Here is a 230,686-nt window from a genome sequence, read left to right on the forward strand (position 1 = left end):
ACAATCATCAAGGCCTGCTGGCCAAAAGCTGGCTCTGGCTGCTCGGGATCGTGATCCTGGTCGCGGGCCTGTTCTTCACGGTCGGCGGTGCCAGGCTCGCCGCGCTCGGCGGCAGCCTCTATTTCGTGCTTGCCGGGCTCGCGTTGCTCGCATCGGGCTTCCTGATCATCCGTCGCCGGCCGGCCGGCGCCTTGCTGTTTGCCGCCACCTTCGCGGTGACGGTGCCGTGGGCGCTGTGGGAGGTCGGCCTCACCTTCTGGCCGCTGGTGTCGCGGCTGCTGGCGATGGGCGTCGGCGCGACCGTGGTGGCGCTGTCCTACCCGCTGCTGCGCACCGCGAGCGGGCGATCACCGGCGTGGCGGCCGGCCCTTGCGGTCGCGGCGGTGCTGGCGCTCGCCTCGGCCGGTGGCGCGGCGGGCATGTTCGTGCCCCACGCGCCGGTGTCCTTCGCCGGCGTCGAAGGCGCGCTCGCGCCGGTCGATGCTGCGCACGAGCAGAAGAACTGGTCGGCCTATGGCAACACCGGCGGCGGCAGCCGCTTCGTCGCGCTCGACCAGATCACCCGCGACAATGTCGACAAGCTCAAGGTCGCCTGGACCTATCGCACCGGCGACATCGCGACGAGCGACGGCAATGGCGCCGAGGACCAGGACACGCCGCTGCAGATTGGCGACACCGTGTTCATTTGCACGCCCCACAACAATGTCATCGCGCTCGATGCCGACACCGGTCGCGAGAAGTGGAAGACCGTGATCAACGCCCACACGTCGGTGTGGATGCGCTGTCGCGGACTTGCCTATTTCGACGCCCGCCAGCCGCTGCAGCAGCCCAACATGCCCGGGTCGACTCCCGTCACGCCGGCTACCATGCCAGACGGCGCGCCGTGCCAGCGCCGCATCCTGATGAACACCATCACCGCCCGATTGATCGCGCTCGATGCCGATACGGGCAAATTCTGCGCCGGCTTCGGCACCAACGGCCAGGTCGATCTCAAGGCCGGGCTCGGCAGCGCCCCCGATCCGCAATATCAGCTGACCTCGGCGCCCACCCTGGCGGGCACCACCGTGATCCTCGGCGGCCGCGTCGCCGACAATGTCCAGGTCGACATGCCGGGCGGCGTGATCCGCGGCTTCGACGTGATCACCGGCCGGCTGCGCTGGGCGTTCGATCCAGGCAACCCCGCGCTCACCAGCATGCCGCCGGCGGGCAAGACCTATACGCGCTCGACGCCCAACGTCTGGGCCGCGATGTCCTATGACGCCGCGTCGAACACCGTGTTCATGCCGGTCGGCAGCGCCTCGGTCGACATATACGGCGTGCCGCGCACCGCGCTCGATCACACCTTCGGCGCCTCGATGCTCGCGCTCGATGCCACCACCGGCAAGGAGAAATGGCACTATCAGACCGTCCACAACGATTTGTGGGACTTTGACGTGCCGATGCAGCCGAGCCTCATCGACTTCCCTGCGGGGCGCGGGCGAACGGTGCCGGCGCTGGTGTTCGGCACCAAGGCAGGGCAACTCTACGTGTTGGATCGCGCCACCGGCAGGCCGCTGACCAGGGTGGACAATGTCGCGGTGAAGCCCGCCAACATCCCCGGCGAGCCTTATTCGCTCACCCAGCCGAAATCGGTCGGCATGCCGCAGATCGGGGTCGGCCCGCTCACTGAGGCAAGCATGTGGGGAGCGACGCCGTTTGACCAGCTGCTGTGCCGCATCGCCTTCAAGGGCATGCGTTACGAAGGGCTCTACACGGCGCCCGGCACCGACAAGGCGCTGAGCTTTCCAGGATCGCTCGGCGGCATGAATTGGGGCGGCCTGTCGATCGACCCCACCACCAACACCATCTTCGCCAACGACATGCGCCTCGGCCTGTGGGAGCAGATGGTCCCGCAGCCGACCACGCAGAACAAGCCGAGCGATAAACAGGCGCTCAAGAATACCGGCGGCGAGGCGCCCAACACCGGCATGGGCAGCGTGCCGATGAAGGGCACGCCTTATTCGGTGATCAAGGATCGCTTCCTCTCCGCGCTCGGCATCCCGTGCCAGGCACCGCCCTTCGGCACGCTGACCGCGATCGACATGACCACTCGCCAGATCAAATGGCAGGTGCCGGTCGGGACGGTGCAGGATACCGGCCCGCTCGGCATCCGCATGGGGCTGCCGATCCCGATCGGCATGCCGACGCTCGGCGGCACCCTCGCTACCCAGGGCGGGCTGGTGTTCATCGCCGGCACCCAGGATTTCTACCTGCGCGCCTTCAACTCGGCGACGGGCAAGGAAGTGTGGAAGGCGCGCCTGCCTGTCGGCAGCCAGGGCGGACCGATGAGTTACAAGTCGCCGAGGAGCGGCAAGCAATATGTCGTGATCACCGCCGGCGGCGCGCGCCAGTCGCCCGACCGCGGCGACTATGTGATCGCCTACAGCCTGTCGTGACCGCCGGGTGGGGCCACGCCCCACCCGGCCATTCCTGTCCAATGATCCCGGTGGCGAGGCTCGCGTGCGGGAAGGAGCCCGCTTGACCAAGCACGAACAGATCCTGGCGCGAGCCGCCGCCTGCGGGCTGTTGATCGCGTCATCGGCAATGCCGGCGATGGCGCAGACCGCTCCCGTCGCTGTCGCCCCGGCCGGCGGCAGCGTGGTGGGATCCGCACAGGCTGCCGACGCCGCCGTGCCCAAGGCGGCAGGCGTCGCCAAGCCGCTCGCCCCCGCTCCCGCGCGCGACACGCTGACCGGCAACTGGGGCGGCGTGCGTACCGACCTTGCCGACGCCGGGATCAGCGTGCGCGCCGATTACGTCTCGGAGAGCTTCGCCGCGGTGAGCGGCGGGCTGCGCCGCGGCACCGCTTACACCCAGCAGGTGCGCGCTGGCGTCGACCTCGACCTTGGCAAGCTGGTGGGCTGGTCCGGTACGCTGATCCACCTCACGCTCAACGACCGGCGCGGGGACGGAATCTCGTCCGACTTCGTCGGCAACCGCCTGCCGATCCAGGAAGCCTATGGCGGCCAGTACACCAGGCTGAGCGAGGTCAGCGTCGAGCAGAATGTCGCGAGCGGCAAGCTCAACCTGCGGCTGGGCTATTTCGCGATGGGCAATGATCTCGGCGGGATGCCGCTGGGCTGCAACTTCGTCAACGCGGCCTTCTGCGCGCATCCGCTGTCGATGTCGGGCAACAGCGGATGGTACAATTATCCCAATGCTCGCTGGGGACTCGCGCTCCGCTACCGACCTCGCGCCGATCTCGCCATCCGCACCGGAGTCTACCAGGTCAATACCCGCCTCGGCCTTCAGGACAATGCGTTCGATCCGTTCGCCGGCGGCACCACCGGCATACTGCTGCCGATCGAGGTCGAATATGATCCCGGAGTCCGGCCCGGCAGTCGGGTGATGCCGGGCCATTACAAGCTCGGCTTCTACTACGACACCTCGCGCGCCGCGCGCCAGGGCGAGGCCGGCACGCTCACCGGCCGCCATGGCGTCTATCTGCTCGCCGACCAGATGATCGTGCGCGGTAGCGGCAGCCGGGGCTTGTCGGTCTTCGCCCAGTTCACCGCCAACCCCCAGGCCTCTGCGCAGATCACCCGCTGGTATGCCGGCGGCCTGGTCAAGACCGGCACCTTCGCCGGGCGCGATGCCGACACGCTCGCCCTCGGGCTGATCAGCGCCACGGTCGATCCGCGGCTACGCCGCTTCCATGCCGAAGCGGTGGCGCTCAGCGGCGGCTATGCGTTGCTGCCGATGGGCGAAACCGCGCTCGAGCTGAGCTACGGCATCCAGCTGCGGCGCTGGCTCAACATCCGCCCCGACGTCCAATATATCATCGACCCCGGGGCGTTCAGCTTCCGCTCGACACCCAATGCGCTGGCGATCGGCAGCCAGATCAAGGCGCAATTCTGATGATCGCGCGCCGGTCAGCGCGCGGGATCGGCGCGGCAGTAGCGCGTCACCGTGTCGATCACCTGCGCCCGCCGCCGGGTTGCCGCCTCCTCCTGCTGCAGATCGACCCCGAACAGCGTCCCGAAGGTGTAGCGATTGGCGACGAAGTAGAAGGACAGCGCGCTGATCGTCATGTGCAGGTCGACCGGGTCGATGCCCGGGCGGAAGCTGCCGTCGGCAACGCCGCGCTCGATCAGCGCCCGGGTGTTCGGCAGCACCAGCTCATTGCGGGCCTCGGCGACCGAGCCGACGTGCGGGCCGTGACGCATGTTCTCGTCCATCACCATCCGCACCAGTTCCGGGTGGCGGAAATGATAGTCGAAGGTGAGCCCGACCAGCCGCCCCAGCGCCTCGATCGGCGCCAGCTCGTCGAGCGCGGCATCGATCTCGGCAGACCGGATGCCGCGATAGGATTCGGTCAGCGCGGCGCGGTAAAGCCCGTCCTTGCTGCCGAAATGGTAATAGATCATCCGCTTGGACGTCGCGGTGGCCGCCGCGATCTCGTCGACGCGCGCGCCGGCAAAGCCCTTGTCGGCGAAATGCGCGGTCGCGACCGCGATGATCTCCCGGCGGTTGCGCTCGGTAAACGTGTCCTGCTCCACGCCGCCGCCTTGGCGACACCCGCCGGCCATGGCAACTATCATCAGACCGCGCGGTGGCCCGAGCCCTTCACAGGAGTAGCTGCACCATGGCCGTGACCAAGATCCAGATCGTCATCGTCGGTGGCGGCGCTGCAGGGCTCGAGCTCGCCACCCGGCTCGGCGCCCGCTACGGCCGCAAGCGCCACGACATCATCGTCGTCGACCGCAACCGCACCCACATCTGGAAGCCGCTGCTCCACGAGGTCGCGACCGGCTCGCTCGACGCGAACATGGACGAGGTCGGCTATCGCAGCCACTGCCACCGCTGGGGCTATCGCTTCTTCTATGGCGCGCTCGCCTCGATCGACCGCACCGCGCGCCAGGTGCATCTCGCCCCGGTGCTCGACGACCAGGGCCGCGAGGTGATCGCCGCGCACGCGATCCGTTACGATTATCTGGTGCTCGCCTATGGCTCGGTGACCAATGATTTCTGCACGCCGGGGGTGGCGGAGAATTGCACCTTTCTCGACAGCCGCGCCCAGGCCGATCGGTTCCGCGACCGGTTGCTCGACCAGTGCCTGCGCGTCTCGCGGGCGATGTCCACCGATCCGACGGTGGATGCGCGGGTGCGCGTCGCCATCGTCGGCGGCGGCGCCACCGGGGTGGAGCTCGCCGCCGAGCTGTTCAACGCCGCGGCGGCGCTCGGTTACTATGGCCTCGAGGTATTCGACGGCAGCCGGCTCGACGTGACGCTGATCGAGGCGGGGCCGCGCATCCTGCCGGCGCTGCCCGAACGGCTCGCCGCCGCGGCCCAACGCGAGCTCGAGATCCTCGGTGTCCGCGTCCTCACCGACACCCCCGTCGTCGCCGCCGATCGCGACGGCATGACCACGGGAAGCGGCCAGCGGATCGATGCCGATCTCCAGGTGTGGGCGGCGGGCGTCAAGGCAGCGCCGATCCCGGGCGGGCTCGACGGGTTGGCGCTCGCGCGTGGCGGTCAGGTAATGGTGACGCCGACCTTGCAGAGCGTCACCGACGAGCGGGTGTTCGCGATCGGCGACTGCGCCTGGTGCGTGCTGCCGGGCAGCGACCGCCCGGTGCCGCCGCGCGCGCAGGCCGCCCACCAGATGGCGGCGGCGGTGTTCACCAATCTCACCCGGCTGATGACGGACAGGCCTCTGCGCGCGTTCGTCTACAAGGACCATGGCTCGCTGGTATCGCTCAGCCGCTTCTCGACGGTCGGCACGCTGATGGGCAATCTGGTCGGCGGCAAGCTCGCGATCGAGGGGCGGCTGGCGCGGATCGTCTATTTGTCGCTGTACCGCATGCACCTGATCGCGATCCACGGCTGGCTCAAGGGCATCGCGCTGGTGCTGATCGGGCACGTCAATCGGATCGTGCGGCCGCGGCTGAAGCTGCACTGACGGCGCAGGACGGCGCCGTCAGCCGTCGGCGCGCAGCCGGTAGCCGACGCCGAGCTCGTTGGCGATGATGCTGCCCACCGGTCCCGGCGCTTCGAGTTTCTGGCGCAGGTTGCGAATGACGATGCGGAGGTATTCGACGCGGGGGTCTTCCTCGCCCTGCCAGGCCGCGGCGATGATCCGCTCATGGGTTACCACGCGGCCGACATGGCGGGCGAGCACGGCCAGCACGTCATGCTCCTTGCGCGTGAGGTGGACCTCCTCGCCGCCGCGCGAGACGAGCCGGCGATCGAGATCGATCGTCACCTCGCCAGCGCGCAGAATTTTGGGGACGGTTCCGGGCGAGCCGTGATGACGCAGCGCCACCCGCAGCCGCGCGAGCAACTCGTCCGTATCGAACGGCTTGGACACGAAATCGTGCGCGCCAAGGTCGAGCGCCGCCACCTTCTCGTCGGTCGCATCCCGCGCCGATACCACGAGGATCGCCGTCTGGCTGTTCTTGAGCAGCACCGGGATGAGGCCGAGGCCGTCTCGATCCGGCAGGCCGAGATCTAGCAGAATGGCGTCGGGATATTCGGCCGCCGCGCGGCGGATCGCCTCCTTGGCATCGACCGCCTCGATCACCGCATAGCCGGCGCGTTCGAGCGTGTTGCGGAGCAGGCGGCGGATCGACAGCTCATCATCGACGACGAGGATCTTGGCGGGCATCAGAGGGCGCTTTCTGGTGCGTGGCGCACGATCAGGCTGGCGGGGAAGACGAGGGTGAAGACGGCGCCGGTGGCATCGGTGTTGTTGCCGGCCTCGACACCCATCCCCATCGCCTCGGCGAAGGCCTTGACGATGGCGAGGCCGAGCCCGGTGCCGCCGATCGCGCGATCGGAGCCCTCGAGCCGGCGGAAGGTCTCGAACACCTCGGCCTCGCGGCCGGGCGGCAGGCCGGGACCCTGATCACGCACCGCGAGGCGGATCTCGCCATAACGATGCACCCCCTCGACGATGATCGCGGTGCCGGGATCACCATAGCGGCCCGCATTGTCGAGGAGGTTGAGCAGGCAATGATGGAGAAGCTGCGAATCCACCTCGACCAGCGGCAGATCGGGCGGGACCTCGAGGCGGACGTCATGGCCGTGGAGCGCGCGGCGGGCATCATGCGCGGCGCCGGCGACGGCATCGCTGAGGTCGGTCGCCTCGAGCTTGAGCTTGAGCGCGCCCGCCTCCACCCGGGCCATGTCGAGCAGGTTGGAGACGAAGCGGTTGAGCCGCGCCGACTCGCTCTTGATGGTGCCGATCAGCTCGGCCGTCGCACCGTGATCCAGCTCGTCGGCGGCGGCGATGACGGCGGTGAGCGGGGTGCGAAGATCATGGCTCACCGACGACAGCAGTGCCGCGCGCAGGCGATCGCGGGTGCGCACCGTATCGACATCGCGCATCTCGCTCTCGAGGCGCAGCCGCTCGAGTACCAGCGCCGCCTGATCGATCAGGCTGGCGAGCAGCGGCAGCTGATCGGCGCGGACCGGATCGCCGCTGCGTTCGCGGGCGACGCCGAGGATCGCGAGCGTGTTGCCGCCCGCCTTGAGCGGCTGGAACAGCCATTCGGACGAGGCCAGCGTGCTCGATCCCCGCCCTGCCACCGCGCCATTGTCGAACGCCCAATGGGCGGCGGCCATGTCCATCGTCTCAAGCCGATAGCTGGGGTTGCTCGCCGCCTGAACGGTGAGGCCGGCGCCCGGCGGCGAGAGCAGCAGCACGGTCTGCACGTCGAACAATCTGGCGATGTCGTCGCAGATCATCCGCGCCGCCACCGCGGGATCGTTGATCGCGCTCAATTGGCGCAGGAAGCCCGCGAGCGTCGCATTGGCGCGCGCGCTCGCCGCGGCGAGATCTGCCTGCGCCCGCACCCGCGAGGTGAGCTGGCTGGTCGCGATCGCGACGCCGAGCAGCACGAAGATCGAGATCAGATTCTCGGGATTGCTGACGCTGAACGTGCCGACCGGCGGCAAGAAGAAGAAGTTGTAGGCGAGGCTGGAGGCGATGCCGGCGACGAGGCCGGTGCGCAGCCCGTAGAGGCTCGCCGCGACCATTACCGGCAATAAATAGAGCAACGCGACATTGCCGAGGTTGAGGATGTGGAACAACGCGCTGGCCGCGGCGGTGACCGCGGCGACGAGCAGCACCGAGACGCCATAACCGACCGGCGACCCCCAATGACCGGCGAGCCGGGGCCTGAGCCGCGGCTGCGGGGTCGGCGCTTCCTCCATCGGCAGCACATGGACGGTGACGCCCGGCGTGCCGCGGATCAGCCGATCGACCACCGAGCCGTGGAGGAACTCGAACCAGCGCGACCGCCGCGACTTGCCGACGACGAGCTGGGTCGCACGGGCATCGGCGAGATAGCCGCGGATACCGTCGACCACCGAGGCGGCGGGCACCGTCGCCACCGTCGCGCCGAGCTGCGAGGCGAGCGTCATCGCCGCGGCCACCCGCTCATGCTGGGTATCGGTGAAATGCGCCGAGCGCGGCGTCTCAATGAACAAGGCGGTCCAGGGGCCGTGCAGCACGTCGGCGACGCGTTTGGCGGCGCGGACCAGCCCGTCGGCGCCGGGCAGTTCGTTGATCGCGACGACGATGCGGTCGGTGCCGGCCCAGGTGCCGCCGACGCCGAGCGCGCGGACATGCTCGAGCATCTGCGCATCGACCGCCTGCGCGGCGCGGCGCAGCGCCAGCTCGCGCAACGCCGACAGATTGGACTTGGAGAAGAAATGGCTGAGCGCGCGGGTCGCCTCCTGCGGCAGATAGACCTTGCCGGCCTTGAGCCGCTCGATCAGCTCGTCGGGCGGGATGTCGACGACCTCGATCTCGGCCATCTCGAGGATCCGGTCGGGCACGGTCTCGCGCACCCGGACGCGGGTGAAGCTCGCGACGATATCGTTGAGGCTTTCGACATGCTGGATGTTGATCGTCGAATAGACGTCGATCCCGGCGTCGAGCAGCTCCTCGACGTCCTGGTAACGCTTGGGGTGGCGGCTGCCGGGAGCGTTGGTGTGGGCGAGCTCGTCGACCAGCACCAGGCGCGGCGTGCGGGCGAGGATCGCGTCGAGGTCCATCTCGCCGAGCAGGCGGCCTTCGTACGCGACCTCGCGGCGCGGGATGATCTCCTGCCCCCGGGTCAGCGCTTCGGTTTCGATCCGGCCATGGGTTTCTACCACGCCGACCGCGACGTCGATGCCGTCGCGCCGGCGCGCGGCGCCTTCGGACAGCATCTCGTAGGTCTTGCCGACGCCGGGGGCGGCGCCGAGGAAGATCTTGAGCCGGCCCCTGCCCTCCTGCGCGGCCTGGCGCAGGAGAGCGTCGGGATCAGGACGGTCGTCGCCGCTGACCGGCATCAGCGCGGCGTGGCGTCCAGCGCGCGGTTGATCGCCAGCACGTTGACGTGCGGGTCACCGAACAGCGAGTTCTCGGTCAGCCTGGCGACGATCGCCGTCACCCTGGCGAGCGGCAAACCGCGCACTCGCGCGATCCGCGGCGCCTGAGCAAGGGCAGAAGCGGGCGACAGATCGGGATCGAGGCCCGAGCCGCTGGCGGTGACCAGATCGGCCGGGATCGCACCGGTCACGCCCTCGGCACGGCGCTTGGCGACGTCCGGCTTGACCCGGTCGACCAGCGCCTGCGCCGCCGGCCCGAGGTTGGAGCCCGACGAGGCCAAGCCGTCGTATCCCTTGCCCGCCGCCGACGGGCGGGTCTGGAAGTAGCGGTCCGACACGAAGGCCTGGCCGACCACGGCCGAGCCGATGACCTTGCCGCCCGCCGTCACGAGGCTGCCATTGGCTTGGGCAGGAAAGATGGCTTGTCCGATGCCGGTCATGGCCAGGGGATAACCGATCCCGAGCAGGAGCGCGAACAGGATCGTCAAGACGATCGCGGGCCGCAGCGCGGAGGTGAAATCATTGCCCATTGTCATATCCTCAGGCGAGACCGAGGCCGCCTACGGCCAGGTCGATCAGTTTGATGCCGATGAACGGCGCGACGAGACCGCCGAGGCCGTAGACGGCGAGGTTGCGCGCGAGCAGCGGGCCCGCCGCCATCGGCTTGTACGCCACGCCTTTCAGCGCCAGCGGCACCAGCAACGGGATGATGATCGCGTTGAAGATGATCGCCGACAGGATCGCGCTCTGCGGCGACCCCAGCTGCATGACGTTGAGCACGCCGAGCCCCGGGTAGAGCGCGACGAACATCGCCGGGATGATCGCGAAATATTTGGCGACGTCGTTGGCGACCGAGAAGGTGGTGAGCGCGCCGCGGGTCATCAGCAGCTGCTTGCCGAGGCCGACGACCTCGATCAGCTTGGTCGGGTCGCTGTCGAGATCGACCATGTTGCCCGCCTCGCGCGCGGCCTGGGTGCCGGTGTTCATCGCCACGCCGACATCGGCCTGGGCGAGCGCCGGCGCGTCGTTGGTGCCATCGCCGCACATCGCGACCAGCTTGCCGCCCTGCTGCTCCTTGCGGATCAGCGCCAGCTTGTCCTCGGGCGTCGCCTGGGCGAGGAAATCGTCCACCCCCGCCTCGGCGGCGATCGCGGCGGCGGTGAGCGGGTTGTCGCCGGTGATCATCACCGTGCGGATGCCCATCGTCCTCAGCTCGCCGAACCGCTCACGGATCCCGGCCTTGACCACGTCCTTGAGGAAGATCGCGCCGAGCAGCCGACCGTCCTGCGCCACCGCGAGCGGCGTGCCGCCGGCGCGGGCGATCTCGTCGGTAACGCGGCGAAGCTCGGTCGCCGCCGCCGTCTGCCCCGAACCGGCATTGGCCTTGAGGATCGAATCGACCGCGCCCTTCTGGATCAGTGACCCGCCGGTCCTGACCCCGGAGATGCGGGTCTGCGCGGTGAACGGGATCACCTCGGCATCGGACGGCAGCTGCGCCGTCGAGACGCGGAACCGCTCGCGGGCAAGGACGACGATCGAGCGGCCCTCGGGCGTCTCGTCGGCGAGGCTCGCCAGCAGCGCTGCCTCGGCCAGCTCGTTCTGGGTGGCGCCGCCGACGCTGCGGAACTCGCTCGCCTGGCGATCACCGATGGTGATGGTGCCGGTCTTGTCGAGCAGCAGCACGTCGATGTCGCCCGCCGCCTCCACCGCGCGGCCCGATTTGGCGAGCACGTTGAAGCGGACGAGCCGGTCCATCCCGGCGATGCCGATCGCCGAGAGCAGCGCCGCGATCGTGGTCGGGATCAGCGTGATCAGCAGCGCGGCGAGGATCGCCACCGGGATCGATCCGCCGGCGTAGCTCGCGAACCCCGGGATGGTGCCGACCGCGATCAGGAAGATGATGGTGAGGCCGACCAGCAGGATCGTCAGCGCGATCTCGTTCGGCGTCTTCTGCCGCTCGGCGCCCTCGACCAGCGCGATCATCCGATCGAGGAACCCCTGCCCCGGGTTGACGGTGACGCGGACGCGGATCTCGTCGGAGATGACGCGGGTGCCCGCAGTCACCGCCGAGCGATCGCCGCCCGCCTCGCGGATCACCGGTGCGCTTTCGCCGGTGATCGCCGCCTCGTTGACCGAGGCGACGCCGGCGACGACGTCGCCGTCCGACGGGATGAGGTCGCCGGTCTCGACCAGGACGATGTCGCCGACCCGCAGCGCGCTGGCGGGCACATCCTCATGGGCGCGGCCATCGCCCTTCAGGCGCTTGGCGGTAAGTTCCGCCTTGGTGGCGCGCAGGCTTGCCGCCTGGGCCTTGCCGCGGCCCTCGGCGAGGGCCTCGGCGAAGGTGCCGAACAGCACCGTCAGCCACAGCCAGACGACGAGCTGGAGCTTGAAGCCGGTCGACAAGCCATCGTGGCCGACGACGAGCAGCACCGTCATCAGTGCCGCGACGACGGCGGTGGTGAACATCACCGGGTTGCGGATCAGCTCGGCGGGGTTGAGCTTGCGGAAGGATTCGCCGATCGCGGGCACGACGAGGTCGGCCGTGAACAGGCTTTTCGCTTGCGCGCGGGTTTGGGATTTCTGGGCCATGTCAGGCGCCCCTTCAGGACAGTTTGCCGCTGATCATCGCGAGATGATCGGCGATGGGGCCGAGCGCGAGGCTCGGCAGGAAGGTGAGACCGCCGAGGATCAGCACGATGCCGACGAGCAGGCCGACCCACAGGCCGCCGGTGGTCGGAAACGAGCCCGCGCTCTCCGGCGTGTACTTCTTCGCCGCGAGGCTGCCGGCGATCGCCAGCATCGGCACGATGATGAAGAAGCGGCCAACCCACATCGCGACGCCGAGCAGCCCGTTGTAATAAGGCGTGTTGGCGGTGAGCCCGGCGAAGGCGGAGCCGTTGTTCCCCACCGCGCTGGTGAAGGCGTAGAGGATCTCGCTGAAGCCGTGCGGCCCCTTGTTGAGCGGCCCCGCCAGGCCCTGGGCGAGCACCGAGGAGAGCGCGGTCAGGCCCAGGATCATCAGCGGCAGCACCGCAATAGCCAATACCGCGAGCTTGACCTCGCGCGCCTCGATCTTCTTGCCGACATATTCGGGCGTGCGGCCGACCATCAGCCCGGCGACGAACACCGCGAGGATGGCGAACAGCAGGAAGCCGTAGATGCCCGCGCCGACGCCGCCGATCACGACCTCGCCGAGCTGGATGTTGAACAGCGGGATCATGCCGCCGAGCGCGGTGAAGCTGTCATGCATGGCGTTGACCGCGCCGCACGAGGCCGCCGTCGTCACCACCGCGAACAGGCTCGACGCGGCGATGCCGAAGCGCACCTCCTTGCCCTCCATGTTGCCGCCGGCGACGCCGAGATGGTGGAGCACCGGATTGCCCGCCGCCTCCTGCCAATAGGTCACGGTGGTGCCGGCGAGGAACAGGATCACCATCGCCGACAGGATCGCCCAGCCCTGGCGGGTGTTGCCGACCGCCTTGCCGAACGTCCAGGTCAGCCCGAAGCCGATCACGAAGATCGACAGCATCTGGATGAGGTTGGTCAGCGCGGTCGGGTTCTCGAAGGGATGCGCCGAATTGGCGTTGAAGAAGCCACCACCGTTGGTGCCGAGCATCTTGATCGCTTCCTGGCTCGCGACCGGGCCGATCGCCAGCGTCTGCTTGGCGCCCTCAAGCGTGGTCACGTCGACCGTCGCGGCGAGGGTCTGCGGCACGCCGCTGGCGATGTAGACGATCGTCAGCACCACGCAGAGCGGCAGCAGCAGATAGAGCGTGATGCGGGTGCAATCCGCCCAGAAGTTGCCGATCACCCCCATTCCGTTCTTCAGGGCCTCGCGCCGGGCAAAGCCGCGGAACAGCGCGAAGGCGAGCGCGATGCCGGTGGCGGCCGACAGGAAGTTGTGGATGGTGAGGCCGAGCATCTGGCTGAGGTTCGACACCGTCGTCTCGCCGGCATAGCTCTGCCAGTTGGTGTTGGTGGTGAAGCTCACCGCGGTGTTGAACGCGAGATGCGGCGACAGCCCGGCGAGCCCCTGCGGGTTGCCCGGCAGCACGCCCTGCAGCCGCAGGACCGCATAGGTGAACGCCATCAGCACGACGTTGAACAGCAGCATGTGGACCGCGTAGCGGCGCCAGCCCTGCTCTTGATCGGGATCGATGCCGGCGAGCTTGTAGAAGCCGGTTTCGATCGGCCCGAGCACGACGTGCAGCGGGGTGCGGCGGCCCTCGTAGAGCGCGAACAGCCAGGCGCCGACCGGTTTGGTCAGCGCCAGCAGGATGGCGATAAAGCCGAGGATCAGGATCCAGCCCTGGAATGTCATGGTGCCGCCTCCTTCAGAAGCGTTCGGGGCGGATGAGCACCGCCACCAGGTAGATGAGCAGGCCGCAGGCGGTGAGCGCCGCCAGCCAGAGATCGAGTGTCATTGCAGCCGCCTCACGCGTTGTCGCACAGGCGGGCGTAGGCGAGCGTTGCCGCCACCAGCCCGACCATGACGAGGATCCAGAGCAGATCGTCCATCGACAGTTTCCTTTGCTAGAAGGCGGCCGTCAGCGAGGCGACGACGGTGCTGCCGGCGATGGTGCCGGTGCCGTCCTGGCCCTTGCTGAAGCTCGGACGCAGGTAGGCAGCGTCCCGGTTAGAGATGTCGGTGTCGACATAGCTGACGTTGAGGGTGAGGTTCTTCCAGCTGGTGTCCGCGCCGAACGACCAATCCCAATAGGCGCCGGTCGGCGTCACCGCGGTGGCGTTGGGCCCGAGGCCGTCCTGGCCCCAGCTGTGGCCGATATGCGCCTTGGCGGTGAACGGCGTGCCGGTGATCGCCGCGGCGCCGTCTCCCCATAAGTAGAGATTGTCGTCCTTGGCGCCGGGATGGTCATAGACGCCGGCGGCGGCCGACGCGCCATTGGTGTACCATTTGCCGATCGCCTGCTGCTTGGGCGCATACGCGACGCCGGCGGTGAGGGTTGCGGGGCCCGCGGTGCCGGTCAGCTTGGCATAAGGCTCGGCAAAATCCGTCTTGTCGGCGCCGCCCGGGTAGACATACCAGGTAAGGCCGACATCGAGCGTGGCGTTGCTCGCGAGCTTCGCCTTGTAGCCGCCGATCAGGTCGAGCTCCATGTTGGCGCCGCCGAAGGTGCCCCAGCCGGCGAGGTTGGAGGCCCAGGTGCCGACATACAGGCCGCTCTGGTGCGCGAGGGTGAGCCCCGCCTGCACCGCCATCTGCCGATCGGATTGCGACACGCCGCGGAACCGATAGTCGGACGCGATCGAGGCCGAGCCGCTGACGGTGATCGCCGGCGGCGGCGCGGTGTCCGCTGCGGTCTTGTCATCAGGCGTCGACTGCGCCTGGGTAACCGCCGGCATCGCCAGCAGCACCGCACCAACCGCCGAAAAACTACGCTTCATTCCTGCCCCCCAAGTGGACCGGCGCCACCAACAGAGCGACGCGTCAGGGACAGGCGATTAGGCGTGGCCAGCGTAGCAATTCGAGAGCGATTCCCGGCTTTCGCATAGTGCTGGCGTATAGCTGGCGTTTTTGCCGGCCGTGGCGCCGCGGCCTGGCCGATGAGGGCGGCGGTGCGCGATCGGCCATGGCCAGCGCCCGGCTGCCGCTCTAGGTGAGCGCGATGAACGATCAAGAGAGCCGCACGGCGATGCGGGCCGGCGAATTCGTGGCGTTCGTCGCCGCGCTGATGGCGGTCAACGCCCTGGGGGTCGATCTGATGCTCCCCGCGCTGGCGGACATCGGCCGCCAGCTCGCCATCACCACCGCCAACCACCGGCAGTGGATCATCACCGCCTATATGCTCGGCTTCGGCGCGGGCCAGCTGGTCTATGGCCCGCTTGCCGACCGCTTCGGCCGCCGGCCGATCCTGCTCGCGACGCTGGCGGGCTTCGTCGCCGCGAGCATCTTCGCCGCGAGCTCGCAGACGTTTGCCGCGTTGCTCGGCGCGCGGCTGCTGCAAGGGCTGATGTCCGCATCGACGCGGGTGCTGGCCGTAGCGATCGTGCGCGATCGCTTTTCCGGCCGGCAGATGGCGCGCACCCTGTCGGTGGCGCAGATGATCTTCTTCCTGGTGCCGATCATGGCGCCGAGCCTCGGGCAGGTGCTGCTGGCGTTCGGGCCGTGGCGCTTCATCTTCTACGCGCTGGCAACGTTCGCGGCGTTCGTGCTCGCCTGGTCGTCGCTGCGGCTGCGCGAGTCGCTGCCGGTCGAGCGCCGCTCGCCACTGTCGCTCGCTTCCTTGGCCGCGGCCTATCGGCTGACGCTGACCAACCGCTATTCCGCCGGCTATGCGGTGGCGGCGTCGATGACCTTCGGCGGCATCATCGCCTTCGTCTCGTCGGCGCAGCAGATCTTCGTGGACGAGTTCCACGCCGGCCAGCGCTTCACCATCCTGTTCGCGGTCTGCGCCTTCTCGATGGGTTGCGCGTCGTTCGCCAACAGCCGGCTGGTCGAGCGGCTCGGCACCCGGCTGATCTCGCAATCGGCGGTGCTGGCGCTGATCGCGCTGTCGCTGCTCCATCTCGCCGTGATCGCGACCGGCACCGAGTCGCTTGGCACCTACATGCTGTTTCAGGCGCTGAGCATGACCTGCATCGGCCTGTGCGGGTCGAACTTCGGCGCGATGGCGATGGAGCCGGTTGGCCATATCGCCGGCACCGCCTCGTCGATCCAAGGCTTCATCACCAGCGTCGGTGCCGTCATCGTCGGCTCGCTGATCGGCCAGGCCTATGACGGCACCACATACCCGCTCGCGATCGGCTATCTTGCGATCGGCGTCGGCGTGCTGATCGTGGTCTACTTCACCGAAGGGCGCAGGCTGTTCCAGCCGCACCATTCCGGCGCAACGCCGGCGCGAGAGGAGCCGGGCAGATAAGCGTGACGCGCCGCAACCCTGGCGGGCCTCGATCATTCAACGTGCATAGATTGCATCGGAGACGTTGAGTGAGGACGCGCAAGCTCGGCCGCCAAGGCCTGGAAGTATCCGCCCTGGGCCTCGGCTGCATGGGCATGTCCGACTTCTACGGCAGCCGCGACGAGGCGGAATCGGTGGCGACGATCAACCGCGCGCTCGACCGCGGCGTGACCCTGCTCGACACCGCAGACATGTATGGCCTCGGCGCCAATGAGGAGCTGGTGGGCCGGGTCGTGCGCACGCGCCGCGAATGGGTGGTGGTGGCGAGCAAGTTCGGCATCGTCCGCGGCCCCGACGGCAAGGGACGCAGCGTCAACGGCCGGCCGGACTATGTGCGCGCGGCGTGCGATGCCAGCCTGCAGCGGACCGGGCTCGACATCATCGATCTTTATTACCAGCACCGCGTCGATCCCGACGTGCCGATCGAGGAGACCGTCGGCGCGATGGCCGAGTTGGTGACCGCGGGCAAGGTGAAGTATCTCGGCCTGTCCGAAGCCGCGCCCGAGACGATCCGCCGCGCGCATGCGGTGCATCCGATTACCGCGCTACAAACCGAATATTCGCTGTGGAGCCGCGATCCCGAGGAGGCGCTGCTGCCGACGGTGCGCGAGCTCGGCATCGGCTTCGTCCCCTACAGCCCGCTCGGCCGCGGCTTCCTCACCGGCCAGATCAAGACGCCCCAGGATCTCGCCGCCGACGACACGCGCCGCAGCCATCCGCGCTTCCAGGGCGAGGCGTTCCAGCGCAACCTCGATCTGGTCGGCGCGATCGCGGCGATGGCGGCGGACAAGGGCTGCACGCCGGCACAGCTCGCGCTCGCCTGGGTGCTAGCGCAGGGCGACGACGTGGTGCCGATTCCCGGTACCAAACGGCGCAGCTATCTCGACGACAATCTCGCCGCCCTCGACGTGACGCTGAGCGCCGCCGAGCTGGCGCGGATCGACGAGGTGCTGCCACCGGGAGCGGCGAGCGGCACGCGCTATCCCGCGGCGACAATGGCCAGCGTCAACCAGTGAGCGCGCGCGGCCGGCGGCGCGCGGCCGACCGCGGGAGGGTGAGCGGCCTGCTCGCCCCGTCGCGCCGGTGACCGTGTTCTTTACCGCCGACACGCATTTCGGCGATCATCGCACCATCAACATTTCTCGCCGGCCCTTCGCCAGCACCGCCGAGATGGACGAGGCGCTGGTCGCGCGCTGGAATGCGGTGGTCGGGGTCGACGACATCGTCTGGCACCTCGGCGATGTCGCGCGCCGGCCTGGGGATGTCGCCACGCTGCTGGCGCGGCTCAACGGCACCAAGCATCTGGTACGCGGCAACAACGATCCGGATGGCACGCTCGACGCCGACGGTTGGGCGAGCGTCGGCGACTATGTGGAACTCGACCTCGACGGTCGGCGCCTCGTGCTATGCCATTATCCGTTCCGCAGCTGGAACGGGCAGCATCGCGGCGCGCTCAACCTCCACGGCCACAGCCACGGTCGGCTGAAGCCGATGCCACGCCAGTTCGACGTCGGCGTGGATGCTCGCGGATTCATCCCGGTGACGCTCGCCACGCTGGTCTCCACCCCCGGCTGAACGGCTGCCGCCCCGCCTGATTGCAAGGCATGGCCCGGGCTCAGCAGGGCGAGCGCCGCAGCGATCGGTGCCATCTGCCTGACCATGAGCCGTGCCGCCCCAAGTCGAAGCGAAACCGCTATGGGTGCGACCCAGCAAGCGTGGCACCCAATTTGAACACATCAAAACTACATTTTGCGGCATAACGCCCGCACCGTCTGGTATAGTTTTCACGTTCTTTGATATTGTTCAATCGCATTTGCGCCAACAACTTCACCTCTTCCGGCTCGAACGTGCAGGGCACGATCACCACCACCGTGCCGATGACGGTGATGCAATTCTTCAAGTTCGGCCCCAGGGCACTCACCGTCACCTGCGCGACGGCGATGCAACTGCTCAACACCGATGTGATGTTCGTGCTCGATGTCACCGGGTCGATGGCCTGCCTGCCGAGTGAATCGTCGTGTTCGGCGACCAACATTCGCACCGGATCGAAGATCACCGTGCTCAAGAATGCGGTGAAATGCTTCTACGAGGCGCTGGCGCAGACCAAGACCGACGGCACCGGCTGCGCGACCAACAGATACCAGGGAATCAATTCAGGATCGCAGTTGCGCTTCGGGTTCGTGCCCTACTCGGCGAACGTCGACATCAGCCAGCTCAACCTGCCTGCCAGCTATCTCGCGACCAACTGGAGCTACCAGTCGCGCGCCAAGACGCCGGCGTGGGGCGCGTGGTCTGACACGGGGACCGTCGGCACCTGGGCCGTCCAGGGCGTATCGTGCAAGAACCAGCCTGCCGATACAGCGACCCAGCAATATGAGGGCGTGCAGTTCCTGGGCCTGTTCTGCAAGGTGCAGACCAGAACGCTTTCGGGTTCGACCTGGCTGTATGGGCCAACCCCTCTTGCCATCAACGTTGCATCCGCATTGTCGTCGTTCGCCGGCTACAAGGTGCCCAACGCGCCAGCCTCCGCCACCATCACGCTGGCCGGGATCGGCGCCAATTACACCGATCGTCCGGTTCTGTGGGACGGCTGCGTCGAGGAGCAGGGCGCGACCGCCGACATCAACCAGGTGCCCGACCCGTCCAAGCCGTTGACGCTCTATAGCCCGGTGCTGCCCGAAGCCATCTACATGCGCGCCGCGACGACAACGCCGGATAACGCGTCACTGTCACGCGATCCCTCGACGTACAGCAACGACTGTTACAACAACATGCGCGGCTATCGCTACTTCTGTCCCACGCTGGCGGAGAAGTTAAAGGACACGAGCTTGTGGACGCCCAGCGTCTTCGACGCCTACGTCAACACCCTCAACCCCTCGGGCAACACCTATCACGACATCGGCATGCTGTGGGGCGGCCGATTGCTGTCACCGGAGGGGATGTTCGCGTCGGAAAACGCCGCCACCCCGAACGGCGGCGTCATCCAGCGCCATCTCATCTTCATGACCGACGGCGACGCCCAGGCAAGTCCCTGCGACTATACGACCTATGGCGTGGCATGTTGGGACATGCGGACCAACCCAAAGCTGCTGGCCTCCTGCACCACCAACGAGGACACCGATCTGACCAACGATGTGAATAGCCGGCTGGCAGCGCTGTGCACTTCGGTAAAGAACGAGCCGAATACGCTGCTGTGGGTGATCCTTCGGCGGCCAGGGCATCGTGCAGACGACCAAGGATCGCCTCAAGACCTGCGCCAGCGACGCTGATCATTATTTCAATGCCACCGACGCCACCGCGCTGGGCACCGCCTTCCAGACCATCGCGTCGCGGATCGCGCAGCTGCGGCTCGAGCAATAGCCGGGACGGCACGGCGCGCCGGCCCTCAGTCGACCGGGACGCCGGCCTGCCGGCGGAAACGGCGGGCCGCCGCACTGCAGCGACCCGCCATTCCTGAGGAGACGATCAGGCGAGCGTCAGCCCGACCTCGACGTTGCCGCGGGTCGCGTTGGAGTAAGGGCAGATCTGATGCGCGGCATCGACCAGCTGCTGCGCCTGATCGCGCTCGACGCCGGGCAGCGATACCGACAGATCGGTGGTGATGCCGAACCCGCCGGCCGCGCGCGGGCCGATCCCGACATTGGCGCTGACCGCGACATCGTCAGGCACCTTGATCTTGAGCTGCTGGCCGGCGACCTTCAGCGCGCCGATGAAGCAGGCCGAATAGCCCGCCGCGAACAGCTGCTCGGGGTTGGTACCATCGCCGCCGGCGCCGCCGAGCTCCTTGGGGGTCGAGAGCTCGACGTCGAACCGTCCGTCCTCGGACCGGGCATGACCGTCTCGGCCGCCGGTCGCGGTGGCCACGGTGCTGTATTTGACGTCGATCGACATGATGTATCTCCGGTTTGTTATCGCGATAAATGTCTAGGATCGGTGGCGACGCCTGTCCAGAACTATTTGCCGCGATAATCATAATCGTGGTATCTGCCGTGCCGAGGAGAGCTCATGCCTGATCCCCTGCCGCTCGACGAACAGCTCTGCTTCTCGCTGTACGCCGCCACCATCGCGATCAATCGCGCCTACAAGCCGGTGCTCGACCGGCTCGGCATCACCTATCCCCAGTTTCTGGTGCTGCAGGTGCTGAACGGTGCCGAGGATGGCTGCCCGATCGGCGAAATCGCCGAACGACTGGCGCTTGAGCCGAGCACCATCACCCCGCTCGCCAAGCGGCTGGAGACGGCGGGGCTGGTGACGCGACTGCGCAATCCCGCCGACGAGCGCCAGGTGCGCGTTCGCCTGACCGAGACGGGCAAGGCCTGCTGGGCAGAGACCGGCTGTCTCGCTCCGCTGATCGTCGAGCGCACCGGCATGTCGCCGGCCCGCCTCGCCGCCCTCAACACCGAGGTTGCCGCGCTGCGGCGCGCGCTGGCGGCGGATCAGGCGACGTAGGCCCGACGGGTTGGCGGCGTTGCCCGGGCAGCAGTCTGATCAGCGACCTGGGCCGGCCGCGCTGGTCAGAAAGTGATGAGCTGTCGCACCGCCTCGCCCGCATGGAGGCGGTCGAAGCCCAGGTTGATGTCCACGAGCGCGAGTTGACCGGTCAACAGCCGATCCACCGGCAAGCGACCCGCCCGGTAGAGCGCGACATAGCGCGGCACGTCGCGCACGGGCACGCAGGTGCCGATATAGCTGCCCTTGAGCGTGCGCTCCTCCGCGACGAGGCCGACCACGTTGACGGTCAGCGTTGCCCCGGGCGGCGGCAAACCGGCGGTCACCGTGGTCCCGCCGCGCCGCGTCATCCGCACCGCACTGTCCAGCGCGCGAACGGAGCCCGCCATCTCCAGCACGACATCCGCCCCGCCGCCGGTCAGCGCCCTGACCTGGTCGACCACGTCGGGCGCGTTGGCGTCCAAGACGGCCGTGGCGCCCATCCGCCGCGCATGATCGAGCTTCTGCGGCGCCAGATCCACCGCGATGACCTGGGCAGCGCCGGCGGCGACCGCGCCGAGAACGGACGACAGGCCGACCCCGCCAAGGCCGACCACGACGACGCTCTGCCCGGCCTGGACCTGCGCGGTGTTGACGACCGCGCCCACCCCGGTCAGCACCGCGCACCCGAACAAGGCCGCTTCCGCCAGCGGCAGATCAGGATCGACCTTCACCAGCGAACGGCGGGACACGACCGCATGATCGGCAAAGGCCGAACATCCGAGGTGATGATGGACGGGCATGCCCTTGGCATCGGTGAGCCGCAGGCCGCCGGACAACAGCTCGCCCCTCGCGTTCGCGGCGCCACCCGGCTCGCACAGCGCCGGCCGCCCGCCGGAACATGGCGCGCAATGCCCACAACTAGGCATGAACACCATGACGACATGATCGCCGATGCCGAGATCGTCGACGCCCTCGCCCAGCGCCTCGACGATCCCCGCCGCCTCATGGCCCAGCGCCATCGGCAGCGGGCGGGGCCGGTCGCCGTTCACCACCGACAGGTCGGAATGGCACAGCCCGGCCGCCATGATCCTGACCAGCACCTCGCCGCGCCCCGGCGGCGCCAGCTCCAGTTCCTCGATGACCAGCGGCCGGCTGGCCGCGTAGGGCAGCGCCGCCTTCACGGTCCGCAACACCGCGGCCTTAATCTTCATGTGTCATCCTCCCAGCAATCAGGGTGTCGCCTTGCATGACGATCGCTGTTGCGAGGTGCTACGATAGCGGATGTTGGCGCTGCCGCGAGGGGGTGTGATCGTCCGTGGCCGTGACGGGAGACGGCCGTTCAGCCGGTTCCGCCGATCGTATCGCGCAGGTGGCTCAGGACATTCCCGGCCCGCGCCGATAGCGGCCACTCCGATCAGTGGATCAGCCACAAGGTGTCGACCACCGCGACGCCGGCGACCAGCTGGAGCTCCGATGCCCGGCCGAACGCCTGCCGTGCATAGCGCGGCACATGGTGGAGCCCAACCCACGCGCGACCGGCTCGAGGATCAGGCTCACCTGATTGCTGAAGCCGTGGATCGGCAGGCGGCGCACGCCCGGGTTGCCGTCGAACCGCCGCGACAGCAGCCGTGTCGCCATCGCCTGGCCATCGGGGTGATCGATAAAGCCGATGCGTTCCAGGCCGCGCCAGTCGCTCACCGTCTCGCCTGCCGGCGCGATCAGTTCGAGCGGCTCCTCCAGGAACGGCGTCGCCGCCAGCCGCGGGTCCTCGGCCCGCGGTGACGATGCCGAGCTCGGATCGATGATCGTCGCCGGGCTTACCGCCGCCCGGATTTGGCCGTTCCTCACCATCCCGACGCGTTGGCCGACCTATTATCCCAATGCGGCCGACGTCCGCTTCCATGACGGCAAGGGTCCCGAACTCGAGCCGGACGTACGCTTCTTCTTCTCGACCTTCGGTTTCCCGGTCGAGGCGCAGGTCGTCGAGCATGTCGCGCCGGTCACCGGCCAGGCGGCGCGCGTTGCCTGGCTGGCTGGTCCGGCGCGGGCGCGGATCGGGCTTGACGTTCACCATGCCTGGCTGATCGAGGATCTGTCGGGTGGTCGCGTCCAGATTCTGACCCAGGAGACGCAGAACGGTCGGCCCGCCAAGGAGCTCGCCCAGGCGAACCCCAACCCGATGATCAACGGCCACCAGGATTGGCTGGTCGGCCTGATCGCCGCCGCGCGGGTGGCACACGGCTGAGCATGACGCACCGTTCGCTGGTGCCGCGCCGCGCCGCGCCTGAACGGTGGCATGAGACGGTTTGTTGTGTGAGTATCCCGGCTGATCGGTGATGGGTTGGTCGGGAGCACGGCGATGGATCAGCAAGGCAGCAGCACAGGTGGCGAGCAGAACCGCAGCGCGGTTGAGCGCAGCGGGGATCGCGAACTGGTGATCACGCGCCTGTTCGAGGCACCACGGAGCACCGTCTACGCAGCATGGAGCCAGCCCGAGCTGTTTCGGCGCTGGTGGATGCCGGAATCGGCGTCGGGCGTGGCGCTCGTGTCGTGTGAAATGGACGTTCGTACCGGCGGCACCTACCGGCTGGGGTTCGGCACCGGCGGTTCAGCCCTCATGACCTTCCACGGCAAGTATCTCGCGGTCACGCCGGATCAGCGTATCGTCTGGACCAACGACGAGGCCGACGACGGTGCAGTCACCACAGTGACCTTCGAGGACCAGGATGACGGGACTGCGGTGACGTTCCACGAGATCTACCCTTCGAACGAGGCGCTCGAGCAAGCCTTGCAGGGATCGGCACTCGCGCTGCCGGAACAGCTCGAGCAGCTCGACAAACTTCTGTCAGGCATGGCGGGATAGCGGGTTTAGGCCGCCGTTGCGCATAACGCTGTCGGTGGCCGTATCGGCGGCAACAGCGTTCAAGGGCGACGAGCGCGTGGTGGGCCGACGGGATCGTTCCATCGGTCACTAGTCGGTGCCGACCATGATGCGTGACGCATGGGCGCTGCGCGCATCGACGGTGAAGGCGACGGTCAGCGCCGCAGGATCGATCTCGGCGGCCAACGCCTTGCGGTTGACGGTGACGGTCTTGCCGCCCGTCCAGCCGTGCACCGTGATGGCGATGGTCTGCCACCAGGGCCGGAAGTCGCCTTCGCGCTTGTCGAACTCGATCATCAGCCCCTGCGGCGTTGCCGAGCAGCGTACGGTCTGACGCAGATAGCCGCGGCGGGTATAAGCGAGGCTCTTGCCGTCGTCCTCGTAGAGCGTGCCCTGGCAATCCGCGCCCGGGTAGATGTCGAGCCGCAGCGGGCCGGTGGGCGTCTCTGCGGTGCTCTGGACCAGCGGCTGGCGCGGCAGGATGGTGCCGGCGCGAACGAAGATCGGCAGGCGATCGAGCCGCGGCGTCTCGGTGACGCGGTCGCCGCGGCTGTGCGCGGTCGGCACCGCCTGCGTCGCCGACTGGATCGGCCCCTCGGCCGCCGGCTCGGGCGTGCCCGCGGGCATGCCGGTCCAGTAATCGTACCAGCCGCCGGCGGGTAGGCACACGTCGTAGACGCGCGGCGATTCCGGACTCGGCGGCGGCGCGATCAGCAGGCTCTTGCCGAGGGTGAAGGCCATCGACTGGTCACACGAGGCATTGAGCGCCGATGGATAATCGTAGAACACCGGCCGCATGATCGGATCGCCGGTGCGGCTGTTCTGGTCTGCGAGCGCGTAGAAATAGGGCATCAGCCGGTAGCGCTCCTCGACGAAGCGGCGGCGGATCGCGAGATGCTCGGGACCGTCCACCCATGGCTCGACGCGGGGCGTGCCATTGGCGGAATGATCGCGGAACACCGGCGTGAAGGCGCCGATCTCGAACCAGCGGGTGAGCAGGTCGGCACTTGGCCCGCCGGCGAAGCCGCTGACGTCGGCGGCGCTATAGGCAAAGCCCGACAGGCCGAGGTTGATGATCTGGTGGACCGAGAGCTTGAGGTGATCCCAGGTCGCGCTGTTGTCGCCGGTCCAGGTGACGGCATAGCGCTGGCCGCCGGCGTAGCTCGCCCGGGTCATGACGAACGGCCGCTCGTTCGGGCGCAGCGTGCGCAGCCCGTCGAACGTCGCGCGGGTATTCTGCATGCCGTAGACGTTGTGGATCTCGCGATGATCCGCGACGCGGGCCGCGAAATCGTCGCTGCCGATGCGGTGGCGAGTGTCGAGCGGCATCGTCTTGGTCGGCGTGTTGAAGATCGCGGGCTCGTTCATGTCGTTCCAGAAGCCGGCAACCCCGGCGTCGACGAAGCCCTTGAACAACGTGCCCCACCAGTCACGGCCGTTGGTCTGGGTGAATTCGGGGAACACCGACGGCCCTGGCCAGACCGGCGCGACATAGGTGGTGCCGTCCGGGTTCTTGACAAAAGCGTCGCGCTTGAGGCCGCTCTGATAGGGCGCATAGTCCTTGTCCACCGCCGCGATATGCAGATCGGTGATCGCGACCAGCTTGATGCCGTCCTTCCCCATGTCATCGACCAGCTTGGGAAGATCCGGAAAGGTCTTGGGGTTGGTGGTGAACGGCCGGTTGCGATCCTGATAATCGATGTCGAGCCAGATCACGTCGGTCGGGATGCGGTCGCTGCGCAGCCGGGCGGCGATGCCGCGGACCTCGTCGGCCGACATGTAGCTGTAGCGCGACTGCTGGTACCCCAGCGCCCATTTCGGCGCGAGCGGCGGACGCCCGGTGAGCGTCGCATAGCGGCGCGTGACCTCGGCGACCGACGGCCCGGCGATGAAATAATAGTCGATCGGCCCATCGGGGCCGCCGAACGACAGGGTCTCGGCGTCGCGGTGGCCGAAGTCGAACCAGGTGCGATAGGTGTTGTCGAGCAGGATGCCGTAGCTGCCCCCTGCCCCGCCGGTGCCGATAAAGAAGGGGATCGACTTGTAGATCGGATCGTCGGCGCTGGTGAAGCCGAACGCGTCGGTGTTCCAGTCGACGAAATCATGCCCGCGGCGATCGAGCCCTTGCGTCTTGTCGCCGAGGCCGAAGAAGTGTTCGGAGATCGGCAGCGTCTTGGCGATGGTGAAGGCCTTGCCGTCGAGCTTCGCCGGCGCGGCATCGGCGGAGATCACCGTGCCGTCGAGCGTCTCGAAGGTGACGCCGCCGGTCGCGCCGATACGGACACGGATGCTGGCGGTGGTGAAGCCGTCGGCAGTGGCGGTGACCTTGACCGCCTGTTTGCGCTGCGCGGGCGACACCGCCCAGCTCGCGTCCTCGGGATAGATGCCGTCCTTGGCGACGCGGACGCGGATCAGCCCGTCGGCGAGCGCGGTGACGCGCATCGCCGTCGCCCCGGCGTGGAACTCGACGCCATTGCTGCGCGGCGCGAGCGCGGTGCTTTGCTGGGCATAAGCGGCGGGGATGCTGCACAGGCACGTCGAGGCGGCGAGAAGCAGGGCGAGACGTTTCATGAGCGGTCCTTGTGCGGCAAGTGGCGATCGTGCGCGACGAAGTTGAGCGCGCAGCGCGTGAGGAAGTCGTCGATCCCGGCCATGTCGACCCGATCGATGTCGGGACCGGGCGGCACCAGGCGGCCGCTGTCGGGAAAGGTGCCATAGCCGGCCATCAGACAATGCCAGCTGATTGCGGAATAATAGCGGCCGATGCCGGCGGCCTCCACCGCCGCCGCCATGTCGGCACCGGTAAACCAGGCCGAGATCAGCGCCCTGAGCGTGTCGGACAGGCTCGATACGGCGCGCGCCTCGGCCCAATAACCGGTGGGATCGTCGTGGCGCTGGTTGAGACGGTAATGGGCGACGATATAGTCGCGCACGCCGTCGTAGCGCTCGGCGATCCGGGCGTTGAAGCCGTTGCGTGCCTCTGCCGTCATCCCGCGCGCCTCGACCGCGTCGAGAAACGCCTCGACGGTGGCGATGACGAGATGCAGCGCGGTCGCTTCGAGCGGCTCGAGGAAACCCTGGGCAAGCCCGACCGCCAGCGCATTGTGCGACCAGCTGTCCCGCATCCGCCCGACCCGCATCGCGAGGTGGCGGGCCTCGCCCGAGTCGCCGACACCGAGGTGCGCGCGGAGTTCGGCCTCGGCCTGCGCTGCCGATAGATGACGGCTCGAATAGACATAGCCGTTGCCAGTCCGGCTGGTGAGCGGGATGTCCCACGCCCACCCCGCCGACAGCGCCGTCGCCCGCGTCTGGCTGGGAACTGGCGCCCCGGCCGCGCGATGGGTGGGCATCACCACCGCGGCATCGTTGAACAGCGTCTCGCCGTAGCTGACGAACGGCACCTCGAGCGCGGTGAAGATCAGGCTGCGGAAGCCGCTGCAGTCGACGAACACGTCGCCGTCGATCCGGTCGCCGTCATCGCCGACCAGCGATGCGACGCTGCCATCGGCGCCGCGCGCGACCGCGGTGATGCCGGCCTGGCGGTGAACGACCCCGAGCGTGCCGGTCGCATGGCGCGCGAGAAACGCGCCCATCTTGTGCGCGTCGAAATGATAGCCGTAGCTGACCTCGAACGGAAAGCTGTGCGCCGGCTGCGGCGCGCGATGATCGGCGGCGAGCCGCGCGGGCAGCAGGAAATGGTCGGGGTGTGCATCGACATCGCGACCGGTGCGGCGCGCGCGCGTGGCGTAGAAGAAGCGCGCGGCGGTGTGGATGTCGAGCGCGGTCGGGAACGGGTGGAAATAGTTTTGATAGCCTGCGCGGTCCGACCAGCCGGCAAAGCCGATGCCGAGCTTGTAGGTCGCGTCGCACGCCGGCATCCACGCGCTCTCGGCGACGCCGAGCGTGTCGAAGAAGCCTTTCAGCTGCGGGGTGGATCCCTCGCCGACCCCGATGATGCCGATTGCCGGACTTTCCACGAGCGTCACGGTCGCGCTCGGCCAGCGGTGCGCGATCAGGCACGCCGTCATCCACCCGGCCGTGCCGCCGCCGAGGATGACGATATCGGTCAACGCCGCAGCACCAGCCCGGCGAACGCGGGCAGCATGGTGGTGTTTGCGCCATTGGTGTCGAGGATCGGCAGGCCGTCCGTCGCCAGCCCCGCCGGCCAGTCGCGCGGGGCGGCGCCGAGATTGACCACGCAGAGCAGGCGCTCGCCCTCACCGGCCCGCTCGAATGCGATCAACGCGTCGTCGCTGTGCACCACCTGCAGGCTGCCATGGCGCAACGCCGGATGCGCCGTGCGGGCGGCGATCACGGTGCGCGTCCAGTGCAGCAGCGAATCCGCGTCCGCCTCCTGCACGTCGACGGCGAGCGCGCGATGATCGGGGCCGAAGGGGAGCCAGGGCTTGGCGGCGCCGCTGCCAAACCCCAGGTCGGGCGCGTCGCCGATCCAGGGCATCGGCGTCCGCGCGCCGTCACGCGACAGCGTCATCGGCCAGTTGGCGATCGCCTCGGGATCGAGCAGATCGGCATAGGGAATGTCGACCTGGGTGAGGCCCAGTTCCTCGCCCTGGTAAAGGAAGATGTTGCCGCGCAGGCTGAGCAGCAGCAGCATCTTCATCCGCGCGAACGCATCCGCCTGGTCGGGCGACGCCCAGCGGGACAGCGCCCGGGGCGCATCGTGGTTCTCGAACGCCCAGCTCGGCCAGCCCAGCCCCGGCGTATCCGGCCACGCCGCGACCGCATCGACGATCATCTCGGGGGTCAGCCGCTCGGCGTACAGGAAGGCAAAGCTGTAGGCGCTGTTGAGCCGCGTCTCTCCGGCGGTGAACAGCTTCATCTCGCGATCGCTCTCGTCGCCCCCCACCTCGGCGACGGTGAAGCAGCCGCCATGGTCGTCGAGCAGCGCCCGCAGGCGTTCGAGGAACAGCGGGATGTCCGCATGCCCCTGGTTGTGAAGCTTGAGCTGGAAATCGAACGGCCGGGTGCGGGCACGGTTGGTCGCGGGCGCCGGGGGGTTATCGGTCAGGCCGGGATTGTGCATCGCGAAGTTGATCGCATCCAGGCGAAAGCCGTCGACGCCGCGATCGAGCCAGAAGCGTGCCGTCGCCAGCAGGGCGTCCTGAACCGCGGGATTGTGGCCGTTGAGCTGCGGCTGGTCCTTGAGGAAATTGTGCAGATAATATTGCTGGCGGCGCGCATCCCAGGTCCAGGCCGGGCCGCCGAACACCGACTGCCAGTTGGACGGCGGGCTGCCATCGGCCTTGGCATCCGCCCAGACGTACCAGTCCGCCTTGTCGTTAGTGCGGCTGGCGCGGCTGGCGCGAAACCACTCATGCTGGTCGGAGGTGTGCGAATAGACCTGGTCGATGATGACGCGCAGCCCGAGCGCATGCGCGCGTGCGATCAGCGCATCGAAATCGGCGAGCGAGCCGAAGATCGGATCGACATCGCGATAATCGGCGACGTCATAGCCGAAATCGGTCATCGGCGAGGTGAAGAAGGGCGACAGCCAGATCGCATCGGCAGCCAGTGAGGCGACGTGATCGAGATGCGCCGTGATGCCGTTGAGATCGCCGATGCCATCGCCGTTCGAGTCGGCAAAGCTACGCGGGTAGATCTGGTAGATGACCGCGCCCTTCCACCAGGGGGTCGCGGCAACGGCATGGGAAGCGGTCATGGGTTTCATTCGCTCGGCAGGGCAGCGCAGACGGCATAGTCGAGCGGCCGGAGGGTGATGCGGGCGGTGCCCGGCGCAGTAACCGTGGCGGGGCAGGCCCCGGCCAGCGCAGCAAACCGCGCCGATCGGGCACCGACTTCGACATTCTGGGTGATGGTGGTGGAGCCGGTGTTGATCGCGACCAGTATCTCATGGCCATCGTCGTCGCCGCGGGTAAAGGCGAGCAGCCCCGGCGTGTCGCCGGCAAAGCGCACCAGCGTGCGGCCGTGGCGGAGCTGCTCATGGTCGCGGCGCAGCCGGGCGAGCATCGCGATCGAGCGGAAGATCGGATTGTCCTGGCCGAAATGCGCGGTCGCGGTGGTGGTCGTGGTGCCGATCAGCCGGTTGTCGTTGTAGCTTGCCACCTGGCTCGCGAACAGGTCTTCGCGCGAATCCTGGTCGCCGCCATGGCCGGTGAAGCCCTGTTCGTCGCCCGAATAGATCGTCGGCACGCCGCGGGCGGCGAGCAGCAGGACGTGGGCGAGCGTCAGCCGCTGGAGCCGCTCGGCCTCGGTCGCGTGCGGCCAGGCCTGGTCGAGCATATAGCCGATCCGCCCCATGTCGTGATTGCCCAGGAAGGTCGGCAACTGCCGCGCGCCGGCCTCGCCGCCCTCGTACAAAACGTCGCCATCGACCCATTTGGCGAAGACGTCGGTTCCCGCCTTGCCGGACAGCAGCGCGCGCGCGGCCGCCTGGAACGAGAAATCGAGCACCGCCGGCAGCTTGTCGCGACGGGTATATTGCGCGGTGTAGCCGGGGTCGATCGCTTCCGAATAAACCTCGCCGAAGATGTGGAAATGCGGAATGCCGCGCGCAGCGGCGCGCGCCTGCATCGCGGGGACGAAGCGTTGCCAGAATTCAGGGTTCACGTGGCGCGCGGTGTCGATCCGGTAGCCGTCAATGCCGAAGCGGTCGATCCAGCTGCCGTAGATCGCGATGAAGCCGTCGACGACGCGCGGGTCCTCGGTCATCAAATCGTCGAGCCCGGCAAAGTCGCCGTAGCGCGCCGATTCACCGGCGAAGGTCGAGTTGCCGCGGTTGTGATAGTAACGCGGATCGTTGAGCCAGGCCGGCACCTTCACCTGCGCTTCGGCCGCCGGCACGAACGGCGTATAGGCATAGCGTGGATCAACCAGCTGCGCGAAATTCTCCGGGGTCGCCACCGCATCGCCCGCGAATCCCGGGTTGATCGCGGCGCCGGCAGCCCCGCCGCGGCGCGTGTAGGGATAATCCGCCTTGCTGCGGTAGCCACACGGCGCGCCGATGCATTCGCGATATTGGATCACGTCGGCGGTGTGGTTGGCGATGATGTCCATATAGACCTTCATGCCGCGCGCATGCGCCGCATCGACCAGCGCCTTGAACTCGGCCTCGGTGCCGAAATGGGGATCGACGGTGGTGAAGTCGGTGATCCAATAGCCGTGATAGCCGGCGCTCTCATGCCCCTTGCCGCCCTGCACGGGCTTGTTCTTGAGGATCGGCCCGACCCAGAGCGCGGTGGCCCCGAGCGCCTGGATATAATCCAGCCGGCCGATCAGCCCCTTGAGGTCGCCGCCATGATAGAAGCCCTTGGCGGTGGGATCGAAGCCGGTGGTCAGCCGATCGCCGGCAAGGCCGCCGCGGTCGTTGGAGGGATCGCCGTTGTCGAACCGGTCCGGCAGGACGAAATAGATGATCTCGTCCTCGGGCGCACGGGCGCGGACGTCGGCAAGCGGCACCGTGGCGGGCGCAGCCAGCGCGAGCAGCAGCGCGGCGGCGATGCTCATGCCATCACCGGCTGCGGCGCGGCGCAGTGGCGCGCGATGAACTCGGCGTGGCTGGGCATTTGCGCGACCTCGCGGGCGTTCAACTGGTCGATCATGCCGAGGAACTCGCCGAGATCGGGCGCGGGAATGGCATCGGCGAGCGGATGATAGCCCGCCGGCATCATGCCCTGGCCGGCGAACACCTGCAGCCAGCCGACCTCGGTGAACAATTCCTCGTGCTCGCGGGTGATATGGCCGTTGCCGCGCCACAGCGCGATCTTGGCGCCGAGCGTCTCGGGCACGTCCATCGTGCGGCACGCCTGCCAGAATGGCTCGGGCCGCTCGTTGGCGTGGTAATGGAGGATGATGAAGTCGCGGATGCGCTCATATTCGTAATCGCTCTGCCGGTTGAACTCGACGCGGTCGGCCTCGGCGATGGTGCGACCCGGCAGCAGCTTCAGCAGCCGCGAAATGGCGGACTGGATGAGGTGAATGCTGGTCGATTCGAGCGGCTCGAGGAAGCCTCCGGCAAGGCCGATCGCGACGACGTTGCGGTTCCACATCTTCCGGCGCTTGCCGGTGCGGAACGGGATCGCGCGCGGCGCGGCCAGCGCCTCGCCATCGAGCCCGTCGAGCAGGATCGCGGTCGCTTCGTCGTCGCTCAGATGCGCGGAGGAATAGACCAGGCCGTTGCCGGTGCGATGCTGGAGCGGGATGCGCCACTGCCAGCCCGCTGCCTTGGCGGTGGAGCGGGTATAGGGCGTGAACGCCGCGCTGCGGGCCGACGGCACCGCGAGCGCGCGATCGCAGGGCAGCCAGTGCGTCCAATCCTCATAGCCGGTGTTGAGCGCCTGCTCGATCAGCAGGCCGCGAAACCCCGTGCAGTCGATGTAGAGATCGGCGCTGAGCGACGTGCCATCCTCCAGCACCAGCGCCGACACATCGCCCGTTTCGTCCTGCTCGACGCGGGTGATCCGGCCCTCGATACGGTTGATGCCCCGCGTCTCGCTGTAACGGCGCAGGTGCCGCGCATAGAGGCCCGCGTCGAAGTGGAAGGCAGACGGCATGTCGGGCAGCACCCGCGCGGTCCGCGCCGGCCCGCGCTGCATCCGCTCCGCCAGCGCCGCCTGGTTGTTGAGCGAATAAGCGGCAAGGTCTCCAGCCAGCCCCAGCGTCTTGGCGCGCAGCCAGTAATGGTGGAACGGCAGCAGGCCGACATCGCGGCCGACCGCGCCGAACGCGTGCATGTAGCGCGTGTCCGGGCGCAGCCAGTCGACGAATTCGATGCCGAGCTTGTAGGTGCCCTGGGTGGCGCGGAGGAACGCATCCTCGTCGAGCCCCAGCGCGTCGTTGAACAGCCGGATCTGCGGGATCGTCGCCTCGCCGACACCGACCGTGCCGATCTCCTCGGATTCGATCAGGTCGATCTCGAACCCGACCTCGAGGAAGCGGGCAAAGGTCGCCGCGGTCATCCAGCCGGCGGTGCCGCCGCCGGCGATGACGATGCGGATCGGATTGTCACTGGTCATCGTCCGCGTCCCCGCTCCGCGATCAAACAGGCACCGGACTGGCGGGGCGACACCGTCGCCCCGCATCCGCCGTCAGAACTTGTAGGTAATGCCGAGGTAATAATCACGGCCATAGCGCTGGTAATCGATCACCTGCCGCGGGTCGCCATTCTGATACGTTACGAACGGACGATCGGTGAGGTTCTTGGCCTGGGCAAGGATACCCAGCCCCTTCAGGAACCCGCCCTGGAAGTCGTAACCGATCTGCGCATCGAGGATCGCCTCCGCCTTGGCGGTGCGATAGGTCGGCGTCGACGAGATGCCGGCGACTTCGGCAAGGAAGGATGAACGGTAGCGATAGTTCACCCGTGCCTGGAAGCCGTGCTTCTCGAAGTAGAGCGTGCCGCTGCCGGTGACCTTGGACAAACCGGGCAAGGTGATCGCATCGAGCGCATTGTTGGCGTATTTGATCTCTGAGTCGGTGTAATTGCCCGACACGAACACGCCAAAACCGTCGAGCTTGGTGGTCAGCGTCCGGAACGGCAGCGAGAAGGTACCCTCGACGCCGATCACCGAGCCGCGCCCGGTGTTGGCCGGTGCGCTGACCACGCCGGTCTGCAACCCGTTGGCGATCACGATCGCCTGCTGGGCTGGCGTCAGCGCGCCGAGCAGCGAGCTGAAGTCATAGGCATAGCTGTTGTTCGGATCGACGAAGTCGGTGAGATGCTTGAAATAGCCCGACAGCGCGACATAGCCGCCGCCTTCGAAATACTTCTCGAACGACAGATCGATGTTGGTCGACTGATAGGGCTTCAGCGCGACATTGCCGCCGGTGGAGGTGAAGACCGGGTTGAGCCCGGCATTCTGGTTGCCGGCCTGGATGTTGGCGACGTTGATGCCGACCGCCTGGGTGACCCGCTCCTGGTCGAGCCGCGGCCGGACCATGGTCTGCGACGCGCCCATCTTGACGAAGCCCAGCGGGATCAGCTCGACCGACATCGTCGCCGAGGGCAGGAAGTTGGTGTAGTTCACCTTCTGCGTCGCCGGCGCGATCGTCACCACGCCGCCGACGACGCTGGCAATCTGGCCGTCCGAGCTCTGCTCGCTATGCACCACCTGCGCGCCGAGCGATCCCTTTAGCGCCTTGCCGCCGAGCTCGCCATCCAGCGTGATCTTGGCATAGCCGGTGAACACGTTCTCGGTGACGGTGTTGTCGCGGACCAGCGAGTCCGGGCGGTTGTCGTAATAGCTGTCGAGGCTGTTGTTGTAGAGGTACAGCGGGTTGAGCGCGAGCACCGCGGGCACGCCGAGATAATCGAGCGGGATCGTGCCGATCATCGCTTCGGCCGGCACGGCGGCCGAGGTGTTGGTGCCGCTCGCCACGGTGCAATCCACGCCGGCTCCGGTGGGGCACAGGAAGTAGGATTTGTAGGCGCTGGTCTTCTCGCGGCGGCTGTAGTTGCCGCCCACTTCCCAGCTCTTGACGATGCTGTTGTCGAACTCGCCGTTGAGGCTGGCACGGAGCGACTTCATGTCGTCCTTGAAGTTCGGGTTGCCGAGGAAGCCGGCCTGCACCACGGCCTGGGTGCCGTTATAGCCCCAGCCCTGCGGATCGGTGAGCTTGAAGATGTCGGTATTGGTGTAATCGAGCGTCGGCACGATCTTGTAGGTGCCGTTCGAATTCTGGGTCAGATGCACGGTGTCGCCCGGGCCGGTCGCCTGATAGCCGGTGCCGGTATAGGTCTCGAGCGTGAAGTCGGTGCGGGTCGCGTGGCTCCAGCTCGCATCGACGTTGAGGTGGATCTTGTCGGTCAGCTTGAGATCGTTGTTCCAGCCGAGCGAGTAATTCTCCGCCTTGCGGCGGTTATAGTCGTTGCGCTGGATGGCATGGACGTTGGAAAAGGTGATGTCGTCGGCATAGCCATCGTTGACGCTGCCGATCGCCGTGTTCGCCGTGCCGACATTGCCGGCGAGCGGGAACTCAATGCCGCGCAGCCGCTGGATTTCCTCGAAGTGCGAATAGAGCGCATCAAAGGTCGAGTGGAAGTTTTCCGACGGCTGCCATTCGATCGTCGCCACTCCGCCGTAGCGCTTGAGCGAGTTGGACTGGACATAGGGCTTGGCGCCGGTGACGACATAGGGGTCGGCGGCGGTGCCGGTGCCGTTATAGCCCCAGGCGTTGTAGCGCTCGTCCTGCGACGGTGCGTCGGTCGCCGAGGCGCCGATCGCGATACCGAGGGTATCGTTGGCGAACTTGTCGACATAGGTCGCCGAGGCGCGATAACCGTAGCGCGAGCCGTCCGGGTTGAGCTTGTCGATGCCGTTCATCTCGCCGCGGGCGCTGACCGCGAGGATGCGCCCAGCCTGGTCGAGCGGGCGCAGCATGCGCAGGTCGACGGTGCCGGCGATGCCGGCGGCGATCAGCGAGGCATCGGCCGACTTGTAGACGTTGACCGTCTTGAAGAATTCGGACGGATACTGGTCATACTCGACGCCGCGATTGTCACCGACGGTGACCTGCTCGCGGCCGTTGAGCAACGTGGTCGAGAAATCGGGGCCGAGGCCGCGGATCGACAGGCGCTGGTCGCGACCCTCGAGGCGCTGCGCGGTGACGCCCGGCAGGCGGGCCAGCGAGTCGGCGATCGACACGTCGGGGAGCTTGCCGACGTCCTCGGCGGAGACCGAGTCGACGATCAGCACCGACTGGCGCTTGATCTTGGCCGAGGATTCGAGGCCGGCGCGAATGCCGGTGACGACGATGTCGGGACCGCCGGCAACGTCCTGCGCGGTCGCGGGGGCCGCATCGTCGGGCTGCGGCGTCGGCTGGACGGCCTGGGTGGGCGCATCGACCTGTGCGGCGGCAGTAGGGTCGGCGTTGGGCGTGGTCGGCGCCGCCACCTGCGCGAACGCCGCCTGGCCCGGGATCATCATCGCCGCGGACAATGCGATCGCGCTGGCTCGCAAGGCCAATCGGCCACGAGTCGATGCGCCGACGGTTGCGCCGGACGTCGCGTCCGCGCGGTTCGTTGCCACCATGATCATTTTTCCCCTTCGGCGGACCCGTGGCCCGCACATCCTCAACCCAGCGTGTTCGGTTCATTCGACATCGTTGACGCGTGTCGATTGGCCTGGATCGGCTATATTTGGGCATGGTCCGTTGCAAAAGGTGCGGGCATACGTATTCACGGCAGAATGCAGATCGGGCGCCTTCTCCCCCTCGCCCGCCTTGTCCGTTATCGACCTTGGCGATGAGCAAGAGACCCACCTCGTTCGACATCGCGCAACTCGCCGGCGTGTCGCAGCCGACGGTATCGCGCGCGCTGCGCGGGGTGAAATCAGTCAATGCGCAGACCCGCCAGCGAATCGAGCAGATCGCGCGCAGCCTGCATTATGCGGTCGACAAGCATGCCTCCTCGTTGCGCAGCCAGGCCGCCAACACCCTCGCGCTGCTGTTCTTCGAGGAGCCGGCCGAGGACGATTCGACGATCAACCCCTTCTTCCTGTCGATGCTGGGCTCGATCACCCACGCCTGCGCGCGCGCCGGCTATGACCTGCTGATCTCGTTCCAGCAGCTCTCGGGCGATTGGCACGTCGATTATCAGGACAGCCGCAAGGCCGACGGCATCATCCTGCTCGGCTATGGCGATTACGAGGCCTATCGGGCGCGGCTCGATCATCTCACCGAACAGGGCACCCATGTGGTGCGCTGGGGGGCGGTCGGCACCGGCCCTGTCGGGATCACGGTCGGCTCCGATAACCGCGGCGGCGGCGCGCAGGCCACCGCGCATCTGATCGCGCAAGGGCGCAGCGCGATCGCCTTCCTCGGCGCTGCCGACAGCCGCTACCCCGAACTCGAGGACCGGTACCGCGGCTATCTGGACGCGCTCGCCGCGGCGGGCATCGCCGCCGATCCACGGTTGCAGGCCGACGCGATCACCACGGAGGAGGCGGGACAGGACGCGATCGCCGAGCTTGCGGGCCGCGGGGTCGCCTATGATGCGATCTTCGCCGCCAGCGACAGCATCGCGATCGGCGCGATGCGCGGGCTCGCCGCGCTCGGCCGCAGCGTGCCCGGCGAGGTCGCGATCGTCGGCTTCGACGATATTCCCTCGGCGCAATTGACCGCGCCGCCGCTGTCGACCGTGACTCAGGACGCACGGAAAGCCGGCGAGGCGCTGGTTCGGACCCTGCTCGCGCAGCTGCGCGGCGAGACAGCCGAAGTCGCGCCGTTGCCCACCTGTCTGGTCATCCGCGCCAGCAGCGGCGGTTAAGCCGCGCCAGACAGCGGCCTAGTCGTCGAACAAAAAGAGATTGAGCGTCAGCCGCCCGCCGAGCGGATCCGTGCTCAAGGTCACCGCCGGCGGCAGATAGGCGCAATGCAGCGTATTGCCGGCATAGACCAACGCTCGATTGAACCGTGCCGGCTGGATCGCGACCTGCTCGTACAGCGGCGTGTCACCCGCAATGTAGGAGGGCGCGGGCATGCCATGGAGCCGCACGCCGGCGTCGAGAGTCTCCTTGAACGACGCAAGTCGCGCCGCATCGACGCTTTCATAGCCGGTGCCGCGCTGGCGATAGAAAGCGGTTCCGCCCTGCTCGCCATGGCCCAAGAACAGCAGCAACGCGATACGGCGCGGCTCGACGCCGTCGAAATGCGGCAGTCGCTGGATCGGCGCGAGCTGCGCCGGGGGTGTCGTCACCAGTGAATAATAGGCCTCAGACACCGCGGGCGCGGGATCGAGCCCGAAGTGGGTAGCGAGCAGCGGCGCGACGCGGCGGCGCATGGTCTCGGCGAGCCGCGCCGGCACTTCTGCCCGTACGCCGGGATAATGCGGCCCGATCTCGCCCATCTTCAGGCTCGCCGCATCCTCGCGCAACGCCTCGGGATCGGGCCAGAAGTCGTCGAGCACGATCAGCGGGCGCTGCTCATTGCCTTGGCGGTGGAGGATGGGTGCGGCCATGGGCGCGCTTGTGCCTCAAGCCCGCGCGCGCGCGCAAGCCGCCGCGGCCGGTCGCCAGCCGCCCGCTTTCGTCGCGCCATCGGGTTAGGTATTCGTATGCAGCCTTGTCGGCGCGCGCCCTTGCCGGCAGGCTGCTTTGCTCAGATCGTCGCGTCGCAAGCGGCGACGGTGACGGAGAGCCGATTGTTGACCGAGAAACCAGTCCAGGGCTTTGCCGGCCTGTGGAACATCAGCTTCGGCTTCCTCGGTATCCAGATCGGCTTTGCGCTGCAGAATGCCAACATGAGCCGGATCTTCCAGACGCTCGGCGGCTCGCTCGACGACCTGTCCTACCTCTGGGTCGCGGCACCGCTCACCGGCCTGCTCGTCCAGCCGATCATCGGTCATTACAGCGATCGCACCTGGAACCGCTTCGGCCGCCGCCGGCCGTACTTCTTCGCCGGTGCCGTGCTGGCGGCGATTGCCCTGCTGGTGATGCCGGAGACTCCGGTGTTGTGGATGGCCGCGCTCACCTTGTGGGTGCTGGACGCCTCGATCAACGTTTCGATGGAGCCGTTCCGCGCCTTTGTCGGCGACATGCTGCCGCGCCGCCAGCACACCGCGGGCTATGCGCTGCAGACCGTCTTCATCGGCACCGGCGCCGTGGTCGGATCGATCTTTCCCTTCGTGCTCGCCCGTCTCGGTGTGTCGGAAAGCGCGCTCGCCGGCGTCCCGGATACAGTGCGCTACAGCTTCTGGTTTGGCGGCGCAGCGCTGCTGCTTGCGGTGCTGTGGACGATCGGCAACACCCGCGAATATAGCCCGGCCGAGATGGCGCGGTTCGGCGAAGGCGGCCCCGCCGCCGTCACCGCCCAGGCGGCCCCTGCCCTTGCGGCTCGAGGCTTTGGCCGGAGCATCGGCTGGATCATGGCGGGCATTGCCGTGATGGTCGCCGTGCCGGAGCTCGCGCTGCAGAAGGAGGTCTACCTGCTCGGCGCGTTGCTCGTCTTCTACGGCGGCGCCGGCATCGCCGCGATCGCGCTCGCGCGCGGCGGCAAGCCAGACATTGCGCTGAGCCTGATCGTGGCCGATTTTGTCGGCATGCCGCAGATCATGAAGCGGCTGGCGCTGGTCCAGTTCTTCAGCTGGTCGGCACTGTTCATCATGTGGATCTTCACCACTCCGGTGGTGGCGCAGTACATGTACGGGTCGAGCGATCCGCACAGCGCCGCCTATAATGCCGGCGGGGATTGGGTCGGCGTGCTGTTCGCGGTCTACAATGCGGTTGCCGCGGCCGCCGCGCTGCTGGTGCTGCCGCGGCTCGCCGCGCTGATCGGCAAGGTGAAGACCCACATCGCCTGCCTGCTGTGCGGGTCCGCCGGCTTCGCGAGCTTCCTGGTGGTGCGCGATCCGCATTGGCTGATCGTCAGCGAACTCGGCATCGGCATCGCCTGGGCCTCCATCCTCGCCCTCCCCTATGCGATTCTCGCCTCCAGCCTGCCCCAGGCCAAGCTTGGTATCTACATGGGCCTGTTCAACATCTTCATCGTGCTGCCGCAGTTGCTGGTCGCAACGGTCATGGGATCGGTGCTCAAGGCCTTTTTCCCGACCGAGCCGATCTGGACGATGGGCTTCGCCGCGATCGTCATGGCGCTGGCGGCCGCGGCGGCGCTGCGGGTGCCGGAAACCCTGCCGCCCTCTCTTGCCGAGGATCTTTCCTGATGCTGCGTACCCTCGCGACAGCGCTTGCCCTGCTCGCCGCGGCGCCGGCGCTTGCCCAGCACCCGCCGATCGAGCAGCGGACGGAGGCCGATTACACGCCCCGCCCCTATGTCAGCCTGACCAACGCGCCGTGGACCAAGAAGGCGGTGATCTATCAGATCAACACGCGCCAGTTCACCAAGGAGGGCACCTTCCGCGCGGCGCAACAGCAGCTGCCGCGCCTGAGGAAACTCGGTGTCGATATCCTGTGGCTGATGCCGATCCACCCGATCGGCGCCAAGCACCGCAAGGGCTCGCTTGGCAGCCCCTATTCGGTACGCGACTATACCGCGGTCAATCCCGAGTTCGGCACCAAGGCCGATCTCAAGGCCTTTGTCGACGCTGCTCATGCACAGGGCTTCCACGTCATCCTCGATTGGGTCGCCAATCACACCGCCTGGGACAATGCCTGGGTCACCCAGCATCCCGACTGGTACAAGCGCGACTGGAAGGGCGATTTCCACCCGACACCGTGGTGGGACTGGGACGACATCATCGACCTCGATTATTCCAAGCCGGCGCTGCGCAAGGCGATGACCGAGGCGATGGCCTATTGGGTGCGCGACTTTGGCATCGACGGCTATCGCGCCGATGCCGCGGGTTATGTCCCGCTCGATTTCTGGGAAGGTGCCCGCGCCGACCTCGAGAAGATCCGCCCGGTGTTCATGCTTGCCGAATGGAAGACGCCGGACCTGCTCGCGCGCGCGTTCGACGCGACCTACAGCTGGCAATGGTATGAGACGATGGAGCGCATCGCCGCCGGCCCGACCGATGCCACCGGGCTCTACGAATATTATGCCGAGAATGAAAAAGCGTGGCCCAAGGCGGGCATGCGCATGTTGTGGATCGAGAACCACGACATCAATGCCTGGCACAAGACCCAGTTCGAAGCCTTTGGGCCGATGCTGAACGCCGCCATCACGCTCGAGATGGTCAGCGAGGGCATTCCGATGATCTATGACGGGCAGGAAGCCTGCAACCCGCGTCGGCTGAAGTTCTTCGAGCGCGATCCGATCGACTGGACGACGCCATGTCCGCTGAACGATCTCTACCATGACCTCATCGGCTTCCGCAAAGCGCATCCGGCGCTTGCCAACGGACGCTGGGGCGCGACCATGGTCAAGGTCGAGAATGACAAGCCCACGCAGGTGTTCAGCTTCGTTCGTGCCCAGGGCGCCGACAAGATTTTCGCCGCGTTCAACTTCTCCGCCAAGCCGGTGACCGTCACCTTCCCGACGGCGCTCCAGGCCGGGCGCTACCGGGCGTTTCGCACCGGCGAGACGGTGACGATCAAAGCGGGAGAGAGCCTGACGATGCCCGCCTGGGGCGCGACGTTGCTCGCCGCTACTCGATAGCAGCCGGTTGCATCAGGTCCTTGAGCGCGATCGCGCTATCGGCAAGCACGGCCGGTGGTAGCCTCACCGCTGCTTCGACAAGCTTGCGGCCCTGCACATAGTCCTTGATGGCATTGACGCAGTCCAGCGCCACGACCCTGCCCTGCTTGAGATAGATGACAGAGAAGGAGCGCGCGCTCGTGTCGCCGCGGACCACTGCGTCGTCATGGCCGAGGGAGAGACCCACGGTCTGCAGGCGGAGATCATATTGGTTGGACCAGAACCAGGGGATTGAACGATAGGGTTGTGCGTCGCCGATCACCGCGCGCGCCACGGTCGCTGCCATGTCGTTGGCATTCTGCACGGATTCGAGCCTGATCATCGCGCCGCCGGCGAAATCGCTGGCATGTGCTGCACAATCGCCGATCGCATAGACGTGGGGAAGGCTCGTGCGACACCAGGCGTCGACCTGCACGCCGTTGCCGGCCCGCGCGCCGGCGGCGATCAGCGCTTCCACCGCCGGAGTGATGCCGATCCCGACGATCACCATGTCGGCCGGGAGCACTTCGCCCGTGGCCAGCCGAACGCCGCATGCGGCGCCATCGGCTTCCTCGACAGAGTCGACGGTCGCACCGAGGCGCAAGTCGACGCCCCGGGCGCGGTGCTCTGCTTCGACGAAGCGCGCTAGCGGCTCGCTCGCCACCCGCGCGAGCACATGCTGCTGCGCCTCCACTATCGTCACCTGCTTGCCGGCTGCGACGAGCACGGCCGCCGCTTCCAACCCGATGTAGCCGCCACCGATCACCACCACGCGCGACACCGACGGTAGTTCGGCGGCCAGCAGGTCGACATCGGCGCGCGAGCGGACCGCGTGGACGTGGCCGAGATCATGTCCTTGGCACGAGAGACGCCGCGGCGTCCCGCCCGCCGCCCACACCAACGTGCCATAGCCGATGGTCTCGCCGCCCGCGCTGGTGATGCGGTGGGCGGCGGCGTCGACGGCAACGATCCGGCATCCGAGCTTCAACTCGATGGCCTTGTCGCCCCAGAAGGCGGCAGGGCGGATCAGCAGGCGTTCGAAGGGCTTGTCGCCGGCGAGATATTCCTTGGACAGCGGCGGCCGTTCGTAAGGCAGGCTGGTCTCGTCGCCGACAAGCGCAATGGTGCCGGCGAACTTGAGCTGCCGCAGCATGATCGCGGTTTGAGCGCCGGCATGGCTGGCGCCGACGATCACCACGTCAAAATGTTTCATCATCACATCCGACCAAGCCGCCTCACCCGCTTATGCGTCAGCCGCGATCGTTACGCGCAGACCATCCAGATCGTCATCGAACGGAATTTGGCACGACAGCCGCGATGTAGGCGCGCGGTGATCGAGGCCATCGAGCAGATCTTCCTCTTCGCTGCTCGCCGGCAACAATCGCGCAGCATCCGCCGGATCGACGATGACGTGGCAGGTGGCGCAGGACAGGCAGCCGCCGCACAGCGCCAGCAGCTCGTCGATCCCGCCGTCGCGGATCACTTCCATCACCGACAGGCCGGCGCCGGCGGTCAATTCGCGCGTGTCACCTTCGCGCGTTGTCACGATCAACTGGGTCATAAGGTCCTTGTACGTTGGGAACGGTGGCTACGAAGGAAAAGCGGGGGCGTCCACGCGTGGTGGCCCCCGCTTTCTTCATCAAGAGTCAAACGTCGGTCAGCGGCGGCAGCGGAGCCGCCCGGCCATGGCTCAATAGTGAATCCGGAACTCCACCCCTGCCCGCCGCGGGGTCAGCACACCGCGCGCATAGTAACGCTCGACCACGTCGGTGCGGACCTGATTGTAGGAGGAGATGTCGTTGCTGATCGCCGTCACCGCATATTTGTCGAAGATGTTGTCGGCAAACAGGCCGATCTCGAACTGCTTGGTGATGTAGTTGAGCGACGCGCTATGGGTGACATAGCTGGGAATGATCTCGCCATTGCCGCGCAAGCCGACGCGCGAATAGATGTCGCCACGATAGATGGTCGCCCAGCTGGCCTCGATCGACCGGTCGTCATCGAGCGGGTAGGTGTAGATCAGCTGCGCGCTACCCGAGTTCTTGGCCGAGCCTGGCAAGCGATCGCCGGCAAATGCGCCGTACCGCTCGCCCTGGCTCACCACCAGGCCGGCGACATCCTGCGTCAGATGCGCGTCGACATAGGAATAGGTGCCGATCAGCGTGAGGTTGCGAACGGGCTTCAAGGTCGCCTGGACGTCGAAGCCGCGCGACACCGCATCGGCGCCGTTGACGGTGATGCCGATCGCGCCGTTGAGGGTCTGGCTCGGCACCTGGACGCCGGTCCAGTTGATCTCGAAGCCGTCGACGGTGAACTGGAGCTTCTTGTCGAACAGGCTGCCGCGAACGCCGATCTCCTTGTTGCGGGTCTTGTCGGGTCCATAGAACCGCTCGTTCGGCAGCGCGCAGAGCACCTGGCCTCCAGCGGCGGCCCGCGCCAGATCCTCATCGGTGCACGCCACCACCTGATTGGCGCCGCCGATCCGGTAACCAGTCGAATAGGTGAAATAGGCGAGCAGATTGTCGCTGAACTTGTAGGAGGTGTTCGCCTTCCACACCACGCCATCCTTGCCCGTCGTCCCCGGCTGGAACCGGTTGGCATTAATGGTGGTGGACGGGTAATCGCCGATGCCCGCGCCGATCAGCGGCAAGGCCGATCCGCCCACCACGTCGGCGTCATATTTGAAGTAACGCAGGCCGCCCGTGATCTGCCATGCGTGGGTCGGGTGGAAGGTCAGCTCGCCATAAGCGGCCTTCTCCACCGTCTTGGTGTTGAGCTGCGAAATATACTCGAGATTGTCCGGCCGCGGGATGTCGAAATATTCGGCGAAGCCCGGTGTGTATTCGTGCCGATTGCTGTCAAACTTCAGGCGGTTGTAGAAGCCGCCGAGCACCCAGCTGAACGGCCCGCCATGGGTGGAGACCAGGCGAACCTCCTGGTTGAACTGCTTATAATGCTGCTCGTTGTTGGCGTAGGATGAGAAGGCGGGAAACGCCTCATAGCCATAGTCGAGATCGAGCAGCAGATCGGTATTGTCTTCGGTGCTGGTGACGTGCTGCTTGGTATAGGCGGTGGTGCTGACCAGCTGGGCGATGTTGCCGAGGTTGATGTTGAACTCGGCGGCGAACAGATCAGCCTTGCGGTTGACCGGCTCGAGGTACCGCCCCGGCGATTCGTAGTTGCCGGTGCCGAGCACGCCGGCGCCGTTGGACTGGCTGCCGCCGGTCTTGGTGCTCTGGTGCGCGTAGGTCAAATACGCTTTGATGTCGGGGTTGACCTCAAGCAGCAGCTGGTTGCGCGTGGTGAAGGTGTGCTCGTAGTTCACATCCTCCTTGCGCTTGAAATTGGCGAGGTAATCGGCGTTGGTGCCGAGCGACCCGGTCGAGGTCGCCGTGGCGCGGCCGGGCTGCGGGTCGGAGACGCCCGGCTGCTGCAGCAGATAGTTGTAATCGATGAAGCCGGCATTGTCGTAATAGCCGGTGGCTGTGCGGAACGCGATGTGATCCTTCACGATCGGCACGTTGATCGCGACATCGCCGACCCCGCCGAAATCGTCGGAATGCGACTCGGCATAGCCGCGGCCGTGAACGTCGACGGTGAACTTGTCCGTGTCGGGGCGGTTGGGGATATAGCGCACCGCGCCAGCGAGCGTGCCGAGCCCGTAAAGCGTGCCCTGCGGCCCCTGCAGCACCTCGACCCGGTTGACGTCGATCAGCTTGAAATCGAGGTAGAGCGGCACTTCGCCGAGGTACACGCCGACGGCATTGGCGCTGTTGGCACCCCCGGTGTTGGTGTCGCTGGAGGAAATGCCGCGCAGGATGATCCGCCCGGTGCTCGCCGGCCCCGTGTCCGCCACGGTAACGCCCGGGGTGAAGTTGGCGAGCGAGCGGATATCGTCCAGCCGCTGCGACTTGATGGTGTCGGCGGACACCGCGCTGATGTTGATCGGCGCATCCTGGAGCGTCGTCCGGCGCCGGCTGCCGGTGACCACGATGTCATTCGCATCGGCGGTGATGGCTGTCGTCGTGGTGGTGGTAGCGGGGTCGGTGGGGGCTTCTTGTGCCAGCGCCGGTGTGCCGGCAACGCCCATCAACGCGGTCGCGCACAATAAGCCTGCGCGAGAGAAACCTACTGCCATCAATGCCCCCTTGAAACCGAAAACTCGTCGCCCCTCCGCGAAGCGCTGGTCGGCGTCGGCGCCTCGGACGGGGCCATTCGCTCGAGCGACAGACTGTGGACATTGGCGGCGAAGCCATATGGGGCGTTTGACGTAAGCGGCCGATGTGGACGCGACCTACGTCAAACGGCGAATGCCGGTCTCAGTGCAGGCGGGCTACGCAGCGACCATGGCAGCCCGCGCTCTTCTTCTCGCCTCGATGATGGTGGTGACGGCAGCACCGGCGATGGCAGAGCGTTCGCCCCGGGCGACGCTGGTCCATTGCGGCGCCGACACCTGCCTGCGTCTCTCGGGGCATCGCGAGCGCGTCGCCACCGCGGTCCGCGTCGACGGGCGCGACCTTGCCGTCGAAGGCGGCCGTGCCTGGCGGATGACCGTACCGCTGTCAGTCGCGCGGACCTGGCCCATCGCGCGTGGCGATAGGCTGGACGTCACGCTGGCGGACGCGGGCAAGGAGCAACGTATGACGGTGCTGCTGCCCCCTGGCGCGCTCGGCGCCCGGATGGAACTCGCCTCGCTGGTGATCAGCGCCCACTGAGCCGCCGACCGCCATCGTCTGCCTGCGCTTGTGATCGCATCGTGCAGACCCTACATGGCTGCCACCTCATCGCCGCAAGAGCGAGGGGCCAGCGAATGCAGGAGATGATGATGAAGATCGGTCTGGCGGCTTGCGCCGCAATCCTGGCGGCAGCCCCCGCCGTCGCCGCGCCCGGCGCCAACCCCTTCTCGGCCGATAGCGCCGTGCTCAACCTTCGCGGCATCGACCTTGCCAGCGTCGAGGGTCAGCAGCGCCTGGCGATCCGCATGGATCAGGTTGCCAGCAAGGTGTGTGGCGAGGGCATGAGCAGCATTCATCTCGCGCTCGGCGAGCAGGCCCGTGGCTGCCGCGCCGACGTCATTGCCAATATCCGCAGCCAAATCGCGACAGCCACCGCGACCCGCGACACCGGCCGCGGGACGCAGCTGGCGATGCGCTGACGATCTGATCGGAGCCGCTGCCTCGGGTAACGGCTCCGTCAAACGCCTCATGGTCGGGCGGCCCGCCGTATCTAGGCTGGCGGGATGAAACGACAGATCACGAACGCCGGCCGTCATGGTGCCACCCTGTGTCGGGCGAGCACGCTGGCGGCCGCCGCGCTGATCCTGATCGGCGCGGCGCCGGGTGGTATCGGGCCCCGCTTTGCCCCCTGGATCAACGGCACCACGCCGCATGAACCCGAGACCCAGGTTCAGCGTATCGACGCCGATACGTTCGTCATCCGCCAGTCGGTGGAGACCAATTTCGAGGCACCGTTCCTTTATCTACTGTTTGGCCACGACCGTGCCCTGCTGATCGACAGCGGCGCAGGCGGGCTCCTCGTCCGGCCGACGGTGGACCGGCTGATCGTCGCGTGGCAGGCACGGCACGGCGGGCGCCCGATCCGCCTGATCGTCGCCCATTCGCATGGCCACGGCGATCATCACGCCGGCGACGACGAGTTCCGCGATCGTCCCGATACCGAGGTGGTCGGCCTCAAGCCCGAGCAGGTCGCCGCCTTCTTCGCCATCCGTGAATGCCCACAGGCGATCGGCGGCTATGATCTCGGCGGCCGCCGACTCACCATCGTGCCGACGCCCGGTCATGAGCCTGCGCACATCATGATCTACGATGCCCGCACCCGCCTGCTGTTCTCGGGCGACATGCTCTATCCTGGGCGGCTCTACGTGCCGCGCGACCGCTTCGACGTCTTCCGCGCGAGCGCCGACCGGCTTGCCTCCTTTGCCAAGACCCACCCGATCCGCGCACTGCTCGGCGCTCATATTGAGATGACGACGACGCCGGGGCAGGATTATCCGATGCAGGCCTCGGCGCACCCGTCCGAGCATGGCCTGGCGCTACCGCCGACCGCGATCGAGGAACTGGACAAAGCCGTGACGGCGGCCCCCTCCCCGCCGGCGATCGATCGCCATGCCGACTTCATCGTCTACCCGGTCGCGCCGAAACCTGCCTGACCGCCGCCGACGGGCAGCGGTCAGGTACCGATCGAGGCTAGCCGCCGATCTTGCCCGGCTTGGCCCACCATGACAGCGTGTGTGCGTCATGGGCGGTCGTCCACACGCCGCCGCGGGTGTAGCGCAACGCGCCGCTGCCCGCTGCCGCGCCGACACGCGCCTTGATCGCGAGCGTCACCGGATCAATCACGACGAAAGTCTGGCCCGCGGTGGTGCGCAGCCACACCTTGCCGCCACCGGCATCGATGTCGCCATATTTGAGCGTCTCGTCCACCTTGACCCGCCCCGATACCGCACCGCTCGCAGGATCGATCCGCGCCAAGGTGCCGTCGCCCTGCTCCTGGACCCACACCGCGCCCTCGCCCGCGACCAGGAAGCCAGGCTCGCGCCCGAGCGCCGTGGTCGCCACCACGCTGTTGGTGGCGGGATCGATCTTCTGCAGGCTCTGCTGGGTGCCGCTGACCGCCCAGAGCGCGCCAAGGCCGAACGCGAGATAATAGCTGCCGGGATTGGCGTGGATCGAGGCGATCACGCCATTGCTCGCGGGATCGACACGGGCGATCGCGCCGCCCTCCTCGCTAGCCACCCAGATCGATCCGGCGCCGGCGACGACGTTGAGTTCGCCCTTGGGGTTGGCGATCCCCGTCGCGATGGTCGCTGTTATCTTGGCCGTCTTGAGATCGATGCGGTTGAGGGTGCGCTGCTTGCAGTCCGCGACCCAGAGCGACTTGAAGGCGATCGCCATCGCGCCGCAGGGATGCGCCAGGGCGACCTCTGCGCGCTTGCCGTGGCGCGACCAGCGTTCGACGCGGCCGACATTGGTCGCCCACACCGTCTTGCCATCGACCGCCAGGAAATCGGCAAAGCCCGGCACCGTCTGCACCTGCTCGCGCGGCGCTTCCGCCCGCGCCGGCGTTATCGCTACGCAGCAACTCGCGATCGCGGTGGTAGCCCAGGTCGTCGTCAGCAATTTCATGCTCAATCCATGCCTTCCCTGCCAGACAGTCCCGATGGTCCGCCCGCGTGTCGTTGATCGTCTCTGCTTCGATTAGGCCGCGACTTCGGTGCCTTCCGCGTCGCGATCGCCGCGGCGCGCCTTGACCCGGTCGATCAGGGGCTGCGCCGGGAACAGGAACTGTTCGCGGATCGACAGCCGCCGGCGCTCGTCCTGGCCGACGAGTTCGGCCTCGCCGTCGCTGTAGGTGCCGAACAGGCGATCGAGCAGGATCAGCGAATTGCCGTAGTTGCAGCGCGTGTCCTCATAGCTCACCGAATGATGGAGGCTGTGGTGCTGGATGGTGGTGAAGAAGAAAGCGTACCAGCGGGGCGGATCGAAGCGCGTGTTGGCGTGGGCGAAGGTGGAGATCACCGCGAGGATGTTGAGCGCGCAGAATTCGGCCGGCAACGACAGATCGAACAGTGCGAGCACGCTGAGGCTGATCAGGAATAGTTCGATCGGGTTGCCGACCGCGCCCTTCATCGCGTTGAGCTGGGTAATGTGATGGTGCGGAGCGTGCGTCGACCAGAAGAACGACTGATTGTGCATCAACCGGTGCATCCAATATTGGCCGAATTCGATCAGCACGATCACCATCGCGACCTGCACCACGAACGGCAGGTGCATCGCCCAGGGGGTGGCGATACCGAGCGATTGCTTGGCCGCGGTCAGCGGATCATCGGCCAGCGTGCGCGACAGCCAGGAGATCACCGTATAGTTCAGCGTCACGTAGAAGACGTCGGTGGCAAACTCGCGCTTGGTGAGGCGCCAGCTCGAATGGCGCTCGTTGACCCGTTCGAGCCCCTGGATCAGCGACGTTGTCAGCAAGGTCGCCACCACGATCGACCAGGGATTGCTGGTCCAGGCGGCGGGGGCGAACGCCCAGGCCAGCAGGATGGCCGCGACCATCACCGGCTGCACATAGCTCAACATGGTCTTCTTCATCACACCTGCCCCGAGCGCCGGCGAGCACCCTGGCCCGGCATCAGCGCCCGACGATAAGGCGAGGGGTAATCGGCACAGGTGGGCAAATGACGTAGCCCGCGCCCGCCGGCCGTTAGTCGACGACGATGCCATGATCCGCGAGCAAGGCGCGCGCGGGCGCCAGCGCGTCGGCGTGACGCCGCCAGCGATCCACCGCATCCTTGTACAGCGGGCGGCGGACCTGTGCGGCGCTGGGCGTCGACACCGGCGCCGCATTAGTCTGGAAGTTAAGGCAGGCATCCGACCAGCTCAGCCCGCAATGGTCGAGCAGGCGCCGGGTTTCGGGCTCCTGGTGGGCGACAAGCGATTCATAGTGAAGTTCGAGAACACGCCCCGGCAGCGCCTCGTGCCACATTGCCATCAGCCGGTCGAAACGATGATAATAAGCCGCGATGTCGAGCAGGTCGTAGCTGTAATCATAATAACGCGAGCCGATCGCGAACAGGTTGCGGAAATTGGCGAGGATCGTGTCCATCGGGTTGCGGCGCAGGCACACGATCGTCGCCTCGGGGAGCGCGCGCGCGATCAGGCCGACGTAGAGGAAGTTGCCGGGAAATTTGTCGATGAAGCGGGGCTTGCCGCCCGCGACATGCGCGGCGGCGCGGGCGAGGTAATCGCGGCCGATCGCGCCAAACTCGGCGTTGGCCGCTGCGGCAATTGTCTCGGGATCGAGCACCGTGCGACTGCGCGTGCCCGCGGCGGCCTTGACCGCCAGCGGCATCGCCTGGAGCTCGCCCGCGCTTTCCACATCGGGATGGGACGAGAGGATACGGTCAACGAGGGTGGTGCCGGTCCGCGGCATGCCGACCACGAAGATCGGCGCGGCCTGCGGCGCGCTCACCACCACCGCGGCGGCGACCTGCGGCCAGCAGGATTCGACTGCGTCGAACGTCGTCGCGTCATCGCCGAAGCGGTAGGGCAAGGTAGCGCGATGCTCGGCGTTGGTTTCTGCCAAGATCGCAAAGGCGCCGGTTGGATCGCCAAGATCGTCGAGTTCCTTGGCGAGCGCATAGCCGAGCAGCAGCCGGTCGCGCGGCGCACGTGCCGCCCTGCGCGCGGCGACGAGCCGGTCGACATGGTTGCGGTCCGGGGTCTGCTTGCGCAGCCCGGCGAGCAGATGATGCGCGCGCGCATCGGCCGGCGCCAGCGCGATCAGCGCCTCCAGCGCCGCCTCCGCCGCTTGCGGCCGCCCAACAAAGCTCAAGGCCGCCGCCTCGTTGTAGCGGAAGGCGGTATTGGCCGGCTGGAGCCGGACCGCTTCGGTGAAATGCGGCAGCGAGGCGGCATGATCGCCGAGCCGCGCATAGACGCAGCCCATCGTGTCCCGCCCGAGCGCATCCGCCGGGGGCGACGCCTCGGCGGCCTGGAGCATGCGGGCTGCGTCCTCGTCGCGGCGCACCAAGGTATAGAGGCGGGCGAGCTGGGCGTGATATTCGCCCTGCCCGTCACGCGCGATCGCCGCCTCGATCAATGCGATGCCGGTGGTTACCTTGCCGAGCATCGCGGCGCTGATGCCGGCGAGGAAATGAGCTTCGGCGGCATGCGGCGCCTCGATGCGCCAGCGGGTGGCGGCCGCGAACGCCTCATCGATGCCGCCGCGGGCGAGCGAGGCGCGGATGGCCGCGGCGCGCGCGGTGGTGGGCCGGGATTGATCCATGGGCTGTCCCTAGCGCGTCAGGGTGGTGACCGCGATCGCCGTGGCTGATGCGCGATTTTCCACCCCCATCTTCTCGAAGATCTGCTCGAGATGCTTGTTCACGGTACGCGGGCTGATCTGGAGGATCTCGCTGACCTCGCGGTTCTGCTTGCCGCGGCTGATCCACAGCAGCACCTCGGCTTCGCGCGAGGTCAGCCCGTGCTGTGCGGCGAGGATCGTCTTCTCCTCGCCCTCGTGACGCTCGGACAGGCGGAACACCCATTGCCCCGCGGCAGTGCAGCGCAGCAGGCCGGCTTCCAGCGTGCGCTCGCCCGCGGCTACCATGACGCGGGCGCCCGGCGCAGGTGCGCGCGCCTGCAGCTCCCGCAGCGCCGACAGGAAGGGGGCCGGCAGCGAGCCCGACGCGGACGACCAGCCGGGAAACAGCCGCTCGAGCATGTCGGTCGCCGCCGGCGTCAGCCAGTGCGGCTCCCCTGCCCCATCGACCGCCAGCGCGGGGCGACCGCTCGTGTCGAGCGCAAGCTGGCTGCCATGGGCGACCCGCGCGGTGGCGAGGTGAACGCGGATCCGCGCCAGCAGTTCGTCGATCACGATCGGCTTGCCGACGAAATCGATGCCGCCGGCGTTGAGCCCGCGCACCACATGCTCGGTTTCGGTCAGCCCCGTCATGAAGATGATCGGCAGGTGATGGAAGGCAGGCTGGGCCTTGATCCGTCGCGTCGTCTCGAAACCGTCTAGCTGCGGCATCACCGCGTCCATCAGGACGAGATCGGGGGTGACGCTCTTCAGCAGGTCGAGTGCGGCAAGGCCGTCGATCGCGATCAGCACGCTCATCCCTGCGTCCTCCAGCGTCGCGGTGAGGAAGCGCAGCGCCTCGGGCGTGTCGTCGACCACCAGGATCGTCGGCCGGGTCGGCTCGCGGGATCTAACCTGCTGCATCGTCGATCGTCTTCAACAGCGAGCGGAGGTCGAATTCACTCAGCTGGCGCCGGAGCACCGCGACCAGATCGGCGGCGGCCGGTACGGCCTCATCGAGACTGTCGAGCGCACGCTCGATCCCACGGACATGCCCGACCTTGGCGACGCTGCGCAGCTGGTCGAGCAAGGGCCGGGCCTCGGACGGAAGGGCGGTAGACGATATGGTCGAAGGCCGCGGCGCCTCGCGCGGCGCCGTCGCCTCCGCCCATTCCCAGCGTAGATCGAGCTGGCTGCCGATCAGCGCCACCAACGCGTCGAGCTCGACCGGCTTGGTCATAAAGGCATCGTGGCTGCTGCAGCCGTCGCCGCCGGCCTGGAATTCGTGAGCGTCGGCCGAGACCATGACGATGCGCAGCGCGCCGTGATGCTCGGCGCGGAGCCGCGCCGCGACCTCCCACCCGCTGATCCCGGGCATCTGGATATCGAGCAGGACGATGTCGGGGCGCGATGCCGCGGCGAGCGCCAGGCCGTCCACGCCATTCGCGGCCGTCGCAACCTTGAAGCCAAGCGCCCTCAGCAGCGAGCACAGGATGGTGCGCTGCGCGGGATCGTCGTCGATCACCAATACGCTGCGCCGCGGCCCTTCATAGCCAATGATGCGCGTTCCCTGCCCCGCCGCCTTGGCGGCGAAGACGGGCGCAGGCAGCATCACCCTGAACCGAAACACGCTGCCGACGCCCGGGGTGCTGGTCACTGCAATGTCGCCGCCCAGCACGCTGGCGAGCACGCGGGTGATGGCTAGGCCGAGCCCGATCCCCGGCTGAAGCTGCGCCTCCGCCGAGCTGCCGCGATCGAAGGGAGCGAACACACGCTCCATGTCGTCGGCGGCGATGCCGATGCCGGTGTCGCTCACCGCGACGTCGGCGACCTGGCTGCGATAGCCGACGGTCACCGCGACGCTGCCCGCCTGGGTATATTTGATCGCGTTGGACACCAGGTTGATCAGGATCTGGCGCAGCCGCTTTCCATCCGCCTTGACCTCATCGGGCAGCCTGGGATCGATCTCCAGCGTCAGGGACAGTCCCTTGGCCGCCGCCTGCATGCGGAACATGTCGATCACATGGTGCAGCATTCCGCGAAAATCGACCAGATCGGCGCGGATCGTCAGCACGCCGCTTTCGATCCGTGAGATCTCGAGCAGCCCCTCGACGAGGTTGGTGACATGCTCGGCCGAGCGGCGGATGATCGTTCCCGCCTCGGCGCCCGAGATGCCCTGATCGCGCTCGAGCAGCTGGGCATAGCCGTAGATCACGTTCAGCGGCGAGCGGATCTCGTGGCTGACCGCGACCAGATAGCGGGTCTTGGCCTCGTTCGCGGCCTCGGCGCTCGCCTTGGCACGCTGAAGAGCCTCCAGTGCCGGTGCAGTGGGTACGTCCTGCGGGATCATGATCCCCCCGGGCGTTGCAGCGTGTCGATATAAGCGCGCCAGCCGCCGAGATCGGTGATGTCCGCAGCGCCGGCGATCGCACGGGGTTCGGCAACGAAGCCCTTGACGGTCGATCCGTCGGCAAGCGTGACCGAGCCGATCGCGAGGGGTGCCGGCACCTCGACGACGAAGCTGCCGAATGCGGCGACGTCGAGCTCATAAACCTCGACCTTGATCGCGGCGCCGTCGGCGTCATGGATCAGCGCGGGCTTGGGCGGCGTCGAATTGGCCATCGCGTAGAGCTTGTAGGTCGGCGCGGTAGTGGTCGCGGTAACGAGACGCGCATTCCTTGAGGTGAGCTGCCAGTGGAGCGGCATGCCTTCGAGATGGGCGCCGACAACGGCGAGCTTTACGGTTTCCATAGGATCCTCGATGTTCAGGGGCGGAGATGGGGGAAGGTTGGCCGCCGCCAGATAGGCATCGCCCGCGTCGAGCAGCGCCTGGTCGGTCCAGGCTGGCGCGATCAGCGTAATGCCGAAGCCGGTGCCATTGTCGCGCCAGCCCGCGGGCAGCGCCAGCGCGGCCATGTCGAGCAGATTCACAAAATTGGTGTACATGCCGAGGTTGCTGTTGAGCGCGATCGGCGCCGCGCGCATCTCGGCGATGCGGTAGATGGTCGGCGTGGTGGGCAGCGCAAGCAGGTCGATGTCCCGCCACATCGCTTCGGCAATGCGTTGCAGCGCGGCGAGGCGGTACTGGCCTTCGAACACGTCGACACCGCTGACGTTGCGCCCGTCTTCCATGATCGCGCGGACCGTGGGGTCGATTGCTTCGGGGCGGTTGTCGAGCAGGGGCAGCGCGGCGGCGGTGCGCTCGGCGACCCAGGGGCCGCCGTAGAGCAGCATCGCGGCTTCGCGCAGTGGGGTGATGTCGATGTCAACCAGTTCGGCGCCGCCCGCGGCCAGCGTCGCCAGTGCCTGTTCGTACAGCCGCTCGGCGGCGGCGTCGCCGAGGAAGAGGCGCTGGTCCGGGCGCGGCACACCGATCCGGCGCGGGACGAGGGGGCGATCTTCCTGGAGCCGCGAATAAGCATCGGTAGCATCGAAGCCGGCGACCGCGGCATCGATCGCCCGCGCATCGGCGATGCTGTGCGCGAGCACGGTGATGCAGTCGATCGTCCGGCAGGCGGGAACGAGGCCGGTCGTGCTCCAGCGACCCTTGGTGGGTTTCATGCCGACCAGACCGTTGAACGCGGCGGGCACGCGGCCCGACCCGGCGGTATCGGTGCCGAGCGCGAAGGCGACGAGCCCCGCCGCGACCGCGACGGCCGAGCCCGAGCTCGAGCCGCCGCTGACATAGGCGCGATTGAACACGCAGGCGGGCGCGCCATAGGGGCTGCGCGTGCCGTTGAGCCCGGTGGCGAACTGGTCGAGATTGGTCTTGCCGATCGCAATCGCGCCGGCCGCAATAAGGCGTTCGACCACTGTCGCCGATACGGCAGGGGTATAGGCAAAGTCCGGACAGGCGGCCGTTGTTGGCACCTCGGCCAGATCGATGTTGTCCTTGATCGCGAACGGCACGCCAGCGAGCGGCAGGATCTCGCCCGCGGCGATGCGCGCGTCGACGCGGCGTGCGGCCGCGAGCACATCGGCGTCGGCGATGCGGGTGATCCACACCGCTGGCTGGACGGCGGCATAGGCGTCGATGCGCGCGAGCGCGTCTCGGGCGACCGTCTCCGCGTCGGTCTGCCCGGATGAGACAGCGGCGGCGATCGCGCCAACCTCAAGAACGTCCGTCATGCCACCTCCACCGCCAGCATCGCGCCGCCGGGTGCGAGCGGCTGCTTTTCCTGTACATACAGGCGGCGCACCGTGCCGCTGACCGGGCTGGTCACGGCCGATTCCATCTTCATGGCCTCGATCACGGCGATTGTCTCGCCCGCCGTGACATGCGCGCCCTCGGCGACGAGCAATTTCCACAGGCTGCCGCCGAACGGGGCTTCTACCAGTTCGCAGCCGTCGGGCAGGTCGATCTCGGCGACCGCGGCTCCAGCGCCGGCTTCCTCCGTCAGTGCCGCGACGCGGTCGAACTCGCCGCTGCGTTCCCAGTCGGCGCGCTCCTCGTCGAACGCGGCCTGGCGCTGCGTCTGGAAGGCGTCGATCGATTCCGCGTTGGCGGCGAGGAAGGCGCGGTATTCGGAGAGGCGGAACACCTCCTCCTCGATGCGGATCGCGCGGCGTCCCAGCGGGAAGTCGCGGCGCCATTCGGTCAGTTCGTCGTGGCTGACGGGGAAGAAACGGATGCGGTCGAAGAAGCGCAGCAGCCACGGCTTGCCGTCGCGGAACGCGTCGGTCTGGCGCCAGGCGTTCCAGACCTGGATGGTGCGGCCGAACAGCTGGTAGCCGCCCGGGCCCTCCATCCCGTAGATGCACATATAGGCGCCGCCGATGCCGACGACGTTGGGCGGGGTCCAGGTGCGCGCGGGATTGTACTTGGTGGTCACGAGGCGGTGGCGCGGGTCGATCGGCGTCGCCACCGGCGCGCCGAGATAGACGTCGCCGAGGCCCATCACGAGATATTCGGCGTCAAACACGATCCGCTGCACGTCGTCGATGCTCGCGAGCCCGTTCACGCGGCGGATGAACTCGATATTGTCGGGGCACCAGGGCGCGTCGTCGCGCACCGACTCCATATATTTGTCGATCGTCTGGTAGATCGCCGGGTCTTTCCATGACAGCGGCAGATGGATCACGCGCGAGGGGATTTCAAAATCGTCGAGTCCGCCGAGCCGCTCCTCGGCCGCGGCGAGCGCGTCGAGCAAGGCGGCCTGGCTCAGCTGGCGACTGTCATAGTGGATCTGCAGCGAGCGGATCCCGGGCGTCACGTCGATGATGCCGGGCAGGCCCATCGTGTCGATCTCGAGCATCAGCGCGTGGACGCGCAGCCGCAGCTCGAGGTCGAGCATGATCGGGCCGTACTCGACGAGCAGGTTGCGGTCGCCCTGCTGGCGATAGGTGACCGCCGGACGCACGCCCTGCGCCTCGATCGCCCGCAGGATCGGCGAGCCGAGATGGTCCGTCGCGTCCGGTGCCGGCCCGCCAGCGAGCGTGGCGACGAGCTGGTCCTGCGCCACCTCGGCGGCGACCGCGGTCGCATTGTCGACAGGCAGGAAGCGGACGCTGTCGCCGGGGGCGAGCTGGCCGACCTTCCACAGATCCGCCTGCGCCACGACGAACGGGCAGACGAAGCCGCCGAGCGACGGGCCGTCGGGGCCGAGGATGATCGGCATGTCGCCGGTGAAATCCACCGCACCGATCGCATAGGCATTGTCGTGGATGTTGGAGGGATGCAGGCCCGCCTCGCCGCCGTCTTGGCGCGCCCAATGCGGCTTGGGGCCGAGCAGGCGGACGCCAGTACGGTTGGAGTTGTAGTGCACCTTCCATGCGGTTTCGCGCAGCATCGCGATGTCGTCGGGCGTGAAGAAATCGGGCGCGCCGTGTGGGCCGTAAAGCACGGCGAGCGTCCATTCGCGCGTGATCTCGGGCTGGTCCGTGGGGGCCAGCGCGGCCGTCGGTGCCTGCGCCGGATCGGTGCGGGCAAGGTGCAGCGTGTCGCCGGTCATCACCGCGCGACCGGCATGGCCGCCGAATTCGCCGAGCGTGAACGCGCTGCGGCTGCCGAGGAACAGCGGCACGTCGAGCCCGCCCGCGACCGCGATATAGCCGCGCATGCCGCGGCCGGTGACGCGGCCGATCTTCAGCGTCTGGCCGGCGGCGATGTTAACCGGTTCATAGCAGCGCACCGGCTCGCCATCGAGCGTCGCGCCGAAATCGGCGCCGGTCAGGCACAGGCGCGTGGGCGTGTTGAAGAACAGCGTCGGCCCGGCGGCGGTGATCTCGAGCCCCGCGGTGCCCTCGTCGTTGCCGAGCAGGCGGTTGCCGAGGCGGAAGGCGAGCGCATCCATCGGTCCAGATGGCGGCACGCCGACATCCCAGAGGCCGAGGCGGCCGGGATAATCCTGCACCGTGGTCGAAGCGCCGCCGGCGAGCACGCGGATCGTCCGAGGCGTATAGGCGATGTCCGCCAGCGCGCGCGTCGACACTTCGCCGCTGGTGAACACGTCCGAGCGCACGACGGTGCGCAGCCAGTCGAGATTGGTCTCGATCCCGGCGATCGTCGTGTGGTCGAGCGCGTCCTGGATCGCCGCCACCGCGGCGTCGCGGGTGGGCGCGGTGACGATCAGCTTGGCGAGCATCGGATCGTACCAGGCGGATACCTCGGTGCCGGCGGCGATCCAGCTGTCGACGCGCGGGCCTTGCGGGAAGGACACGCCGACTAGCCGGCCCGAGCTCGGGCGGTAATCCTGCGCGGGATCCTCGGCATAGAGGCGGACCTGGATCGAGGCGCCCTCGGGTTTGGCCTCGAAGCCGTCGAGAAAGGCGAAGTCGCCGGTCGCGCCGCGGACCATCCAGGCGACGAGGTCGACGCCGGTCACCTGCTCGGTAATGCCGTGTTCGACCTGCAGCCGCGTGTTGACCTCAAGGAAGAAGAAGTCGTCGCGTTCGGAATCGTAGAGGAACTCGACCGTGCCCGCCGAGAGATAGTGCGCGGCGCTCGTCAGGCGAACGGCGGCGTCGATCAGCGCCTGGCGCGTGGCAGCGGGGAGCAGCGGCGCGGGGGTTTCTTCCACGACCTTCTGGTTGCGGCGCTGGAGCGAGCAATCGCGTTCGCCGAGCGCGACGACGTTCCCGGCGCCATCGCCGAACACCTGCACCTCGATATGGCGCGCGCGTGCGACATAGCGTTCGAGGAACACGCCACCATCACCGAAATTGCCCGCGCCGAGGCGGGCGACGGTGGCGAAGCCCTCGCGGATGTCGGCTTCGTCGGCGCAGACCTTCATGCCGATGCCGCCGCCGCCGGCGGTCGCCTTGAGGATGACGGGATAGCCGATCGCGGCGGCTGCCTCGACCGCCGCGTCCTGATCGCGCAGCAGGTCGGTGCCGGGCGCGAGCGGCACGCCCTGCGCGGCGGCGAGATCGCGCGCGGTATGCTTCAGCCCGAACGCGCGGATATTGTCGGGGGTCGGTCCGATGAACGCGATGCCGCGCGCGGCGCAGGCTTCGGCGAAGGCGGTGTTTTCGGAGAGGAAGCCGTAGCCCGGATGGATCGCTTGCGCGCCCGTTGCCTCGGCCGCGGCAAGGATTGCCTCGACGTTTAGATAGCTTTCGGCCGCGGGCGCAGGGCCGATGCGCACCGCCTCGTCAGCCTGCGCGACATGCGCGGAGCCGGCGTCGGCGTCGCTGAACACCGCGACCGAGCCCACGCCCATGTCCTTGAGCGTACGGATGATACGGCAGGCGATCGCGCCGCGATTGGCGATCAGGACTTTGCTGAACATCACGCCGACACCAGCATGCGCACGGGCGTCGGGTTGAAGCCGTTGCACGGATTGTTGATTTGCGGGCAGTTGGAAACGACGACGATCACGTCCATCTCGGCGCGGACGTCGACCGTCAGGCCGGGCGCGGAAATGCCGTCGACGATGCCGAGCGTGCCGTCGGCCTCGACCGGCACGTTCATGAAGAAGTTGATGTTCGACACCATGTCGCGCTTGCCGCGCCCAGCGCGGACGTTCGCGTCGAGGAAATTGTCGACGCAGCTATGCTGGGACTTGGTGTGGTGGCCGTAGCGCAATGTGTTGGACTCGCAGGAGCAGGCGCCGCCGATCGTGTCGTGATAGGCGACGTTGGTGCCGGTAATCGTCATCATCGGGCGCCCTTCGTTGGACAACAGCACCGTGCCCGTCCGCAAGAACAGGTTGCGCTGCGCCGCGATCGTGTCCTGCGCGCTGTAGCGCTCGGCATCGTCGGCGGCGGCGTACATCAGGAAGTCGACCGCCTGATTGCCCTCGAGATCGATGATGCGCAGCGTCTCGCCGGCGTTGATGCGGTGCATCCACGGCGCGCGCGCAGGCACGGTCTCGTCGTGGCGGATGGTGCCGGGAAGGGTCATGGTGGTCATCTCTTCAGCGCGCATACAGATCGTCGGTGTTGAGGAAGGCGCGCAGCCCCTCCGGCGTCGCGGTGCGGATCGCGTCATCGGCCGCCGCCGGGTCGCCGCGCCAGGCGGTCGCGCGCAACGGGGTGACGGCATAGCCGGGCCGTGTGTCGAGCACATGGGGGCAATTGGCGATCACCACGATCAGCTCCATTTCGGCGCGCAGCAGCAGCGTGCGCCCGGCCGCGAACGGACCGATCTGCGGCTCGGTGGTGCCGTCCTCGGCGACGCGCACGCCCTTGAACCAGTTGATGCAGGGGTGGACATCCTTGCGGCCGAGCCCGTGCTTGGCGACGCCAAGCATGAAGCGGTCGCGGGCGTTGGGCTGCGGTCCATAGTTCTTGCCACTGCCGTAGCTCCGCGCGTTCGAGGCCTCGTTGGAGGCGCCGCAGAAGGCATCGTGAGTGCCGGCATCGTCTTCAAGGATGCTCATCATCGCGCGGCCGAGATCCGACAGCAGCAGGCGGCCGGCACCGAGATAACCGTTCCACTGCACCTTCAGCGTGTCGGCGACGTTGAGCCGCTCGGTGGGCATCTCGGCGTTGAACAGCAGCATCGAGGCGCAGGCATCGCCGGCGAGATCGATCAGCCGCAGCCGGGTGCCCCGCGCCACGCGGCGTGATGCATAGCCGCCCGCGGCGATCGTCTCTTCCCAGGTGACGGTTCCGGGCGCGTCGGCCGCGGCGGCGGGGAGCGTCGGCATCGCCTCGACCCTTGTGCCCGCCATGGCGCGGGCGTGTTCACGGGCGCCGGACGGATCGGCGGTGCTGGTCGTCATGCGAGGTCTCTCTGTGCAAGCTCGCCGCCGAGCGCGTCGACCAGCGCCGGCGGCGGCAGGGTCTTGCGATCGAGCGACAGATCATAGGTCACGGTGGCGCCGAAGCGGTGCGGCGCATGCGGATCGTGCCGGCGCTTGTCGAAGGCGAGCACGCGGGTGCCGAGCTTGAACGCCTCGCCGATGTCGTGGGTCACCATGACGATGGTCAGCCCATGCTCGGCCCACAACCGGGTGATCAGCGCGTGCATGTCGAGGCGAATGCCGGGATCGAGCGCGCCGAACGGTTCATCGAGCAGCAGGACGCGCGGGTGCTTGACGAGCGCCTGCGCGATCGCGAGCCGCTGCTGCATCCCGCCCGACATCTGCGCCGGGTAGACATCGAGGCTGTGCTCGAGGCCGACGGCGGCGAGCATCGCGATCGCGGTGTCGCGCGCCGCGCGCCGCTGCGCGCCGAACAGCCGCGCCGTCACCGGCGCCTGCGCGCATTCGATCCCGAACAGCACGTTGCCGAGCGCGGTGAGGTGCGGGAACACCGAGTAACGCTGGAACACGACCCCGCGGTCCGGGCCGCATTCGGCGCGCATCGGCGTGCCCGCCAGCAGCACCTGGCCCCGGGTGGGCGCCTCCTGGCCGAGGATCAGCCGCAGGAAGGTGCTCTTGCCTGCGCCCGACGGGCCGACCACGGCGACGAAGCTGCCCTCGTTGAGCTGGAGCGAGACCCGCTCGAGCACGATCTTGTCGCCATATTCGACCCAGATGTCGCGTAGTTCGAGCAGCGGGATCACCGGCCGCCTCCATGCGCCCAGGGAAATGCCCGCCGGCTGACGAACAGCAGCAGCGCGTCCGCCAGGATCGCGAGCAGCGAGATCCAGGCGACATAGGGCAGGATGATATCCATCGCGAAATAGCGGCGGACGAGGAAGATGCGATAGCCGAGCCCGACATCGGAGGCGACCGCCTCGGCCGCAATCAGGAACACCCAGGCGGGGCCCATCGACAGCCGCAGCGCCTCGATCAGCCGCGGCATCAGCTGCGGGAGCGCGACGCGGATCGCCATCTGCCAGCTGTTCGCGCCCAAGGTCTGTGCCTTGGCGAACTGCTCGGCCGGCAGCCCGGCGACGTAACCGGTAAGGTCACGGGTCATGAATGGCGCGATGCCGATCGCGATCAGCGCGATCTTGGACGCTTCGTCGAGCCCGAGCACGATGAACAGGATCGGCAGCACCGCGACGGGCGGGATCACCGCGACGATGGCGACAACCGGCCCCAAGATGGCACGGGCGAGCGGCACGGTGCCGAGCAGCAATCCAAGGATCAACGCGCTCGCGGTGGCGATGGCGAGCCCGCTGCCGAGGCGATACAGGCTCGCCAGCGTGTCGGCGACGAGCACGATGCGGTCGCTCGCCGGGTCGCGATCGGTGGTGAAGCCGTGGACGGCCTCGGCCATCGCCGCGAAGGTCGGCAGCACCTTGTCGGCGGGATTGCCAGCGTGGCGCGCTTCCGAGGCGACGAGGTACAGCAGCAGCAGCGCGAGGATCGGCAGCGCGCCGAGCAGCAGCCGCACCGTCCGCCGCGGGCGCAGGTCGACCAGCCGTGTCACGGCCGGCAACCCGCCGGCGAACGATCAGAATGGTCAGGCAGCAGCTTCATCGCATTCCCACATTCCGTGCGGCGCCCCGCGGGCACATCGCGTCCTCCGCCAAGGCCCCTGCCCCGGCGTCGTCGTTCCGTCGCTTGGCGCTGGGCTACAGCTTGCCGTCCGCCGCCAGCTTCATGTAGCTCGGGTCGAACCGCAGCTTGACGTTCTTGGGGTCGCCGAGCGCCTTGCCGCCCGGGAAGCTGATCCCGATCGCGTCGACCGACTTGGCGCTCGGCCCGAACAGGCCATGCGCGAAGCTGAACTGGCGAACCCGGTCGGTGACGGTGACGAGATCCGGGTTTTCGGCATAGGCCACCGCATCCTGCGCGCGGGCATAAAGATGCGTGGTCTTGAGCTGATCGTCGAAGCTCGCCTCGGTGGTGCCGGCGGCCTTGGCCATCGCGGCGCGGGCGGCGCGGCCGGTGGCGTCGTTGCGGGCCATGATCGCCATCGTCTCATACCAGATGCCGGCGAGCGCCTTGCCGAGGTTCGGATTGGCTTTCAGCGTCTCGGTGCTCACGTTGAGCGTATCGAGGATCTCGTTGGGGATCTTCGAGCTGTCGAACACCTCGGTCGCACCCGGCGTCGCCCGGATCGTCGACAGCTGCGGGTTCCAGGTGGCGACCGCGGTGACGCTGGGCGAGGCGAAGGCGCCGACGATATCGGCGTCGCCGGTGTTCACCGTCTTGACGTCGGCCAGCTTGAGGCCGTTGAGCTCGAGGCCCCGGGCAAGCAGGAAGTGCGACACCGACAGTTCGACCAGCTTGACCGAGCGACCCTTGATGTCGGCCATGCTGCGGCCGTTCTTGAGCACCACGCCGTCATTGCCGTTGGAATAATCGCCGATCAGCAGGACGGTGGTGTCCTTGCCGCCCGCCGCCGGGATGGTGAGCGCATCCATGGTGGTCGCGACCACGCCATCAAGCTTGCCGGCGGCATATTGGTTCACCGACTCGACATAGTCGTTCACCTGCAGCACGCGGATGTTGATGCCGTATTTGTCGGCCCATTTCTTCACGATCCCCGCCTGCTGAGCGTAAGGCCATGGCATCCAGCCGGTGTAGATCGACCAGCCGATCGTGAAATCCTTCTTGGCGACGCCCGCGCCTGCGGCTGCCGAGCCGCCCGGCTTGCTGTTGCAGCCGCCGAGCGCCAGCAAGGCGGCGATTGCCGCCACGCCGCCGAGCCACGATCGACCTACCATAAGCGCGTTCCTTCACCAGCCCGACGCGTCCCGACCCGGCAGCCCGGTCACGCGGGGCAGCCTAATCGGACAGCAGTTCAAGGCATTGCCCCTGACGACGAGGTTGCCGTGGTCTGCATCATCAATGAAGTGACAAAATCGCAATGAAAGGCATAGGCTGCATCTATGCCTTTCGTCAGGCCCTGCGCTGAGCCCGATGGCGGCGGATGACCTCGTCGAGAAATAATTGGGTCGCTGTGTCGCGCGAGGGCTCGGCGCGGGCGAGCAGGAAGATGTCGTAGGACGGCTCGGCATCGGCGTGGAGCAGCGGCCACAGCCGCCCTTTGGCGACCGCATCCTGCGCGGCGAGAACGGGCACGAAGCCGATGCCGACGCCGAGCGTAATCAGCCGGATCGCCTCGTTGATATCCTCGGCACGGCCGGTGGCGCGGCCGCCGAGCCGATAGCGTCGCCGCAGCCGGGTGATGGTGTCGAGTTCGTCCTCTCCGGTGAGGACGAACCCCTCGTCCTTGAGTTCGCCGAGCCGCTCGACCCGGTGCCCGAACAAGGGGTGGCTGCGCGCGCAATAGAGCTGCTGGCGTTCGACGAAGAGCGGTTCGTAGACCAGCCCGCCGCGCACCGCGCTGTCATAGCCGACGCCGATCTCGGCCTCGCCATGTTCCAGCGCGTCGAGCACCGCGCGCCAGGGCGACACGCGGATCTCGATGTGGATGTTGGGATTGCGGCGGTGGAAGCTGCCGATCGCCTCGTCGAACTCGGGCGAGGAGACGGCCGAGATGAGCTGGATGCGCACCACCCCCTCGATCCGCTTGGTCGCTTGGGCCACCTGGTGCGGCACCATCCGTGCCGCCTCCAGCATTTCCTCGCACAAGGCGAGCAGCGCCGTGCCCGCCGCCGTCGTCTCCACCCCTGCCGATGAGCGGTTGAGCAGTTGCACGCCGACCTGCTCTTCGAGGCGCTTGAGCGCGGCGCTGATGCTCGGCTGCTGCTTGTTGAGCCGGCGCGCCGCGGCCCCGATCCCGCCCGCGCGCACGATCTCGACGAAGGTGCGCAGCAGGTTCCAGTCGACGCGGCTGGCGAACGTCTTGTCAGGCAGCATCACGTCGACCAAGTGCCAAGCTCCACGATCCCGGGCCGGGCACCTTTAGCTGCGCGCCATTGATCCGCAACGTGGTTGCCGGCTGATCGGGATGCGGGAGAGCGGGGCGAGCGATCAGGCGCCGATCAGGCTTTTCCTGAACAATGCCCTGATCCGCCGATCCTCGAGAAACCGCCCGACGATGTAGAGGGCGGCGAACATACCGGCGAAGACATAGCCGGTGGTCGGCGAGGGCTTCTTGTCCTTCTCGGCGCCCTTTTTCTTGGACTTTTCGGGTTCCGGCGCGCCCAGCGCCTTGTCGATCGGGTTGAGCGGCACGGGCGTCTTCTTGGCGTCTGGCTTCTTGCCCTTGGCTTCGATCTTCGGCTTTTCGAACTTGCCGACGAACACCGTCGCTTGCGCGAAGAAGAGGAACAGCAGCGGCGCGAGGAAGCAGAACAGCAGCGCGCGGCTGGCGAGGCGATAGCGCAGCACCGGCCCGGCCTCGCCCTGCTCGATCCGCAGCACGCCGCCGTCGAACACGGCCATCTTGTCCTGGGCCGCGGCCTCCTTCTTGCTGAACGTCAGCGTCTCGCCGGTGCGGTCGCGGCTGGTGCCGCGCTCGCGAAACAAGGGATCGAGCCGATCGAAGGCGTCATCGCTGGACTGGCCGGGGGCGAGCGGAAGGCTGCCCGTGACGTGCCAGATCCCGTCGAACCGCGACAACAGGGATCGGTGGGGGGCAGTGTCCGCCGGCGCGGTGAACGGCAGGGCGGACGCCGTTGACGTGGCGCCGGTCACTCGGCCGGCACCGCGGCGCCGAGGTTGCTGCGGCCGAGACGATCCTTGATGCTCTTCCAGCCTTCGGTGAAGGTATAGGTCATCGTCTCCTTGATCGACATCGGGCGACCGCCCTCCATGCCGAGCAGTTCCGCCTCGCCGTCGACGCAGGTGCCGAACATGCGGTCGATGATCACCCAGGTGTTGGAATAGTTGCTGCGGCTGGCCTCATAGTCTTGCGAATGATGGACGCTGTGATGCTCGGTGGTGTTGAACATGAAGCGCCACCAGCGCGGCGAGTTGAAGCGGACATTGATGTGCTGATAGGTGCCGACGGCAAGGCCGAAGGCGCCGGCGAGCAGCGCCGCCCGCGGCACGAAATCGAAGAACCCACCGACGCCGAGCCCGATCAGGAACAGCTCCACCGGGTTGCCGACCGCGCCCTTGTTGACGTTGAGCTGGGTGATGTAGTGGTGCGGTGCGTGGGCCAGCCACAGCGGATGCCAATTGTGCATGCCGCGGTGCATCCAATATTGGCCGAAATCGAACACGAACGAGATCAGGAACGCCTGCAGCAGCAGCGGCAGACCGGTGAACCAGGCGAACTTGTCCCAGTTGAAGGCGTGCTGGACCGCCTCGATCATCACGCCATCGCCGATGTAGGAATCGACCATGCGCAGCACGGTGAAGCCGAGCCCGACGTAGAAGAGGTCGCTGGTCAGCTCCTTCCAGGTCAGCCGCCAGCTCTCGTGGCGCGGGGTGAGCCATTCGAGGCCGAGCAGCAGCACCTTGAAGCCGACGCCGATGCCGATCGCGGTGGAGGCCTTGGCGATCGAGTTGGGCGCATAGAACCAGAAGGCGATCAGCGCGAACAGCATGGTCGGCTGGAACCAGGTGAAGAAGATCTGCTTCACCGGGCCGCCTTCGACCCTAGGGATATTCTCCCACCCGACGGTAACGGGCGCCTGCGCGCCGATCACCCGCTTACCTACGCGAACACCGTCCATTGCCACCCCGTTCCGCCAAGTTGCAGGGTGAGAATGTCCCAAATCGCGCCGTAACGTCATACGTCATCGAACGTATAAGCGGGTGTCGCGGCGTCGCTCGGGCCCAGCCGCCACGATTAGCACCGGCTCGCGACCGCGCCTATTGCTTGTCCCGCGCCTGGGTCACACGGGCATAAACGGGATCGGCCACCGCCGTCAGGCGCTCCGCCCCATCGCCGAGCAGATCGAACACGACGATCCGGTTCGATCCGCGCTGCATCCACGGTCCAGGAGCATAAAGGGTGAAGCTCGGCCCGATCGACCAGAAACGGCCGAGATTGTGCGAGCCCAACCACAATTGCCCTTTGTGCAGCCCGCGCGTGTCGAGATAGGTGTCGGCAGGCCGGGCGACGTCCATGGTCGTCTCGTAGAAGCAGGGTCCGCTGCACGGCCCGGGCTGCAGGCGCAGCCGTGCGAGGTCATCCATTGGCAGCGGGAAGACCTGCCAGTTGGTGAGCGGCGCCCCGTCGAGCGTTGCCGCGCCGGTCAGCCCGGCGCGCTCGCCGCGGATCGCGGTGGAATAGTTTACCCGGCCGGTATTCTCGACAAGGATGTCGAGCGTCGCGGCATGGGGTTGGCGCGGCAGCGCAACGGTATCGTCGCCGGTCCGGCGATCGAGCGTGCCGATCAGCGCTCGGTCGACATAGACCTGCGCATAATCGTGGACGCCCTTCAGGGTCAGCGCGCCCCCCGCCCCCGCTGGCAGGGCAAGCCGATAGAGCATGTAGCCGTAGTTGAGGCCGACATCCTCGAAGGTCGGCGGCGTCGTGAACGCCTGCGGCTTGGGCAGGTTGTGCCACAGCGAGGCGCTCCGCCGCATCAGCGACACCGGGAACAGCGTCCGCCGCGTTGCGGCAGGTACCGATGGCGCGACCGCCCCGGTCGCCGCGGCGATGGCGTGGGACAGCAGCGCATATTTGTAGCGCGGGTTGCCGCTTTCATCGAGCGGCGCGTCATAGTCGTAGCTGGTGGTATCGGGATGATAATCGGTGCCGGTGTGCGAATCGGCGCCGTTCATCCAGCCGAAGCTGGTGCCGCCATGGACCATGTACAGCGACACCGAATAGCCGCGCCGGAGCATCGCCCCCACCTCCTCGGCCTCCTTGCGGCCATCGGTCTGGTGATGATCCTCGCCCCATTTGTCGAACCAGCCCGCCCAATATTCGCCCACCATGCGCGGCCCGTCCGGGCGAAAGGCGATCAGCTTGGGAAGGGCCACGCCCGCATTGCCCGAGCCGAAGTTCACCACCGACGGCAGGTCCGGCAGCGATCCCTTGGCGAGATCGGAGGCCTGGTTCGAGGTGAACAGCAGGCCGTCGCCGAGCCCTGCCCGCCGATAGCTCGCCCGCAATCTTTCCAGATAGGCCCGGTCATCGCCAAAGGCGCCATATTCATTCTCGAGCTGCACCGCGATGATCGGGCCGCCGTTCTGGATCAGCATCGGCTTCACCTCCCGCCCCAGCCGTGCCAGCCAGCGGTCCACCGCCGCGGTGTAACGCGGCTCGCGCGAGCGCAGCACGAGATTGCGGTCCTTGAGCAGCCACGCCGGATAGCCGCCAAGCTCCCATTCGGCACACACATAAGGTCCCGGGCGCAGGATCACGTGGAGCCCTTCGGCCTGGGCATCGCGCAGGAAGGCGACCAGATCATTCTGCCCGGCGAAGTCATACACCCCGGGCTTTGGCTCGTGGACGTTCCAGAAGGCGTAGGTGGTGATGGTGTTGAGCCCCATCGTCCGCGCCTTGCGCAGCCGATCGCGCCAATAGGCACGGGGTACGCGGACATAATGCATCTCGCCGGAGATGATCTGGTACGGCTTGCCGTCGAGCAGGAACGACGACCCGCGAACGGTGAAGCTGTGCGCGGCCGGTCGCGGCGTCGGCGTCCCGCTATCGGCGTTGACGCCCACCGCGGCCAGCATGGCCGCGATCGCCATCAACCGCTTGCCGATCCGCACCGCGTTCATTGGCGATCGCGTCGGGTCGGCAATCCGCGTGCCCACGCGCGTTTCGGCAGCGGGGGCCCGCGTGGCGCTCGCCCACGCGCCTTTACCGGATGATCGATTGTTCATCTGTGCCGTCCGCTCCCCTGTATCCGCCCGCCGCGATGCTCCTGCCGTGGGTGACGTTATCAACGGTGACCCGGATCGGGAAGAAGTCGCGGCCACCCGCCGGCTAGCCGCGCCGAGATGGGACCCGGCCCGACCGGCAAGGCGATCGGCGCTAGCAACATGACAAAGTTGAGAATTGCCCGCCTCGGGTCGTGCGCCGATAGGACCGGGAGCGACGTGGAAGGGCAAGGACATGACAAACGGCAGATGCGTGGTGGTGAGCGGCGCGGAAAGCGGGATCGGCGCCGCTTGCGCCGCGGCGTTCGGCGCGCTGGGCGACCGGGTGGTGGTGCTGTTCCACGATGCTCGTAACGACGGAAGCGACACCGTTGCCAGGGTCAAGGCGGCGGGCGGCGACGCCATCGCCGTCCAGTGCAATGTCGGCGACGAGGCATCGGTGGAGGCGGCGTTCGCGGCCGCGGAGCAGGCGTTCGGGCTCACAGCCGTGCTGGTCAATTCCGCCGGGATCAACATGGCGGGGGTGCCGGTGCGACAGATGACGATGCCGCAGTGGCAGCGCATGCTGGACACCGACCTGACCGGTGCGTTCCTGACCTCGCGCCGGTTCGTCCGCGACCGGCCGGCGAACAGCCCCGGTGCGATCATCCACATCTCGTCGATCCATGCCTATGCGGTGCGGGCCGGTGGCGCCGATTATTGCGCAGCCAAGGGGGGCCTCACCAATCTGATCGAGACGCTTGCGATCGAGGAGGCGCCCAACGGCATCCGGGTGAATGCAATCGAGCCGGGCATGATCCTGACGCCGATGAACGAGCGCGCCAGTACCGACCCGGTGTATCGCAAGACGCTGGAAGGCAACATTCCGATGGATCGGGCGGGGAGGCCTGAGGAAGTAGGCGATCTTGCCGTGTTCCTCGCCTCGGACAGGGCATCGTACATCACCGGTGCGCGGATCGTGATCGATGGTGGTCTGTCGCTGATGCAGGCTCTCGGCGCATGACCGCGGACAGGCCCGCGGCGCCATCGTCGATGGCCGGCGCCACGAACCAGTTGGAGATCGCGCCAGGCGTGCCGATCATCCGCTCGCACCTCCCGGCCGACAGCGTGACGGGGGACCGCAAGGTGCTGGTCTATCCCTCGTCCGGATCGGTCGACTTCAACGTGCAGGAGCTGCAGGACATCGAGCTCGTCGGCCCTGCCCCGCTGATGGCGCGCGACCTGATGAGCCCGTACGTCTGGCTGGAACCGGACGGCCGGTTCGGCATCATGGTGCGGGCGGTAACGCGGCCCGGCGAGCCGATGACCGACACCGGCATCATCTGGGCCGGCTGGAGCACCGATGGCATCCACTTCGCGATGCTCGACCAGCCCTCGATCCTGCCTGGCGGACCCGGCGAGAAGGATGCCGGCGGGGTCGAAGATCCGACCGTGGTGAAGATGGAAGACGGCAGCTACGTCGTCTATTACACCGGCGTCGAGGCCGACATGGCGCATGGCGAGATGTTCTACGCCGTGGGGCCGAGCGTCGACACACTCGTCAAGACCGGTGTGGCGCTCGCTTCCACCAAGTCGCTCGGCAACACCAAGGAAGCGACCGTCGATCGCGAGAAGGATGGGCGATGGAGCCTGTTCTACGAATATGCGGCCGACGAGGCCAGTCGCGTCGGCCTCGCGATTGGCCCCAAGGTGGATGGGCCGTGGGACGAGCAGCCGACGCCGTTCATGCCGCGCGAAGACGGGTGGGACAATTGGCACCTGTCGACCGGCCCGATGCTGCTCGATGATCCCGAGATGCCGGTGATGTTCTACAACGGTGCGACGCATGACGCGCGCTGGCGGATTGGCTGGGTGGCGTTCGACCGCGCGCTGACCCGCGTGGTCGACCGATGCATCGAGCCGCTGATCACGCCGCCGCCGGTACCCGACCGCACTGCAAGCGACATCGCGTTCGCCGCCTCCGTCACCAGCCGCGACGGCGACGTGTGGCTATACTATTCGCTCGAAGACCGGCGTCTGTCGCGCGCGCGACTGAAACGAAGCTGACCGTCGTACACGGTCGTGGTACTCGTGGCGGCAGGCGCCGACACCAAGGCGATGGGCGACTCCACCAGCCGCGACCAGGTAGCGCCCATGCGCCGCTTTCTGGATTTCGTTCCTCGTTCAGCCTGCATGCCGTTCCCTCACTCCCCAAGGCTGGGCAGGAGCTTACAACAATAGCGTAAAGCGCCGCGTGGGCACGATGTGTAAGCCGGCGTTCAGGTTTGTAGCCTCACGGCGCGACGACCCGCTGCTCATCACCGCAGAATGGCAATTTGCAGTTCACAACCCTCGCCATTTCCCGGCAATAGAGTGATCGACCGGCACGGAGGATCAATGACCGCTCATCTTTCCGACAGCGACTACCATCCTGACGAACATATTCCCGCCCCGTCGCCCGCGCTGACGCGGCGCGGTCGTGTGACGAGCTGGATCGCGGGGCTGATCGGGCTGGTGCTGCTGATCGTGCTGGCCGTGTGGCTGTCCGGCCATGCGGCAAGTGGTGGAAAGGGCAAGGCGGGCGCCGGTCGCCAGGGCGGTCGCAGTCGCGGCGGCGGGGGTCCCGGCGGCGGCATGAACCAGCCGACCACGGTCGGCACCGCCAAGGCGGTGGCGGCGGATCTGCCGATCGAGATCGAGGCGCTCGGCACCGTGACGCCGGCAGCGACGGTGACGGTTCGCCCACAGGTGTCGGGCACGATCACCCAGCTGCTCTATCGCGAGGGCCAGCGGGTGAGCCGTGGCCAGGTGCTCGCGGTGATCGATCCGCGCCCCTATCAGGCCGCCCTGCTCCAGGCGCAGGGCGCGCTGCAGCGCGATCAGGCGCAGCTCACCAACGCGCGGCTGACGCTGCAGCGCTATCAGACGCTGCTCAAGCAGGATTCGATCGCGCGCCAGGACGTCGATACCCAGGCGGCGACGGTGCAGCAGCTCCAGGGCACCGCCAATGTCGATCGCGGCGCGGTCCAGACGGCGCAGATCAATCTCGGCTACACCCGCATCGTCTCGCCGGTCGCCGGCCGGGTCGGCCTGAAGGTGGTCGATGTCGGCAATTACATCGCCGCCGGCGACACCAACGGGCTGGTGGTGGTCACCACGCTGCAGCCGATCGACGTCGAGTTCGCGGTGCCGCAGCAGCAGGTGCCGATGATCCAGCAGCGCGTCGGCCAGGGCGCGCGTATCCCCGCGCTCGCGCTTGACAGCACACGCAGCCAGACGCTCGACAGCGGCGCCTTCTCGACGCTCAACAACCAGGTCGACACCACCACCGGCACGGTGCGCGGCAAGGCGCGGTTCGCCAATGCCGCCAACCAGCTCTACCCCAGCCAGTTCGTCAACGTCCGGCTGACTGCGGACACTGTGCAGGGCGCGGTGACCATCCCGCCTTCCGCCGTGCGCTCGGGCCCCGATGGCAGCTTCGTCTGGCTGCTGAAAGGCGATCGCACCGTTACCGAACGCAAGGTCAAGACCGGCGCCACCACGGCCGACAGGGTGCAGGTGACGCAAGGGCTGGCGCTCGGCGAGACGGTGGTCACCGATGGCGGCGACCGGCTCAACGAGGGCGCCAAGGTCGCGCTGCCGGGCGATCAGCCGGCATCGGGGGCCAAGAACGGTAGCAAGCACCGCCGTGGTGGCGCCGCCTCCGCCGCGAACGGCTGAGGATCACGCCACCATGGGTCCGTCCCGCCTCTTCATCCTGCGCCCGGTCGCGACCGCCTTGTTCATGGTCGCGATCGTGCTCGCCGGGCTGGTCGGCTTCCGATCGCTGTCGCTGTCGGCGCTACCGGGAGTGGATTATCCGACCATCCAGGTGACGACGCTCTATCCCGGCGGCAGCCCCGAGGTGATGAGCCAGACGGTGACGGCGCCGCTGGAGCGTAACTTCGGCGAGATGCCGGGGCTGTCGCGGATGGAATCGACCAGCTCGTCGGGCGCATCGGTGATCACCCTCCAGTTCAATCTGTCCGAGGGCCTCGATGTCGCCGAACAGGAGGTGCAGGCGGCGATCAACGCCTCGCAGGCGTTGCTTCCGGCCGACCTGCCTGCCCCGCCGGTCTATGCCAAGGTCAACCCCGCCGACGCGCCGATCCTGACGCTGGCGATCACCTCCAAGACGATGCCGCTCACCCAGGTGCAGTCGCTGGTCGACACCCGGCTGGCGCAGAAGATCAGCCAGGTCTCAGGCGTCGGGCTGGTCGGACTCGCGGGCGGGCAAAAGCCGGCGATGCGGATCCAGGCCGATACGCAGAAGCTGTCGAGCTACGGACTCAGCCTCGCTCAGGTGGAAACGGCGATCTCCAACGCCAACGCCAACGCGGCCAAGGGCAGCTTTGACGGCCCTAGCCGGGCCTATCAGATCAACGCCAACGACCAGCTCGAGAGCGTCGACGATTACAAGAACCTGATCCTCACCTACCAGAACAGCGCCCCGGTTCGGCTCAAGGACGTCGCCAACGTCGTCGAGGCGGCCGAAAATGCCCGGCTCGGCGCGCTCGCCAACACCACGCCGGCGATCATCCTCAATGTCCAGCGCCAGCCCGGCGCCAACGTGATCGCCACCACCGACGCAATCAAGCAGCAGCTTCCCGATCTGCTCAAGAGCCTCCCCGCCGGGCTCGAGGCGACCGTGCTTGCCGATCGCACCACCGGGATCCGTGCCTCGGTCCACGATGTCGAATTCGAGCTGCTGCTCGCGGTGATGCTCGTCGTGCTGGTGATCTTCTTCTTCCTGCACTCCGCGCGTGCGACGCTGGTCGCGGCGCTGGCGGTGCCGATCAGCCTGATCGGCACCTTCGGGGTGATGTACCTGCTCGATTTCAGCCTCGACAACCTCAGCCTGATGGCGCTGACGATCGCGACGGGCTTCGTCGTCGATGACGCGATCGTGATGATCGAGAATATCCAGCGCCACATCGAGGAGGGCATGACCCCGTTCGATGCGGCGCTGCGCGGCGCGGGCGAGATCGGCTTCACGATCATCTCGCTCACCGTGTCGCTGATCGCGGTGCTGATCCCGCTGCTGTTCATGGGCGACATCGTCGGCCGGCTGTTCCGCGAGTTCGCGGTGACGCTGGCGGTGACGATCCTGATCTCGGCGGTGGTGTCGCTGACGCTGACGCCGATGCTGTCGGCGCGCTGGCTCAAGCGCCCGGAGGAGGAGCGGCCGAGCCGCATCGCTCAGCGGTCGGCACAGGGGTTCACCTGGGTGGAAGCCCGCTATGCGCGCGGGCTCGATTGGGTGCTCGCCCGGCGGTTCGCGACGCTGATGGTCGCGATGGCGACGCTGGGGCTGACCGTGCTGCTCTACCTCGTCATCCCCAAGGGGCTGTTCCCCACCCAGGATACCGGGCAGCTGCAGGCGCGGATCATCGCCGCCAACGGCGTGTCCTACGACCGCATGACCCAGCTCCAGGCGCAGGCGGCGCGGCTGATCCTGCAGGATCCCGCGGTCGCCTCGCTGTCGTCGTTCGTCGGCGTCGACGGGTCGAACAACGCCGCGCTCAATTCGGGCACGATGCTGATCAACCTCAAGGACGATCATGGCAGCCAAGCGAGCGTGATGAACCGGCTGAAGGAGGACGTCGACGGCGTGCCCGGGCTGACGCTGTATCTCCAGCCGACGCAGGACCTGACGATCGACGCCGAGAGCGGCCCCACCCAATATCGCATCGCCGTGCAGGGTGCGAACACCGCCGACGTGACCGCGGAGACCAAGCGCATCGTCGCCGCGCTCCAGCATGTCGCCAAGATCGCGAACGTGTCGAGCGACGCCGGCGCGACCGGGCCGTCGGCGGTGGTGACGCTCAACCGCGACACCGCGAGCCGGCTCGCGATCACCGCCTCCAGCCTCGACGACACGCTCTATTCGGCGTTCGGCCAGCGCATCGTCTCGACCATCTTCACCGAGACCACGCAATATCGCGTCATCCTCGAGGCGGCGCCCGGGCTGGTGAAGGATCCGCAGTCGCTGGGGCTGCTGCACCTGCCCGCGAGCGGCGGCGCCACCCCGCTCAATGCGGTGGCGACGATCACCGAGGGCCAGTCGCCGCTGTCGATCACCCATGTCGGCCAGTTCCCCGCGGCAACGATCAACTTCGATACCGCGCCCGGCGTGTCGCTCGGCACCGCGAGTTCGGCGATCCAGGCCGAGCTGAACAGGCTCCAGCTGAAACCCGGCATCACCACCGTGTTCCTCGGCGCGGCAGGCGCGTTCTCGTCGTCGCTCAACAACCAATTGTGGCTGATCCTCGCTGCCGTCGTGTGCGTCTACATCGTCCTCGGCGTGCTCTACGAGAGCTTCATCCACCCGGTGACGATCCTTTCCACCCTGCCCTCGGCGGCGGTCGGTGCGCTGCTCGCCTTGTGGGTGACGGGGCATGACCTCGATATCATCGGCATCATCGGCATCGTGCTGCTGATCGGCATCGTGAAAAAGAACGCGATCATGATGATCGACTTTGCGATCGCCGCCGAGCGCGACGAGGGGCTGGCGCCGGCCGCGGCGATCCGCCAGGCAGCGATCCTGCGCTTCCGGCCGATCCTGATGACGACGCTCGCCGCACTGTTCGCCGCGGTGCCGCTGATGATCGGCCTTGGCGAAGGCGCCGAGCTGCGCCGGCCGCTCGGGATTGCCATCTTCGGCGGGCTGATGGTCAGCCAGCTGCTGACGATGTTCACCACCCCGATCGTCTACCTCTATTTCGATCGCGGCCAGCAATGGTTCGCCCGGCGCGGCTGGGGGGCCAAGCACACGCCCAACGTCGGCCGCGAATCCGAAGCCCACGCGTGAACCTGTCGGGGCCCTTCATCCGCCGTCCGATCGGCACCATGCTGCTGACGATCGGGCTGGCGCTGGCGGGGATCGCCGGCTTCTTCAGCCTGCCGGTAGCGCCGCTGCCGCAGATCGACTTCCCGACGATCAGCGTCAGCGCCAGCCTGTCGGGCGCCAGCCCCGAGGTGATGGCGCAAAGCGTCGCGACCCCGCTCGAACGGCGGTTGTCGGCGATCGCCGGGGTGACGGAGATGACCTCGCAGAGCTCGCTCGGCTCGACGCGGATCAACATGCAGTTCGACCTGTCGAAGAACATCGACGGCGCGGCGCGCGAAGTGCAGGCGGCGATCAACGCCAGCCGGGTCGACCTGCCGGCGACGCTCAAGCAGAACCCCACCTATCGCAAGGTCAACCCCGCCAACCAGCCGGTGGTGACGCTGGCGCTGACCTCGCCGACCAAATCGGCGGGGCAGATCTATGACGCCGTCTCCAACATCGTCCAGCAGCGCATGCTGCAGATCAAGGGCGTCGGCGACGTCGAGGTCGGCGGCGGATCGCTCCCTGCGGTGCGGGTGGACGTCAATCCCTATCGCCTCAACGCCTATGGCATCGCGATGGAGGATGTGCGCGCCGCGATCCAGGCCGCCAACGCCAACCGGCCCAAGGGGCTGCTCCAGGGCACCGGCGCGCGCGCCTGGCAAATCTACACCAACGCCCCCGGGCGCGTCGCCGCCGATTACCGGCCGCTGATCGTCGCCTGGCGCAACGGCGCCGCGGTGCAGCTGGCCGACGTCGCCGAGGTCACCGACAGCGTCGCCGATCTCCACACGCTCGGGTTGTTCAACGGCCAGCGCGCGGTGGTCGTCAACATCACCCAACAGCCCGGCGCCAACCTCATCCAGATGGTGGACGCGATCCGCGCGCAATTGCCCGGGATCCAGGCGGCGATCCCCGCCGACGTCAAGCTCGACGTCGCGATGGACCGCACCAGCTCGATCCGCGCCTCGATTCGCGAGATCGAGATCACGGTGGTGATCGCGCTGATCCTGGTGGTGCTGGTGGTGCTCGCCTTCCTGCGCGACCTGCGCGCGACGATGATCCCGGCGATCGCGACGGTCGTGTCGCTGCTCGGCACCTTCGGGGTGATGTACCTGATCGGCTTCAGCCTCAACAATCTGTCGCTGATGGCGATCACCGTTGCCACGGGCTTCGTGGTCGACGATGCGATCGTGGTGCTGGAGAATACCACCCGACACCTCGAGACCGGTATGGGCCGGTTCGAGGCGGCGTGGAAAGGCGCCTCGGAGGTCGGCTTCACCGTGCTGTCGATCTCGCTGAGCCTGGTCGCGGTGTTCATCCCCCTGCTGTTCCTCGGCGGGATCATCGGCCGGCTGTTCCGCGAATTCTCGGTCACCCTGTGCGTCGCGGTGCTGATCAGCCTGGTGCTGTCGCTCACCACCACGCCGATGCTGTGCGCCTGGTTCCTGCGCCCCGGCGATGCCGCGCAGGAGCGCCACCCGCAGGGCCGGCTCGCGCGCGGGTTCGAGCGCGGCTATCAGCGCATCGAGCGCGGCTATGCGCGGGCACTGGACTGGGCCTTGTCGATGAAGCGGCTCGTCATCCTCCTGCTGGTCGCGGTGATGGGGCTCACCGTCTACCTCTACATCGTCGCGCCCAAAGGCTTTTTCCCGCAGCAGGAAAGCCCGCTGATCATGGCCGGCGTGCGCGCCGACGAGAGCGTTTCCTTCCAGTCGATGCAGGGCAAGCTGCAGCAGGTGGTCGGCATCATCCACCATGACCGCGCGGTGCAGAACGTCGTCGGCTTCACCGGCGGCAGCCGCGCCGGTGGCGCCTTCATTCTCATCGCGCTGAAACCCGTCGAGCAGCGCCCTGGGCAGAAGAGCACGATGGTGATCGAGCGCCTCCAGCGCGCGCTCCAGCCGGTGACCGGCATCCGCCTGTTCCTGACGCCGATCCAGGATCTGCGCGCCGGCGGCCGTCAGGGCAATGCGACCTACCAATATACGTTGATGGCCGATTCGATGGCCGACCTGAAGATCTGGGCGCAGAAGCTCAACGATGCGATGGCCGCCGACAAGACCTTCACCAACGTCGACAGCGATCTCGCTGAAAACGGCGTGGAAAGCTATGTGACGATCGATCGAGATGCCGCCTCGCGGCTCGGCATCACCCCGCTCGCGGTGGACAATGCCCTGTATGACGCGTTCGGCCAGCGCAACGTCGCCACCATCTACGAAGACATCAACCAGTATAGCGTGATCCTCGGCTGGCGGCAGGACGCGACCACCGGCCCGCACGCGCTGCCCGACGTGCGCGTGCCGGTCGCGGCGGCGACGCCGACCGCCGTCGCCGCCAATAGCGCAAGCAGCGCGGCCAGCACCGGCCAGACCAGCGGCACCGCGACGACGACCGGCACCACCGGGGCGACTGGGACGACTGGGACGACCGGGGCAACCGGCACCACCGCGGCGACCGCCACGTCGGGCACCACCACCGCGGCCTCGCCCAACCCCGCTTTGCGCGATGCCTCCGCCGGATCGACACTCAGCACCGCCGCCTCCACCATGGTCCCGCTCACCGCCATCTCCACCACCGGCCAGGCGGCCACCGCGGCGAGCGTCAACCATCAGGGGACCGAGGTGGCGGCAACCATCTCCTTCGATCTGCCCCCGGGCAAGACGCTCAGCCAGGCCGCCGAGGCGATCGCCGCGGCCGAGGCGAAGATCGCGATGCCCACGTCGGTCCATGGCACCTTCGCCGGTACCGCCCTCCAATATCAGCAGCAGCAAGGCTCGCAGCCGCTGCTGATCCTCGCGGCGCTGGTGACGATCTACATCGTGCTCGGCATGCTCTACGAAAATCTTATCCACCCGATCACGGTGCTCTCGACGTTGCCCGCCGCCGGCGTGGGCGCGGTGCTGGCGCTGATGATGTTCGGCATGGAATTCGACATCATCGCGCTGATCGGCGTTTTTCTGCTGCTCGGCATCGTCAAGAAGAACGCGATCCTGATCATCGATTTCGCGCTTGCCGCTCAGCGCGACCGGGGGCTGACGGCCGAGGCTGCCGCCCGCGAGGCAAGCCTGCTGCGCTTCCGACCAATCCTGATGACCACCCTCGCCGCGGCGCTGGGTGCGCTGCCGCTGGCGATCGGCTTCGGCGAGGGTGCCGAGCTGCGCCGGCCGCTCGGCGTCGCGATCATCGGCGGGTTGATCGCCAGCCAGCTGCTCACGCTGATCACCACGCCCGTCGTCTATGTCGTGCTCGATCGGCTGTCCCGCCGCCGACGCCGCGACGGCACCCGTCGCTCCCGCTATCACGAGTTGCCCGCATGATCCGTCGCCCGCTCAGCTCCCCCGCCACCCTGCTGCTCGCTTCCCTGCTGCTCGCCGGCTGCTCGCTGGCACCGGACTATCACCGGCCGCAGGTTGCGGGTGATGTCGCACCGCAATGGAAGACCGTTGCCGGCTGGCGCCCGGCCAACCCCTCCGACGGTGTCCCACGCGCCGATTGGTGGACCGCGTTCAACGACGCGACGCTCAACGAGCTGGCGGTGCGGCTCGACCAGCACAACCAGAGCCTCGCTCAGGCGCTCGCCACCTATCGCGAGGCGGTCGCCGCAACACGCGAGGCGCGCGCCAGCCTGTTCCCGACCATTTCGGCCAATGGCGCGGTGACGCATAGCTATTCCGGATCGGGCAATGTCATCACCGGGAGCGTGATCAGCTCGACCACCGGCACCAGCACCGGCGGCACCACCACCGGCGGCACCAGCACGGGAACGGGGACCAGCACCGGCAGCATCGTCAGCCGCGGCAATTCGAGCAGCAGCTATCGGCTCAATCTCCAGGCGAGCTGGCAGCCCGATTTCTTCGGCCAGCTGACCAACACGGTGCGCAACGCGCGCTATACCGCGCAAGCGCGTGCCGCGGATCTCGCCAACACCCGGCTGACGCTGCAGGGCGAGCTGGTCAGCGACTATCTGTCGCTGCGCGAAGCGGATGCCGATATCGCGAGCCTGCAGGCGACGGTGACCGGCTATGCCCGCGCGCTGCAGATCTCCACCAATCGCTACAATGCCGGGATCGCCGCGCGCACCGATGTGTTCCAGGCGCAGTCGCAGCTCGCCAGCGCACAATCCGACCTCGAGGCCGAAACGCGCACCCGCTCGCAGTTCGAGAATGCGATCGCGGTGCTGATCGGCGAGAACCCGGCGACCTACCGCCTCGCCTCGCTGGGCATGCGCTGGACCCCGGTGGTGCCCGACATGCCGGTATCGCTCGCGTCCGATCTGCTCGAGCGGCGGCCCGACATCGCCTCGGCCGAGCGCCAGGTAGCCGCCGCTAATGCCGAGATCGGCGTGGAGCGGGCCGCCTTCTTCCCCACCGTATCGCTTACCGGCAGCGGCGGGGTGGAGAATGGCGCCTTGTCCGGGCTGTTCAGCGCCGGCGCGCTGCTCTGGTCGGTCGGTGCGCAGGTCACGCAGACCCTGCTCGATTTCGGTGCGCGCAGCGCCCGCGTCGCCCAGGCGCGCGAGGCCTATAACGCGACGGTCGCCAATTACCGCCAGGTGACACTGACTGCTTTCCAGGAAGTACAGGACGATCTGATCGCGGTGGAGGTGCTGGCGCGCCAGGAAGCCTATCTGCGTACGGCAAGCCGCGCCGCCGATCAGTCAGAGGCCTCGCTGCGCAACCAATATCTTGCCGGCACCGCCATCTATACGGACGTGGTCACCGCCGCTGCCACCGCGCTCGCCGCGCGCCGCGCGCTGCTGCAGGCCCAACTCGACCGCCAGAATGCCGCGGTGGCGCTGGTCCAGGCGATGGGCGGCGGCTGGACCGATCCGGTCACCGCGGGGTCTGTCGTCAATCCCCCGGCGCCATAATCGATGGCGACAGGGTTACCCTGATCAGCCCGGCGTGCTCGCCCCAAGCATCATAGCGACGCCCCCGCTTCCGACAGCTCTTCACCCATCTCACGCGAAGGCAGCGGCGCGACCGCGGTGAAGACGACGCCGGTGGGCGGATAGTCCAGCCTCGCGGTACCGCCCATTTCGCTGGCGAGCACGCGCTGGATCAGCTTGGAGCCAAAGCCGACGCGGGTGGGTGGCGCGACCGTCGGCCCGTTTATCTCTTCCCACCGAATGCAGAGCTGATCCTCGGCGATCGTCCAGACCAGCTCGATGTGCCCGTTTACGTTCGACAGTGCGCCATATTTCGCGGCATTGGTGGCCAGCTCGTGCAACGCCAGCGCCAGCCCCACCGCCGTCCTCGGCTGGATCCGCACGGCCGGGCCATCCACCCTGAACCGATCGCCGCTCGCTGACCGGAACGGCGCCAGCGCACGCTCGACGAGGTCGTGCATGGCCGCGCTGTCCCATTGGTCGTTGACGAGAAGGTCATTGGCCGCGTCCATCGATTGGATGCGCGCCGACAGTGTCTCGCCGGCTTCCTCCAGCGAGGCCGCGGTGCGCAAGGTCTGCCCGACGATCGCCTGCAATGTCGCCAGCATGTTCTTCACGCGGTGGCTGAGTTCGTTGGCGAGGAGCATCCGATGCTCCTCCGCGCGTTTGCGCACGGTGATGTTCTGCGACACACCCACCAGCAACAACGGTGCGCCGTCGGCACGGCGGAACACCTGCCCGCGCACCGCCAGCCAACGCTCGTCCCCCTGCGGGGTGTGGATGCGATAGTCGACCTGATAATGGTCGGTCTCCTCCAGGGCTACCCGGAGCGCCTCCTCGCGATGGGCACGATCGTCGGGGTGAACGGCAGCCTCGATGTCGCTGTAGTGGAAGGCCTTGGTCACCGGCCAGCCGAAGTTCTCCTTGCTGCCGTCGGTGGTCGTCATGCGCTTGGTAGCGAGATCCAGGCTCCACGAGCCCATCTGGGCGGCTTGCAGCGCAAAGCGGAGGCGTGATTCCGCCTGAACCAGATCGGTGGTGCGCTGCCCCACCTCGGCTTCCAGATCGTCGCGATCCTGCTGCAGCCGGATCAGGCGCTCGCGCTCGAGCGTCACATCGAATTGCGAGGCGAAGAAATAGGTCACCTTGCCGTCCGCGTCGAACACGGGCGAGACCAGCAGGCGGTTCCAAAAGCGGGTGCCATCCTTGCGATAGTTCAGCAGTTCCAGTTCGATGGGCTCACGCCGCTCGATCGCGGCGCGTAGCCGGGCAACCTCGGCGTGGTTGGTGTCCGGCCCCTGCAGGAAGCGACAATTGCGACCGATGATCTCGTCATGCTCGAAGCCCGTCAGCTTTGAGAAAGCCGCGTTGACGAAAACGATCGGATTGTCGGGCTGATTTGGATCGGTGATGAGCATCGGCATCCGCGTCGCGCGGACGGCCGCGGAAAAGGGATCGGTGCCCCGATCCTCGCGCACCAGTTCGTGCTCGATGCGGGATTGCTCGTGTTCGTCTCTCAAGCGTCGGCTCCGGGTGCATGGTACCGGGTCGCGTATCCGGCTGTTTCAACCGCTTTAAGCCAGGTTATATCGCCGTGCTACCAGCCATGACGCCGACCGCGATGCAGGCCCACGCAGGCGCAATAAAATGCCGCCCGTCGGCCTGCCGCGCCCGAACACCCCCCGGATCGGGGCGTCGTCGCCATGATCGCCAAGCAACCACTGCTTTGGTGGGACTGCACGCGCTGGCAGCACGTCACATCAGGCGATCGGTGTCGCTGTACTTGAGTTCCAGATAACGCCCCTGCACCGCAACAGCATCAAGGGCGCCGCGCCCGAGCTGCTCGCTCGCCCGGGTCATTTCCGCGTGGATCAGCTGCATCCCATTGATCAGATGATCGTCCGGCGATCGGCCGTCGGCGTGCGGCATCCCCCGCGCGGACACCGGCACCACGCGCCAGCCTTCGACCAGCGCGGGCAGCTCGACCGCCACCAGCTTACGAATAGACAGCGCGGCGGAACCGCGCGGATCGAGCTGGCCAAGCACCGGCGCCAGCTCGTCGAGCCGGCTGCCGATCGCGTCGGCGAGCTCCAGCGCGGGCGACGGCAGGCCACGGCGCTGTGCGGCGAGCCAAACCAGCGCCTCCTCCGTCAGGCGTGGCAGTGCGGCTTCTGCCAAGGCCTCCCGACCCGGTGCGCGCGGTTCGGCACGGACGAACACCAGCGTGATCAACGACAGCGCCAGTGCCGCTGCGGCGGCGAGTGCCACGGCGGCGGGAACCGCGGCAGCAAGCACCGCCCAGGCAAGCAGCGAGGCGATCGCCGCCATTATTAGCCGGCGCATCAGCCGCTGTTGCCGGCGTAGTTTCGCCTCGCGCTCGCGGCGCGCTTGCTCGCGCCCCTCGGGCGACAGGCGGCGCAGCAGTTCTTCGGCATGGGTGAGCCCAACGTCCGCAAAGCCGGCCGCCACATCACGTGCCCGCCGGACCATCGGCCCGCGCTGACTGGGATCATCGTTCATGCCGAGAAGATGGCGATTTCCGCCCTGCAGGTCCATGGCTGTTCGGCCGATCGAAGCCGAGCACCGACCCTGCCGAGCCGCGGGCAGGCTGCCTCACCGGATCGCGCTCAGTGCCACGCCATTGACGGTAGGCGCCGCCTTCGAGAGGCGTCATCGGGCGCGCCGGCGCAAATCTGGCGCGCCACGGGGCAGTGTGACTGTCCAGCCCCGGTATCGGCCGATATAGCTGCCCGCGCCACGCGATCGGCACCCAGTCGATATCGCCGCCTTGCAAGGAATCACGGATGCTCGATCGTCGCTCGTTCTGTCTGGCCTCCGCCGCGACGCTGGCCCTGTCGCGGCACGCGGTCGCCGCGACGCCGGCCGCCGCCGGCGCCGACGACGCGGCATTGGGGCGCCTGCTCGACGGCTTCTACCAGACCGCGCTCGACGAAAGCCCGACCCTGGCGACCTCTCTCGGGGTCGATACCGGCAGCCGTGCGGCCGCCAAAAGCCGGCTCGACGATGCGTCGCCAGCCGGCCTTGCCCGACGCAAGCGCATCGTCGCTGAGCAGCTCGGTCAGCTTCGCCGCATCGATCGCACCCGCCTGAGCCCCAGCGCGGCGATCAACTACGATGCCATCCTCTACGACACGGCGGCGACCGACGAGGCCGACCGCCGCTTCGCTTATGGCGGCACCGGGGCCGGCGGCCCTTATGTGCTGTCGCAATTGAACGGCGCTTATGCCGGCACGCCCGACTTCCTCGACAGCCAGCACACGATTGCCACGGTGGCGGATGGCGAAGCCTATCTCGCCCGCCTCGATGCCTTTGCCGGGGTGATGGATCAGGAGATCGAGCGCGTCCGCCACGATGTCGGTCGCGGCGTCGTCCCGCCCGATTTTGCGATCGACGGCGCGCTTGCGCAGATGAAGGTGCTGCGCCAGCCCGCTGCCGCCTCGACCCTCGTCACCTCGCTGGCGACCCGCGCCCGGGCGAAGGGGATCCCCGGCGACTGGCAGATCCGGGCAACCGACATCTACAACAAGCGGGTGGTCCCCGCGCTCGACCGGCAGATGGCGCTGCTTGCGTCGCTGCGGCCGCAGGCGGTGCACGACGCGGGCGTCTGGCGGCTTCCCGAGGGCGACGCTTATTATGCCGCCTCGCTCCGCGCCGCCACGACAACCGATCTGTCGCCCGACGAGGTCCACCGCCTCGGCCTCGACGTCACCCGCGATCTCAGCGCTCGTGCCGACACGCTGTTTCGCAAGCTCGGCATGACCAAGGGCACCGTGGCCGAGCGTTACGCCGGGCTCTTCAAGGACCCGCGCTACCTGTATCCGAACACCGATGCCGGCAAGGCCAAGGAGATCACCGATCTCAACGCGCTGGTCCAGGCGATGCAGCAGCGCTTGCCGGCCTATTTTGCAACGCTGCCGAAAACCCCGCTCGAGATCCGCCGCATCCCCGCCGCGACCGAGGCGGGCGCCTCGACCCATTATACCGAGGGCAGCCTCGATGGCACCCGCCCCGGCATCTACTGGCTCAACCTGCGCGACACGGCGGAGGCGCCGTTCTGGGACATGCCGACGACGACTTTCCACGAGGGTATTCCCGGCCATCATCTGCAGATCACGCTGCAGCGGGAATCGGCGCTGCCGATGTATCGCAAGATCCTGTTCTTCGGTGCCTATGTTGAAGGCTGGGCGCTCTATGCCGAGCAGCTCGCCGACGAAATGGGCTTCTACAAGGACCAGCCCGCCTGGGAATTGGGCTATATCCACGACGCCCTTCTCCGCTCGGGTCGGCTCGTCGTCGATACCGGCATCCATGCCAAGCGCTGGAGCCGCGAGAAAGCCATCGCCACGCTGAGCGGCATCGATGGCGATCCCGTGTCGCTGTCAGCTCAGGAGATCGAGCGCTATGCGGTCTCGCCCGGCCAAGCCTGCAGCTACATGGTCGGCAAGGTCACCATCCTGCGCCTGCGCGACAAGGCCAAGGCCGCCTTAGGTCCCCGCTTCGCGATCGGCCGCTTCCACGATGCGATCCTGCTCGCCGGCGCCTTGCCGCTCAAGGTGCTGGAAGCACGCGTGGACGCATTTATTGCCAACGGCGGCCAGGCATGAAGCATGCAGCGGCTCTGTATGCCGAGGAAGACATCCTTGCCGTCGTTCCGTAATCGAATGACCTGATCGATTGCCTCCGAATAATCGATTGGACAACTATCCGCCAACTGCTGCACTCGGTGGCGCAAGGAACATCGTTAGAGAGAGGACGCCGCAATGGCCGATTACGAACAGCCCCAGGGCAGCGGGTGCCCGATGAGCCCCAAGGGTGGCGGCGAGGTCAAGGCCCGGTCGCTGCTGGGTCGGACCAACAAGGATTGGTGGCCCGATGCGCTGCCGATCGACATGCTGCACCAGCACGGCGTCTCGCCCGACCCAATGGGCGACGATTTCGACTATGCCGAAGCGTTCAGCGCGCTCGACTATGCCGCGCTCAAGGCGGACCTGACGGCGCTGATGACCGACAGCAAGGCGTGGTGGCCGGCGGATTACGGTCACTATGGGCCATTCATGATCCGGATGGCGTGGCACGCTGCGGGGACGTATCGCGTGACCGACGGCCGTGGCGGATCGTCGTCGGGCCAGCAGCGCTTCGAACCGCTCAATTCCTGGCCGGACAACGGCAATCTCGACAAGGCGCGTCGCCTGTTGTGGCCGCTCAAGCAGAAGTACGGCAAGAACATCAGCTGGGCCGACCTGTTCATCCTCGCCGGCAATGTCGCCATCGAGAGCATGGGCGGACCAGTGTTCGGCTTCGCCGGCGGTCGCAAGGACGTCTTCGCGTCCGAAGGCGACACCTTCTGGGGTGCCGAGGAGCTCTGGGTCAACGAAGGCGCGCAGACTCGCATCAGCGAGGACCTGCCCGAGCTCGAAGGGCCGCTCGCCGCGATCCAGATGGGGCTGATCTACGTCAATCCTGAGGGGCCGGGCGGTGTGCCCGACGCGCTGAAGTCCGCGCGCGACATGAAGGCGACCTTCCAGCGGATGGCGATGAACTCCGAGGAGACCGTGGCGCTGACCGCGGGCGGCCATGCGTTCGGTAAGGCTCATGGCGCCAAGCCCGCGCCGCATTTCAAGAGCCCGTCGTCGGAAGCCGTGCACATGCAGGGCCTCGGCTGGCTGACCGACAGCGAGGAGATCGGCCAGGGCCATATCACCACCTCGGGCATCGAGGGCGCCTGGTCGAACAACCCGACGCAATGGACCGGCGACTATCTGCGACTGCTCTTCAAGTACGACTATGAGCTGACCGAGAGCCCAGCCGGCGCCAAGCAGTGGACGCCGGTCAACCCCGACCCCGAGGACATGGCACCCGACGCCCGTGACCCCAACAAGCGCGTTCCGACGATGATGACCACCGCGGACATGGCGCTGAAGATGGATCCCGAGTTCCGCGAGATCGCGTTGCGCTTCCGCGACGATCAGGCCGCGCTTGACGACGCGTTCGCGCGCGCGTGGTTCAAGCTCACCCATCGCGACATGGGGCCCAAGGTCCGCTACCTCGGACCGGAGGTTCCGGAAGAGACGCTGATCTGGCAGGATCCCGTGCCTGACGGTATACAGCCGTCGGATACGGACGTGGCGGCGTTCAAGGACGCGGTGCTGGCGAGCGGGCTGACGATCGGCCAGCTGGTCAAGACGGCCTGGGCCTCGGCGTCGAGCTACCGCCGGTCGGACCACCGCGGCGGGGCGAACGGTGCGCGCATCGCACTCGCGCCGCAAAAGGATTGGCCGGTCAACGAACCCGAACAGCTGAGCCAGATCCTGGCAACGCTCAACGAGCTGCGTGGCGCCCTGTCGCTGGCGGACGCGATCGTGCTGGCCGGTTCGGCGGCGGTCGAGAAAGCCGCCCGCGATGCCGGGTTCGAAGTCGCGGTGCCGTTCCTCGGCGGGCGTGGCGATGCCACGCAGGACTGGACCGATGTCGAGAGCTTCGTGTGGATGGAGCCGCAGGCCGACGGATTCCGCAACTATCTGAAGACACGCCATCCGGTGAAGACCGAAGAGCTGCTGCTCGACAAGGCGTCGCTGCTCGGGCTGTCGGCGCCGGAGATGACCGTGCTGGTCGGCGGCCTGCGCGTGCTCGGCGCGAACTTCGGCGATGCGCCCGACGGCGTGCTGACCGAGCGCAAGGGGCAGCTGACCAACGACTTCTTCGTCAACCTGCTCGACAATGACACCTTCTGGGATCTGGTCGATACGGCAAGCGACGAGAAGTTCATCGGCTATGATCGCGGCGGCCGCCAGCAGAAGTGGCAGGCGACCCGGACCGACCTGATCTTCGGGTCGAACTCGCAGCTGCGGGCAACGGCCGAAGTCTATGCCGAGAACGGCAACGAGGAAAAGTTCGTTCGCGACTTCATCCGCGCGTGGGTCAAGGTCATGAACGCCGACCGGTTCGACATCACCGCCAAGCCGGTGTCGTCCAACCAGGCGACCTAAGCGTTGACGGTGAGCGGATAAGTGGTGGCGATCCGAACAGGATTCGGGAGACCACCGCTTATCCGCGGCTGACCTGGGTCAACACAGCGGCGGCTGCGACTACCCGCCATCGCCTGGCTGAGCGAGTGACCAGCCTTGAGGATGGTGCTGCAGCGCCACGCAGACCATCTCCACACAACCCGCACCAGAGCGGATCATACCCTCCCGTCAGGCCACCCGGCCAGCTCCACCGAACCCCGCTCCGAGCGAGCACAGCCGTGACCGCGTCTGGCGCAACGGCGATCGCCTCAGCTGATGCACCGGTTGCCGCAAAACCTCGGGCGAGCGCTGCCATGCTCACGCTGCGTCAACCTTTGCGACGCTTAGCTGTAGCTCACCACCGGCGATCATGCCGGCTTCACGGGGAGAGTTACCATGGCATTTTACGTCGCGATGTCCGGTTTCATCGCTGCCAATCTGACGCTCATCGGCGCGGAGCTGCGCAGCGTCCGCCGCACGAACGGGATGCGCCGAGGCAAGTCGCTGGTGTGACGTGAGCAGGTTGATGCTGGGGCGATCATCGGCGTCGCGGACAGCATAACGACCATTACGATCCCGCCGGTTGTCGCGGCGATTGATCCTCGGCAAGACGGCGTCCCGGCGGCGGTGCTGGTCGGATCACCCGCCAAACAGCTGCGCGAAATGCACGTCGACCCGCAGTCCGAGCACGATGGCAGCGGGGATGTCCGTAGTGCGCTTGGGCGCGTTGATCGGATCCGGGTTGATGACATATTGCAGGTTGGGCATCAGCCGCAGGCCCGGCAGCGCCGCGAAGCCATAGTTGATCTCGCCGACGATCTCGTCCGCCCTCGGGGCGCCGGTGCCGCCGTTCCTGGCGCGCAGATCGCGTGGATAGGCGATTCCCTGATCGCTGAAATGCGTGTTCGAGACGAGGAAGCCGACCGTGTCATTGTCGCGGCCCGCGAAGGTGCCGGTCTTGACGAATCCGGCCGATGACGGGCATGAACTCTCCTGGCCGGGTCGCAGCGCCCGGTTTATACGCGAAGGGTGGGCACCGGCCGGGACACGCCGGTCTTTGCCGTCACTCAGGCGGTCGCCGCCGCCGGCTCGAGGAAGCGCCGGCGCAGGCTGGCATTGCCGACCACGGCGGCCACCGTCTTGTGGTCGAGCTTGCCCTCCCACTTGGCGATGACGATGGTGGCAAGGCTGTTGCCGATCAGCTTCACGAAGGTGAGCCCCTCGGCGAGGATGCGGTGCATACCGAGGATCAGCGCAATGCTGGCGACGGGAATGGTCCCGGTGGTGTTGATCGTCGCCGCCAGCACCACGAAGGCCGCGCCGGCGACGCCCGCCGCGCCCTTGGAGGTGAGCAGCAGCACCGCGATCAGCCCGAGTTCCTGCCACAGCGTCAGATGCGTGTTGGTCGCCTGCGCCAGGAACACCGCAACGGTGGTGAGATAGAGGCAGGTGCCGTCGAGATTGAATGAATAGCCGGTGGAAATGACGAAGCCGACCACGCTCTCCTCGCAACCGGCCTTGCGCATCTTCTGGATCAGCCGCGGCAGCACCGTCTCGGTCGAGGTGGTGGCGGCGACGATCACGATCTCGTCCCACAGATAGCCGAGCAGCCGCCACAGGCTGACCCCGCACCAATGGGCAATGCCGCCGAGCACCACGAAGGTGAACACCAGGCAGACCAAGAAGAACTCGATGATGAGGTTGCCGAGCGACAGCAGTGACGCAGTGCCGAACTGGCCGACGGTGAAGGCGATGCCGCCGAAGGCGCCGATCGGTGCGAAATACATGATATAGCCGATGATCCGGAAGAACGCCTGCGAGGCGCTCTCCACCACCGCGAGCACCGGCTTGGCGCGTTCGCCGATCGAGGCGAGCGCGATGCCGAACAGCACCGCGACGAACAGCACCTGGAGCACGTGCGCCTCGGTAAAGGCACCGGCGAAGCTGTCGGGGATGATGTCCATGAAATAGCCGCTGATCGACCGATCATGCGCGGCGACGACATAGGTCTTGATCGAGGCGGTGCCGATCGTGCTGGCATCGATGTTCATGCCGACGCCCGGCCGCCACAGATCGACCGCGATCAGCCCGACCACCAGCGCGGCGATGGTGATCGCCTCGAAATAAATGATCGATTTGAGCGCCACCCGGCCGGCGTTCTTCATGTCGTTCATGCCGGCGATGCCGTGGACCACGGTGACGAAGATGATCGGCGCGATCATCATGCGGATGAGCTTGAGGAAGGCATCGCCGAACGCGGACGCTGCCCGGGATCGATCAGCCGAACAGCGTTCCGTCGAACAATTTGCGTGCGGTGCGCAGCATCGCCGCGCCGATGATCTCGCCGGCGTCGTCGAGCTCGATTACGCAGCCGGTGGCGCCGGTCGGTCGTTCCCTTCGCGCGCACCCTGATGGAACGATTCCCCCGATCGCGTGCTGTGGGGCACGGATTGGCCACACCCGAACATGACCAGCCACATGCCGGACGATGGCAGGCTGGTGGATTATATTCCGCGGATCGCGGTGAGCGAGGAAGCCCAGCGTCGGCTGCTCGTCGACAATCCCATGAAACTGTATTGGCAGCCCGCCTGACGCCACCTGCGGCGCGGGTGAGCCTGGTCGAAGCGCACCCCCGATCGTGTTCTCGTGAACGCGGTTGGGGGTGCTGCGCTCGAGCGCTGATCGGTGCGAGCTGCGCCGCCTGCGGCAATCTCGCCGCCCGCCAGCAGTGTCACGATCTTCCTATCCAGCCGCACCTCCTTCGCTCACTGAGCTCAACGATCACACCTGGATAGCGACGCGGGGACGACGACGAGGTGCCGCGTCGGATTGGCGCCTGACCAGCTGATGCGGCAGGGTGATCCGCTCAGCCGGCGGCGCATGTCCCTCGCGTCGAGCGGCAATCGCGGCAGCGATCAGATCTGCTGCGATCGTTCCCATCTGCGCTGTCGGCAGGCGGACGGTGGTGATGTTCGGCCAGATCGTCGTCGCGACCGGGCTATCGCCGAAGCCGCAGACGGTGAGATCGCTCGGTACGTTGAGGCCGCGGCGATGGGCGACCGAGATCGTGGCTGCCGCCGTATCGTCGTCGCTGGCAAAAATGGCTGTCGGCGGCGCCTCCGCGTCGAGCAGCACGTCGGCGGCGTCGAGCCCCGAGCGGTAGGTGGAGGACCCTGCTGCGATCAGATCATCCTCCACGGCCACGCCATGGTCGGCCAGCGCCCCGCAATAGCCGTCGTATCGCCGTCGGCTCGCCGGGCGGGTCGGGCATCCCATGATGAAGCCGATCCGACCGTGGCCGAGCCTTACGAGGTGCGTGGTCATGTCGTGCGCCGCCTGGAAATCATCGATATCAAGCGTCGATGCCGATCCGGTTGGCTGGCCGGCCATCAGCACCGTCGGCATGCGCTGCTGCTCGAGCATGTCGAGCAATTCGCTTGCGTCGCACAAGGCAGGGGGCAGCACGACGCCGTCGATCCCGTGGTGCGCAAGCCTGCGCGCCGCGGCGGCTGGACGCTCGGCCACGTCGCACTGCTCGATCACCAGCTGCATCGTGCTGGCGGCGACCCGATCGAGGCTGCCGACCATGAACGCATTGAGATAGCCGGCACTTTCCGTGGTCCGGATGAGACCGATCCGCATCGGCGGCGGGGCGCCGTGCAACAGCGGCGAGGCCGGCGTGAACCGCAGCAGGGCGATGGCCCGGATCACCGCCTCCTGAGCCGCCGGGCGCACGCGCGCATTGCCCTTGAGCACGCGCCATACCGTGGTCACCGATACGTCGGCAACACGGGCGACATCGTCGATCGTCGGTGGCTGGACCAGGCGGGATTCGACGGCCGGCGGCCGCGCGATCATGACAGGATGGCCGCCGATCACGATGCCCCCCTTGGTGCGGCGCAATGCTGGGCGATGAACTGCTCATGGGTCGGCATGGCCGCGGCGGTCTTGCCGATGACCTCGCGCAGATGCGCCAGGAGACGGATGCTGTCGTCCAGCGGCAACGCCGCGACCAGCGGATCGTGCGAAATCGGCCGCACCCGCTGCCCGAGCAGCACGGCGATCCAGCTGTCGGGGGTGAACAGCTCGCCGGCTTCGCGAAACAGCCGCGCCTTGCCGCCCCAAAGGTCGATCTTGGCAACCAGCGACGGTGGCGGCGCCATCGTCCGGCAGTGATCCCAAAAGGCTGAATCGCTGCGGCTGGTGGCATGATAGTGGAGGACGATGAAGTCGCGGACCTGATCATACTCGCGCAGCAGCAGCCGATTGTACTCGGCAATCTCAACCGGATCGAACGAGCGATCGGGAAACAAGCTCATCAGCCGGGTGATGCCCGACTGGATCAGGTGGATGCTGGTTGATTCGAGCGGCTCGAGGAACCCGCCGGCAAGGCCGATGGCGACACAGTTGCGCTCCCACAACCGCTCGCGGCGACCCGCGACGAAGCGCAGCTGGCGCGGCTCGGCGAGCGGTTCGCCATCCAGTCCGTCGAGCAGGGTCTGCAGCGCCTCATCGTCGCCGAGGTGCGCGCTCGAATAGACATGGCCGTTGCCCACCCGATGCTGAAGCGGGATCCGCCAGCGCCAGCCGGCGGCACTCGCCATGGCGCGGGTGTAAGGTAATGCCGGCCCGGTGCGCCGGCTCGGCACGGCCCAGGCCCGGTCGCACGGCAGCCAATGCTGCCAGCTGGTGAACGGCACCCCCAGCGTCTCGCCGAGCAGCAGCGAGCGAAATCCGCTGCAATCGATGAACAGATCGCCCTCGATCCTCCGGCCATCGGCCAGGGTGACGGCGTCGATGAAGCCGCTGTCGCTTGCCAGCTCGACCGCGGTGACCCGCCCCTCGAGGCGCACCACCCCCTCCGCTTCCGCATAGTTTCGCAGAAACCGCGCATATAGCCCGGCATCGAAGTGGAAGGCATAGGACAGGGTCGACAACACCGCCGCCGGGTTCGCCGCGGGGCGGGTAAACCGTTCCTTGCGCGCCGCGACCGATGACAGGCAGTAATCGCCGATAGGTCCCGGATCGGGCGCGGCTTGGGCCAAGGCTTGCCGCAGCCACAATTGGTGAAACGACACGCCCTGAATGTCGCGGCCGTGGGTACCGAACGGATGCAGGTAGCTGTCCCCGATCCTTGCCCAATCGGTGAACTCGATGCCGAGCTTGAAGGTCGCCTGGGTGGCGCGGACGAAGTCATCCTCGTCGATGCCCAGCAGCTGGTTGAAATCGAGCAGCGAGGGGATCGTCGCCTCGCCGACGCCGACCGTGCCGATCTCCTCGGATTCGACCAGGGTCACCGAAACGTCGGCCGCCACCAGCCGCGCCATCGCCGCCGCGCTCATCCATCCCGCGGTGCCGCCGCCGACGATCACCACCCTGCGGATCGGCGCCGCCACCCGGCTCATCGCGCGGCGGCGCCGCCGAAGCGATGCGCCTGGGCATAGCTGGTCAGGTCGCGATTGGACGGCAGGTTCTGCACCGCATAGCCTGCCTGCTGGCGCACCTCGGCAAATGCCCGCCGCGCGTCGTCGGCAAAGCGCAGCGATCCGCCCCGCGCCGCCAGATCGGTCTTCCAGCCCATGCCATAGAGCACATATTGCCAGCTGGCTTCGGTGAAGATGTCGACCTGCGGGTCGATGTCGAGTTCATTAGGGGGGCGAAACCGCCAGCGATCGAGCAGCTCGATCAGGCTATCCGGAATCGACGCCTCCGCGACATTGTCGCGCCAGAACGCCGAATCCTGCCGCTCGGACAGGCAATAATGAAGCTTGATGAAGTCAAGCGCGCGTTCGTAGCGACGCAGCATGTTGGCATTGAACTGCCGTGCAGACGTCTCGACATCGCCGCCCCAGGGGAAGAGGTTGGCTACCATCCCCGCCGCCACCTCGGCAAAGGCGATCCCGGTCGCTTCGAGGGGCTCGAAGAAGCCGCTCGACAGGCCGATCGCGACACAATTCTTGTGCCAGTTGACCTCGCGGAAGCCGCCGTCGAAGCGCAGCCGGCGGACCTCGACGTCGGCGCCGCGCGGGCCGAGATGGGCGCGAAGAATCGTCTCGGCGGCATCATCGCCCATATGCCGTGACGAATAGACATGGCCGATGCCACGGCGCTGGGTGAGCCCGATGTCCCAAATCCAGCCTGCCTCCTGCGCAGTCGCAATCGTATAGGAGGCGATTGGGTCTTGGGGATCGACATAAGGGAGCTGCGCCGCCAGCGCGCGATCGCAGAACAACACGTCGTTGCATGAGCGGAACGGCACCCCCATCGCTCGGCCGATCAGCTCGGCACGAAAGCCGGTGCAGTCGATATACAGATCGGCGTCGAGCACGCCGTTGCGCTCGGTGCGCACGCCGCCGATGCTGCCGTCGGGAGCGAGCAGCACCTCGTCGATCTTGTCGACGAGATGGTGGACGCCGTTGCGGATTCCCTGCTCGGCCAGCAGGCCTGCCAGCGCGACGGCATCGAAATGGAACGCGTAGTTGAGCGGCGCTACATAGTCTGGATGCGACGGCAGCTTGGGCGCGCGGTGCGCATCGGCGGCGGCCCGCTGCGGCGTTGCCGCATCATCCCAGTCCTGCCCGTCGGCCAGGCCCATCAGCCAGTAAGGCAGCAGTTCGAGCCCGCCGTCCGCCGCCGCGACCTGAAACGGGTGGGTATAGAAATCACCGGCATGCTGGGCAGGGCTGCGCCGCCAATTGACGAACTTGGCCCCCTGTTTGAACGTCGCCCCGCACCGGCGGATCAGATCGGTTTCGCTGATGCCGATGGTTGCGAGCGTCCGCCGGATGGTGGGAAAGGTGCCCTCGCCCACCCCGAGCACGCCGATCGCATCGGACTCGATGAGCGTGATCGTGACGCCACCCGGCAGATCCGCGCCTAGGCGCTTCGCCAGATAGGCGGCCGTCAGCCATCCGGCGGTGCCGCCACCGGCAACCAGAATACGCTTCTTCATGTTACTGGCCTCATTGGCGGCCCACCCCCACGGGCAGGCCGCCATGCTTCATATATCAGAACGCCAGGTTGAGCCCTACCGACAGGCGACGATCGCTCTGGAACCAGCTGCGTCCGACCAGCTTGCCGCCCGGATAGCCGCCCATCAGCGTCCGCTGCGTCGAGGCCGTCAGGTTGGTGCCCTGAATACCGAACGAGAACTGGTCGGTGACCTTGAAGCGAACGCCCGCGTCGATCGACCCGTAATTGCCACCATAGATCGGCAACGCGATTTGGGTGGTGGTATCGACACCACCGTCCTGGTTATCGATCACCCTCGGCGCGCTGTAATAAGTGTAGGGTGAATTGGTACCGTTGCTGTTCGTCGACAGCAGGTAACGCGAGCGCCACGAGTAAGCGACGCGCAGCGACACCGGATTGCGCTCGTAGAGCAGCGTCGCATTGAAGTTGTGCTTGGACAGCCCAACCAATGGCGCATCGGTCCTGATCGTCCCGTTGATATCGCGATAAACGTCGCCGGGATTGCTGCTCTTGATGAACGTGTAGTTGCCCTCGAACCCGAAGCCGGCAAGCGCACCCGGCAGCATGTCGAGGAAGAACCGCCCGCCCACCTCGACGCCCTTGACCGTCGCGGCCTTGGGCGAGTTGATATAGTCGCTCGCGGATGCGTTGACGCTTTCAGTGGAGCCGTCCGTGAACAGCACGTTCACCTGCCGCGTCGTCAGCGAGTAGATCGGCAGGTCGGTCAGCCGCTTGTAGAAGGGCGCGAGGTGGAACGAGGTGCCCGCCCGGCCGTAATATTCCAGCGACAGGTCGACATTGTTCGACAGCGTGGGCTTGAGCAGCGGGTTACCCGTATCGGCAGTGAAGTTGGTGAAGGTGCCCGGTTGACCCGCGACCGGGTTGCTGGTCGTGGCGACGCCGACCGAACCCGACGCGCGCAACGCGTTGAAGGTCGGCAGATCCATCGTGATATTATAGCCGCCGCGCAGCTTGATCTTCTCGGCGGGCGACCATTCGAGGTTGACCGACGGCAGGACACGCGTGAAATCCGCCTTGCCGCCGCGGGGGAGGAACGTGCTCGCCAGCGTCTGCTGTACGCCGTTGCGGATGAAGACCGTGCCACCATTCTGCTGAATGTAGCCGCTGCCCTCATTCTCGATGTGCACGACGCGGACGCCGACATTGCCGGAGATGCCCTGGGCGCCATCCTGCGGCCCGAAGCGGACGAGGGCATAGCCCGCAATATTTTCGGTGCGGTTGTCGACCTGATCGCCGGGCAGAACAAAGCCCGGTGCGCGGATACCGGACAGGCCGCCATAGCCGGTGACCGGCAGAGGTCCTGCGGCGGAGCAGTTGAACTCGAGGCCCGTGCAAAATCCGGCGGGCGGCGGCGTGACCAGCCCGGTGCGGTTCACGTTGAAGCGCGAGGCCAGATCCTCCGACGCGAACATCAGATTGCCGGGCAGCGTCGTGTTGCCGCGGAAGAAGTCCTTGAACGCGTGGAAGGCGACATCGCCGGGTGCGGCATTGGCGTAGGTCAGCTGCGGATCGCCGTTCCAGCCGCGGCCCAGCGCCGTCCAATTGTAGCCGTTGGCAAGATCGCGCTCGGTGCGCTTGGCATAGCGGCCACCGACCTTGACCGAGCGGAAGAAGCTGTTGTCGAACTTATATTCGGCATCAAGCTGCGCCGCGTCGAGCCGGCCCTTGTTCCGTTCGTTATGCGGCATCGACGCCGACCAGAAATAGTTCGCCGGATCGGCAAAGGACGCCTGTGTGTCCGGGCCGACAGTGATCTGGGGCAGGTCCCCGCGCAGATCCATGCCGAAGCTCGTGCCGAACCCGATCTCGCGGAAGATGTCGATGCGATCATAGATCTGGCGTGAATCGACGCGCTGCAACGAGCCCTTGAGGGACAGCGGGCTGCCTTCCGGCGCCCAGGCGAACGACAGCGAATAATCGCGCGTTCGCGTGTTGCTCTGCACGAATCCCTTGTTGCCGCTGCTGGTGATCGATGTGCCAGTGGGCAGGAAGGTGAGCGGGTCGCGATTGTACAAGGCGGTCGTGCTGGTCAGCAGGCCGTTGCTGTCGAACGTGCTCGTCGCTGGATCAACCGCGAGCGTCTGCGAATCGAGCTGCGTGCCATAATCACTCGACTGGCTCTTGTAGCGCGACTGGAAGAAGCTGCCGGTGAAGGTCAGCGAGTCGGTAGGCTGCCACTGTGCGGCGCCATAGATGCCATAGCGCTTGTACTGGAATGCCTCGTCGCCATAGGCAAAGCCGCTCGGAACATAGCGGGCGTTGCCGTCGCTCAGCGTCGTCTTGAAATACGGGCTGGTGCGCAGGAACTGCGACAGCGAACTGAACTGGCTGAAGGCGATATCGCCGAGCAGGCCGATCCGGCCGATCGGGGTGTCGAACGTGTCGGTGACCAGGATCGAACCCGAAGGATCCGCCTTGCGCGCCATGTCGCCCACCGCAAGTTCGCTGGTGCCGGCAACGTGGAACTTGCCATCGAAATCGAACGGCAGCTTGGTGCGCAGATCGATCTGGCCGCCGGTGCCGCCCTCGATGAGATCGGCCGTCGATGCCTTGTAGACGTCGACCGCCGACATCAGTTCGGGGGTGACGTCGCTCCACAGGATCGCGCGCCCGTTGTTCGCGCTGAAGATCTCGCGGCCGTTCAGCCGCGACGCGACGCCCGTAAGGCCGCGCACCTGCACGCCCGAACCCTGGACGGAATAATGATCGGGATCGCCGAGCGCGGCGAAGCGGACGATCGACACACCCGAGACACGCTGGAGTACCTCGGTGATCGAATTGTCCGGCAGCTTGCCGGCATCGTCCGCGACGACCGAGTCGACGATGGTCTCGCTGCGGCGCTTGCGCTCGTCAGCCGCCTCGAGCGCGGCGCGACGGCCGGTCACGATGATATCGCTGCCGCCGACATCCTCCGCCGGACTCGTGGATTGATCGCTCGCGGGAGTCGCCGCCTGGGTCGCATCCTTCGACACGCCGAGCGTCTCCGCCTGGATCATCGGCGTTGCGAGCGCCTGCGTCGACAAGGTGAATACGCCCAGCGCCAAACATGACGCACCTGCCCGCAATGCGGCATCAAAAGCCACGCGACTACGGCCAACACGAACGAAGTTCGTCATCCCCTACCCTCTCCTGTGTCGCCCGGCCGTTACGGCCTTCAGCGATCTTTACGGCGCCTATGGTAGCGCTATCGGGTCCGATACGGGATTTGTTTGCCCTGAGCAACCGAAAATCACCGTAGGTTACAGCTGGCTACGGTGTGTAGCCTTTGTGCAACACGCGTTACCGCTCGGACTGGTGTAAATGCTGGTTGGTACAGCGGGACATCGGTGCGCTGCACCGCACCGATGCCGTGGTGCATCGCCTGCAGCGTTATCGACGTGACCGGGCAAAATGGGCGGCGCTGCCGTAGATGCGATGCGGCCGCATGGAGATGTTAGCGATATCTCGAACAGTTGAGCTAGGTTTAGTGCAAGCTGATCCCCGTTTCGGAAGAGTGACTTCTCACATTCGTTGCGTCGTCCGTTGCGGGGACGGCGAGCGCTCCTTGGGCCATGCTGGCCCCGATGCGCCTTAGCCGATACGGAGTGACCGGCGGATTCTGATATCGGCGGAGGACGCGCCGATCATTACCTCGACCCGCTCGGGCTCGACCCGCAGCGCGTGACGCGCCTGGTCCGAATAAGCGAGTTGCGCGGCCTTCAGGGTCAGCTGGATCGTCTTGGTTTCGCCCGCGGCGAGCGACACGCGGCGGAATCCTGCGAGCTGAAGCGCCGGCCGCGCCACGTGGGAGGTGAGATGCCGCACGTAGAGCTGAGGTACCGCATCTCCGGCCACCCGCCCGGTGTTGGTGACATCGATGCTGACACCTGCTTCGCCATCGGGCGCGAGGCGTTCCCGGTCGATGCGCAGATTGGCATAGCGGAAGCTGGTGTAGCTCAGGCCATGGCCGAACGGATACAGCGGCTTGCCTTTGGCATACATGTAGGTCCGGCCGTGGCGGATGTCGTAATCCAGCATCGGCGGCAGCTGATCCATCGACGCGGGCCAGGTGACGACCTCATGGCCGCCGGGATTGTACTGCCCGAACAAGATCTGTGCGAGCGCGGTACCTTCGTCCTGCGAGCTATGCGCCATGTGCAGGATCGCCGGCACCTGGTCCTGCGACCAGTTGATCGTGTACGGAAAGCTCGACTTCAGCACCATGATCGTGTGCGGATTAGCCGCCATCACCTGCTTGACCAACTGCTCCTGCGCGAGCGCGAGTGTGTCGCGGTCGCGGCCCTCCCGTCCGTCACCCGGGTCGGCGCAAGGCTTGGTGCCATTGTCCGTCCAATCGGTGGCCATGTTGGGGCCGCAGGTGGGATCGTTACCAACCACCACCACCGCGACATCAGCCGCGTGCGCGGCCGCCGCGGCCGCGCCATTCATATTATCGGCCGTATAGCTGACGCGCACGTCGGGACCCGCCGCCGCGCGGATGCCGGCGAGCGGGGACACCGCATAGGGCGGGTAACCACCATACCAGTCCCAGTGCACACTGTTGGCAAGCGGGCCGATCACGGCGATCGAGTGCAGTCCCGCCGCGTTCAGCGGCAGCGCCCCACGATCATTCTTGAGCAGTACCACCGATTCGAGCGCTGCGCGGCGGGAGACGGCGCGATCAGCGTCGCCGTCCCATGGCGGTGTACCGTCGTGGAGCGCCGCATAAGGCACCCGCTCCGCCGGATCGAGCAGCCCCAGCTTGATCGTGATCCGAAACTTGCGCGTCAGCGCCTCGTCCAGGTCCGCCATCGTGATCGCCTTGCTGGCAAAAGCCGCGTGGAGCTCGTCCTTGTAGGTGTCGAGATACTGGTTCACGCCGGCCTTGAGTGCCGCAATAGCCGCCGCCTGCTGATCGGGCACAGCGTGGTGATCGTGCCACAGCGTCTTGATCGCGCCGCCGTCGCTGGAGACGAGATTGACGTGCCATTGGTCGATCACCACTCGGCGCAGCACCGGGTTGATCACCATCGGCACGCCGTTCCAGCTATTGTACGCGGCCATCACCCCGCTTGCGCCGGCATCCTGAAACGCCATGCGGAATGGCAGCGAATAATATTCCCAGAACAACCGCTCATCGAAATCCGAGCTGGTGCGCGTGCGATCCTGCTCGTTCGAATTGGCCAGGAAATGCTTGAGCAGCGGCGCGGCCTGCCAATAGCGCGGGTCATCGCCCTCGAGCCCCTTGGAAAAGGCGGTCGCCATCGTCCCGTTGAAGAATGCGTCTTCGCCGTAGACTTCTTCGCTGCGCCCCCAACGCGGATCACGGGCAAGATCCGCCTGCGGCCCCCACAGCATCAGGATCTTGCGGTCATAGGATGGCGTCTGCGAGATCCAGCGCGCTTCATGGCCTTCGACACCGCCCGCTTGCCGCACCAGGTCGGGGTCCCAAGTCGCGCCGAGTCCCTGGGGCTGGGGAAATTGCGTCGTGAGCACGGGCGTGCGCCGCGCCTTGCCCTCGCCGCGCTGCTGCACGCCATGGATCCCCTCCGACGAGCCAAAGCTCGGCACGCCTAGTCGCGGCACGCTGGAGTCGGTGCTGAGGGCATCGATCTTCTCGTCGAGCGTCATCAGCGACAGCAAATTGGCGATCCGCGCATCGGCAGGCAGGTCGGCGTTGCGAAACGCGGGTGCCGATGGCGGCTGCGCCATCGCCGTCACCAGGAGGACGCCGAGCAACGCCGGCAACTTGGCCTTGGCCATTCTCTTGTGCATCTCGCCTCCTATCGCCGCCGCACCTGATCCTGGCGCTTGCCCGGGCTCTAGGATTTCATGCGCTTGGCGGCAACGGATCAGTGCCGCATAACACCGTCGACTGAAGCTATCCGCCCGCGCAACAACCATGATGATGTTATAAGCCATTCTCAGATCATCCGCCCGAGCAGATGAACATCGATCTTGTCGATACGGGTCGAACCATGGTGCAAGATGAGCTTGGCGACGGCCAGCTCGTGCGCCTAAGCTCGCGCCTGCTGACCCGTTCCGGAGTTGTTGATGCGCCGTATCACCCTGCTCGCGCTTGCGCTTACAACCGTTCCTGCCCTGCTTGCCGCCGAGACCGGCAAGCCGCGCTACCAGCCTTGGGGCCTGGAACTCCAGAACATGGACAGGAGCGTCAAGCCGGGCGACGACTTCTACGCCTTTGCGCTGGGCACATGGCTGCACGACCATCCCATTCCAGCCGACAAGGTCGGTGCCGGCTACAACTATGATCTGCCCGACGAGATTGAGGGGCAGGTACGCCGGATCGTCGAGGTGGCGGCGGCCAGCCCGACCGCGCCAACCGCCAAGAAGGTGGGCGACTTCTACGCGGCGTGGATGGACGAGCGGGCGGTCGAGGCACGCGGCCTTGCACCGCTCAAGCCCTGGCTCGCCGCGATCGCCACGGTCCAGACCCGCCCTCAGCTGATCCAGCTGATGATGCGCCCGGGCTATCCCGCGCCGATCAACATCGGCATCTCGACCGATGCGGACGATCCGACGCGCTACATGGCTGATGCCGGGCAGGCCCGCCTCGGGTTGCCGACGCGCGATTATTATCTGTTGCCCGGCGAGAAGTATGACGCGATCCGTCGCGCGTACCGCGCCTATCTGATCAACCTGCAGCAGCTGGCCGGCGTCGCCGATGCCGCCGCCAAGGCGGACCGGATCATCGCGCTCGAGACCAGCCTCAGCAAGGACCAGTGGACACCGGAGCAGCGCCGCGACCCGGTCAAGACGCACAACCCGATGACGCGCGCCGAGCTGACCAAGCTCGCCCCCGAGATGGAGTGGACGCCGACGCTCGCCGCCATGGGTCTCGGCACGGCCGCCAAGGTCAACGTGACGGAGCCAAGCGCGGTCGCCGCCGCGTCGAAGCGACTGGGCGACGTGCCGCTGTCGACCTGGAAGGAATGGATGACCGCGCGCTTCCTGTCCAACGCGGCGCCGTTCCTTCCCAAAGCGGTCGACCAGGCCAATTTCGATTTCTACTCTAAAACGCTGCGCGGCGTGCCCGAACAGCGCGCCCGCTGGAAGCGCGGCATGGCGCTGATCGACGACGCCCTGGGAGAGGCCGTCGGCACGATCTATGTCCAGCAATATTGGTCGCCGGCGACGCAGTCCAAGGCCGACGAACTCGTCGCCGACATGCAGGCCGCCTATCACGACAAGATCGAAGCCGCGACGTGGATGGACGATGCGACCCGCAAGGCCGCACTCGCCAAGCTCGCGACGTTCGATCCGAGGGTCGGCCATCCCAAGAAGTGGATCGACTATTCGACGCTGGCGGTCAGCCGGACCGATCCGCTTGCCAACAACATGGCGGTCGCCGACTTCCAGTGGCGGCTGCAACTCCAGCGCTTTCCCAAGCCGGTCGATCGCGGCCTCTGGTACATGACGCCGCAGACGGTGAACGCCTATTACGATCCGACCATGAACCAGATCACGCTGCCCGCGGCGATCCTGCAGCCCCCCTTCTTCGACGCGAGCGCCGATCCGGCGGTCAACTATGCCGAGACGGGCGCCAGCACCATCGGGCATGAGATGGGACACGGCTTCGACGACGAGGGCCGCCAGTTCGACGAGCGGGGACGATTGCGCGACTGGTGGAGCAAGGAAACCGCGGCCAAGTACAACATCCAGGCCGACCGGCTGGCGGGGCAGTTCGATCAATATGAGCCGATCCCCGGCGTGAAGATCAAGGGCCGGCTGACCCTGGGCGAAAATCTCGCCGATCTGGGCGGGTTGGAGACCGCCTATGCCGCCTACCGCCGCTATGTCGCGCGCCACGGCGAGCCACCGGTGCTCGATGGGATGACCGGTGATCAGCGCTTTTTCCTTGCCTACGCCCAGGCGTGGCAGGGCAAGCGGCGCGACGAGGCGGTGCGCCAGCAGTTGCTCAGCGACCCGCACTCGCCCGACAAGTATCGCGTCAACGGCATCGTTCGTAATTTCGGGCCTTGGTACCAGGCGTTCGGTGTGAAGCCCGGCGACACGATGTATCTTCCCCCCGAACAGCGGGTCAGCATCTGGCATTAGGCCTCACACGGATCGGGGCGCTCGAACGCTAGGTCTGTAGCGACGATTAGCACGCGTTTGCGGCAACCCTGCGGGCCGCCACGACGCAAATCGTGATTGGATGCCGACCCACAACCGAGCCTGACCCTCGATCTGGTCGCGAACGCGCCACGCTCATCGTCCGCCGGATCAGCCGGTGGCGCGGTTACCGATCCCCCGCTCGCGAGCCCAGATCACGGCGGCGCTTCTGCGATTGACGCCGATCTTGGCGTAGAGGCGCGACACGTGGTTGCGCACGGTGTTGCTGGTCAGGTCGAGCTGCGCCGCGATCGCCTTGTCGTCCAGCCCCTGGCAGATCAGTTCCAGCACCTCGCGCTCGCGCTTGCTGAGCTCCGTCGTCGGCGACGCGGCGGCCGGGCCGGTGCCGCGCAGCGTTGCGAGCTTGTCCATGATCGATCGGCTGAACCAGCTTGCATCCTTCATCACCGCATCGATCGCCTCGACCAGCTGCAGCTCGCTGTGGCGGCGCGCGGTAATGTCCTGATAAAGCCACAGGATGCACCGCGCGCCGTGGACGTCCACCGTCTCGGCCGACACCAGGCAGTCGAGCGCGCCACCCTCCTTGGGGAGGATACGCACGTCGCAGGTGCGCACGCCACCCCGCCGCTCAATCTCCTCCTCCATCGCCGCGCGCAGCGCGGCATCGTTCCACAGCTGGAAGTCATCGACGGAACAGCCGACGATGTCGTGGCGGGTGCGGCCGACCAGGCGGACGAAGGCCTCGTTGGCCTCGGTGATCCTGTGATCGGGGGCCGAGGTCACCACCATCGCCACCGGCGCCAGCTGGAACATGGTGTTGGCGCGATGCTCGCTCGCGCGCAGCGCCTGCTCGGCCTTACGGCGCGGATCGAGATCGGCGAAGGTAAACAACAGGCAGCGCTGTTCCGCCACCTCGATCGGCTGGGCGGCAAGGATGACGAGCCGGCGGGTGCCGTCGGGCAGCGGCAGCTCGGCCTCCACCTGTGGGATCGTCGCGCCCGCCGCCAGCCGCTCGGCGACCAGTGCGTGGCGCTCGGTATGGGCGAGGATGTCGAAATCGCGCAGATGCTGGCCCTCGATCGCGTCGCGCGAGCAGCCGCACAGTTCGGCAAAGCCGGCATTGGCGCGCACGAACCGCTGGTCGTCGAGGCGCAGGATCAGCGCCGGCGCCGGATTGGCCTGGAACATCGCCTCGAACCGCCCCTCGGCATCATAGCGTTCCGACACATCCTGGATCACCAGCGCCAGGCAATCGGGATCGCCGCCGTCCTCGTCCATCACCACATCGTGCACTTCATGCGTCCAACGCGGTTCGTTGATGCCGATCGGCGCCACCTCCACCACCAGATCGGGAAAGCTGTCGCCCGCGAGCATGCGCATGATCGGATATTCGCGCTTGGTGAGCCGGTGATGGTTGCGATAGCGCAGGCAGAAGCGCTGGCAATAGTCGTCCGCGGTGGCGCCCAGCTCCTCGAGCCGCGCCACGCCATGCATGCGCAGCGCGGCGGCATTGGCGTTGATAATTACGCCTGATGGATCGACCAGGATCACCCCCGCGGTGAGCCCGGCGATGAGTTGCTCAAGATGGCGCAGGGTGGGCGCCGGTGACGGAATCGCGTGATCGTCTGCCATTACCGCTCAAGCCATGGCAGGGGTGCACGGTTCCTCGTCGACGGCACCCAGCCTGACAGAACTACCAAGCCGGTCGTGACATCCACGTCAATGCCGGCGGCGGCGCCGTGTCCCGAAACTGAACGGCCAACAGTCACGAGTGTTGATGCTCCACATGCACGACAGTGATCCGGCAATCGTGCCGGTCGCTGCATGCTCAGGAGATCAACATGGGCCTCATCATTCTTCTCGTCGTCGGCGGCCTCATCGGCTGGGTAGCCAGCATGATCATGCGTACCGACGGCCAGCAGGGCATCTTTCTCAACATCGTCGTCGGCATCATCGGCGCGGTGCTGGCGGGCTTCATCATCACCCCGCTGATCGGCGGCGAGCCGATCACCAGCGGTGCGATCAACCTGACCTCAATCCTTGTGTCGCTGCTCGGCGCGGTCGTGCTGCTCGGGATCGTCAACCTCGTGCGTCGCGGCACGGTGCGCTGAACCTCAGCCGGGACTAGATCATGCGCCGTTCTCCACGCCGCGACCGGCGTTGGGAGCGGCGCACGTCTTCCCGGGCCTCAATGCCGCATTGTATCGGCGGCGCCAGCAGAGGCTATCACGGGAGAGGCCGAAAGGCCGCACACGATGACAGGCGTACCGATGGTGCGCCGCTCACGCTTATCCACATCGAGAAGAAGAAGGCCAACGGGCTGGCGTGGCTGCTGCTTGCGCTCGGCATCCTGGCGGTGCTGCTGGCGCTGGGCCACTGCAGCCGCCGCGACGCCGTCGCAACCAGCTCGACCAGCACCTTCGTCGCCGAAGCGCCGAGCGTGCCGCGCACCGCGGCGATCGCCAGCACGGCCGCATGGGGTGGCCATCTCACCGATCAACGAGCGGCGCCCCATGCGGCACAATTTTCCCCCGGGCCGGAACACAGGCCGGTGCGAGACGCTTCGCTCGCGACGTAACCGAGGCAGATCAGTGGCAACAATTGCGAAGCACACGACCAAGCGAAGCGAGGGCTCCGATGCCTGAGCGCCATGGTACCGTAGGCGAAGTGCCGCTCATCCTCGGCTATGCGGGTCTGCTGCCCCAGATCGCTGCGCTCGCCACCTGCTTTTTCGAGTCGGCGGCGTCGGTCGGGTCGAGGTTCGCGTTCGGCTATGGGCTGCTCATCTTGAGCTTTATTGGCGGAATCTGGTGGGGCTTTGCGATGCGGGACCCGGTGGTGAGGACCGATGCCCCTCCCCAGGGCGCCGTCGCCTCGATCGCCGTAGCGCCATCGCTCCTTGCCGCGACACTGATCCTGGCGCTGATCGCCGGCGCGATGTCGTTGAGCTGGGGGCTGGTCGCCCTAGGCTCGATCATCCTGGGAACCCTGCTGGTCGATCGCAGGCTTTCGGCCCTGGGGGTTGCACCCGCTGGCTGGATGATGCTGCGGATACCGCTGTCCGTCGGCCTTGGCACATTGACGATCCTGTGTGGCATCGTCAGCCGATCATGATCGTCAGGTCTGGCGGCTCAACGCGGCCGACCGGCGCACCAGAACCGCCGCGTTGACCATTTCGCGTTTATCCTCAATGGCTTGAGTTCTTCCGCTCACCTCGAGGTAACTGATGACCCGCCGCAACAACAAGAAGCCCGGCGTCTTTGCCCGGTGCCTGCTCCTGCTCATCCTGCTGGCGAGCGCGGCGTTCGCCTGGGTGGCGCTGCGCGGGCTGCAGAGGGAGCCCCATGGTGCGGTGATAGGCAGCGATGTGCTGCCGGGCCAGGCTGCGCGCGCCACGGGTGCTGCCCCCGTGACGCAGCCCGCCAGCTAGCGGATGACAGCGTGGAGGCCGGCGGCGACGTGATGACCTGGGCCCGGTGACGGATCTGCCAGCAGCGTCGACCGCGTTCGAAGCCACCATGGCGGGGCAGACAGTGTCGTCGTGCAGGCGACCTGTACGTCCTAGGAGAACTGGCCGATCAATTTGCGTTGATGCCGGTCTACGGCCGTTCTCATTAGCTTTCGGAACCGGCTCGCCTCCGCGACAATGCGGCCCTTGTCGAAGCACGCCACGGCGCCCAGCTTCATCGCCGCCGCTGCGGCATCCGAGCCCAACGTTGTGGCGGACGACAGCACGATCACCGGCGCATGAGGTATGCTGCTGAGTTCACCAAGGAACTCAAGCCCGCTCATGCCTGGCATATTCAGGTCGAGCGTGATCAGATTGGGTCGATGATCCCGAATGAAGGTCCGGGCCGCGGATACATCGGCAGCCACCCCTACGACGACGCAGTCCGGATCGCCGTCAGCGATCTGCTCGACCAGAGCCCGTATCGTTGCGGAATCGTCAACGACGAGAAGACGTATGGTATGCACGGCCGCCTGGCTTTCGCTGTCAGCGCGGACTGCGCAGCCACGCTATAGCCCAAGGATTCTTGAAACCAATGGGTTGGTTGTCCCACGCCGCCGGCGTGGGCACCCTGCTCATTTGCTCGGCGGCGCCAACCCGCGATCCTGCAGCATCGGGCCGATGTCGGGATCCTTGCCGTAGAAGCTGCGGAAGATCGTGTCGTAATCCTGCGCATGCCCGCGCGCGAGCACCAGCGCGCGGAAGCGGTCGCCATTGGCCCGCGTCAGGCCGCCATGCGCGGTGAACCACGCAAACGCGTCATTCTCGAGCATTTGCGTCCAGAGATAGCCGTAATAGCCGGCAGCATAGCCGCCCGACCAGATATGCTGAAAGTAACTGGTCCGATAGCGCGGCGGCACGTGCGCGACGTCGAGCCCGGTCTTGGCGAGCGCGGTCGCCTCGAACGTGTCAACATCCTGCTTGGGCGCGGATGCCGGCAGCGCATGCCACTGCATGTCGAGCTCCGCCGCGGCGACGAGTTCGCCGAGAGCATAGCCCTGGTTGAACTTGGCCGCCTGCTTGATCTTGGCGACAAGCACGGGCGGCATTGGCGCGCCGGTCTTGTAGTTGACCGCATAGTTGGCGAACACCTTGGGATCGAGCGCCCAATGTTCGTTGAACTGCGAGGGGAATTCGACGAAGTCGCGCGCCGAGGCGCCGAGCGACGGATAGGCGAGCTGGCCGAAGAAGCCGTGCAGCGCATGGCCGAACTCGTGGAACATCGTCGTCACGTCGTCGAAGCTGATCAACGCGGGCTGGCCCGGCGCGGGCTTGGGCAGGTTGGCGACGTTGTAGATCACCGGGGTGGTGCCGAGCAGCCCGGACTGATTGACGAAGCTGCTGTTCCAGGCGCCGCCCTGCTTGTTGTCGCGCTTGAAGTAATCGCAATACCAAAGCGCAAGATGCTTGCCGTCGCGGTCGAACACCTCGAAGACGCGCACATCCGGATTGTAGACCGGGATGTCGTGGCGTTCCTTGAAGGTTAGGCCGTAGAGCTGGTTGGCGGCGAAGAACACGCCCTTCTGCAGCACCGCGTCGATCTCGAAATAGGGTTTGACCTCATTTTCGTCGAGGTCGAACTTGGCCTTGCGGACCTGCTCGGCATAGCGATCCCAATCCCACGGCTTGACGGTGAAGTCGCCCCCCTGCTGCTTGATCACCGCATCGATCTCGGCCGCTTCCTTGTGCTGCTGCGCGGTGGTCGCGGGGATCAGTTTGGCCATGAACGCCTCGGCTGCCTGCGGCGTCTTGGCCATCTGATCCTCGAGCACGTAGCTCGCCCAATCGTGGAAGCCGAGCAGCGCAGCCTTCTGCGCGCGCAGCTGTGCGATGCTCGCGGCGATGTCGCGCGTGTCGTTGGCGTCGCCCTTCTCGCTCCGCGTCCAGCTCTGTGCGAACAGTTGCTCGCGCACGGCCCGGTTGGAGAGTGACTGAAGCACAGGCTGCTGCGTCGTGTTCTGCAGCGGCACCACCCATTTGCCGTCGAGCCCGCGCGTCTTGGCCGCCTGCGCCGCCGCGGCGATCCCGCCCTCGCCCAGGCCATCGAGCTTCTTCGGATCGTCGACCACCAGCGCACCTGCCTTGGTGCCGACGAGCAGTTTCTGCACGAACGCGGTCTGCAGCGTCGAGAGCTGCGCGTTGAGATCGCGCAGCTTGGCCTTGTCGCCATCGGAGAGTTGCGCACCGGCGCGGATGAAGCGCTGGTGGATGAGGGTCAGCGCCTGGAGCTGATCGGGATTGAGGCCCAGCCGTCCACGGTTCTGAAAGAGGGTGTGGACGCGCGCGAACAGCTTGGCATCGAGATAGATCGCATCGTTGTGCGCGGCGAGCTTGGTCGCCTCGGCCTTTTGGACGGCCTGGCGCGCGGGATTGGTGTCGGCCTGGTTGACCGCGCCAAATGCTGCCGACACGCGCCGCAGCATCGCGCCCGAGCGCTCCATGGCGACGATCGTGTTGTCGAAGGTCGGCGCGGCGGGCGTGTCGGCGATCGCGCGCATCTCGGTGATCTGCTCGGCCATGCCCTGGTCGAACCCCGGCTGGTAATCCGCATCGGTGATCCGGTCGAACGGCGGCGCCTGGAACGGCAAGGTGCTCGCCCGCGCGAACGGGTTATCCGCGGCGACCGCCGGGGCGGCCGAGATGATGGTGCAGGTCAGCAGGAGAGCAAGGCGCGTCATCATCAAACTCCGGCATGCGAGCGCCAACGGGTCCCTCGGCGGCAGCGATCTAGCCTTACGTCGGGTCGGGGCACAAGCATTGCGGCGATGCTCCCGGGCAGAGCGACACTGCTTGCTGCTCCCCGGCCGGCGGGGCATGACGTGGCGAATGCAGGGGTTCTTGCCCACCTTGATGAGCGGCCGGGGGATGATCAGCCGCGGGATGGACGATATGGCGCGCGCGTTGATGCGGACCCGCAAGGCACTGGTGGTCGCCACCTGCAGCATCGCCCTGCTCGGCGCGGCCGCACCGCCGCACGAGGCGATCCTGCTCAACCAGATCGGCGTGGCGCGGGTGGGGCCGAAGACGGCGATCGTCGTCACGACCGCCGCTGCACCCCAGCCCTGGTCGCTGGTCGACGCGAGCGGCAAGGTCGTCTCCCAAGGCGAGACCGCCCCCTTTGGCGCCGACGCAGCGTCGGGAGAACGGCTCCAGCGGCTCGATTTCAGCGCCACGAACGCGCCCGCCGCTGCCGGCTATCGCCTGCGCGTGGGCGCCACGGCCAGCCGGCCGTTCACGATCGCAGCGCGGCCCTATGCGCCGCTCGCTACCGCCGCGATGGCCTTTTTCTATCAGCAGCGCAGCGGCGTGCCGATCCTGCCGGCGTTGGTGGAGCGACCGGATCTCGCGCGGCCGGCCGGCCACCCGCACGAACGGGTGAGCTGCTTTGCCGGCACCGATCAGCGCGAAGTGCGCTGGCCGGGCTGCGCCCATCAGCTCGACGTCACCGGTGGCTGGTATGACGCGGGCGACCAGGGCAAGTATGTAGTCAACGGCGGCATCGCCGCCTGGACCCTGCTCGATCTTCATGAACAGCTCGGCACCTGGGGGGCTCCCGATGCCTTTGCCGACGGGCGGCTCGCGATCCCCGAACGGGCCAATGGCCGCGACGATCTGCTCGACGAGGCCCGGGTCGAGGTCGCGTTTCTGATTGCGATGCAGGTGCCGGACGGCAGCCGGCTGCGCCTCCCGACGCGCGCGGGCGGCGGCGCTCCGGCGGCAGGGTTCGTCGACGTCGACGCCGGCGGGATGGCGCATAGCAAGGTCGCGGACGAGAGCTGGACGCCGCTGCCGACCGCTCCCGCGGACGACACCATGCCGCGGGCGCTATATCCGCCGACCACCGCCGCCACGCTCAACCTGGCAGCGGTGGCGGCGCAGGCGGCGCGGATCTGGCGGACGAGCGATCCTGTCTTTGCCGATCGTGCGCTGGTTTCCGCACGGCGCGCCTGGGCGGCAGCGGTGCGTAACCCCGCCTTCTTCGCGAGCAGCGACTTCACCGGCAGCGGCGGCTATGGCGACGAGGCACTGGACGACGAGCGCTTTTGGGCGGCGGCTGAGCTGTACGCGACCACGGGCGAACCGCAGTTCCGACAGGAAGTGACGGCGTCCCGCTTCCTCCGGCACCCGCAGCTGGCGCTGAACTGGGGATCGACGGATCAAGCCGGCCTGATCACCCTCGCGACCACCGCGCGCAGGATCGATCCGGCGGTGCGCAGCGCGGCGCGTGTCGCGTTGCTGGGCTTGGCCAACGGTTTCGCCGCCGAACGCGAGCGGAGCGGCTTCCGCCTGCCCGACGCCGGCACCGCTTATGCCTGGGGCTCCAACAGCGTGCTGCTCAACCGCGCGATGGTGCTCGGCATCGCCTGGCAGCTGAGCCATGAGCCGCGGTATCGGGATGGCGTCGTCGACGTGCTCGACTATCTGCTGGGCCGCAACCCGCTCGACCAGTCCTACGTCTCAGGGTTTGGCGCCCGGCCGATGCGCTTTCCCCATCACCGCTTCTGGCATCCCGTTGACCCGCGCTACCCGGCGCCGCCTGCGGGCGTGCTGTCCGGAGGCCCGAACAGCACGGCGTTCGCCGACGATGTGGCCAAGACGATGCGCGGCCGTTGCACCGGCCAGACCTGCTGGACCGACGATTGGGGCGCCTATGCGATGAACGAAGTCGCGATCAACTGGAACGCCCCGCTGGTGTGGGCCGCGGCCTTTCTCGATGCCACCGGTCGACCTGATCGAACCCGGGCGCCACTTCCGGTCAATTAGGCCTGTCGGAATAGATAGTCGCAGCCGCCGATCACCGATGCCGATGGTTCAGCTTGCCCCTGCTATTGGCGCGCGGAAGCAAGCGACGAGGCGGCAATGACACGATCGGCATTGGTCTATGGTGCCCTGCTCGCGATCTGCGCGACGTTGCTGTCCGGCATCGGAAAGGCGGCGGATCGCACGGGAACGGTGCAGGTCGGCGAGAAGGCTAGGACCTTTACCGTCCATGTGCCCGATGGCGCGCCGCCGCGCGGCGGCTTCCCGGTGGTGCTCGCCTTCCACGGCGGCGGCATGCAGGGCGCCGGGATGCAACGGATCACTCGGCTCGACGCGATCGCGGACAGCCGGCGCTTCATCGTGGTCTACCCCGACGGGATCGACAAGCATTGGAACGACGGCCGCTCGACGATCAAACAGCCTCACGACGATGTCGGCTTCGTGGCCGCCCTGCTCGACCAGCTCGAACGCGACCATGCCGTCAACGTGCGCCGGGTTTTCGCGACCGGCATCTCCAACGGCGCGCTGTTCGCCGAGCGGCTGGGATGCGACCTGTCGCTGCGGATCGCCGCGGTTGCCGCCGTCGCCGGGACGCTGCCGTCGGAGACGCTGGCGAGCTGCCATCCCGCCCGGAAGGTTGCGGTCCTTCAGATCGACGGCACCGCCGATCCAATCATGCCGTACCGGGGTGGCGCGGTGAAGGATTTCGGTGGCCGCGGCGAGGGTGGCGAGGTCAGCTCCGTTGCCATGACGGTGCGATTCTGGGCCCGCCACAATGGCTGCAGCGCCGCCGGCGCCGTCGAGCCGCTCGCCCCTCGCGCACCGCTCGACCCGACCAGGATCGAACGGACGCGCTATGCCGCCTGCCCGGCTGGAGGCCAGGTGACATTGCTGTCGGTGACCGGCGGCGGCCATGTGTGGCCGGGCGGCGCGCAGGCGACGCGCCCCATGATCACCGGTCGCCCCAGCCGGCAGATCGATGCGAGTGCTACGATCGCCGACTTCTTCCTGGCCCAGCCGCCACGTTAGCCCCGAACACGGACGCCGGGGCGTGGCCGAAGCGATGATCGGCGGGATCGCGATCGCCTTCATCATACGGTGAGACAAAACCGCTAAGCCCCGCTACGGATCGGTAAACGCCGTCAGGGGAATGTGGTTATGGAAGACGGCTTTGCCGCACTGTCGAAGATCGTCGCCGAGCGCGAGGGCGAGATCGTCAAGCGCTGGCGCGAGCTGCTGGTCGCGACTGCCGGCGGCGCAGGACGGATCAAGGACGCAGAGGTCGAAAAGCAGTGCCGCGACTTCCTCGCCGCCTTCGCGACGGGCCTGGGTGCTGGCGCGACCTCCGTCACCGACCCTGCCTTCGCCACCGCGCGGCACCTGCTCGACGAGGTGTCGCGAACCCGCGCCAACCAGGGGTTCACGCCCACCGAGACGGCGACCTTCGTCTTCTCACTGAAGGAGCCGCTCTTCGAACAGGTCCGCGCCCGCTATCCGGATGACGCCGCTCGGGTGGCGAGCGTCGGCTGGGACATGACCCAGATCCTCGATCAGCTCGGCCTCTACACGATGGAGGTCTACCAGCGCAGCCGCGAGGACGTGGTGCGCCGCCAGCAGGAGGAGATCGCCGAACTGTCGACGCCGGTCGTCAAGCTGTGGGAGGGGATCCTCGCGTTGCCGTTGATCGGCACGCTGGATTCGGCGCGGACCCAGGTCGTCATGGAGAACCTGCTGCAGGCGATCGTCGACCAGAGCGCCGACCTGGCGATCATCGACATCACCGGTGTGCCGACCGTGGACACGCTCGTCGCGCAGCACCTGTTGAAGACGATCGCCGCCGCCCGCCTGATGGGCGCCGACTGCATCGTGTCGGGCATTCGCCCGCAGATTGCGCAGACGATGGTGCATCTCGGCGTCGAGCTCGACGTGGTGTCGAAGGCGACGCTCGCCGATGCGCTGGCGCTCGCCTTCCAGCGCACGGGGCGATCGGTGGTCCGCAAGGCCGTAACGAAGGGCTGAGCGCCATGGACCGTATTCCCATCCTGAAGCTCGGCCGGGCGCTGCTCGTCAGCATCCAGGTCGATATCCACGATCGCCTCGCCAAGGCGCTCGAAGAGGATCTTTCCGAGCGCATCGTCGCGACCGGCGCGCGCGGGGTGATGATCGACATCTCGGGGCTCGAGATCGTCGACTCCTTCATGGGCCGGATGCTGGACAATATCGCCGCGGTGTCGCGCCTGCTCGATGCGGACACCGTCGTCGTCGGCATGCGGCCGGCGGTGGCGATCACGCTGGTCGAGCTCGGCCTCTCGCTGACCGGCGTCAAGACCGCGCTCAACGTCGAGCGCGGCATGGCCCTGATCGGCAGCGGCCAGTACGAATCCGATGGCGACGACGCCCCGGAGGGCGACGATGAACGCCACGAGGGATGACGTCCTGCCGATCAGGGAGTCCGATGACGTCGTCCGCGTTCGCCAGGCCGTTCGCGTCCAGGCGATCGCCGCGGGTCTCGGCCTTGTCGACCAGACGAAGATCATCACCGCCGCCAGCGAGCTCGCCCGCAACACGCTCGACTATGGCCTCGGCGGAACGGCGCGGATCGAGACCTTTACCGGGTCGCCGCGTCGCGGCGTTCGCCTGACCTTCGAGGACAAAGGCCCGGGCATTCCCGATCTCGAGCGCGCGCTGACGGATGGCTATACGACGGGCGGCGGCCTCGGTCTCGGGCTGAGCGGCGCGCGGCGCCTGTGCAACGAATTCGACATCCATTCCGTGGTCGGCGAAGGGACGCGGATCATGATCGCGCGGTGGAAATGACGATGCGCGCGGTCGACGTGCTCGAAATATCGCAGGTTGCCGAAGCACGCCGGGTCGCGGTGGCGCTCGCCAAGGCGCACGGGTTCGACGAAGCCGACGCCGGCAGGGTCGCGATCGTCGCCACCGAACTCGCGACCAACAACCTCAAACATGGCGGCGGCGGCAGTCTCGTCGTCAGCAGCTTCGACGACCCGACCGGCGCCGGGATCGAATGCCTGGCGCTCGACAAGGGTGGCGGCATGGCCGATGTTGCATTGTCGATGCGCGACGGCCATTCCACGGCGGGCACCGCCGGCAACGGACTGGGGGCTGTGTTCCGCGGCTCTCACGCCACCGACATCTACTCTGCGCCCGGCTGCGGCACCGCGATCATGGCGCGGCTGCAGCGCGGCAAGCCCGATCCTTCCCGGCCGCCCCAACAGCCGAGCTACGGCGCGATCAGCCTGCCGATGCGCGGCGAGGAGGCATGCGGCGATGCCTGGTGCAGGAAGGACGATGGCACCGGGGCTACCTTCATGGTGGCAGACGGGCTCGGTCATGGCCCGCTCGCCGCACAAGCCGCCCATGCCGCAACGCGCACCTTCCACGCGAGCGAGGCACGATTGCCGAGCGAGATGCTTGCCGTGATGCACAATGCGCTCCGCCCCACGCGGGGGGCCGCGGTCGGAATCGCGCGGTTCGACGAAGCGGCCGGGCAGATCGTCTTTGCCGGGGTCGGCAACATCGCCGCCACCCTGATCGACGGCAATGGCGTTCGCCGCATGGTATCCAACAATGGCACGGTCGGCCATATCGCCCGCCGCATGCGCGACTTCACCTATCCGGTCACCGGCGAGACCCTGGTCGTGCTGGCCTCGGACGGTCTTGCGACGAGCTGGGACCTCAGCCTCTATCCTGGCCTCGCCACCCGCCACCCTGCGCTCATCGCCGGCGTGCTGTGGCGCGACTTCACCCGCGGCCGCGACGATGTCACGGTGTTCGTCGCCAGGGTCGCGGTCGCATGACGCCGACGGCCATCCTGACCGTCGCGCTGATTGAGGAGGCGGACATCGTCGCCGCCCGCCAGCGCGCGCGCCAGATTGCCGGGCTGCTCGGCTTCGAGGCGCAGGATCAGACGCGGATCGCAACGGCCGTGTCGGAGATCGCGCGCAACGCCACAACCTACGGCGGCGGCGGCCGGATCGAATTCGGGGTGGAGAAAGCCGATCGTCCGAGCCTCGTCATTCGCATCTGGGACAAGGGACCGGGGATCGCAGACGTCGACGCGATCCTCGAGGGGCGCTTCAAGAGCACCAGCGGCATGGGCGTCGGGATTGCCGGGACCCGGCGGCTGATGGACCGCTTCGAGTTCGTAAGCCAGCCAGGGCACGGCACGACGGTGGTGCTCGGCAAGCGCTTGCCCGCAGCGGTTCTCTCCGTGCCTAGCGCACGGCTGGCGGAGATCGGCAAGGTGCTCGCGGCGACCGGCGCTTCCGATCCGCTCACCGAGGCGCGCACCCAGAACCAGGAGCTGCTCCAAGCGCTGGCCGATCTCAAGGCCAAGCAGGAGGAAAGCGAGCGACTGAATGCCGAGCTCGAGGAGACCAACCGCGGCGTGGTCGCGCTCTATGCCGAACTCGACGAAAAGGCGGCGCAACTGGCGGCGCTCAACGGTGACCTCGAAGAACGCGTGGGCATCGCGGTGCTGGAGTGCCAGCAGGCCAATGATGCGCTGCGCCAGAGCCAGAAGATGGAGGCGGTCGGCCAGCTCACCGGCGGCATCGCTCACGATTTCAACAATCTCCTCCAGATCGTTACCGGCAACCTCGAGATGCTGTCGCGCCGGCTTCCCGCGGACGATGTCCGGCTGCGCCGCGCGGCGGACAATGCGATGTCCGGCGCGCAGCGCGCGGCGACGTTGACGCAGCGGCTGCTTGCCTTTGCGCGGCGTCAGCCGCTCGCCCCGAAACCGCTCGATCCCAATCAGCTCGTCGACGGCCTGTCGGATCTCATGCGCCGCACCCTTGGCGAGGCGGTCTCGATCGATGTCCACCTTGCACCCGAATTGTGGCGGGTGGAGGCGGACGCCAACCAGCTCGAGAATGCGCTGCTCAACCTAGCCGTGAACGCGCGTGACGCGATGGTCGCGGGCGGGACACTGACGATCACCACGGCCAACGGCATCATCGGCGAGGCCGACGCGGACGATGATGCGACGCCAGGCCATTACGTCTCCCTCGCGGTCTGCGACACCGGCGCTGGCATGTCCGAGGCGACGATGTCGCGCGTGTTCGAGCCCTTCTTCACCACCAAGGAAGTCGGCAAGGGGACGGGGCTCGGCCTGTCGATGGTCTATGGCTTCGTCAAACAGTCCGGCGGCCATCTCAGGATCGAGAGCAGCATCGGTCGTGGCACCACGGTAACGCTGTACCTGCCCAAATTCACCGGTGCCGTGGTCGAGGAGGCGCCGCCGATCGTCAGCGACACCGCCGTTGCTCGGCCCGGCGAGACCATCCTGGTCGTCGAGGATGACCCCGACGTGCGCGCCCATAGCTGCGATGTCCTGATCGAGCTCGGCTATGCGGTGGTGGCGGTGGCAGACGGAGCGGCGGCGATCGAGACGCTCGATGGCGACAGCCGGATCGACCTCGTCTTCACCGACGTCGTCCTGACCGGGTCAACCAACGGGCGCGACATCGCGGTACACACCAAGGCCGTCCGCCCGCGCACCCCGATCCTCTTCACCTCCGGCTATGCGCGCGAGGCGATCACGCATAACGCCCGTCTCGACGAAGGCGTCACCTTGCTGCCCAAGCCGTTCAGCTATGACGATCTTGCCATGCGGGTGCGCGCGTCGATCGACCAGGGCTGACGGCGGACCGCCGTCCGTTGGCTGAGCCGGTCTAAGGTTCGCCCCGGGTAGACCGCCCAACCCAGCCCGTCGACAGATAACGGCGCCACAGACGGCACTGGCGAGATCGTCGAGGCACGGTACTAACGCATGGCGCGAACGGCGGCACCCGCTGCTGGATGGCCTCGCCCCTTTTATGTCTCGTCCTGCGTTGAGTTTGCATGTCGACGAACAAGACCGCCGTGCGATGAAGACGCTGACCAGAGGGCTCGACGGCACCGGCACGGTCGGGCGGCGCGTAAGGACATCGACCCGATCGAGGGAGGATCACGAGCGCAGCGAAACCGTGAACGCAACCCACGCCGCAGCAGCGAAAGGCGAACTCCTGCCGCGCGCCGCCGCCGCGTTGCCCATGGCGCGAGCAATTCCCGCATGGCGGCAATCTAGACTGCTTGACCGTGATAGCCTTGCCATCGACGTGCAGCAGCGGTTCCGTGTCGCCTGGCGCGAAACAGGGCGGCGGCGGACCACATCGCGGAAGCGGCGGCGATGAGGCCAACGCCGGAGCCGACCCGCCCGGGCCAGGAGAGCGTATGGTCATACCCGCGCCCGGCCGTCGCCGAACGCACATCGGCGCACATCGTCGTCGAACATGCCGGCGTGATCCTCGTCGACACTCGTCACGCGGTCCGCACGCTCGAGACGAGCCATCCGCCGAGCTACTATATCCCGCGCTGCGACATCCTCGACGGTGCCCTGCGCCGGGCGAGCGGAGCGTCCTTTTGCGAATGGAAGGGCGTGGCGGCCTATTGGGATGTCGTGGTCGGCGGCGCAACGCTGGCAAGCGTCGGATGGAGCTACCCCTCGCCGTCCGCGCCGTTCGCAATGCTGACGGACCATGTCGCCTTCTACGCGGCGCCTTTCGACCGCAGCACCATCGATGGGGAGACCGTCACGCCACAGCCCGGCGGCTTCTACGGCGGGTGGATCACCAGCGCGGTGTCAGGCCCGTTCAAGGGCGTGCCGGGAAGCCGTTTCTGGTGAAGCGGTCAGTCGGTCCGCAGCGTTGCATCATCCATGGCGTAGAACCCACGGTGTCATGGCAGCCCTGCAGCCATCCGGCGGACGACATCGCCGACATCCTCGATGCAGAACGTCGGCGCCCATGACGGACGAGCTCTTCGGAACCGCCGGCGTCATCCTGCTGGTGATCACCGCCGCTGACATCTTCCGCTCCCTGCTGGTGCCGCGCGCCAGCAGTGCGGTGCTCCGCGTCGGTCCGGCGCTCACCATGGCGCTTTTCCCGATCTGGCAGGCGAGCACCAACCGCCTGTCGCGACCGCGCATTCGCCAGACCATCCGCGCCTCGCTTGCCCCGCTGATGCTGGTCCTAAACCTGGTTGTGTGGGCAGCACTCCTCATCGTCGGCTTCGGCCTCGTCTTCTGGGCCGACCGCGCGCACTTCAAGCCCGGATTCGCGACGCTCGCCGATGCGCTCTATGCCGCGGGATCCGCCTTCTCGACGCTCGGGATAAACGGCAGGGTCGAGGGCGACATGACAAGGATCGCGGTGCTGATCTGCTCGGTCGCGGGTCTGGCCACCGTCACGGTCGTGTCCACGTTCCTGATCTCGATCCAGGCGGGCTTCAGTCGGCGCGAGACCTTGGTCCTGCGGCTTGAGTCGCACGTGACGCTGCCGCCGGCGGGCATCGCGATCCTCGAGACCTATGCCGAGGAGTCGATCATCGGGCGGCTTGGGCCGTTCTTCGAATCATGGGAACTGTGGGCGACGGAGGTGGCGATCAGTCATCGGGCGTTCCCGATCCTGCTGTTCTTTCGCTCCAACGACAGTCGCTGCGAGTGGCTCGCCGCATTCGGCGCTGTTCTCGACGCCGCGGCGCTGCTCGACGCCGCCGTGGCAGACCCGCCTCCGGAGGCGCGAGCCGGCGCGCGCTTCGTGCTGAGAACCGGTGCACGCGTGCTGCGCGACATGACCGATCAATTTGCCGTCGCCCACCGGCATGAGGTCGATGCCGCGGACCGCGACCGTTTTCTCTCCCATCGAACACGGATGCACGCGGTGGGGCTCACGCTGGTCGACGACGAGAGCCGCACCTTCGAGCGCTACCGGGAACGGCGCGAAACCTATGCCGCATCACTCGCGGCGCTGGGGCGTCGTCTCCAGATCGATGTCGACGAACGGACGGCAGGCGATGAGGACAGCGAACCGCAACGCTAGGGGATCGCGCCGCGATCCATGCGGCACGGCGTCGAGCAGCGTTCATCGGTCGCTGCAGAGGCGTCAGCTCACGCTCAACGCGCCCAGTGCCGCAAACACTTGCTCGCGAAGCGCAGCATCGCGCGTGATCTCCAACATTGCGGTCAGGCTGCGCCTGGCGGCGGGCACGTCGCCATCGACCAGTTCGAGCCGCGCCCGCTCCCACCACGCGTGACCATAGCCCGGCGCCATCGTCGTCATCCGTGTGTAGAGCGCGAGTGCCCGTCTTCCCTTGCCGGCCTGCTCGGCCCGAGTGGCCTGGTTCAACAGGAGCCTGACCAGCACGGCGCGATTGGGCATCGCTGCGACAGGCCGGGCCGCGCCCTGCCCGCGCTGGTTCATCGCGGCCATGATGGCGGCGAGATCATCCTTGTCGACGATCGATCCCCGGCGGAACGGGTCGACGATGACCGAGGCAGCCTCGCTACCGATCAGCACCAGCACATGCCCCGGCACATCAAGCACATCGGCAGACCAGCCGAGCCTGCGGGCCGCCGCCACGTACAGGATGGCAAGGCTCACCGGCAGACCGCGGCGGCGATCGATAACCCGGATCAGGTCGGCGTTTGCCGGATCATCGTAGGTTTCCGCGTCACCGGCGAACCCGAACTCCTCGGCAAAGACCATCGACAGGGCAACGGCCTGCTCATGCGCAGCGGTCGTCCCCTCGGCCACGGCCGCGAGCCGAACCGCGATCGACTCAAGCTCGTCGTAATAGACCGTCAGGTCGGTATCGGCGTGATCCAGCAGCGCCAGCGATAACGCGGCCTCATCCAGGACGATCTCGTCCTCGTCGACCAACCCAAGCTGTACCAGATCATCCTGCATCATCTGTAGATGGTGGCGGCGCGCTGCGGATCAAAGGCCCCTGCGCCGACCGATCGCAAGGATAGCGGGCGGGCGCCTCATGCTGCCCAGGATCGCCTGCGATTGATCGACCGTGGTTCCTATCATGCTGGTAAGAGGCCATGGCGCTTCACCACGAACAGGCAGGGGCGCGAACTGATGCCACTCCTCCAATGCGTCCGTTCGATCTTAGCACCCAGACATGGTCGAGGCTGTTCCGCTAGGCATCAAGCGCGCGGGCAAGCTCGGCCTTGGTCATGCGGGAGCGGCCGGCGACATTGTGCTTCTTCGCCTGCTCGTACAGTTCGGCCTTGCTCCGATGATCACGGTGCTGCCGCGTCTTCGCCGCGACGTCCTTGGGCTGAGCAGAAAATTGTTTCCCGCGTCGCGTATCCGCGCGCTTCTTGGCCGTGGAGCGAGCATATTCCGCCTCGGTCAGGTCATCGCGCGCAGCCTTGGGCAGATAACGCTCATGGGTCTCGCCGCTTGGCCTGCCAGACTTGGTACCCCAATCCTCTTCGGTCCATTCGCGCAGCGAGTTGTGAGGATCCTTCTTGCCTTGGTAATGCCCCCCGCGTTTCTTATATTCGGCGACCGCAAGCTGTGCCTTGCGGGCAGACCATTCGCCCTTTTCGCCAGCAGTGACTTCCTCTTTGACCTTGGCCCACAAGGCAGGGTCGCTGCGTTTGGCGGTTTGGCTCATGGCGCTTCAACCGCACTGCGCGCAGTGGGTTCCAAACGCGAGGCTGCCTTGGCGGTCAGGTCCGCTGGTTGGCCTCTGCAATCGCGCGCGCCATCCGCTCGGCATCGTCGGCGACCTGCGCGTCATCCAGTTCGCGGCGCAACCACCGCAGCTCGTGGAGCTTGCCGTTGTCGTCCAGTTCACCGCATCCGATCCGCTTGCCATAGTCGAGCAGGGCACAGGTCGCACCGGCAACGTACCTGCGGACAATCTGCTGTACCTGATCGACGACGTATTCGCTGGATCCTGCAATTTGCGTCATATCGTCCTCCCGGCGAGCGTCCTGATACCCTCCGCCATCCACCGCGCAACTGCCTTGTTCGGCTGGGCCCCGAGATCAGCGCCGGGACGCGCTTGCTCGTCACCCACCGTTGTTTTGCACCTCGCATCGGTTCGGTCTGTCAACGACGGCATTCATGACGCGCTGATCATGAACCGGTATGTTTGATCTCAGCAACCTCGTTGTTCGACAGACCTGATCCTTCCTCACGCAGGAATTGCAGCAGGTCGCCGATCTCTTGCGGCCCGAATCTGAGATCGAGCTCGTCCATCTGGATGGACAACGAGTGTTGCGTACGCGCGTCCAGCCCGGCAACGATGTCCGCGCAGTCTGCCAGCATGCCGCGGCCGATCACGGTCGAGGTCGCGTCGTCCTTCGCTTCCCCGGCGTAGATCGTCGCCGGTTCGCTTAGCGGGTACGTCGTCATAGTGGCTCCATCGGCTCGGGTCCGCATGGCAACGCCCGCCGGGCGAGATCGGGTACGAGCCACGAGGATCGGGGTAGCGATCACAGCGGCATGACTGATGCCGATGTGGTGGCGTTGGCGCAGGCAGAGCGGGAAGCCGGCGTGCCCGACCAGCTGCCGTCGCGGCGGCAGGTGGCGCCAAAGCGCGGATCCGCGATCGTCCCGGGGAAGCGAGGTGGAGGGTCACCCGAGCTGATCGAGCAGTCGGGCGGCCCCTGCTGCAGGGGCCGCCAAGCGCTCACGCTTGCTGCTCGCCAATGACCACCAGCGTCGCATTGTCGCTGCCGTCACGCTGCAGCGCATTGGCCAGCAGCCGGTCTGCAATCGCGTCTATGCCGGTCGGCAAGGTGAGGAAATCACGCGCGTCGAGGGAACGCGAGATACCGTCCGAGCACAGCATCAGACGATCGCCCGGTGACAGGTCCGTGACCACGCTATCGAGCGTCACCGTCGGCGCGACGCCCAGTGCCCGCGTCACCACGTTGGACTGGGGATGGCGCTCCGCCGCGACGTCGGTGAGCACGCCCGCATCGACGAGTTCCTGCACGATGCTGTGATCACGCGTCAGGCGCTGCGCCCTGCCCTCGTGCAGACGATAGGCTCTGCTGTCGCCCGCCCAGCAGATGGTAGCGGTGTGGCCCTGAAGCAGCGCGACGACAATCGTCGTGCCGCTCGTGACGGCAGAGTCGATCGCCATATCGTGGATCGCCCGACTGGCCTCGCCGAGTGTCGCCCGGATCATCGCCTCGTCGAGCGTTGCCGATCCATTGGCCAGGGCATCGAGCCTATCGAGGGCGAGCGTTGCGGCGGCGGCACCCGCACTGTGGCCACCCATGCCATCCGCGACCGCCCACAGCCCGCGATCGCCACGATTAAGCAGCCTGTCTTCGTTGACCGACCGGACCCGACCGACATGGGTGCGCCCCGCACCCACGAAGGTAGTGGCACGGGCAGGATCGGACGGCTGGGTAGCCCGGCGGCGCAACAGTCCGGCGAGCATCATGCCGCCTCTCGGGCCATGCTGGTGTCGACGGCATCGTAGGCGATGGTGAACGCACGATCGAGCGATCCCGGGACGGCTTGATCAAGCTGGCGGATCAGATCCGCATGGCGCTCGGCCACCTCGTTCATCTGCAGGCCGGCACGGCTCTTGAGCAGCGTTGCTCGGTCGGCGACGGCTGCATCAAGGGCAGCCGGTTCGAAACTATTGATCGCCGCCCTCAGGCTGCCCTGCAGGCCGGCGAAGGTTGCCACCAGATGACGCTTCACATCGCGAAACGACGCCTTGAGAGCGGCCGGGCCGGAGAGGAAGCCCGACGACCCCGCCAGCAGCAGATCGATCGCCAGCCGCTGGGTCGGCGCCCATTTGAACGGATTATTGTCGGCCCCGCTGATCGTGGTGCGGGTGAGCTGATAGCGGCCGCGCGCATGATCGCGCTCGGCCATCAGATCGCCGATACCCAGCACCATCTGGCGGTATACCGCGCCTGCACGGCGCATGATCTCGGTCGGATCTTCCTCCGACAGCAGCGAGCAATCGAGCCCCGCGCCTTCGCAAAAGGCCTCGAGCAGCGAGCCCTCGCCCGGAATGCCGAGCGTTCCCGCGTCGGCCCAGTCGCTTGGCACCTCGACCGACGAGCCGAGCGGCGGCGTCAGGACCATGGTTCGGCCACCGTCCACCTCGATGTCACCATGCGGGGCATGGGTGGCGACCATCCTGAACCGGCCGAGTTGCAGTGCGCTCGGCACCGGCAATGCGACCTCGATCACATCCGGAAAGCGTTCGCCCGTGTCGGCATCGAACACCCCGTTCGCGCCCAACACACGCAGGGTCAGCGCGCCACCGGCGACGCTGAGCTCGCAATGCGCGCGCGATAACGCGCAATCCGGGTCGGCGATCGGCCAATCCGCCTCGCTGTCGCGGCCGATCCGCAGCAGGCCATCGCGGATCAGCCTGGCGTCAAGCGGATGGACCATGTCGTCGCCGTCGAACAGCTGGAGCATGTACATGGTGCGTTCCTCAGGCCGCCATGCGCGGTGGCTGGGGTTGGAGCTCGGACGGGGGCGCGATCCGCGTTGCCTTCATGGCGCTATCGGTCTGTGCACCCGTGCCGGCAAGATGTGGTTCCACCGCGGCGGCAGTTCGATTGAAGGCGTCGAAGGCGGCGCCGAATTCATCGCGTCGGCGGTGCGAGATGCGCAGCGCGAAATCTGACCGGGCAGCCTGGTCCAGCGCGTCGCGCAGCCGCCCCAGCGGCCGCGCCACCATGGCGCCGCTGAGATAGCCGACAACGAGGACAACGGCCATGATGATCAGCGACAGCACCAGCAACAGCATCTTGGCATTGGCGATCGCGGCATCCAGCGCGGTGCGCCGCAGCACCAGATCGACGGTCCCGAACTGCGCGCCCGCATAGCGAATCGGCCGTACGAAGCGTAAGCCGGCGCCGGCCCCGACATCGGCGGCGGCGGTCACACTCGGCTCGGCACTGATAACCGGTTCGCCGGCGGGCCGACGGTAATGCTGCCCGACCAGCTTGGCGTCCTGCGCCGCACGGATCACGCCGCGGGTATCGGCGACCACGAGGTCACGGATGCCCTTATCACGTGTGGCCGACGTCACGAACGCCTGTAGCGCCGTCCAATCCTGCTGATCGGCGGGTAGCCCCGCATTGTCTGCGGCTAGCACCGCCGTGTTGCCGGTCACGAAGGCGGCGATCGAGCTGCCCGAGACGATGGCCATCTGTTCGAGCGTGCGCTGCTCGCGCGCGAGGATGGACGAGACGCTGGCGACCAGCGCGACCGCCGTGACCGTCACCAGCGCCAGCGGCAGCTTGACGTGCAGCGGCAGGCCGCGCCGGCCCGACGCGGTTTCGGCGGTGGCGGCAATCTCCCGGGTCAGCGCCTGCAGCACCGCCTCGCCGTCGACGAACCGCTGCTCCGGCTTCTTCGCCAGCAGCTTGTCGATGACGAAACGCAGCCCCGGCGGGCAATCGGCGGCGGCACGCTCGATCGGCTCGACGCGCTCTTGGGTGATCTGCAGCGCCAGCGTCGCCAGCCCCATGCCCGGAAACGCGACCTTGCCGGTCACCATCTCGTAGAGCACCGCACCAAGCGAGAAGAGATCCGAGCGCTGATCGACGGGAATACCCAGCGCCTGCTCGGGACTCATGTAGCGCGGGGTGCCGATCATCTGGCCAACCTGGGTACGAGCCATCCGGCTTTCGCCACCTGCCACATCGACATCCCCGATCCGGGCCACGCCGAAATCGAGCAGCTTGGCGGTGCGGCCATCCGCCGACAGTAGGATGTTCGATGGCTTGACGTCGCGGTGAACGACGCCCGCCTTGTGGGCATAATCGAGTGCGGAGGCGAGCTGCTGGCCAAGCGCCAACACCCGCTCGTAGGGCAGCCGCCCCTGAACCTGGAGCAGCGCGTCGAGCGGCTGACCCTCGATCAGTTCCATCGCGATATAGGCGACGCCGTCAGCTTCGCCGACATCGTAGATGGTCGCGATATTGGCGTGGTTGAGCGCGCCGGCGGCTCTGGCCTCACGCAGAAAGCGCTCGCCGAGTTCGGGATCGCGGCCGTATTCCGGCTTGAGCACCTTGATCGCGACGGTACGGCCGATCCCCGGGTCGTAGGCGCGGAACACATCCGCCATCGCCCCCTCGCCGAGCCGACCGTCGATCCGGTAGCGACCAAGCATCTGCTCCCCCATGATCGCGGTCATCGCCGTGCCTTGACGGTTGCAGCGATCCGTTTGGCGCGCGCGAGATCGCGCGCAATGGCCGGGTTGCCCGGATCGAGCGTAGCGGCGCGCCGGAGCAACCCGACCGCGCGCCAGACTCCACCGGCATTCAGCGCGGCCAGCCCCGCCGCACGGGCCTGCTGTGCTGCGGCAGGATTGGCCTTGGGGGCAGGCGCAGGCGCACGTGGCGGCACTGGCTTGGCAGTAACCCTGGGCTTGGCGGGCGCCGAAGCAGCCGGCGCGCTGCGTGGTTCGGGCCGCTTGGCCGGCTCGATCCGCGGCGGCTCGCCGGGGATCCGGAGCGCCTGCCCCGCCGCAAGCGCAGCTGGCTTGGCGATCCCATTGTACCGCGCGAGCTGATAAGCCTTGAGCCGGTTGCCCAGGAAGCGCTGCGCCAAGCCTGACATCGTATCGCCGTCTTTCGTCGTATAGGCGAAGCTGGTCGGCCCAAGCAGATCCTTGGGGTCGCGCTCGATCGAATCGCGCAATACCTGCATCGATGGATTCATCGGATCCCGCTTCAGGGCGGCGGCAATCCGTTTCTTTGCCGTGCCCACATCCCCTTGATCCAGGAGCAGCAGGATCGCATCGATCTCGCTCTCCGAGGCAGGCTGCGCCGCGCCGAGCTGCGGCGGGGCGGCGGGGGCGTGCGAGCACGCGGCAACGCCAAGCACCAACGGCCAGAGCAGCGATGTCCTCGATATCCAAATAGGTGCCATCGAGCGATCTGACGAAGTCATGCGGTAAGCCTTTCGGTAAGGTGGTGCCGCATGGCGCGCGGCGCGAGAGCAAGCAGCTCCTCGAGTCTCGTGCTGTCGCGAACAAAGCCGGCGAAATCCGCACCGGTAAGAGGAGGCGAGAAGTAATAGCCTTGGAAATGCGCACAGCCGTGGTGGCGGAGCCACTCATATTCGGCGCGGCGCTCGACGCCTTCGGCCAGCACGCGAATGCCAAGGCCGCGTCCGAGCGCGATGATGCTCTGACAGATCGCCTGGCTGTCGCGCCGGCGATCGACATCAGTTACGAATTCGCGATCGATCTTGATCTTGTCGAACGCCAGTGTGCGCAGGGTGCTGAAGCTCGAATAGCCGGTCCCGAAGTCGTCGATCGCGATGCGGACGCCCATGGCGCGCAACGCCTGGAAGAGCTGCGCGGCGCGCGCGCCATCGCCCATCGCGACGCTTTCGGTCAGTTCGATCTCAAGCGTATCCGCTCCCAGCGAGTGCCGGGCCAGGATCCGAGCGACCAGCGCCGCCATGTCGTCGCGGTCGAGTTGCTGCCCCGATACGTTTACTGCAACGCGCAGCGGCCCCAGCCCTGCACTCTGCCACGCCCGGGCCTCGCGCGCGGCGGTGTTCAACGTCCACATGCCGATGTCGTGCGCGAGCCCCAGGGACTCGATCACCGGGATGAACCGCGAAGGCGAAACCTGACCTCGATCGGGACTGAACCAGCGGATGAGCGATTCGGCCCCGCATACGCGGCCCTCGGCGGCATCCACCAAGGGCTGGTAGCGCATCTCGAGCTCGCCGCGGGCGATGGCTTGCCGGAGATCCTGCTCCATGGCGTAGCGCTCTCGCGCGACCATGACCGGATCAACGCTGGGCGCGGCGGCGCTACTCGGCGCACCAGGCTGGATCGTTAACGACGCGAGTGTTCGCGCCAGCAGGGCATGAACGTTGGCCCCGTCCTTCGGCATGGCCGCCTGTCGGATGCGGATCTCCGGCTGGATCTCGCGATCGCCATCCGCGACCATGTCGCCGAGCGCGTAGCCGATTGCCTCAAGTTCGGTGCAGGCCGCGCTCTCGCCGGCGCCCGGGCCAAACCAAATCGCGATGCTTGATCGATCAACCTGCGCCACCAGTCGCTCGTCGGGCAGCATCCGGGTCAGGCGATCGACGATCGTCAGCAGGAAGCGTTCGCCAAGCGCCGGATCAAACGCGCAAAGCCGATCGAAATCGGTGATGCCGAGGATCCCCAACACGCCTTGGCCTTCGGCGGCCATCTGCCTCAGGAGTGGCTCGCGCGTGGGTAGACCAGTGACCGAATGACGTTGGCTGTTGCGCTGCTCTTGCTGGTGCAGGCCGTGTTGCACGGCCGCAAGACTGTGCGCCAATCGATAATCGACCGATCCTGTGCCAGGCTTTCCCGCCAGTTCCTCCAGCTGCGCCGCCAAGCGCGATAGCCGGCGCGTGCTGCGCCGGGAGAGCATGATCGCGATGCCAGCCACGACCATCACGACGCCCACGGCAATCGTCGGGAGCAAGGCGGTCGTCATCACGACGGCAGGCCCGGCGTGCGGCGCTTGCCTGAGTCACGCTCACCCCCTGCCTCGAATATTTCCATAACGAGTTGAATTAAGACTGGAATGATACCGATCGGTTAATGCCCCCTCGGTGAATCGGTAGTGCTGGGCTGGGCCATGGTTCCACGCCATACGTGTCAACAGCGAGCGGCCCTTGATGGAGCGGATTAGCGGGGGAACCGAACGTCGACGCGATGGCGCGGGCCATTTCTCTACCGTCCGTTAAGCATCTCACCGTACATATACGGCACAATCTTATCGAAAGCCGTGAATGCCCCGTCGCATACACTCTCTGCTTGCCGCACTCGGCGACGATGTCACCGCCCACGCCCATCAGGCCGAGTCGATCGCCGGGCGGACCAATCTGCTTGCGCTCAATGCCACGATCGAAGCAGCCCGAGCAGGAGAAGCCGGGCGGGGGTTCACCGTCGTTGCGCAGGAGGTAAAAAGCCTGGCAGGGCTCGCGCGCAGCTCCGCCGCGTCCTTCAAGAACCAGGTTCTCGGCAGCCTGCAGCATGGGCGAGAGATCGCGGACGAACTGGCAAAGGAGATGGAAAGCGGGCGGCTCACTGATCTGGCGCAGTCGATCGCTGATACGCTGGCGCGCACGCTTTATGATCGGTCGATCGATGTGCGCATGCTCGCGACCGACTATTCCGTCCTGGAAGCTCTTCTGCTCGACCATGGCTCGCCACGCGCCGAGGATCGGGCGCTCAACAGATTACGGGCGTTGCTGGCCTGCTCGCCCTATTTCCTCAACGCCTTTGTCGTCGATGCCCGGGGGGATGTTGCCGTGTGCGCGCATGACAATGCGGCTGTAAAGACGGTCAACTTCAGCAGATACCCGCAATATCAGCATGCGATGGCGGCGCCGACGTCCGTCGAATGGATGACGGATGAGGTTTGGAAGAACCCCTGGTCCAACGATCGCAAGGTGCTGATCTATGTGGCGCCGGTGCGTTACGAGGGATCGATCCTCGGCGTCTGCTACCTGGAGTTCGACTTTGAGGGACAAGCCAATGCGATCATGAACGTCATCAGCAAGGCCGCGTCAGGCGCGCGTGCGTCGATCATCGACCCGGCCGATCTGGTCGTCGCCTCGACCGGTGACTATCCGTACCACTCGAAACACCCTCACGCGATCGGCGCCAACGAGTCCAAGTTCGTGTCGTCCGACGGTTTGAACATCGCTCAAGCCGACGTGTCGTCCGACCATGGCATCAGCGGGCTGAAGCTACGCTGCGTCATCGAGGAACATGTCGCCACCGAGCGGGACATCGCGGCGGCGGTCCGCCGCGGGAACGGCAGGCACCCCGCCATGGGGTCGAGCTGACGCCCCGCAGCACATCGGCGCGCGCTGCCCCGCCCTCCATTCATACCGCTCGTTGATGCCGCCTGCCGTGTCGATGCTCGGAAGCGCTGCCCGCGGCTAGCGTGTCTCGGCGCGCAGCCTGCTCCCCGGCTTCCAGGCCGGGACGGCGGGCTGATCCGCGACTCGCTCGACGAAAGCATAGAAAAACCGGTTGAAATTTGCCGCGGCCTGCCAGTCGATCGGCTGCGCCAGATCATCCTGCGGCTTGTAATAGCCGGTCCTGTACCAGTGCCGGTAGATGCGTTCGCTGTCCGTCCCCGCCCGGTAGCCGAACACGAACGCCGTCGCAGGAATGCCTGCCTGCAAAAACGGCCATTGATCCGCACGGCGCAGCAGATTGCGTTCGGGCTCGGGGTCGGGTTGCACCGCGACGTGCATGCCGGCGGCCACCGCGCGCGCATCATCGCCGAGCGTCGTGTCGGCCAGCGCGTGGACGGTCAGCAGCGTGAGCGGGAAAATGGGCCGCAGCTGGTCAAGATTGATGTCGGCGGCGATATGCGCCCGAGGCAGCGTGGGGTGCGCGACGAACCAGCGCGCGCCGAGCAGCCCCTTTTCCTCGCCGGTGAAGGCGGCGAACAGCACGGGTCGCGCGAAGCCTTCGTGCCGGCGACGCTCGGCAAGCCGGATCAGCAGCGCGACATAAGCGGCATCATCGAGCGTGCCGTTGTACAGGCCGTCACCGGCGACCGGCTCGCCAGAGCCATAGCCGTCGAGATGCGCGGACAGCACGATCGTCTGGGCGGCGCGCGACGCGTCGCGGCCGGGCAGGCGCGCGAGCACGTTGGGGGCGCTGATCGCCCGCTGCGACACGGCGAACGCCGCATGAAAGCGCCCCGACAGGTCGAAGCCGGGCAGCGGCTCACCGGCGGCCCCTGCCGCAACCAGCCGCGCTGCATCGCGACCGCTGCCCGCGATCATACCCGCCAGCACGTCGGCGTTGAGCGTGAACCGCATCAGCGCGGCCGCCTCGGGAGGGCTGTCGCGCAACCATACCGTGCGTGCATAAGCGAACGGCCAGCGCGGCGGCTCCACCGTAAAGCCGGGGTCAGCGATCGTCAGCAGCGCCGTGGCGCCCGCCGCCTTTACCGCGGCAAGCCGCGCGGCGTCGGACGGGAATCCCGCTCGGTGCGTCCCGTGGCAGATCACCGCCTTGCCGCGCACGTCGCCGAGTGTGGCCGCGGCGCAATAGCCGCGATACGCCAGTTGCGCGTCGATCCGCTGCGGCATGCCGGGATAGGGGTTCGCCATGATGTCGTGCAGGAATCGCAGCGGACGCGCATCGACACCGATCGTCGCGCGGTCGATCGACAGCACCTGCATCGGCACGCGCTGCACATAGCCCCCATCCTCCCCCGCCGGTTCGAGCCCGGCCGCTGCAAACCGCGCCGCGACCAGCCTGGCCGCCCGTTCATAGGCGGCGGAGCCGGTATCGCGCCCCGCCATCGCGTCGTCCGACAACGCGGCCGTCGTCGCCCACCACGCACGCGTATCGGGATCGGCAGGCAGCGGCCGCGACGCACTGATCAGCAGCGGCAGCAAGCAAAGCGGGGCGATCGCACGGAAGGGCTTGAGCATAACCACGAAGCTGCCCAAAACGGGGGGCCGCGGCAAGGCGTCGCGGCCCGGGGGCGGCGATGGTGGCAAGAGCATTGATTGGCGCGGCGGCGCTGCTGGCAAGCGCGACCCTGCACGCCGAGCCGTTCGCGGCGAGGATCCTGCCGGCGCCGGCCGTTCCCGGGCCCGCGGTCCAGCCTTATGTGCGCGCTCCGGCAGGACGGGTGGCGCTGACGCATGTCCGCGTGATCGACGGCACCGGCGCCGCGCCGCTCCAGGACATGACCATTTTGCTGGACGGCGCGCGGATCGCCGCGGTGCAACCGTCGTCCGCGGCGATCCCGGCCGGTGTCACGGTGCTCGATCTCGCCGGGCGGACGGTGCTGCCCGGGCTCGTCGGCATGCATGATCACATGTACTATATCGGCCGCCCCGATCTCGATGCGCAGGGGCATAGCGAGCCGCCGCTGGTGGTGCCGCAGATGACCTTCACCTCGCCCCGGCTCTACCTCGCCGCGGGCGTGACGACGCTGCGCACGACCGGCAGCGTCGAGCCCTATACCGATCTCAACCTGAAGCGGCAGATCGACGCCGGTGCGATCCCGGGGCCGCACATGGATGTGACCGGGCCGTATCTGGAAGGCGCCGGCAGCCCGTTCATCCAGATGCATCAGCTGCGCGATGCCGATGATGCACGGCGGACGGTCGCGTTCTGGGCCGAGCAGGGCGCGACGTCGTTCAAGGCCTATATGAATATCACCCGCGCCGAGCTGGGCGCGGCGATCGCCGAGGCGCATCGGCGCGGGCTCAAGGTTACCGGCCATCTATGCGCGGTCACCTATCCCGAGGCCGCCGCACTCGGCATCGACAATCTCGAGCACGGCTTCTTCGTCAACACGCAAGACGATCCCGGCAAGCAGCCCGATCGCTGTTCGGAGGGCACCGGCACGCCAACGCTCGCCGGCATGGTGCCGGGCAGCCCGCAGGCGACCGCGCTGATCGCCACGCTGGTCCGTCACCATGTCGCGCTCACCTCGACGCTGCCGGTGTTCGAGCAGTCGATCCCGAAGCGTGCGCCGCTTCAGCCCCGCGTCATGGAGGCGATGACGCCGGAGGCGCGCGAGGCCTATCTCTATGCGCGCAACGCACGGATGCTGCGGCCGAATGCCGCGTTCGAGACCGCCTACGCCAACGATCTCGGGCTGGAGCGCCAGTTCGTCGCGGCCGGCGGACTGCTGATTGCCGGCCCCGATCCGACGGGGAATGGCGGCGTGGTGCCGGGCTATGGCGACCAGCGCGAGGTCGAGCTGCTGGTCGAGGCGGGGTTCACGCCGATGGAAGCGATCCGCATCGCAACGCTCAATGGCGCCATCTATCTGGGCCTCGCCGACCGGATCGGCTCGATCGCGCCCGGCAAGAACGCCGACCTGATTGTCGTCGCCGGCGATCCCGCGACCCGCATCGCCGATATCGAGAAGGTCGAGATCAGCTTCAAGGACGGCGTCGGCTATGACAGCGCCAAGCTGATCGCCTCGGTGCGCGGGCGCTATGGGCAATATTAACTGCGAGAGCGGCAACGGTTGGGAAATGGTCGCATGAAATGGACTGCAGCACTCGTCTCCATCGCGCTCGCCACGGCACCCGTCGTGGCGCAGGACCGCACCGAGCGGCTGCTCGGCGAACTGGCCGATGCGCCGGGACCGTCGGGCTACGAAGAGGCGGTCCGCGCCATCATGGTGCGCGAACTGAAGCCGCTCGCCGATCAGCTCAGCTATGACGGCGTCGGCTCGGTGATCGCCGCGCAAGGCTCGAGCGGCCCCAAGGTGATGCTCGACGCGCATATGGACGAGCTGGGCGGCGTGGTGCGACGCGTCACGCCGAACGGCTTCCTGTCGATGCAGATGCTGGGCGGCTGGCTCGACCAGGCGCTGCCCGACCAGCGCTGGATCATCATCGGCAGCAAGGGGCCGGTCCATGCGGTTACCGGTATCCGCGACATCCATGTCGTGCCCGCCGACGAGCGCACCAAGGTGTTCCCGCGCGACTCGCTCTATCTCGACGTCGGCGCGCGGACGGCGGCGGAAGCCGAGAAACTGGGCCTTAGCCCTGGCGACCCGGTGGTGCCCGATTCGCCGTTCGTCGCGATGCCGGGGGGACGCTACCTCGGCAAGGCCTGGGACGATCGCGTCGGCTGCGCGGTGGTGATCGAGGCCCTGCGGCGGCTGAAGGCAAGCGGACACCCCAGTCGTCTGTACGTCGCGGCGACGGTGCAGGAGGAGATCGGATTGCGCGGCGCGCGGACCGCGGCGGACCTGATCAAGCCCGACATCGGCATCGCGATCGAAGGCGGGATCACCGGCGACAGTCCTGGCCGCAATCCGGAAGAGACGCAGGCGGATCTGGGTGCTGGCCCCGGCATCTTCCTTTACGACAGCAGCACGCTTCCCAACCGCAAGTTCGTGGCACTGGTCCGCGACGTCGCGGCGGCCAAGGCGATCCCGCTGCAACGCGACCTCGTGCAGGGCTATGGCGACGACAGCGCGGCGATCCAGGCGACGGCGGGCGGGGTACCGACGGTCAACCTTGTCGTCCCGGCGCGTTACACGCATGCGCATAATGGGATCATCGATCGTGCGGATTTCGACCGGATGGTCGATCTCGTCGTGGCGGTGATCCAGCGGCTCGACGCCAAGACGGTTGCCGACATGCGCGATTTCACGCCGACACCGTGATCAGCGTCGCGCGGATCGGCTTTGGGCAGGACGGCGCCGGAAGTCGTCATGATGCTCCCGCCGTGCCCGGCGGAGGATGCGGGTGGTTCGGCGTCGGCGAAGGCGGTTGACCGTCTCGGAACCACTAATCAAAGCTATTGCGCGATTAACCCCGATTGTGGGGAACCCAATGCATTATCCAGTGATTGCAGTGGCATGGATGTTGATGAACTGCGGAATGAGGCGCTTGTCTGCCTGCATCGCGCCAAGCATTGCTGTGGTGGATCCGAGGCCGCACGGTTTAGCAAACAGGCGGCCCGCCTGATCGCAGCGGCGAACATGTACGACCTGGGTCCTGCGATCATCTTGGGCGATCAACGCTCGCTCAAGGCAGCTTAGCACCCGTTAAGCATGGCCCTTTCGGCTAGGGTCTGCTCGTTGGCGTCGCGGTGGCGGGAAGAACAGGATGCGCATCTGGGCGCAGCAGGGATCCTTGGCGCGTAGCGTTCGCTAGAACGGTGTAGCGGCGCCGAGAATCAGAGCAGGGCCACCGCCTGCAATCCCACAACGTGGTCGATCTCGATCATTTGTCGGCGACGCCTTAAGCTGCCAAGCAGCACCGTACAGGTTGCGGGGGCGGAATCGGTGTTCAACAGGGTAAGAGCGACATCGTCGGTTCGCTGGATCGCCGCGGGCGGACTGCTGGCGGCGGCTTCGTCAGCATCATGCCAGCAACAGGACAAGCAACTGTGGCTGCAGGTGAATACCAACGTTCCGCTCGCCGATGGCGTCCGGCTTACCCTCGAACAGATCGGGCGCTTCAGCGATCGCCAGGACGGATTGTATCAGACGGAGTTCGGCGGGCTACTGTCCTATCGGGCCCTCAAGGGCGTCGAGCTTGGCTTCGGATACCGTAACGTCGGCGCTCATAACGGCAGTACGGCCGGGGAGGAGGACCGGATCCGGCAGCAGATCGTCGCCACCCTCGGCCGGCTCACGACCCGCCTGCGGGTCGACGAGCGCTTCAGTGCGCGCGGCAGCGAGGTGGCGTTTCGAGTTCGCCCGCTCCTGCGATACAATTATCCGCTCGGTCGCAAGGGCCTGGCATTGTTCGCGAGCCATGAGAGCTTCCTCATTCCCAACACGACAAGCTGGGGGCAGCGCCGCGGCTATGAGCGCATGCGCAACATGATCGGTCTGGTCCTGCCGCTGGGGCACAGCGCGTCGGCCGACATAGGCTATCTCAACCAATATCGTCTGGGCCGCGGCGGTGCAGCGGGACAGATGGACCACGCGCTGAGCTTGCAGCTGACGATGAACCTGCGCGCCGTGACGTCGCCACCGACCCACGATTAGCCAGCGCGGTGCAACGCGAGCCGGGGGACGCCGTCGCTGCCGCCGGCTGGTCGCCGACGGCAGGCGGCACGTTCGGCCTGCCGATCCGAGCGGGCAAGGGCTGGTCCAACTTTCGCCTGGATGTCGCCTGGATGTCAGCGGGGGCCTTGGCTCGCGCGTGTCAGTGTCGCTTGATCGGGTGTCAGTCCGAGCCCCCGCCATGGCTGCGGATAAAGGTCGATCGCTCGAGCGACGGCGGGCCGGCATAGCCCTGGGCGTGCGCCGGGAGGTGCAGCGCGATCGACGACGCATCGTCGTCGAAGACAAAGCGATCGAACCAGTGGCGCCATGCGCCCCGATGCTCGGGCGCAAGATCCCGAACCGCCTTGATCGCCAGGATCAGCGCGTTGAGTGCCGATCCTGCATCGGGATCGCCCCACCAATAGTTCATCATCACGTTGAACGGCGCATCCGCCCGCACATTGTGCCACCAGATGGCCGGAATGTAGATGGCATCGCCCGGCTCGAGGTCGGCGACCAGCGCATGGTCCAGGGCCTCGGCAAACCGCGGGTAGCGCGCGAGATCCGGCTGCTCGAGGTCGACCATGCTCACTGGCGGCCCGGCGATGGTGAAATGCAGCGGACCGACGTAGAGATTGTCGAGCTGGTCGGGCGGGAACAGCGTGAAGCGTCGCTTGCCCGCGATCACGGCGGCGACGTTGTGCGTTTCGTCCATATGGGTGGAGATCCGCGTCCTGTTACCGATCCAGATCCGCGCCTCCGCTTCGATCGGCGAGAACGGAAAGGCGTTCTCCGTCTGCCAGCTGGACAGATAATCCTCGGCAACGGCGCCGCCGGCGTAGACGGCACTGCGCTGCGGGCCCGCTCGCTGGCTGAGCAGATGGCTGAGCAGGCCCGACAGATTGCCGCTGCGCAGCTGGAAGTTGTAGCCGTGCACCGCCTCGTCATAGAAGAACCGCCCCCCGATCTCGGGCGGCCCCGCCATGAACGCCAGCGGACGACCGCTGTCCATCCGGGACAGATAGGCGGCCAGCGCTTCGTCGGACTCCTGGGCTTTGCGGACCGCCGGCCACGCCGCCATCTGGCCGCGCAGCACCACCGGCCGGTAATCGGGTACGATCTCCGCCATGAACCGGGCCGTGTCGAGCGGCCCTTGTATCTCGCGTACCGGCTGCACTTCTACCTCCACCGACGGACCAGAAGACCTGGCGCCTTCCTGGTTCGTATCATGCCTATCACGACGGAACGGTTGCGGTTAGCCGCCGGCATCGTGTCAGCCGCGCGCCCTGTGCCGTCCCGCCCCCGTCAATCAGAAGCCGCGGCCCTCGCGAAATGCTCCAGGAAGCTTGCATGCGGCTCCGCCAGCGCGACCGCCTGGGCGATCGAGGCCTTCATCCGCGCCAGCGCGGCCTCGAGATCAGGCTCGGAAAAATAGTCCGCCATCGGATCATAGGCCGCCGCATCGATCCCGAAGCCCGCATACATCGACAGCCAGCTCGGGTCCTGGAACGTCTCCCACTCGTAGCGGACCAGATGGCCGCGCGCCTTGAACAGGCTGAGCTTGCGCGCGAGCGCCTCGGGCAAGGCGGTGTCGCGGCAGCGGTCCCACATCGGTTCGCCATGCCGCTGGTTGGCCTGATAGTGGAGGAACAGGAAATCGCGGATCCGCTCATATTCGAGCGTGGTGGTGCGGTTGTACTCGGCCGCGAGGGTGGGATCGAAGCGGCGATCGGGCAGCAGCGCCAGCAGCTTTTCGATTCCGGTCTGGATCAGGGTGATGCTGGTCGACTCCAGCGGCTCCATGAACCCCGCGGCAAGCCCCAGCGCCACGCAATTGCCCTGCCAGAATGCCTCGCGGCGCCCGGTGCGGAAGCGGATCATGTTGGGCTCGGCCAGCGCCTCCCCCTCCAGCCGCCCGCGCAGGGTCGCCACCGCCTCGTCATCGGAGATGTAGCGGCTCGCATACACATAGCCGTTGCCGACGCGATGCTGCAGCGGGATGCGCCATTGCCATCCGGCGCTGAGCGCGGTGCTGCGGGTATAAGGGGTCAGCGGCCCGTTGCGCTCGCACGGCATCGCCACGGCCCGGTCGCAGGGCAGCAGATTGGTCCAGTCGTGATAGGCAACGCCGAGGGCGTCGCCGATCAGCAGCGCGCGAAACCCCGAGCAATCGATGAACAGGTCGCCGTCGATCGCCTTGCCGCAGCGTGTGTCGACGCCCGCGATATGGCCGGTTGCGGCATCGACACGCACGTTGGTGATGGTCGCGTCGACCCGCTCGACGCCCCATGACACCGCCTTGCCGGCGAGAAAGCGCGCATAGAGGCCGGCGTCGAAATGCACCGCCCAGTCGTAGAACAGCAGATCGTGGACCGGCCGGTCGGTCGGCGGCATGAACAGGTTGCGCTCCGCCAGCGCCGTGCTCAGGCAATAGTCGGACAGTTCCGTCGCGTGACCGGCATGGCGCATCTTCTGCCAGTAGTGGTGAAAGGCGACCCCGCGCGAGCGCATGCCGTACAGGCCGAATGGATGGAAGAAGCGCGCGCCGACGCACTTCCAGTCGACGAAATCGATGCCGAGCTTCACCGTGCCCTGCGCCGCCGCCATCACCTCCTGCTCGGTAACCCCGATGTCGCGGAAGAAATCCCGGATCCCGGGCACGGTGGCTTCGCCGACGCCCACGGTGCGGATGTCGCTGGATTCGACCACGGTGATCGTGACCGGCTGCCGCTCCAGCCGCCGCGCAAGCAATGTGGCCGCCATCCACCCCGCGGTGCCGCCGCCGACGATCACGATCGATCGCAGCGGCCCGACCTTGTCTTCGGGTCTTGGCTCCTGGCTCGCCATCACGCCCCTTCCCTCACCACCGGTACCGCCGTCTCACCACAAAATGACTGCGCCCGCCACTCATCGTGACGGGCGCAGCAGGCAGGGCGATCCGATCAGAACTTGACGCGGGCGCCTACCATGAACCGGCGCTCATAGATGTTGTTGTAGGCATGCTCGTCCGGGAAGGTGAGGTAATATTTCTCATATTCGCCGGTGAGGTTCGAGCCCTGCGCATAGAGCGTCAGGTTCGGCGTGAAGTCGTAGCTGATCGACGCATCGACGTAGTTGGTCGGCTGCTGGTACAGCTCGAGACCGGTGATGCCGCCGAAGTCCTGCTGGACCGCACGCTTCGAGCGATAGTTCCAGGCGACCCGTGCCTGGAAGTGGCTGTCTTGGTAGAAGCCGGCAAGGTTGGTCTGGATCTTGGAGTTGTCCTGGAACGGAATGGTGTTGCCGGCGAGATCCTTCTGCCCCGAGTCCGATGGCGAATAGGTGATGTTCGCATCGATGCCGAAGTTCGACAGGATGTGCGGCATGAAGCCGAGATCGTTGAACGACTGCTTCCAGCCCGCCTCGACGCCCTGCAGCGTACCGCCCTCGCCCTGCACCGGGGTGCTGATCGACACCGTGCGGTTGCGCACCACGCCGTCATTGTCGGGCAGGTCGGTACGGATCACGTTGCCCGACTGGATGAAGCTCGCGACGTCGATGTGGAAGGCGCCAAGGCTGAGCAAGCTGCTGTGGCCGATGTAATATTCCAGCGAGCCCTCGACGTTGGTGGCGCGCCACGGATCGAGCTGCGGGTTGCCGTTGGAGCTGCCGCCGGTGACGCGGAACACCGGCGAGCCGGGGTTCGAGGTGTCGATGGCGTAGTTCGGGCTGAGGCCGCCACCCCATTGATTGAGATCGAGCAGCGTCATTGTCTTCGAGAAGGCGAAGCGAAGCTTCAGGTTCTGCGCGAGCTCGAACGCGAGGTTGAACGCTGGCAAGAAGTCGGTGAAGCTGCGCTTGGTCTCGACCGTGCCGTTGGCGAGGTTGGCGACGCCATAAGGCTGTGGTGCACCGGTGACATATTGAGTGATGTCGAGGCGGGTGTTGATGATCTTCAGGCCGGCGTTGCCGCTGACCGGGATCCCGAACACGTCACCCTTGACGTTCATCTGCGCATAGCCCGAGATCTGCTTGACCCCGACGTTGAACGAATTGCCCGGGTTCTGGACCTCGACGTTGCCGGGATAGAAGCTGTTCTGGAACGCCAGCGCGTTGTCCATCACCTTGGGATCGAGAACGTAGATCCCCGGCAGCCCGGCGCCCGGCAGATTGTACTGCTTGACCTGACCGTTGAATATCGGATCGCTCGCCTTGCGGGTCAGGCTGGCGGTGTAGGGCACGAAGCTCGGCGTACCGAAGGTGCCCGAACCCGCGTAGCAGGATGCATCGTTGAGCGGAACGTCGAAGCCCTTCCACTTGACCAGGCAGCCACCCGGCTGCGAGGCCTGCCCTGCGAACAGCGGCGCCGCACGGTCGAACTCATAATCGTTGACCGAGCGCTCGCTGTAGCGGCCGCCGATGCTGAAGTTGACGTTGTCGTTCGCCTCGTACGACGCGTCCGCGCGCACCAGCTTGAGGTCGCCGTTGCGGCGGTAATTGCCTTCCGACGAGGTCGTCTTGAGCGCGTAATTGTCGATGTTGCTAAGCAGCGAGGTCAGCTGCGTCGGCAGCGTGAACACCGGCTGCGCACCGGTGAAGTTGACCGTGGCGGGCAGCGACGCGGCACCGGCGACGGTGTTGACCGAATAGCCGCCCGGATTAAACGCGATGTCACCGGTGGGATAATGGCCGATCCCGCCCGGCTCCCACTGGGTACCGTTCGACGGGCTGAACTGCAGATAGCTCTGGTCGTAATTCGAATAGGCCTTGCCGTAGATCCCGCGCACGGTCGCCTTGAAGCGACCGCCATTGTCGTACTTCAGCTCGACATTGTAATTCTGCGACTGCGACTTGTAGTGATCGTTCTGGGCGTAGGAATCGAAGTTGCCGAGATCGTAATTGTACACCTGGGTGGTGTTGAGATCATAGGTGTGGGACACGCCGCCGCTGTTGAGCGTGACGTCCGCCCCCGTGTCACGCGACTGGCCGGGGACGAATTCCGCCGCCTGCCAGTTGACGTTCTGCATCTGGATGCCGGCGGTGCGGTCATGCTCGTTCTGGCGCGTGAAGAAGGCATCGGCGTTGAGGGTCAGCGCATCGCTGATCTCCCACTGTGCCGAGGCGTTGACGCCGATGCGCTGACGCTCGTTGACCTTGTCCCACGCAGTGAAGCCCTGCGGCACGATGAACGCGTCGTTGGCATCGCCATCGCCGTTCACATCGCGGCCGGCGCCGACAATCGTACCGTGCGGGCGATTGAGCGGCGAAAAGCCGCTGGTGAGGTTGACGTCGCCGGTGGGATTGTCGGCGGTGTTGAACTGCTCGTTGTGCAGCGCCGCGCCATAGCCTTCCTGGATGCCGTTGTGCGAATTCGACAGCTGCACCTTCGAATAGGCGCCCGACACCAGGAAGCCGAAGCGGTCGCCATGATAGCCAACCAGCGCGTTGAAGTTCGGATTGAACTTCTTGGTCTTGTCGCCATAGGCGCCCTCGGCCGCGGCCGCGAGCGTGAAGCCGTTCTTGAGATCGAACGGACGCCGCGTGCGCAGGTTGACGGTGCCGGTGATGCCGGCGTTGAGCAGGTCGGCGGTGCTCGACTTGATGACGTCGGCGCCGGCGAACAGCTGCGAGGGAATGTCGTTGAAGTTCGGCTGGATCGTCGTGATCGACTGCGCGCCTAGATAGGCTTCGCCGTTGAGCAGCGTCGTCACCTGCGGCAGACCGCGGATGTTGATCGCCGCACCCTCGCCCGCATCGCGGCGGATCTGCACGCCCGGGATGCGCTGCAGCGAGTCGGAGATGGTGACGTCGGGCAGCTTGCCGATGTCTTCGGCCGAGATCGAATCGGTGACCGACGCGGCGTCGCGCTTGAGGTTGACCGCGCGCTGCTGGGCGCCACGAATACCGGTGACGACGATGTCGCCTTCCTGAGCCGCGGCGTCGCTGGTCGGCTGGCTCGGATTGGCTGCGTCGCTCGCCTGATCGGCGGCCACTGCGCTCGGCGAAGCAGCCTGACCGGTCGGCGCGCTCTGGAGAACGCCTTGGGTGGTGGACGATTGCTGAGCGCTTGCGGTACCACAGATCAAAGTCGCGGCGGACGCCGTAACCATCAACGCCGCCTTGTAGTTCGCGCAAACCTTCATAGCCGTCATCTCTCCATCATAGCCCGTAGCGGGGTCCGCTAGGTCGTCGTGATGGTGTCAGAGGCGGCTGCGCACGCGGCGCCAGTTCTCCCCCAATCATCGCGCGGCCTGCAGCCATCTTGTGTCCGCTCGATATCTCGCCGCCGGAAAGCCGGCAACATTAAATAATGCAATTTTGCAGATGCAATGCGAATGACGTGTTAGCGTGTCCCAAATGCAACGCTATGCACCTGCCGGTGACCTTGCGGACCGTTATGCTGGAGGGCGATATCGGATTGCGACAACTAGGTCCCTCACCCACTCGGCTCTTGAGCATGGTGGCCTGGCTCGCGAGGACCTGTCAGGCCGCGCGGGTGGCGGTGCGTTACCCTGTGCATTTCTTCCGGATCGTGAGATGGCGCGCCCGGCTGGAAGTTGTTGTCGACATCAGCCTTCCGTGGCGACAGCTCTCGAGATGGCATGTAGCAGATAGAACCGGCGATGAAGCTGCTTTTTACCGCCAGATCTCGCTGATATGTCCATTGTATCAACCCGTTGAACTCATAATCCGGCGCGCGAAGTTGTGGCCGGGATCAGCTCGACGAGGTGTGGCAAGCTCTGGTTGTTGCCTCGACGTGCAAGGCGTGCGTCGCCATTCACGCACGGCTTCCGCCTTCTACTTGTCGGCCATTGGTGAGGCCAGGCTATAAGACGATCGCCAATACGTGCACGCAAATCAAGGCAAAGGCTCGGTGTCGGCCGCACGGCGAACCTGGTTCGCGTGGCACTCGAAGCGGGGCTCTGCTGATGATCAGGGGCGGAGCTGGCGATCTGAGGCGCGCCAGGCATCGTCAATCGGCAGCGCTCGTCCCCGCGCTGAGCTCATGCAGGAAGTGCGCGCGCGCTTCAGTGCCACGCTGATAGCGGCGCAGCTGCTTGCGCTGATCCGCGCTCAGCTTGAAGCGCGTGTAGCCGCGACGCGTCAGGCAATAATCGAGCACCGATTGCAGTTGGTCGGACACGTCGACATAGGCCGCGTGACGGAAGATCCCCGTGTACGTGCTGTTGCGGAAGACGACCCGGATCGATCAAGATCATCGCGGACATATAGCCGCTTGCCCCACCCACATAGGATCCACCCGCCAGTGTTGGGTCGAGGCCGCTGACGAACCCGGCGAGCGCGGCGGTGTTCTGCCCAGACAAGGCCACTACCGTGTCGGGTTTCATGCTGACGTCCAGCCCGTAGCTGGTGTTGGCGCATTTCAGCGTATAACCGCGATAATCGGCGAACGAGACGCCCGGTTTGGCCCAGCTGATATTGGAGGGCTTGCGCCGCGCCATCACCGGCGATGCGCACGCCAGAACTGCTACCGCTGCTACCGCCACCTTGATGGGCATGACATCGCTCCCGATGAGGCTCGGTATCGGTATGCCTACGCCCGACCGCCGCCAAGTATCCGGCGTCGCCCCCACTTTCCTGAGACATCTGCCGTCGGCGTAGGAGCATCGCCTCGAAATCCCGGCAGCTCGTTAACCGCGCTTGCCATATGCGTCAGATTGAGCAGGACTGTGATCTGTGGGAGCTGTGCAGAACCTTGTCATCTTCGGGGGCGGTACGGCCGGCTGGATGACTGCGACCGCCCTCGCCGCAACCTTTGGCGAGCGCCTGTCGATCAGCCTTGTCGAGTCCGATGCCATCGGCACGGTTGGCGTCGGCGAGGCGACGATCCCCACGATCCATTGGTTCAACGAGCTGATCGGATTGGACGAGGCAGCGTTTGTCCGGGCCACCCAGGCAAGCTTCAAGCTCGGCATCGAGTTCGTCGACTGGCGCCGACCAGGGCACCGCTACTTCCATCCGTTCGGCCGTTACGGCGTCGATCTCGGCCGGGTCCCGTTTCACCAATGCTGGCTGCGCGCCCGCGCCGACGGGCTGGACCAGCCTTTATCGGCCTACTCCTTGGCAACCAGGCTCGCCGCCGACGGCCGCTTTGCCAAGCCAGCGGTCGATCCACGCTCGATCCTGTCCACGCTTGGTTACGCCTATCATTTCGATGCCGCGCTATACGCCAGGCACCTCCGCGGCTTGGCCGAGGCCAGGGGCGTTCGTCGCTGTGAAGGCAAGGTTCAGAGCGTCGATCGCGATCCGCAGACGGGCTTTGTGACGGCGCTGACCACCGATCGCGGCGATCGGCTGACGGGCGAGCTGTTCATCGATTGCTCGGGCTTTCAGGCCCGATTGATCGGCGGGGCGATGGCCTCGCCGTTCGAGGATTGGTCGCGCTGGCTGCCCTGCGATCGCGCCGTGGCCGTACCGTGCGCGCGAGTGGCAGCAACAACGCCCTACACACGATCGACCCTGCGCACGGCCGGCTGGCAGTGGCGTATCCCGCTGCAGCACCGAACCGGCAACGGCTATGTCTATTCGAGCCAGTTCGCGAGCGACGATGACGCCGCGGCAACGCTGCTCGCCAATCTCGACGGCGCACCGCTCGCCGACCCCCGCGTGCTGCGCTTCACCGCCGGCCTCCGCCGCGAGGCGTGGCGCGGCAACGTCGTCGCCATCGGCCTGTCGGCAGGCTTTCTGGAGCCGCTTGAATCGACCAGCATCCACCTCATCCAGAGCGGCATCGCCAAGTTGATCACGCTGTTTCCCGATGCCGACTGCGATCCGGTGCTGGCGCGCCAGTTCAACAAATTGGTCGGCCGCGACATGGACGGGATCCGCGATTTCCTGATCCTGCATTATCACGCGACGGAGGGGCACGACGCGCCGCTCTGGCGGCAGGCACGTGCCACGGCGCTGCCCGACAGCTTGGCCGACAAGATGGAGCAATATGTTCGCGCCGGGCGGCTGCTGCTGGGCACGGACGAGTTGTTCCGCGAGGCGAGCTGGCTCGCGGTGCTCAACGGCCAGGGCGTCGAGGCGGAGGGATTTGCACCGCTCGCCGCCACGCTCGATGGCGCAACCAACCGTCGCCAGCTGGATCAGATAGAAAGCGTGATCGCCAGGGCCGTGCCGACGCTGCCGCCCCACGACGATGCGATCGCGGCGATGATGGCCGCGCGATGAGCAGCCCCACGGTGCGCCTCCGCCGCCTCGGCCACGAGGGCGAGCCCGTGGCGGTCATCGACAATTTCATCGCCGATCCCGACGCGCTGCGAGGCTTTGCCGAGACGCAGGAATTTGAACCCGCAGGACGGCACTATCCCGGCATCAAGGCGCGATTGCCCGATCATTACCTCAGTACCCAGGGACCGTTGATCGCGACCATCGCCAGCAAGGCGTTGGGGCTTGCGGGGCCGCTATCGCTGCTGGAGGCCCGCTTTTCGGTCGTCACCGCTCCGCCGGATGCCCTGTCGCTCGAACAGCGCCTGCCGCATGTCGATGCGCTGGAGGAAGGACGGTTGGCGCTGATCCACTATCTCGTCCCCGGCGGAACCTATGGCACCGGCTTCTACCGGCACCGCGCCACCGGTTACGAGACGATCGATCCGGACCGTCGCGACCGGTATTTCGCCGCGCTCGACCATGATCTGCGCACGCAGGGGCTCCCCGACAGCTATATCGCCGGTGATACGCCACTTTACGCGCAGACCGACAGCATCGACGGGGTCTATAATCGCGCATTGCTGTACCGCAGCCGGCTGCTGCATTCGGGCGCGATCCCGCGCGGTGCCGCCCTGCCCGCCGATCCCCGCACGGGGCGGTTGACGGTCACCGGCTTCTTCGCCGCCTAAGATCCCCTGGGCGGTCGCACCGCGAGGTAGACGGTGCTCCACAGCTGCGCCGCATTGGACTCGTCGACATCTGCCTTGCCCGCACCGAACGCGACGATGCGGTAGCCGCCGTCACGATAGGCCCAGGACCATAGTTCCGACCCGCGGATCGCCCTGCCCTGCGCGATCGCGCGCCACAACGCACCCTGCGCCGCTGTCAGCTGGGCGCGGGTGGTCGGCGGCAGGTCGGTACGCGCCAGCTGGCGCTCCAGCCCGGCGGCAAGAAGCGCCTGCTGCCATGACCAGATCACCGCGCCATGATAGGCTGCCGGCGTGAAGCGCGCTTGGATATCGGTCGACGCAAAGGCTGCATTGGCGACGAGCAGACCGACGTCGGTCAGCAGTCCCGCCGGAAACGGCCGCATGATCGCCCCAATGAAGGTATCGAGATCGGCGGGCGACGGGCGGCCGAAGAGCAGCGCGAAGCCTTCATCCGAATTGACGATGGGAACGGGCCGGCCGGCCTTGTCCAGCGACAGCGCATGGAACGTCAGCGGCTGCTGGCCCAGCGCGGCGAGCGCGGGGCCGGCGGGAACACCAAGGGCCGCCGCATAGCGAGGCACCCGTTCCCGGGCTACGCTTGGCGCGACCTCGACGCGGAACAGCGGCGGTGCCTTGTCTCGCCACAGCTGCGCGGTCGCCGCCGCCTGGGCGAACGCCTGGCGGTCTGCGGCAGTCAGATATGGATCGAGCAGGCCCGCACGAAATAGTCGGCCCGCTGCGTCGATGGCGGCAGGCACCAGCGCGGCATTGATGTCATACGGGTAGATGCCACCACCGAGCCCGTCCTCGCTGTCGCGCCATTCACCGGTTAGACGGCCAGGCTTGATCGCGACCAGGGTCTGCGCCGAAGGCGCCGCGGCGAACGGTGCTGCCTGGGCAAGGACAAAGCGCAGGTTGCGACACAGCGCCTTCCCGGTGGTCTCGCGCTCGCCGGGGTGGCGCTCGCTGGCAAGCGACGCGGCCAGGTAACGCCTCGCCTGTGCGCGGTCGGCCCCGAGCAGATAATCCGCGGCGACCGGCGCCAGCATATAGTCGTCGTCGACCATGCCATCGTCGAGCTCGGGTGCGTCGCCCTCGCGACCGGCCTTGCGGTTTGCCACGAGCGCGAACTCGCCGATCCCCTCCTCGTGCGCGACCTCACCACCGGGCGACAGCCGTGCGATCACCGCATTGAGCCCCGCCTCGATGGCAGCCGGCTGCAGCACGGGCATCAGCAGGCGTACTGACATCAGAGTGTCGCGGCCGAAATAGGTATCGAACCGCCACGATCCGGCGAGGAACTTCTCGCGATAGCTGAGAAAGGCGAGCGCATTGCGCGCCGCCGGATCCGCCGCGGCGCCCGCGGTGAGCAGCGCCGCGGTCGGGATCGGCGTCAGCGGTGTCTCGCCGGTCAGCGCGGAGATCTCGATGCTGATGCGGCCGCCAGGACCGGCCACGATGGCGCCGCCGTCGATCCGCCCCTCGACGACGCGCAGGCTGAGTTCATAGCCTGCGCCGCCATCCAGCCGCGGTCGTTGCCATGTCATCACCTTGCCTCGAATTGTCGGCGCAGGCGCCGCGATCTCGGCCGGGAAGGTGCCGACCGCCTGATAATCGCGCAGGAAGCGGATACTCGACAGCACCGCCTGCTTCGGCACCAGCCGCCCTGCCTCGACGCTGGCCGCAGCGATGATGCCGTGAAGGCGGCCGCGGTTGATCGGTCGCGGCGCGGCGCCGAGCCGCCAGGTCACCGGACGATCAGTGGCCGCGAACCACAGCCCGACGCCGCTGTTGCCCGCCGGAAAAGCGACGAGGATGCGCGGCTCCACGCCGTTGCGCAGCAGCAAGTGCGCAGCAACCGGGCCGGAGCGAACGAAGGCGTTGAGATTTTGCCCCTCGGTGAGCTGGAAGGCGAGTTCGGGGCGCGGGGTGACCGGCGCGGCGGCACAGGTCATCAGGGCGAGGGCTGCCGCCATCGTCATCCGCACAGCGCTGGTCATTCTTTCGATCCTCACTGGGGGAGCGCCCGCTCGCCTCGGCGGCCGGCGCCCCTCTCTTCCTGCTCGCCGCAGCTCAGAACTTGACCGTCAGCGATCCGCCATAGGTGGTGCCGGCAATGCCGCGGGCATAGAAATAGCCGTCGGTGATCGCCTGGGTCTGGCCCTGTCGCGGATTGCCCTCGGTCAGCCCGATGACGTTGAAGATATTGTCGGCGTTGAAATTGGCCTGGATCCGGTCGTTGATGTTCACCGTGACGCCCGCGCTGGTCACGCCGTAGCTCGGCAGCGCGACACCGTTGCCGGCATCGGCAAAGATGCGGCCGATGAACTTGTAGCGGCCATAGACCTCGCCGAGGCCATGGGGCAGCTTGAGCGCAGGGGTGATCGTGAACAGCTTGGCCGGGGTCCGTTCAGGACGATTACCCTCGAACTGCGCCCCCTGGTTGACGCCATCGATCTGCAGGTTGAGCAGCTTGGGCTGCTGGAACACCCCCTGGAAGTCGACCGAGAACCACGCGATCGGGCGGATGTTGACATCCACCTCGACACCCCGGGTGCGCAGGTCGGCGTTGATGTTCTGCTGCTGCGAGGGATTGTCGGGGTTGGCGAAATTGTAGTTCTGGTTGCGGAAGTTGGTCTGGAAGACGGTGGCCGAACCGCTGATGAAGCGGCGGTACTGATAGCGGACCCCCGCCTCGTACAGCTCGATCGTCGTGATCGGATCGGTGTTGTTGGTCTGGAAGCCGTCGGCATAGCGCGCGTAGATCGCGAGGTTGGGCGTGAACTGATAATTGGCGCCGACCGTATAGGCGAGCTTGCGCTGCGTCCGCTGCGTCACTGCATAGGTGCCGTCGAACGTCGAGCCGACGGTGCGGACCACCCCCGGCACGCCGGGCTGCACTGGCTGGTTGACCGCCGCGGCCTGGCCATCGAGGAACTTGGCGTCGTTGATCTCCCACCGCAGACCGCCGTCGATATGCAGATCGCCGATGGCGAGCTCGTCATTGGCATAGAAGGACACGGTGGAATCCTTGCGGGTGCGGATACCCGCCCCCCAATCGCCATAAGACACCAGCCCGTTGTCGGACAGCGTGCCGACCACCGCATTGGCCGCGTTGAGCGCGACGATGTCGTAGATGTCGCTGTTGGTGCGGACATCGTTGACGACGCTCGCCGTCGCCGACTGATCCTGCGCGCGCGTGACGTCGTAATACATCACGCCCGCGGTCAGCGAGTTCTTGAAGCCGCCGCTTTCATATTCCCACGTGCCGCCGGCGTTGATGCCATAGTCCTTGCCGTCGACCGCATCGTGGTTGAGCGTGGTCCGCTGCAGGAAGCCGTTGCCGTTCAGCGCATTGAGCGCCCCCACCTGTTCCGACCCGAGCACGGTACCGGTGCGCAGGTTGCGGATGCCGAAGTGGGTCGTCGCCGGGAAGGCGGCAAAGCCGGCCCGCAGCAGGTCGATGATCGGCGACACCGCCGGGTTGGGCGTCAGATAGTTGACCGCACTCGTCAGGCCGGCGTTGCCGGTCCCGGAGCCGGGGAACAGCCCGTTGAAGTCGTACGAATATTTGAGATAGCGACTGTGCAGGAACAGGGTGAAGCTGTCGCTGACCGGCGCTTCCATGTCGATCCGGAACTGCGCCGTCTTGGCCTTGATCCCGTCCTGATAACGGAAATCGCGAAACCCGCTCGGGTGAGCAAAGGTCGAGACCGGCACCTGGATGCTGTTGAAGGCGTCGCCGCCGACGTTGCCAAATTGCGTGTCGAGGCTGGGAATGCCGCCGGGCTTGCCATCGGTGAAGCGATAGGGCTGGTCGGCATAATAAGCGTTTTCGATGTCGCCGCCCTTGGCGGAGAGGCGGATGTAGCCGCCGCCCTCGGGACGGTACTCCAGCATGCCTTTGACGCGCCAGCCGCGGTAGTCGAACGGATTGTCGCGGATGCCGGGGCTCGATTGGAAGTAGCCGCCGACGTTGAACGCCAGCTTGTCGGTGATCGGCGCCGATAGATAGGCATCACCGCGCTTCATGCCGTAATTGTAGAAGGTGCCGCGGCCGATCGCTTCGGCGCGTTCGAAATTGGGGGTCTTGGAGACGAAGTTGATCGTCGCGCCGGCGCCATTGACGGTCAACACGCCCGACGAGCCGCCCTTGACGGCTTCGAGCCGGTCGATCGTCAGATCCTGGTCGAAAAAGAAATCCGCCCCGCCGCCGTTGTACAGGATCGGCATGCCGTCTTCCTGCAGCTGGACGAACCGCTGGCCGCCGCCCTGCAGGCCGCGAACCGAGTAATTGTTGGAAACGGCGCCCGCGGTCGCCTCGACGAAGATACCCGGGATCAGCTCGAGCATGTCGGCGGTCGAGCGCGGCGCCTTGCGGTCGATGTCGTCGCGACTCGCCAGCGTGATATCGGCGGACGAGGTGATGAGCGGCCGGTTGCGCGTCGTCTGGCCGGTGACGACGATGTCCGCTTCCTGCGTGTCCTGCGCCGCGTCGGGCGTGGCCGTCGGGTCCTGGGTTACCGATGGCGCTGACTCCACGCTCTGTGCGCAGACCGGGAACGGCAAGGCGGCACAACCCGCCATCAGCGCTGCACGCAGCGCGCGACGATTGATCATCGATCTTCTCCCAACGACCCAGCCCTTCTGATGAGGCCGGTACCGAATCATTACGCGTGTCACGGTCGGAGAACAATCCACGCAGCCGTAACGATCTGTTACGCTGTGCAATATCGGGGGAGACCGCCGCGGGTTCACGGCAGCGCGGCAGCACAGGTCAGCACCGGCTCGCTGGCCGACGACCAGCATCACCGCGCCGAGCCACATCCGACGTGCGACCGTCGGTTCCGCGCCATGACGGGTCCAACGTCGGCCTCCTGCCCCCCGGTGCCGGCGCCCATGCGCCATGTCGAGCGAGCACCCGCGACCCGCGCCGCGCCTGTCACATCGACAGCGCCTGGGTGTAGCCGGTGAGCTCGAGATAGCCGCGCCCCCCGGGCACGCGCACCGCGCCTTCCCAATAGACCGGCAAGCCGCCTCGGCGCGCGTCGAGTTCCTGCGCGGCGAACAACGGCGTCAGCCGCCGCGTCGTCACCTTGCCGTCGATGCGGACGCTGAGATCCTGCATCACCGGGTAGACCGCGCCGGTCGCGCGGCTGCGCCAAGTCGCGACCGGCCGGAACACGACGTCGCCCGGTCCGAGCACCACCGTGCGCCCGTCGGGCCGTCGCAACGACCCGCCCGCCCATAACGTGCCCCCGCCCTTGCGGCGGATGCGGAACGCCATCAGCGCCGAGCCGTCGTCGAGGTTGAGGCCGGTCCAGTCCCAGCCCTGCGCCGCCGGCGCGAGATAGTTGGACGACCATTCGCGATCGAGCCACGCCTCGCCGGTGACCGCCACCCGCCGTCCGCCGCGCAGCACCGTGCCTGATACGCGCAGGTGCGGGACCGAATAATAATAGCTCGCCTCGTCAGGTCGCGGGCCCTTGCGGCTATAGCCGCCAACACCCTCGGCCAGCGGCGGCTGGGTCGGCTGGAAGGCGAGCGCAAGCCCGAAGCCGTCGGCGGCGACCGTCGTCCGCCAGCGGCCGTCCGCGCCACGGCGCAGCCGCCAGTCCCTGATCGCGATATCCGCATCACCGGTGGCCGCCGCGGCGAGCCCGAAGCCCTGCCGCGCGGCACGCTCGCCATGCAGCAGCCGCCCGCTCGCCGGGTCGGACAGTGCGGCATGCGCGAACAGCACCTGGCGTGCGGCGAACCGGCTCGGGTTGCCCGCCTCCACCGGCGGGCGGGTCCGGAAGAAGGTCACCTGGAAGCCGAGATCCTTGCCGTCGGCGGTCCGCAACCAGCCGGTGACATACCACCATTCGGTGCGGAATGCCGGGTGTGCGCCGTGATCCGCCGGAAAGCGCAGCATGATCCCGGGGCGCACCTGCGGGTATGGCGTCGCTGCCGGGGCGGCGACCGCAACCGCCGCCGCCGCCAGCCAGCCGGATATCGTCGTCCATCGCCTCATCACCAATCCTCCCGCACCGAGGTGATCGCGCTGCGCGCCGTGGCGCGCCGCCCGGCGAGCACCGCGGTGATCGCCGCCGCGCCGGTCAGCGCCGCCGCCACGCCGAGCAGCGTGCCGACGGGGATCCGCGTCGTCATCGTCCAGTTGAACGATTGCGGGTTGATGACGTGGATCAGCACCTGCGCCAGCACCAGGCCGAGCCCGATACCGGCGAGCGCCCCCGTCAGCCCGACGATCGCCCCCTCGCTCGCCAGCATCGCGGTGAGCTGGCGGCGGGTGAGGCCAAGATGGCGCAGCATGCCGAACTCGCGTTCGCGCGCGATCGTCTGCGCCGACATCGTCGCGGCGACGCCCGCCAGCCCGACCAGGATCGCCACCGCCTCGAGCAGGTAGGTCACCGCGAAGCTGCGATCGAACAAGGTCAGCGCAAATCGCCGCAGCGTCGCCGGCCGCGTGATCTCGACCTGGCCGCGCAGCGCCGCCGGCAACCGCGCGGTCAGCCCCGCCGCGACCCGGTCGATATCCTGCCCGGGGGTGACGGTCACCGAGATCTCGTCGCGGCCATCATCGCCGGTGAGGCGCTGGTAATCGGCTTCGTCGATCAACACCGCGCCGGCCTGGCGGCCATAATCGCGCCAGACCCCGGCGACGACAAAGCGGGTGCGGCCGGCGATCGGCAGGTCGACCGCCGCGCCCGGGTTCCAGCCGTACAGTCGCTGCGCCGGCTCCGACACCCACACCGGCAACGCCCCTGGGGACAGCGCCGGCGCCCGATCGATCAACACCAGCAGCGGGTCGCGCCCGCCCCGCTCCGGCCGAGCGATCAGGCTGATCGGCGGGCGATCGACCGCGATCGTGAGCGGCAATTGCCGGCTGAACGCCACGGTGGCGATCCCCGGTGTCGCCGCCAGCCGCGCGCGCGTCGCGGGATCGAACGACGCGCCGGCGGTGGTGCGGGCATACAGGTCCGCGCCCAGCACCTGCCCGAGCCAATCGTCGACGGCGCCGCGGAAGCTCGTCACCATCGTCGCCATCGCGATCATCAGCGCAGTCGAGGCGACGATCCCACAGAGCGCCGTTGCCGCTTCGCCCGGTGCCCCGTGCAGATGCCGCACCGCAAGCAGGCGCGGCACGCTGCCGCGCTGCTGGCGGGCGAGCGGCGACAGCAGCGCCCGCGCGAACCACGGCACCCCGGCGACGCCGCCGGCGAGCATCAGCGCCATGCCGGCGAAGCCGAACAACGGAAGGCCGCCGACCGCGGGCAGCAGCGCGGCGCCGCCGCCCGCCGCGAGCAGCGCCGCCGCCGGCCACCAGGCGACGGCGCGGCGCGGATCGAGCACGTCGCCGGCGTTCTTCAGCGCCGCCGCCGGCGCGGCCCGCGCGGCAACCCGTGCCGGCAAGACGCTGCCGAGGCAGGCCGCGAGCAGGCCGAGCGCGAAGAAGCCGAGCGCCGCGGCGGGCTGGAACACCACCCGCGCGGTGCCGCCCGCGAAATAGCCGGCGCCGAGATCGCCACCAAACCAGTGCAGCGCCGCCCATGCCAGGCCATATCCCGCCAGCAGCCCCGCCGCCGACCCGACCACGCCGATCGCCACGCCCTCGACTACCACCGCGGCCACCACCCCGCCGCGCGGCATGCCGAGCGTCCGCAACAGGGCAAAGGCGCGCTGGCGGCGGATCACCGACAGCGATTGCGCCGAATAGACCAGGAAGCCGCCGGTCAGCAGCGCGACCAGCGCCAGCATGTCGAGATTGACCCGATAGGCGCGCGACAGCGCATCGCCCTGCGCGTTCTGCGTCGCCGCGGTGGCGATCACCGCATCGGCGGGCAGCAGGCGGCGCAGCGCCGGCTCGGCCGCGTCGCGGTCCGCCAGCGCCAGGTCCACCCGGTCGATCCGGCCCAGCCTGCCGAACCGCCATTGCGCGGCGGCAATGTCGATGACGCCGATGGCGGTATCACCTGCGGCAGGCAGCGTGCCGACGATCCGCAACGGCACCGTCCGCCCGTTGGCGACGATCTGCACGGTCGCGCCCACCCGCGCGCCGCTCTGCAGCAGCGCCTGGCGCGAGAGGAACAGCGCCGCCTCGTCGAACACGGCGTCGTTCTCCTGGTCGGGCCCGGCCGGGCGCAACCCGATCAGCGACGGCGTCACCGCCGCAGCGCGGATCACGTCGACCCCCAGCAGCGTCAGCCGGGTCCGCCCGATCCGCGCCTCGAGGCTCACTACCGGACTCGCGTCGCCGACCCCCGCAGCGGTCGCGATGCGCGGGTAGACGCGTTCGTCGAACCCGAGCGGGCTGGTGGCGTGGACCGACAGCTCGGCAGCACCGCTGACGCCGCGCATCGCGCCATCGAATGACGCGAGCGCCGAGCCGTTGACGAGGTGGACGGCAAAGCCGAGCGCGACGCCAACGGCGATCGCGACCGCGGTCGTCAGAAAGCGGGCGGGATGAAACCGCCACTCGCCGCCGATCAGCCAGCCTAGCGCCAGCCGACCCGACGATGCCCCGGCCTGCTCAGCCACGCCGGTCGACCAGCCCTTCCGCGCCGAGCGTCAGCACGCGGTCGGCGATCGCGGCACTCGCCTCGGAATGGGTCACCATCACCCCGGCGGCGCCATGGCCGCGCACCGCGTCGGCGAATAGCGCCAGCACCCGCGCCGCCGTCTCCGGATCGAGATTGCCGGTCGGCTCGTCGGCCAGGATCAGCGCAGGGCGATGGACGAGTGCCCGGGCGATCGCGACCCGCTGCAGCTCGCCGCCCGACAGGTCCCGCGCATAGCCCTCGCCGCGCCCGGCAAGGCCGACGGCGTCGAGCATCTCCTCGGCGCGCCGTTCGGCCACCGCGGCATCTGGCGAGACCAGCGCCAGCGGCAGCGCGACATTCTGCCGCAGCGTCAGATAGGGCAGGATGTGAAAGGCCTGGAACACGAAGCCGATCCGCTCGCGACGCAGCCGGGTGCGGGCGGTCTCGTCGAGGGTGCCCAGCATCACCCCGTCGATCGCGACGCTGCCGCCGTCGGCGTCATCGAGCCCGGCAAGGATGTTGAGCAGCGTCGACTTGCCGACGCCGGATTCGCCGATGATCGCGACCAGCTCGCCCGCGCGAACCGCCAGGTCGAGGTGCTGGAACAGCCGGCGTGGCCCCGTCGCGGATCCGGGCACCGACTTGGTCAGCGCCTGCACGTCGAGCAAGGGTCCCGTGGCAAGCCCAGCCCCCCTGCCACCTTCCCAGTCCGAATTGTCGCCCACGCCCATCGATGCTCCTGCCCCGCGCCGGTTCGCCGTCGCGGCAGCGCAAAGTCGGTACAATTGGGCGTCGTCTTCAGTTCCCCTCAGCCATCATCGGCCGCGTCATCATCGATCGTCGCCGGGATTGTCGCGCCAGATGCGCTCCGCCAGCAGCGTCGCAAAGCCGAGCCAGGCGACGAACGGCACTGCTGCAGCGGCGGCTGGTTTGTCGACCTTGGCGGCGGTGACGACATAGGCCGCGCCGGTCGCGACCATCGCGCCAGAGGCCGCCGCGCTCGCTCCCAGCCGCTTCTCGCGAAAGAACAACTGCGTCCAGCCGCCCACCATCGCCGTGTTCAGCAGCCACAATCCGACCGCCGCGTTGCGCGTCGTCCCGGCCGGCTGTCGAAGCAGCCGGTACCCCCCGAGCGCAAGTCCCGTCTCCAGCACCGGCCAGACCGCGCCGAACGCCGCATCGGGCGGCGTATAGCCGGGCTTGTCCAGCCGGTGGTACCAGCGACGAATGCCGGGGTGCGACGGGTCGGGCGCGTTGCGCCGCCCGATCATCGCGCTGGCGCCGAGCACCACGCCGACCGCGCCGAGCGCCAGCAGCGGCGACAAGCCTGTCGGCGCTGGGGTGGTCGAGGCGATCGGCGGTTGTTCGGGGGTCGGCGTATCGTAGCGCGAAAGGTCGATCTCCTTCGAGCGGCCGCCAAACAGCTTGGCGGCGACGCCGCGTACCGCGGGGCGGCTCGCCACGCTCAGCGCGCGGTGGAGCAGCCGGATGCCGATCCTGCTGTGCGGATTGGCCAGTCGCGGCGCGATTGCGGGCACGCCCTGCGCCGCCTCCACCGTTGCCCGCATCACCTCCTCATACCCCCCCATCCCCACCCGCAGATCGATCGAGCGGATGAGCTCCTGCGCCAGGACATAGGCGCCGGTGATCGCCAGCGTCGTGCCGTAGCCCGCAATCGGCGTCGCGCACCACGCGGCATCCCCGGTCAGCACGACGCAGCCGCTCGACCAGCGTGGCATCCGCACCTGGCGGAGGACGTCGAAGTAGAAGTCGTCGGTCACGTCCAGTCCGTCCAACACGCGGCCGCTCTGCCAGCCCGCGTCGGCAAAGCGCTCGCGCAGCCACGCCTTCTGCCGATCGGCGCCCCACTCCTGCTCGCCACCGGGCGACTGTTGCACCGACAGCATGGCGCGCGCGGTGCCGTGCCGGTCGGGACGGAGTGATACGCTGCGGCCGCCCGGCGCATTGTACCAGCGCCACAAGCGATCGTCGTCGGCTTGCCTCGGAATGGTGAAATAGGCGATCGTCAGGTTCATCCAGCGCGGATCGTTCTCGCCTGGAAAGACCAGCTCCCGCGTCCTCGATCCCACGCCCTCGGCGACAATAACCGCATCATATCGTTCGACGGTGCCGCTGGCGAAGGTGACGGTCGCGCCGTCGTCGTCCTGCTCGACGCCCACGATGCTGTCGCCGAACCGGTAGGTCGCGTGCTCGCGGGCGGGCTCGTAGAGCAGCCGGGCCAGGTCACCACGCAGGATTTCCATTTCGGCGGTCGGCCCGTCAGCGCCGGTGTCCGCGGCAAGGAACTGCGCCGCAACCCTGCCATCCTCCTCGACCCAGGCGGTGCCCTCCTCACCTGTGCCCTGCTCCAGCGCCTTCTGTTCGAGGCCCATCCGGCGCAGCACCTCGCGACCGGGCCCGCGCACGTCGATGTTCTGGCCGCCGTCGCGAAACTCGGGCGTACGCTCGACCACCGTGACGTCGAGGCCGGCGCGGCCCAGCCACCATGCGACGGTGTTGCCGGCGACGCTCGCGCCGGTAATCAGAATGCAACGGGACATGGGCATGCTACTCCTCGTCGGCCTAACGGACAGGAGCGGATAAGCGCTTCACACGGCGCGCTCGCTGCTTCGACACAAGCGAGCTATCCTGCTCGGCTGTCGCTCCAGCTGTGTCGATGGCGCCTTGCTACCGGCCTTGGTTCGGCTGCAACCCAGGCGGGCTCAATTGCCTGCGGCATCGACGGTGAACACCATTGGCTTGCCCCGCGACATCGGCTCCCAGCCGGCCGCCATGGCGGCACGCACGCACCGCGAAATGGTTGCGTCGTCGAGTTGAAGACGACCGCGCGGCAAGCCCTTCAGGAGCCGCTTAGGCGCTGGAAATTCCACCCACGCTTCGCGTTTGGCATCGCGCTGGAGAAGGGCGATGGTCATTCCCTTCCAACCATCGTCATCCGACTGATGCGGTTCACGCTGGAGGTGCCAATCAAATGTGGCGCCATCGACATCGATGGTGCCGCCGTTGCTGTGGGATTTCGACATAAGGGATGTTCTAGCATGCTAGAGATCCGGCGTGCCAGGCTCGTGGCTCAGGCCGGCTGACGTTCAAGACAGCCGGTGTTCACGCCGACCTGATCCCAGTCGTTCGACGCTGCCGCAGCGCTCCGGGCAAGGGGCCGTTCGTGCAAGTCGATGACAGGCGCTTCAGGCGAGTGAGATCACCCTTTTGACGGCTCGCGGCGATCAATAAGGGACTAGCTACCGTGGGAGCAAAGCCGACACGCTGGACGGCCAGTCTTCTCCAATTACGACGAGCTGATGGCGTCGATCGCTTCGCGGACCTTGTCCTGACCGCGGGCGGTCAACGACATGTTGCCGGCGCGGCCCTCTGTCGTCAGCTGCACCATTCCCGCGTCCTGCAAGGCCATAATCCACCGCCAGGTGATGCCCGGCGACGAGCCGATGGTCCTTAGCGCATCAGCGATGACCAGGTCGGTCCCCGACGCCGAGCTGATGAAACTCTCAAGGAGAAGGTGGAGAGAAACATTGATGGGAGCCTGGTCACCAAGGGTCGCGGCAAGGGATTTGTTGATCGTCACCAGCTTGCGAGCATCAAGCAGGCGCCTTCCGTCTTCTGCCGAAAGCGTTGGATGTCGATCGAGCTCATTCATGGCCAATCATCCCCTTTCTTGTTTTTGTTCGATACCGGCAACAACGTCGATAACCTGTTCAAGTTGCGCCACTGCTCCGGTCGCGCCGACGTGCGTCAATGCGGCAGCAGCTTGTTCGAGCAAAACCTTGGCGCGATCCATCCAGACCTGGTTATTCGGATGATCACCCTCTCCCGAATCCCGCAAGTCGCGACGTACTTCGAGGGCCGCGACCGTGCGCCTGGCCAACGCTTCCAGTGCGTTGCGCTCATCGCCATCAAGGCCCTGACGGGCCTGGCTGTCGATGACGCACAGCGTACCTATCTGGGTGCCATCGCGCACCACCAGCGGGATACCGGCGTAAAAGCGGATCACGCCCTCGCCCACCGCCTTTAGATCACGAAACCGCTTATCCTTGCTCGCATCGTCGACGATGAATGCTCCGGCCTGCTGCACGGCGACGGCGCAAATGGATTGGTCGATAGGGTCACCATCATGGCTTAGCCCCGTCTTGGCCTTGAACCACTGGCGGTGATCATCAACCATCGAGATCGTCGATATGGGAGCGCCGGTGAGGAACGCGGCATCGCGGACGATCTGGTCGAAAACTGCTTCGGCAGGGGAATCCATGATGCCATACCGACTGAGCATTTCAGCCCGCTTTGCGGCGTCGTCGCCCTCACCCATCTCGTTCTTCTTCACCTGCGCACGCGAGCGTTGGTCACATTGGCTCACTGGATAAAGGCTAGAACGCTTGATCACTGTTCGCAACACCACGGCGTGTGACAGCCAGGTGGCGACGCAAAACGAGCCGACCCTATTCTCGCCGCAGTGGTCGTGACGACGGCCGCTGTCCGGGAACGAACGGCAAGCGGACCGCGGCCGAGACGATCTTGCTTTTCTTCTCGCAAACGCCGGCCGGCAAGCTTTTCCAAGCAAGCCAGAACCGAAATACACACCATTGTGGTTTTAATCTTCTGCTCGACCCTCCGCCCGGCGCCAACCGCTCCGCCTGACTAGAATTTTCGTTGTTGGGAAACCAGTTTTAAAGGTAGCTTTGCTTACTGGCGTGATGCGAAGCGTCCCCGATCTATCGGCCAACACTGGCTCGTGCGTGTCACAGGGCGTTCTTCTCAAGCTTCAAAACACCGTTCTCGAGATGATCGCCACAGGCGAGACGCTCGCATCGACGTGTACGCTTCTCTGTCTTGAAGTGGAGGCTCTGCTACCCGACGTGATCTGCTCGGTGCTGACCGTCGACTCGCTGGGCTTCCTCCACCCGCTTGCAGCGCCCAGCTTGCCGGAGGCATATTCCCTTGCCCTCGACGGGGTGGCCATCGGTCCGATGTCAGGATCGTGCGGCAGCGCCGCGCACTTTGGCACCGATGTGAGCGTCTCTGACATCGAGAACGATCCTCGGTGGGCGAAGTACAAGCACCTTGCGCTGCCGCATGGGCTCCGCGCCTGCTGGTCGAGCCCAATCCGCGACATGCACGGTACGACGATTGCGACCTTCGCTTTCTACTATCGGGATCGCAGGTCGCCGACGGACTTCGAACAAACCGTCGTCGCCAGCTGCGTCCACCTCTGCCTGATCGCCATAGATCGGCATCAGCGCGTGATCGATCGTGAACGGCGAGCCTTCACGGATGCTCTTACGGGCATGGCAAACCGCGCAGCCTTCAACGCTGCCTTGGCAGACCTCGATTGCCGTGCTGCCGGTAGCTGGGCGCTGTTCGTCGTCGATCTCGACAACCTCAAGGTGGTGAATGACACCTTCGGCCACCTGGCCGGGGACACTCTGCTCCAGGTCGCCGCCAGTCGCATCACCTCGGCGGCCTACCCCGCCCGAGCCTATCGCATCGGCGGCGATGAGTTTGCGATCATCATTGAGGCTCCACAGGCGCTCGTGTCGCTCGAGGAAACCGCACAAGCCATTCTGAGCGAGCTTGCCCTGCCTGCCGATTGCGGCGGCCAGATCGTGGTGCCGCGTGCCACGATCGGGGGAGCAGTACCTTCTGCGGGCGAGCCTTCGGTAGAGCGCGTACGACAGAAAGCCGATTTCGCGCTGTATCATGCCAAGGAGACAGGCCGCGGCGGCTTTGTGCGCTTCTGGCCGGGTCTCGGATCGAGCATGACGCGCCGCTTGACCGCGATCCGGGATGTCACGGCCGCGCTGCGAGAAGACCGGATCGACGCGTACTATCAGCCGATATTCCGGCTCGATACCAGGGAAGTCGTCGGCCTCGAAGCCCTGTGCCGGATGCGCGTGGGGGACACTGTCGTTCCCGCTGCGTCCTTTCACGAAGCGACCACCGACGCTCATGTCGCGACGGCACTGTCGGCTTACATGATAACGCTTGTGGCAGCAGACGTGCGCAAGTGGCTCGACCTCGGCATTCCGTTTCAGCATGTCGGGATCAACGTCTCGTCGGCGGACCTAAGCGGCGGGACGATCGAGCACGTCTTGACCTCGGCGTTCGACCGCGCGGGCGTTTCCCTCGAACATGTCATCCTTGAGATTACCGAGACGGTTTACATGGGCGCCGGCGACCAGGCCATTCAGTCCGCGATCCGCCGTCTGCGAGCCCGCGGCATTCGTGTTGCGCTGGATGACTTCGGCACCGGCTTCGCCTCCCTCACTCACCTGCTCACCGTGCCTGTCGACGTAATCAAGATCGACAAGACGTTCATCGATCACATGGTCCCCGGTGGCGTGAGCACCACCATCGTCGAAGGATTGATCCGGGTCGCCGAGAAGATGAATATCCGCATCGTCGCCGAAGGCGTGGAGACGGAGGACCAAGCCACGCAGCTCACCACGGCAGGATGTGTACTCGGACAGGGCTTTCTTGTGTCTGCGGCGGTGGACCGGCACCAGGCCACGGCCCTTTTGCTCGAACGGTCGCAGCATGCCACCAGCCACTCTGCCCGGAAGCGATCCGGCGCGCCGGGCTGAGACTGGAGGCTCCCGCCCAGATTAGGCCCTTGGTAGATGGGCAACCGACCTCAGCGGCTTGGCGCACCTCGTGGCCGGGACCGCAAACGCGAGTGTCCGCTTCTCCACGCCGAACGTTACGAGCACCAAGCCGCTCGCGTATCAGGTCGCGCCGGACGTTGCTGTTCTCCGTCACGATGCCCGCCTGCCGAATGACACCTTGGGTACGAAGACCGACAGCGCGAGCGTGATCGCAGCGATTAGGAACACGCCCCAGAATGTCAGGTGCAGCCCGTTGGCCAGCCCCGCGCGTGCGGCCATCGCGCCAGTTGCCAGTCCTTGCCCGTGCAACAACTGCTGGATCTGCTGCAACGAGCCCGAATGTCCCCGCGCTAGACTGGCATTAAGCACGGTGCCGAGCACGGTGGCACCGAGCGTGCTGCCAAGATTGCGCGCAAACAGATTAGAAGCCGTGGCCGCGCCTCGCTGCGTCCAGCCGACGCTTTCCTGGATCAGCACGATGGCGGCGGTGCTGAGAAAACCCATGCCAAAGCCCATGACCAGCGAGCCAAGCCCTGCCACCAGCGGCGACATGGTCGGAGACAAAATCACGAAGGCGGCGGCACCCAGCGGCAGCAGCATGGCGCCTGTCACAAGAATGGGCCGAAGCCCAAACCGCGCGAAGTTGCGCGCCCCTAGCGTCGCCGCGATCGGCCAGCCCAAGACCATCGCCGTCAGCATAAAGCCAGCGACCAGCGGTGAACGTCCCATCACCGCCTGCACGTACATCGGCAGGAACGTGGTCAGGCCGATCACCGCCATGCCGCTGAACAAGGTCACGGCGTTGGTCGAAGCAATGGCGCGGTGCGTCCAAAGCCCGAACGCGATCATTGGATCGCGAGCGCGACGCTCCTGCAGAACGAACAGCATCGCGGCAACCAGGCATATCGCGCCGGCAGCCAAGGACGTCTTCCCTCCATCGGCACCGGCCTCCGTCAGCGCCACCATCAGCGCCGCAATCGCCACGGTGAACAACCCTGCTCCCGCTACGTCGACGTTGCGATCGTGCGTAGACACGGTCTCGCGCAAGTAGAGGAAGAACCCGGCGGCCGCCGCCAGACCAATCGGCACGTTGATCCAGAACACCCAGGCCCAGCTGACATGCTGGATGATAAGACCGCCAGCAAGCGGTCCGATCACCGATGACACGCCCCACACACTTGCTAGCCACCCCTGCACCTTGCCGCGCTCGTGGGCAGCATAGAGATCGCCGATGACGGTGATGGACACTGGTTGGATGGCACCGGCGCCAAGTCCCTGAATCAGCCTGAAGGCGATGAGAGCAGGCAGCGACCAGGCGAAGCCGCATAAGACCGATCCGATCAGGAATATGCCGATGCCAATCAGCAGCACGGCCCGTCGTCCATACAGGTCGGCGAGCTTGCCGAACACAACCGTGGTCGCCGTCTGGGCGAGCAGAAACGACGAGAAAACCCATGAATAATATTGGAGCCCGCCAAGTTGCCCGGCGATCTGGGGCATGGCGGTCGATACGATCGTTGCCTCGATCGCGATCATGAACGAGGCAGCCATGACGGCTGCAAGAACCAGCGGACGCCGAACGGCCGGCGGAGCGATGTGGGTCGACTGTTCGGATGGAGTGCTCACGTCAGCCGCGCCCTCCCGAGCAGGCGCGAGAGCCGCCGACACAACCAAGCACGCGCTTGATCACGTTGGGCAGGTCCCCTTGATTGCCGGTTGTTTTCATGCCGAACTCCTAGGTGAATGCCGCAAACGCCTAAGCCGTCGAGTTAGTCGCGCCGCAGGAGTTTACCGACGGGCGCGTCCATCACGCGCACCCTGATGCCGGTGGAGCACCATAGCGGCCCGTCGCCGTGGTGGACGCGCGTGGCAGTGCAGGAGGATGGTGCCCGGCACCGAGGGCGAGCAGCATCGCCAGGCGCATCAGCTAGGCTGCCATCCAGTCGCCTTCGGCATCATCAACAGCGGCGAAGACATCCCCGTCAGCCTGCTGCTTGCGAAGATGAGCCCGCACCGCCTCGGGGTCGCCGTCGCGGGGGAACGTACGGTCGGCTCGCGCAGCGTCGGCAAGGCCATCCACCCAATCGCCGCGGCCGCGCTGCGTCAGCAGCCAGCGCCCAAACGCCACCCTGAGCGGCTCCGCGTCGTCATCGTAGTCAGCCATCTCGCACCCGCTAAATCGTTGAGCAAGCTCAATGACCGGTTATTTATGTTCTTGCAATGTTCTTGCGGCGGCAGCCGTGATGAGTCTAATCGTGGAGGGCGCCGCTTCGCGGTGATTCGCCATTGCTGGAGCACGAAATGCAGCATGATCTGCAGCTGCGGGCGGCTGCCCGGGCTATTTACGAGAACGTCCGTCCGACAGAAGATGGGAATTTGGTGGCGTTCGAGGATGCCGGACGGGCCGGCACGGTGCATTACCGGCAGGCGGTAGGCGCCGCTCAGGAGGCTCGCGGCACGCTGACCGCCCGGCATGAACAACTCCTGCTCGCCGCGATCCTCTAGGCAATGGCGTCGATCAAGATGTTCCGGCCGGCTCGGCGCGAGTTGACGCTGCACGATCTGCCGTTCGCGCTGGTGCCGCGGGAAGTGCCGTTCTTCCTGTGCGACACACCCGCCGGCTTCCCCTCGCCTGCCCAGGACGACATGCAGGAGCCGATCGACTTGGGCGCCTGGCTCGTCGAGCATCCTGCCGCCAGCTACATCATGCGGGTCGACGGTCACTCGATGGCGGGCGCCGGGATCAACGATGGTGATCTGATCGTCGTCAACCGCGCGAAGAAGCCGAAAGCCGGCGCGATCGTCGTCGCGCTGGTGCACGGCGACCGCACCCTCAAGCGCCTTAAGTGGGTAAATGGCCGACACTGGCTCATACCCGAGGCTGACGGTTTTGCCGACATTCTGGTCGATGAACATGTCGAGATCTGGGGCGTGGTTGTCGGCGTTGCGCGCAGGATGGCGTGAGCACACCCGTCGCCCTGATCGACTGCAACAACTACTACGTCAGCTGCGAGCGTGCCTTTGACGCCAGCCTTGCCGGCGTCCCCGTCATTGTCCTGTCGAACAACGATGGCTGCGCGATTGCGAGGTCCCCCGAGGCAAAGGCGCTCGGGATCAAGATGGGCGATCCGATCCATCACCTGCGCGACAAGGTCCGCCAGCATGGCGTCCAGGTGCGCTCGTCAAACTATGCGCTGTACGGCGACATGCAGCGCCGGGTGATCGCGGCCTGCGAGCCGTTCGCCCGTGACGTCGAGATCTACTCCATCGATGAGACGTTCATCGATCTGGCCGGCTTCGAGCAGCGTGATCTCGTCGCTCACGCGCAAGCCATGCGTGCCCAGGTTCAGCAGTGGACCACCATTCCGACCTGCGTCGGCATCGCCGAGACCAAGACCCTGGCCAAATTGGCGAATGCCGCCGCCAAGAAGAACCCGCGGTTCGGCGGGGTTGCCGATCTGCGTGATGAGGGCACGCGCCGCGAGGTGATGGACGCCTTTCCCATCCGTGACGTCTGGGGTGTCGGGAGTGCGACGGCGCGCAAGCTGGCTGAGATGGGGATCCATACCGCCGCAGCGCTGCGCGAGATGCCGACGAAGCAGGCGCGTGGCATTGGCACCGTCGTGCTCGAGCGCCTCGTCGCCGAGCTGCGCGGCGTGCCATCCAATGCCGTTGAGACGGTCGAGCCGCGCCGAAAGGGCATGGCGGTCACCCGATCGTTCGGCACCCCGGTTTGCGATTTCGATCGAATGATGGGCGCGCTCTCCCAATATGCGTTGCGTGCCGGCGAAAAGCTGCGGTCCCATGGATTGGTGGCGGCCCGGCTCACGGCGTTCTTCCATACCAACCGCCACAAGCCTGATCGCCCGCAATATGGCGGCTCGCGGATGGTGACGCTCCAGCCAATGACGAACGACAGTCTGGAATTGATTGCGGCGGCTCGTCGTGGCGCATGCAAGATATGGCGGGACGGCTATGCCTACACCAAGGCCGGGATCATGCTCGACGATCTGCTCCCCGAGGAGGAGCGACCGCGGACACTGTTCGAGGCGGATACAAACAAGCGGGACCGGCTGATGACCGCGCTCGACGACATCAACGGCCGGTTCGGGTCCTGGACGGCCGTTACGGCGTCGCAGGGGTTCAAGCGCGAGTGGAAGGCACGATCGGTGATGCGGTCGCCAGCATGGACGACCGACATCTTGCAGGTACCAACAGCACGCGCTTAGTCCACGCCCTGTTTCCGCGCGCCGGCGATCATTTTCCGGGCGATTGTGCGAACGGCTTCGTCGTTCTTTGTCTCGTCCGTCGCAGGGTCGCCGAGATGGTCCAGGCTGCGTTCCATGAAGTCGAGCAGACCACTATGGCGGTCCTCGACGTACTCCATGAGCTTGAACAGCAGATGCTCGGTGGCGATCTCGCGTTGCCTTGCTTGGGTGGCGGTGTCGGCAGTCATCAGATCGCCTCCTGTTCAGATGCATCGAATTCGCTGAAGGCGGCGCGGACTTCGTCGGCCGCAAGCGCGTCGGCCACCTCGACGGTGACGACTACCTTGCCGTTCAATGCGGCATCGTCGCGTGCTGCGGGGCTGGGTCCGCCCGCCTCATTGTCGGAGCCGGCCTCTTCAACGCCGGCGGTGTTGGCGTCGCCACCGGCGGTGACGGACACAGCCGCGCGATCGATTTCGAACTGCTGGACGAGCCGCTCGACCGTCATCTCTGCTTCTCGACGGGTGTCGAATCTCGCGGTCAATCTCATTCTGATATCCTCGGTGACGGAGTGCCTGAGGATTGAACTGTCGGGAGCATGGGTCGGTGCCATGCTAAGTTGAGGTGGTCATCATCGGCGGCGGTACGAGCCATCTATGCCGAAAGGGGTGGACGACGCATCACGCCGCCCACCCGTTTTGCGCTTAGCGGCAGATCCGCACGCGGTGATGATGGCGCCACTCGACGCGGCAGCGCTGATGATGACGGTCCCAGCCATTGTGCCGGCCACGGTCGCCGCGACCGGCGTTGGGGCCGCCTCGGTGATCGCGCCCGTTATGCCCGCGGTCGTCGTGGCGCTGCGCGTCTGCGCTGCCGGTGGCCCCGAGAGCTGCTGCGAGCATCCCTGCCGCGATCATGATCTTACCGATCTTCATGGTTGGTCCTTTGTCACCCGAGATTGGGCATGGCAGGTCGATACGCCTGCGGGCTGGCATCGTTCCTGAACACGACCGTCAACCAAGGTACATATGTCGGCGGCGGGTTTGCTCAGCGGTAGCGTTCGGCCTTCTCCTCATCGGCGATCCGCTTCTTCTCGTTACGCTGGCCCTGAGCGTGATTGGCGCCGTGTAACAATCGATCGCTAGTATCGGCCGCCGCCTCGGGCGTCATCGAATAGGCCAAGCCATCGGGTCCGGTGACGTGCACGTCACCATCATCGGCGGCCACTTCGGACGGCGTCTCATGAATGGTACGCATTGCAATCTCCTCAAGTGGGGGCAACGCGTGCAACTGATGGTCGGTTGCTTGCCGACAGCGCATCAGGGCTGCGATCGCGCCAATATCGCGTGATCACCGCGCGTGTGAGACACGGGCCCTGGTACAAACGACAAGAACAGCTCACCGCGTCAATCGCGATCCTCCACGACATGGGGCTGAACACCGTCGTCTTCCCATCGCCACGGTGTCGATCTATTCTCAAACAGATGCTGCGAGGAACGGAGGACCTCCGTCTCCGCAGCGGGGGGGATAAATGAGAAACGATCTGACGCTGACGACTGCCATCGCGGCGGCCCTGCTCGCTGCCGGATGCCACAAGGAACAGGACAACGGCTGGACCACGGATCGGGACACCGCGATCTGCACCGACAAGCAGGGCACGCGAGTGGCTGACCAGAACTGCCAGCAACAGCGCTACGCAGGGGGAGGCTATGCCGGCAGCCCGTTCCTTTGGTACTTCCTCGGTCGCAACAGTGCTGTTCCCTACTATGGCGAGCGCGCGACCGGCGGATCCTTTACCCGCGCGGCGGGTCGAAGCTACTTCCGAGCGCCCAGTGGCTCATCGATGACGCGTGCTGCGGCCGTCAGCCGAGGCGGCTTCGGATCGTCGGCGCGTTCGTTCGGCGGCGGCCACTCATGATCCGGCGCGCGATCGTACCGCGAGCGGACTGGCGCGCGAAGGTCGAAGCGGACGGTCTGGTCTGGCACTCGATCGACGGCCGACCCTATTGGGACGAGAGTGCCTATTACGGCTTCACGCTCGCGCAGGTCGAGGAGATCGAAGCGGCTACGGCTGAGCTGTACCGGCTGTTCCTGGCTGCAGGACAAGCCATTGTCGATGACACTCGGCTGCTTGGCCGGTTCGGCATACCGGCCATGTTCCACCAGGCCATTCGTGATGCCTGGGACGCCGAGCCGCCGGCGCTGAACTTCGGTCGTTTTGATCTGGGCTATGACGGCGCAGGGCCGCCGAAGCTGTTCGAATTCAACAGCGATACGCCGACGTCGTTGCTCGAAGCTGCGGTGATCCAGTGGAGCTGGAAGGAGGAATGCTTTCCCGCTCTCGATCAGTTCACCAGCTTGCACGCCAAGCTGATCGCCAAATGGTCGGACATGCGCGATCTGCTGCCGGCACAGATGCATTTCGCCCACGTGGCCGATGACGCGGGGGAGGACACTGTTACCACAACCTACCTTCGCGACACCGCCGAGGCCGCCGGTATCTCGACCGTGCCCATCCTCATGGAGAACATCGGCTGGCATCACGACCTGCGCTGCTTCGTTGACGACGCTGAACAGCGGATTGAGGGTGCCTTCAAGCTCTATCCATGGGAATGGCTGGTCAACGAGGAGTTTGCCGGACAGCTTCTGGAGAGCCTCCAGGACGGGAGCACTCTGTGGATCGAGCCGATCTGGAAAATGATCTGGTCTAACAAGGCAGTGTTGGCGGTGCTGTGGCAGATGTTCCCGGGACATCCAAACCTGCTGCCGACGAGCTTCGACATTCCTGACGGGGATGCGGTCGCAAAGCCGCTCCTGTCGCGTGAAGGTGCCAATGTCTCGATCCGGCGCGGAGGCAAGGTCATCGCCGAGAATGAAGGCGAATATGGCGAAGAAGGATATGTCTATCAGGAGATCTACAGGCTGCCCGAACCCGTGCTGGGATGCTTTCCGGTGATCGGCAGCTGGGTCGTCGATGGTGAACCTGCGGGCATGGGCATAAGAGAGGACGGGTTGATCACCGGCAACAATGCCCGGTTCGTCCCTCATGTCATCGACGGATAGCAGCGCTGCACGTTGCTTAGCTGCTGCAACACCTCCGTGATCGGCGAAGGCACACATGACCTTCTAGGCCGGCAGTTTTCACATAGGCACAATTACCGCCGAACAGCGATTACAACTAGTATTGCGGCAGCAATCCTGACATTGTCTGCCTCTCTCGTCAGGTAGTTCGTCCCCCCTCGATGCCTGCCGAGTGCCACCTCTCGGTCGCGAGCCTTGTGCAAACAACAGGCTCGCGGCCGGACGTTTTCACGACCACGCTTACCGCTTGCGGGAATCGCTCGATCATGTTTCCATCAGCCATGCCTCAGAGCGTCCTCAGCCCCGGTCAGCGCCTCCGAGAACATCTCGAGGATGCATTGGCTGAAGCGGATGCGATGGGGCAGCCGCTTGTCGCTGCCCTGATCTCAACCGCCCTCGAAGCCTTGAACGCGGCACTGAACGACACGGTTGGCCCTTGAGCCAACGCGCTCGGGGAGGGTGGCACTGCAGTTCGTGCAGAACAACGCACCGTTAGCGCGGCGCAATCAGCGCATCGGCTAGTCAGCGACCGTCAAGGCGGGCGATAAGGTCCTCGCAAAAGGCGTCGGCAGGAACGTGCATGACTGCGGCCAGAGCGGGTCCGACCACCCAGGCAGTGTTGCCGGATCCATCCTGATTTGCCCTGGTCCGCCGGCGCAGCAGGCCCAGGGTGCTTGCACGCGATCGCAGCGACTTCTCAGTACAGCCGAGTTGTGCGGCGAGCGTGGAGACGTCCACCCCCGTCGAATAAAGGGAGGCCAGTTGGCGATCCTTCTCCTTGGTCCACTGCTTGTCCAAACTCAGCCTCGATCACATCACGATGTGCCATCTTCAAGGAGATTGGTTGCTGCGACGTAAATGGTGGCTGATCAGCAAGGCATTCAGACAGTACGGCGTTGGCCCCGTCCAGCCACTTGAGGCGTTCAGCAACCATGACAAACGATCCCAAGCCAGACGAGACGCCGCACGACGAGCAGGCAGAGGAAATGGAGAGGGTGCAGGAGGATGCGGCCGAGGAACGAGAAAACAACGGCGGCTATTCATAGGTCCGACCTGATAACCGCATGTAAGTTCTAGCGGGGTCGATCGCGGAGAGAGGCCACAGCCAAGGTCGCGCCGCCACCCAGTGTTGCGGCCGCAACGATCAGTATCGCCCAGCCGATCAGCACGTCCATCATCGTTCACCTCCCCCGCCAACCGATCTCACGTCGATTGTTGTCGGCGAGAGAATGGAGCAGTGACGATCGAGCAATCAATCTCGATCTTTGCTCCTGGGTGCATTTCGGAAACCTGTGACATTCGCGCCATTGCTGGTGAGGGTGGATGTCCAGAGCACTACAAATTGTCGAGACGCCTGGATGCCGCCGCGACGACTCGACGCGGCTATCCTGCGGCGGCCTAAATTTGATACCCAAATATTTGCAAAGCCGGCCGATTGCTGCTGGCATGATGCCTTGTGTGCGGCACCTAGGTTTGAGCCAAACTCCGTGCGTGGCGCGACTCGTCGGCAGAGCACCCTTGAAAAGTTCCTTCGGCCGGGCAGTTCCTCGGCCACCGATCGTGCTGGCCTCTTGCGTCAAGAGGCCGACTAGATGAGCGACGACTTACGCACCGGAGCGTGTTGCCCCTCGGTGCTGCCCTGCCCCTTATCGAGCGTATCGCTGGGATGACGCGCGTCGCCATCCTTCTGATGCTCGGTCGATAGGTTTGGCTTGGCCGTCGCGATCGTCGGCTTGAGGACATTGGTCATCACGCTTCTCCTGCCACCAAAACAGTTGAGGCGTCGGGCCGTTCCGCAATGCCTGTTCTGGACCTCAACGCAATTCGCCCGGGAATGCTAAAGTTGGGGATTGATGCGGGTGCACCTCCCCAGGCCATCAGTGACCCCGGCATCACGTCTGCACCACGCGTAAGCCAAGGATGCAGCTTGCGCCAGATTATCAGAGTAGCGGTGGCGAGAAGCCTTTTTTCCTCTCATGGTGCTCCACACAGCCGCAAAACGGCCACCGGAGGGGACCCGCACATGCGTATCACACCACTCGTCCTGATCGCTCTTCTGGCAGCCTATCCTGCAGCAGCTGTCGCTGCGGAGATGCCTAAAGCTCAATTTGTCGAGGGCATGGCGGAGGGGACGCGTTCCGACGATGTAATCATCTATCGTGGCCTGCCCTATGCGGCCCCACCGATTGGGACGTTGCGATGGAGCGCCCCTCACCCCGCCCGTCGCTGGAACGGCATACGCCAGGCCAAGGCGTTCAGTCCTGCATGCGCGCAAACGGCAGTGTGGATCACCGAACAGAAGAGTGAGGATTGCCTCTACCTCAACATTTGGACGCCGGCGGCGAGGTCGAGCGGCAAGCTGCCGGTCATCGTCTGGATTCATGGCGGCGGTTACTACGGCGGATCCGGCGCACAGCCCCTTTACGATGGATCCCACCTCACGCGTCGCGGCGTGATCGTCGTCACGCTCAACTATCGGCTCGGGGTTTTCGGGTTCTTTGCGCATCCCGAGCTGACGGCGCACGAGCATGTGACCGGCAACCAGGGTTTGCTCGATCAGGTCGCTGCCCTCACTTGGGTAAAGCGCAACATCGCCGCCGTCGGTGGCGACCCGAACAAGGTCACGATCATGGGCGAATCCGCCGGCGCCGGGTCGGTCGCCATCCTGACCGCGTCGCCACTGGCAGTCGGCCTGTTCCAGCGCGCGATAGCCGAGAGTGGCAGTGACGGAGTGATACTGTCGGACCAGGAAGCGGACGAGCACAGTCCCCTGACTGCAGAAGCTGCGGGAACCGCGCTTGGCAAGCGGCTCGGCCACCCGTCGTTGGAGGCGCTGCGTCATGTCACCGCAGCCGAGTTGCTGCAGCAGCCTTGGTCATCCCATACCATCGTCGACGGTCGGCTGATCCCGAACGACGTCCATTCGCTGTATCGTTCAGGACGGGCCGGCCAGGTTCCACTCCTTCTCGGCTGGAACGCGAATGAAGGCGTCGACCTTGCGCCGGAGATATTGGGTACCGACAAGCTAACGGCAGCCAATTTCCGTCCGCTGGCGGAAAAGCTTTTGCGGCGCCCGCTCACCGCTGCCACCGCCGCAGCCTATCCTGCCGGCGACGATACGCAGGCACGGGCCGCAATCGAACACCTCACCACAGATTGGTGGGGTTCACGCATGTGGACATGGGCAGATGTACACCGGACCGCCGCGCAGCAGCCTACTTACCTCTACTATTTCGTGCATTGGCCTGCAGAACCAGTGACTCCGTGCGGCTATGGGTGCCGTGCAGGTCACGGCGCGGAGATTCGCTTTGCCTTTGATCAACTTGCCCAAGACAAACGGGCGTGGACGGCGAACGATCAAATGCTCACCTCACAGATGGTGACTTACTGGACCAACTTTGCAAAGTACGGCGATCCGAATGGCGTCGGCACGTCACATTGGAGCCGCTTTGATGGCGGCCAGGCATCCGTCAAACGCTTTGGGGATGAGGCCGAGATCAAGGCCAGAGGAGCGCTTCCAAACTTCGAGATCGTGGCGGAGTAGATTTACGTCTTGTTGATCACCCGTCAGTGCAAGCGCTCGCAACTATGCTGGATGTCCGATGTAGAGCACTTGTCGAAGGTCAACCATTGTCCGGACCACAGCACAACCGTCGGCGAGAAGGTTATCGATGGAGCCGGTGTCACCACGCGACAGCACCGCGATCTCGCAGCCGTAGGTCGGCACTGCACGCGGCCGCGCCGGCCCACCAAGCTGCTCGGTTCGATGCACCTGACGTGTAACCGATCGCGCCGCAGGTTACGTCGGTTACCCCTCGGGGGAGAGCATCAACCTGCGCTTCAACCGAGCGACTTGGCTGTCGACGGGAAGAATGTGTCGCTATTGCACCTTCCCGGGATGGTTAGCGACCTCGCGTAAGCCGGGCGGCAGCGCGTAGATCGGGCAATAACGGTACGCTGTGCCGCCCTGCGATCTAATCGTGAAGGTCAAAGCGTCCGGAACGTCGATCGTCTGGCGCTCCACGAAGCGTTTGGCAGGCCCGGCTCCGGCATCGACACACGACTGGCTGACGGTGTAGCGATAGCCATAGCCGCTCCGCCGCTTGGAAAGGATGCGTACGGAGCAAGCATGGGTATGTGCCGTACTGATGCCCTTACCATCATAGAGCTTGATCGCGGCGTTTGGCGGGCTCGTGCAGCTTGTACCATTCATGACGAAGATGCCGGGCTTCAATCCGTAAACGCCGCTGGGCTTTGGCGATTGATCGACATCGGCCATCGATGGCCCCGCGGCGAAGGCAGCCATGGCGACGAGCGCACTCAACCGGAGCGCCTGACACAGGTGAACGTTCGCCATGAATTGCTTCCTTTCGCCGTTGGCCCTGTTCGACAGCAGCACTCTATAGCTGATCACAGCCCGATAGCGTGGTCATGATCGCTGGGGCGTGGCTCGTACATGGGGTAGTGGCTGACCAAGCGTGACGAAGCCGCGAGGAAACGGCTGCCGCGACCGCCGACGTGAGGGGTATGATAATAGCCCAACCATCATGGCACGGCCAAGATCAGCGCACAGGGCTTGTGTTAAAAATTCCTTTGCCGACTTTGACAACGGCTTAGAGGGCAGCATGTGTAAGGAGCTCGACGATGGATGTTAATGATGAGGGCGAGGATACGGCATCCGAACGGGCCGAAGTGCACTTCCTCGCTGCGCTAGTGGACGAGCTAATGCGCAGAATGCTGGCCTCCGGGGTCGTAAGCCAGGCAGACCTCAATGCGATAGAGGAAGCAGCCGCCAAGCGCGTGGGCGGCATTCCTCGCGCTTGGTGAGTCCAGCTGGGTCGGCGCGGGCAACCCGTAGCCACCCGTCGATGTCAGGCTTGCGCCTTGGAGATTGAGATGGCCGATGACCTCACCACGCCTGAAAGCAAGCTCACTCGATCAAAGCAGCAGTGGGCAACCGAGCACAAATTCATCACCGGGCAGACGTCCCGGGAGGAACACGAGCGGCTACCGCCAGGCCAGCATCTGGTACGAGACTGGCCGGTGCTCGACCTCGGCCGGCAGCCCGACGTCACGACCGACCGATGGACGCTGAAGATCGGCGGGATGACGGCTCGACCGACCACGCTTGATTGGGCCGCGTTCACCAAGCTGCCACAAACCAAGACGCGCTCCGACATGCACTGCGTTACCACCTGGTCGCGCTATGATAACAATTGGACCGGCGTCGCGACGCGCGACCTGCTTGAGCTGGTTCAGCCGCGTGACGAGGCAAAGTTCGTTATGCTGCGCAGCTACGATGGCTACACGACCAACGTGCCGCTGGCAGATTTCGCGTCCGAGACGGCGATGATCGTACACAGCTGGGAGGGCAAGCCACTTACCCGCTCCCACGGCGGCCCGGCCCGGCTTTTGATCCCGCACCTCTACCTGTGGAAGAGTGCCAAGTGGCTGAGCGGCATCGACTTCCTGGGAGCCGACAAGCCCGGCTTTTGGGAGGTGAACGGTTATCACATGCGTGGCGACCCTTGGGCCGAGGAGCGATACTCCTGACATAACGTTCACGCCGAACGATCCGCGCCCCCTGCCGATCGGGATCATCGTTGATTAGTCCGATACGGATCCAAACCCTTCGCGTTGGGGGACAGAGTGACGTATGCTGGAGGCAGCCGGCGACGTGAGGAGCTTTCCGCAGAGATGCCGGCGGTCCGCTCGTAAGACGACGCAAGGCCGCTTGCCTCAGCTGGCAGACCTAATCAAGCCCCCAGACATCTGGTGTATTATGCGTGTGACACACCTTAATAGATGTGTCATAACGAGCCTGCCGGGTGCCAAACCCTGATGCCCGGTAATCCGTAAGGACAACTCTGGCTGCGATCGCGACGCAGCCAGCTTTTTTGGCAACGATGAGACGGCTCTTGAGCCACGCCGAACGCATGGTTTGGACGCTCGGTACAGTGCGTTCGGCTCTGCCCTCTTCGCCCTCCAGCGGTTGCCTGCTGTAACGAACCACCGGCATGCGCCCATGCCAAATGCGCAATTGTTGATCATGCCACGACCGTTCTGCATATTTTATGAGCATCCAAGCGCCTGAAAAGGTGACACTTTGTTGCTATTTTGCGACAGTAAGCCTCTAACTTTGCCCCAAACTGAACCGCGTCTTTACAGCGGGTAACTGGGGTTTCACTCACCTGATCGAACCTTCCGTGGATCGCGGGAGGAGGCAACGCTCTCGTGCCAAAGCCGCAAAAAGCGGCGTGACACGGGAAGAGATCAGGGAAGCAAAACTTGACCAGGAAAATGATCTTTGCCCGCAAGGCATTGCGGGCAGGCACTGCGCTTCAGGCGCTGGCGCTGATCGGTGCAGGCGTCACCTATTTGGGCGCAGCAGCACCGGCCGCAGCCCAGGACTATACGTCCGGCGCCATCGGCGGCACGGTAACTGACAGCGCAGGCAAGGGTATCGGCGATGCGACGGTGACGATCGTATCGACCGCGCAGGGGACGACCCGCACGGCCACCACGTCGTCGTCCGGCTCGTTCCTCGTCAACGGCCTTCCCACCGGTACCTATGACGTGTCCGTTCAGTCGGCGGGGGCACCCAATTGGCGGGCTGATGGAGTCAATATTCTCGCCGCCCAGACCGCTCGGCTGAGCGTGAAGCTCGCAGCATCCGGTTCCGACGACATCGTGGTCACCGGTGCTCGGGCGGTGGCATCGTTCACCGGCACGGCGACTGGCCTCAACGTCGATGTCGCTGACTTTATCGCGACCAAGCCGCTGGGCCGCGATCTAACCTCGATCATCCTGCTGACCCCGGGCACCTCGCTCGGCGATGGCGCGTTCGGCAACCTGCCCTCAATCGGCGGCTCGTCGGTCGCGGAGAACGCCTAATTCGTCAACGGCCTCAACATCACCAACTTTGACACTGGGCTCGGCAGCGCCCAGGTGCCGTTTTACTTCTACAAGAGCGTGGATATCGAGACGTCCGGGTCTCCGGCGGAATATGGCCGGTTCACGGGCGGTTTCACCAGCGCGGTGACCAAGTCGGGCACCAACGACTTCATGGCAGCGATGCACGTTGATTGGGCGCCCAACTTCCTGCGCTCGAACAGCAAGAACCTTCAGAGCTACACCGGCATCCCGGTGAACGGCAGCGAGTTCCAGAACAGCACCGATCGCGCCGCTGATCGTGCGGACACGCTGCAAGTCACGCTCGAGGCCGGCGGCCCGATCATCAAGGATCGGCTGTTCGTTTACGGCTTGGCGCAGTTCAACCGCAACACGAGCCTCTCCAATAGCCCACTGGCGACCGGCGTTACGGGCGCGGGCACCGCGTACAAGTATAAGAACGATGACCCCTTCTGGGGTGCCAAGATCGATGCCTTCCCCATCGACAGCCAGCATCTTGAGTTCACTATCTTCGATACCCGCAACACAAACGAGCGGTCGGATACGCCTTACACCTACGGCGAGGGTGCCAACGCCTACGGTTCGGCAACGGCGGTCACTGGCTTCAAGAGCGGCGGCCTCAACTTCGTCGGCAAATACACCGGCCGCATGACCGACTGGTTTACCGTGTCCGCGGCCTATGGCCGTGTGCGTGACCGCTTTGACCAGACCAGCATTGCTGGCGCGGGCAATCTGCCAAGTTTTCAGAATTTGTCCGGCACAACCGTATTCGGCGTTGGTAACAATGGCTACTACAACTCGCAGCGCCTGGCGGGAACAGATGCTCCGTACAATACCGAACGCAAGTTCTTCCGGGCTGACGCAGACGTCCGGTTCTCGCTGCTCGGTGACCACCACATTCGTGGTGGCTATGATCAGGAAAAGAACACCCTTGAGCACGTGAACGTCCGCAACGGCGGTGCTTATGAGCTGGCCAACGGTGCGATTTCGCAGACCGCCTACGATGCCGTTCTCGGCAACGGCGGTATCCAGTACATCGGCCGTGCCGCGGACGCTCTCGGGCCGATCGTCGAGCTCAACTACTTCAACACGGGCGGCGCTTTCAAAGCCAAGAACCAGGCCTATTACATTCAGGACGAGTGGAAGCCGTTCGACCGCCTGACGTTCAACCTGGGCGCCCGCCGCGATGACTTCCGCATCAACAAGCCCAGCGGCGCCCCCATCGCTGATCTGAAGAAGAACTATGCACCGCGTGTCGGCGCAACCTATGAATTGTTCGGCGATCGCTCCGGCAAGGTTTTCGGGTCATATGGCTGGTACTTCCTGCCGGTGGCGAGCAACACCGCTTACCGCCAGGGCGCACCGTCCTTCTACTTCCGTCAGCGCTATCACTACAGCGGCCTCGACGCCAACGGCCTGCCGATCCTGACCAGCCTCGTCACCAACCAGGGTACCTATCAGTCGGCGTGCCCCTTTGCGCTGCTTCCGAGCGGCGCCGTGACGAATTGCCAAGTGACCGGCGATGGCGCCGATATCAACACCACGCAGGCGATCTCGTCCAACCTCAAGGCAACACGCGAGAGCGTCATCAACGTTGGCTACGAGCAGAACATCGGCCTCTGGAAGTTCGGGCTCGTCTATCAGCATCGTAATCTCGATCGTACGTCCGAAGACTCGGCGATCGATGCCGCTGTTAACGCCTATTGCGATGCTAACAACATCCGCGCAACGCCGACCGGTGGCGGCGCCTCGGTGCCTTGTTCCAATATTTTTACCGGCTTCCACCAGTATGTTATCAACAATCCGGGCAAGGACATCACCGTCAACCTGCTGGCCAATGGCTACGATATCAACAATCGTACCGTGACGCTCAGTGCCGATGCGCTTGGCTATGGCAAAGCAAAGCGCGCCTACGATGCCGTGACGTTTACGTTCGACCATAAGTTTAATGGTCTCTACTCCTTCGGCGGCAGCTACACCTGGTCGCGGAGCAAGGGGAATATCGAAGGCGGCGTTCAGTCTGACTTCGGTCAGTCGGACACCGGCATCACCCAGGACTTCGATCAGCCCGGCTTTGTCGACTATTCCTACGGCACGCTGCCGAACAATCGGACGCATAACATCAAGCTGTATGGCAACATCTCGCCGAGCGAAGAATTCAATATCGGCACGTTCATTCAGGTCCAGTCGCCGCGTTCGTTGAGCTGCTTCGGCTTTCACCCGACCGATATTTTCGCAGACGGCTATGCTGCAGCATCGCACTATTGCGGTGGTGTGCCGAGCCCACGCGGAACCGCTCAGAAGACGGATTGGCTCCAGACCATCAATCTGCAGTTCTCCTACAGCCCCAAGATCGCCGATCGTAAGGTGACGTTCCGCGCCGACGTGTTCAACCTGCTCAACTCGCAGGCGGTCACCAAGCGTAACGAAATCGGTGATCTGGACGTGACGACCAGCGACGACACGGGCCTCCCCGTTTCGTACATTCCAAACCCGAGCTACGGGCTTGTCACCAGCTACCAAGCCCCGCGCTACGTTCGCCTGGGTGTCGATATCAGCTTCTGATATCATCCTTTCTGTTGTGTCGAAGGGGGCAGACCATCGGTCGCGCCTCCTTCGATGCAGGAAGGTAGGATTTCGGCAGCCAAGGCCTTGGCTTGTTAAAGCCGTCTATCTTTACAAAAACTCCCCGTTTCGACCGACAGGTGCTTCTCCCGGGCGGCCGCGGCACTAGCTCACGTAAGACGTCGGTTGGCCGGGGAGCCTTTTGCAAGGTCGAACTGCAATGATTGCAGATGTCCCTCCCCCACATTCTGCCAGCATTCTGATGATCGGCATTGAGTTTGGCGTCGCCAGTGCTTTGGCCGATTGCTTGTTCGCCCATGATATGATGGTTGAGTGCTGCACGTCTGCTGACGACGGGCGAGTCGCTTTCAGCCACCAGTCTCCCGATGTAGTGATCGTTGACCAGAGCATCTGCAGCGGGGCCCAAGCTTCACTCATCAGGGAGTTTGCCGCGGCGGCACATCGCCCTGGGATCATTGTCTCAGCAAAGTTTCTAATTGATGCCGATCGCGTTTCTGCGTTGGAACTTGGCGCCGACGACCATGTGCCAGCGTCATGTCACCCACGGGAAGTACTCGCGCGCGTCAGGGCGCTGCAGCGGCGACGGACCGTCTCCATGCCTCATGCCGATCCGCGCCAATCAAGCCCAAGCCAGGACGGATTGATCACGGTGTCGAACGGATGGTCACTCCGCTTAGGTTCCAGATCACTGACCGCCCCCACTGGAACGATAGTTCCCGTAACCCGGCTTGAATTGGTAATCTTGGCGACGCTTCTGCGGAAGCCAGGTGAGACTTTTACACGCAGTGATCTCGCGCAACTTACAGGACACATCAACTCCGACGAGGGCTACCGTGCGATCGATGTAGTCGTCAGCAGGTTACGAGCAAAGCTCGCCAAACATGGGGGCGCCCACGTTGTGGCCACTGTCCGTGGCGTTGGATACTATTTCCCGGGAACGAAGGACGAAAGCCCTGCGACGGTGAGCTAGCGCGCGACACACGGCATCACCGTTAGCCCGGGCATCATCCTGCGTGGTCACAACTTGAGTGCAGCCACAACACGACCGTGCGTCGCCACCCTTGTCAAACCGCCTGCTCGCCGGAAGCCACTCTTGCATGCAAATCGGGTTTGAAGATGAGGGTGCATGACGTCATCAAGCCCGATTGCCACCAAAACTAAAGCTCTCCCCCTGCGACACGCAGTTGAAAGGCCAGAAAACCTCGAGGCTTGATGGGTGATTAGCCTCGGCAGACGATGCGCTTACGGCCGTCCGCACCGTTCACTGTAGCCGCGCAACGAGGAAGAACTGAGCACAGTCTACGTCAACGCGCGGTCTGCGGTTGCCACGACAAGTCAGCTATTTGTTACTCGACCGGCGAGTAAGATAGCACATCGTCCATGGAAACCGCACGCTTCCGCCGCCGATCGGTCAGCGCCAGGCGAAGCGTGCGCATATCATAACCGTCAGCGAAATAGGCGCAGCGCAGATTATTATGCACCAACATTTGGATTGATCGACGCTCTTCGCGCGACCCTTCCGCTGTCCGCAGTATGCGAGCGCCATCGGTGGTGCCGAGGGCACAGTTGACGAACGAAGGCAGATCGTCCGACCAGCGGTCGTCCGGGCTTACGGGCGCGGCTCTAACAGCGTCCGGAGTTCCTCCATAGCTAACCGCGGGAGCAAACACCGGACTGAAACTGATCGGAGCGTGCTGCGTAGCCTGAGCATCCGCCACATTGGCCAAAGCGACGATGGACGCCGCGCCAGCTACCGCCAATTTGACGTACCCTGTCGAGTTGCTTCTCATTGCGCACCTCCGTCGCGGACCAGTCACCTATCTAAGAACATTGTGGTGTCTTGTGACACAGTAAGCAAGATCGCTCTTACCACCGGCCGCGCGGCACGGTGTAGCGCATGGCGCTGCTGACGCCTCACGACAATAGCACTGTCGTCCGTATGCATGGGATGTGCCGGGGCCGTACTCTAGGCGCGCACAGGCTCAGCGCACGGATGCGTGTTCGGATCTTGGTCGTGGCGTCAACTCGTTGGCCGGTCGCCACACGACGGCGGCCGGGTTGCGCTGATCGTGTCGATCGTGAGGCATCGGCGTCCAACCTTGGAAGCAGGTGCCTGTTCAGCTGATGTCGAGTTCTCGATCGACCGCCGATCAAGCCAAATCAATCTTGAAAGGCGGGTCACGGGTGAAAGGACGTCGCCGCCTGGCGAGCTTGGTTGTTCGATGGCGGCGCCCGCCGCGATGTGAGCAGTGGCGCCTGACGTCTGGACACGTCCGCGGGATCGCCGCCATTCGCCACGCTATTTGACAGCGTCTGGCCCCACGACCTTGAACTCGTCGGGCGGCGTCGATCCCATCAGGTTCTCGACGAAATAGTCCCACCTGCGCCGCATCATGTAGTTGGCCTGATCACCGTAGCCATGATGCGCTCTTGGAAACAGGACGAGATCGAAGTTCTTGTTCGCCTTCTCCAGTGCATCGACCACCAGCAGCGTCGACGAGACTGGCACATTGTCATCGAGAACACCGTGGGCCAGCAGCAACTTACCCTTCAGGTTCTTGGCAAGATCCTGATTTGCCTGGATATCGTAATTTGACGCTTTGCCATTGTTCTCCAGCAACCCGAGATACTTTTCGTAGAAGTCGTCCTCATAATTTCGGTTGTCGTGATTTCCGCTCTCGGCAATCCCTACCTTGAAGAATTCGGGATAGAGAAACATCGCGGCCGCGGTCGCATTGCCGCCGCCCGAATGCCCCCAGATGCCCACGCGATCGGTATTCATCCAGGCGTTGCGCGCGGCCAGATCCTTGATCCCGCTGACCTGGTCGGGGACGGCTTGCTTGCCCATGTCGTGATAGTAGAAGTCTTGAAAGACCTTCGAGCGGCGCGGCGTGCCCAGGGCGTCGATTTCCACGACCGCAAAGCCCAGCTGCGCCAGCGCACCCGCGTCCCCCAACGATGCGGCGAACTGCCGGGAGGAGATCGTCCCGATGAACGGCCCCGGATAGATATAGTCGATTACCGGGTATTTCTGCCGTGGATCGAGCCCCGTCGGCTTGAAGAGCAGACCGTAGCAAAGCGTCACACCGTCGCCGCATCGCACGGCGATGTTCTCCGGCGCCTGCCAACCCGCCGCCCGCAGGCGCGTCAGATCGCCCTTCGCGAGTTCCTCCACGATCGAGCCGTCGGAGCGCCGCAGCACCGCGGTCTGCGGCTCCTGCGGCGTCGAGTAGATGTCGACGAAATACCGGCCATCGGTTGATGGCGCCGCGATATGGTCCTGCTTCTCGGGCGTCAGCAGCTTGGGTCTGCCGCCCTTCAAGTTCACCGCGTAGATGCTTCGGTAATAGGGATCCACACCAGCGTCACGCCCGACAGCGGCGACCAGCATCTTGCCGCTGCGCTCGTCGATGTAGACCGGGTGGTCGACGTTCCAATGCCCCTGCGTCACCTGCCGCACCAGCTTGCCGGTGCTGGCGTTGTACAGGTAGTAATGACCCCAATTGTCGCGCTGCGACCACCACAGGATCTCGCCGCGCTGCGACAGATAGCGCCAGTTGATCCCCTCGTCATTATAGCCGCTGTCGAACCATGTCGGCACCGTTTCGGTGAAAATATCACGCACCACACCGGTGGCAGCGTCGGCGATCCGCACCGCCTCCACCTTGTGATCGCGCGACGTCGACACGAACGCGAGCGTCCGACCGTCCTTGGCCCATTGCATGTCCTGCGGGCCCGCACCGCAAAGCACGTCGTCGCATAGCGACGACCGGTGGAGATCCGGTGGCATCTTCAATCGAACCACGTGGCCATCGCCCACGTCGACGATCACGCGCTGGATGTGGACGATCTCCTTGTCGCCGACAAATGGGTACTTCCACGTGTCGGTGCGGGAGTGGCCGACCTGCGTCGTCGTCGTCGCGAAGTCGGCCACCGCGCGCTGATCCTGCTGGAAGGTCGCCACCTTGCTCGAGTCGGGCGACCAGATCACGATCGCCTGGTCAGAATGCTTCCAGCCTGCATTATCGGTCGCATAGCCGAAATCCTTGACGCCGTCGCTCGTCAGCTGCCGCTCTGTTCCACTACCCACGTCGCGAACCCACAGGTTCCAGTCGCGCAGGAAGACCGCGCGCTTGCCGTCCGGGGAGAGCACCGCCGCCGCCTGGCCGCGTTGCGCGAGATAGCCTGCGATCTGCCCGGCGCGCAGCGCAGGCAGTTTGCTGCAGCCATATGGACGCGCCAGCCCGCAGGCATACCGCTCACCACTGACACTCACGACGGCGCTGTTTTTGACAAAATCCGGCTCGAAATTCTGGAAGGAGAGCTTTGTCGCGTCCCGTTCCTTCATCCCGGCGACGTTCAGCTGTTCAAGAAGCACCACCGTGTCAAAGGCCGGCGCCTTCGTACCTCTGGCCGCATCGCCCAGCATGATCGTCGATACGCCATGGTCGGTGTCAACGTACCAAAAGCGTCGGCCGTCTATCCAATGTGCTTCGCGCACCGCGTGATCAACTAGCGGTGCTGTCCAGGGCGCTAACTGGTGCATCGCACGACTGTAATCGGCGGCGGTAACCGCTGGTCTCGTCTGCGCCGGCGCCGCGCTGGCGATCATGAAAGCCCAGAGGCAGCAGGCGAGCAAACGCATCGAGGGGCTTTCTGAACGAGATGGATCGACAATCTCGGGGAACAACAGACGAAGGGGGATCACGCCCCTCTCGCCCCCATCCGCGTCCAAGTCGCGGCTGGAAACCAGGGGATCTTATGCAAGCCCGCGGTAGCAGCCGCAATAGCGTCGGTTCACCACGCGGGCGCCAAGTCTCGCGTCCTGAGGCTGTTGACCGGTGTCACTCGCAACCTACCGCTAAGCAGGGTAGTTCAACCCCAGCTAGCCTTGCTGGATCCTCGCGAGGACGAGCGAAGAGGTGCTTGGGAAGCCACCGCCAGCGGCGTGGCCGGCGGGCGAAGGTTCCGCCTTCTATCCGCTCCACCCAATCCACATCTCCCAGCGAAGCTGATATGGGATCCTCTGCGGCCGTCCGGCTCAGCTACGTCCGATGCCGAGGTGCTTCCGCAACGCGGCCGGGTTGCCGTCCCGTCCGTGCAATACAGCCCCTGCGGCGTGCCGGCCAATCACCGTAGCTCGCAAAGTGTTTAGACAATCATGGCATAGCCGCAGCATGAGGGTATTTGCGCGGACCATTGTTGGCAACACGCTCGGCTGGCTTATCCAGTCACAGGCTACAGCGGTTGGATTGATCCGGCTCGTCGTAACCCTGGTCGTACTTGCGCTTATCGGTGGCGCGGCCGTCGCCGCCCTGATCATCGGCAGGGTTGACGACGATGCGGACCAGCGGCTGAAAAGCACGGTGCGCGGCGCCATTGCTCATCAGGGCGAGGCGCTTGCCAACTCGATAAAGTCTGCCGCGCACTGGGACGACGCAGCCCTCAACAGCTACGGGGTGCTCAATGAGGCATGGGCAGCAACCAATCTGACCGGCTTTTCCGAACACGCCTATGTGGTCGATCATCAAGGCACCACATTGTTCGCGCGACTGGCTGGCGGCGGCGCGGGACCACCACTTGATAAAGCCCTTGGCTGGACAGTCGTGCAAGATCTGCTGAGACGATCACCCTCCACGCTCGCCGCCGCGAAACGGCAACAGGTCGCAACCGTTATCCCGGTATCGTTCAACGGATCACCAGCTTTGGCCGCGATCATGCCGATCCTGCCCGTTCACGGCGCGAGCTTGGCACCCGGCACCCCGCTCCGCCTGCTCGTCAATGTTTTCGAGCTCCCCCAATCAGCCCTGTCCGCCTGGTCTCGGACGTATCGCGTTGGAGGCCTGCATTGGCTTGGCCCGCAGGAGGGAAGTCGGGTGCGGGATCGCGAGCTGGTGATGATGGGCGGCGGGGGTCGTGCCATGGGCGTGCTGACGTGGGATGCAGAGCGCCCGGGTATGGCGGCATTACGCAAGACGTTGCCGCTCATCCTCGGCCTGCTGCTCTGCTTTGTCGTGGTCAGCGGGATCTTGGTCAAACGAATCTACCGCGGCGGGGTCGATATGGAGATCGCCAGGCGAGCGGCTGAAAAGGCGACCGCCGCTAGTAACGACGCACACATCCGGACGGAGCAATCGTTCGAGGCAGCACGTCGGGCACATGCCGACACCCAGCGGGAAGGAGAATTGCGGTTGCGCGAGCAGGCCGCGCATCAGCAGCAGATAAAAGCCACCCGCCATGCTCTTGCGGCCTCGTTGCAAGAAACAGTCGCAGGCCTGATTTCCCACCTGATGGAGGCCGCCGCTCAGCTCGAATTTAGTGCAGAGGACACGCGCGTCACGCTGAAGCGTCAGCAGGAGCAGGCGAACACAGCCTATGAGCAAGCGCGCCTGGCACAAGCCTCGCTCGAGAATGCGATCGTGACGATCGGCACGCTGGCGGACATGATGCAGCAGGTCGGCGTCGAAGCGAGGCGCACGGCCAGTCTCAGCAACGTTGCGACTGGCCGGTCAAGCCAGGCCAACGAAATGAACAGCATTCTCACCCGCAGCGTTCGGGCGGTAGAAGAGGCGAACGATCGCATCGCCAAGATAAGTCGGCAAACCAACATGTTGTCGCTCAACGCCACCATCGAAGCGTCGCGGGCTGGCGATGCCGGGCACGGATTTGCGATCGTTGCGCAGGAGGTCAAATCGTTAGCCGAACAGACCAAGACGATGACCGTCGACATCGCTCAACGTGTCGCTGGCATCGAAGCGGCAGCGGTATCGAATGTGGGGATGGTGGAAGGGCTGCGCGACACGATCATCGACGTGACCGGCTCCTCCAACACGACCGCGGCGTTGGTAGCGGCGCAGCAGGACACAGCGAAAAACATGCTGGCCCTCATCACCGACGCCGCTCAAGGCTCGGTCAACGCCGGCGAGGCGGTAAGGCTGATCACCGACAGCTTCGAGGAGACCGGCGCCTCCGCTGATCGAACCCACAACATAGGCAGGGACGTGCGCCAGCAGCTGCAATTGCTCGACGTCAGAATGCGGGACGTTGTGCAAGCTCTGCACACGATCTGATGTGAACAGCCGGCGCGAGCCCGATCACAGCACAATGTCCGCGGGGAAGTCGGCTTCGTAACGCAGCGCGGCTTGCGCGTCGGCGAGGTCGAACGTCGCGCCGATCGCCGGATCGAGCAGCTTTAGCGCCGCTGCGCAGGCCCGGCCGATCAGTGCCGGCGACCCGTCGATGCCGCGAACCTCAATGGCAGCAAGCCGAGTCGCGTGCCCGGCTGGCGGCGCGAAGCAGCAGCACTCTCGCGCCGCAATCGGCGCCGACGAGGCGCACCGCACAGCGGTGCGATTGCTGGTCAGCTTGGCAAATCGGAGATGAAGCGTTTGGCAGTCGAAGGGCATTATTGCACCGTCGCTGTCAGGACGATGGCATCACCACGAGGCCGGCGGGATGATGGCGCATTGCTGCGCCGCCAGCGCGCGCTGACCGCCACGTCGTCGAACAGGTGCTGCCCCCAGATCGTCAGCGCGGCACCGGCGCTGACGCTCAGGAAGCCGATCGCAGCGAGCGCGAAGAGAGTCAGGCCGGGCGTGGCCATGGCAGGCGACGGCGTGGCGAACAGCCGCGCGAGCGCGGTGTAGGCGATCGCCCACCATGCCAGGCCCAACACCCGCAATCCTACATCAGCTTTCCACGAACGATTCCAATTCACGCCACAATCCTCATTGCGGCATGCCAGCTATCGGGTGCGGCGTAGCAATTCGAGATCGATTCTCAGGAAAAGCATAGTGCTGACGTAGTGGCATTCGTCATCTTTGCTGTAATCAGCAGCGCTCATCCACGTTCAGAAGGGATACGCCTCTAATCGACGTCGAAAAGCGCAACGCCTTGGCTTTCGACCGCCTGCGAAACGCCCTGCGCCGCGGCTGGTGGCAAATGGCCATATTCCAAGAGCATACTGGAGAATACGCGGCAGCACCGCGCACCTTAGGCTATGTTCCCAACATCCGGGATGTAAACCGATCGACCCGGCTCTACCTACAAGTTATCGAACCCTCGCATGCCGGGTGGGAATGCCCGCTTGCACCGTAAGCGATCAGGCGCGACGATGCGGCATGCTGTCTCTCCTGCCACTCCTGCTCCTCCAAGCCGCGACCACCCAGGCGCCGCCGCTCACTCCGGCGAGCAGAGCCGCGCCGTCGGTCACCAAGTGGCCGGCACGCGACGCGCAGTTCACGATCCGCGATTTCCGCTTCCGTTCCGGCGAGCTTCTGCCCACGTTGCGCATCAACTACACGACGCTCGGATCGCCTCACCGGAACGCCAGGGGTGAGATTGATAACGCCGTGATGGTCCTGCACGGCACTGGCGGCACCGGCCGCCAGTTCCTTGCTCCACAATTCGCCGACGAACTCTACGGCTCGGGCCAGCCACTTGACCTCAAGCGTTACTGGATTATTCTCCCCGATGGGATTGGCCACGGCAAGTCGTCCAAGCCTTCCGACGGCCTGCACATGCGCTTTCCGCGCTATGACTATGATGACATGGTCGAGGCGCAATATCGCCTGCTTCACGACGGTCTCGGCATCAGGCGCATGCGCCTCATCATGGGAACCTCGATGGGCTGCATGCACAGCCTCGTCTGGGGAGAGACGCATCCCGACTTCTCCCGCGCGCTGATGCCGCTGGCCTGCGAGCCAATCGAGATCGCCGGCCTCAACCGGATGTGGCGCAAGCTCGCGATCGATGGCATCGAAGCAGACCCGGCGTGGGCGGGTGGCGAGTACCGCTCGCCACCCACGCAAGGGCTCCGCACCGCCGCCAGCCTGCTCTTCGTCGCCGGTGCCGCCGCCCTCTACTTCCAAGCGCAGTATCCCCGGCGCGAGGCGGCTGAGGCGTTCGCCCGCGAGCGGGTAGCCGCGTCGATCAAAGGCACGGACGCGAACGACCTGATCTACCAGATCGACGCATCGCGCACCTACAACCCCTGGCCACGGCTAGAGGCAATCACGGCGCCCACCACCTGGGTGAACTCGGCCGACGACTTCATCAACCCGCGCAACCTCGACTACCCTCGACGCGCGGTAACGCGCATGAGCGATGCCAGGTTTCGCCTCGTCCCCGAGACCGCCGAAACTCGTGGTCACGGCACGCACACCTCTGCCCGATTTTGGAAACAGGACCTGATCGACCTTCTCCGTCGCACGGAATAGGCCCCTGACCGCTTGCTGGCGGGATGAGATCACATGAGGCTCAGTCGGTCAGTCGACGCAAGGTTCGTCGAGCATTGACGATGCCGCTGGCAGCGAGTGGTTTAGCGGGCAAGGTGTAAAGCCTGGCGTCGCCGCTACGACTGATCTTGGGCGCCAGCGCTGACCAAACAATCCCTTGGCTGATCGCTTCGCCATCGTTCGGTGCGACAGGCGCGGGGCTTGCAGTACTCGCATCGACCCGCCGCAATTGGCTAAGGCATGATGAGGCGACAAAGGTAAGCATTGCTGCACCATCCAGCCCCTGCTATTTGTCGGGGCAGACAGTGCTAGGCATCGGGACTCGGAACCGACTGCTGCGCCGTGCGACACAGACAGAGACGATGGTAGAATGAGCTTGGAAGACGGAGTGGGCCGTTCCGCAGGTGGTGAAGGCTTGGATAATGCGGTGCCGGTGACGGAGCCTGCGCCCATTGTGCAGGCAGCAGATCCGGTACCGAAACGACGCCGTCGCCTGCGCACGCCATTGCTACTGGCGGCACCTATCATCGCCCTCGTGGTGGGGCTGTTCTTCTACCTGAGCGGCGGGCGCTACCAGGAAACCGACAATGGCTATATCCAGTCGGGCCTGGTGCCGGTCAGTGCCAGCGTCAGCGGCCCGGTCGTCGCCATCGCGGTTACCGACAACCAGCGGGTGAAGGCCGGCGATATCCTCTTCCGTATCGATCCCGCGCCCTACCAGGCTGCCGTCGACGAGGCCGCCGCCGAGCTCGCCAACGCCCGTACCCAGGTGTCGTCGCTGCGCGCCAGCTACCGTGAGGGTGAAGCCACGCTTCAGGCCGGCCAGGCCCGGCTCGCTTACGCCGAGCGCGAGGCGGCACGGCAGAAATCCTTGCTTGCCGAGGGAATATCGTCGCAGAATCAATATGATCAGGCGGTTCTTGCTACCCAGACGGCACGCCAGCAAATCCAGACCTCGGTCCAGCAGAACGCCGGCGTCGCCGCGACCCTGACCGGCAGCGTCACGGCGCCGACCGAACGCCAGCCATCGGTGCAGCGCGCCCAGGCCGCACTGGAACGGGCCAAGCTCAACCTTGGTTATACGGTAGTCCGCGCAGCCCAGGCGGGGATCGTCACCAAGGTCAACCAGCTCCAACTCGGCAGCTATGTGTCAGCGGCCAAACCGGTGTTCACCCTGGCCGGCACGCGGCTGTGGGTGGAGGGCAATTTCAAGGAAGATCAACTCAACCACATGCGCGTCGGCCAGCGTGCGACCTTCAAGGTCGACGCCTTTCCCGATCTCACGCTTACCGGCCGGCTGCAGAGCTTCAGCCCGGGTACCGGCAACAGCTTCTCCTTGCTACCGGCCGAGAATGCGACCGGCAATTGGGTCAAGGTGGTGCAGCGCCTGCCCGTCGAGTTCAGCCTCGACGCGGTGCCCCGCGACATCCCCCTCCACGCCGGGCTGAGCGTCGAGGTGACCGTGGACACCGGCTACCAGCGGCACCTGTTCGGCGGTGCGACCCAGGCGCGATGACCGCCGGCTATCCGGAGCCGACCGCGCGCCGGTTCATCACCGCCTCGGTGATGGCGGCGACGGTGATGAACTCGCTCGACAGCACCATCGCCAATGTCGCGCTGCCGCACATCCAGGGCAGCGTCTCGGCGTCGAGCGAGGAGATCACCTGGGTGCTGACCTCCTACATCGTCGCCGCGGCGATCATGACCCCGCTGACCGGCTGGGTCGCCGGGCGGTTCGGGCGCAAGCGGCTGATGCTGTGGTCGATCATCGGCTTCACGCTCGTCTCGGGCCTGTGCGGCATCGCCGGCAGCCTGGGTGAACTCGTCGGCTTTCGCCTGCTCCAGGGCGTTTTCGGCGCGGCGCTGGTGCCGATGAGCCAGGCGATCCTGCTCGACATCAATCCGCCAGAGCGTCACGGCCCGGCGATGGCGGTGTGGGGCATGGGCGCTATCTTGGGCCCGATCATCGGTCCCGCGCTCGGCGGCTGGCTCACCGACAATCTCTCCTGGCGCTGGGTGTTCTACATCAACCTGCCGATCGGTCTGCTCGCGTTCGCCGGCCTATCGGCGTTTCTGACCGACACCAAGGATGCCGCGCGCCCGCGCCTCGACCTGTTCGGTTTCGCCCTGCTGGCGCTGGCGCTCGGCTCGATCCAGCTGATGCTCGACCGCGGCCAGACCAAGGATTGGTTCAGCTCGCTGGAGATCTGCGTCGAGGCGGCACTCGGCCTGTTCTTCGGCTATCTGTTCGTGGTCCATACCCTGACGGCACGACGCCCGTTCATCGACATTGGCATGTTCAAGGACCGCAACTTCCTGACCGGCTCGATCTTCGGCTTCTTCCTCGGCACCGTGCTGTTCGGCGTGCTCGCGCTGCTGCCGACCATGCTCGAGACGCTGATGGGCTATCCCGTCGTCCTGACCGGACTGGTCACGGCGCCGCGCGGGATCGGCACGCTGATCTCGATGATCGTCGTCGGGCGGATCATCAAGAAGGTCGATGCCCGGCTGCTGATCTTCGCCGGCTTCGCGATCGCCGCCTATTCGCTCCACATCATGTCCGGCTTCTCTCTCGGAATGAACGAGAATCTGGTGATTATCTCGGGATTCATCCAGGGGATCGGCACCGGCCTCGTCTTCGTGCCGCTGACAACCATCGCCTTTGCAACGCTCGACGCCAGATACCGCAACGAGGGCGCGGCGATGTTCACCCTCACCCGCAATATCGGCTCGGCGGTCGGCATCTCGATGCTCCAGGCGCTGACCATCCGCAACGGTGCCACCGTCCATTCGCGGCTGGTCGAGGGGCTCCGCCCCGACAATCCAGCCATGCCCCAGGGCTTCGACTTCGACCTGCCGAGCAAGGTTGCCGCGCTCAACGCCCAGGTTAGCCGGCAGGCGGCCATGGTCTCCTATATTGATGCCTTCTGGTTGCTGTTCATCCTGACCCTGGCGGTGATCCCGCTGCTGCTGCTGATGCGTGGACCTCGCGCCGACGCCGGCGAGGGTCCGACCATCCACATGGATTGATCCTAATGCGCCTTTTCCTCGCCCTTCTCGCCGCCGCCGCGCTCGCCGGCTGCACGGTCGGCCCCAACTTCGCCCGTCCAGCGGCGCCCGCTGATAGCGGCAACCACGCCGTCGAGGATCAGGCCGCGCCGGTCACCGGTGCGCCGCACATCGACTGGGGCCACGGCCCTGCCGACCGGTGGTGGACGGCATTCGGCTCGCCCCCGCTCGACGCCCTGGTCGAGCGGGCGCTAGCGAACAACCACAGCCTGGCCGCAAGCAACGCGACCCTTGACGCCGCACGCCACGAGCTACGCGCCGTAGCTGGCCGCCGGCTGCCGCAGATCGACGCCAACGCGCGGGTAGATCAGGAGCAGGTCAACCTTGCCGGCTTCGGCTTCTCCGGCGCCAATCCGCTCGCCGCCGGCGGCAATCCCGAATTCCATCTCTATTCGGTTGGCGGCGGGATCAGCTACGATCTCGATCTGTTCGGCGGGCTGCGTCGCCAGGTGGAGCAAAGCGCGGCACAGGCCGAGGCGCAGCAGCGCCAGACCGAGGCGGCCCATCTCTCGATCGCCGGCCAGGTCGTCAACCAGACGCTGTCCATCGCCGCGATCCGCGCCCAGATCGCTACCGCCAACGCGCTGCTCGCCGACGATCAGCGCAACATCGACCTTACCCAGAAGCGGCAAGCCGGTGGCGAGGGCACGCTGGTCGAGGTGTTGAACGCGCAGAGCCAGTTCGCGGCGGACCGCGGCGACATTCCCCAGCTCGAGCAGCAGCTTGCCGAAGCCCGCCATCTACTGGCGACGTTGGTCGGGGTAGCACCGGCCGATCTCGGGCCGACCGAGATCGATCTCGAGCAACTCACCCTGCCCGCCTCGATCCCGGTGGCACTGCCCTCGGCGCTGGTGCACCGCCGCCCCGATATCCTCCAGGCCGAAGCCGACCTTCACGCGGCCACAGCGGGCATCGGCGTGGCAACAGCACGGCTGTACCCGGACATTACGCTTGGCGCGACGCTGACCCAAGGTGCCCCCGGCGTGGGCAATCTCCTCCAGAACGCGTTCCGTGGCTATGACATCTTCGCCGGGCTCAGCGCCCCGATCTTCCACGGCGGCACGCTCAAGGCCGATCGCGCTGCGGCGATCGATCGCGCCCGGGCGAGCGATGCCACCTATCAGCAAACGGTGCTGAACGCGTTCGGCCAGGTCGCCGACCTGCTGTCAGCGATCCAGACCGACGCCCGATCGCTTGCCAATCAGAGCGAGTCGGTGGCGGTGGCGGACCGCTCGCGCCGGCTGTCGCGACGCAGCTTTGAGGTCGGCAATTCTGGCATCCTCCAGGTGCTCGAGTCCGAACGCCTCTACCAGCGCTCGAGCAACGGCCTGGTGCTGGCCCGAACCCGGCAGTTCCTGAACGTGGCAAGACTGTATGTGGCCACCGCCGGCGGCTGGACGCAGTAATCGGGTATCCGGCCACCGGCGACGGGCGGAGCAACGATCCGCGTGATGCCCCCGACAAACTTTTATCGTTCGTCGCTTCGATCTCGGCCAGGACCATTGCGGCCACGTTCCGCCGGTGGCCATCACCCCAAGAAAGCCGAGCGTGGCTGAAACGGTTGGGGCGCCGAGCGTTGAGCCCTTCAAAAGGAGCCACCATGCCGATCAATCCCCCATACGTCGCCTCGTCCGCCCGTTATGATGGCGCCATGCCCTATCGTCGCAGCGGCCGCAGCGGGCTGAGGCTGCCCGCGATCAGCCTGGGGCTTTGGCAGAATTTCGGCGGCAACGATGTGTTCGAGACGGGGCGGGCCATCTTGCGCCGGGCGTTCGACCGCGGCGTGACCCACTTCGACCTCGCCAACAACTATGGCCCGCCGTACGGATCTGCCGAGGAAAATTTCGGCCGCGTCCTCGCCGCCGATTTTCGCTCCCATCGCGACGAACTGATCATCTCGACGAAAGCTGGCTGGGACATGTGGCCGGGGCCGTACGGCGACGTCGGATCATCCAGGAGGTGCTGTCAGTCTAACGCGAACTGCTCTCCACACGATGCACTTCGGTCTTTGAGCGCGGCAGCCTAGCTTGCAAGGATCTGCCACTCCGCCAGGGCGGCGGAGCGTCGTTCCTTGTAGGTCTGTCGGTCGGTGAGATGGCGCTCCAGGTTGAAGTGGTTGTGGATGTTGGCGTGAACCGATGCGAACTTCTGCAGCGTCTTCATCTGCCTAAACCTGAGCATCGCCCGCTCTCGTCGTCGGAACGGCAGGTGCGAGTTCTCGACCCGGTTGTTCGCCCAGCGGCCCACCTCCTGCTTCTCTTCGGTGCCAAGATCCTTCAGCGCAGCGCGGTAGGAGCGCAGGCCATCGGTGGTAACCGCGTTGGGCGAGCCATGGCGCTTGAGCGCCTTCTTCATGAAGGTCAGGGCCGCCTTCTTGTCACGGGTCTTGGTGATGTAGCTCTCGAGGATCTCGCCTTCGTGATCGACCGCTCGCCAGAGGTAGACCATCTCTCCGTTGAGCTTCACGTACATCTCGTCGAGGTGCCACCGCCAGTGCCGAAAGCCCCGCATCCGCGACACACGCTGCCGACGGATGTCACCAGCAAACATCGGACCGAACCTGTTCCACCACATCCGCACCGTCTCATGGCAGATGTCGATCCCGCGCTCGAACAGCAGGTCTTCCACGTTCCGCAACGACAGCGGAAAGCGCACGTACATCAGCACTACCAGCCGGATCACCTCCGGTGACGAGTTGAAGTAGCGGAACGGGCTGGCTGGTTTGCGCGGGCGGGGCATTTCTCGCCCCCTACCCTGCCCTGATTACCAGCCGGTGCATTTGGTCTGACAGTGCCCTCAAGCCTCTTTTGATCATGGCATGACTGTGTCACGCAAAGTCACGACTTTGGTAAGCGTCACGTCCCCAGCATAACGAGCTGCGCTGAGCGCGTAAGAGCCACCTCTAATCCGCCACTTTCCCGTGACGGGATCAAACGACGCAAGCAGACGGGGATCAGCGCCGATCTCCACCTTAGTTGACTGACCGGGCTTGAGCGAGATCGTTGCCCAGCCCACCAGGCGCTTGGGCCAGGCGCCATTGGTCGGCGCGGCATAAAGTTGGACGACATCTACTCCCGCCCGCGCGCCGATGTTTTTGATCAGAGTGCTCGCCCGGACGGTGGCACCGCCCGTCACCACCAGCTTCTCATGAGCAAAGATTGTGTAGCTCAGTCCGAAGCCAAACGGGAACAGCGGGGTGGTATAATTGCGAGCCTGCCAACGATAGCCGACATCCGCACCCTCGCAATAATCAACATAATAGGTCGCGTTGTCCACAACAGGCGCCATCACCGGTCGCGGCGTCTGCGCTAGGCTGGCGGGAAAAGTGACTGGGAGTCGGCCCCGCGGCGAGATCTTGCCGAACAGGATATCGGCGATCGCGTCCGCACCGGACGATCCCGGGTACCACGCTTCGAGTACCGCCGATACCTTAGCCAGCCATGGCATCAGGATTGGTCCTCCGGTCTCCAGCACGACCACGGTGTGCAAATTGGCCGACGCCACCGCGTCGATCAAGGCATCCTGCCCGCCCGGCAGCGACAGGGTCGGCGCATCACTGCCCTCGGCCATCGGTTGGGTGGCAAAGACGATCACCATATCGGCCCCGCGACTCGCTGCCACGGCTGCCGCGGAGTCGCCACCATCAACGAAGGTGATCTGGGCCTGCGGCGCTGCCTTGCGGATCGCGGCCAGCGGCGATGGTCCCAAGTAGTAGGTGCTCTGCCACGCTGCCGCTTCCGCCGGCAGGCCGGGTGGGGTTTCGACCAGCCCGTAGCCCCAGGGCGGGGTGACCTGCGACGAGCCGCCGCCGGACAGAACACCGCGATCAGCATGGCCGCCGATGAGCACGATCCGCTTCGCAGCCGCGCCGATCGGCAAAGTCGCGGCGTCGTTCTTGAGCAGCACCATCCCCGCCGCCGCCAAGCGACGTGCCACCGCGCCGTTGGCGGCATAATCGATGGCGGCCTGAACCGGCGGTGTGTCCACAGCGCCGCTTGCGATCATCGTCCGCAGGATGCGGTAGACCATGTCATTAAGCCGCGCCGGCTGTACCTCGCCCTTGTTGATCGCCTGCTTCAACGCGTCGCCAAAATAGGTACGATCATCGAATTCGCGCGCCGATTCCTGATCTAGACCAGCATTTGCCGCCTTGCCGGTGCTGTGCACGCCACCCCAATCGGACATGACGAACCCGGAAAAACCCCATTCTTTCTTCAGGACGTCAATCAGCAGATGGCGATTTTCGCAGGCGTGGTCGCCGTTCACTCGATTGTACGCGCACATGACCGCGCCGGGATGCCCGCGTTCCAGGGCGATCTCAAACGCCAGCAGATCGGATTCCCGCAGCGCCGCATCGGCGATCCGCGCGTCCACCACAAACCGGCCGGTCTCCTGGCTGTTCAGGGCATAATGTTTAATCGTGGAAACAATCTTGCGGCTTTGCACGCCGCGGATGGTCTCACCAACCATCACGCCGGCCAGCAGTGGGTCTTCACCGGGATATTCGAAATTACGCCCGCCCGTCGGCTCGCGGACGAGGTTCACGCTGCCCGCCAGAAGGATGTTAAAGCCCTTGGCGCGCGCCTCGCCCCCCATCACCGCGCCGCTGGCAAAGGCGAGGCCTGCGTCCCAGCTCGCGGCGGTGGACAGGACGGAGGGAAGCGCGGTGGCGACATCTCCCTGACGGCTGCGCTTGGTCAGGCTGATCGCTGGATTCGTTACGCCAAGCCCGGCATCCGTGATCTGCAGCGCCGGTATGCCGAGCCGAGCGACGCCGCGTACATAGCCCGCCGATCCGAGGCTGGCCGTCGGCTGCGGCTTGCCATGATATTCCGCACCGACCAGGCCGGTAACCAAATCGATCTTCTCGTCCAACGTCATCGCCTGCACCCAGGTCTGGGCACGCGCCTCAGCCGTGGAGGGGGCATCAGCGGCAGCGCCGGATGACCAAGCAGTGGCCAGCAACAACGCCATCGGCGGGACGCGGCGGAATGACGGACGACGAAGCCTAGACAAGAGTATGGATCCTACAGCGAAGGATGGCAATCGGGGCACACCTGCAGGACCGTGTCATCCGGACACCCGCAGGGGCGATCATCGATCCGGTTACCCGGCGACGGTATTTGCTAGAAGTTGTAGGTCGCCTTGACGTGGAATGTGCGGCCCACTCCCGGCAGCACATTGGCATTGGCATCGGTATCGCTGTTGGCCATGAAATACAGCTTGTCGAAGATGTTATCGACATTCACGTCGACCCTGACCGGGCCGACCACACCATAGACGCCGGCCTTAACCAAGGCGTAGCGCGGCAGCGTGATCGATCCCGGCAGAAAGCCGCCAGTGGTGGAATTATAGGTGACGCCGCCGGTCAGGCCCCATTTTCCTCGCATATCGTACGTTGCGAACACGCTGGTGCTGAAGCGCGGGGTGGTGCGCAGGTCATAGCCGTTAGTCAGCCCCAAGAAGTTGGTTAGCGAATATACGTAGCCCCCATAGCCGGAGGTACCGGGAACGCCCGCGAGATAAGACGGGAGCGTGATGAACGTCCCCGATCCGGCGGTCGGCAGCTGGCGAACCTTCTGATAGGTGCCGGTCGCAGTGAGGCCAAACCGCGGCGTCACAAGATAACGCAGCTCCGCCTCGATGCCGCGCGCACGCACTGCCGAGACGGTGACATCGCCGTTCGGCGGCGTGGCGAGATAGGAGCGGTCCTGCGAATAGGCATCTAGCGACGCATACAGGCGGCCGTCCATCTGCGAGGTTTTAATGCCGACTTCGGACAGCTTGGAGCTGCCGACATAGGCATCACTGACGATCAGCGATGGGTTGATCGCGCCGCCCTGTGAACTCTGTAGCGACTTGGCGTGGGCATAGGTGCCATAAAGGGTGGCAAACCTGGTCTTGTAGCTCAGGCTGGCGTTATAGCTGAATGGCAGCGACGAGCCTTTGTTGGTCACGAACACGTCGTTGACCTCGGTGCCGATGTTGGAGGCCTTGACGTGATAGTCGTCCACTCGACCGCCGCCAGTGAGCGACACTCGCCCGACCGTCGCATCGACCACGAAGAAGCCAGCTAGATCCTTGATCTCGCTGCGGATATCGGTTGCCCACTGGTAATTGTCGACCACAAACGGGTTGTTGAAGCGATCATCGGGCGTCGCGCCGACTGAAATGTCGCGACGATCCTCGGAGAGGACGAAATCGTTCAGGTTGCCGCGGTCGTGCGCCGAGGTGTGCCGATAGCTGCCGCCCAGCACCAGCTGCAGTATTAGCGCACCGAACTCGTCCTTGCGGCTGTACGTCAGGCGCTGCTCAGTCACGGTCGCATTGAAGGTCGTGGCGAAGCCATAGCTCTGGTAATTGCGGCTGTTGAGCGTGTTGATGAAGCTCTGGAACTTTAGCACGCTGTCGTCGTCGAAGCTCCGGGTCAGCGCGCCGTAGCCGGTGTGCGCCGTCGCCTCGTTGATGTCCACGCCATCATCGAGGAAGGTGTCGCGCGGCGACAGCTTGACGAGCTTCACCGTCGCGGGATCAAGCGTCGTGTAATTATTGGGCGTTACCGTCGCGCCGATTGCCGGGGCGTAAAACAGCAGCGCGCTGCCACCCGTAGCCGCATAATATTGAGCAGGGGTGATGAACGCCGCGCCCGGCGCCGCAATTTGGGCGATTGGGCGGCCCGAGATATACTGCTGGTTGTCGATCAGATCCTGGGTAACGCGGTTCCAGCCGATGTTCTTCAAATAACCGTCGGAGTGGATAAACTGGTAGCTGAGATCGAGCGTTAGCTTGCTGCCGAGATCGGTGGCGTAGCTGCCCTGCGCGATCTGCGATGTGGGGTGCATGCCGCGATAGAAGCTGTCTGAATTTTCAATCTTCCCATAAACGTCGAGGCCGCCGTCATTGTCGCCGAGCTTGACGGGGATGGCGATGTTGGCCGTCCCCTCGCGCTGATTGTAGCTGCCCAGCGTCGCGGTTGCGGTGCCCTGGATATGATCCACATATCGTGTCTTATCGCCGCGAGCACTCTTGGGCGTGAAATTGAGGAAACCGCCCACTTGGCCCGCACCATAGATCGGCGAGGGCGGACCGCGCACGATCTCGACATCTGATGCGGAGTCCACCGGCGTCGGATAATTGGCGTAATTGGTGATGCCCTGAAAGCCGTTGAAATAATTGTCTGCGACGGTGCCGCGGATCGCAATGCTGCCGGGAACACCAAAAAAGCTGCCCGTGTAGGTGCCGGCGGCCACCGCGGTGAAATCATAGACTGATTTGATGTTGTAGCGCGACAGCAGCTCCTCCGACACCGCAGTGATGGAGCGCGGGGTGTCTACCAGCGGCTTGTTGATGCCGAATAGCGTGGAGCTGTTCTTCTTCTGCAGCACACCCGCCAAATCGCGGGCTCCCGTAACCAGAATGTCGGCGCCGGTATCCGCGTTGGCCTCGGGGCTCGCAATCGGTGTTTCGGGATCCGGCTGCCCAGCAGGGGTCGGTCCAGTCTGTGCTAGTGCTGCCATCGGCATCGCAATCAGCGCTACGCCGGCTAGCAAGGTGCACCTCAGAAATCGTGTCATCATGTCTACCCTTTTCCCCAAACGCTCGTGTTCCGTTCTGCGGACGGCAGCCGCGCGAACCTCTTGCGGGCCGCGGCGGCGATTGCATGGCCTGGATGGTCCGGGGTGACAGTGTGTGCCCGGCCCTAGAATGCAGGACATCCTTGGCGCACCTAGCCGGGACAAATCTTGAGGCGGCGCGCACCATAAGTTATCCACCTCGTCCCGCTCCGCTGTCGCGGCACGGCTCAGTTGGGCAGATCGCCACTGGGGCTTGGCAACGCGCTGATCGCCTGGCGAGCGCGGCGGTACTGAACCAAACCGGCTGTTCGGCAGCGAGCAACGATTCGTGTATCAGCCAACAAGAGCCGTCCTGTGAGCGCTGCTACATTGCAAACATCGCCAACACATTCTCACGGGATCAGCAATGATGACACCAGCCTTATCTTTACGCCCCGCGCCGGGCCTAGCAGAGATCACCACTGCCGCTGCCTGGCGCGGCGACATCCTTTCCCAAGGGCACAGCTGGGTCTACATGCTTTCGTCCGCGCAGATCGATGAGCTTGAACGCTTGGGAACGCAGTTCGTCGACGCCGATCCGGATCTGCGCTTCGTGCAGAAGGAGGAATATCCGCTGATTGAATGTGCCGACGCCATCGAAGAGTGGGGCCGCGACGTCGATTCAGGGCGCGGATTCGTGCTGGTCCGCGGCCTGCGCACGCATCTCTACTCCGACGCACTATCTGCGGCGATCTACTATATACTCGGGCTGCACATGGGCGATCCGATCCGGCAGAATGAAAAGGGCGACCTGATCGATTCCGTCTACGCCACCTCGGACAAGACGATGGATGATCCGACCGCGAAATCGTCCAAGGTGCGCGACCACTTGGTCTACCATTCAGACTCTTCGGACATTGTCGCGTTGATGTGCCTACGCCCCGCGCGCGCGGGCGGTGCCTCGTGCTTGGTGTCCGGTGCGGAGATCTACAACGAAATACTGCGTCGCCGGCCCGATCTCGCGCCGCTGCTGTTCGAGCCGTATCATTGGGACTGGCGTCGGCAGGACGCCAACGCTCCGGCCGATACCTACACCTCGCCGATCATCGATCTCACCGACGGCGTGTTCAGCATGTATGCCGGATCCTTGTACATCATGACGGCGCAGGAATATCCCGGCGTGCCCAAGCTCAGCCCTGAGCAGGTCGAAGTGCTGAAGCTGTTTGACGAGATCACGTACGAGCCCGGCATGGCGATCGAGATGGATTTCCGCCCCGGTGACATCCAGTGGCTGTCGAACTACGCCGCGCTTCACGCCCGCACCTCATTCGACGATTATCCCGAGCCTCAGCGAAGGCGCCATCTGCTTCGTCTGTGGCTCAGCCGTCAAGGCAATCGTCCGGTGATCGATGGCTTTGGCAAAAATGGCGTCGTTCAGGTTCGCGACAAGCCGCGCGCTGGCCAGACCACTGACGACCAGGGCTTCTTCCGGATCGGGGTCGCACCGGTACCCCGCTTGCTCGCAGATCACGGCTGATCAGCGATGCGGCCCGGCCCTGCCGCTGGGCCGCACCGAGGCCGTCATGTTCCACTGCTGATACGAAGACGCCGCCGCTCGGAAGAGCGGCGGCGTCTTTGCTGTCACTGTCGAAGAGAGCGACTATTCCTGGGTAAACCCAGCTGGTGCCTCGGCGACGCCACCGGTCTTGCCCCACAGGATGATCTCATTGCCCCAGGGGTCTTCGAACGCCCAGTTATAGCCGTTGAATTCAAGCCAATGGTGATTGCGCCACATCACTCGTGCGCCGCGCGCCTCCGCCGCATCTAGAATCGAGTCTGGCTTGTCGTCATCGCTGACTAGGATCCAGATCCGCGCCTTGGCTTCGCCGCGGCTAAGGTTGCGCGAGCCGCCCGCATCGGGCAGCGGATGCGGGCGGGCGTTGTTGCTGTTGAAGATGCCGAGGTGCAGATTGCCGATCTGGCTCTGGCTCCCGTCCTTGTTCTTGAAATTCTCGCCGGGCACCAGCCGGTGGTATACGCCCGCCGGACGCCCCTCGTTGATCCAGCCGAACACCTCGGCGTAAAAATTGCCTGTCGCCTGCGGATCGTCTGACGCTAAATCGACGAAGATCAGCGTATTCGGGTAGGTCATGGAAACTCCTCAGCCAAAACGGAATGCGGACACGGTCGCCTGCATGACGACGTCGGAAAATATCCGGTCGCCAGCCGTGTCATCCGCCGCCCCGGCGGCGACCATCAGCGGCAGGAAATGCTCTTCGCGCGGGTGCGCGTTGCGTGCCGACGGACCGTCGGCCCACTGGACCAGGCTGCCCAGTCGAGCAGCCGCATCGGGCTCTGCAAGCGAGCGGGTCAGCCATTGGTCGAACGCCGCCGATGGCGCGCGGGCGGCGGGCGTACGGAACGCGCGCATGTTGTGATAACTCATCCCGGATCCGACGATCAGCACGCCTTCCTTACGCAGACTCTTCAGCGCCTGCCCCGCGGCGATGTGTTCGGCCGGATCGAGATTGCTCTTAAGCGACAGCGGCACCACCGGGATGTCGGCATCGGGAAAGGCCACCAGGAAAGGGATAAACACGCCATGGTCGAAGCCCCGTTCGGCGTCGGTGGCGCAAGGAATATCCGCCGCGGTGAACAGATCGACGATCCGCGCCGCGAGCGCGGTCGAGCCGCTGGCAGGATATTGCAATTGATAGGTGTGCGGCGGAAAACCATTGTAGTCGTAGATCAGCTTCGGCGATGGCGCGGTAGCGACAGTGAATACCGGCTCTTCCCAGTGGCCGGAGACGACCACGATAGCCGTGGGCTTTTCGGGCAGGCTCGCCGCAACGCTGCGAAGCCAGGCCGCCGTCTTGTCCCAAGTATCGGCCGGCTCACCCATCAGCGACCAATCCATGAAGAAGCAGGGACCGCCGCCATGCGGGATGAACAAGGTCGGCTGCACGGTGGCTGGGGAGAAATCGGATTGTTCAAGCATCAGCTGGTCCGGTGATGGAGAAAGATGAACGCGGAATCTATGGCCGCTTTTCCCGGGACGCTTGTCTGAGCGCGCCGCTAATCTTGCTTTCCAGCAACGCGGCACCGGCAGGCCAGTTCGTCGCCCTGGCCAGCGCCAGGCGCGAGGCTTTGCCCGGCGCCCAGCGCAACTCGAAGAACGGTTTGTGCGCCTGACGAACTGTTTGTTGTTGCACGCCGCGCAAGGGCCGATTGGCTTTGACCGGCGCTGGGTCTTGCGATGAGATCGTCTCGATCAGCATCGGGATATTGAACTCATGGCCACGCGTCCGTTTAAAACAACCGCCAACACCGCGTTGGGCGTGGTCATCGCCTGTACGATCGGCAACATCCTAAATTTGACAACTACGGTCAGTTCGACGTTCGGTGTGTTCCTGGTCCCGATTTCGCAGGATTTCGGCTGGCCTCGGGCGCATGTCACCGCCGTTCTCGGGATCATCTCGCTCGTCAGCGTGGTTGCCTTCCCGCTCGTCGGGCGGATCATCGACACGTTCGGCGGCCGCCGCGTGCTACTGGTCGGCAACGTCCTATTCGCCGCGAGCGTCGCGCTTCTCAGCCAAGTACAAAACAGCATCGCCCAATTCTATGCGCTCTTCGCGCTGATCGGGATCGCCGGCGCCATTCCCTGCACTGCCATGTTCTCTAAGGTCGTTTCCGAATGGTTTGACGAGCGGCGCGGGCTGATGCTCGGCATCAGCGCTGGCATCGGCAACGGCGTTGGCGCGACGATCATGCCGATCATCGCTGCGACCCTGCTGCCGTCGATCGGTTGGCAGGCCACCTACGCGGTGATCGGCCTGATCGTCGTGGGAGTCGGCTTTCCCACCCTGTTCTTTCTCCTCAAGGACGCACCTCGCCGCAGCGCTGCCACCGCGGGGGTCGCTACGGCGCGGTCGCATCTTGATACCGGCAAGACGCTTGCCGAGGCGGTCTCTAGCGCGCCGTTCTGGCTCATCATCCTCAGCCTCGGCCTTGGCGCGGGCTGCCTCACGGCCGTCTTCTCGCATGTCATTCCGGTGCTGACCGATAGGCAGATGGAGTTGACCGTCGCCACCACCGTGATGTCGGTGCTCGCGCTCGTCACCGCCGCTTGGCAGGTGGCTGTCGGCTCACTGCTCGATCGGGTCTCCTCGCCGAGGACGATCGCGCCGGTGTTTGTCGTCGCCGCCGCCGGGCTGTGGCTGCTTGGCAACGGCAACGGCACGCCGGTGCTGATCCTCGCCGGTGCATTGCTCGGCATCGGCCTCGGCACGGCCTTCGGCGCCCTACCTTATTTCGTTTCGCGTTATTTTGGCCTCAAATGCTACGGCACAATCATCGGGGTGATTTATGCTGTGGTGATGATTGCCCAAGGCGGCACGCCATTGTTAATGGACATGTGGTTCGATGCGCACGGCTCCTATGCCGGATCGATATCGATCATCGAATTCTGCCTGATCGCCGTTGCCGGCCTGATCATGACCTTTCCCGCCTATACAGAGGAAGTCACGGCCGCAGAGGTTGCCGAGCTTAATCACGGCGGGATCTGAGAACGAAGCAGGCGGTGAACGACGCCGCCGCGCCGCCCCCGCGCTAGATGCGCGGGGCTAGCGCCGCCTGGCGATGCTGGCTTGGGGAGATGCCGAAGCGATCGCGGAATGCCCGGCTAAAATGAGCGGCATCGCTAAAGCCCCAACGAAAGCATATTTCTGAGATGGACAGCTGCGCATGGATAGGGCTGATCAGATCGGCGTAACAGCGCTCCAGCCGCCGAGCTTTCACATAGCTCGAGAACTTGGCGTTGCCGCCGGTGAATAGCTTCTGGACGTAACGCGGCGACACACCATTGTTGGCGGCTACCGAGACCAGCGACAGTTCCGGATCATGGAGCATGGTCTCCATCCGCATGCAAATCCGCTTGAGATGCGAAGCTCGGGCGCCTGCAGCGCCGCCGCGTGACTCCTGCCGGCCATCGCTGGCGAGGCAGGCGATGAGAAACTCGATGACAGATCGTTCGACCGGCTGGAACTGGTCCTCGGTAAGTGCCTCGATCGTTTCCCCGACACCCCGCAACAGGCTTTGAAAGACCTGCTGCACACCGGGTTGGGCGCTGAGCACGCCGACGCGGGCACCGAGCGGGATGATCAGCCGCGGGCTGACCGCCACCTCGGGCAGCTTAATAAAGAGCATCTCGAAGTCGCTGGCGAACCGCAGCGTCGAACTGACGCCGGACGCGCCGACCACGATCGAGCCGGGGGCGAGCGCCGTCTCCGCACCGCCGGTGCCGAGCACTGCATCGCCCGAAAGCAGCATGGCCAGCCAGATCGCCGAATTGTGATCGACGTTGCGGCCGCCGAAGCTTTGCGCAGTAGCCCTGACCAGCGCGAATTCTGAGCCGAGCGCGGTGGTGGCGATCTTCACCGATCCCTCCATCCAGGCGAGATCGGTGAGATCGGCAACAGGCAGCTTTAGGCGAGCGAGCGTGTCGACCCACGCCGCCTGACGCTCTGTTTCGGGGATCGCATCGAGAGAGAAGGTCCAGATCGCCATCCGTGAAACCGCTTATCGGGGATCCTTGACGACGCCCTTGGTGGGAAAAATGCCGCGATCAATGCGGACGTGGATACCTTTCGTGCCATCAACAACCTGTGTCACGCCGAAATCGGCGGCGACCGACATCAAGGAATAAGCATCGTTGCGCGACAGTCCCTGGTGCTCCGTGAGCAGCCCGAGCATGTCGAGCGAGGCATTCTTCATCGCCTTGTTAAGATCCTCGTGAAAACCGTGGACGATCCAGTTGTTCGGGGTCTCGAGCAGCGGCGATGGAAAAGAGAAATCCTTGCGCAGAATGATCTGGAACAGGACGTTGAGCGACGCCTCGATAGCGGTTCCCGAAATCTCGCCATCGCCTTGCGACACGTGCGGATCGCCGATCGAGAACAGCCCGCCGGCAACCTGAACGGGGTAATACATGGTCGCCCCGGCGCCAATCCGCCAATTGTCGATATTGCCGCCGTGAAGCCCGGGCGGGATAGTCGAGACGCGCTCGTTCACCGCCGGCGCCACACCAGCGGTGCCGAGATGCGGGCGTGCTGGGATCGAAATGCCCTCGAGCGCAGGCATCCGATCGCAGACGGCACAATGCGTGATCGTTCCCGGCGTCAGATACGTGCCCGAAAAGTCATAAGCATAATGCGCGGACGCGGTGTTCGTGTTGGGGTTGAGCGCATAGATCGTCACCCGCTCCTTCTTATCAAATTCCTCATAAAGATGCCCCCAGTTGGCGGCCAAGTTCGATCCATAATTGAACCGCGGCGTCATCTGCAGATAGCGCACCTCAAGCATGTCGCCAGGCTCGGCACCCTCGACATAGACTGGACCGGTCATAATATGAACGCCGGGAGTGCGATCGGCTTCGGGCACCTCGGTGTAAATACGGGTAATCGCCTCATCCATCATCAATTCGGGTGCATCGCCTGCGTGATGAGTGACCGCTTCTGCGAGGATGAGGTCACCCGATTTAACCCGCAGCGCCGGTTTAATCTCGGGGTGGAAATAGCCCCAGTGGATCGTCTCTGGGGTGGCACGCAGCATGTGGAGATCGGTGGATTCGGTATCCTGGCGCAGTTCGCCGGGTGCAGAGATCAAAGCCATGTGAATGCCCCTGTGGAATACTAGCGGATGATCAACGGGCGTCAGAAGCCGTCCCCGTCCGCGATATCGGACGGGGAACCTGCGCCAACTATGAAAGAAGAAGGGTTTAGGCGGCCTGGCCGACCGCGCGCAGCGTCGGTTGTCCTTCCAGGCGCGCATAGGTGTCGAGGTAGCGCTTCACCAGCCAGCGATTGAACTGAAGCTGGGCGCCCTCCTGCCACGAATAGCGGCCGCGCGGCGCAAACTTCGAACGGAGTCCCTGCTGGACTAGCCCGTCGACGTGCATGTCCTGATCGATGATATGCGACGCCGCCGTCATGTTCATCTCCATCTTGTGGCTGAACGACGGGTGGCGGGAGGCGCCGGGGGCGACGAGCACGCCGGTGTCTTGCTCCATCGTTTCCGGTCCGGTGGGACGCAGGATCAGATAGATCACCATGTCGCTCATCATCACCAGCGACAGCGTCGGGGGGATGTTGGCGAAAGTCATGCGGTTGCGATCGGCATCGTCGAGGTTGGGGAACACCGGCAGCAGCGCGCGCTGGGTAGCGTTGAAGCTGGCATCGGCATGGAGCGTACCATTGTAGCGCAGGAAGCCCGCATCAGCCGGATCAGACTCAGGAAAGATCGCGAGTTCCGACGGCACGAAATCATGCAAAGGCCCTTGGTGGAGCTTGGAGGCGTGATAGCCGTCATTGTTGTTCTCGAACATTACCTTCCAGTTCCAGGGAAATACCCCCGGCGCGCCGGGACGCTCGCCTTCGGCGTTGGCGAGGTCGTAATGGGCGATGGCGTCCGATACCTGCGTCAGCCGGGGCGCCAGGGGTTCGGCCGCAGCATCGAAATTGACGAAGATGAAGCCGTGCCAGGTCTCCACCTTGAAGCGGGTCAGGCCATGCTCTTCCTTATTGAAATTGCAGGTCTTCTCCATCGCCGGAGCGCCGGTCAGCTTACCGTCGAGGCCATAAGCCCAATGGTGATAAGGGCACAGGAACATTCGTGTGTTGCCCGCGCCCTCGGCGACCAGCATCGCGCGGTGCGCGCACACCGATGACATCGCATTGACCTGATTGTCGCGACCGCGCGCGACCACAATCGGCTCGCCGACGATCTGGGTCGTGAAATAGTCGCCGACGTTCTTCACCCAGCTCTCGCGTCCTACGCACAGCCATTCGTGGTAGTAGAGCGCTTCCTTCTCGAACTCGTAGAAGTCCGCGTCGGTATAGCATTGCGGCGGCAGGGTCTGCGCCTCGGCAAGATTGGTAGCAGAGGAATCAAGCGACGTAATGAAGTCGCGGGCGGGCAATCGGACGGCCATGTGATCAGTATCCCGTATGCTGATCGTTGCGTGGCAGCGCCCCTGGCCGTGCGATGCCAGGCGGGTACCAACCCCTGCTGGCTACACCGATGCCCACGCGGCGATCTTGTTCATACGCGCACGGTAAGTTGCTGGCGCCTCAGCCCACCCCGACCGACACCGTCGTCAATAGGCCTTCGGCGATGTCGCGCTGGATCTCGGCCAGCTCCGCTTCGGCATAGCCGAGCGCATCGGCACCGAGCAGCAGGCGAAGCGGCGGCTGTGCCATACTCGTCAACGCGATGATGGCCGCCGCCACTTTGGCGGGGTCGTTCGGCTCCTCCCCGGCATGACCGGTGAGGATGGCCTGCGCCGCATGCGCCGGGCCATCGTAATCCGCGATGCGCTGCGCCGCGACCTTGAGCGAGCCGCCGGCGAAATCGGTGCGCAGCCCACCGGGCGCGACGTTGGTGACGCGGATGCCGAGCGGCGCCACTTCCTGCGCCAGCGTTCGACCGATGCACTCCATCGCGAATTTGCTGGCGCCATATATCGCGGTCCCCGCCCATGGCGCCCAGCCGCTCACGGAGGTGATGTTGACGATATGACCACCGCGGCGCTTTCTCATTCCCGGCAGCACCGCTTGAATCATTGCAATCGCGCCGACTACGTTGGTTTCGAACAAGGCACGAATCTGGTCGAGGCCGGTTTCCTCCAGAGCCCCAACCATGCCGAACCCGGCGTTGTTGACCAGCACGTCGGTGCCGCCGAACCGCTCGTCGGTCCGCGCGATGGCGGCCACGATCGATGTCGGGTCGGTAACGTCGGCGATCACCGCCAACGCATTGAAGGGATGCAGCAGGTCGAAAGCGGCCGCGGCCGCTTCGCTCCTCACTGTTCCCACGACCTCGTCTCCGCGCGCGAGCGCCTGCCGCGCCAGTTCGAGGCCCAGACCACGCGAGGCCCCGGTGATCAGCCAGCGCATTACCGTGCTTCCCCCGCCAAGGTCGGCAAGTGTGCCAATGTCCAATTCGGGCGATCGCCCGCGGGACGGTCGAAAAACGCCTCGATCTCGGCGCGCGTCGGTGACCCGTTTGCCGACGGGCGCGACACCGACAAGGCGGACGCCGCCGCCGCGAATTCCATGGCAGCCAGTAGGTCCCGGCCCGCCACAAGTTCGCAGACTAGCGCCGCGTTGTAGCAGTCACCCGCGCCGGTGGTGTCGACCGCCTCGACTCGGAAGGCCGACTGGTAGACCAGCGTGCCGCCGATTAAAGCCGCGCTGCCGCGATCTCCCAGCGTGACTAGGACCTTACGGGCACCGCCGCGGTGCAGGGCATAGAGGCCCGCGTGCAACGCGGCGCCGCCAGCGCCCTCGATCCCCGTGAGGCTCGCCAGCTCTGTCTCGTTGGGGGTAAGGACATCGACATCGGCCAACACCGCAAGTGCGGCAGGATGGGCGGGGGCCGGATTGAGCACGGTCATTACGCCGTGCTCGCGAGCGATGGCCAGCGCCCGGGCCACCGTAGGCAGCGGTACTTCCAATTGCACCACCATCGCGTCCGCACCGGCTATTGCCGCGCGGCTTTCGTCGATCATCGCGGGCGTCAGCGCGGCATTGGCACCTGCCGATACCACGATCATATTCCCGGCATCATCGGCCACCATGATGTGCGCGGTGCCCGTCGGCGTGCCGCTGATGGTGCGAACCTGATCGTCATTGACGTCCTGCGCGCTCAGATGCCGGCGGGCAGCCGCGCCGTGCTCATCATCGCCGACCGCGCCGATCATCAGCACATCGGCACCGAGCCTTGCGGCGGCGACCGCCTGGTTCAGTCCCTTGCCACCGATAGCCGTCCGCGTCTCGCGGCTGAGGATCGTCTCGTTAGGCAATGGCAACCGGGAAACGGAAAGGATCAAATCGGCGTTGATGCTGCCAACAACCACGATTTTCGGTCTGACGGACATGGCGACTCCAGTAGCGAGGGCGCACCCATCGCAGGGTCCACGCCCGGCGGCTTGCTCGTGCGCGCATCACCTCTTGCCGTTTGCTTCTGCGCACGGTCGACTATTTTGTGAACAGGTCCTTGCGGATGATCGCATGGGCGCCCCAATTGCCGTTCGCCACTTGGGTGATGCCGAAGTCGACCCCTACCGACAACAGCGAAATGGCCTCGTCTTCCGAGAGCGAGCGGGTGGTCATCAGGAACCGCCGTGCCTTGCGGAAGGCGTCGCGCATCGCCGCTTCGATAGACGAGTTCTTGTAAACCTCGCTCTGCGCCTTGCTGCCTAATTCGCGCAGATAATTAGGTTGGGAGAAGCCGAGGATCACCCATTCGGTGCGAGTTTCGATCAGCGGATAATCAAGGTCGCGCACCGCGGCTGGCCCCGATCCCCGCCGATGCAGATGGATCTGGATCACTGCTGACATAGAACACTCGATCGCCGTCCCGCACAATTCGGAATCACCTTGCGACGCGTGCGGATCGCCCAGCGACAGCAACCCCTCCGCGACATTCACCGGCAGGAAGATTGATCCGCCTGCTCCCAGCCGCCAATTGTCAATGTTGCCGCCGAAATTGGCAGGGGGGACAGTATCGACCAGCCCGTCATAGGCGGGAGCCAAGGCGACGAACCCAAAGTGCGGCCGAACCGGGATCTCCACATTACGCAGGACGTCAAAGTTCTTGAGGATCGAATCCTGATCCACCGGCACGCCTGGATAATCGTAGCGCTCGTGGCGAACGCCATCGGGGTCAATCTGCGGGGTATAGCGATAGTTGTAGAGCGCATGGGCGCAGGCCCGCTCTCGTCCCGTCTCCACCTCGAAGATCGTGACTACCTCGCGCGGCTTGGGTTCGGTCAGCATGTCGTTGTAATGGAAGCCCCAATACGCCGCGACGTTGCTGCCGAAGCTGCGCCCGGCATATTTGGGATTGGCGGATGGGCGCGCCTCAATTTCGAGAAACCGCACCTCCACTACGTCCCCGGGCATGGCGTCGGCGATCGCAATCGGCCCGGTGAGCAGATGGACCCCGAACCCCTCGCCGGCTCCCCGCCCGATCGTCGAGGCATCCATCGGCCCCGCTCCGCGCCGATCGATCGTCTTGTCCCCCTTCCGCCAGTGATAGATCCGCTCCACCGCAGCATCGCCCTCGATCATCCGTTCGTGATCGTCAGCGGCGTGATGGGTCAGCGCCTCTATCGTCACGTAGTCGCCCGAACGGACGCGCAGCGCCGGCCGAATATGCCGGCCCAGATGACCCCAGCGTACCGTCTCCGCGGTGGCGGGCAGAAAATGGTGGCGGATGCGCGTTGCCGTGTCGTCCTCGTCCGATGCGGCGGCGGTATTGTCGTCCTCGCCCTCGTCGGTGGCAGCGTCGTTCCCGGTCATCTGCTCGACCGGTGGTGCGACCGGGCTGCCGCGACGCGGCGTCTCCACCTGTCCTTCGGCGGGCGGCGCCTTGCGATATTCGCGGGGCGACATGCCATACTGTTCGCGAAAGGCGCGGCTGAACGACGCGGAGTCGTTGAACCCCCATTGAAACAAGATGTCGGAGATCGATTTCTGGGCGTGGAGCGGGCTGAGCAGGTCCATCCGGCAGCGCTCCAGCCGGCGCAGTTTGACGTAATGACCGAAGCTATCGTCCACCGTCTCAAAAAGCTTCTGCAGGTAGCGCATGGAGATGCCGTGCTTGCCGGCGACCAGCTGAAGATTGAGTCCCGGATCCGACAAATGCATTTCGATTGACTGGAATACCCGTTCTAGCAGCATCGCGCGCGCGCCTGCCGAACCGCCGAGCGACTTTGAGGGCGCGCCCTCCATCAAGGCAGTGAGGAGGAAATCGGAAAGACTGAGTTCGACGGGACGGATGCGATCGCCGTTGAGATCGTTGATGGTATCACCGATCGCGCGCAGCATGCCCGACAGGATACGCCCTGCACCGGTATCGCTGCCGATCAGGCTGATGGCGGTAGGCAAATGAGCGCGAACTCGCTGGCTGAAATAGGACAAGGGTATCTGGATCATCAACAGACGGTGATCCCGTGGGAAAGCAAGCAACGCCTTCGCGGCGGCGCTGCCAAGGACAATGTCGCCTTCGCGCACCTTGATTGTCTCTGCGCCGGCGGTGACGGCGAGATCGCCTTCCAGCAACTCGACCATCCAAAGCCAGTCCGGCTGATCGACCATATCAACGGTCAGTGATTGGTAGGTCGATGAAATGCCGATGAAGTCGAGGCCGCTGTCACTGCGGAAGCTGGCTATCTCGCCATATGACGTTTCGGCATCCATTGTATCGAGCCGTAGCGACTTGCGTTTGAGCGCGAACCGCCATGCCTCCCAACGCTGCTCCTTCGGATAGGCGTGGGTCGTGACGCGCAATATTCATGTTCCTCGTTCAATGACCTCCTACGGCAACGATGCCGATCGGTTGCGGTCATGCCTTGGCATCCTCCTCCCTGTCTATCGGTGAGAGCCTACACGGGTCGCATCCACCCGCAAGAACAAGATTTTGTGCCGGAATGGACAAGCCGCGCCGCGGCGTTGCTGCGTATGGCTGATGCGTGAAGCAATGCCGGGCGTTCAACGGGTCGGCGGGGAGCGAGCGGGTTTGACGATCACGATGACTAACCAGTTGAGCGTCCGCCTTCACCGGCTGACTACGCAGGGCAACACCGGAACGGCAGGCTCGGTGAGAATCCTGGATCTGAGGCGCGATGATGGCAGCAATTTGCCCGCTTTCGCGGCAGGCGCCCATGTCGATTTGGTGCTCTCCGAAACTGTCACCCGCCAATATTCGCTGCTCAACGATCCCGCCGAACGGCACCGTTACGTTGTCGCCGTCGCGCTGGATGCGGCGAGCCGCGGCGGCTCCCGCCATGTCCACGACTGGCTTGAGGAGGGGGACACGCTTACGATCGGCGAGCCGCGCTGCCACTTCCCGCTGATTGAAGACGCAGCCCACAGCGTATTCATTGCCGGCGGTATCGGCGTCACTCCATTATGGGCGATGGCACAGCGGCTCATCGCGCTTGGCCGGCCGTTTTCCTTTCACTTCGGCGCGCGCAATGCCGCAGCCGCGCCGCTGCTCGGTGAGATCGAGGTAGCTCTGGCGGCGGTCGATGCGCCGCTGCAGACCGCGTTTGCTGACGGCGGTGGCATGCTCGATCTTTCCGCAATCGTCGCTGCGGCGCCCCCAGGAAGTCAATTCTACGCCTGTGGCCGGGCCGGTATGCTCGATGCCTATCTCGATGCCACGGCGGCGCTGCCCGCTGAGCAAGTCCATTACGAACGGTTCGCGTCGACCACGGCGGCTGCCACCGAGGGCGGTTACGAGGTGGAACTGGCACGGACCGGCGGCTGCTACACAGTCGCCGCCGGCCAGACGATCCTGGAGGCGCTGAAGCTCAATGGCATTAATGTGCCATACTCCTGCGCCGAAGGCATCTGCGGGGCGTGCGAGGCGCGCGTAATCGAAGGCATGCCCGATCACCGGGACGACGTGCTGTCGGATGCGGAAAAGGCCGCCAATACGACTATGATGGTGTGCTGCTCGGGATCGCGCAGCCCCCGGTTGGTGCTGGACCTGTGAACGGGCTAGCGCTCAATGCCCAGATGCGCCGAGCGCTCGGGATCATGGATCCATTTATCCTGCTGATGCTGGGCCTGATCGTCCTGGCCAGCATCGCGCCGGTGCGTGGCAACGGGGCGGTGATCGCGGGGCAGATCGCCAACGGCTTCATCGTGCTCCTGTTCTTCCTCCACGGCGCCAAGCTGTCGCGCGAGGCGATCGTCACCGGCTTCGGCAATTTGCGCCTGCACCTTGCGGTGCTGGCCACATCGTTCGTCGTCTTCCCGCTGGTCGGCGTTGCGTTAGTGGGCGGTTTGGCTGGGATCCTCCCGGCGGCGCTGCTCAGTGGCATTCTCTTCCTGTGCCTGCTGCCGTCCACCGTGCAGTCGTCGATTGCCTTTACTGCGATCGCCGGCGGCAATGTCGCCGCCGCGGTGTGCAGCGCCTCGCTCTCCAACATGCTGGGCATTTTCGTGACGCCGCTGTTGTGCACGCTGCTGATGCGACAGGGGGCGGACGTCTCGCCCGCGGCGATCGAGAAGATCGTGCTGCAGCTGCTGCTGCCGTTCGTGCTTGGCCATCTCAGTCGGCCGCTGATCGGTGGGTTAATCGGACGTCACAAGCTCCTGGTCGGGCGAGTAGACCGGCTGTCGATCCTGCTGGTGGTCTACACCGCTTTTTCAGCATCGGTGGTCGATGGGCTGTGGGGCCAGGTGGACGCCGCCGCGCTGGGCGACATCGTGGCGCTGTGCCTCGTCATCCTCGCTGCAATCCTGAGCTGGACGTGGTGGCTGTCGGGCAGAATGGGCCTCGCTCGGGAAGATCGCATCGTGTTACTGTTCTGCGGTTCCAAAAAGAGCCTTGCTTCCGGGGTTCCGATCGCCTCGACGCTGTTTCCGGCCGCCGTTCTAGGGCCAGTCATGCTGCCGCTGATGCTGTTCCACCAGATCCAGCTGATCGCTTGCGCGTTCATCGCGCAAGCGATGAGACCGCGGCCGGCTGTGAAATCTGACGGCGCGGCTGCTGACGCGCTGGTCGATTTTCCGTGAGGACCGGCGCGGCTTATGCAAGCGCCGCCCGCCTGACCGCGAGCGGATATCAACGCCTCGACGAGTTTTAGCGCCGACACGCTCAACTGTGCCGAAGTCTCATTGACTGTGATCGGCGACGAACTGATCCCACGAGGAATGCCATGCGGTTGAAGCAATGGGTATCGGTCCTAGCGGCGATGCTGCCGATGGCAGCGGCGGCGCGACCGGTCGATCCGACCGTCGCCACAAAGTCTGGGCAGGTGATCGGCCTTAGCCGTGATGGCGTCGATCGTTTTCTCGGCATACCCTTTGCCGCACCGCCGGTCGGTGCATGGCGCTGGAAGGCGCCGCGCCTCGCACCCGCGTGGCGTGGCGTGAGAAATGCGCAGGCGATCTCTCCCATCTGCATTCAGGACAGCGCGAACAATCCGCTGACCAAGGGCTTCGCCCCGCAGCAAAGCGAGGATTGCCTATATCTCAATGTGTACCGCCCTGCCGGCGAGACGAGCGGGCGGCTACCGGTGATCGTGTGGATTCATGGCGGGGCGTTCATCATGGGCGCCGGCAGCATGCCTGACTATGACGGCAGCGGGCTTGCCCGGCACGGCGCGATCGTGATCACCATCAACTATCGGCTGGGGCGGTTCGGCACCTTTGCCCACCCTGCGCTGACCGCTGAGCGGCACGGCGGTGAGATCGCCAACTATGGATTGATGGACCAGATTGCCGCCCTGCGCTGGGCCCGCGCCAATGCCGCGCGGTTCGGCGGGGACGAGCGTAACATCACGATAATGGGCGAATCCGCCGGCGCGTCGTCGGTGAATTTCCTGATGACCTCGCCAGCGGCTAAAGGCTTGTTCGACAAGGCGATCTCGCAGTCCGGCGGCGCCAGTGCGGGATTGAAGAGCTTGGCCGATGCCGAGCACGATGGCGCGGCATGGGCCGCCGGCAAGGGTGCGCGTGATGCCGCGGCCCTGCGCGCCTTGCCCGCGTCGGCTGTACTCGATGCACCCGTCCGTGCACCAGCCTTCCCGGTTATTGACGGCCGGCTAGTCCTAGGATCGACCGCCACGGTTTTCGCCTCGGCTGCGGTGGCCAAGGTGCCCTATCTTGTTGGCGCAAACGATCACGAGGAAAGCCTGATGCGCTGGCTGCCGGGAGCGGGCGAAACATTCATGCGATCGCTGGGAGACCATGCGGAGCCGCTGGTGGCACTTTATCGACGTCCCGGCGAAAGCCGGGACGTCGCCGTGGCGCGGATGTGGGGGGAGAATGCGATGACGCTGCCCGCCCGCCAGCGCGCCGAGTGGCAGGCGCAGCGCGGCCAGCCGGTATGGCTATATCGCTTCGGCTATGTCCCTGCCGCGCTCCGCGCCAGCAGTGCTGGGGTGGGCCATGCGGACGAGATCCAGATGGTGTTTGGCGTGCCGTCGAGCGCGGCAGCCAAAGGATGGAGCAAGGCAGACGCCGCAATGGCCGATCTGGTTGCCCGCTACTGGGTGGCATTCGCACGCACCGGCAACCCCAACCATACCGCCGCACCTCACTGGCCACGGTTTACGGCTGCGCACAAAGATCTGATGCTGTTCGGTAACGATGGTCCGGGCGGCGTGCATAACTGCGGCAGCGCTCGGCTTGACGCGCTTCTAACCGCAACGGCGCTACCACGTTGAGCACGTGTAAAACGCAGCGGGCAGCACGCTGGGTCCTCACTTTGATATCAACGTCAGATGAGGACGCGCCCACACAGGAGCGGCGACGTCAGAAACACCACCGATCACGCCGCACAGCCAAGTAAGCCAATGCAGCAGTGCTTTAGACATCGTGGGACTGCTGCCGCTCATGCGCAAACCACTCGACTTGAGGCTGCACCAGAGCAACAGCGGCGTTGTGAACGCAGCCGGTCGGGACGGCTGCCCTGCCCCGTCAGCATGACTGTCGGGGCTTCAGCTGGTGGGAGCGGCACGAGGCCGCTCGCCATCTGGAGTGCGCCACATGACCAAGTTGAACGACCTGCAGAGCCTGCTGCTCAGCCACGCCTCGCGGAGTGCGAGCGGAAGCTTGCTGCCGCTGCCTTTAGACTATGAAGCTGATGACGAGCGGGTCGGCAAGACCATCAGCAGCCTGCTGCGCCGCAAGCTCCTGGAGCCGCGCGAGGTCGCAGGCTCAGCTGCCGCCTGGCGCAGCACTGACGATAGCCACATCGGCTTGTTCGTCACACCGACAGGATTGGCAGCGATCGGGATAGAGCCCGAAGACGGGGCGGACGCTGCCGTGTCTGTTAATGCACCCTCGCCTGTTCAAGCCGCTCGCATCAGCAAGATCGCCGGCGTGCTCGCCCTGCTAACCCGCCCGACAGGTGCGACGATGGCGGAGATCATCGCTGCAACTGACTGGCTGCCGCATTCCAGCCGGGCGGCGCTCACTGGCTTGCGCAAGAAGGGGCACAGCATCGAGCGGTTCTCTCGCGATGACGCGACCTGCTACCGCATCGCGGAGGCGCGCTGATGGCGAGGGTAGATGAGGAGCTGGGGCGGCTGGGGGAGATGTCGTCCGCCGCGCTGCGGGCGCGTTGGCTTGCCCTGACAAACAGCCCGGTGCCGCGGATCAGCCCGGCGATGCTGCGCCTGGCTCTTGCCTGGGAAATCCAGGCAAGAGCCCATGGCGGCCTCCCGCGATCAGTGTCGCAGCGGCTCGAACAGCTGGCAGGAGCCAGGACCCTCACTGCGCGGGCGAGCGCCGGCATGCGGCTGGTGCGTGAGTGGAACGGCACCGCGCATGTCGTCACGGTCGGCGAGGATGGCCGGGTCAGCTGGAACGGGCGTGACTGGCGTTCGCTCAGCGAGGTCGCCCGCGCGATCACCGGCACCCGCTGGTCGGGGCCTGCCTTCTTCGGCCTCAAGACGAGGAAGGCAGCAGCATGAAGAAGGTGCGTTGCGCGATCTATACCCGCAAATCCTCGGACGAGGGGCTGGAGCAGAGCTTCAACAGCCTCGATGCCCAGCGCGAGGCATGTTCGGCCTATATCCTCTCCCAAGCGTCAGAAGGCTGGGTCGAGGTTGCCGGCCACTATGACGATGGTGGGCTGTCTGGCGGCACGCTGGAGCGCCCTGCCCTTCAGCGGCTACTCACCGAGGTCGCCGCCGGCGGCATCGACATCATCGTGGTCTACAAGGTCGACCGCCTGACCCGCTCGCTGCTCGACTTCTCCAAGCTGGTGGAGGCGTTCGATGCCTCAGGCACCTCGTTCGTCTCAGTCACCCAGTCGTTCAACACCACCACCAGCATGGGCAGGCTGACGCTCAACATGCTGTTGTCCTTTGCTCAGTTCGAGCGCGAGGTCACTGCCGAGCGGATCCGCGACAAGATTGCCGCGTCAAAGGCCAAGGGCATGTGGATGGGCGGCATCCCGCCGCTCGGGTACAAGCCCGATGGCCGCAGCCTTGCCATTGTCGACGACCATGCGGCCCTGGTGCGCACGATCTTCGCCAAGTACCTGGCGCTTGGTAACGTGCGTGCCGTCGCGGATGCGCTGGCACGTGACGGCATCCTCTCCCCTCCCCGCAGCACCGCTACCGGCAGGGCTATCGGCGGTGTGCCGTTTAGCCGCGGCCAGCTCTACCTGATCCTCAAGAACCGCACCTATCTCGGCCAGGTCGAGCACAAGGGCAGCGTCTATCCTGGTCTCCATGCCGCCATTCTGGATCCTGAGATTTGGAAGCAGGCGCAAACGCTGCTCGCCACCAACCTGCAGGGCAGGCGCAGCGGCACTTACCACCGCAACCCAAGCCTGCTCGCCGGGCTCATCGTCGACGAGCAGGGCGAGCCGCTGCAGGCGGTGCATGCCAACAAGGGCAAGGCACGCTATCGTTATTACGTGAGCCGATCAGTGCAGGAGGGCTCCAGTACCAGCGGCATGCGGGTGCCCGCAGCCGAGATCGAGGCGCTCGTGGCGAACCGCCTGGTCGAGGCGTTTGACGACCCGCTGGCGCTGATCGCAACCGCCTCACTGGCAGTACCCGCGGATCATTATGCTCACACCAGTCAGCAGATCACCGACATGGCTGACAAGCTGCGCGCCAAAGACCATGCGCTGATCCGCAGCATCCTCGCTAGCGTCGAGGTCGGCGCCAGCGGCATCACGATCAACTGCGCTTCCAGCGGCATCTGCTCAGCATTGGCTGTCCCCGCCACTGCCAACGCTCCTGAGCAGCTGATCCTGCACGCCGATGCGCGCCTGACCCGCACCGGACGGGCAATGCGGCTGGTACACGACAGTGGCAAGACAGCCGCATTGCGGCCGGATCGCTCGCTCAGCCGGCTCGTGGCGCAGGCTCACAGCTACTGGCGCGAACTGCGCAAGGGTGAACTCGACATCAAGGCACTTGCCGCACGCGAAGGGGTGTCGCCATCGTGGGTCACCCGTGTCCTGCGGCTTGCCTTCCTGGCGCCAGACGTGACTGCCGCCATCCTCAGAGGCACACAGCATGGCGAGCTGGAGGCGGGCAAGCTTGTCGCTACCGACGCGGTGAGCCCCGATTGGGCGATCCAGCGCCAGGCTTTCCTACCTACAACGCAGGCCTCTGCCACTCAGCCCATCGGGCTACATGGCAGGTAAGTGCGGGAAGGTCTTAGACCTTCCCGCTGCTCTTTCATGCTTCGTTATCAGACCCGGGCTTGGCTGCCTTACTGGCCCGTCCTGCCTTTGCCGGCTTCTCGACCTTGGCAATGGGCTTGCGCCCCAAGCCGATCGTCTTGGCCATTGCGCGGCGGGCCTCGGAATAGCTCGGCGCCACCATTGGATAATCTGCCTTGAGGTTGAAGCGCGAACGATACTCCTCAGGCGTCAGGCCATTGCTCGCCAGATGCCGCCGCAGCGTCTTGTACGGCTTGCCGTCGAGCATCGAGACGATGTGGTCGGGGGAAGACAGCGACTTGCGCGCGGTAACCTTCGCTTCATACGTCGGCTCAGCAGCCGCTTCAGGCTCTGCCGCAGGACCGGCAGCGAGTTTGGTGACTGCCGCATGCATCGACAACAGAAATGCGGGCACGTCGTCAGCGGAGGTGCGGGTGTTGGGATTTGCCAACCAGGCGGCGGTCAGCTTGGCAGCGAGTTCAACGGCGTCGATTTCTTCGGTCACGCGATTTCCTTGATGTGCGGCGGGTTCGTACAATCTTCATAGGGCCGCAAATCTTCGCGTCCTATGCAAAATACCGCACACAGAGATCGCCTGCCGCCTCGATTATGCGCACAATAGTGGTTGTAGGCGTAGCGGGCCGACTTCAGGCAAAGATTATAGTTCATCCGCCTGGTCAATGAGGCTGCTCCAAAGCAGCAATACCTCTGCCGGCGCCTCCGCTTCGATCAGGCGCTGCTCAATGCACGCAGGCAGCGTTGCCGCCGCTTCCAGCGTCGGAGTGGGTGCCCACAGGAGCGGCCGTGTGGCCAGCGTTGCTCAGTCGCTGAATACCGTCATTGATACACCGCCCTCGGCCGACCATGCTTGCGCCTGTTCCAGCAGTTCGATTGCCGGGCTTGGCGCGATCGCGACCATGATCGCCTCCGCTACCCCGCTGGATACGCATTTACCCACCAGCCGCAGTAAATCCTCACGCGCACCGGCTTGTCCCAGACCTCGAACACCCGTCCCAACCTTCGCCATCATGGGTGCGTACGTTTACGTCGGCAGGCGTGGTGCGGGAAGGATCGTTAAATCCGCTTAACTGCGGTGACCACAAGCCCGGGTGACGGTAGGAGGCAGTATGACCGCGGCTTCCGAATTCGCCATCCGTCTCGGCCGCGCTGCCTTCAACCAGGCGCTTGCCGACGGCAACGTCGTCGCCATTGAGCCCATCCTGGCTCAGCATGTGGTCCTCGTCACCGGCACCGACAGCGCGGTGATTTCGGGTCGCAAGGCACAGCTCGCGACCTGGAAGCGAGAGTTTGCCGCAGCTGATCGCACGATCTACGTTCGCGTGCCTGAGACAATTATCGTCTCCAGTGTCGAGCCAATCGCATTCGAGCATGGAGCCTGGTCTGCGATCGCCGCAAGCAACGACAGTGTGCTTGCTTCGGGCACATACACTGCCAAATGGCGGCAGTTCGGCGCCAGCTGGCGGATCGAAGCGGAACTATATCTTACTTTGGACTAAGGGGAAATCGGCGGGTGAGCTTGGTCGGCCTGGTATGATCAAATGACGCTGATCAGTGTGGCGGCCGCAAACGAGCCACAATCGCCTAGCGGCGTAAGCATCTCGCCGACTTAACCCATCCTCATGAGGCGGGGTCTTTGATATCCGCGATCTGGCTGTTCGATAGACCTGCGCCTTCGTCGCGCAGGAACTGCAGCAGTTCGCCGATCTCTCGGGGTCCAAACCTGAGATCGAGATTATCCATTTGTATGACGATCGACTTTTGCTTGCGCCAGTCAAACCCGGCAACAATATCGGCGCAGTCTGCCAGCGTGCCTTGGCCCACCACGGTTGAAGTAGCGTCGCCACTCTCTTCCACAGCGTAGATCGTCGCCATTTCGCTTAGCGGGTAAGTCGTCATCGGTGCTCCAATCGGCTGGTGTCACCAGGAGAACGTCCGCAAGCAGATATCGGGTACGAGCCTCAGCTATACCCTAGCGAAGACACTCTCGGCACGTACCCGATTGCCGTCTTGCAGCGTTGATGCCCGAGAGGAACATGTCATGTCAGATCCGAAAAACACCGAGGATGCGGCCAAAGATAGCCTGCCGGGTAAAAATCCAGAGGTGAACAAGACTCCAGGTGACAAGCCTGCTTCTGACTCTAGCGAACAGGGTCAGGCGAAGACGGCGACAGACGGTAGCGGCAGTGGCAAACTCAATTAAGGAGACAAGCGTGGAAAGCAACCTCAACAAGATGACTGATGCCGATGTGCTGGCGCTTGCGCAGGCAGAGCGGGATGCTGGCGTCCCTGACCAGCAGACCGCCGCGGCTGCAGCTGACGTTAAAGCACGGATCCGTGATCGCAGTGACGACAGCGAAGTTGAAGCTCACCCGAGCTAAAGCGCAAGCGATCTACGCGTCGTACCAGAAGGAGTGGCCACTTGGCTGCCGCGCAGGAAGCGCGGGACACCGTATCGTTGAGCTTGGAGATCAGATCCAACCGCCAACCTGACCCAGAAGCGGACATTCCAGCCCCGTCGCCTGCCTCCCAACTTCCGTCATTCGTTCAGCTTGGACGTCTGCCTCCATTCGGATGGAACCAGATGCCGGACGCGCCAGCAGAGCGCCGCTGGGACCTTGTGGCCGAGCAAGAGCGCTTCATCGGACCGGCATCCATTGATACGCCTGCACCAGCTCGCCGCGTGGCTGGTAGCGCAGCTGACGGGTGGCGCCCTCTCGCTTGACGTCGAGCGTCACGAACGCCTGCTGATCTCCCTGCAGCGCGTCCTGCGGGAAGCTGTTGAGGATCTCGTCGCCATCGCGCAGGCCTGCCCGCTCGGCATTGGAGCCCGCTATCAGGCCGCGCACGATCTTTGGCCGGGCCTGCAGCGAGGTGATGTCGAAGCCGAGATCGTAGCGCCGGAGCGGTTTGGTCACGCGGCGGAACCCAGGGCCATAGGCGTCGGACGGCGGCAGCACCGTCCCGCCGGCAAGCATCGCTTCGAAATCGGCGATACCCTTGCCACCCAGTTCGTTGACCAGCAGCCGCCGGTACAGCACCTCGTTCATCGGCTCGCCACGCCGCCGCGCCGCGAGCATTGCGCGAACGATGTCGTCGAGCGATCGCTTGCCGCCGGACCGCACGCGGATCTGGGCGTCGACGGTTTCGAAATACAGCGACCCGCGATCATAGGGCAGCACGCGGATCCGCGTGTCCCGCCAAAAGCCGGCCGGGATGTCGGCATTAGGCGTCGCGATCTTGATGTTGGTGTAGTAGCGGCCGGCGGTGTCGTTGAGGTCTTTCAGGAAATCGTCCGCCGAGATCATGCCCGCCCGATAAGGCAGGGTGCGCTGATAGTGCACCGCCAGCCCTTCGCCGAACCACGAGCGGTCCAGGCCATCGGCCGCGTCCATCGATGAATCGAGCGAATTGACCCAGCTGTGCAGCATCTCGTGCGCGAGCAGAGAGCGCAGATCTTTGGGCGTGGAGGTCTGGTTGAACGTATAGGCGAAGCTGTCGGTAAGGCCGATGCCGCTGCCCGGGTTGCGCGTGTTGGTACGCCCGAACACGCCGAAGCTCGGCGGCGTATAGCCGAAGAAACGGCCGTAGAAGCGGTGCAGTTCGCCGGCCCAGGCCATCAGCGGCGCCATCGCGAACGGCGGCGTGCCCTGCCAGGCAGCGAAGAAGCCATCGGCAGCCGGGCCGGCGGTACCGACACGGCCCGCCATGTAATAGACCGACCCGAGCTTGTCGGCGCTGAGCGGCGTCTTGGCGGTCACATCGCCGATGCCGAAGCTGGAGACCCCGATCCCGCCGGCGCCATATCCGGCGAAATTCCATTGGATGCGGGCCACCCGCGCCACGGTGTCGGCCGGCAGCAGCAGGAAGGCGTTGGCGGCCGCGGAGAAGGTGGCTCCCTCGGTGCGCATCTCATATTGCGGCAGCGCCAGCGGCGGCGCCGCGGCGTCAATCGGCACCCGATAATGCACCGTCACCGTGCCATCCACCGCGCGTGGCGCCAACCAGCGCCGCGTGCTGTTCGAACCGTCGTCCGCCCTGTCCTCGACCGTCGCGGCGATCGCACCGATCTCATTGGCGAAGCCTAGGCGCTGCAGGTCCTTGCCGCTAGTCACCACCGTGTTGGCTACCAACGGCACCACGAACAGGGCCTCCCCTGCCTTGGCGTGGATGCCCTGCGCGGTCAGCGTGACATCGACGAAGGGGATGTGCTGCGCAGCGTCGGGGGCCGCGGGAGCAAGGCTGACGATCAGCTCCGGCGGCGACGGATCGGCGGCGCCGACGAGCAGCAGCAGCGCCGGGGAAAGCAGACAAGCGACGCGATAGTGGTTGGCCATGGGAGCTCCTGATCGTTCGCAGCCTAGCAACGGTGGCCAACGACAATGACGCGCAGGGTGGACAGAAATGGTCGGCTGCCGCATGAATTATGCGCATGCGTGGCTCAGCCGGCGAATCGCACCGGCAGGTTGGTCGTGCTTTTGAGATCCTCCAGCACGATGCTGGATCGCGCGGTGGCCACCTCCGGCGCGGTCAGCAAGTCGCGGGTGAGCAATCGGTTGAAGCTGGCCAGATCGCGCGTGGCCACCTTGAGGATGATGTCGGCCGCCCCGGTCAGCGCCTGGCATTCAAGCACCTCGTCCATCGATGCGATCCGGGCGTGGAAATTCTCGAGCCAATCGGGCTCGTGCGAGCGCAAGGTGATCAACACATAGGCGCTGACCCCGAGCCCGAGCTTCCCGGCGTCGAGCACCGCGACAATGCGCGCCACATAGCCGTCGGCGCGCAGCTGCTGCATCCGCCGCGAACATTGCGAGGCGGAGAGGTGGACATGGGCGCTCATCTCCACCGGGCCGATATCGCCATGCGCCTGCCACACCTCGAGTATGCGGGTGTCAAACCGATCTATGTCGCGTGCCATAAGCCTATGATGCAACAGCTGTGCGCCGAACACCAGATGTACGCATCGTTCATGCAAAAATGCTGCGCCGCAGCGTAAACCTGCACGGACATTGCATCGTGCCCCGCCTAGAATGACGCATCACCTCTCTACTATGCGGGTCGCCCGATGCCGTTCGAATTGCTCAAGCAACAACCCGCCGACCCGCTGCTGAAGATCATCGGGCTGCATGCGGCCGATCCGCGACCCGGCAAGATCGATCTCGGCGTCGGCGTGTTCCGTACCGCCGACGGCGCCACGCCGGTGATGCGCGCCGTCAAGGCGGCCGAGCAACGGCTGCTCGCCGCCCAGACCAGCAAATCCTATCTCGGGCCGGAGGGCGACAAGACCTTCGTCGCGCTGCTCGGCGCGGCGGTGTTCGGCGCCGGCTTCACCCGCCACTGGCAGGGCCTGCAGACCCCCGGCGGGACCGGCGCGCTACGCCTCGCCGCCGAACTGCTCGCGCGCGCCGGCACCAGACGGATCTGGCTGGCGTCGCCGAGCTGGGCGAACCACGCCCCCATCTTCCTGGCGGCAGGCGTGGAGCCGGTCGGCATCGACGCGTTCGACGTCGCCGCCCAGCGCTTCGACGCGACGCGGTGGCTCGACGCGCTCGGCGGTGCCGCCGCGGGCGACTCGGTGCTGCTGCATGGCTGCTGCCACAATCCGATGGGCATCGATCCATCGCCGGCCGATTGGCAGGCGATGGCAGAGGTGATTGCGAAACGCGGGCTGCTGCCGCTGGTCGACCTTGCCTATCAGGGGCTCGGTGATGGCTGGGAGGAGGATGCGGCGGGGGCGCGCTTCGTGCTGGCGCAGGCCCGCTACGGCCTGCTCGCTTATTCGTGCGACAAGAACTTCGGCCTCTATCGCGAGCGAGTCGGCGCGCTGTGGGCCACCGTGCCCGATGCGGACCTCGGCGCCGTCATCCAGTCGAACCTGCTGGCTCTCGCCCGTGCCAATTGGTCGATGCCGCCCGATCATGGTGCTACGACGGTGCGGATCATCATGGAAGATGCCGATCTCACCGCGCTCTGGACGGATGAACTCGGCGAGGTCCGAGCGCGGCTGAACGGCCTGCGCGCGGCGGTGGCCGCACAAGGGCGGATCGGCGCCGTCGATCTTGCGCCGATCGCCCGTGGCAAGGGCCTGTTCGCGACGCTGCCGCTCACCCCGACGCAGATCGACTTCCTGCGCCACGAGCATGGCGTCTACATGGCCAGATCCGGCCGCATCAACATCGCCGGGTTCGACACCAATGGGGTGGCGCGCTTCTGCGACGCGCTGCGCGATCTCGCCGCCGCCGACGTTACGGCATGAGCACGCTTGCGCTTCCCGTCGGTGCCCCACGCGGCGAGCGGCTATCGCTGTGGAACAGCCCCTATCTGCTGCTGACGCTGGCCGCGTCATTATGGGCGAGCAACTTCGTGCTCGGCCGCGCGCTGCCGCACGGCCTGCCACCGGTCAGCCTGTCATTCTGGCGCTGGACTCTGGCGATGCCGGTGGCCCTGCCCTTCGCCCTGCCCCACCTCAAGGCGGACGGGCCGGCAATCCGCCGCGGCTGGCCGATGCTGCTGCTGCTCGCCGCGCTCGGCCTCGCGGGCAGCAACACCCTCGCTTATTACGCCTTGCGCCAGACCAGCGCCACCTCCGCATTGCTGGTACAGTCGGCGATCCCCGTGACGATCCTCGGTTGCGGGCTGCTGCTGTTCGGCGAGCGGCCGAGCCGGATGCAGCTGGTGGCGATGGCGTTCGCTCTGGCAGGCGTGCTCGCGGTGATCCTCGCCAAGCCCGGCGCCTCGGGCGCGCTCAACGCCGGCACGCTGCTGGCCGGGGTCGCGATGCTGTCGCAGTCCCTGTACGCGACGCTGCTGCGCCGGCGGCCGCGGCTCCATCCGGCAAGCTTCCTGTTCCTCACCTTCGCCGGCGCCGTCTTGCTGATGCTGCCGTTCCAGCTCGCGCTCGGCGCGCCGCTGCCGGTGCACGATCGCGTCGGGATGGCGGCGCTCGCCTATCTCGCGCTCGGCCCGTCGGTGCTCGCCTTCTTCCTGTTCAACCGCGGGGTGGCGCTGGTCGGTTCGGCGCGCGCGGGACTGTTCTTCTACCTGATGCCGGTGTTCGGCACCTTGTTCGCGATCCTGCTGCTGCATGAATCGATCGGGCCGGCCGAGATCGGCGGTTTCGCGTTGGTCGGAATCGGCTTCGCCCTGTCGCGGACCAGATCAGGCTGAGGGCAGCGGCAGCCGGTGGGTGCATTTCATTTCCGACAGGGTCGCGATCGAGCGGATGTCCTCCACTCCAGGCAGGCGGAGCAGTGTGCGGAAGGTGAAGTTCTGGTACCAGCCCATGCTCGGGGCGAGGACCTTCAGCATCACGTCCATCTCGCCGAACAGGGTATAGGCCTCGGTGATCTCCGGGATCTCGTCGATTGCGCGCATGAAACGCTCGCGGCCCTCGTCGCTGAGCCGCCCCATCTTGAGCTGGGCGAAAATATACATGCTCTCGCCAAACTTTTCGCGGTCCAGCACTGCGACCTGAGCCCGAATATAGCCCTCTTCCTTGAGCCGCTGGATCCGCCGCCAGCAGGGCGATTGTGAGAGGCCGACGCGATCGGCGATCTCGCTGGACGATTCCGACGCATCGATCTGCAGGCGGTCGAGGATCTTGAGGTCGAGGCGGTCGAGGTCGTCTGCCATGGTTATGCGTGCTTCCGGCCCGGTGTGGATAGATAATCCGATGATCGCCGGCAGCGCGGTCACAATCAACATGCAATCGCAGACCAGCCGTCTTAATCGTATCGCCGGAGGCCGGGGGGCGGCTGCCGATCAACGGGGCAGATCATGACCAGGGACGAGCTCGCTATTTTCGACAGCCGGGCGGTGCGTGACGGGCTGGGCTATGCCGACTGCATCCAGGCAGTGCGCGAGGCGATGATCGCGCTGTCGGCCGGCACCACCCGGCAGTTGCTGCGCACCATGATCTCGCTGGGTGCGGGGCGCACGTTCGCGCAGATGCCGGGCGCACTGGGCGAGCATGACATGTTCGGCACCAAGGCCATCAGCGTGTTCGCCGATCCGGCCAATCCCGGGCTACGCCGCCACCGCGGGCTGGTGGTGCTGTTCGAACCCGAGCAAGGCCGCCCGGTCGCGGTGGCGGATGCCGAGGAGATCACGCATATCCGCACCGCCGCAGCGAGCGCGGTGGCGACGGCCATCCTCGCCCGCGAGAAGGCGCGGACGCTGCTGATCGTCGGTACCGGCGGCCAGGCGCATACCCATCTCAAGGCGCTGCCCCTGGTGCGCGACTTCACCCGGGTGCTGATCTGGGGCCGCTCGCGCGCCAAGGCCGATGCCTTGGTCGCCGCCTACCCCGAGCTTCCCGCCGAACGGGTCGACGATCTCAAGGCCGCCACCGGCGAAGCCGATGTGATCTGCACCCTCACCACCGCCAGCGAGCCGGTGATCCTGGGCAACTGGGTACAAGCCGGCACCCATCTCAATCTCGTCGGCTCCAGCGGCCCGGGGCCGGTGGAGGTAGACAGCGCGCTGGTCGCCAAGAGCCGCTACATCGCCGACAGCAAGGCCTCCGCGCGCGATGCGGCTGCGGAATTCCTGGTGGCGCGGGATGCCGGCATAGTCACCGACGATCACATCCTCGGCGAGATCGGCGAGGTGCTGTTCGGGCTTGTCCCAGGGCGGATCAGCGAGGCAGACATCACCATCTACAAGTCCCTCGGCCACGCGGTGCAGGACCTTGCCGCCGCCGCCCATCTCTACCGGAGCACGCGTCGCTGATGCCTCTTTCCCCATTGCGCGCCGCCCTTGCCGTCTCGACCCTGCTGGCCTGCAGTCCCGCGCTGGCCCAGCCGCAGCATGAGCGGCTGTCGGTGGTCGCCAATGGCGAGAAGGTCGGCACCGTCGATGCGGTGCGGACCGGCAGCCACGTCGCCATCCACTATGACGTCAAGAACAACGGCCGCGGCCCGACCATGGACGAGGCGCTTGATCTCGGTGCCGACGGGCTGCCGGTGAGTTGGACGCTCGACGGCAAGGCGACCTTCGGCGGCGACGTCCACGAGCGCTTCGCGCGCAGTGGTGCCACCGCGCGCTGGAGCGACTCGATGGGCGCGCGCGAGGCGCCGGTAAAGGGCACCGGCCTTTACATCGGTCAGGCGGCGAGCCCCTGGGCCTTGGGTATGTATGCCCGTGCCCTGCTCAAGGCGCCGGGTGGGACGTTGACCGCGCTTCCCGGCGGCCAGTTGCACCTCGACAAGCTGGGTCCCGCTACAATCGGCAAGACCATCTATCAGGCCTATGCGATCAGCGGCATCGATCTGTCGCCAGAGCTGATCCTGCTGGATTGTGACGGCGGGCTGTTCGCGGTGCTCGACACCGGCGGCGCCACCGTGCGCGAAGGCCATGAGAGCGAGGTTCCGGCGCTCGCGGCCCTGGCGACCAGGCTCACCGCCGATCGCTATGCCGCCCTGCAGAAGCGGTTTGCGCACACCGTCGATGCCCCGGTGCGGATCCGCAATGTCCGGGTGTTCGATCCGGTCGCGGGCACGCTCGGCGCGCCGGTATCGGTGGTGTTCGCCGGGGGCCGGATCACCGGCATCCAGCCGCTCGACACGCCAGCCTCGCCGGGCGAGGCGCTGGTCGACGGCGGCGGCGGCACGCTGATGGCGGGACTCCACGACATGCACGCGCACGTCAGCCTCGAGTCGGCGATGCTCTACATCGCCGCGGGCGTCACCGAAGTGCGCGACATGGGCAACGACAACGCCTTCCTGCCCGATCTGATGCGCCGCATCGCCAGCGGCGAGGTCGCAGGGCCGCGCATCCTCCCCAACGGCTTCCTTGAGGGCCGCAGCCCCTATTCGGCACGGCTTGGCATCGTCGTCGACAGCCAGGACAAGGCGCTGGACGCGGTGCGCTGGTATGCCGCGCGAGGCTATTGGCAGATCAAGATCTACAACAGCATGAACCCTGCGTGGGTGCCCGCGATCACCCGCGAGGCGCACCGCCTGGGCATGACCGTCACCGGCCATATCCCCGCGTTCACCAACGCCGATGCGATGATCGGCGCCGGCTACAGCGAGATTACCCACATCAACCAGCTGATGCTGGGCTGGGTGCTCAACCCCGACGAAGACACCCGCACCCCGCTGCGCCTCACCGCGATGAAGCGCACCGCGGGCCTCGACCTCGCCTCGCCGCGGGTCCAGAAGACGATCGACCTGATGGTCGCGGACAGGATCGCGCATGATCCGACCGCAGTGACGCTCGAGCTGCTGATGAAGGGCCGCGACGGCGTGCCCAATCCCGCAGTAGCCGACTATATCGATCACCTGCCGATCGGCCTCCAGCGCCGCCGCCGCCAGGCGATCGCGCCGATCGCGGGCCCGGCCGATGCCGCCGCTTACGACGGCGCGATGGCCAAGGTGAAGCAGACGCTCAAGCTGCTCCACGACCGCGGCATCCGCCTGCTGCCCGGCACCGACGACCAGACCGGCCTATCGGTCCATCGCGAGCTGGCGATCTACCACGAGGCCGGCATTCCGATCCCCGAGGTGCTGCGCCTCGGCACGCTCGCGCCGGAGCAATATATGAACCGCGACCAGGAACTGGGCTCGATCGCGCGCGGCAAGCTCGCCGACTTCATCCTGCTGCCCGGGGACCCGACCAAGGACCTGGCCGAGCTGCATCGCATCGCCATGGTGGTGAAGGATGGGGCGATCTACTTCCCGTCGGAAATCTGGCCGGCCTTTGGGGTCAAGCCGTTCGCGCCGGCGCCGATGCTGACGCTGCCACCCGCCGCGCCGAAGGCTGCCGGTGCGGGACCGGCACACGACGCGATGGACGAGTTCCTCTACTGACGCGTGCCCCCGCTGTTGCAGGGGCACTGTCCCTGCGCCGCTACCTCTTCTCCGCCACCACCTGCGCAACGAACCGGTGGAGGTCTCCGCTCAGCGCCGCCAGGCCGGCATCGTCCTCGAAGGTCGAATGCCCCGCCGCATAGCGATGGAACGCCATGCGGTTGCCGGGCACGCCATTCTGCTCGAGCGCGAACTCGCCCGCATAGGCCGGGGTGGTGATGTCGTAATAGCCGCCCGCCGCGAACAGCCGCAGGCCCGGCTTGGCGTCCATCGCCGCCTTCAGATAGGGCGCAAACGACATCGCACGATAGCTGCCGCCATAATCCTTATCCCAACTCCACTTGAAATTGATGCCGAGGTTGAGGCTGCGATACGGGCTCGGCACCGCATAGCCGAGCTCGTCCTTGAGATAGCTTTCGACCGAGGCGGCACCGCCCGTTCCCGAGCCGAGCGACATCGATGGGTCGTCGAACGGTGGCCGCAGCTTGCTCTCAGCGATCAGCCGCGTCGCCCGCGCATCGAGCTGACCGGTGCGCAGGCCCTTGGCGGCGAGCAGCCCGAGCATGAAGCCACGCCTGTCCAGTCGCAGGTCGTCCGCCTCGAGCGTCGCCGCGGGCAGGCCGATCAGCGCCGACAGTCGCTCGGCGATGCGATGCTTGTCCGCCGCGGGCAATGCCGGGCCCTGCATCAGCGCAGCGGCATAATCGGTCTGGGCGAAATGCAGCGCCGCATCGAACTGCTGCTCGACGCTGCGCCCGCCGCGATCGATTGCCTGGTGGTACCAGGCGACCGCCGACAGCGTCGGCAGCAGCACCGCGTCCGACACCACCGGCCCGTCGCTGTCGCCGATCGCGAGCGACAGCAGCACGACGCCGTCGGGCAGCGGCTTCTTGGCCTTCACATTCTCGTTGAGGATCGCCAGCGCCCGCGACGTGCCATAGCTCTCACCGATCAGCAGTACCGGCGAGCTCGTCCGTCCGTTGGCTGCCAGCCAATGCTCAATGATCGACGAGACGCCGCGCGCATCGCCGCCGACGCCGAAATAGCCGCTGGCATCCTTGCCCTTGATCGGCATCGACGCGCCGGTGCCGACCGGGTCGATGAACACCAGGTCGGCGGTGTCGAGCAGGGTAAAGCGATTGTCCTCGAAATGCGCGGCATCGCCCTTGCCGATCAGGCGGCGCGGGCCAAAGGCTTGCAGGTGCAGCGGCGAGGAGGAGGCGCCGGGGCCGCCGTTGAACACGAACAGCACGGGGCGCCGGGCGGGCTCCTTCACACCATCCGCGACATAGGCATAGCTGACACCGACGGCGACTGGCGCGCCATCGGGTCCCGGCATCGGCTGCTCGGTGACGATCGCGCGATAGGCGAGCTTGTGCCCGCCCACCGTCACCATGTGCCGGCTGGTGACGACGCGCTCGCTGGCGGCATCGCGCGGCACCATCGGGTCCATCGCGCGCAGGAACGCGGGCGACATCGGCGCGCTGCCTTCGTCGTCCTGGGCATGGAGCGCGGCAGGCGCGGTGGCCAGGAGCAGCGCGGGAATTAAGGCTAAGCGGCGCATCGAAGGTCCTTGTGTGAAAGTCAGGCGCGCGGCAGCGCGGCGAGCAGGCGCTCGATGTCGTCCATGTCGTTGAACACCGACGGGCAGACGCGGAAGCGGTTGCGCGACAGGGTGATCTGCACGCCCGCGGCCTTGAGCGGCGCGGCGAGCTTGTCGTGCGCGCCCTGCAGCACGCAGGTGACGAGCGGCGTGCGGCTCTCCGGCGGCGTCACCACGGTATAGCCACGCGCCGCGAGCCCCTGGTGCAACCGGCGCAGCAGCGGCTGGCGGTGCGCGGCGATGCGCTCGACGCCGATGCCGAGGATGTAATCGAGCGAGAAGCCGAGCATCGCCGAGATGGCGTGCGCATGCGTGCCGCCGGCGAACAGGCCCTCCATGTCCGGCCGCGGCGTCACGTCGGCGACGGGATAGTCGGCGTTGGTCGCGGGCGGATCGAGCGGGTAGACGTGCGGTCCGAAGCCGGCGAGCTGGTAATAGCCGAAGCGGGTGCGGGTCAGCCGATCGTGGAGATCGGCGCGGACGTAGAGCAGACCCAGCCCGAAATCGCCCATCAGCCATTTGTAGCTGGCGCAGGAAGCGAAATCGACGTTGGTAGCGCGCACGTCGATCGGCACGGTGCCGGCGGCATGGACGATGTCGGCATAGACCAGCGCGCCACGGGCATGGGCGATCTCGCACACTCGCTTCAGATCATGCTCGAAGCCGTTGTAGGTCGATACCAGCGACAGCGCGACCAGCCGCGTGCCCGGCGTGATCGCCCGCTCGAGGTCGTCGATCGCGATCCGCGCGACGCCGGCGGGGTCGCGCGGGCGCACCCAGGCGACGTCGACGCCCTGCTTCGCCAGTTCCTCGTACAGGTAGAAGGAGCCGAAGAAGTGCAACGTGTCGGTGACGATCCGCGCCTTCTCGCGCGGATAGCCGAGCGCGTCGATGATCGCCTGCTCGCCCGCCGTCGTGCTCTGAACGAACGCCACTTCCTCGGGCGTCGCGTTGATCAGCCGCGCGAAGCTGGCCTTCACCCTGCCCTCGACATCGTCGGTGGGATAATGACCGGCCATGGTGGCGCGCTGGTCGAGATAGGCGCGCGCGGCATCACGGGCGCCGAGCGGCACCGGGTGCATGGTACCCGAGTCCAGGTAGACCCCGGGCATCGCCGCGAAACTCCCCCGGTCCGGCAGCGCTTGCGGCACGGCCGCTGCCGCCGCCTGCGCGCCGACCCTCGCCGCCAGCGGCAAGGCCCCCGCACCGGCAAGCATGCCGCGCCGTGTCATCCCCAAGCCCACGCTCGTCCCCCCGTTCCTCGATGTCATCGTAGCGGACCTCGCGCGAATAGATTTTGCAGTCTTGCGTCATTGCCCCTGCCGCAGCGACGGCGCGAGCACGGATCACGCGTCTATATCCGCCGATTGCGCATAAAAATGCCCCGCGATCCCGCCTACCACGACCATCAGGAGGATGATCGATGCGGCGACGGGGTTTATGGTGCGCGATGCTGCTGGGCGGGGCTTCGCTGGCGCCCGCCGCGCAGGCGGCGGCGGTCTGCACCGGCGACGCGGTGGAGACCCGCCACGTCGCCACGATAACCGGCAGGCAGCTCGCCTATGTCGCCTGCATCGGCACGCTGCCGGTGCGCGACCTCAAGGGCGAGGCGCACGGCCAGATCACCTACACCGCCTATATTGTCCCCGGCGCAAAGGCGCGGCCGCTGAGCTTCGTGTGGAACGGCGGCCCTGGCGCGGACTCGCGGACGCTGCAGTTCCGCGCGATCGGCCCGCGCCTGATCAAGGACGGCGCGCTGGTCGACAATCCCGCGAGCCCGCTGGCGGTGAGCGATCTCGTCTTCGTCGATCCCGTCGGCACCGGGTTCAGCCGCGCCGACGCGCCCGCGCACGCCGCCGACTTCTACGGCACCAACGCCGACATCGCGTCCGTCGCAGGCTTCGTCCGCGATTTCCGCACCGCCTATGCCCGCAACAGGAGCGCGCTCTACCTAGTGGGCGAAAGCTTCGGCACCTGGCGCGCCTCGGGCGTGGCGGAAACCCTGATCGGCCAAGGCGTGCCGGTGAACGGCGTCGCGCTCATCTCCGGCGGCATCCCGCTGGGAGACGAGCCGCGCAGCGACCGCCGCCGCGCGCTGTCGCTGGTCAACCGCACCGCCACCGCTTTCGCGCTGGGCAAGCTAGAGCCCGCCTTGCAGGTGGACCAGGCGAAGACGCTCGCCGAGGCGCGTCATTGGGCCGCGACCGTCTATGCCCCCGCGCTCGGCCACGCCGCGACGCTGGACGACACCCAGCGCGCCGCGATCGTCGCCGGCCTGGCGCGCTACCAGGGGCTCGATCCGCAGACCATCGACGCCCGGACGTTGTGGGTGTCCCCCCGCGATTTCCGCACCCATCTGCTGAGCCGCGACGGCAAGACGCTCGGCATCTTCGACATGCGCCAGACGGCGGCTGCCGATGACCATGCCGACGGCAGCATCGCGCTCGATTATTATCGCACCGCGCTCGGCTACACGCAGGGGCAGTATGCCGGGCTCGATGCACCCGACAATGAGGTCGGCAACCACTGGCAATATGACCAGTCGCCGATCACCAAGGAATCGCTCGCCCGCGCCATGGCCGGCGAGGGGCCGCCCAGCCCCTCGCAGCCGTGGATCCAGCGCGCGCTGCAAAAGGCGCCGGGCCTGCGCGTCTGGGTCGCCGCCGGACTCTACGATTCGCTCAACAGCTGCATCGGCAACGAGGACACCGTCGCCGGGCTGCCGAAGGCGCTCGGCCGCCGTTTTACGCTGCGCTGCTACGCAGGCGGACACATGATGTATGAAGATCCGCGCGAAACCCGCGCCTTCGGAAAAGACCTGTCTGCCTTCCTCGCTGGCGGCGCATAAATTTTGCAGCATAGCCCTGGCACAACGACAAATTTGTTCCAGTCACGCTGATCGCGGCCGCCAACGACCAGAAAATGCCCGCCGCTCCGCGCTATCCTTGCCCCCGGTTCGATCGAGAGCGGGGATCGGGACGGACCGAAAGCAAGAACAGGGACAGATGGGGGCTTCATGATTCACGCACATGCCACGATGATCCGAAGGCTGATGGCCTCGACCGCGCTGATCGCTGCGGTGGCCGCGATGCCGGCAGTGGCGCAGACGCAGGACATGCAGGCGCAGGACAGGCAGGCGCCGCTCGATCAATCGATCGCGACCAGCGCCGATGCCGCGCCCGACAGCGCTGACACCATCGTCGTCACCGGCTCGCGCATCCGCCGTGCGGGGCTCGACAATGCCGCGCCAGTCTCGGAGATCACGTCGCAGTCGATCACCGATCGCGGGTTCATCACCGCCGCCAATGCGCTCAACAACCTGCCCTCCAACGCGCCGGTGCTCAACCAGGCCGACGGTAGCGGCAATTCAAGCGGCCCGGGCTATCAGGCCCCCAACCTGTTCAATCTCGGTGCCGGCCGCACGCTGACGCTGGTCAACGGCCGCCGCATGGTCACCAGCGGCTCCGGCATCGGCGCGACGGACGGTCAGGGCGATGCCTTCGTCGACGCCAACATCATCCCGCTCGGGCTGCTCGACCGCGTCGAGGTATACCAGGGCGGCGGCGCCGCGGTGTACGGCTCCGATGCGATCGCCGGCGTCGTCAACTACATCCTGAAGAAGGATTTCCAGGGCCTCGAGCTCGACGCGCAGAACGGCATCTCCAGCCGCGGCGATTATGGCACCTACAGCTTGCGCGGCACTGCCGGCACCAACTTCGCCGACGGTCGCGGCAACATCGCGCTCGACGTCGGCTATTCGAAGACGCCGTCCCTGCTGTTCTCGGATCGTCCGCTGTCCAACCTCGGTCGCCTGACCGTCAGCAACAGCGCCGATACCGGGCCGACCGACGGCATCCCCGCGGTGAAGGAGATCTTCAACGCCGCCTTCTGGGAATTCAACCGCAACGGCGTGATCTTCGGCACGCCCGCGCCGGTCAGCGCCTTCCTCACCAAGAGCGGCGGCAGCCCGCTGCAGTTCGACGGCAGCGGCAATGTCGTCCCCTACAACACCGGTGCGATCCAGGGCATTCCCTTCGCTTCGGGCGGCGACGGCTTTAAATATCAGGATCTCGCCGGCCTGCGCACCGGCGTCGAGCGCTACACCGCCAATCTGGTCGGCCATTATGACCTGACCGATCACGTCAAAATCTCGACGGAGCTGCTCTACGCCCACACGCTCGGCAACGAGATCCCGCAGGGCAACAGCTACACGGTGCTGGCCTACGGCACCTATGCCGGCCCGATCCGGTTCAACATCGCCAATCCCTATCTGACCGCGGCGGCGAAGAGCACGCTCAGCGCGGCCAGCCCTGCGTTCGCCGCCGGCGCGCCGCTGTGGCTGTCCAAATACTTCTACGACCTGACCAACAGCGATACCCAGACCACCGCCACCGACACCTATCGCGGTCTGCTGTCGGTCGACGGCGACTTCAACGTCGCCAGCCGCAACTTCTATTGGTCGGTATCGGGCAGCTATGCCCGCGTCGAGGGCAAGCAGCGCAGCTGGCAGG

General features: G+C 66.0%; 187 protein-coding genes and 2 pseudogenes (2 of these 189 running past the window's edge). 85 read left to right on the forward strand and 104 right to left on the reverse strand.

The window, feature by feature from the left end:
• Both AC07M8_RS09395 and AC07M8_RS09400 read left to right on the forward strand, forming a co-directional pair.
• Positions 1 to 2,435, forward strand: partial view of a membrane-bound PQQ-dependent dehydrogenase, glucose/quinate/shikimate family gene (locus tag AC07M8_RS09395; protein ID WP_495174076.1) — the 3' portion only. It extends 13 nt beyond the left edge of the window; only the last 2,435 of its 2,448 coding nucleotides appear in the window; its start codon lies off the left edge, out of view; the stop codon is at positions 2,433 to 2,435.
• Between the two features lie 82 nt (positions 2,436 to 2,517).
• Positions 2,518 to 3,897, forward strand: coding sequence for a carbohydrate porin (locus AC07M8_RS09400; protein ID WP_495174077.1), 1,380 nt, complete (start codon positions 2,518 to 2,520; stop codon positions 3,895 to 3,897).
• A gap of 14 nt (positions 3,898 to 3,911) precedes the next feature.
• Here AC07M8_RS09400 and AC07M8_RS09405 read toward each other — a convergent pair whose 3' ends face one another.
• Positions 3,912 to 4,538 carry a TetR family transcriptional regulator gene (locus tag AC07M8_RS09405; RefSeq protein ID WP_495174078.1) on the reverse strand — a complete coding sequence of 209 codons (627 nt, stop codon included), beginning with the start codon at positions 4,536 to 4,538 and terminating at the stop codon, positions 3,912 to 3,914.
• A gap of 86 nt (positions 4,539 to 4,624) precedes the next feature.
• Here AC07M8_RS09405 and AC07M8_RS09410 point away from each other — a divergent pair, with 86 nt between their 5' ends.
• Positions 4,625 to 5,941, forward strand: coding sequence for an NAD(P)/FAD-dependent oxidoreductase (locus tag AC07M8_RS09410; RefSeq protein WP_495174079.1), 1,317 nt, complete (start codon positions 4,625 to 4,627; stop codon positions 5,939 to 5,941).
• An 18-nt stretch (positions 5,942 to 5,959) separates the two neighbouring features.
• On the opposite strand, the gene AC07M8_RS09415 is transcribed toward AC07M8_RS09410, so the two are convergent.
• From AC07M8_RS09415 to AC07M8_RS09445, 7 genes are all read right to left on the reverse strand, one after another.
• Positions 5,960 to 6,646 carry a response regulator transcription factor gene (locus AC07M8_RS09415; RefSeq protein ID WP_495174080.1) on the reverse strand — a complete coding sequence of 229 codons (687 nt, stop codon included), beginning with the start codon at positions 6,644 to 6,646 and terminating at the stop codon, positions 5,960 to 5,962.
• Positions 6,646 to 9,321, reverse strand: coding sequence for a DUF4118 domain-containing protein (locus AC07M8_RS09420; protein WP_495174081.1), 2,676 nt, complete (start codon positions 9,319 to 9,321; stop codon positions 6,646 to 6,648). Before AC07M8_RS09420 ends, AC07M8_RS09415 begins: the two co-directional genes overlap by 1 nt.
• Entirely contained in the window at positions 9,321 to 9,890 is a 570-nt protein-coding gene (gene kdpC, locus AC07M8_RS09425; RefSeq protein WP_495174082.1) for a potassium-transporting ATPase subunit KdpC, read from the reverse strand. The genes AC07M8_RS09420 and kdpC overlap by 1 nt, the downstream gene beginning before the upstream one ends.
• Before the next feature lie 10 nt (positions 9,891 to 9,900).
• The gene (gene kdpB / locus AC07M8_RS09430) at positions 9,901 to 11,952 is read right to left on the reverse strand and encodes a potassium-transporting ATPase subunit KdpB (RefSeq protein WP_495174083.1); all 2,052 of its coding nucleotides are present in this window, start codon (positions 11,950 to 11,952) and stop codon (positions 9,901 to 9,903) included.
• A gap of 13 nt (positions 11,953 to 11,965) precedes the next feature.
• Positions 11,966 to 13,684 carry a potassium-transporting ATPase subunit KdpA gene (kdpA, locus tag AC07M8_RS09435; RefSeq protein WP_495174084.1) on the reverse strand — a complete coding sequence of 573 codons (1,719 nt, stop codon included), beginning with the start codon at positions 13,682 to 13,684 and terminating at the stop codon, positions 11,966 to 11,968.
• Positions 13,685 to 13,697: 13 nt separating this feature from the next.
• On the reverse strand, positions 13,698 to 13,787 hold the full coding sequence (kdpF, locus tag AC07M8_RS09440) for a K(+)-transporting ATPase subunit F (RefSeq protein ID WP_267395146.1): 90 nt from the start codon (positions 13,785 to 13,787) through the stop codon (positions 13,698 to 13,700).
• A 109-nt stretch (positions 13,788 to 13,896) separates the two neighbouring features.
• Positions 13,897 to 14,769: a TorF family putative porin gene (locus AC07M8_RS09445; RefSeq protein WP_495174085.1), complete on the reverse strand. Its 873-nt coding sequence runs from the start codon at positions 14,767 to 14,769 to the stop codon at positions 13,897 to 13,899.
• 248 nt (positions 14,770 to 15,017) lie between these two features.
• Here AC07M8_RS09445 and AC07M8_RS09450 point away from each other — a divergent pair, with 248 nt between their 5' ends.
• From AC07M8_RS09450 to AC07M8_RS09470, 5 genes are all read left to right on the forward strand, one after another.
• Positions 15,018 to 16,244 (forward strand): multidrug effflux MFS transporter, encoded by a 1,227-nt coding sequence (locus tag AC07M8_RS09450; RefSeq protein WP_495174273.1) that lies wholly within the window; start codon positions 15,018 to 15,020, stop codon positions 16,242 to 16,244.
• Positions 16,245 to 16,312: 68 nt separating this feature from the next.
• Positions 16,313 to 17,299: an aldo/keto reductase gene (locus AC07M8_RS09455; protein WP_495174086.1), complete on the forward strand. Its 987-nt coding sequence runs from the start codon at positions 16,313 to 16,315 to the stop codon at positions 17,297 to 17,299.
• Positions 17,300 to 17,366: 67 nt separating this feature from the next.
• Positions 17,367 to 17,858, forward strand: a complete 492-nt coding sequence (locus AC07M8_RS09460; protein WP_495174087.1) for a metallophosphoesterase family protein — start codon at positions 17,367 to 17,369, stop codon at positions 17,856 to 17,858.
• A gap of 224 nt (positions 17,859 to 18,082) precedes the next feature.
• Positions 18,083 to 19,552, forward strand: coding sequence for a hypothetical protein (locus AC07M8_RS09465; RefSeq protein ID WP_495174088.1), 1,470 nt, complete (start codon positions 18,083 to 18,085; stop codon positions 19,550 to 19,552).
• Positions 19,506 to 19,643, forward strand: a complete 138-nt coding sequence (locus tag AC07M8_RS09470) for a hypothetical protein (RefSeq protein ID WP_495174089.1) — start codon at positions 19,506 to 19,508, stop codon at positions 19,641 to 19,643. The genes AC07M8_RS09465 and AC07M8_RS09470 overlap by 47 nt, the downstream gene beginning before the upstream one ends.
• 105 nt (positions 19,644 to 19,748) lie before the next feature.
• On the opposite strand, the gene AC07M8_RS09475 is transcribed toward AC07M8_RS09470, so the two are convergent.
• Positions 19,749 to 20,174 carry an organic hydroperoxide resistance protein gene (locus AC07M8_RS09475; protein WP_495174090.1) on the reverse strand — a complete coding sequence of 142 codons (426 nt, stop codon included), beginning with the start codon at positions 20,172 to 20,174 and terminating at the stop codon, positions 19,749 to 19,751.
• 114 nt (positions 20,175 to 20,288) lie between these two features.
• Between AC07M8_RS09475 and AC07M8_RS09480 the strand changes: the two genes are divergently transcribed.
• Positions 20,289 to 20,732 carry a MarR family winged helix-turn-helix transcriptional regulator gene (locus AC07M8_RS09480; protein WP_495174091.1) on the forward strand — a complete coding sequence of 148 codons (444 nt, stop codon included), beginning with the start codon at positions 20,289 to 20,291 and terminating at the stop codon, positions 20,730 to 20,732.
• A gap of 65 nt (positions 20,733 to 20,797) precedes the next feature.
• On the opposite strand, the gene AC07M8_RS09485 is transcribed toward AC07M8_RS09480, so the two are convergent.
• Complete coding sequence (locus AC07M8_RS09485; protein ID WP_495174092.1) at positions 20,798 to 21,925, reverse strand: zinc-dependent alcohol dehydrogenase family protein; 1,128 nt, start codon at positions 21,923 to 21,925, stop codon at positions 20,798 to 20,800.
• A gap of 458 nt (positions 21,926 to 22,383) precedes the next feature.
• Between AC07M8_RS09485 and AC07M8_RS09490 the strand changes: the two genes are divergently transcribed.
• Positions 22,384 to 22,959: an SRPBCC family protein gene (locus tag AC07M8_RS09490; RefSeq protein WP_495174093.1), complete on the forward strand. Its 576-nt coding sequence runs from the start codon at positions 22,384 to 22,386 to the stop codon at positions 22,957 to 22,959.
• A gap of 114 nt (positions 22,960 to 23,073) precedes the next feature.
• Positions 23,074 to 23,577, forward strand: a complete 504-nt coding sequence (locus AC07M8_RS09495) for an SRPBCC domain-containing protein (RefSeq protein ID WP_495174094.1) — start codon at positions 23,074 to 23,076, stop codon at positions 23,575 to 23,577.
• Between the two features lie 108 nt (positions 23,578 to 23,685).
• Here AC07M8_RS09495 and AC07M8_RS09500 read toward each other — a convergent pair whose 3' ends face one another.
• The 6 genes from AC07M8_RS09500 to AC07M8_RS09525 form a co-directional block, all read right to left on the reverse strand.
• Positions 23,686 to 26,166, reverse strand: coding sequence for a glycoside hydrolase family 31 protein (locus AC07M8_RS09500; protein ID WP_495174095.1), 2,481 nt, complete (start codon positions 26,164 to 26,166; stop codon positions 23,686 to 23,688).
• Entirely contained in the window at positions 26,163 to 27,665 is a 1,503-nt protein-coding gene (locus AC07M8_RS09505; protein WP_495174096.1) for a tryptophan halogenase family protein, read from the reverse strand. Before AC07M8_RS09505 ends, AC07M8_RS09500 begins: the two co-directional genes overlap by 4 nt.
• Entirely contained in the window at positions 27,662 to 29,284 is a 1,623-nt protein-coding gene (locus tag AC07M8_RS09510; protein WP_495174097.1) for an alpha-amylase family glycosyl hydrolase, read from the reverse strand. The genes AC07M8_RS09505 and AC07M8_RS09510 overlap by 4 nt, the downstream gene beginning before the upstream one ends.
• On the reverse strand, positions 29,281 to 31,080 hold the full coding sequence (locus AC07M8_RS09515; RefSeq protein ID WP_495174098.1) for an alpha-amylase family glycosyl hydrolase: 1,800 nt from the start codon (positions 31,078 to 31,080) through the stop codon (positions 29,281 to 29,283). Before AC07M8_RS09515 ends, AC07M8_RS09510 begins: the two co-directional genes overlap by 4 nt.
• The gene (locus tag AC07M8_RS09520; protein WP_495174099.1) at positions 31,077 to 32,588 is read right to left on the reverse strand and encodes a tryptophan halogenase family protein; all 1,512 of its coding nucleotides are present in this window, start codon (positions 32,586 to 32,588) and stop codon (positions 31,077 to 31,079) included. Before AC07M8_RS09520 ends, AC07M8_RS09515 begins: the two co-directional genes overlap by 4 nt.
• Positions 32,589 to 32,660: 72 nt before the next feature.
• Positions 32,661 to 35,498 (reverse strand): TonB-dependent receptor, encoded by a 2,838-nt coding sequence (locus tag AC07M8_RS09525; protein WP_495174100.1) that lies wholly within the window; start codon positions 35,496 to 35,498, stop codon positions 32,661 to 32,663.
• 317 nt (positions 35,499 to 35,815) lie between these two features.
• On the opposite strand from AC07M8_RS09525, the gene AC07M8_RS09530 reads away from it, so the two are divergent.
• Entirely contained in the window at positions 35,816 to 36,838 is a 1,023-nt protein-coding gene (locus tag AC07M8_RS09530) for a substrate-binding domain-containing protein (protein WP_495174101.1), read from the forward strand.
• A gap of 18 nt (positions 36,839 to 36,856) precedes the next feature.
• Here the strand turns inward: AC07M8_RS09530 and AC07M8_RS09535 are convergent, their stop codons facing one another.
• On the reverse strand, positions 36,857 to 37,528 hold the full coding sequence (locus tag AC07M8_RS09535; protein WP_495174102.1) for a DUF6445 family protein: 672 nt from the start codon (positions 37,526 to 37,528) through the stop codon (positions 36,857 to 36,859).
• Between the two features lie 96 nt (positions 37,529 to 37,624).
• On the opposite strand from AC07M8_RS09535, the gene AC07M8_RS09540 reads away from it, so the two are divergent.
• Positions 37,625 to 39,229 carry an MFS transporter gene (locus AC07M8_RS09540; RefSeq protein ID WP_495174103.1) on the forward strand — a complete coding sequence of 535 codons (1,605 nt, stop codon included), beginning with the start codon at positions 37,625 to 37,627 and terminating at the stop codon, positions 39,227 to 39,229.
• A complete protein-coding gene (locus AC07M8_RS09545) occupies positions 39,229 to 40,623 on the forward strand; it encodes an alpha-amylase family glycosyl hydrolase (RefSeq protein WP_495174104.1) in 1,395 nt (464 codons plus the stop codon). The genes AC07M8_RS09540 and AC07M8_RS09545 overlap by 1 nt, the downstream gene beginning before the upstream one ends.
• Here the strand turns inward: AC07M8_RS09545 and AC07M8_RS09550 are convergent.
• The 3 genes from AC07M8_RS09550 to AC07M8_RS09560 form a co-directional block, all read right to left on the reverse strand.
• Complete coding sequence (locus AC07M8_RS09550; protein WP_495174105.1) at positions 40,613 to 41,857, reverse strand: NAD(P)/FAD-dependent oxidoreductase; 1,245 nt, start codon at positions 41,855 to 41,857, stop codon at positions 40,613 to 40,615. The two genes, AC07M8_RS09545 and AC07M8_RS09550, sit on opposite strands and share 11 nt — an antisense overlap.
• A gap of 27 nt (positions 41,858 to 41,884) precedes the next feature.
• Entirely contained in the window at positions 41,885 to 42,202 is a 318-nt protein-coding gene (locus AC07M8_RS09555) for a 2Fe-2S iron-sulfur cluster-binding protein (protein WP_495174106.1), read from the reverse strand.
• A gap of 129 nt (positions 42,203 to 42,331) precedes the next feature.
• Positions 42,332 to 44,731: a TonB-dependent receptor gene (locus AC07M8_RS09560; RefSeq protein ID WP_495174107.1), complete on the reverse strand. Its 2,400-nt coding sequence runs from the start codon at positions 44,729 to 44,731 to the stop codon at positions 42,332 to 42,334.
• Positions 44,732 to 44,987: 256 nt separating this feature from the next.
• Between AC07M8_RS09560 and AC07M8_RS09565 the strand changes: the two genes are divergently transcribed.
• The 3 genes from AC07M8_RS09565 (at position 44,988) to AC07M8_RS09575 (ending at position 46,810) form a co-directional block, all read left to right on the forward strand.
• Positions 44,988 to 45,356 carry a hypothetical protein gene (locus AC07M8_RS09565; RefSeq protein WP_495174108.1) on the forward strand — a complete coding sequence of 123 codons (369 nt, stop codon included), beginning with the start codon at positions 44,988 to 44,990 and terminating at the stop codon, positions 45,354 to 45,356.
• A gap of 110 nt (positions 45,357 to 45,466) precedes the next feature.
• Complete coding sequence (locus AC07M8_RS09570) at positions 45,467 to 45,796, forward strand: UrcA family protein (protein ID WP_495174109.1); 330 nt, start codon at positions 45,467 to 45,469, stop codon at positions 45,794 to 45,796.
• Between the two features lie 84 nt (positions 45,797 to 45,880).
• The gene (locus tag AC07M8_RS09575; RefSeq protein ID WP_495174110.1) at positions 45,881 to 46,810 is read left to right on the forward strand and encodes an MBL fold metallo-hydrolase; all 930 of its coding nucleotides are present in this window, start codon (positions 45,881 to 45,883) and stop codon (positions 46,808 to 46,810) included.
• Between the two features lie 37 nt (positions 46,811 to 46,847).
• On the opposite strand, the gene AC07M8_RS09580 is transcribed toward AC07M8_RS09575, so the two are convergent.
• From AC07M8_RS09580 to AC07M8_RS09655, 16 genes are all read right to left on the reverse strand, one after another.
• Entirely contained in the window at positions 46,848 to 47,786 is a 939-nt protein-coding gene (locus tag AC07M8_RS09580; protein WP_495174111.1) for a Vgb family protein, read from the reverse strand.
• A 72-nt stretch (positions 47,787 to 47,858) separates the two neighbouring features.
• Positions 47,859 to 48,752 (reverse strand): sterol desaturase family protein, encoded by an 894-nt coding sequence (locus AC07M8_RS09585; RefSeq protein ID WP_495174112.1) that lies wholly within the window; start codon positions 48,750 to 48,752, stop codon positions 47,859 to 47,861.
• Positions 48,753 to 48,864: 112 nt separating this feature from the next.
• Positions 48,865 to 50,448: a tetratricopeptide repeat-containing sulfotransferase family protein gene (locus AC07M8_RS09590; protein ID WP_495174113.1), complete on the reverse strand. Its 1,584-nt coding sequence runs from the start codon at positions 50,446 to 50,448 to the stop codon at positions 48,865 to 48,867.
• Between the two features lie 9 nt (positions 50,449 to 50,457).
• Positions 50,458 to 51,387 carry a response regulator gene (locus AC07M8_RS09595; RefSeq protein ID WP_495174114.1) on the reverse strand — a complete coding sequence of 310 codons (930 nt, stop codon included), beginning with the start codon at positions 51,385 to 51,387 and terminating at the stop codon, positions 50,458 to 50,460.
• Positions 51,374 to 52,813, reverse strand: a complete 1,440-nt coding sequence (locus AC07M8_RS09600; RefSeq protein WP_495174115.1) for an ATP-binding response regulator — start codon at positions 52,811 to 52,813, stop codon at positions 51,374 to 51,376. Before AC07M8_RS09600 ends, AC07M8_RS09595 begins: the two co-directional genes overlap by 14 nt.
• Positions 52,810 to 54,591 (reverse strand): allophanate hydrolase, encoded by a 1,782-nt coding sequence (atzF, locus tag AC07M8_RS09605; protein WP_495174116.1) that lies wholly within the window; start codon positions 54,589 to 54,591, stop codon positions 52,810 to 52,812. Before atzF ends, AC07M8_RS09600 begins: the two co-directional genes overlap by 4 nt.
• Entirely contained in the window at positions 54,588 to 58,193 is a 3,606-nt protein-coding gene (uca, locus tag AC07M8_RS09610) for an urea carboxylase (RefSeq protein ID WP_495174117.1), read from the reverse strand. Before uca ends, atzF begins: the two co-directional genes overlap by 4 nt.
• Positions 58,193 to 58,816: an urea amidolyase associated protein UAAP2 gene (locus AC07M8_RS09615; RefSeq protein ID WP_495174118.1), complete on the reverse strand. Its 624-nt coding sequence runs from the start codon at positions 58,814 to 58,816 to the stop codon at positions 58,193 to 58,195. Before AC07M8_RS09615 ends, uca begins: the two co-directional genes overlap by 1 nt.
• Before the next feature lie 4 nt (positions 58,817 to 58,820).
• Positions 58,821 to 59,630 (reverse strand): urea amidolyase associated protein UAAP1, encoded by an 810-nt coding sequence (locus tag AC07M8_RS09620; protein WP_495174119.1) that lies wholly within the window; start codon positions 59,628 to 59,630, stop codon positions 58,821 to 58,823.
• Entirely contained in the window at positions 59,627 to 60,415 is a 789-nt protein-coding gene (locus AC07M8_RS09625; protein ID WP_267396657.1) for an ABC transporter ATP-binding protein, read from the reverse strand. The genes AC07M8_RS09620 and AC07M8_RS09625 overlap by 4 nt, the downstream gene beginning before the upstream one ends.
• The gene (locus AC07M8_RS09630; RefSeq protein ID WP_495174120.1) at positions 60,412 to 61,230 is read right to left on the reverse strand and encodes an ABC transporter permease; all 819 of its coding nucleotides are present in this window, start codon (positions 61,228 to 61,230) and stop codon (positions 60,412 to 60,414) included. The genes AC07M8_RS09625 and AC07M8_RS09630 overlap by 4 nt, the downstream gene beginning before the upstream one ends.
• 145 nt (positions 61,231 to 61,375) lie before the next feature.
• Positions 61,376 to 62,473, reverse strand: a complete 1,098-nt coding sequence (locus AC07M8_RS09635; protein WP_495174121.1) for a putative urea ABC transporter substrate-binding protein — start codon at positions 62,471 to 62,473, stop codon at positions 61,376 to 61,378.
• Positions 62,474 to 62,648: 175 nt separating this feature from the next.
• Positions 62,649 to 63,572 (reverse strand): LysR family transcriptional regulator, encoded by a 924-nt coding sequence (locus tag AC07M8_RS09640; protein WP_495174274.1) that lies wholly within the window; start codon positions 63,570 to 63,572, stop codon positions 62,649 to 62,651.
• Positions 63,573 to 63,686: 114 nt separating this feature from the next.
• On the reverse strand, positions 63,687 to 64,277 hold the full coding sequence (locus AC07M8_RS09645; RefSeq protein WP_495174122.1) for a hypothetical protein: 591 nt from the start codon (positions 64,275 to 64,277) through the stop codon (positions 63,687 to 63,689).
• A 71-nt stretch (positions 64,278 to 64,348) separates the two neighbouring features.
• Positions 64,349 to 65,338 (reverse strand): sterol desaturase family protein, encoded by a 990-nt coding sequence (locus AC07M8_RS09650; protein WP_495174123.1) that lies wholly within the window; start codon positions 65,336 to 65,338, stop codon positions 64,349 to 64,351.
• Between the two features lie 139 nt (positions 65,339 to 65,477).
• Complete coding sequence (locus AC07M8_RS09655; protein ID WP_495174124.1) at positions 65,478 to 67,343, reverse strand: glycoside hydrolase family 35 protein; 1,866 nt, start codon at positions 67,341 to 67,343, stop codon at positions 65,478 to 65,480.
• 337 nt (positions 67,344 to 67,680) lie between these two features.
• On the opposite strand from AC07M8_RS09655, the gene AC07M8_RS09660 reads away from it, so the two are divergent.
• The 6 genes from AC07M8_RS09660 (at position 67,681) to AC07M8_RS09685 (ending at position 79,165) form a co-directional block, all read left to right on the forward strand.
• Complete coding sequence (locus AC07M8_RS09660) at positions 67,681 to 68,448, forward strand: SDR family oxidoreductase (RefSeq protein WP_495174125.1); 768 nt, start codon at positions 67,681 to 67,683, stop codon at positions 68,446 to 68,448.
• A complete protein-coding gene (locus AC07M8_RS09665; RefSeq protein ID WP_495174126.1) occupies positions 68,445 to 69,491 on the forward strand; it encodes a glycoside hydrolase family 130 protein in 1,047 nt (348 codons plus the stop codon). The genes AC07M8_RS09660 and AC07M8_RS09665 overlap by 4 nt, the downstream gene beginning before the upstream one ends.
• A 330-nt stretch (positions 69,492 to 69,821) precedes the next feature.
• Positions 69,822 to 71,144, forward strand: a complete 1,323-nt coding sequence (locus AC07M8_RS09670) for an efflux RND transporter periplasmic adaptor subunit (protein WP_495174127.1) — start codon at positions 69,822 to 69,824, stop codon at positions 71,142 to 71,144.
• A 13-nt stretch (positions 71,145 to 71,157) separates the two neighbouring features.
• On the forward strand, positions 71,158 to 74,274 hold the full coding sequence (locus AC07M8_RS09675; protein WP_495174128.1) for an efflux RND transporter permease subunit: 3,117 nt from the start codon (positions 71,158 to 71,160) through the stop codon (positions 74,272 to 74,274).
• Positions 74,271 to 77,612, forward strand: a complete 3,342-nt coding sequence (locus AC07M8_RS09680; protein WP_495174129.1) for an efflux RND transporter permease subunit — start codon at positions 74,271 to 74,273, stop codon at positions 77,610 to 77,612. Before AC07M8_RS09675 ends, AC07M8_RS09680 begins: the two co-directional genes overlap by 4 nt.
• Complete coding sequence (locus tag AC07M8_RS09685; RefSeq protein ID WP_495174130.1) at positions 77,609 to 79,165, forward strand: efflux transporter outer membrane subunit; 1,557 nt, start codon at positions 77,609 to 77,611, stop codon at positions 79,163 to 79,165. The genes AC07M8_RS09680 and AC07M8_RS09685 overlap by 4 nt, the downstream gene beginning before the upstream one ends.
• A gap of 50 nt (positions 79,166 to 79,215) precedes the next feature.
• Here the strand turns inward: AC07M8_RS09685 and AC07M8_RS09690 are convergent, their stop codons facing one another.
• Positions 79,216 to 80,703, reverse strand: coding sequence for a PAS domain-containing protein (locus AC07M8_RS09690; protein WP_495174131.1), 1,488 nt, complete (start codon positions 80,701 to 80,703; stop codon positions 79,216 to 79,218).
• Positions 80,704 to 80,938: 235 nt separating this feature from the next.
• The gene (locus AC07M8_RS09695) at positions 80,939 to 81,703 is read right to left on the reverse strand and encodes a hypothetical protein (protein WP_495174132.1); all 765 of its coding nucleotides are present in this window, start codon (positions 81,701 to 81,703) and stop codon (positions 80,939 to 80,941) included.
• 284 nt (positions 81,704 to 81,987) lie between these two features.
• On the opposite strand from AC07M8_RS09695, the gene AC07M8_RS09700 reads away from it, so the two are divergent.
• Together AC07M8_RS09700 and katG are read left to right on the forward strand one after the other, a co-directional pair.
• Entirely contained in the window at positions 81,988 to 83,808 is a 1,821-nt protein-coding gene (locus AC07M8_RS09700; protein ID WP_495174133.1) for a DUF885 domain-containing protein, read from the forward strand.
• A gap of 156 nt (positions 83,809 to 83,964) precedes the next feature.
• The gene (katG, locus tag AC07M8_RS09705) at positions 83,965 to 86,190 is read left to right on the forward strand and encodes a catalase/peroxidase HPI (RefSeq protein WP_495174134.1); all 2,226 of its coding nucleotides are present in this window, start codon (positions 83,965 to 83,967) and stop codon (positions 86,188 to 86,190) included.
• Between the two features lie 657 nt (positions 86,191 to 86,847).
• On the opposite strand, the gene AC07M8_RS09710 is transcribed toward katG, so the two are convergent.
• Positions 86,848 to 87,372, reverse strand: coding sequence for a carbohydrate porin (locus AC07M8_RS09710; RefSeq protein WP_495174135.1), 525 nt, complete (start codon positions 87,370 to 87,372; stop codon positions 86,848 to 86,850).
• A complete protein-coding gene (locus AC07M8_RS09715; protein ID WP_495174136.1) occupies positions 87,276 to 88,433 on the reverse strand; it encodes a cation:dicarboxylate symporter family transporter in 1,158 nt (385 codons plus the stop codon). Before AC07M8_RS09715 ends, AC07M8_RS09710 begins: the two co-directional genes overlap by 97 nt.
• On the opposite strand from AC07M8_RS09715, the gene AC07M8_RS09720 reads away from it, so the two are divergent.
• Positions 88,414 to 88,620 carry a hypothetical protein gene (locus AC07M8_RS09720; protein ID WP_495174137.1) on the forward strand — a complete coding sequence of 69 codons (207 nt, stop codon included), beginning with the start codon at positions 88,414 to 88,416 and terminating at the stop codon, positions 88,618 to 88,620. The genes AC07M8_RS09715 and AC07M8_RS09720 overlap by 20 nt on opposite strands.
• 6 nt (positions 88,621 to 88,626) lie before the next feature.
• Positions 88,627 to 88,800, forward strand: a pseudogene (locus AC07M8_RS09725) (amidohydrolase family protein); the annotation flags it as partial.
• A gap of 189 nt (positions 88,801 to 88,989) precedes the next feature.
• Here the strand turns inward: AC07M8_RS09725 and AC07M8_RS09730 are convergent.
• From AC07M8_RS09730 to AC07M8_RS09750, 5 genes are all read right to left on the reverse strand, one after another.
• Complete coding sequence (locus AC07M8_RS09730) at positions 88,990 to 90,111, reverse strand: LacI family DNA-binding transcriptional regulator (protein ID WP_495174138.1); 1,122 nt, start codon at positions 90,109 to 90,111, stop codon at positions 88,990 to 88,992.
• Positions 90,084 to 91,613: a tryptophan halogenase family protein gene (locus tag AC07M8_RS09735; protein ID WP_495174139.1), complete on the reverse strand. Its 1,530-nt coding sequence runs from the start codon at positions 91,611 to 91,613 to the stop codon at positions 90,084 to 90,086. Before AC07M8_RS09735 ends, AC07M8_RS09730 begins: the two co-directional genes overlap by 28 nt.
• Positions 91,610 to 93,160, reverse strand: a complete 1,551-nt coding sequence (locus AC07M8_RS09740; protein ID WP_495174140.1) for a tryptophan halogenase family protein — start codon at positions 93,158 to 93,160, stop codon at positions 91,610 to 91,612. Before AC07M8_RS09740 ends, AC07M8_RS09735 begins: the two co-directional genes overlap by 4 nt.
• Before the next feature lie 55 nt (positions 93,161 to 93,215).
• Positions 93,216 to 96,245, reverse strand: coding sequence for a TonB-dependent receptor (locus AC07M8_RS09745; RefSeq protein ID WP_495174141.1), 3,030 nt, complete (start codon positions 96,243 to 96,245; stop codon positions 93,216 to 93,218).
• A gap of 526 nt (positions 96,246 to 96,771) precedes the next feature.
• Positions 96,772 to 98,955 carry a glycoside hydrolase family 3 C-terminal domain-containing protein gene (locus AC07M8_RS09750; protein WP_495174142.1) on the reverse strand — a complete coding sequence of 728 codons (2,184 nt, stop codon included), beginning with the start codon at positions 98,953 to 98,955 and terminating at the stop codon, positions 96,772 to 96,774.
• Positions 98,956 to 99,234: 279 nt separating this feature from the next.
• On the opposite strand from AC07M8_RS09750, the gene AC07M8_RS09755 reads away from it, so the two are divergent.
• The gene (locus AC07M8_RS09755; RefSeq protein ID WP_495174143.1) at positions 99,235 to 101,259 is read left to right on the forward strand and encodes a M13 family metallopeptidase; all 2,025 of its coding nucleotides are present in this window, start codon (positions 99,235 to 99,237) and stop codon (positions 101,257 to 101,259) included.
• Positions 101,260 to 101,427: 168 nt separating this feature from the next.
• Here AC07M8_RS09755 and AC07M8_RS09760 read toward each other — a convergent pair whose 3' ends face one another.
• Complete coding sequence (locus tag AC07M8_RS09760) at positions 101,428 to 102,909, reverse strand: PAS domain S-box protein (RefSeq protein ID WP_495174144.1); 1,482 nt, start codon at positions 102,907 to 102,909, stop codon at positions 101,428 to 101,430.
• Between the two features lie 209 nt (positions 102,910 to 103,118).
• Between AC07M8_RS09760 and AC07M8_RS09765 the strand changes: the two genes are divergently transcribed.
• The 4 genes from AC07M8_RS09765 (at position 103,119) to AC07M8_RS09780 (ending at position 104,707) form a co-directional block, all read left to right on the forward strand.
• Positions 103,119 to 103,388, forward strand: a complete 270-nt coding sequence (locus AC07M8_RS09765; RefSeq protein ID WP_495174145.1) for a GlsB/YeaQ/YmgE family stress response membrane protein — start codon at positions 103,119 to 103,121, stop codon at positions 103,386 to 103,388.
• A 20-nt stretch (positions 103,389 to 103,408) separates the two neighbouring features.
• A complete protein-coding gene (locus tag AC07M8_RS09770; protein WP_495174146.1) occupies positions 103,409 to 103,855 on the forward strand; it encodes a hypothetical protein in 447 nt (148 codons plus the stop codon).
• Positions 103,856 to 103,914: 59 nt separating this feature from the next.
• Positions 103,915 to 104,391: a DUF3429 domain-containing protein gene (locus AC07M8_RS09775; protein ID WP_495174147.1), complete on the forward strand. Its 477-nt coding sequence runs from the start codon at positions 103,915 to 103,917 to the stop codon at positions 104,389 to 104,391.
• Positions 104,392 to 104,503: 112 nt separating this feature from the next.
• Complete coding sequence (locus tag AC07M8_RS09780) at positions 104,504 to 104,707, forward strand: hypothetical protein (protein ID WP_495174148.1); 204 nt, start codon at positions 104,504 to 104,506, stop codon at positions 104,705 to 104,707.
• Positions 104,708 to 104,838: 131 nt separating this feature from the next.
• On the opposite strand, the gene AC07M8_RS09785 is transcribed toward AC07M8_RS09780, so the two are convergent.
• The gene (locus AC07M8_RS09785) at positions 104,839 to 105,252 is read right to left on the reverse strand and encodes a response regulator (RefSeq protein WP_495174149.1); all 414 of its coding nucleotides are present in this window, start codon (positions 105,250 to 105,252) and stop codon (positions 104,839 to 104,841) included.
• 108 nt (positions 105,253 to 105,360) lie between these two features.
• Positions 105,361 to 107,463, reverse strand: coding sequence for a M3 family metallopeptidase (locus AC07M8_RS09790; RefSeq protein WP_495174150.1), 2,103 nt, complete (start codon positions 107,461 to 107,463; stop codon positions 105,361 to 105,363).
• Between the two features lie 172 nt (positions 107,464 to 107,635).
• On the opposite strand from AC07M8_RS09790, the gene AC07M8_RS09795 reads away from it, so the two are divergent.
• The 10 genes from AC07M8_RS09795 (at position 107,636) to AC07M8_RS09840 (ending at position 117,432) form a co-directional block, all read left to right on the forward strand.
• On the forward strand, positions 107,636 to 109,549 hold the full coding sequence (locus tag AC07M8_RS09795; protein ID WP_495174151.1) for a glycoside hydrolase family 9 protein: 1,914 nt from the start codon (positions 107,636 to 107,638) through the stop codon (positions 109,547 to 109,549).
• Between the two features lie 96 nt (positions 109,550 to 109,645).
• A complete protein-coding gene (locus AC07M8_RS09800; protein ID WP_495174152.1) occupies positions 109,646 to 110,575 on the forward strand; it encodes a CE1 family esterase in 930 nt (309 codons plus the stop codon).
• A gap of 129 nt (positions 110,576 to 110,704) precedes the next feature.
• Positions 110,705 to 111,565 (forward strand): STAS domain-containing protein, encoded by an 861-nt coding sequence (locus AC07M8_RS09805; protein ID WP_495174153.1) that lies wholly within the window; start codon positions 110,705 to 110,707, stop codon positions 111,563 to 111,565.
• Between the two features lie 5 nt (positions 111,566 to 111,570).
• Entirely contained in the window at positions 111,571 to 111,978 is a 408-nt protein-coding gene (locus AC07M8_RS09810) for an STAS domain-containing protein (protein ID WP_495174154.1), read from the forward strand.
• The gene (locus AC07M8_RS09815; protein ID WP_495174155.1) at positions 111,959 to 112,363 is read left to right on the forward strand and encodes an ATP-binding protein; all 405 of its coding nucleotides are present in this window, start codon (positions 111,959 to 111,961) and stop codon (positions 112,361 to 112,363) included. The genes AC07M8_RS09810 and AC07M8_RS09815 overlap by 20 nt, the downstream gene beginning before the upstream one ends.
• A 2-nt stretch (positions 112,364 to 112,365) precedes the next feature.
• Positions 112,366 to 113,367 (forward strand): ATP-binding protein, encoded by a 1,002-nt coding sequence (locus tag AC07M8_RS09820; RefSeq protein ID WP_495174156.1) that lies wholly within the window; start codon positions 112,366 to 112,368, stop codon positions 113,365 to 113,367.
• Positions 113,364 to 115,214 (forward strand): ATP-binding protein, encoded by a 1,851-nt coding sequence (locus AC07M8_RS09825; protein WP_495174157.1) that lies wholly within the window; start codon positions 113,364 to 113,366, stop codon positions 115,212 to 115,214. Before AC07M8_RS09820 ends, AC07M8_RS09825 begins: the two co-directional genes overlap by 4 nt.
• A gap of 226 nt (positions 115,215 to 115,440) precedes the next feature.
• Positions 115,441 to 115,746 (forward strand): hypothetical protein, encoded by a 306-nt coding sequence (locus AC07M8_RS09830; protein ID WP_495174158.1) that lies wholly within the window; start codon positions 115,441 to 115,443, stop codon positions 115,744 to 115,746.
• Positions 115,743 to 116,237: a DUF427 domain-containing protein gene (locus AC07M8_RS09835; RefSeq protein WP_495174159.1), complete on the forward strand. Its 495-nt coding sequence runs from the start codon at positions 115,743 to 115,745 to the stop codon at positions 116,235 to 116,237. Before AC07M8_RS09830 ends, AC07M8_RS09835 begins: the two co-directional genes overlap by 4 nt.
• A gap of 121 nt (positions 116,238 to 116,358) precedes the next feature.
• Positions 116,359 to 117,432 (forward strand): hypothetical protein, encoded by a 1,074-nt coding sequence (locus AC07M8_RS09840; RefSeq protein ID WP_495174160.1) that lies wholly within the window; start codon positions 116,359 to 116,361, stop codon positions 117,430 to 117,432.
• Between the two features lie 63 nt (positions 117,433 to 117,495).
• On the opposite strand, the gene AC07M8_RS09845 is transcribed toward AC07M8_RS09840, so the two are convergent.
• The 9 genes from AC07M8_RS09845 to AC07M8_RS09885 all read right to left on the reverse strand — a co-directional run bounded on the left by AC07M8_RS09845 (position 117,496) and on the right by AC07M8_RS09885 (position 125,834).
• Complete coding sequence (locus AC07M8_RS09845) at positions 117,496 to 118,302, reverse strand: SirB1 family protein (RefSeq protein WP_495174161.1); 807 nt, start codon at positions 118,300 to 118,302, stop codon at positions 117,496 to 117,498.
• Between the two features lie 235 nt (positions 118,303 to 118,537).
• Positions 118,538 to 119,020, reverse strand: coding sequence for a DUF5872 domain-containing protein (locus tag AC07M8_RS09850; RefSeq protein ID WP_495174162.1), 483 nt, complete (start codon positions 119,018 to 119,020; stop codon positions 118,538 to 118,540).
• A gap of 55 nt (positions 119,021 to 119,075) precedes the next feature.
• Positions 119,076 to 119,321 carry a hypothetical protein gene (locus AC07M8_RS09855; protein WP_495174163.1) on the reverse strand — a complete coding sequence of 82 codons (246 nt, stop codon included), beginning with the start codon at positions 119,319 to 119,321 and terminating at the stop codon, positions 119,076 to 119,078.
• 166 nt (positions 119,322 to 119,487) lie between these two features.
• Complete coding sequence (locus tag AC07M8_RS09860) at positions 119,488 to 119,766, reverse strand: hypothetical protein (RefSeq protein ID WP_495174164.1); 279 nt, start codon at positions 119,764 to 119,766, stop codon at positions 119,488 to 119,490.
• A gap of 277 nt (positions 119,767 to 120,043) precedes the next feature.
• On the reverse strand, positions 120,044 to 120,808 hold the full coding sequence (locus AC07M8_RS09865; protein ID WP_495174165.1) for a PP2C family protein-serine/threonine phosphatase: 765 nt from the start codon (positions 120,806 to 120,808) through the stop codon (positions 120,044 to 120,046).
• Positions 120,805 to 121,815, reverse strand: a complete 1,011-nt coding sequence (locus AC07M8_RS09870) for a type VI secretion system-associated FHA domain protein (protein ID WP_495174166.1) — start codon at positions 121,813 to 121,815, stop codon at positions 120,805 to 120,807. Before AC07M8_RS09870 ends, AC07M8_RS09865 begins: the two co-directional genes overlap by 4 nt.
• A gap of 10 nt (positions 121,816 to 121,825) precedes the next feature.
• The gene (locus tag AC07M8_RS09875) at positions 121,826 to 123,538 is read right to left on the reverse strand and encodes a protein kinase domain-containing protein (protein ID WP_495174167.1); all 1,713 of its coding nucleotides are present in this window, start codon (positions 123,536 to 123,538) and stop codon (positions 121,826 to 121,828) included.
• The gene (locus AC07M8_RS09880; protein ID WP_495174168.1) at positions 123,535 to 124,053 is read right to left on the reverse strand and encodes a LysM peptidoglycan-binding domain-containing protein; all 519 of its coding nucleotides are present in this window, start codon (positions 124,051 to 124,053) and stop codon (positions 123,535 to 123,537) included. The genes AC07M8_RS09875 and AC07M8_RS09880 overlap by 4 nt, the downstream gene beginning before the upstream one ends.
• A 239-nt stretch (positions 124,054 to 124,292) precedes the next feature.
• Complete coding sequence (locus AC07M8_RS09885; RefSeq protein WP_495174169.1) at positions 124,293 to 125,834, reverse strand: putative bifunctional diguanylate cyclase/phosphodiesterase; 1,542 nt, start codon at positions 125,832 to 125,834, stop codon at positions 124,293 to 124,295.
• A 298-nt stretch (positions 125,835 to 126,132) separates the two neighbouring features.
• Between AC07M8_RS09885 and AC07M8_RS09890 the strand changes: the two genes are divergently transcribed.
• On the forward strand, positions 126,133 to 127,194 hold the full coding sequence (locus tag AC07M8_RS09890; protein ID WP_495174170.1) for a methyl-accepting chemotaxis protein: 1,062 nt from the start codon (positions 126,133 to 126,135) through the stop codon (positions 127,192 to 127,194).
• 96 nt (positions 127,195 to 127,290) lie between these two features.
• Here AC07M8_RS09890 and AC07M8_RS09895 read toward each other — a convergent pair whose 3' ends face one another.
• Positions 127,291 to 128,808 carry a M28 family peptidase gene (locus AC07M8_RS09895; protein WP_495174171.1) on the reverse strand — a complete coding sequence of 506 codons (1,518 nt, stop codon included), beginning with the start codon at positions 128,806 to 128,808 and terminating at the stop codon, positions 127,291 to 127,293.
• A gap of 59 nt (positions 128,809 to 128,867) precedes the next feature.
• On the opposite strand from AC07M8_RS09895, the gene AC07M8_RS09900 reads away from it, so the two are divergent.
• The 4 genes from AC07M8_RS09900 (at position 128,868) to AC07M8_RS09915 (ending at position 132,854) form a co-directional block, all read left to right on the forward strand.
• Positions 128,868 to 130,349: an amidohydrolase family protein gene (locus AC07M8_RS09900; RefSeq protein WP_495174172.1), complete on the forward strand. Its 1,482-nt coding sequence runs from the start codon at positions 128,868 to 128,870 to the stop codon at positions 130,347 to 130,349.
• A 33-nt stretch (positions 130,350 to 130,382) separates the two neighbouring features.
• Positions 130,383 to 131,519 (forward strand): M42 family metallopeptidase, encoded by a 1,137-nt coding sequence (locus AC07M8_RS09905; RefSeq protein ID WP_495174173.1) that lies wholly within the window; start codon positions 130,383 to 130,385, stop codon positions 131,517 to 131,519.
• 48 nt (positions 131,520 to 131,567) lie between these two features.
• Positions 131,568 to 131,897 carry a hypothetical protein gene (locus AC07M8_RS09910; protein ID WP_495174174.1) on the forward strand — a complete coding sequence of 110 codons (330 nt, stop codon included), beginning with the start codon at positions 131,568 to 131,570 and terminating at the stop codon, positions 131,895 to 131,897.
• Between the two features lie 246 nt (positions 131,898 to 132,143).
• The gene (locus tag AC07M8_RS09915) at positions 132,144 to 132,854 is read left to right on the forward strand and encodes a DUF2490 domain-containing protein (protein ID WP_495174175.1); all 711 of its coding nucleotides are present in this window, start codon (positions 132,144 to 132,146) and stop codon (positions 132,852 to 132,854) included.
• Between the two features lie 181 nt (positions 132,855 to 133,035).
• Here AC07M8_RS09915 and AC07M8_RS09920 read toward each other — a convergent pair whose 3' ends face one another.
• The 4 genes from AC07M8_RS09920 to AC07M8_RS09935 all read right to left on the reverse strand — a co-directional run bounded on the left by AC07M8_RS09920 (position 133,036) and on the right by AC07M8_RS09935 (position 140,353).
• Complete coding sequence (locus tag AC07M8_RS09920; protein WP_495174176.1) at positions 133,036 to 133,983, reverse strand: cupin-like domain-containing protein; 948 nt, start codon at positions 133,981 to 133,983, stop codon at positions 133,036 to 133,038.
• A 176-nt stretch (positions 133,984 to 134,159) separates the two neighbouring features.
• Entirely contained in the window at positions 134,160 to 135,701 is a 1,542-nt protein-coding gene (locus tag AC07M8_RS09925; RefSeq protein WP_495174177.1) for a tryptophan halogenase family protein, read from the reverse strand.
• A gap of 95 nt (positions 135,702 to 135,796) precedes the next feature.
• The gene (locus AC07M8_RS09930; RefSeq protein ID WP_495174178.1) at positions 135,797 to 138,826 is read right to left on the reverse strand and encodes a TonB-dependent receptor; all 3,030 of its coding nucleotides are present in this window, start codon (positions 138,824 to 138,826) and stop codon (positions 135,797 to 135,799) included.
• Positions 138,827 to 139,861: 1,035 nt separating this feature from the next.
• The gene (locus tag AC07M8_RS09935; RefSeq protein WP_495174179.1) at positions 139,862 to 140,353 is read right to left on the reverse strand and encodes a hypothetical protein; all 492 of its coding nucleotides are present in this window, start codon (positions 140,351 to 140,353) and stop codon (positions 139,862 to 139,864) included.
• Positions 140,354 to 140,531: 178 nt separating this feature from the next.
• Here AC07M8_RS09935 and AC07M8_RS09940 point away from each other — a divergent pair, with 178 nt between their 5' ends.
• Positions 140,532 to 142,028, forward strand: a complete 1,497-nt coding sequence (locus AC07M8_RS09940; protein WP_495174180.1) for a tryptophan halogenase family protein — start codon at positions 140,532 to 140,534, stop codon at positions 142,026 to 142,028.
• A complete protein-coding gene (locus AC07M8_RS09945) occupies positions 142,025 to 142,696 on the forward strand; it encodes a DUF6445 family protein (RefSeq protein ID WP_495174181.1) in 672 nt (223 codons plus the stop codon). Before AC07M8_RS09940 ends, AC07M8_RS09945 begins: the two co-directional genes overlap by 4 nt.
• On the opposite strand, the gene AC07M8_RS09950 is transcribed toward AC07M8_RS09945, so the two are convergent.
• The 9 genes from AC07M8_RS09950 to AC07M8_RS09990 all read right to left on the reverse strand — a co-directional run bounded on the left by AC07M8_RS09950 (position 142,693) and on the right by AC07M8_RS09990 (position 155,614).
• Positions 142,693 to 144,717: a hypothetical protein gene (locus AC07M8_RS09950; protein WP_495174182.1), complete on the reverse strand. Its 2,025-nt coding sequence runs from the start codon at positions 144,715 to 144,717 to the stop codon at positions 142,693 to 142,695. The two genes, AC07M8_RS09945 and AC07M8_RS09950, sit on opposite strands and share 4 nt — an antisense overlap.
• Before the next feature lie 73 nt (positions 144,718 to 144,790).
• Positions 144,791 to 147,337: a TonB-dependent receptor domain-containing protein gene (locus tag AC07M8_RS09955; RefSeq protein ID WP_495174183.1), complete on the reverse strand. Its 2,547-nt coding sequence runs from the start codon at positions 147,335 to 147,337 to the stop codon at positions 144,791 to 144,793.
• Positions 147,338 to 147,659: 322 nt separating this feature from the next.
• On the reverse strand, positions 147,660 to 148,733 hold the full coding sequence (locus tag AC07M8_RS09960) for a lipocalin-like domain-containing protein (protein ID WP_495174184.1): 1,074 nt from the start codon (positions 148,731 to 148,733) through the stop codon (positions 147,660 to 147,662).
• Positions 148,733 to 151,258: an FtsX-like permease family protein gene (locus AC07M8_RS09965; RefSeq protein WP_495174185.1), complete on the reverse strand. Its 2,526-nt coding sequence runs from the start codon at positions 151,256 to 151,258 to the stop codon at positions 148,733 to 148,735. Before AC07M8_RS09965 ends, AC07M8_RS09960 begins: the two co-directional genes overlap by 1 nt.
• Positions 151,251 to 151,991 (reverse strand): ABC transporter ATP-binding protein, encoded by a 741-nt coding sequence (locus AC07M8_RS09970; protein ID WP_495174186.1) that lies wholly within the window; start codon positions 151,989 to 151,991, stop codon positions 151,251 to 151,253. Before AC07M8_RS09970 ends, AC07M8_RS09965 begins: the two co-directional genes overlap by 8 nt.
• A 99-nt stretch (positions 151,992 to 152,090) precedes the next feature.
• On the reverse strand, positions 152,091 to 153,821 hold the full coding sequence (locus tag AC07M8_RS09975) for a tryptophan-rich sensory protein (RefSeq protein ID WP_495174187.1): 1,731 nt from the start codon (positions 153,819 to 153,821) through the stop codon (positions 152,091 to 152,093).
• A gap of 162 nt (positions 153,822 to 153,983) precedes the next feature.
• Positions 153,984 to 154,304: a hypothetical protein gene (locus AC07M8_RS09980; protein ID WP_495174188.1), complete on the reverse strand. Its 321-nt coding sequence runs from the start codon at positions 154,302 to 154,304 to the stop codon at positions 153,984 to 153,986.
• A 263-nt stretch (positions 154,305 to 154,567) separates the two neighbouring features.
• Entirely contained in the window at positions 154,568 to 154,933 is a 366-nt protein-coding gene (locus tag AC07M8_RS09985) for a hypothetical protein (RefSeq protein WP_495174189.1), read from the reverse strand.
• 6 nt (positions 154,934 to 154,939) lie between these two features.
• Positions 154,940 to 155,614 carry a GAF domain-containing protein gene (locus AC07M8_RS09990; protein WP_495174190.1) on the reverse strand — a complete coding sequence of 225 codons (675 nt, stop codon included), beginning with the start codon at positions 155,612 to 155,614 and terminating at the stop codon, positions 154,940 to 154,942.
• A 412-nt stretch (positions 155,615 to 156,026) separates the two neighbouring features.
• Here AC07M8_RS09990 and AC07M8_RS09995 point away from each other — a divergent pair, with 412 nt between their 5' ends.
• The gene (locus AC07M8_RS09995) at positions 156,027 to 157,871 is read left to right on the forward strand and encodes a putative bifunctional diguanylate cyclase/phosphodiesterase (RefSeq protein WP_495174191.1); all 1,845 of its coding nucleotides are present in this window, start codon (positions 156,027 to 156,029) and stop codon (positions 157,869 to 157,871) included.
• A gap of 171 nt (positions 157,872 to 158,042) precedes the next feature.
• On the opposite strand, the gene AC07M8_RS10000 is transcribed toward AC07M8_RS09995, so the two are convergent.
• Together AC07M8_RS10000 and AC07M8_RS10005 are read right to left on the reverse strand one after the other, a co-directional pair.
• On the reverse strand, positions 158,043 to 159,443 hold the full coding sequence (locus AC07M8_RS10000; protein WP_495174192.1) for an MDR family MFS transporter: 1,401 nt from the start codon (positions 159,441 to 159,443) through the stop codon (positions 158,043 to 158,045).
• A 376-nt stretch (positions 159,444 to 159,819) separates the two neighbouring features.
• A complete protein-coding gene (locus AC07M8_RS10005) occupies positions 159,820 to 160,056 on the reverse strand; it encodes a hypothetical protein (protein ID WP_495174193.1) in 237 nt (78 codons plus the stop codon).
• Between the two features lie 137 nt (positions 160,057 to 160,193).
• Between AC07M8_RS10005 and AC07M8_RS10010 the strand changes: the two genes are divergently transcribed.
• From AC07M8_RS10010 to AC07M8_RS10020, 3 genes are read left to right on the forward strand one after another with little or no spacing between them, the layout of a single operon-like run.
• Positions 160,194 to 160,397, forward strand: coding sequence for a hypothetical protein (locus AC07M8_RS10010; RefSeq protein ID WP_495174194.1), 204 nt, complete (start codon positions 160,194 to 160,196; stop codon positions 160,395 to 160,397).
• An 18-nt stretch (positions 160,398 to 160,415) separates the two neighbouring features.
• A complete protein-coding gene (locus AC07M8_RS10015; RefSeq protein WP_495174195.1) occupies positions 160,416 to 160,856 on the forward strand; it encodes a LexA family protein in 441 nt (146 codons plus the stop codon).
• The gene (locus AC07M8_RS10020) at positions 160,853 to 162,121 is read left to right on the forward strand and encodes a Y-family DNA polymerase (protein WP_495174196.1); all 1,269 of its coding nucleotides are present in this window, start codon (positions 160,853 to 160,855) and stop codon (positions 162,119 to 162,121) included. The genes AC07M8_RS10015 and AC07M8_RS10020 overlap by 4 nt, the downstream gene beginning before the upstream one ends.
• On the opposite strand, the gene AC07M8_RS10025 is transcribed toward AC07M8_RS10020, so the two are convergent.
• Positions 162,118 to 162,348: a hypothetical protein gene (locus AC07M8_RS10025; RefSeq protein ID WP_495174197.1), complete on the reverse strand. Its 231-nt coding sequence runs from the start codon at positions 162,346 to 162,348 to the stop codon at positions 162,118 to 162,120. The two genes, AC07M8_RS10020 and AC07M8_RS10025, sit on opposite strands and share 4 nt — an antisense overlap.
• On the reverse strand, positions 162,348 to 162,608 hold the full coding sequence (locus AC07M8_RS10030) for a hypothetical protein (RefSeq protein ID WP_495174198.1): 261 nt from the start codon (positions 162,606 to 162,608) through the stop codon (positions 162,348 to 162,350). Before AC07M8_RS10030 ends, AC07M8_RS10025 begins: the two co-directional genes overlap by 1 nt.
• Before the next feature lie 148 nt (positions 162,609 to 162,756).
• On the opposite strand from AC07M8_RS10030, the gene AC07M8_RS10035 reads away from it, so the two are divergent.
• Positions 162,757 to 163,104, forward strand: coding sequence for a hypothetical protein (locus AC07M8_RS10035; RefSeq protein WP_495174199.1), 348 nt, complete (start codon positions 162,757 to 162,759; stop codon positions 163,102 to 163,104).
• A gap of 43 nt (positions 163,105 to 163,147) precedes the next feature.
• Here AC07M8_RS10035 and AC07M8_RS10040 read toward each other — a convergent pair whose 3' ends face one another.
• On the reverse strand, positions 163,148 to 163,357 hold the full coding sequence (locus AC07M8_RS10040) for a hypothetical protein (protein WP_495174200.1): 210 nt from the start codon (positions 163,355 to 163,357) through the stop codon (positions 163,148 to 163,150).
• 274 nt (positions 163,358 to 163,631) lie between these two features.
• Between AC07M8_RS10040 and AC07M8_RS10045 the strand changes: the two genes are divergently transcribed.
• Together AC07M8_RS10045 and AC07M8_RS10050 are read left to right on the forward strand one after the other, a co-directional pair.
• Complete coding sequence (locus AC07M8_RS10045) at positions 163,632 to 164,018, forward strand: hypothetical protein (RefSeq protein ID WP_495174201.1); 387 nt, start codon at positions 163,632 to 163,634, stop codon at positions 164,016 to 164,018.
• A complete protein-coding gene (locus tag AC07M8_RS10050; RefSeq protein ID WP_495174202.1) occupies positions 164,015 to 165,163 on the forward strand; it encodes a glutathionylspermidine synthase family protein in 1,149 nt (382 codons plus the stop codon). Before AC07M8_RS10045 ends, AC07M8_RS10050 begins: the two co-directional genes overlap by 4 nt.
• A 540-nt stretch (positions 165,164 to 165,703) precedes the next feature.
• On the opposite strand, the gene AC07M8_RS10055 is transcribed toward AC07M8_RS10050, so the two are convergent.
• The gene (locus tag AC07M8_RS10055; protein WP_495174203.1) at positions 165,704 to 165,979 is read right to left on the reverse strand and encodes a hypothetical protein; all 276 of its coding nucleotides are present in this window, start codon (positions 165,977 to 165,979) and stop codon (positions 165,704 to 165,706) included.
• Positions 165,980 to 166,769: 790 nt separating this feature from the next.
• Positions 166,770 to 166,931: a hypothetical protein gene (locus AC07M8_RS10060; protein WP_495174204.1), complete on the reverse strand. Its 162-nt coding sequence runs from the start codon at positions 166,929 to 166,931 to the stop codon at positions 166,770 to 166,772.
• A gap of 273 nt (positions 166,932 to 167,204) precedes the next feature.
• Between AC07M8_RS10060 and AC07M8_RS10065 the strand changes: the two genes are divergently transcribed.
• Entirely contained in the window at positions 167,205 to 168,725 is a 1,521-nt protein-coding gene (locus AC07M8_RS10065) for a carboxylesterase/lipase family protein (RefSeq protein WP_495174205.1), read from the forward strand.
• 336 nt (positions 168,726 to 169,061) lie between these two features.
• Here the strand turns inward: AC07M8_RS10065 and AC07M8_RS10070 are convergent, their stop codons facing one another.
• Positions 169,062 to 169,538 (reverse strand): hypothetical protein, encoded by a 477-nt coding sequence (locus AC07M8_RS10070; protein ID WP_495174206.1) that lies wholly within the window; start codon positions 169,536 to 169,538, stop codon positions 169,062 to 169,064.
• Positions 169,539 to 169,825: 287 nt separating this feature from the next.
• Here AC07M8_RS10070 and AC07M8_RS10075 point away from each other — a divergent pair, with 287 nt between their 5' ends.
• The 5 genes from AC07M8_RS10075 to AC07M8_RS10095 all read left to right on the forward strand — a co-directional run bounded on the left by AC07M8_RS10075 (position 169,826) and on the right by AC07M8_RS10095 (position 175,649).
• A complete protein-coding gene (locus AC07M8_RS10075) occupies positions 169,826 to 170,008 on the forward strand; it encodes a hypothetical protein (protein ID WP_495174207.1) in 183 nt (60 codons plus the stop codon).
• A gap of 69 nt (positions 170,009 to 170,077) precedes the next feature.
• Positions 170,078 to 170,734 carry a sulfite oxidase-like oxidoreductase gene (locus AC07M8_RS10080; protein WP_495174208.1) on the forward strand — a complete coding sequence of 219 codons (657 nt, stop codon included), beginning with the start codon at positions 170,078 to 170,080 and terminating at the stop codon, positions 170,732 to 170,734.
• Positions 170,735 to 171,469: 735 nt separating this feature from the next.
• Positions 171,470 to 172,075, forward strand: a complete 606-nt coding sequence (locus AC07M8_RS10085) for a carboxypeptidase-like regulatory domain-containing protein (RefSeq protein ID WP_495174209.1) — start codon at positions 171,470 to 171,472, stop codon at positions 172,073 to 172,075.
• 54 nt (positions 172,076 to 172,129) lie between these two features.
• Positions 172,130 to 174,658 (forward strand): outer membrane beta-barrel protein, encoded by a 2,529-nt coding sequence (locus AC07M8_RS10090; RefSeq protein WP_495174210.1) that lies wholly within the window; start codon positions 172,130 to 172,132, stop codon positions 174,656 to 174,658.
• A 616-nt stretch (positions 174,659 to 175,274) separates the two neighbouring features.
• Positions 175,275 to 175,649 carry a winged helix-turn-helix domain-containing protein gene (locus tag AC07M8_RS10095; RefSeq protein WP_495174275.1) on the forward strand — a complete coding sequence of 125 codons (375 nt, stop codon included), beginning with the start codon at positions 175,275 to 175,277 and terminating at the stop codon, positions 175,647 to 175,649.
• A gap of 376 nt (positions 175,650 to 176,025) precedes the next feature.
• Here the strand turns inward: AC07M8_RS10095 and AC07M8_RS10100 are convergent, their stop codons facing one another.
• Positions 176,026 to 176,469, reverse strand: coding sequence for a hypothetical protein (locus AC07M8_RS10100; protein ID WP_495174211.1), 444 nt, complete (start codon positions 176,467 to 176,469; stop codon positions 176,026 to 176,028).
• Between the two features lie 509 nt (positions 176,470 to 176,978).
• On the reverse strand, positions 176,979 to 179,291 hold the full coding sequence (locus AC07M8_RS10105) for a S9 family peptidase (protein WP_495174212.1): 2,313 nt from the start codon (positions 179,289 to 179,291) through the stop codon (positions 176,979 to 176,981).
• A gap of 565 nt (positions 179,292 to 179,856) precedes the next feature.
• Here AC07M8_RS10105 and AC07M8_RS10110 point away from each other — a divergent pair.
• Positions 179,857 to 181,749 (forward strand): methyl-accepting chemotaxis protein, encoded by a 1,893-nt coding sequence (locus AC07M8_RS10110; protein WP_495174213.1) that lies wholly within the window; start codon positions 179,857 to 179,859, stop codon positions 181,747 to 181,749.
• Positions 181,750 to 181,773: 24 nt separating this feature from the next.
• On the opposite strand, the gene AC07M8_RS10115 is transcribed toward AC07M8_RS10110, so the two are convergent.
• Both AC07M8_RS10115 and AC07M8_RS10120 read right to left on the reverse strand, forming a co-directional pair.
• Complete coding sequence (locus AC07M8_RS10115; protein ID WP_495174214.1) at positions 181,774 to 182,022, reverse strand: hypothetical protein; 249 nt, start codon at positions 182,020 to 182,022, stop codon at positions 181,774 to 181,776.
• Between the two features lie 62 nt (positions 182,023 to 182,084).
• On the reverse strand, positions 182,085 to 182,351 hold the full coding sequence (locus AC07M8_RS10120; protein WP_495174215.1) for a hypothetical protein: 267 nt from the start codon (positions 182,349 to 182,351) through the stop codon (positions 182,085 to 182,087).
• 448 nt (positions 182,352 to 182,799) lie between these two features.
• Here AC07M8_RS10120 and AC07M8_RS10125 point away from each other — a divergent pair, with 448 nt between their 5' ends.
• Positions 182,800 to 183,897 carry an alpha/beta fold hydrolase gene (locus tag AC07M8_RS10125; protein ID WP_495174216.1) on the forward strand — a complete coding sequence of 366 codons (1,098 nt, stop codon included), beginning with the start codon at positions 182,800 to 182,802 and terminating at the stop codon, positions 183,895 to 183,897.
• A 40-nt stretch (positions 183,898 to 183,937) separates the two neighbouring features.
• Here AC07M8_RS10125 and AC07M8_RS10130 read toward each other — a convergent pair whose 3' ends face one another.
• On the reverse strand, positions 183,938 to 184,180 hold the full coding sequence (locus AC07M8_RS10130) for a hypothetical protein (RefSeq protein ID WP_495174217.1): 243 nt from the start codon (positions 184,178 to 184,180) through the stop codon (positions 183,938 to 183,940).
• Between the two features lie 105 nt (positions 184,181 to 184,285).
• On the opposite strand from AC07M8_RS10130, the gene AC07M8_RS10135 reads away from it, so the two are divergent.
• From AC07M8_RS10135 to AC07M8_RS10150, 4 genes and pseudogenes are all read left to right on the forward strand, one after another.
• A complete protein-coding gene (locus AC07M8_RS10135; protein WP_495174218.1) occupies positions 184,286 to 185,431 on the forward strand; it encodes an HlyD family secretion protein in 1,146 nt (381 codons plus the stop codon).
• Positions 185,428 to 186,945, forward strand: a complete 1,518-nt coding sequence (locus AC07M8_RS10140; RefSeq protein ID WP_495174219.1) for a DHA2 family efflux MFS transporter permease subunit — start codon at positions 185,428 to 185,430, stop codon at positions 186,943 to 186,945. The genes AC07M8_RS10135 and AC07M8_RS10140 overlap by 4 nt, the downstream gene beginning before the upstream one ends.
• 5 nt (positions 186,946 to 186,950) lie before the next feature.
• Positions 186,951 to 188,390 (forward strand): efflux transporter outer membrane subunit, encoded by a 1,440-nt coding sequence (locus tag AC07M8_RS10145; RefSeq protein ID WP_495174220.1) that lies wholly within the window; start codon positions 186,951 to 186,953, stop codon positions 188,388 to 188,390.
• A 194-nt stretch (positions 188,391 to 188,584) separates the two neighbouring features.
• Positions 188,585 to 188,944: pseudogene (locus AC07M8_RS10150) on the forward strand (aldo/keto reductase); the annotation flags it as partial.
• A 62-nt stretch (positions 188,945 to 189,006) separates the two neighbouring features.
• Here AC07M8_RS10150 and AC07M8_RS10155 read toward each other — a convergent pair.
• From AC07M8_RS10155 to AC07M8_RS10165, 3 genes are all read right to left on the reverse strand, one after another.
• The gene (locus AC07M8_RS10155; protein ID WP_495174221.1) at positions 189,007 to 189,723 is read right to left on the reverse strand and encodes an IS6 family transposase; all 717 of its coding nucleotides are present in this window, start codon (positions 189,721 to 189,723) and stop codon (positions 189,007 to 189,009) included.
• A gap of 72 nt (positions 189,724 to 189,795) precedes the next feature.
• A complete protein-coding gene (locus AC07M8_RS10160; RefSeq protein ID WP_495174222.1) occupies positions 189,796 to 191,958 on the reverse strand; it encodes a glycoside hydrolase family 3 C-terminal domain-containing protein in 2,163 nt (720 codons plus the stop codon).
• A gap of 152 nt (positions 191,959 to 192,110) precedes the next feature.
• Positions 192,111 to 194,756 carry a TonB-dependent siderophore receptor gene (locus AC07M8_RS10165; protein ID WP_495174223.1) on the reverse strand — a complete coding sequence of 882 codons (2,646 nt, stop codon included), beginning with the start codon at positions 194,754 to 194,756 and terminating at the stop codon, positions 192,111 to 192,113.
• 208 nt (positions 194,757 to 194,964) lie between these two features.
• Between AC07M8_RS10165 and AC07M8_RS10170 the strand changes: the two genes are divergently transcribed.
• On the forward strand, positions 194,965 to 196,074 hold the full coding sequence (locus AC07M8_RS10170) for a TauD/TfdA family dioxygenase (RefSeq protein WP_495174224.1): 1,110 nt from the start codon (positions 194,965 to 194,967) through the stop codon (positions 196,072 to 196,074).
• A 123-nt stretch (positions 196,075 to 196,197) separates the two neighbouring features.
• Here AC07M8_RS10170 and AC07M8_RS10175 read toward each other — a convergent pair whose 3' ends face one another.
• The 3 genes from AC07M8_RS10175 to AC07M8_RS10185 are packed head-to-tail and all read right to left on the reverse strand — an operon-like array spanning position 196,198 to position 197,815.
• Positions 196,198 to 196,689, reverse strand: coding sequence for a VOC family protein (locus tag AC07M8_RS10175; protein WP_495174225.1), 492 nt, complete (start codon positions 196,687 to 196,689; stop codon positions 196,198 to 196,200).
• 9 nt (positions 196,690 to 196,698) lie between these two features.
• Positions 196,699 to 197,535: a DODA-type extradiol aromatic ring-opening family dioxygenase gene (locus tag AC07M8_RS10180; RefSeq protein WP_495174276.1), complete on the reverse strand. Its 837-nt coding sequence runs from the start codon at positions 197,533 to 197,535 to the stop codon at positions 196,699 to 196,701.
• 37 nt (positions 197,536 to 197,572) lie between these two features.
• Positions 197,573 to 197,815: a hypothetical protein gene (locus tag AC07M8_RS10185; protein ID WP_495174226.1), complete on the reverse strand. Its 243-nt coding sequence runs from the start codon at positions 197,813 to 197,815 to the stop codon at positions 197,573 to 197,575.
• Positions 197,816 to 197,830: 15 nt separating this feature from the next.
• On the opposite strand from AC07M8_RS10185, the gene AC07M8_RS10190 reads away from it, so the two are divergent.
• Entirely contained in the window at positions 197,831 to 199,102 is a 1,272-nt protein-coding gene (locus AC07M8_RS10190; protein ID WP_495174227.1) for an MFS transporter, read from the forward strand.
• Positions 199,103 to 199,145: 43 nt separating this feature from the next.
• Here AC07M8_RS10190 and AC07M8_RS10195 read toward each other — a convergent pair whose 3' ends face one another.
• The 6 genes from AC07M8_RS10195 to AC07M8_RS10220 all read right to left on the reverse strand — a co-directional run bounded on the left by AC07M8_RS10195 (position 199,146) and on the right by AC07M8_RS10220 (position 206,887).
• A complete protein-coding gene (locus AC07M8_RS10195; protein ID WP_495174228.1) occupies positions 199,146 to 200,102 on the reverse strand; it encodes a helix-turn-helix domain-containing protein in 957 nt (318 codons plus the stop codon).
• 12 nt (positions 200,103 to 200,114) lie between these two features.
• Entirely contained in the window at positions 200,115 to 201,206 is a 1,092-nt protein-coding gene (locus AC07M8_RS10200) for an acetamidase/formamidase family protein (protein ID WP_495174229.1), read from the reverse strand.
• Between the two features lie 106 nt (positions 201,207 to 201,312).
• On the reverse strand, positions 201,313 to 202,524 hold the full coding sequence (locus AC07M8_RS10205; protein ID WP_495174230.1) for an aromatic ring-hydroxylating oxygenase subunit alpha: 1,212 nt from the start codon (positions 202,522 to 202,524) through the stop codon (positions 201,313 to 201,315).
• A gap of 139 nt (positions 202,525 to 202,663) precedes the next feature.
• Positions 202,664 to 203,488: an oxidoreductase gene (locus tag AC07M8_RS10210; protein WP_495174231.1), complete on the reverse strand. Its 825-nt coding sequence runs from the start codon at positions 203,486 to 203,488 to the stop codon at positions 202,664 to 202,666.
• Entirely contained in the window at positions 203,488 to 204,471 is a 984-nt protein-coding gene (rbsK, locus tag AC07M8_RS10215) for a ribokinase (protein ID WP_495174232.1), read from the reverse strand. Before rbsK ends, AC07M8_RS10210 begins: the two co-directional genes overlap by 1 nt.
• A 100-nt stretch (positions 204,472 to 204,571) precedes the next feature.
• Positions 204,572 to 206,887 carry an acetamidase/formamidase family protein gene (locus AC07M8_RS10220; protein WP_495174233.1) on the reverse strand — a complete coding sequence of 772 codons (2,316 nt, stop codon included), beginning with the start codon at positions 206,885 to 206,887 and terminating at the stop codon, positions 204,572 to 204,574.
• A 178-nt stretch (positions 206,888 to 207,065) separates the two neighbouring features.
• Between AC07M8_RS10220 and AC07M8_RS10225 the strand changes: the two genes are divergently transcribed.
• The 6 genes from AC07M8_RS10225 (at position 207,066) to AC07M8_RS10250 (ending at position 213,725) form a co-directional block, all read left to right on the forward strand.
• The gene (locus AC07M8_RS10225; protein ID WP_495174234.1) at positions 207,066 to 208,097 is read left to right on the forward strand and encodes a PDR/VanB family oxidoreductase; all 1,032 of its coding nucleotides are present in this window, start codon (positions 207,066 to 207,068) and stop codon (positions 208,095 to 208,097) included.
• Positions 208,098 to 208,120: 23 nt separating this feature from the next.
• On the forward strand, positions 208,121 to 209,125 hold the full coding sequence (locus tag AC07M8_RS10230) for a bile acid:sodium symporter family protein (protein ID WP_495174235.1): 1,005 nt from the start codon (positions 208,121 to 208,123) through the stop codon (positions 209,123 to 209,125).
• A 179-nt stretch (positions 209,126 to 209,304) separates the two neighbouring features.
• Positions 209,305 to 210,780 (forward strand): carboxylesterase/lipase family protein, encoded by a 1,476-nt coding sequence (locus tag AC07M8_RS10235; protein ID WP_495174236.1) that lies wholly within the window; start codon positions 209,305 to 209,307, stop codon positions 210,778 to 210,780.
• Between the two features lie 322 nt (positions 210,781 to 211,102).
• On the forward strand, positions 211,103 to 211,615 hold the full coding sequence (locus AC07M8_RS10240) for a DUF3489 domain-containing protein (RefSeq protein ID WP_495174237.1): 513 nt from the start codon (positions 211,103 to 211,105) through the stop codon (positions 211,613 to 211,615).
• Positions 211,615 to 212,031, forward strand: coding sequence for a DUF2924 domain-containing protein (locus AC07M8_RS10245; RefSeq protein ID WP_495174238.1), 417 nt, complete (start codon positions 211,615 to 211,617; stop codon positions 212,029 to 212,031). The genes AC07M8_RS10240 and AC07M8_RS10245 overlap by 1 nt, the downstream gene beginning before the upstream one ends.
• Entirely contained in the window at positions 212,028 to 213,725 is a 1,698-nt protein-coding gene (locus tag AC07M8_RS10250) for a recombinase family protein (protein ID WP_495174239.1), read from the forward strand. The genes AC07M8_RS10245 and AC07M8_RS10250 overlap by 4 nt, the downstream gene beginning before the upstream one ends.
• A gap of 34 nt (positions 213,726 to 213,759) precedes the next feature.
• On the opposite strand, the gene AC07M8_RS10255 is transcribed toward AC07M8_RS10250, so the two are convergent.
• Entirely contained in the window at positions 213,760 to 214,248 is a 489-nt protein-coding gene (locus tag AC07M8_RS10255) for a Ros/MucR family transcriptional regulator (RefSeq protein ID WP_495174240.1), read from the reverse strand.
• A 315-nt stretch (positions 214,249 to 214,563) separates the two neighbouring features.
• Positions 214,564 to 214,773, reverse strand: a complete 210-nt coding sequence (locus AC07M8_RS10260) for a hypothetical protein (RefSeq protein WP_495174241.1) — start codon at positions 214,771 to 214,773, stop codon at positions 214,564 to 214,566.
• A 97-nt stretch (positions 214,774 to 214,870) separates the two neighbouring features.
• On the opposite strand from AC07M8_RS10260, the gene AC07M8_RS10265 reads away from it, so the two are divergent.
• Positions 214,871 to 215,260 (forward strand): nuclear transport factor 2 family protein, encoded by a 390-nt coding sequence (locus AC07M8_RS10265; protein WP_495174242.1) that lies wholly within the window; start codon positions 214,871 to 214,873, stop codon positions 215,258 to 215,260.
• A gap of 121 nt (positions 215,261 to 215,381) precedes the next feature.
• On the opposite strand, the gene AC07M8_RS10270 is transcribed toward AC07M8_RS10265, so the two are convergent.
• Positions 215,382 to 215,660 carry a hypothetical protein gene (locus tag AC07M8_RS10270; protein ID WP_495174243.1) on the reverse strand — a complete coding sequence of 93 codons (279 nt, stop codon included), beginning with the start codon at positions 215,658 to 215,660 and terminating at the stop codon, positions 215,382 to 215,384.
• Between the two features lie 142 nt (positions 215,661 to 215,802).
• On the opposite strand from AC07M8_RS10270, the gene AC07M8_RS10275 reads away from it, so the two are divergent.
• Together AC07M8_RS10275 and AC07M8_RS10280 are read left to right on the forward strand one after the other, a co-directional pair.
• Entirely contained in the window at positions 215,803 to 215,964 is a 162-nt protein-coding gene (locus tag AC07M8_RS10275; RefSeq protein WP_495174244.1) for a hypothetical protein, read from the forward strand.
• A 10-nt stretch (positions 215,965 to 215,974) separates the two neighbouring features.
• Positions 215,975 to 216,142 (forward strand): hypothetical protein, encoded by a 168-nt coding sequence (locus AC07M8_RS10280; protein ID WP_495174245.1) that lies wholly within the window; start codon positions 215,975 to 215,977, stop codon positions 216,140 to 216,142.
• 258 nt (positions 216,143 to 216,400) lie between these two features.
• On the opposite strand, the gene AC07M8_RS10285 is transcribed toward AC07M8_RS10280, so the two are convergent.
• Entirely contained in the window at positions 216,401 to 218,098 is a 1,698-nt protein-coding gene (locus tag AC07M8_RS10285) for a M61 family metallopeptidase (protein ID WP_495174246.1), read from the reverse strand.
• A 104-nt stretch (positions 218,099 to 218,202) separates the two neighbouring features.
• A complete protein-coding gene (locus AC07M8_RS10290; RefSeq protein WP_495174247.1) occupies positions 218,203 to 218,679 on the reverse strand; it encodes an Lrp/AsnC family transcriptional regulator in 477 nt (158 codons plus the stop codon).
• Positions 218,680 to 218,826: 147 nt separating this feature from the next.
• Between AC07M8_RS10290 and AC07M8_RS10295 the strand changes: the two genes are divergently transcribed.
• Positions 218,827 to 220,017, forward strand: a complete 1,191-nt coding sequence (locus AC07M8_RS10295; RefSeq protein ID WP_495174248.1) for an aromatic amino acid transaminase — start codon at positions 218,827 to 218,829, stop codon at positions 220,015 to 220,017.
• Positions 220,014 to 220,928 carry a DMT family transporter gene (locus AC07M8_RS10300; RefSeq protein WP_495174249.1) on the forward strand — a complete coding sequence of 305 codons (915 nt, stop codon included), beginning with the start codon at positions 220,014 to 220,016 and terminating at the stop codon, positions 220,926 to 220,928. The genes AC07M8_RS10295 and AC07M8_RS10300 overlap by 4 nt, the downstream gene beginning before the upstream one ends.
• Here the strand turns inward: AC07M8_RS10300 and AC07M8_RS10305 are convergent.
• Positions 220,920 to 221,456 (reverse strand): Lrp/AsnC family transcriptional regulator, encoded by a 537-nt coding sequence (locus AC07M8_RS10305; protein ID WP_495174250.1) that lies wholly within the window; start codon positions 221,454 to 221,456, stop codon positions 220,920 to 220,922. The genes AC07M8_RS10300 and AC07M8_RS10305 overlap by 9 nt on opposite strands.
• An 81-nt stretch (positions 221,457 to 221,537) precedes the next feature.
• Between AC07M8_RS10305 and AC07M8_RS10310 the strand changes: the two genes are divergently transcribed.
• Complete coding sequence (locus AC07M8_RS10310) at positions 221,538 to 222,491, forward strand: ornithine cyclodeaminase family protein (protein WP_495174251.1); 954 nt, start codon at positions 221,538 to 221,540, stop codon at positions 222,489 to 222,491.
• Complete coding sequence (locus tag AC07M8_RS10315) at positions 222,491 to 224,572, forward strand: amidohydrolase family protein (RefSeq protein ID WP_495174252.1); 2,082 nt, start codon at positions 222,491 to 222,493, stop codon at positions 224,570 to 224,572. The genes AC07M8_RS10310 and AC07M8_RS10315 overlap by 1 nt, the downstream gene beginning before the upstream one ends.
• A gap of 40 nt (positions 224,573 to 224,612) precedes the next feature.
• On the opposite strand, the gene AC07M8_RS10320 is transcribed toward AC07M8_RS10315, so the two are convergent.
• Entirely contained in the window at positions 224,613 to 226,136 is a 1,524-nt protein-coding gene (locus tag AC07M8_RS10320; RefSeq protein WP_495174253.1) for a S10 family serine carboxypeptidase-like protein, read from the reverse strand.
• A 20-nt stretch (positions 226,137 to 226,156) separates the two neighbouring features.
• Positions 226,157 to 227,407: an aminotransferase class V-fold PLP-dependent enzyme gene (locus tag AC07M8_RS10325; RefSeq protein ID WP_495174254.1), complete on the reverse strand. Its 1,251-nt coding sequence runs from the start codon at positions 227,405 to 227,407 to the stop codon at positions 226,157 to 226,159.
• Between the two features lie 218 nt (positions 227,408 to 227,625).
• Here AC07M8_RS10325 and AC07M8_RS10330 point away from each other — a divergent pair, with 218 nt between their 5' ends.
• Both AC07M8_RS10330 and AC07M8_RS10335 read left to right on the forward strand, forming a co-directional pair.
• Positions 227,626 to 229,023 (forward strand): S10 family serine carboxypeptidase-like protein, encoded by a 1,398-nt coding sequence (locus AC07M8_RS10330; RefSeq protein WP_495174255.1) that lies wholly within the window; start codon positions 227,626 to 227,628, stop codon positions 229,021 to 229,023.
• A gap of 189 nt (positions 229,024 to 229,212) precedes the next feature.
• Positions 229,213 to 230,686, forward strand: partial view of a TonB-dependent receptor gene (locus AC07M8_RS10335; protein ID WP_495174256.1) — the start only. The gene runs 1,598 nt beyond the window's last position; 1,474 of the gene's 3,072 nt are visible here — the first part of the coding sequence; the start codon lies at positions 229,213 to 229,215; its stop codon lies beyond the right edge, outside the window.

This window comes from Sphingomonas sp. GW821-FHT09E03, assembly GCF_059416225.1.

Excerpts from the sequence above, each read along its gene's own strand:
- AC07M8_RS09555 (WP_495174106.1), bottom strand. The coding sequence starts at position 42,202 with ATGACCCAGTTGATCGTGACAACGCGCGAAGGTGACACGCGCGAATTG.
- AC07M8_RS09580 (WP_495174111.1), bottom strand. The coding sequence starts at position 47,786 with ATGAAATTGCTGACGACGACCTGGGCTACCACCGCGATCGCGAGTTGC.
- AC07M8_RS10125 (WP_495174216.1), top strand. The coding sequence starts at position 182,800 with ATGCTGTCTCTCCTGCCACTCCTGCTCCTCCAAGCCGCGACCACCCAG.
- AC07M8_RS09510 (WP_495174097.1), bottom strand. The coding sequence starts at position 29,284 with ATGAAACCCATGACCGCTTCCCATGCCGTTGCCGCGACCCCCTGGTGG.
- AC07M8_RS10030 (WP_495174198.1), bottom strand. The coding sequence starts at position 162,608 with ATGACGGTCGAGCGGCTCGTCCAGCAGTTCGAAATCGATCGCGCGGCT.
- AC07M8_RS10080 (WP_495174208.1), top strand. The coding sequence starts at position 170,078 with ATGGCCGATGACCTCACCACGCCTGAAAGCAAGCTCACTCGATCAAAG.
- AC07M8_RS10330 (WP_495174255.1), top strand. The coding sequence starts at position 227,626 with ATGCTGCTGGGCGGGGCTTCGCTGGCGCCCGCCGCGCAGGCGGCGGCG.
- AC07M8_RS10310 (WP_495174251.1), top strand. The coding sequence starts at position 221,538 with ATGACCAGGGACGAGCTCGCTATTTTCGACAGCCGGGCGGTGCGTGAC.
- rbsK (WP_495174232.1), bottom strand. The coding sequence starts at position 204,471 with ATGTCCGTCAGACCGAAAATCGTGGTTGTTGGCAGCATCAACGCCGAT.
- AC07M8_RS10000 (WP_495174192.1), bottom strand. The coding sequence starts at position 159,443 with ATGGCTGCCTCGTTCATGATCGCGATCGAGGCAACGATCGTATCGACC.
- AC07M8_RS10135 (WP_495174218.1), top strand. The coding sequence starts at position 184,286 with ATGAGCTTGGAAGACGGAGTGGGCCGTTCCGCAGGTGGTGAAGGCTTG.
- AC07M8_RS09675 (WP_495174128.1), top strand. The coding sequence starts at position 71,158 with ATGGGTCCGTCCCGCCTCTTCATCCTGCGCCCGGTCGCGACCGCCTTG.
- katG (WP_495174134.1), top strand. The coding sequence starts at position 83,965 with ATGGCCGATTACGAACAGCCCCAGGGCAGCGGGTGCCCGATGAGCCCC.
- AC07M8_RS09850 (WP_495174162.1), bottom strand. The coding sequence starts at position 119,020 with ATGAGCCAAACCGCCAAACGCAGCGACCCTGCCTTGTGGGCCAAGGTC.
- AC07M8_RS09495 (WP_495174094.1), top strand. The coding sequence starts at position 23,074 with ATGGATCAGCAAGGCAGCAGCACAGGTGGCGAGCAGAACCGCAGCGCG.
- AC07M8_RS09790 (WP_495174150.1), bottom strand. The coding sequence starts at position 107,463 with ATGACGCGCCTTGCTCTCCTGCTGACCTGCACCATCATCTCGGCCGCC.
- AC07M8_RS09795 (WP_495174151.1), top strand. The coding sequence starts at position 107,636 with ATGAGCGGCCGGGGGATGATCAGCCGCGGGATGGACGATATGGCGCGC.
- AC07M8_RS09445 (WP_495174085.1), bottom strand. The coding sequence starts at position 14,769 with ATGAAGCGTAGTTTTTCGGCGGTTGGTGCGGTGCTGCTGGCGATGCCG.
- AC07M8_RS09765 (WP_495174145.1), top strand. The coding sequence starts at position 103,119 with ATGGGCCTCATCATTCTTCTCGTCGTCGGCGGCCTCATCGGCTGGGTA.
- AC07M8_RS09945 (WP_495174181.1), top strand. The coding sequence starts at position 142,025 with ATGAGCAGCCCCACGGTGCGCCTCCGCCGCCTCGGCCACGAGGGCGAG.
- AC07M8_RS09835 (WP_495174159.1), top strand. The coding sequence starts at position 115,743 with ATGAGGCCAACGCCGGAGCCGACCCGCCCGGGCCAGGAGAGCGTATGG.
- AC07M8_RS09615 (WP_495174118.1), bottom strand. The coding sequence starts at position 58,816 with ATGACCACCATGACCCTTCCCGGCACCATCCGCCACGACGAGACCGTG.
- AC07M8_RS09620 (WP_495174119.1), bottom strand. The coding sequence starts at position 59,630 with ATGACGACCAGCACCGCCGATCCGTCCGGCGCCCGTGAACACGCCCGC.
- kdpF (WP_267395146.1), bottom strand. The coding sequence starts at position 13,787 with ATGACACTCGATCTCTGGCTGGCGGCGCTCACCGCCTGCGGCCTGCTC.
- AC07M8_RS10140 (WP_495174219.1), top strand. The coding sequence starts at position 185,428 with ATGACCGCCGGCTATCCGGAGCCGACCGCGCGCCGGTTCATCACCGCC.
- AC07M8_RS09635 (WP_495174121.1), bottom strand. The coding sequence starts at position 62,473 with ATGGTAGGTCGATCGTGGCTCGGCGGCGTGGCGGCAATCGCCGCCTTG.
- AC07M8_RS10240 (WP_495174237.1), top strand. The coding sequence starts at position 211,103 with ATGACCAAGTTGAACGACCTGCAGAGCCTGCTGCTCAGCCACGCCTCG.
- AC07M8_RS10185 (WP_495174226.1), bottom strand. The coding sequence starts at position 197,815 with ATGCTGATCGAGACGATCTCATCGCAAGACCCAGCGCCGGTCAAAGCC.
- AC07M8_RS10170 (WP_495174224.1), top strand. The coding sequence starts at position 194,965 with ATGATGACACCAGCCTTATCTTTACGCCCCGCGCCGGGCCTAGCAGAG.
- AC07M8_RS09595 (WP_495174114.1), bottom strand. The coding sequence starts at position 51,387 with ATGCAGCAGGTTAGATCCCGCGAGCCGACCCGGCCGACGATCCTGGTG.
- AC07M8_RS09560 (WP_495174107.1), bottom strand. The coding sequence starts at position 44,731 with ATGGGCGTTGCCGGCACACCGGCGCTGGCACAAGAAGCCCCCACCGAC.
- AC07M8_RS10040 (WP_495174200.1), bottom strand. The coding sequence starts at position 163,357 with ATGCGTACCATTCATGAGACGCCGTCCGAAGTGGCCGCCGATGATGGT.
- AC07M8_RS09500 (WP_495174095.1), bottom strand. The coding sequence starts at position 26,166 with ATGAAACGTCTCGCCCTGCTTCTCGCCGCCTCGACGTGCCTGTGCAGC.
- atzF (WP_495174116.1), bottom strand. The coding sequence starts at position 54,591 with ATGACGGACGTTCTTGAGGTTGGCGCGATCGCCGCCGCTGTCTCATCC.
- AC07M8_RS09530 (WP_495174101.1), top strand. The coding sequence starts at position 35,816 with ATGAGCAAGAGACCCACCTCGTTCGACATCGCGCAACTCGCCGGCGTG.
- AC07M8_RS09950 (WP_495174182.1), bottom strand. The coding sequence starts at position 144,717 with ATGACCAGCGCTGTGCGGATGACGATGGCGGCAGCCCTCGCCCTGATG.
- AC07M8_RS10195 (WP_495174228.1), bottom strand. The coding sequence starts at position 200,102 with ATGGCGATCTGGACCTTCTCTCTCGATGCGATCCCCGAAACAGAGCGT.
- kdpB (WP_495174083.1), bottom strand. The coding sequence starts at position 11,952 with ATGGCCCAGAAATCCCAAACCCGCGCGCAAGCGAAAAGCCTGTTCACG.
- AC07M8_RS10075 (WP_495174207.1), top strand. The coding sequence starts at position 169,826 with ATGGATGTTAATGATGAGGGCGAGGATACGGCATCCGAACGGGCCGAA.
- AC07M8_RS10035 (WP_495174199.1), top strand. The coding sequence starts at position 162,757 with ATGCCGAAAGGGGTGGACGACGCATCACGCCGCCCACCCGTTTTGCGC.
- AC07M8_RS09700 (WP_495174133.1), top strand. The coding sequence starts at position 81,988 with ATGCTCGATCGTCGCTCGTTCTGTCTGGCCTCCGCCGCGACGCTGGCC.
- AC07M8_RS09570 (WP_495174109.1), top strand. The coding sequence starts at position 45,467 with ATGAAGATCGGTCTGGCGGCTTGCGCCGCAATCCTGGCGGCAGCCCCC.
- AC07M8_RS09665 (WP_495174126.1), top strand. The coding sequence starts at position 68,445 with ATGACCGCGGACAGGCCCGCGGCGCCATCGTCGATGGCCGGCGCCACG.
- AC07M8_RS10250 (WP_495174239.1), top strand. The coding sequence starts at position 212,028 with ATGAAGAAGGTGCGTTGCGCGATCTATACCCGCAAATCCTCGGACGAG.
- AC07M8_RS09750 (WP_495174142.1), bottom strand. The coding sequence starts at position 98,955 with ATGCACAAGAGAATGGCCAAGGCCAAGTTGCCGGCGTTGCTCGGCGTC.
- AC07M8_RS09490 (WP_495174093.1), top strand. The coding sequence starts at position 22,384 with ATGCGTTCCAGGCCGCGCCAGTCGCTCACCGTCTCGCCTGCCGGCGCG.
- AC07M8_RS10200 (WP_495174229.1), bottom strand. The coding sequence starts at position 201,206 with ATGGCTTTGATCTCTGCACCCGGCGAACTGCGCCAGGATACCGAATCC.
- AC07M8_RS09855 (WP_495174163.1), bottom strand. The coding sequence starts at position 119,321 with ATGACGCAAATTGCAGGATCCAGCGAATACGTCGTCGATCAGGTACAG.
- AC07M8_RS10005 (WP_495174193.1), bottom strand. The coding sequence starts at position 160,056 with ATGGCTGACTACGATGACGACGCGGAGCCGCTCAGGGTGGCGTTTGGG.
- AC07M8_RS10205 (WP_495174230.1), bottom strand. The coding sequence starts at position 202,524 with ATGGCCGTCCGATTGCCCGCCCGCGACTTCATTACGTCGCTTGATTCC.
- AC07M8_RS09760 (WP_495174144.1), bottom strand. The coding sequence starts at position 102,909 with ATGGCAGACGATCACGCGATTCCGTCACCGGCGCCCACCCTGCGCCAT.
- AC07M8_RS09715 (WP_495174136.1), bottom strand. The coding sequence starts at position 88,433 with ATGATGATCGCGCCGATCATCTTCGTCACCGTGGTCCACGGCATCGCC.
- AC07M8_RS10105 (WP_495174212.1), bottom strand. The coding sequence starts at position 179,291 with ATGATCGCCAGCGCGGCGCCGGCGCAGACGAGACCAGCGGTTACCGCC.
- uca (WP_495174117.1), bottom strand. The coding sequence starts at position 58,193 with ATGTTCAGCAAAGTCCTGATCGCCAATCGCGGCGCGATCGCCTGCCGT.
- AC07M8_RS09960 (WP_495174184.1), bottom strand. The coding sequence starts at position 148,733 with ATGAGGCGATGGACGACGATATCCGGCTGGCTGGCGGCGGCGGCGGTT.
- AC07M8_RS09810 (WP_495174154.1), top strand. The coding sequence starts at position 111,571 with ATGGACCGTATTCCCATCCTGAAGCTCGGCCGGGCGCTGCTCGTCAGC.
- AC07M8_RS09860 (WP_495174164.1), bottom strand. The coding sequence starts at position 119,766 with ATGACGACGTACCCGCTAAGCGAACCGGCGACGATCTACGCCGGGGAA.
- AC07M8_RS10070 (WP_495174206.1), bottom strand. The coding sequence starts at position 169,538 with ATGGCGAACGTTCACCTGTGTCAGGCGCTCCGGTTGAGTGCGCTCGTC.
- AC07M8_RS09910 (WP_495174174.1), top strand. The coding sequence starts at position 131,568 with ATGATGCTCCCGCCGTGCCCGGCGGAGGATGCGGGTGGTTCGGCGTCG.
- AC07M8_RS10190 (WP_495174227.1), top strand. The coding sequence starts at position 197,831 with ATGGCCACGCGTCCGTTTAAAACAACCGCCAACACCGCGTTGGGCGTG.
- AC07M8_RS09545 (WP_495174104.1), top strand. The coding sequence starts at position 39,229 with ATGCTGCGTACCCTCGCGACAGCGCTTGCCCTGCTCGCCGCGGCGCCG.
- AC07M8_RS10095 (WP_495174275.1), top strand. The coding sequence starts at position 175,275 with ATGCCTCATGCCGATCCGCGCCAATCAAGCCCAAGCCAGGACGGATTG.
- AC07M8_RS09590 (WP_495174113.1), bottom strand. The coding sequence starts at position 50,448 with ATGGATCAATCCCGGCCCACCACCGCGCGCGCCGCGGCCATCCGCGCC.
- AC07M8_RS09515 (WP_495174098.1), bottom strand. The coding sequence starts at position 31,080 with ATGAGCATCGCCGCCGCGCTGCTGCTCGCGCTGGCTGCGCCCGCCACG.
- AC07M8_RS10060 (WP_495174204.1), bottom strand. The coding sequence starts at position 166,931 with ATGACCAATGTCCTCAAGCCGACGATCGCGACGGCCAAGCCAAACCTA.
- AC07M8_RS09525 (WP_495174100.1), bottom strand. The coding sequence starts at position 35,498 with ATGATGATCCCGGGCCAGGCGGCGTTCGCGCAGGTGGCGGCGCCGACC.
- kdpA (WP_495174084.1), bottom strand. The coding sequence starts at position 13,684 with ATGACATTCCAGGGCTGGATCCTGATCCTCGGCTTTATCGCCATCCTG.
- AC07M8_RS10145 (WP_495174220.1), top strand. The coding sequence starts at position 186,951 with ATGCGCCTTTTCCTCGCCCTTCTCGCCGCCGCCGCGCTCGCCGGCTGC.
- AC07M8_RS09415 (WP_495174080.1), bottom strand. The coding sequence starts at position 6,646 with ATGCCCGCCAAGATCCTCGTCGTCGATGATGAGCTGTCGATCCGCCGC.
- AC07M8_RS09865 (WP_495174165.1), bottom strand. The coding sequence starts at position 120,808 with ATGATGCTCGCCGGACTGTTGCGCCGCCGGGCTACCCAGCCGTCCGAT.
- kdpC (WP_495174082.1), bottom strand. The coding sequence starts at position 9,890 with ATGGGCAATGATTTCACCTCCGCGCTGCGGCCCGCGATCGTCTTGACG.
- AC07M8_RS09695 (WP_495174132.1), bottom strand. The coding sequence starts at position 81,703 with ATGAACGATGATCCCAGTCAGCGCGGGCCGATGGTCCGGCGGGCACGT.
- AC07M8_RS09640 (WP_495174274.1), bottom strand. The coding sequence starts at position 63,572 with ATGCTGCCTGACAAGACGTTCGCCAGCCGCGTCGACTGGAACCTGCTG.
- AC07M8_RS09520 (WP_495174099.1), bottom strand. The coding sequence starts at position 32,588 with ATGACCAGTGACAATCCGATCCGCATCGTCATCGCCGGCGGCGGCACC.
- AC07M8_RS10230 (WP_495174235.1), top strand. The coding sequence starts at position 208,121 with ATGCGCCGAGCGCTCGGGATCATGGATCCATTTATCCTGCTGATGCTG.
- AC07M8_RS09970 (WP_495174186.1), bottom strand. The coding sequence starts at position 151,991 with ATGGGCGTGGGCGACAATTCGGACTGGGAAGGTGGCAGGGGGGCTGGG.
- AC07M8_RS09925 (WP_495174177.1), bottom strand. The coding sequence starts at position 135,701 with ATGGCGAGCCAGGAGCCAAGACCCGAAGACAAGGTCGGGCCGCTGCGA.
- AC07M8_RS09735 (WP_495174139.1), bottom strand. The coding sequence starts at position 91,613 with ATGAGCCGGGTGGCGGCGCCGATCCGCAGGGTGGTGATCGTCGGCGGC.
- AC07M8_RS10010 (WP_495174194.1), top strand. The coding sequence starts at position 160,194 with ATGCAGCATGATCTGCAGCTGCGGGCGGCTGCCCGGGCTATTTACGAG.
- AC07M8_RS09985 (WP_495174189.1), bottom strand. The coding sequence starts at position 154,933 with ATGAATGAGCTCGATCGACATCCAACGCTTTCGGCAGAAGACGGAAGG.
- AC07M8_RS09935 (WP_495174179.1), bottom strand. The coding sequence starts at position 140,353 with ATGCCCATCAAGGTGGCGGTAGCAGCGGTAGCAGTTCTGGCGTGCGCA.
- AC07M8_RS10290 (WP_495174247.1), bottom strand. The coding sequence starts at position 218,679 with ATGGCACGCGACATAGATCGGTTTGACACCCGCATACTCGAGGTGTGG.
- AC07M8_RS09685 (WP_495174130.1), top strand. The coding sequence starts at position 77,609 with ATGATCCGTCGCCCGCTCAGCTCCCCCGCCACCCTGCTGCTCGCTTCC.
- AC07M8_RS10285 (WP_495174246.1), bottom strand. The coding sequence starts at position 218,098 with ATGGCCAACCACTATCGCGTCGCTTGTCTGCTTTCCCCGGCGCTGCTG.
- AC07M8_RS09845 (WP_495174161.1), bottom strand. The coding sequence starts at position 118,302 with ATGATGCAGGATGATCTGGTACAGCTTGGGTTGGTCGACGAGGACGAG.
- AC07M8_RS09815 (WP_495174155.1), top strand. The coding sequence starts at position 111,959 with ATGAACGCCACGAGGGATGACGTCCTGCCGATCAGGGAGTCCGATGAC.
- AC07M8_RS09805 (WP_495174153.1), top strand. The coding sequence starts at position 110,705 with ATGGAAGACGGCTTTGCCGCACTGTCGAAGATCGTCGCCGAGCGCGAG.
- AC07M8_RS09975 (WP_495174187.1), bottom strand. The coding sequence starts at position 153,821 with ATGTCCCGTTGCATTCTGATTACCGGCGCGAGCGTCGCCGGCAACACC.
- AC07M8_RS10235 (WP_495174236.1), top strand. The coding sequence starts at position 209,305 with ATGCTGCCGATGGCAGCGGCGGCGCGACCGGTCGATCCGACCGTCGCC.
- AC07M8_RS09895 (WP_495174171.1), bottom strand. The coding sequence starts at position 128,808 with ATGCTCAAGCCCTTCCGTGCGATCGCCCCGCTTTGCTTGCTGCCGCTG.
- AC07M8_RS09575 (WP_495174110.1), top strand. The coding sequence starts at position 45,881 with ATGAAACGACAGATCACGAACGCCGGCCGTCATGGTGCCACCCTGTGT.
- AC07M8_RS09875 (WP_495174167.1), bottom strand. The coding sequence starts at position 123,538 with ATGACCGCGATCATGGGGGAGCAGATGCTTGGTCGCTACCGGATCGAC.
- AC07M8_RS09540 (WP_495174103.1), top strand. The coding sequence starts at position 37,625 with ATGCAGCCTTGTCGGCGCGCGCCCTTGCCGGCAGGCTGCTTTGCTCAG.
- AC07M8_RS09755 (WP_495174143.1), top strand. The coding sequence starts at position 99,235 with ATGCGCCGTATCACCCTGCTCGCGCTTGCGCTTACAACCGTTCCTGCC.
- AC07M8_RS10175 (WP_495174225.1), bottom strand. The coding sequence starts at position 196,689 with ATGACCTACCCGAATACGCTGATCTTCGTCGATTTAGCGTCAGACGAT.
- AC07M8_RS09740 (WP_495174140.1), bottom strand. The coding sequence starts at position 93,160 with ATGAAGAAGCGTATTCTGGTTGCCGGTGGCGGCACCGCCGGATGGCTG.
- AC07M8_RS09600 (WP_495174115.1), bottom strand. The coding sequence starts at position 52,813 with ATGATCCCGCAGGACGTACCCACTGCACCGGCACTGGAGGCTCTTCAG.
- AC07M8_RS09840 (WP_495174160.1), top strand. The coding sequence starts at position 116,359 with ATGACGGACGAGCTCTTCGGAACCGCCGGCGTCATCCTGCTGGTGATC.
- AC07M8_RS10245 (WP_495174238.1), top strand. The coding sequence starts at position 211,615 with ATGGCGAGGGTAGATGAGGAGCTGGGGCGGCTGGGGGAGATGTCGTCC.
- AC07M8_RS09670 (WP_495174127.1), top strand. The coding sequence starts at position 69,822 with ATGACCGCTCATCTTTCCGACAGCGACTACCATCCTGACGAACATATT.
- AC07M8_RS09800 (WP_495174152.1), top strand. The coding sequence starts at position 109,646 with ATGACACGATCGGCATTGGTCTATGGTGCCCTGCTCGCGATCTGCGCG.
- AC07M8_RS09955 (WP_495174183.1), bottom strand. The coding sequence starts at position 147,337 with ATGATCAATCGTCGCGCGCTGCGTGCAGCGCTGATGGCGGGTTGTGCC.
- AC07M8_RS10295 (WP_495174248.1), top strand. The coding sequence starts at position 218,827 with ATGCCGTTCGAATTGCTCAAGCAACAACCCGCCGACCCGCTGCTGAAG.
- AC07M8_RS09885 (WP_495174169.1), bottom strand. The coding sequence starts at position 125,834 with ATGACGACCGCCTTGCTCCCGACGATTGCCGTGGGCGTCGTGATGGTC.
- AC07M8_RS09980 (WP_495174188.1), bottom strand. The coding sequence starts at position 154,304 with ATGTCGAAATCCCACAGCAACGGCGGCACCATCGATGTCGATGGCGCC.
- AC07M8_RS10210 (WP_495174231.1), bottom strand. The coding sequence starts at position 203,488 with ATGCGCTGGCTGATCACCGGGGCCTCGCGTGGTCTGGGCCTCGAACTG.
- AC07M8_RS09770 (WP_495174146.1), top strand. The coding sequence starts at position 103,409 with ATGCGCCGTTCTCCACGCCGCGACCGGCGTTGGGAGCGGCGCACGTCT.
- AC07M8_RS09905 (WP_495174173.1), top strand. The coding sequence starts at position 130,383 with ATGAAATGGACTGCAGCACTCGTCTCCATCGCGCTCGCCACGGCACCC.
- AC07M8_RS10325 (WP_495174254.1), bottom strand. The coding sequence starts at position 227,407 with ATGACACGGCGCGGCATGCTTGCCGGTGCGGGGGCCTTGCCGCTGGCG.
- AC07M8_RS10110 (WP_495174213.1), top strand. The coding sequence starts at position 179,857 with ATGAGGGTATTTGCGCGGACCATTGTTGGCAACACGCTCGGCTGGCTT.
- AC07M8_RS09485 (WP_495174092.1), bottom strand. The coding sequence starts at position 21,925 with ATGAAGATTAAGGCCGCGGTGTTGCGGACCGTGAAGGCGGCGCTGCCC.
- AC07M8_RS09825 (WP_495174157.1), top strand. The coding sequence starts at position 113,364 with ATGACGCCGACGGCCATCCTGACCGTCGCGCTGATTGAGGAGGCGGAC.
- AC07M8_RS09890 (WP_495174170.1), top strand. The coding sequence starts at position 126,133 with ATGCCCCGTCGCATACACTCTCTGCTTGCCGCACTCGGCGACGATGTC.
- AC07M8_RS09535 (WP_495174102.1), bottom strand. The coding sequence starts at position 37,528 with ATGGCCGCACCCATCCTCCACCGCCAAGGCAATGAGCAGCGCCCGCTG.
- AC07M8_RS09660 (WP_495174125.1), top strand. The coding sequence starts at position 67,681 with ATGACAAACGGCAGATGCGTGGTGGTGAGCGGCGCGGAAAGCGGGATC.
- AC07M8_RS10265 (WP_495174242.1), top strand. The coding sequence starts at position 214,871 with ATGACCGCGGCTTCCGAATTCGCCATCCGTCTCGGCCGCGCTGCCTTC.
- AC07M8_RS10260 (WP_495174241.1), bottom strand. The coding sequence starts at position 214,773 with ATGATGGCGAAGGTTGGGACGGGTGTTCGAGGTCTGGGACAAGCCGGT.
- AC07M8_RS09870 (WP_495174166.1), bottom strand. The coding sequence starts at position 121,815 with ATGTACATGCTCCAGCTGTTCGACGGCGACGACATGGTCCATCCGCTT.
- AC07M8_RS10160 (WP_495174222.1), bottom strand. The coding sequence starts at position 191,958 with ATGGCGTTGTTGCTGGCCACTGCTTGGTCATCCGGCGCTGCCGCTGAT.
- AC07M8_RS09585 (WP_495174112.1), bottom strand. The coding sequence starts at position 48,752 with ATGAAGAAGACCATGTTGAGCTATGTGCAGCCGGTGATGGTCGCGGCC.
- AC07M8_RS09650 (WP_495174123.1), bottom strand. The coding sequence starts at position 65,338 with ATGGACGGTGTTCGCGTAGGTAAGCGGGTGATCGGCGCGCAGGCGCCC.
- AC07M8_RS09720 (WP_495174137.1), top strand. The coding sequence starts at position 88,414 with ATGATCGGCGCGATCATCATGCGGATGAGCTTGAGGAAGGCATCGCCG.
- AC07M8_RS09475 (WP_495174090.1), bottom strand. The coding sequence starts at position 20,174 with ATGTCGATCGACGTCAAATACAGCACCGTGGCCACCGCGACCGGCGGC.
- AC07M8_RS09900 (WP_495174172.1), top strand. The coding sequence starts at position 128,868 with ATGGTGGCAAGAGCATTGATTGGCGCGGCGGCGCTGCTGGCAAGCGCG.
- AC07M8_RS10100 (WP_495174211.1), bottom strand. The coding sequence starts at position 176,469 with ATGAGAAGCAACTCGACAGGGTACGTCAAATTGGCGGTAGCTGGCGCG.
- AC07M8_RS10130 (WP_495174217.1), bottom strand. The coding sequence starts at position 184,180 with ATGCTTACCTTTGTCGCCTCATCATGCCTTAGCCAATTGCGGCGGGTC.
- AC07M8_RS09410 (WP_495174079.1), top strand. The coding sequence starts at position 4,625 with ATGGCCGTGACCAAGATCCAGATCGTCATCGTCGGTGGCGGCGCTGCA.
- AC07M8_RS10320 (WP_495174253.1), bottom strand. The coding sequence starts at position 226,136 with ATGCGCCGCTTAGCCTTAATTCCCGCGCTGCTCCTGGCCACCGCGCCT.
- AC07M8_RS10315 (WP_495174252.1), top strand. The coding sequence starts at position 222,491 with ATGCCTCTTTCCCCATTGCGCGCCGCCCTTGCCGTCTCGACCCTGCTG.
- AC07M8_RS10155 (WP_495174221.1), bottom strand. The coding sequence starts at position 189,723 with ATGCCCCGCCCGCGCAAACCAGCCAGCCCGTTCCGCTACTTCAACTCG.
- AC07M8_RS10270 (WP_495174243.1), bottom strand. The coding sequence starts at position 215,660 with ATGACGACTTACCCGCTAAGCGAAATGGCGACGATCTACGCTGTGGAA.
- AC07M8_RS10275 (WP_495174244.1), top strand. The coding sequence starts at position 215,803 with ATGTCAGATCCGAAAAACACCGAGGATGCGGCCAAAGATAGCCTGCCG.
- AC07M8_RS09420 (WP_495174081.1), bottom strand. The coding sequence starts at position 9,321 with ATGCCGGTCAGCGGCGACGACCGTCCTGATCCCGACGCTCTCCTGCGC.
- AC07M8_RS09830 (WP_495174158.1), top strand. The coding sequence starts at position 115,441 with ATGAAGACGCTGACCAGAGGGCTCGACGGCACCGGCACGGTCGGGCGG.
- AC07M8_RS09550 (WP_495174105.1), bottom strand. The coding sequence starts at position 41,857 with ATGATGAAACATTTTGACGTGGTGATCGTCGGCGCCAGCCATGCCGGC.
- AC07M8_RS09820 (WP_495174156.1), top strand. The coding sequence starts at position 112,366 with ATGCGCGCGGTCGACGTGCTCGAAATATCGCAGGTTGCCGAAGCACGC.
- AC07M8_RS09775 (WP_495174147.1), top strand. The coding sequence starts at position 103,915 with ATGCCTGAGCGCCATGGTACCGTAGGCGAAGTGCCGCTCATCCTCGGC.
- AC07M8_RS10015 (WP_495174195.1), top strand. The coding sequence starts at position 160,416 with ATGTTCCGGCCGGCTCGGCGCGAGTTGACGCTGCACGATCTGCCGTTC.
- AC07M8_RS10225 (WP_495174234.1), top strand. The coding sequence starts at position 207,066 with ATGCGTGAAGCAATGCCGGGCGTTCAACGGGTCGGCGGGGAGCGAGCG.
- AC07M8_RS10050 (WP_495174202.1), top strand. The coding sequence starts at position 164,015 with ATGATCCGGCGCGCGATCGTACCGCGAGCGGACTGGCGCGCGAAGGTC.
- AC07M8_RS10180 (WP_495174276.1), bottom strand. The coding sequence starts at position 197,535 with ATGCTTGAACAATCCGATTTCTCCCCAGCCACCGTGCAGCCGACCTTG.
- AC07M8_RS09480 (WP_495174091.1), top strand. The coding sequence starts at position 20,289 with ATGCCTGATCCCCTGCCGCTCGACGAACAGCTCTGCTTCTCGCTGTAC.
- AC07M8_RS09655 (WP_495174124.1), bottom strand. The coding sequence starts at position 67,343 with ATGAACGCGGTGCGGATCGGCAAGCGGTTGATGGCGATCGCGGCCATG.
- AC07M8_RS09780 (WP_495174148.1), top strand. The coding sequence starts at position 104,504 with ATGACCCGCCGCAACAACAAGAAGCCCGGCGTCTTTGCCCGGTGCCTG.
- AC07M8_RS09565 (WP_495174108.1), top strand. The coding sequence starts at position 44,988 with ATGGCAGCCCGCGCTCTTCTTCTCGCCTCGATGATGGTGGTGACGGCA.
- AC07M8_RS10025 (WP_495174197.1), bottom strand. The coding sequence starts at position 162,348 with ATGACTGCCGACACCGCCACCCAAGCAAGGCAACGCGAGATCGCCACC.
- AC07M8_RS10300 (WP_495174249.1), top strand. The coding sequence starts at position 220,014 with ATGAGCACGCTTGCGCTTCCCGTCGGTGCCCCACGCGGCGAGCGGCTA.
- AC07M8_RS10065 (WP_495174205.1), top strand. The coding sequence starts at position 167,205 with ATGCGTATCACACCACTCGTCCTGATCGCTCTTCTGGCAGCCTATCCT.
- AC07M8_RS10045 (WP_495174201.1), top strand. The coding sequence starts at position 163,632 with ATGAGAAACGATCTGACGCTGACGACTGCCATCGCGGCGGCCCTGCTC.
- AC07M8_RS09450 (WP_495174273.1), top strand. The coding sequence starts at position 15,018 with ATGCGGGCCGGCGAATTCGTGGCGTTCGTCGCCGCGCTGATGGCGGTC.
- AC07M8_RS09920 (WP_495174176.1), bottom strand. The coding sequence starts at position 133,983 with ATGGCGGAGATCGTACCCGATTACCGGCCGGTGGTGCTGCGCGGCCAG.
- AC07M8_RS09880 (WP_495174168.1), bottom strand. The coding sequence starts at position 124,053 with ATGCAGGTATTGCGCGATTCGATCGAGCGCGACCCCAAGGATCTGCTT.